The sequence below is a fragment of the Rhodococcus sp. NBC_00297 genome, from assembly GCF_036173065.1.
GTDB lineage: Bacteria > Actinomycetota > Actinomycetes > Mycobacteriales > Mycobacteriaceae > Rhodococcoides.
In genome coordinates, this window is record NZ_CP108041.1 from 1035819 (window position 1) to 1265656 (window position 229838).

Sequence of the window (229838 nt, forward strand, 5' to 3'; positions counted from 1 at the left end):
CTCCGCGGGCATGCAGCGGCACTACCCGCTCGTCGCGCTGTTCGGCCTCGCTCTCAACATCGGCCTCAACGTCGCGCTCATCCCGAGGTTGTCCTACAACGGATCCGCCATCGCCACCGTCGTCACGTTCGGTGTCACGGTGATCATGCTGTGGGTCGTGATCGAGCGCAGCATGCCCATGTCGGGGCTGCTCGCCGTGTCGCCGATCCTCGTGCTCGCCGCCGTCACGGCCGCGGTGACGGTCGGGGCGACACTGCTCGTCGACGCGGCACCGTCCCTGTGGTTCCTGATCTCGGTCGTCGCGGCGCTCCTGGTCGCCGCGTGCGGGTTCCTCCTGACCAAGCGTGACTCGCGCAGCAACTCTCCTGCCCCGGAGGTCGCCTCGTGACTCCGGACCGCACCACCGTGTTCGTCGCGCACACCGCGAACATCTCGGGTGCCGAGAAGATGCTGCTGTCGCTGGTGTCCGAGGCACTGCGGGGGCCGGGCGGCGTCACCGTCGTCTGTCCCGTCGGGGCACTGTCCGAGGCGCTGCCCGACGCCGCGGTGCACGTCGCGATCCCCGAGCTGGGCCTGGGCGGAGAGCAGGGAGTCGCCCGCATCGGCGCCGCGGCGAGGATGGCGGCGCGGTGGGTGTCGGCGGCACGGACGCTGCGTGCGGTGACGCGACGGCCGGCGACCCACACCGTCGTCAACTCGCTGTTCGCCCTGCCCGCAGCGCGACTCGCCCGGCCACCGCACGGTGTTGCCTGGCTGGTGCACGATGCGATCGCGGCGGGACGCCAGCGCGCCGTGGCGTCGGCGAGTCGAGGCGCCGTCCGCCGCGCGGTCGCGTGCACGTCCGCCGCGGCGGCACCGGTACGCGACCTCGGCATCGAGGTGGAGATCGTGCCCTACGGCGTGCCGTGGCCCGTGGAGGACTTCGCCGCCCCCACGCACTCGCCGCCCGTCGTGGGCATGCTCGCGCTCCTCACTCCGTGGAAGGGGCACCTCGTCCTGCTCGACGCGGTCGCGACGCTCGACGACGTGGTGGTCGAACTGGCGGGCGGCAGCTTCTCCGGCGATCAGGCGTACGTCGACGAACTGCACACGCGGGCAGCACGTCCCGATCTCGCGGGACGTGTCCGCTTCCTCGGGCACGTCGATCCCGACAGCGCGCTGCGCCGGTGGGACGTCGTGGTGTCGGCCAGCGTTCTCCCCGAGGCGGGGCCCCTGTCCGTCCTCGAGGCCATGTCCCACGGGGTGCCGGTGGTGGCCACCGATCACGGCGGTCCCACCGAGTTCCTCGCTCGCGGGGAGGGCGTGCTGGTCCCGCCGGGTGACGCGGCGGCACTGGCCGACGCTCTGCGAAGGGTGCTCGGCGACGACGCGGCGCGCGCGGACATGGGAGCACGCGCGCGGGACACCGTCGCGACGCGTCACGACATCTCGGTCACCCTCCCCCGATTGTTGACGGAATTGACCGCATGAATGCCACGACAGAAAGAGCCATCATCCATTCCTCACGCGCCCAGAATGGGTACCGCGTCGGTTTCACGACGGCCCGCGAACCGATCTCCCGAACGGTGACACACGGCAATTCACCTACGCAGGAATGGTCTCCGTCCCTGCGTAGTATCGAATGGGACATGCCGTCGACCGGGCATGACCGCACGCGCACCAGCAACTCGAGGAGATTCGGTTGGCGCCCGTAGACGACCCCGTGCACCGCGGAGACGTACCTCCGCCGATAGATCTCGCCGGGCACATGCGGGAACTGGGACGCGCGTTCCTTCCCGCTCTGATCATCGCGCTGATCGTCGGCGCCGGCGTCTTCGCCCTCCGCGAGTACGGCACCGAGAAGCAGTACGCGGCATCCGTCGTGACGGAGATCCGGGCGACCGGCGAGGTGATCCCCGGCGACGCGTTCATCGAGCAGCTGCGCGCCCCGTTCATCGGGCTGGCCGCGGACAACGACGTGCTCGATCAGGTGCTGTCGCAGGTCGACACAGGCTGGGACGCCGGTGAGCTCGCCTCCCACCTCGAGCTCGCCCCGGGAACGTCGCCGGCGCTGCTCACCTTCACCGTCACCGCGGACTCCCCCGAGCTCGCCCTCGAGGTCGCCCGCACCACGGTGACCACGGTGTCGCAGGCGTCGTCGGCCAACGCCGCCCGCAACGCACAGGGGCAGCTCGAGCAGGTTCAAGCCTCGATCGCGGCCGAGGAAGCCCGCAACTCCCAGCTCATCCCGGGCGACCCCGCCCGCTCCGCATCGGACCAGTCGCTCGCCGACCTCCGCGACCAGCTGACACAGCTCCAGAGCACGGGCGGCGGGAACCAGCTGGTGGTGCTCGCCGTGCCCGAGCAGAGCACCGCCCCCGTCTCACCGATGCCGGCCTCGGAGGCCTCCGTCGCGGGCCTGGTGGCGTTCATCGTCGCCGCCGAGCTGATCGTGTTGCTGCGCAGTCGACTCGGGCGTCGTCCGCGGCCCGCGTGGGCCCGCCGCGTCGCTCGCAAGTACCAGGCCGACTTCGATCCGAAGGTGACCACGGGCCTGCCGCCCATCGTCGCCGCGACGGTGGCCGCGTCGGACCGGGGCGCGTCGTCGTCCAACGGGAACGGCAGCAACGGCAACGGCACCCGGTCGGCCGGCGCTCGCCACGCCGCTCACGGTCGCATCGAGCAGAACGTGCTGGTACTCGTCGGTGACGACGCCGTGTATCCGGCTCCCACCTCCCTCTCCACGGGCGGGCAGCCCCGCCACCCGGACGCACTCGTCGGGGCCGACCTCACGAGCGAGTGGTGGACCTTCGTCGACGTGCACGACGTCGAGACCGCGGTGGTACTACTGTCGTCCGGTGGACGCGACCGCCGAGCTGCCGAGGGAGTGCTGAAGCAGCTGCGGACGTTCGGCATCCACACTCACCTCGTCGTGCAACCGTCCGGCCGCAAGCGCCGGTCCGATCCCGCCCCGGGTGGACGCACGGCCTCCCAGCGCCCCGAGGAACAGGTCGGACACAATGCCAGACACTGACAAGATCGCGATCGTCCACGAGCGCTTCACCGAGATCGCCGGATCCGAGCACGTCGTCGAACAGCTCGCTCTGCAGTGGCCGGGCGCGCGCGTGTACGCACCCATCGCCCGTCCCGAGGGAACTCCCGCCGGGCTGACCACTCCGCCGAACACCACGTGGCTCAACTCGATCTACAACGGCATCGGTCAGCGGTCCTACGCCCCGGTCCTGCCGCTGATGCCGACGGCGTTCCGTCGTCTGCCGTTGCGCGACGCCGAGGCCGTCGTCGTGAGCCACCACGCCTTCGCGACGCAGGCCGTGCACGCGACCGACGCTCCCGTCATCGCCTACGTGCACAGCCCGGCGCGTTGGGCGTGGGATCCGGAACTGCGGGCGGGTGAGGGCGGCGGCCGCGCAGGTGCCGCGATCCTCACGGCACTGTCGGCCGTCGCACGGCGCTGCGAGACAGGAGCCGCGCCGCGTCTGACCACCGTCGTCGCCAACTCGACCGCCGTCGCGGACCGCATCTCGCGCTGGTGGGGACGAGACGACGCCGTGGTGGTGCACCCACCCGTCGACACCGAGGGCTTCACTCCCGATCCGACGGTGGAGCGTGAGGACTTCTTCCTGCTCGCCGGTCGCCTGGTGCCGTACAAGCGTCCCGACATCGCGATCCGTGCGGCAGCCCTGGCGGACGTACCGCTCATCGTCGCCGGCGACGGCCGCGCGATGGAGCAGTGCCGCGCCCTCGCCGGACCGAAGACGGTGTTCCTCGGCCGCGTCTCGCACGAGAAGCTGCTCGAGCTCCACCGCTCCACGCGTGCACTGCTGATGCCCGGCATCGAGGACTTCGGCATCGTTCCCGTCGAGTCGATGGCCACCGGTACCCCGGTCATCGCGCTCGGTGAGGGTGGTGCCGTCGACTCGGTCATCCACGGCACCACCGGATTGCACGTGCAGCCCGGTACCGACGACGAGATCGTCACCGGTTTCGCCGACGCCATGACGTCGTTCGACCCGGCCCAGTTCGATCGAGCGCAGATCCGCGTCTGGGCGGAAGGCTTCTCGCGAGCCAACTTCCGCTCACGGATGCAGGAGGTGATCGATGCCGCAGTCTGAGTACCCGTCGACCGAACTCGACCGCACCTTCGCGTCCGCGCAGACCCTCGCCGTCGTCGGGCCGACGGCGGGTCTCGACGTCGACGCTGCGCGGGCGATGCTCGCCGCGGCGGAGAACGCGTCTCCCACCTCCCGCATCCGGCTCGATCCCCGCTCGGACAGTCGGAACTGGGCGTACCGCACCGACATCGGCGCCGGCACTGCCGTCACCAGCAGGCCGGATCTGGCCACCGACGACCTCGGTGAGCTGATGGACCGGGTGCGCACCCGCGACGGTGTACGCGCCCCCGTGGAGATCGTGCTGTGCGGTGACTACGCCGTGGTCCACTACTCCCACGGCGTGGGCGACGGTCAGCTCGGTGTACTGCTGGTCGGCGCCGCCGCGAGCGACCCCGGCTTCGCGATCGCACGCAGCATGGCGCCGTCGCTGCCGAGAAACGCCACGTGGAGTGCTCTGCGGCGGCACTACAGATCCAACCCTCGTGCCCTGCAGGACTTCCGGCGCCTGCGCGCCGTCCACAAGCGGCGTGACGCGACGGCCGACGGGGCGCCGACGCGCCGTATCGAGCACTGGGAATCGTCGAAGACCACGCGCGCGGCCTACATGCGTCCCGAGCAGGTGGCGGAACTGCGATCGTGGTCGAAGGCGAACGCGCCGGGCGCCACCGGCGCGTCGGTGTCGGTGGCTCTGCTCGTCGCCGCTCTGCGCTCCGAGGGTGTCCCCCTCGACGAGCACGTCATGATCCTCTTCAACTGCCGCCGGTACCTCGACGAGGAGCACCGCGCGGAACACGGCAACTTCGCGATCGGTATCCCGGTCCGCCTGCCCGTGCTGCCGACGCCGGGTGACGTCGCCGGTGTCATGAAGCAGGTCATCGACTCCGGCTGGCCCATCGCCGTGCTCGGAATGGCCGATGCCCGAGCAACTCTCAAGGGTCACCGGACAGCCCCGGCGCCGGCGCCGAGCGAGGACGTCGTCACGGTGCCCGACCGACCGCGACTCGCGGTGAGCGACCTGGGCACCCTCTCGATCTACGACCATCTTCCCTGGCTCGACGACGGTCGGCCCCGTCAGATGACGGCTTCTCTCGAACCCGACGGCCCGGACGGCATCTCGATCCTCGTCTCGCAGGTCCAGGGCGGACGTTCGTACTCGGCGTCGTTCTGCAGCGGCATGATCGAGACCGAGACGGTCGACCGTGCCCTCGCCCGCGCGTGTGCCGATCCCGTCGGCCTGCTGAGCCGGAACACGGCCGACCTGCGCTCCGACGGGGAGTGACGTGCGGTGGCCGCGATCGAGACGACGACCGCGCGCCGCCACGTCGCGCTGACCTGGCTGTCGGTGTTGGCCGTCCTCTGCGCGAGTTGCGCTGGGCTGCCCGGAGAGTCGGACCCGGAGACGGCCGTCGACTCTCTCGCCGACGTCGCCGCCGGCTCACTGCTGGGCACCCCCCGTGACTTCGCGGGCTATCCCGCGCTCGCCACCCTGACAGCGGTGTCGAAGACGGTGCTCTACCGTTCGACCTCCGGCATCGACGGCTCCGCCACCGAGGTGAGCGGGCTGGTCCTCGTTCCTCGCGGCGACCCACCGGCGGGTGGGTGGCCGGTCGTCTCCGTCGGCCACGCGACCACCGGTACCGACAGTCGGTGCGCGCCGTCCACCCACATCGGGCTGCTGGGGGCGCTCACCACCGTGATCCCCTTCCTCGCCAACGGTTACGTGGTCGCCATGACCGACTACGAGGGCCTGGGCACCCCGGGTCCGCACCCGTACCTCGATGCCGCCACGGCCGGCAACAACGTGATCGACGCGGTGCGCGCAGCGCGCGAGGTGGAACCGACGGCGTCCGACTCCTGGATCGGCTACGGCGTCTCCCAGGGCGGGCAGGCGGTGTGGGCCGCCAACGAACGGGCCGCCGACTACGGCGACGGACTCCGCCTCGTCGGCACCATCAGCATGTCCCCCGCGACCGACCTGAGCCCGCTCGTCGACGCGATGGTGGCCGGAACACTCACCGCCGAACAGGTCGCGCTGGTGCCGTCGGTCCTGACAGGGCTGTCCGTCGCGCACCCCGACCTCCAGGTGACCGACTACCTCCGCGGTGTGCTGTACGAACGTCGGGACGTCTTCGCCGCCTGCGAGGGCGAGAACGACGGGCTCGAGAGCGCGATCGCCGAGTCCGTCACACCGGCGGACTACGCACCGGTGGACGAGGCCGCCGCAGATCGTCTGCGCGCGTGGCTCACCGAGGCCGGAGTGCCGGGCGCCGCGGCGACCGCGCCCATGTTCGTCGGCTACGGCGAACTGGATCGACTCGCACTCCCGGAGTGGACAGTGGCCGCGGTGCAGCGAGCGTGCGCACTCGGCGACACCATCGAGCTCCGCGAGGCACCGGGGCAGGGCCACGGCATCCTGAACCTCGGAAGTGCGCCGGCGGAATGGCTGGACGGCCGGTTCGCCGGGACACCGGCGCCGAGTACCTGCAACTAGGTCACTCCCCGCGCCACTCGCGCTCGAACGGCAGCCGCCACGCATCGGGCGCGACCAGACTGTGGATCGCGTTGGGACCCCACGATCCCGGCGCGTAGGACCGGACGGGCGGCGGGTCCTCGAGCAGCGGTGCCGAGACCTCCCACAGCCGCTCGATGCCCTCGGACGTGGTGAACAGCGTGTGATCCCCGTGCATCGCATCGAGGATCAGCCGCTCGTACGCCTCCAGAACGTCTGCGGCACTCTCCGTCTCGTGCAGCGCGAACTGCATGCTGAGCTTGTCCAGGCGCATGCCCGGGCCCGGCCGCTTACCGTAGAAGGAGAGCGACACCTTCGACGAGTCGGTGAGGTCGAAGGTCAGGTGGTCCGGCCCCTGGGCGCCGACGCCGGAGCCCGCCGGGAACATCGACTTGGGCGGCTCCCGGAACGCGATCGAGATGATGCGCTGCCCCTCGGCCAGCTTCTTGCCGGTCCGGAGATAGAACGGCACACCCGCCCACCGCCAGTTGTCGATGTGGCACTTCAGGGCGACGAAGGTGTCGGTGTCCGAGTCGGGGGCGATGTCCTTCTCGCTGCGGTAGCCGGAGTACTGGCCGCGCACGACGTTCCGCGGATCGAGGGGAAGCATGGAGCGGAAGACCTTGTTCTTCTCCTCCTTGATCGCCTCGGGTTCCAGCGCGGTGGGCGGTTCCATGGCCGTGAAGGCCAGTACCTGGAACAGGTGGGTCACCACCATGTCCTTGAAGGCACCCGTCGACTCGTAGAAGCCGGCGCGGCCGTCCAGTCCGAGAGTCTCGGGCACGTCGATCTGCACGTGTTGGATGAACGTGCGGTTCCAGATCGGCTCGAATAGACCGTTGGCGAAGCGGAACGCGAGGATGTTCTGCGCCGGCTCCTTGCCGAGGAAGTGGTCGATGCGGAAGATCTGCTCCTCGGCGAAGGTCTCGTGCACAGCCGCGTTGAGCGCGACGGCGCTGGCGAGATCGGTGCCGAACGGCTTCTCCATGATGATGCGGGCCCGCTCGACGAGCGTCGCCTCGGAGAGCATGTCGATGACGGCGAGCGCCGCGGACGGCGGTACCGACAGATAGTGCAGCCGCTGCACGCCGTCCCCGAGTTCCTTCTCCGCCGCTGCCACCGCGTCCGACAACGCCTGCGGGCCGGCGGTCTGGGGCACGTAGGTCAGGCGAGTCGCGAAGCGGTCCCACTCGTCCTCCGTCGGTGTGCGCGTGGAGAACTGCTCGATCGCCTCCTTCGCCATCGCTCGGAACTCGTCCGACGTCATCTCCTGCAACGACGTACCGACGACGCGCATCCGCGGCGCCAGTTCGGACAGGACGAGGTGCATCATCCCCGAGAGCAGCTTGCGTTTGGCCAGGTCTCCGGTGGCACCGAAGAGGACGACCACCTGGGGCGGCAACGCGTCCGGGACGGAGGATCGGCGGCGAGTCGTGGTCATGCCCGCGATGCTTCCATCGAACCCGCACTCCCGCTCGGCGGGGGTGAGCGCCGCGCACGCGCTACCGTGGTGGTCAGCGCCGTGTCGTCGCGCTGCCCGATTCCGCACCTTACGGAGCACCCGCATGTCGTCCCGTCCTGCCCTTCTCCGCACCGTTCTCCTGGCGTGCCTCGCGTTCGTGATGCTGCTGGCCTCGGCCTGCACCATCGGATCGAGTGACGGCGGCTCGGGAGGTGATTCCGGCGGCGCGCCGGAGACGACGCAGGCCGCACCCGCGCCGACCCTCACCCTCGACCCGCCGGACGGCGCGGCCGACGTCAACCCGCTCGCGCCGGTGAGCGTGACGGCGTCGAACGGCACCATCACCGCGGTGCGGATGACGAACGCGGACGGTGTCGTCGTCGACGGGGTCGTGACACCCGACGGATCCACCTGGAAGCCGGCCTCCACGCTCGGCTACGGGAAGCAGTACTCACTGGAGATCGACACCGAGGCGACCGACGGCGCCGCGCACGAGCAGACGAGCACGTTCACGACCGTGGAGCCGGACAACTACACGCTGCCGTCCTTCGTGACGTCGGGCGGCAACCTGCTCACGGACGGGGGCACCTTCGGCGTCGGCATCGTCGCGGTGGTGCACTTCGACGAGCCCATCGGTGACCGCGCCGCCGCCGAGCGCACGCTGTCCGTCCAGACCACGCCCGCCGTGACCGGATCCTGGTACTGGGCCGACGACCAGAACGTCCACTGGCGGCCGGAGAACTACTACACGCCCGGAACCGTGGTGACCATCTCCGCGAAGGTGTACGGCGTCGAGGTCGGTGAGGGCCTCTTCGGACAGGAGGACGTCACCACGTCGTTCACCATCGGCGACTCGCACGTCTCCGTCGCCGACGACGACACCAAGCAGGTAGAGGTGTACGAGAACGGCACGCTCGTGCGCACCATGCCCACGTCGATGGGCATGGGCGGCAGCGAGACCGTCGGTGGCCAGACGTTGACGTTCTGGACTCAGCCCGGCGTCTACACCGTGCTGGACAAGGCGAACCCGGTGATCATGGACTCCTCGACGTACGGGCTGCCGGTGAACTCGCGCCTCGGGTACAAGGAGTCGATCAACTACGCGACGCGCATCAGCAACGACGGCATCTACCTGCACGAACTCGAGGACACCGTGTGGGCGCAGGGCAACACCAACGTCTCGCACGGCTGCCTCAACCTGAGCCGGGCCAACGCGTCCTGGTTCTACGACTTCTCGGTGCCCGGCGACGTCGTCGAGGTGCGCGACACCGGCGGTGCACCGCTGCAGCAGTGGCAGAACGGTGACTGGAGCGTCCCGTGGTCCGAGTGGCTCGCCGGGAGTGCGCTGGCCTGATCCGCTCGAAGTCGTCACCACCCCGCGCGCACCTTTACACTGTACGGAGACGCGAGGAAGGTTCATCAGGAATGCCGGGGACGACGACAGCACACAGCGCATGACGGGTGTGCTCGCATGATGCACGTGGTCGCGTGACGACCCGCGACGAGCTGTTCCCCGGCACGGACGCCACCTCGACCGCCCATCGCGAGTTCGACTGGTCGACGACGTCACTCGGACCGGTCGAGAACTGGCCGGACGCACTGGTGACCGCCATCCGCACGCTGTTCCCGTCCGAGGTGGGACAGCTCGTGTGGTGGGGCGAGGATCTGGTCCAGCTCTTCAACCACGCCTACACCCCGATGGCAGGCGACCTGTTTCCCGAGGCCGTGGGCCAGCGCGCCGCGGACTGCTGGCGCGTCGGCTGGGAGCAGCTCGGCCCGTTGGCGCACGACGCCCTGCGCGGCACCGCCGTCCATCGCACCCGTCAGCGCGTCCTGCTGGACCGTTTCGGCTACCTCGAGGAGACGTTCTTCACGTTCTCCTACAGCCCGATCCTCGGTTCCGGCGACACGGTGAACGGGGTCTTCGTCGCCACCACCGACGTGACCCAGCAGGTGCTGGCGGAGCGCCGCATGTCGGTGCTGCACGAGCTGGGCTCGATCTCCGTGGCCTCCCGCGACATCGACGACGTCTGCCGGGCGTCACTGGACCTGCTCGCCGGCAACGAGGCCGACGTGCCGTTCGCGTCCATCCACCTCCGCACCACCCACGACGCGGAACTCGGCGAGATCCGTCCCGTCGCCTCGACGTCCGCGACGCTCCCCGGTCGGCCGCACACCGCCACGACCGTCGATCGCGGCGTGATCGATCGCGTCAGCACGAGCGGTGTCGGCGAGATCGTGGGCACGACCGCCGTCGTGCTCCCCCTGCACGCGTCGTCGGGCCGACCCGTCGGCGTTCTCGTGGCCGGCATCAGCGCGTTGCGGCGCTTCGACGAGCCGTACCGCGTGTTCCTCGATCTGGTGGCCGGACGCATCTCGACGGCGCTGACGGATGCGTACTCGTATGCGGCAGAACGCCGCCGGGCTCGCGACCTGGAAGAGCTGGATGCTGCCAAGACCCGGTTCTTCGAGAACGTCAGCCACGAGTTCCGCACCCCGCTGACACTGCTCCTGGGTCCGTTGGGCGACGTGGTGGACGACCAGGAGAACCCACTGCCGCCGCACCGGGTGCGATCGCTGCAGACCGCGCGGCGCGCGGCACTGCGACTGCAGCGACTGGTGGACACCCTGCTCGACGTCGCCCGCGGCGATGCCGACGGATTCGTCGTGTCTCTCGAACCGACCGACATCGTCTCGCTCACCACGGACTGCGCCTCGATGTTCCGCGACGCGACGGCGCGGGCCGGCGTGGAACTGCACCTCGCACTCGACGGCGTCACCCACCGCTTCGCCGAGATGGACCGCACGATGTGGACTCACGTGGTGATGAACCTGGTGTCCAACGCGGTCAAGTTCACGACGGCGGGATCGGTGACCGTGAGCCTGCGAGACGACGCGGACACGGTGACGTTGACGGTCACGGACACGGGACCGGGTGTCCCCGAGGCCCACCGAGCGAAGATCTTCGATCGGTTCTATCAGGTCGCGGCCGCCGCCGGTCGCAGCCGCGAGGGGTCCGGCGTCGGACTCTCCCTGGTGCGCGACCTCGTGGCCGCCCTGCACGGCACCATCGACGTGAGCGACGGCCCGGACGGCACGGGATCCACGTTCACCGTGACGCTTCCCCGCACGGTGGCGTCCGCGCCGCCCGCCTCCGACGCCACCACACAGGAGGTCGCGGAAGCGTTGGGCGCCGGGTACATCGGTGAAGCCGACACCTGGCGACCGCTGGACGGCGTCCGGACCGATCCGACACCCGATCAGCGCCAGGTGGTGCTCGTCGAGGACAACGCCGACATGCGCGACTACCTCGTCGGACTGCTCCGCGAACAGAACTGGCACGTGACCATGTTCGCCGATGTCGACTCCGCGATGGCGCACGCCCGCGCCCACCCGCCGGACGTCATCCTCAGCGACATCATGCTGCCGGGACGCTCCGGTCTCTCGCTCGTCGACGAGGCGAGGTCCGACGGCCGGCTGGTGCGCGTCCCGATCGTGTTGCTCAGTGCACGTGCGGGATCCGAGTCGGTCGTCGAAGGCCTCCGCCTCGGTGCGGACGACTACGTGACCAAGCCGTTCCAGCCGGCGGAGCTCGTCGCACGTGTCCGGGTGCACCTCGAGCTCGCCCGGTTGCGGGAGCAGCTGCTCGGCAGCGCGCAACGCGAGGTGTCCTCGCTGCGCACGGCGCTCGACAGCCGCAGTGTCCTGAGTCAGGCAGTGGGCCTGCTGATGGTCACGCAGCGGATGTCGCCGGAGGCGGCCTTCGACCACATCGCGACGATGAGTCAGGCCGCCAACGTCAAGGCTCGGGTGATCGCGGAGCAACTGGTCCGCGACTTCGTGGAGGAGCTCGGGTCCGACCCCGTCGGATAGGCACAGCAGCGCAGGAGGTCTCGTCGCATGACGGAACGCAAGCCGTCGGACATCAGTGTCCAGACGTGGGTGGACCGGCAGATCGCGTCCGCTCAGGAGAACGGCGCCTTCGACAACCTGCCGGGCCTCGGCAAGCCGATCCCGCCGTCGAGCACCGACGAGTTGTCCTGGGTGCGGGGGTATCTGAAGCGCGAGAACCTCTCGGGCGATGCTCTTCTGCCGACGCCGCTCCGCCTGCGCAAGGAGGTCGAGCGTCTCCCGGAGGCGCTGCGGGACGTACGGTCCGAGGACGCGGTCCGTGCGATCGTCAAGGATCTGAACGCGCGCATCATGGACTGGCTGCGGGCGCCCGTGGGACCTCAGGTACCCATCGGCCGCGTCGACGCCGACGAGGTGGTCGCGCAGTGGACCCGGGACCGGTCAGCGGCTCGGGCAGCGCTCGCGGCGAAGAAGGCATCGCTGCAACAGGCCGGTCTCATGACGTCGGACCCCGCGCCGCCAGCACGCGCAGCGTCACGGGCTCGACGACCCTGGCTGCGATGGGTCCGGCGACGGCCATGATCAGCACGTAGGCCGTGGCGAGTGCGGCCAGCTCGCTCTCCACGGCGCCGGCCGCGACGGCCAGACCCGCGATGACGATGGAGAACTCGCCGCGCGCGATCAGTGCTGCCCCGGCACGCATCCGGCCCAGCTGTCCCACGCCGATCTGCTTCGCGGCCCACGCGCCGGTGGCCACCTTGGTCACCGCGGTGATGACCGCGAGCAGCACCGCGTACCCGAGGACGGGCGGGATCGAGCGCGGGTCGGTGTTGAACCCGAACACGACGAAGAAGATGGCCGCGAACAGGTCACGCAAGGGCTCGAGCACCCGGGTGGCGGCCTGGGCGGTGGATCCCGAGATGGCGATCCCGAGCAGGAACGCCCCCACGGCCGCGGACACCTGCATCGCCGACGCGATTCCGGCCACCAGGAGGGCGAGCCCGAAGACTTTCAGCAGCACCACCTCTCGGTCCCGGCTGGCGACCACCTTCGACACCACCCACCCGTACCGCAGTGCGACGACCAGCACGACGGCGACGACCAACAGGGAGATCCCCACGGCCTCGGCGCCGCCGAGAATGCTGACGCCGCCGAGCACCGCGGTGAGGATCGGCAGATAGAGCGCCATCATGAGGTCCTCGAACACCAGGATGGACAGCACGACGGGCGTCTCGCGGTTGCCCAGTCGGCCCAGGTCACCGAGCACCTTGGCGACGATGCCGGACGACGAGATGTAGGTGACACCGCCGAGCACCAGGGCGCCGATCGGTCCCCAGCCGAGAATCAGCGCTGTCACCGCACCGGGCACGAAGTTCAGCACCAGGTCGACCAGGCCCGCGGTCCACGACCGTTGCAGCCCGGTGACCAGTTCGTTCGCGGTGTACTCGAGTCCGAGGAGCAGGAGCAGCAGCACCACGCCGATCTCGCTCGCGAGATGGGTGAAGTCGTCGATGCCGTCGAGCTCGACGATGCCGCCGTTGCCGAAGAACAACCCGGCGAGCAGATAGAACGGGATGGGGGACATGCCGATCCGCGACGCGAGCCTGGCGAGCAACCCCAGCGCGAAGAAGACAGCGCCCAGCTCGGTCAGTCCGAGCGCAGTCTCTCCCACCCGTCAGCTACCGAGGATCTTCGCTGCGTGATCGAGACCGTCGCTCGTTCCGACGACGACGAGCAGGTCGCCCGAGACGAGGGTGAAGTTCGGCGGCGGCGACGGCTGGACCTGCCCCGCCCGCATGACCGCCACGATGGACACCCCGGTCTTGGTCCGCATGGCGGTGTCGCCGAGAAGTCGGCCGTCGAAGCGGGATCCCTCGTGGATCGGCAACTGCCGGGTCCGGATACCGGGGAGGTCGCGGTGCTCCTCCCCCAGCTGCGCGACGAGTTGCGGCGTGCCCAGCAGGTTGCCGAGCGCCGCCGCCTCCTCGTTCGTCAGCGTGATCGACGCCTGCGTCGAGTCCGGGTCCTCCTTCTTCGACACGATCAGCTCGTTCGTGCCGTCCTTGCGCGTGATGACCCCGATGCGTCGCCCCGTGGACAACGCGAAATCCTTGCGTACCCCGATGCCGGGAAGCAGGGTGACGTCGACGTTCATGCGGCGATGCTAGCCCCTCAGGTCAGTCGTGACGGGTCCAACAGTCCCGTCTGCACCGCCTTCACCAGCCGACGCGGCACCCGGTGCGTCACGCCGCCGACGGTGACGGACACCAGATCCGGCGGCGTCGCCTTCCACTGCGAGCGTCGACTGCGCGTGTTCGAGCGGGACATCTTCCTCTTGGGAACAGCCACGGGTCAGGCCTTTCTCGTGCGGGTGCCGTAGCGACGCTCGAACTTCTCGACGCGTCCCTGCGTGTCCATCACCCGCGCCGCGCCGGTCCAGAACGGGTGCGACTCGTTGGTGACGTCGACGACCACCAGCGGATATGTGCGACCGTCCGAGTACTCGACGGTGCGATCGCTGGTGACGGTCGACCTCGTCAGGAACATCGATCCCGTCCCGGAGTCCTGGAACACGACCGGATGGTAGTCCGGATGTACGTTCTTCTTCACTGTGCAGCCCTTCTGTCGTCGTCCGCCCCGACGGCGGAACCTTCTGTCTCGCAGGGATCTTCGTGGTACTGCCCGAAAGGGTCGGCCCACTCGGCCCAGAGCTCGGGAGTCTCGAGCTCGTCCGGCGTGAGCAGCGCGTCGGACAGCGCCGCGTACACGTGCTCGGGATCTGCCTCGTGCACCAGCACCACCAGCGACTGCGCGCGATCCCCGTACTCCTCGTCCCAGGCGAGTGCGGCGAGAGCGCGGCGGGCGGTGGGCGCCTCCTCGTAGTCGTCCGGTGCCATGGCCGCGAGCCACGAGCCCGCGGAGGCCACCCGGAGCCCACCGCCGGCGGACTCGAGCCACAGCACGGCGTCGGGTTGCGTGGCCACCCACAGCCGACCGCGGGTGGCGACGACACCGTCGAGGAGAACGTCGATCGCGTCGTGCAGCCGGCCCGGGTGGAACGGCCGTCGGTCCGTGAACTCGACCAGAGTGACGCCGCACTCCGCCGACAGCGGCGGCTGCCCGTCGAGCAGTGGCGCGTGGGCGTCGTCGATGAGTCCTCGCCGCGCCGTCGCCGGAACGAAGGCCAGCAGGTCTCGCGGACGTTCGCCCGGCAGGATCCAGACCCGCGGCGCGCGTGGTGCGAGCCGCGCCAGTACCGCGTCGAGGCGCGCGGCGTCCCACCGATCGACTCCGGTGTCCGCGACGACCAGCAGATCGGATCCTCGAACGGTGCCGACGGCGACCTGCGCGACGGTGCGGTCGTCGAGAAGATCCACGACCTGACCGCCGTCGGGCCCGGGCGGAAACGCCCGTTCGCCGACGAGCTCGTCGCCGGTGGCGTCGGACAGCCAGGTCGCGCCGTCGACGCAGCCGACGACCGCCTCGATGCGCACGTCTCGCGACGCCGTGGCGTCCACCCGACCGACCATGCCGGTGACGACGGTGTTCTCGATCGCCCAGCAGATCGCCTCGACCTCCAGCGAGGGATCGACCCGGACGACGATGCGTCGCACGGACGAGTCCGCGGAGGCCGATCGCAGCAGTGGCAGCAGATCCTCGCGCAGGAGGCAGGAGACGCAGCACCCGAGACCCGCCAGGTCGACGACCCGCGTGGTCGGCGTGCCGTCGTCGTCCACCCGGACCGTCCGCCGCCGCACGACACCGACGGTGGCGTCGGAGAGATCGTGGTGCAGGACGATCGTGCCCGGCTCCTGGAACGTCGCGCTCACCGCGGCGCCGAGATCCTCCGGCCCGCACACCACGACCAGGGGCGTTCTCCTGTCGGGCGCCTCGAGGTTCTCCATCGGCACTGCACGTCCTTTCGATTCTTCGAGTTGTCGACAACGATTGTCAGTTACCGGCGTCCGAGCGTACAGTTCCGATACAGCGCTTGTCGACAACTGTTGTCGATAAAGTCACCGGTCACCAGTCGACAGAGAGGAAGGGTTCGCGATGTCCGCGCACTGCGACGTCACAGGACGGGTCCCGAGCTTCGGGAAGTCCGTCTCGCACTCCCACCACCGCACGAGTCGGAGGTGGAACCCCAACGTGCAGCACAAGACCTACTTCGTACCGAGCCTCGGCCGACGAGTGCGGCTGACGGTCTCGGCGAAGGGGATCAAGACCATCGACCGCGACGGCATCGACTCCGTCGTCACGCGGCTCGTCGCGGCCGGAAAGAAGTTCTGACATGGCGAGCAAGAGCACCGACGTCCGGCCGATCGTGAAACTGACGTCGACCGCCGGCACCGGCCACACGTACGTCACCCGGAAGAACCGGCGCAACGATCCCGACCGACTGGTCCTGCGCAAGTACGACCCCGTCGTGCGTCGACACGTCGATTTCCGGGAGGAACGCTGATGGCCAAGAAGTCGAAGATCGCCCGCAACACCCAGCGGGCCGAGATCGTCGCCCGCCACGCGGCACGTCGCCACGAGCTGAAAGAGCTGATCCGGAGGCCCTCGACGAGCGACGAGGACCGGTTCGCGGCGCAGCGGGCTCTCCAGCGTCTACCGCGCGATGCGAGTCCGGTAAGATTGCGCAATCGAGACGCTGCGGACGGTCGCCCGCGCGGGTACCTCCGGAAATTCGGACTCTCCCGCATCGGCGTTCGAGAGAGAGCACATCGCGGGGAACTTCCCGGCGTCCACAAGAGCAGTTGGTGAGATGGAGAACTCATGGCAGTGAAGAGGGGCCCGTCCAAGAAGGATCGGGTCGAGAAGGATCGCAAGCCCAAGAAGAACCCGCTCATCGCGGCGGGCATCACCGAGGTCGACTACAAGGACGTGAACCTGCTGCGTCAGTTCATCTCCGATCGCGGCAAGATCCGTAGCCGCCGTGTCACCGGGCTGACCCCCCAGCAGCAGCGTCAGGTCGCCACCGCCGTGCGCAACGCACGCGAGATGGCGCTCCTTCCGTTCACCACCCGCTGAGTGTCGACCGGTAGGGGCTGACAGGCCCCCCGTGTCAGGAGTTCTCGCCGGATTCACCGTCATCTTCGTGGTCGTCTTCATCGGCTACGTCGTCGCCCGTACGGGCGTACTCGGTGAGTCCGGCGGACTCGTTCTGGGGCGGATGGTGTTCTTCGTCGCCACTCCGGCGCTGCTGTTCGACACCCTCGCCCGCGCCGACCTGTCGGTGATCTTCTCCCCCACACTCGCCATCACGGCCGTGGGGGCTCTGCTGGTCGGAGCCCTGTATCTGGTGATCGCCCTGACGATCACGAAGCGCACGGTCCCCGAGGCCACCATCGGGGCACTCGCCGCGTCCTACGTCAACGCGGCCAACCTCGGCATCCCCATCGCCGTGTACGTCCTGGGCGACGCCTCGTTCGTCGCGCCGCTGCTGCTCTTCCAGATCATGATCTACTCGCCGCTGGCCCTGACGATCCTGGACGTCTCGACGTCGTCGCGCGGCACCTCGCTGGTCGGTGTCGTGGCAGCCCCGTTCACCAACCCGATCGTCCTCGCCGGCCTCGCCGGACTGGCGCTCGCCGTGACGGGTCTGAGCCTGCCCGACCCCGTGATGCAGCCGTTCGCACTGCTCGGCGGCGCCAGCGTTCCCGGCGCCCTTCTCGCCTTCGGCATGTCGTTGCAGGGCGTACGCGTGCTCGAGCGGGGAGCCGGACCGCGCCGCGACGTCGCGCTGGCGGCCTTTCTCAAGATGGCCGTGCTGCCCGTCCTCACCTACGTCCTGGCGCGGTGGGTGTGGCGCATCGACGGCCACGACCTCTTCGCCGTGGTGGTCATCGCAGCGCTTCCCACCGCGCAGAACGTGTTCATCTACGCCACCCGCTACGGCCGCGGAACCGTGCTGGCACGCGACACCGCGTTCGTCACGACGCTGGTGTCCGTTCCCGTCATCGCCCTCGTCGCCGCGCTGCTCGCGTGACCGTGGGAGCGAGCTCGGCCGGGCCCGCGCGCGGCCGCGCTACCGTGGAGGTCATGAGGTCGTTCGCCCTGGGGCTGCTGTTGTGTGTCGCACTCGGCGGATGCGGCTCCTCCGACCCCGGCGACGCCGGCGACCTCGAGACCGGCGCGGCGTCCCCCACCGACCTCGTGCCCGTCCCCGGCTCACCGCCGGTTCCCCACGAGGTGGCCGCGGACCAGGTGGGCACCGAGTTCACACCCGGCGCGTCGCTGGTGATGGCGCAGTCCACACCGTTCGAGGCGTGGACCGCGCTGCCGGGCAACCGGATCGCGGTGCACTTCGTCACCGGCACTCCCGAGTGCTACGGCGCCGACGCGACCGTGGAGGAGACCGAGGAGACGGTGGTGGTCACCGTCCGGACCGGCACCCTCGAATCCGCCAAGGACAAGTCCTGCATCATGATCGCCGTGTACGGGACCATGGAGCTGCAGCTCGCGGCCCCGGTGGGCACCCGCACGGTGCTCAACGGGACCTGAGCCGGCTCAGCGCTTCCTGCGGGCGCTCAGATAGTCGCTCACCACCGCGGCACCGAGTCCGTCCAGATCGGGTGCGACGACCCGCCCGCCCACGCGCTGGGCCATCCGGTCCACGACGCGGGCCAGACCGGGATCGTCTCCCAGCCGGAAGATCGTCACCTGCGCACCGATCTTCGCCAGGGTATCGAGCTCCCTGACCGTCAACCCGAGGGTCCGCGGATGCGGCGGATAATCGAAGAAGGCGTGGCCGTCCGGTTCGAGATGGGCGGTCGGCTCGCCGTCCGTGACGATGAGCACCACGGGTTGGGCGTTGGGATTGCGCCGCAGGTGCGCCGTGGCCAGCATCAGCGCGTGGTGCAGGTTGGTGCCCTGGTCCCACGCGCCGTCGAGCCCCGCCAGTTCCGACGGTGTGAGCGTCTGCGCGTGTCGTCCGAAACCGATCATCGTCAGATCGTCGCCGCGGAACCGCGTGCTGACGAGGTGATTCAACGCCAGCGCCGTCCGCTTCATCGGAACCCAGCGACCCTCCATCACCATGGAGAACGACGTGTCCACCAGCAGGGCCACCACGGCCTGTGACCGTAGCTCGGTCTCGCTGATCTCGACGTCGGTGACGGCCAGACGCACTCCGGTCTCGCCGTCTCCGCGAGGTTCCGTCGCGGTGCGCAGGACGGCGTTGGTCACCGTCCGGACGACGTCCCACGGCTCGGTGTCGCCGAACTCCCAGGCGCGCGACGCACCGGTGGGCTCGCCCATCGCGCCCGCTCGGCGGGTGTCACGCTCACCGCGGCGCGATGCCATGCCGCCCGCGACGTCCTTCAGAGCCGATTGCCCCAACTGCCGCATGGCCTTCGGGGACAGGCGCCACTGTCCGTCGGCCCCCTTGTCGAGGAAACCCTCCTGCTGCAACGCCTTCTCCAGGTCCGCCAACGTCCGCGCGTCCGCGGCCGCCTCCGGACCCAGTTGGCGCAGCAACGCATCGGCGTCGATGTCGTCGAGCGCCGCACCGTTGTACTGCTGCGAGAGCTGGTCCCCCAGCTCCTCGAGTTCGGCGATGTCCTGCAGCACACCGGTCCCGTCGCCGAGTCCCATGCCCTCCTGACCGCGGAACTTCTGGGCGGAGTCCCAGTCTTCCCCCGGCCGGGCCGACTGCAGATTCGCGTCGAGTCGCGACAGCTGGTCCATCAGGTCCTGGCTGCCGAAGGCCTGCTGCGCCAACGCGTCCAGCTCGGCACGCTGCTCCGCGGAGAGCGAGTTCCGCAGCCTCTGCGCTGCCGCGGACCGCTCCGCGAGAGCATCGATCAGGTCGTCGATGGTCTCGGGATTCTCGGGGAAGAACTCACCGTGATCGCGCATGAACTTCTCGAACTGCTCGTCGGTGTTCTCCCCGCGCGCATGGGCGTCGAGCATGTCGTTGAGATCAGACAGCATCTCGGCGACCCGAGCACGGTCCTCCTCGGTGGCCCCCTCGAGTGCCTGCTTCATACCCTTGAAGCGTTGATCGAGCACCTCGCGGCCGAGCAGATCCTTGATCTTCTCGTAGTTCTCCCGCGCCTCGCTGCTGCGCCAGTCGTAGTCGGCGAGCTCCTGCACGGCCTGCGCCGTCGACGGAGGCAGTTCGGCGATCTGCATCTCCTGGAAGCGGGCGTCGTCGTCCAGCGCACGGGCCAGGGTCTTGCGCTCCTCGAGGACCGCCTCGTCCAACAGCTCGCGCACCTCCTGCAGGGTGCCGTCGAGATTCTTGTTCTTCAGCAGTTCCCGCCGACGACGGTTCGCCCGCGCGGCGAGATCGTCCAGGCCGCGCATGTTCTTCGTCCCGCGACGCAACATCTCCTGCATCGCGCGGCGCGGCGACGCACCTTCGAGAACGTCCTGACCGATCGCGTCGAGCGCCTCCCGCAGATCGACGGGTGGCGCCAGCGGATCCGGACCGTCGACGTACGGCCCGTACCGGGAGTTGTGGCCCGCCATCAGCTGTACACCGTCTGCCCGTCGTCGCCGGTGTCCTTGCCGATGCGACGTGCGAGGTAGAGACCCTCGAGCGCGAGCTCGACAGCCGCGGCGCGCTCACCGTCGGAGGTCGCGCCCAGACGCTCGGCGATCTCGTCGATGACAGGAAGATCCGGCAACTCGTTCAGCAGCACCTTCGCGGTGACTCGATCACCGGTGATCACGGGCTCACCCTGCTCGACGGCCGTGACGAGAGGGCCCAGGTCGATACCGCCGAGCGAGTCCCGTGCGGTGTCGGCTGTGGCCCGCCGCAGCAGGTGGTTCAGAACCTCGATCTCCCGTCCCTCCTCGCCCGACTCGAACTCCACCTTGCCCCGCAGGACGTCGACGATCGTCTGGGTGTCGACGGGTCGAGCCACCGGATCGGACTCGCCCAGCACGGCGGCACGGTGCACGGCGGCCGCGCCGACGGTCTCGGCGGCGGCGACGGCGAACCGAGCCGAGACGCCGGAACGCTGGTCGACCGACGGCGATTCACGCAGCAGCCGGGTGAACCGCGCCAGCACCTCGAGCACGTGCGGCGGCACGACTGCGGTGAGGTCGGCCTCCTGCTCGATGACCGCGATCTCGTCGGTCAGCAGGATCGGATAGTGGGTGCGGATCTCGGCGCCGAACCGGTCCTTCAGCGGAGTGATGATCCGACCGCGGTTGGTGTAGTCCTCCGGGTTCGCACTCGCGACGAGGAGCACGTCGAGGGGCAACCGCACCGTGTAGCCACGGATCTGGATGTCGCGCTCCTCCATCACGTTGAGCAACGACACCTGGATGCGCTCGGCGAGGTCGGGCAGCTCGTTGATCGCCACGATTCCGCGGTGGGTACGCGGCACGAGGCCGAAGTGGATTGTCTCCGGATCGCCCAGGCTGCGGCCCTCGGCGACCTTCACGGGGTCGACGTCGCCGACGAGGTCGGCCACCGACGTGTCCGGGGTCGCCAGCTTCTCCGAGTACCGCTCGGAGCGATGGCGCCAGGACACCGGCAGATCGTCGCCGAGTTCGGCTGCCCGGCGGATCGAGGCGGGGGTGATGGGGTCGTAGGGATGCTCACCGAGCTCGGAGCCGTCGATGACGGGCGTCCACTCGTCGAGCAGCGTGGCGAGGGTTCGGAGCAGGCGGGTCTTGCCCTGCCCGCGCTCGCCGAGGAGAACGACGTCGTGCTGGGCGAGGAGTGCGCGTTCGATCTGCGGAAGGACGGTGTTCTCGAATCCGAGAATGCCGGGCCATGCGTCGCGGCCCTCGCGCAGGGCGTCGAGCAGGTTGTCGCGGAGTTCGTTCTTGACTGTCTTCTGGACGTGTCCCGACGCGCGGAGTTCACCGAGGGTGGTCGCGCGCGGGTGTGGATCTCGACTACTGGGAGACTGGGTCACCCTTCCAACGTACGAGCGTCGAGCCGTTTCGGCACGTGCACAGCTCGATCAGTGCCCCGACGGGTCCGTTAGGTCCTTGCCCTCGGCGTTCTTGACGCGCTTGCGTTCGAGCAGGATCACTGTCAGACCGGCGGCCCAGAGGATCACGGTGGCCGGGAACAGGATCATCACCCACCCCTCGAAACCGCCTCCTGCGGCAGTGAGCCCGAGACCCATGGCCCCGAGGCCCAGTGCGATGAGGAAGTAGCCGGGCCAGTTCCGGGCATCGGCGATGGCCTCGCCGGCGTGTGCGCGGAAGGTCCGCTCGTCGTCGCGAGGCTCGCGCTCCGAGCTGCCCTCCTTCATTCCGCCGTCCGGGTCGCCGTCACGGTGGTCCTGAGTCATGGCCCGCGTCTACCCTCGCCGAGAACAGACCAAACACGATGTGGCCTCCTGCCGGTAGCGTCGAGCGGTGACCGAGACCAGTGCATACGACTTCACCGCCACGACCATCGACGGCGAGCCCGTCGACCTCGCCGCCTACAAGGGCAAGCCGCTCCTCATCGTCAACACCGCTTCGCAGTGCGGATTCACGCCGCAGTACGAGGGCCTCGAGGTGCTGAACAAGACGTACGGGCCGCAGGGGCTGGTGGTTCTCGGCTTCCCGTGCGATCAGTTCGGGCACCAGGAGCCCGGCGACGCCGACGAGATCAAGAACTTCTGCTCGCTGCGGTACGACGTCACGTTCCCGATGCACGAGAAGATCGAGGTGAACGGCGACGGCGCGCACCCGCTCTACAAGTGGCTGCGCGACCAGAAGTCGGGCGTGCTGGGCAGCCGCATCAAGTGGAACTTCACCAAGTTCCTCATCGACGCCGACGGCAAGGTGGTCGACCGTTTCGGGCCGACCACCAAGCCGGAGAAGCTCGCTAAGCCCATCGAGAAAGTTCTCGCGAAGGGCTGAGCCCGCGGGGTTGAAGTTCGGGGGGTCGAAGTTCGGGGGGCGAGGTTGGGAGAGGTCAGTGTGCGAAGTGGCGTGACCCGGTCAGGTACATGGTCACGCCCGCCTCGCGCGCTGCCTCCACGACCTCGGTGTCGCGGATCGATCCGCCGGGCTGCACCACCGCCGCCACCCCCGCTGCGGCGAGGATCTGGAAGCCGTCGGGGAACGGGAAGAAGGCGTCCGACGCGGCCACGGCGCCCGTGGTGCGGTCGCCGGCGCGGCGCACGGCCAGTTCGGCGGAATCGACCCGATTGACCTGTCCCATGCCCACTCCCACGGACGCACCGTCCGCGGCGATGAGGATGGCGTTGGACTTGACGGCGCGGCACGCCTTCCAGGCGAACTCGAGGTCGGCCAGCAGTGCCTCGTCGGCGGGCTCGCCCACGGCCAGGGTCCACCCCGACGGATCGTCGCCCGCGGCGTCGAGACGGTCACGGTCCTGCAGCAGCAGGCCGCCCGAGATCTGCTTGATCTCCGGCACCGCCGTCGGCGGCTCGCACACGAGGACGCGGATGTTCTTCTTGCGCTGCAGCACTCCCAGCGCGCCGTCGGCGTAGGACGGGGCGATGATGACCTCGGTGAAGATCTCGGCGACCTGCTCGGCCATCTCGACGGTGATCTCGCGGTTGGACGCGATGACGCCGCCGTACGCGCTCACCGGATCGCAGGCGTGCGCCTTGCGATGCGCCTCGGCGATGGAGCCGGACGCCGACACCGCGATGCCACACGGGTTGGCGTGCTTGATGATCGCCACGCACGGGAGATCGTGGTCGAACGCGGCACGCCAGGCGGCGTCACCGTCGGTGTAGTTGTTGTACGACATCTCCTTGCCGTGCACCTGCTCCGCCTGCGCGATGCCGGCGGGAGCGGACGGGTCGACGTACAGAGCGCCGGCCTGGTGCGGATTCTCGCCGTAGCGCAGAACCGAGGCGCGCTCGTAGGTCGCGCCCATCCATGCCGGGAAGTGCTCGGACTCGTCGGAACCGCCGGCGACGAGGATGTCGGTCATCCAGGACGCCACCGCGACGTCGTATGCTGCGGTGTGCTGGAACGCCGTGGCGGCCAGCGCGATTCGCTGCTCGAGCGTGAAGCCGCCACCCTGCACCGCGGTCAGCACGTCGGCGTAGCGAGCGGGATCCACCACGACCGCCACCGACGGATGGTTCTTCGCCGCGGCGCGGACCATGGACGGGCCACCGATGTCGATCTGCTCCACGCACTCGTCCGGACTCGCACCGGACGCGACCGTCTCGGTGAACGGGTAGAGGTTGACGATGACGAGCTCGAACGGAGCGACGCCCAACTCGTCGAGCTGCGCGAGGTGTTCCGGCTTGCGCGTGTCCGCCAGGACGCCCGCGTGCACGCGCGGATGCAGCGTCTTCACGCGGCCGTCCAGGGTCTCGGGGAAGCCGGTGAGGTCTTCGACCCGAGTCACCGGTACGCCCGCGGCGGCGATGCGCCCGGCGGTCGATCCGGTGGACACGATCTCCACCCCGGCGGCGTGAAGGCCCACGGCCAGCTCGTCCAGACCGGTCTTGTCGTAGACGCTGACGAGTGCGCGCGAGACGGCGCGCGTGTTCTCTGGGTTAGTCACTGGGGATCTGGGCCTTTCGTCCATCGGTGATGACTCCGCGTGTGGCGACGGCGGCGACCACGTCGATCAGCAGCCGTCGTTCGACGATCTTGATGCGCTCGTGCAGCGACTCCTCGGTGTCGCCGTCGAGCACCGGAACAGCTTCCTGGGCCACGATGGGCCCGGTGTCCACACCGTCGTCCACAAGGTGGACGGTGGACCCGCTGACCTTCACACCGTGGGCGAGGGCGTCGGCCACCGCGTGCGCGCCCGGGAACGACGGCAGCAGTGCGGGGTGGGTGTTGACGATGCGGCCACCGAAGCGTGCGAGGAACACCGGCCCGAGGATCCGCATGAATCCCGCACTCACGACGAGATCCGGTGACCAGGAGTCCACGACCTCGGTGAGGGCGGCATCCCACTCCGCACGCGAACCGTGGTCCGACACGGCCACTCGCCGGGACGGCAGCCCTGCGCCCTCGGCGCCGCACGGGCGATCCACCACCACGGCGACGACCTCGGCCGGGAACTCGGGAGCGGACGCGGCCTCGACCAACGATCCGAGCAGTGATCCGACCCCCGAGGCGAGGACGACGACGCGGGCCGGGAGGTCCCGCCCGGGTGTCGAACGCGGGGCAGACAGCGTGCTTCTCCTCAGCTGCTCGGGCGGGTCAGGTGCTCTGTCGGCGTGGGATCACGCCGACAGGAAGCCTAGACGGCCGCCGTTCGCCTCCTCGATCGGCCTCGCTCGGGGAGGACGCGCGTCAGGGAGCGGTGTCGGTGCCGCCGGGCTTCTCGGGCTCGGCCGACTCGTCCGGCAGGTCGACGATCTCGGCGTCGACGACGTCCGCCTCCACGGCATCGTCTTCGGTCTCGACGGTGTCGGTGTCGGTGGTCTCGGCTTCGGTCTCGGCTTCCACGATGTCCGTGTCCGTCGGCGCGGCGTCCGGGGCTGCGGGGAGGGCGGCCGGCTCACCGAGCATCGATGTGCCCGCGGAGTCGTCGGATTCACTCTCCTCGGCTTCGTTGTCCTCGTGCCATCCGTGGATGTCGTGGCGCCGCATCGACCAGGCGGTGACGGCCGCGGTGAGCGCGCCCACCACGAGGCACCACGCGAAGGTGGTGACGCCGAGGAGCGGCGCGTCGACACCGAGATGGCCGAACGTTCCCACCGAGCCACCGGCGACGACGCCGATCAGGACGGCCGCCACGCTCACGCAGACCGCGGCGGCGGCGGCACTGCGCACAGCGTCCGCCAGGGACGTCGTCGCACGAGCACACGCACGCCCGAGCACCACGGCGGCGAGTGCGGGGACGACGAGCATGACCGGCCACCACACCTGGGCCGACGATTCGGGCATGACTGCCAGCACCGGGACGGCAGGAAGCTGACCGCCGGTCGTCTCGGTGACGGAGACCATCGCCGCGCCCACGTGGGCGGACGACCCGGTGACGACCGACGACGCCGCCACCACGATGTTGGGCAGATACAGCACCGAGATCGCGGTCAGACCCAGCGCTCCGCCGATCCCGCCGCCGGACTCGAGCAGCGTGCCGAGCGTGGAGAAGGACAGCACGAGAGAGGTGGCGACGACGACGGCGCCACCGGCGAGCAGCACCGCGCCGGCACGCGCCGCCGGAGCGAAGGACGCTGCGAGCCACGGCGGCAGGACCACCGTGCGCATGAGTGAGGGCCAGGTACCGCGGATGCAGCCGATCGCCGTACCGATGCCGTGCACGAGGATGACCCACCCGAAGGTGGCGAGTGCGTTGGGCGTGCTCAGGGCGATGACGGTGGACGCGTCGTGAATCATCGCGAGCATCACCGCCGCCATCGCGAGCGGACCCGCGATCGCCGCGCCGACGACCCATCCGATGTCGCGACGGGTGGAGGCGTCGGTCAGTGGCCGCGCGACCGCCGACGACACCGCGTGCACCAGCACGAGAGTGGGCAGCAGCGGAAGGATCGACAACGTCGCACCGGCGATGCCCAGCGGCACCTGATGCACGGCCAGCCACGTGGCGGCCAACGCTCCGAACGTCCCCGTCAGGTCGCTGTTCGCGGAGACGAGCGTCACCAGCACCACGGCCGTGACGACGGCCAGGAGTAGCCCGACGGGCCGGAACGCCACGGTGAGCAGCATTCGAGCCTCGTCGGGATTCGGACCGAAACGGCCCCGCGTGTGCGGTTCGCGATCGAGTAGTGAGGTCATCACCGATCAGGTTCTCACCGTCGGCGCGGTGGAGAACCTAGGCGCGCCGACGACGCGGTTCAGCGGCGGTCGTCCGACCGATCGCCGAAGTCGAGTGCGCGGGTGGCTTCCGGCGCCTGCTGCTCGGGTGCCTGCTGCTCGGGTGCCTGTTGCTCGGGCGTGCGCTCCTCCGTGCTCGGCTGCTGCGCGGACGACTGCTCGCCGGTGGGAGGTGTCGCGGACTCCGCCGATGCGGCGTGCGCGGGGGCGGTGTCCGCGGCGGTCTGGCCGACCGGCTGCCCGTAGCGCTCGGTCGGGGCGCTGTAGGGCGATCCGTAGCCCTGCGGCTGGCCGTATCCCTGCTGACCGTAGGCGCCGGGCTGCGCCTGACCCTGCTGGCCGTATCCCTGCGGCTGCCCGTAGGCACCCGGCTGACCGTAACCCTGGGGCTGCCCGTAACCCTGCGGCTGGCCGTATCCCTGCGGCTGCCCGTAGGCACCCGGCTGCCCGTACCCCTGGGGCTGGCCATAGCCCTGCGGCTGGCCATAGCTCTGTGGCTGCCCGTAACCCTGCTGGCCGTAGGCGCCCTGCTGGCCGTATGCCTGTTGGCCATATGCCTGCTGCCCGTAGTTCTGCTGGCCGGGACCCTGCTGTCCCGGGCCACCCGGCTGGCCGAACTGCTGCTGCTTCGGACGCGGCGCCGGAACCGTCACGACTCCCGAGTCGACGAGAAGCGCACCGACGGCCGCGGCCACCTGCACGATGGCCAGGATCAGCACCAGGATCGACCCGATGCCGATACCGACGCGGACGGTCTCACCGAAGGCGGTGAACGCCGCCCCGCGGTTCACCAGCTGGAAGATCAGCGTGAGCAACGCGGTGACGGACAGCGCCGCGACCAGTCCCCGCGACGTCGTCTGCCGCGGCAGGAGGCCCGCGGCCGTGACGAGCGCAGCGAGGAGGAGCAGCGCCACGGACGTCGGGTCGCCCAGCTCGCGTTCGAAGAAGTTGGAGGACTCACCGCCGAGCGCGAACTGCGCGGACAGACCGAGCAGGAACGCGAGGACACCGGTGCCGATGACGACGTACGACGCGATACGGGCGACCTGCGTCGTGCGCGCCGCGATCTGCTCGGTCGTGTTGTCGTCGGCGCCGGCCGCGTCCGCGTCGACGGACGGGGTCGCAGCGCCGTCAGTGCGGTCGATCGACGCTGAACGGTCGTCGACCTGCCCGGTCTCCGTGGACGGGTCTCCGAAGGTGGTCGTCCGCGGGTCCGTCCGGCCGTGGTCGTGGTCGGGTCCCCCTGGTGAGAAGGTCATCTCGATTCCTCTTCCTCGGTGCTGGTCGTCGGTCGGCCGCCGACTGCGGCGGCCGCGCCGCTCACCAACACTACGGACCCGCGGTGAGTGACTCCTCGCTCAGGCGACGCCGACGGGTTCGCGGTCACTCGCCCGCGCGGCCTCGATCTCCCGCACCAGCGGCAGAATCTTCGCTCCGAAGTACTCGATCTCCTCCTGGAAGTGCAGGAAACCGCCGAGGATGAGGTCCACGCCGCGGTCGCGGTAGTCGACGATGCGCGTCGCCACCTGTTCGGGCGTACCGATCAGCTGGGTCTTGAAGCCGTCGTTGTACTGCACGAGGTCCTCGAAGCTCGAGTCGGCCCACATGCCCTTCTTGTCCGACGTCGAACTGCCGGCCTGCTGCACGGCACCGCGGAACCCCTCGACTGCCGGCTTGTTCGCCTTCTCGATGATCTCGCGGAGGGTGTCCCTCGCCTCCTTCTCGGTGTCGCGGGCGATGATGAAGCCGTTGAGACCGAACTTCACTTCACGCTGATGGGCCTGTGCGACGCGCCGCACGTCGTCGATCTGCTCGGTGATACCGTCGAAGTCCTTGCCGTTGGAGAAGTACCAGTCGGAGTACCGACCTGCGTTCTCCCGTGCCGCCGACGAATTACCACCCTGGAACAGTTCGGGATTGGGACGCGCGGGCGTGTTGAGCGGTTTCGGCTTGAGCGTGAAGTCGTGGATGCGGTAGAAGTCGCCGCGGAAATCGACGTCGTCCTCGGTCCAGATCTTGCGCAGCACCTGCAGGAATTCGGCGCTGCGTCGGTAACGCTCGTCGTGTTCGAGCCAGGGCTCACCGAGATGCGTGAATTCGTCCTTGAACCATCCACTCACCACATTGACGGCGAAGCGTCCGTTGGAGAGATGGTCCGCTGTCGCACCGAGTTTCGCGAGCACGGCCGGTTGCCAGAGCCCGGGATGCACGGCGGCGATGACCTTGAGGCGCTCGGTCGCGAGGAGCAGTCCCAGGCTGAAGCTCGTGGACTCGTGTTGAAACTCGGCTCCGTAGCTGGCCTCGTACCGGACCTGGCTCAGCGCGTACTCGAACCCGTTGTTCTCCGCCGTCTGCGCGAGCTTCTTGTTGTACTCGAACTCCCAGCTGGTGCGTTGCTCGATGTCGCTGGTGACGAGGCCACCACTGACGTTGGGCACCCAGTAGGCGAACTTCACTTCGTCGGCGATCTTCTCTGTACTCATGCAGTCCTCGGTTCGATAATAGTGCGCGACATATGATTTCAGGAGTACCAGGTGGGTTGCGGCAACTCACCGGTGAGCACGTGGCGGCCGACCTCGCGGCGCTTGTAGGCCACCGGATCATGCAACGTGTGCGTGCGCACGTTGCGCCAGAAACGGTCGAATCCGTGACTCGACGCGGTGGCGCGGGCGCCGAGCCCCTCGAAGATGCCCGACGTGATCTCCAGGGCGACCTCCGTGGCGCGTGCCTTCGCCGCGGCGACGCGCACCTCGTGCTCGCCGCGCTCGTGCTCGGTGACGGTCCAGGCGTTCTCGTGGATCCGCTGCTGCTCCGCGGCCACGGCGTCCGCGAGAGCCTCTGCGGCCCAGAGCTTCCCGGTCAAGTCTCCGTACAGGTCGATGATGTAGGGCTCGTCGAGCGCGTTGTCCACGGTGCTGTGCAGCCACGCTCGCGTGGTGGTACGCGTGTAGTCGGCAGCGGTCTCGAGGGCTCCGCGTGCGATGCCGAGGTAGAAGTTGACGAACACCAGCTGGATGATCGGGACGTTGAGGGTGTTGTAGACCCGCGGCTCGAACGCCTTGTTCGCGAATCCGGCGGCCGAGCTCCAGTCGGTGCGGACGTGATCGATGGTGACACTGCCACTCTCGGTGCGACGCTGACCGATGTTGTCCCAGTCGTCGTGGAACGTCAGGCCCTCGGAGTTCGACGGAACGATGGCGAAGACGTGGGTGTCGGTACCGGCGAGCACCCCCTCGAGCACGGTCACGTCGGAGACACGACTGCCCGTGGAGAACGTCTTGGCACCGTTGTAGACGATCGTGTCGCCCTCGTCGGTGATCTCGACGTCGTTGTCGCGCGGGTTGACCGCGCCGCCGAAGAACCAGGTGTTCTCGGTGGCGGCTTGTTCGACGGCAGCGATCTGCTCCTTCGTCCCGACCAGACGTGCCGCCCAGAACCACAGCAGGTGGTAGCCGAGCAGCTGTCCGATCGACCCGTCGGCGGCGGCCACGACGCGGATCACCTGGTAGGCGGTCTCCCAGGTCTGCCCGCCACCACCGAACTCGGTCGGCCCGAGGATCGTGACCAGACCGGACTCCTTCAGCAACGTCACCTCCTCGTGCGGCGCCTCGGTGGCGCGATCACGGGCGACGGCGTCGACGGCGAGGATCGCGGCCACCTCGTGGGCACGGTCGATCCATTCCGCGGACGTCGTGGGAGCGGTGGTCCAGCGCGGTTCGGTGGCGGCGCCGGCGGGGCGGGTGTCGGTGATCGTCATGCCCGGAAGTACATCGCCCGGGTCGATGCGGAACCACCGTTGCGCTCTGGGTGATTCGAACGGTTCGCTCACTCGCCGGGTGCGGTGAAGTAGTCGGTGCCGTGCGAGTCGCGGACATGGACGATCCCGTCCCGGAGCATGCGGTGGTGCCACTGCCGCCGGGTCTTCAGGCCGTGGTGCCGGCGGCACAGCGGCGTGAGGTTGCCGGTGACGGTCCAGCCGCCTCTCTCCGGGTCGGTGTGGTCGAACGGGACGACATGGTCGAGATCGCAGTCTTCACTGGGTACCGCGCATGCCGGGTGGACGCACGTCGGATACAGCGCTGTCACCAGCGCCGCGACCGCCTCGGACCGCCGGTAGGTCAACGCCCCGGCCGGGGGCACGGCGAAGCCCCCATGTCCGTCGGGGTTCTCAACGGCACGGTCCAACGACAATGGTGGCAGCGCGCGGAGGTACTCGGTGTCCTCCCGCACCGCCCGCGCTCGAACGCTGTCCATTCGCCACGTGGTCGGTGTCCAGCCTGCCGGCATCCGCCGAGTACGTCGAACCTCTCGCCCGGCATCCGCGGCCTCGTGCTCCGGGCATCGGCAGCTGCACCCCACCCGCGGTTCCGCGACCTTCGCGGCGGTGATCATCGCCTGCCACGTCGCATCCCCGGCAATTCTCTGGGCCACATCGGCCGGAACCGGACCCCACCCGACGAGATGCCCCGGCTCCCCCGCCAACCCCGCCGCCGTGGCCGCATCGAGCACGATCACCGCAGTGGCCTCGGTACGGGCGACCGTCTCCCGCTGTTCGCAGTCCTGGCCGGCACAGTCACACGCGACAGCTCCGCCGGCGAGCACCGCGTGCGCTGCATCGAACAACCGCGCCGGCAGCGGCCGCGGATCCGTCGCGCACACCCCACGCGCCGCCGACACGATCACCCGCCACACCGCGGCGACCTGCTCCGCCGGACCACGAATCGTCAGCTCCGCCTGACCCCGAGGGCGCTTGCGCACCGTTGCCGACCGCTCCCGCGTCGCCCGTTCACGCGCTTCCCGGTGCCACTGCGCGTCGAACTCCGCGAGGATCCGGTCGACCGCCGCTGCCACCGCACCCGGAGTGCACCTCGACGCGGCAGCGATCACCCGCTGCAGCAGCGCTTCGGTGGCCTTCGGAACCCCGTCCACCGATCGGCACACCGTCCGAAACGCCGCATACGCCAACCGGCCCGCATCGAACGCCTCCGCCACCGCCGGACGGGCGGTGCGAATCAGAAACAGCCACTCGGTCACCGTGCGCGTCGACACCGCCAACGCCGCCGCGACCTCCGCCACCGCACAGGTCTCAGCAGCTTCCGCGTCGAACACCCCACCCGGACCGAGCACCGACGGCCGACGCGACGACTCCTGCACGTACGCACACGACGCCGACACGGTCCGGGCGAACGAGGCCTGAGCGTCAACCTTCGCCGACACCAACACATCCGTCGAAACCACTGTGTCGTACACGAATTCACCCCCCGGTGATGCCCCGATCAGACCGCCCCCCGACGACCTGAGCAGACAGTAACCCACCCCACCGACAAGAACTCGGGCACGATTTTCCTACCGAACGACGACCACCTTGCCGATGGTGCCGCCACTTTCCACTCGTCGGTGCGCGTCCTGCAGGGTGTCCACGTCGAACGGTGACAGAGTCGTGGTGCGGGTGCTCCGCAGAGTTCCGTTGTCGATGAGTCGCGAGACCTCGTCGAGGATGGTGTGCTGAGAAGTGCTCTCCGGCAACGACAACGGCACCGTGAACATCAGTTCCCAGTGCCAGGTCTGGCTCTTGGCCTTCAGCGGCATCAGGTCCAGGCCGACCGGATCGTCGATCGCCACGACCTGACCGTGCACTGCCATCACCGCGGCGTAGGCGTCGACATTGCCCTCGGAGAACGGCGAGAACACGTACTCGACGCCGTCCGGCGCCAGGGCACCGACCTCGTCCACGAGGGAGTGCCGATCCACCACGTGATGGGCGCCCATCTCCATTGCCCAGTCGCGGGATTCGCCGCGCGATGCCGCGGCAACAACGGTGAGCGAGGTCAGTGCCCGGGCGAGCTGGATGATCATCGACCCGGTACCGCCGGCGGCCCCCATCACGAGAAGTGTGCCGGTGCTGTCTTTCCCGAGTCCGAGCCGGACGAACAGCGATTCCCAGGCGGTGATGGCGGTCAGCGGCACGGCCGCGGCGTCCTCGGCGGACAGTGACGACGGCGCATGGCCGACGATCCGCTCGTCGACGAGTTGGTACTGGGCGTTGCTGCCGTCCCGAGCTATGGATCCCGCATAGAAGACTCGATCGCCGGGCTCGAAGATTCGGGCGTCGGAACCCACCGCGACGACCTCACCGACGGCGTCGAAACCGAGGACCTTAGGGCCGTCGGACGGATCGAAGGACGAGCGAACCTTCGTGTCCACCGGATTGACGGACACCGCGTCGACACGTACGAGAACGTCGAATCCGGTGGGCGACGGAGTCTCTCGCTCGATCTGCACGAACGGCGAGTCGGGTTCGACGGAGACGATGGCGGAGTGAGTCGCGGGAATGCTCATACCTCGACGGTAGTCCCCCGGAACGACACGAGGGAGGCAAGCTTCCCGAGCGGGAAACCGGCCTCCCTCGTGTGAGAGAAGAAAGAGTGACTACTTCTTCTCGAGGATCTCGCGCGCGAGGGCAGCGGTCTCGGACGGCGTCTTGCCGACCTTCACGCCGGCCGCCTCGAGGGCGTCCTTCTTGGCCTGAGCTGTTCCCAGCGAGCCGGAGACGATGGCGCCGGCGTGGCCCATGGTCTTGCCCTCGGGAGCGGTGAAGCCGGCGACGTAACCGACGACGGGCTTGGTGACGTGCGCCTTGATGTAGTCGGCTGCACGCTCCTCGGCGTCGCCACCGATCTCGCCGATCATGACGATGATCTCGGTGTCGGGATCGTTCTCGAACGCCTCGATGGCGTCGATGTGCGTGGTGCCGATGACCGGGTCGCCGCCGATGCCGATGGCGGTGGAGAAGCCGAAGTCACGGAGCTCGAACATCATCTGGTAGGTCAGGGTGCCCGACTTCGAGACGAGGCCGATGGGGCCCTTGCCGGCGATGTTGGCGGGCGTGATGCCGACCAGTGCCTCGCCGGGGGTGATGATGCCGGGGCAGTTCGGCCCGATGATGCGGGTCTTCTTGCCCTTTTCGACGTTGTAGGCCCACGCGTACGCGCTGTCCTGCACCGGGATTCCCTCGGTGATGACGACGAGCAGCGGGATCTCCGCGTCGATGGCCTCGACGATGGCGTCCTTGGAGAATGCCGGCGGCACGAACGCGATGGACACGTCGGCTCCGGTCTTCTCCATGGCCTCGGCAACGCTGGCGAACACGGGCAGCTCGACGTCGGAACCGTCGGCTGCGGTGTGCTTGACCGTGGTCCCGGCCTTGCGAGCGTTGACGCCGCCGACGACCTGCGTGCCGGCCTTGAGCATCAGGGCGGTGTGCTTCGTGCCCTCGCCGCCGGTGATGCCCTGGACGATGACCTTGTTGTTCTTGTTCAGGAAAATAGACATAGTTTCGGTGCCCTCTACTTCGCAGCCAGCTCGGCGGCCTTGTCGGCGCCTTCGTCCATGGTCTCGGCCAGTGTCACCAACGGGTGCGCAGCATCGGCGAGAATCTTCCGGCCTTCTTCGACCTTGTTGCCGTCCAGGCGGACGACCAGCGGCTTGGAGGCGGTGTCGCCCAGCGTCTTCAGAGCGCCGACGATGCCGTTGGCAACCGCGTCGCACGAGGTGATTCCGCCGAAGACGTTGACGAACACGCTCTTGACCTGCGAGTCGCCGAGGATGACGTCGAGGCCTGCGGCCATGACCTCTGCCGAGGCGCCGCCGCCGATGTCGAGGAAGTTGGCGGGCTTGACGCCACCGTGCGCCTCACCGGCGTACGCGACGACGTCGAGGGTCGACATGACCAGTCCAGCACCGTTTCCGATGATGCCGACCTGTCCGTCGAGCTTGACGTAGTTGAGGTCGTTCTCCTTGGCCTTCGCCTCGAGTGGGTCCGCCGCGTCGGCGTCCTCGAACTCGGCGTGGCCCTTCTGGCGGAAGTCCGCGTTGGCGTCCAGGGTGACCTTGCCGTCGAGGGCGAGGATCTGGTCGTCCGGCGTGCGCACGAGGGGGTTGACCTCGACGAGCAGCGCGTCTTCCTTGATGAAGACGTCCCACAGCTTCTGGATCGTGTTGGCCGCGGCGTCGAGCACCTCGGCGGGAAGCTTGCCGGCCTCGGCGATCTCACGCGCGAAGGCGAGGTCGACACCCTTGACGGCGTCGACGGGGATGCGGGCGAGCGCGTCCGGGTTCTCCTCGGCGGTGACCTCGATCTCGACACCACCCTCGACGGAACACATCGCGAGGTACGTGCGGTTCGTGCGGTCGAGCAGGAAGGAGATGTAGTACTCCTCCGCGATGTCGCTGGCCTCGGCGACGAGGAGCTTCTTGACGACGTGGCCCTTGATGTCGAGTCCGAGGATCGCTTCCGCGTTCGCCTCGGCCTCGGCGACGTCCTTGGAGTACTTCACGCCGCCGGCCTTGCCGCGGCCGCCGACCTTCACCTGGGCCTTGACCATGACAGGCTTGCCGATTTCTTCGGCGATCTGTCGTGCACCGGCGACCGTGTCGGTGACACGACCTGCCGACGTCGGAACCTCGTGCTTGGCGAAGAGTTCCTTCGCCTGGTATTCGAAGAGATCCATCAGCTCACCATCTCGTCTGCGTTGACGCCCGCTCGAGGGGTAGGAGCGGGTCCGACTTGCGACTGTAACTTTCCACCGAGAGGCCTGATCGACAGCCCGTCGAACTTGTGGTTCAGATCACCGACCTGCGCCGACATCTACTCACCAGTACGAAAAAATCCTGCCGCCACCAGCGCCGATGCCGCAGCGCCGACAGCGGTCACGAAGGCCCCCGACGACGCCGTCACGCCGGGGCCCGCGCCGCCGAGGATCGGGCTCAGCGCGACACCCGCCAGAGCCACCGCGGAACCGATCTGGAGCGCCGCGGCGCGCGACGCCCGAGCGCGGGCCGCGACGGCGGCGCCGATCAGGACGGCGGCCACGAGTACCAGCCGCCCCCACACGTCCCACCCCCACGGCAGCGCCCCGATCCAGCCGCCGGTCTCCCCAACCACGTCGTACTGCGGCAGGAGCAGCCCCAGTGCGGCGACCCCGGCCGCGACGGCCAGCGCGGCTGCGAGGGGGCGCGAGGCCCCGTCCAGATCGCTGGTGTCGACGCCGTCCCGCTCCGAGGCGCCCGCCGCGGCGACGAGCGCGAGCGTGAGCAGACCGAGCAGCGTGCCGACGACCAGCAGCCAGCCGCCCGCACCGACGGACACGCCGTCGATACCGACGCCCAGCACGAGCGCCTGCAGCACCGCGGCCGCGAGCGCCAGATGGCCCGTGACGATCAGCGGCACCGCAGGCCGCACCGCGGCGGCGAACTCCGAGAAGAGCAACAGCACGCCGCCGACGACGGTCACGACGGCGTACGCGGCCACCGCCCGATCCCCCACCACCGTCGGGACGGAGCCGGTCGAGACGTCGAGAAGCGGCAGGACGGCGCCGACACCGAGAGCGATGCCCGTCAGGACCGTCACCGCTCCCGCGACAACGTGCCGCCGCGTCGAGTTCGAGGGAGCGGCGGACCGTGCGAGCCGGGGCACGGAGGTCGTGGGTCCGGAGGTCGCGCGCGCCGTCGCCACCGTGGCCACGCCGAGGACGAAGAGCCCGCCGACTCCGACGACCGTGCCCGCGCCGAGGTCGATGCGGTCGCCCGCCCCCAGCGCGGCAGCCAGGCGGACGCCGACGACGGTCGCCGACGCCGCGACCACACCGGCCAGTGCGCCGACCGCCGCGGACCTGCTGGTCGACGAGAACGCGTAGGCCACACCCACCAGCACCGCGACCGCGGACAGTCCACCGCCGAGAGCCGACGCGACGGGTCCGGCGACCGGAGCGGGAGCGAGGACGACGGCATCGGTGCTCACGTACGCGGGCAGGAGGAACGAGGCGGCGAGTGCGAGAGCGCCCGCGACCCCCGCGGCGACCACGACCGATGCCGATCGACGAGCGACGGGATCCTCGTCGACGTCGTCCCACTCGACCGTCCGCGCCAGCGCGAGTGCCGCCAGCGCCCCGGCGACGACGACGAGCGCGTGCCCGAGCGTCACCACCACGGCTCCCGGGCCCGCCTTCAGCGCGCCGGCCGAGATCGGACGGAACAGCTCCAGCCGGTCGGCGTCGATCGCTCCGACGAACAACTGGAGATCGGCCACGATCGATCCCAGTGCGACGGCGCCCAGCGTCGCGAGCACGGGGAAGACGATCGGCCGGATCGCGCGCACCAGGAGCAGCAGAGCGATCGCTGCCCAGAGCGCCGACGAGACGGCGGCCGCGCCCCGCACCGGGAGGCCCACGTCGGCGCCGCCGACGACGGGAACGTACGGAGCGGCCGCCACCGCCAGCGCTCCGACGACTCCGAGTGCGCGGGCACCGAGCCGGACGGGGTCGGACGCGGAACCAGAGGTACGACGGCCCGCGGATGTCGGCTGTGTCACGATGACGAACGGTATCCGGTCCTTGTGTCCGCCGATCGTGATGCCGCTCGGCTCGATCACAGGAAGATCACCGATGTGCCTGATCGGCGTCGGGACTCGTCCTCGAGTAAACTCAGGACACCTTGTGAGCCACCTCACATATGTGACCCGAGAAGCCGTTTGGCTTGCGCCCGCCGCGACCATTTCGTTACCGTCCACGAGGTTCCACATCACGGGTAGGTCACGAATCAGGAGGACGGCAGGTCTTGCAGCACCACCGAACTCCGTTCACACGCTCACGCTTCGTCTCGGACGCCACCGACGACAGTCGGTTCGATTCCCAGCAGTACGAGGCCCAGCAGTTCGAGCACGACACCACCGTGCTCACGCCGGCGGACGGTCATCTGACCGACACCGGCCCCCTCGAAGCCCTCTCGACCGATGCAGCATCGTCCCCCTGGGACCGTGCGCACGAGTCCAGCGACTACGTGGCGTCCGCGCCCGCGTACACCCCGGCCCCCCTCGGCGATGCGCCCACGCGCCGCCGCCGCTCGGTACCGGCGACGTCCTTCCTCGTCACCCCTCCGGCCGGAGCAGCACCGTCGGTGACCTCGGCTGCAATCGCGGACGAGATCGCCGTCAAGCGCAGCGGCGCCCACCGCATCCCCGCTCCGCCGTCCGCCCTCAAGGGACGCGTCGCTGTCGTCGCCGTGGCCGCAGGTGCGGTCGTCGCTGCCGGCCAGGCCGCGATCGACAACGCGCAGCCCGCCGAGCGCACCGAGACCTCCGAGTACGCGCTGGCCGCCGGCCAGGCCCCGGCAGCTGCCACGTCCGCAGGAATCGTCGACAGCTCCACCGCCGCCGGCATCGTCGCGGACCAGCCGGCCGCGCACGTCGACTCGGTGCCCACCGCCACGTCGACCGGAGCGCCCGTCACGGCCCCCTCCACGTCCGCGGCACCGCAGATCCTCAACATCGCCGCACCGGTCGACCTGGGCCAGTTCTCGGAGCTCCTGGCGAAGGGCCAGCGCTTCAGCGAGGAGCGCGAGGCTCGGGAGGCCGCTGCACGGCGTCCCCTCTTCGCACTGCCCGCGCTCGGCACCTACACCTCCGGCTTCGGCTCGCGGTGGGGCACGCTGCACGCCGGCGTGGACATCGCCAACGCCATCGGCACGCCGGTGTACGCCGTGGCCGACGGCACCGTCATCGACTCGGGCCCCGCGGCCGGCTTCGGACTGTGGGTCCGGTTGCAGCACGCCGACGGCACCATCACCGTGTACGGCCACATCGATTCGTCCGAGGTCCAGGTGGGCCAGACGGTCATGGCCGGCGACGAGATCGCCAAGATGGGCAACCGCGGCCAGTCCACCGGCCCGCACCTCCACTTCGAGGTCCACCTCACGGGCGACAACAAGATCGACCCGCTCCCCTGGTTGGCGTCCCGCGGTATCGCTCTCGGCCCCGAGCGCGACTGAGTTCCCACGCCTCCACACACGTCGAAGGTCCGGCGTCACCGTCATGCACAGTGGCGCCGGACCTTTTTTCCGTGCCCTCTCACAGCTTGGTCATCGGCACTCCGCCGATGAGCATCATCTTCACGCGACCGGACGTGCCGAAGTCGATCAGCACCATCGCACGCTGACCTGATCCCTCGGACTCGACGACGGTCCCGAGACCGTACTTGTCGTGGCTCACGCGATCACCCACGGCGAGCGTCAGGGTGTTGTTGGACCGGGCCTTGCCGAAGCTGGGTGTCGGGGTGGCCGACGGCGACGACCCACCGGACCATCCTCCACGGGGATTCGACGTCCAGTCGCGCTGGCGCCCCGAGCCACCACTGGAACCGAACCCGCTGCCGACGCCGGGATCCTCCCGTTTCCAGTCGATGAGATGCTGCGGAACCTCTTGCAGGAAGCGCGATTCGGGGTTGTTGATGGGCTGCCCCCACGCCGAGCGCATGATCGCGCGAGTGAGGTAGAGCCGGTGCCGCGCACGCGTGATGCCCACGTAGGCGAGTCGACGCTCCTCGGACAACTCCGCAGGATCACCGAGCGCTCGCATGTGCGGGAACTGGCCGTCCTCCCACCCGGTGACGAACACGACCGGGAACTCGAGCCCCTTGGCCGTGTGCAGCGTCATGAGCGTGACGACACCGTCGCCGTTGTCCGGAATCTGGTCGGTGTCGGCCACCAGCGAGACCCGCTCGAGGAAGGCGGCGAGCGAACCAGGCTCGGCCACACCGTCGGTGTCCTCTGGTTCTGCGGACGCGACGTCGAGGTCCGCGTTGATGTCGACCCCCACCTCGAGATCCTCGATGCCCTGAAGGTTGCGTGCGTCGGCACTGAACTCGCGGGCCACGCTGACCAGTTCGTTGAGGTTGTCGAGGCGAGCGCCGTCCTGGGGATCCGAGCTGGCCTCGAGTTCGGCGCGATATCGCGTGCGGTCGAGCACCGCCTCGACGATGTCGCCGATGTCCGCGACGTCGTTTCCGTCGGCATCGGTCGCGTTCATGGTGGCCCGCAGCTCGCCGATCATCTCCATGAACGACGCGATGGCGTTCTGCGCGCGCGTGTTGAGCAGCGCCACGGAGCCGGCCGCGGCATCGAGGAGCGCGGCGTTGAAGCTGATGTTCTTCCGCTCGGCGTGCACGGCGACACAGGCCTCGGCACGATCGCCGATGCCGCGGCGCGGGGTGTTGAGGATGCGCCGCATGCTCACCGTGTCGTCCGGATTGGCCAGCACGCGGAGGTACGCGACCACGTCGCGTACCTCCTTGCGCTCGTAGAAGCGCACACCGCCCACCACCTTGTAGGGCAGACCGAGGCGGATGAAGATCTCCTCGAGCGCGCGCGAGGAGTTGTTGGTCCGGTAGAACACCGCGACGTCGGAGTACTTGTAGTCGGTGCCGTCGACCAGCCGATCGATCTCCGACGCCACGAACTTGGCCTCGTCATGCTCGTTGTCCGCCACGTAGCCGATGATCGGATCGCCGTCGCCGGTGTCCGTCCACAGCCGCTTGTCACGACGGTTGGTGTTGCGCGCGATGACGGCGTTGGCTGCCGCCAGGATGGTCTGGGTGGACCGGTAGTTCTGCTCGAGCAGGATGGTCCGCGCATCCGGATAGTCGCGCTCGAACTCCTCGATGTTGCGGATGGTCGCGCCGCGGAACGCGTAGATCGACTGGTCGGCGTCGCCCACAACGCACAGTTCGCTCGGGGGAACTGCCGCGACGTCGCCCTCCGCCGTCGATCCGGTGCCCACCAACTCGCGCACCAGCATGTACTGCGCGTGGTTGGTGTCCTGGTACTCGTCGACGAGGACGTGGCGGAAGCGGCGCCGGTAGTACTCGGCGACGTCCGGATGGCTCTGCAGCAGTGCCACCGTCTCGCCGATGAGATCGTCGAAGTCGAACGCGTTGGCCGCCCGCAGACGCTGCTGGTAGTGGCCGTAGACCTTCGCGATGACGGCCGGCAGCTCGGCCGGCTCCTTCTCCGCGTCGGCGACGGCCTGGTCCGGATCGATCAGCTCGTTCTTCAGATTGGAGATCTGCGTCGCCAGCAGACGCGACGAGAACTTCTTCGGATCGAGCTGCAGATCCTTGCCGATCATCGTGAGGAGCCGACGCGAGTCGTCCGCGTCGTAGATGGAGAAGTTCGAGTTGAGGCCGGGAAGCAGCGCCGCCTGGCTCCGGAGGATCCGCACGCAGCTCGAGTGGAACGTGCTCACCCACATGAAGTTGGCCCGCGGCCCGACCAACTGGACGACGCGTTCCCGCATCTCCGCCGCGGCCTTGTTGGTGAACGTGATCGCGAGGACCTGGCCGGGTGTGACATCTCTCTCCGCCAGGAGATACGCGATGCGACGGGTCAGCACCGCGGTCTTGCCCGAACCGGCGCCCGCCACGATGAGCAACGGTCCCCCCGAGTGCATCACTGCCTCGCGCTGCTGGGGATTGAGGCCCTCGAGGAGCTGGTCCGAGGACCTGGTGGCACGTGCGGGTGACTGTGTGTTCATCGTCCGTCCAGATTACCGGCGGTCACCGACACCGACACCATCACTCGGGCCGTGGGCGCCGAATCCCTGTCGTGTCGGAGTTCTGCCGCCCGCCGTATCACGCCGATCTGCAAGTGCTCCTTCTTTACGTGGGGAGTGACACGGGCATACTCTTGCCCGGGCTCGACCGGCGAACGGCATCACACCGACTGCACCCGACCGTAGTGACCAGGCGTTTCGTGACTTCCGCGGAAATTCGTGGAAATCGCGTAACAGAACGTGAGAGCAGAGCGACACACGTTCTGACACGAGGAGTTGATATGAGCACAGCGATTCACACCACCGCAGCATCGGCATCGTCCGAGTCGAACGATCACGCCGACGACGCGAACCTGCCGACGTCCGAAGCCGAGATCGACGAGCTCCGCAAGGAGATCGACCGCCTCGATGCCGAGATCCTCGCCGCCGTGAAGCGCCGCTCCGAGGTCTCCCGCACCATCGGTCAGACGCGGATGGCACAGGGCGGACCCCGCCTCGTCCACAGCCGCGAGATGAAGGTCCTCCAGCGCTTCAGCGACCTCGGCCAGGAGGGTCACACGCTGGCCATGCTCCTGCTCCGCCTGGGCCGCGGCCGCCTCGGACACTGAGTCCACCGCTCGTAGAGCTCGACCGGGAACCGCCCAGACGACGGGCGGTTCCCGTGCCTCACCGCATCACTGCAGGGCGATGTACTTGGTCTCGAGGTACTCCTCGATCCCCTCGCTTCCGCCCTCGCGACCGAATCCCGACGCCTTGATCCCACCGAACGGTGCGGCCGCGTCGGAGATCACCCCGCGATTGACACCCACCATGCCGGTCTCCACGGCCTCCGCCACGCGCAGCGCCCGGTCCAGATCCCGCGTGAAGATGTACGCGGCCAGGCCGAACTCGGTGTCGTTCGCCGCAGCGATGCCGTCCTCCTCGGTCTCGAAGCCGCGCACCGCGAGCACCGGTCCGAAGACCTCCTCGCTCAGAATTCGGGCGTCACCGGGCACGTCGGTCAGCACGGTGGCGGGGTAGAACCAGCCCGGCCCGTCCTCCGCAGTGCCGCCGAGAGCGACGGTCGCGCCCTTGGACGCCGCGTCGTCGACGAGTTCGGCCACCGTGTCACGCTGCTCCTCGTTGATCAGCGGTCCGAGCTTCGTGTCCAGATCACTGCCCCGCCCGACCGTCATGGCGCGCATCTTATCGGTCACCTTGGCGACGAACTCGTCCTTGACCGAGTTCTGCACGTGGAACCGATTGGCGGCCGTGCAGGCCTCGCCGCCGTTGCGCATCTTGGCGAGCATCGCCCCCTCGACGGCGGCGTCGATGTCCGCGTCGTCGAACACGACGAAGGGCGCATTGCCGCCCAGCTCCATCGACGTCCGCAGCAGATTCTTCGACGACTTCTCCACGAGCATCCGCCCCACCTCGGTGGAGCCGGTGAAGGTCAACTTGCGCAGTCGAGGATCGTCGATCAGCGGCCCGGTGACAGCGCTGGACTTCGACGTCGGCAGTACCGACAGCACGCCCTCGGGCAGCCCGGCCTCGGAGATGAGCTTCGCCAGGTAGAGCATCGTCAGCGGAGTCTCCGAGGCGGGCTTCACCAGGATCGTGCATCCCGCCGCGAGTGCGGGCCCGATCTTGCGGGTGCCCATCGCCAGCGGGAAGTTCCACGGCGTGATCGCCAGCACCGGGCCGACGGGCTGCTTGGTCACCAGAATCCGGCCGTTGCCCGCGGGCGCCGGCGTGTACCGCCCCGCGATGCGGACCGCCTCCTCGGAGAACCAGCGGAAGAACTCTCCGCCGTACTTCACCTCGGCCTGACTCTCGGCGAAGGCCTTGCCCATCTCCAGCGTCATGAGCAGTGCGATGTCGTCGGCGTGCTCGGTGATCGACTCGAAGACCGCCCGCAGGATCTCGCCGCGCTGTCGCGCCGGGGTGGCGGCCCAGGACTTCTGCACCGCGACGGCCTCGTCGAGCGCGCGTGCGGCGTCGGCGGGACTCGCATCCGAGACCTCGGTGAGCACCTCCCCGGTCGAGGGATCCCGAACCGGGAACGTGGCGCCGTTCTCCGCGTCGACCTGCTTGCCTCCGATCCACAACTTCGTGGGGACGGACGCGATCAGGTCCTTCTCCCGGGTCGTCGCTGCGCTGCTCGTTCCTTCGCTCACGTCTCTCGCACTCCTCGTCGCTGCTCGCCGGGTCGCCCGGTGGTACCGACTGTCTACCCCGTGGGGCGGGACTCGTCACGCACTCCCGCACGGCGATCGCATGTCAGCGGGCAGGCCGGAGGCCGGTCGGCATGTCCCAGCGGCTCGGGTGCCCAGCGATTAGGGTCAGGGCTCATGAGCGCCGACATCACGAGCACCGAAGCCTGGACCGAGCTCGTCTCGCATCACGAGGCCGTGGCCGATCGCCACCTCCGTGACTTCTTCGCCGACGATCCGTCGCGTGGGAGCGAGCTGACCGTCACCGCGGGCGACCTGTACATCGACTACAGCAAGCACCGGGTCGAGCGGCAGACGCTCGAACTGCTGCTCGACCTCGCACGCGCAGCGGACGTCACCGGGCGTCGGGACGCCATGTTCGCGGGCGAGCACATCAACACCTCCGAGAACCGGGCCGTGCTGCACACCGCGCTGCGTCTGCCGTCGGACGCGTCACTCGAGGTCGACGGCCAGGACGTGGTGGCCGACGTGCACGAGGTCCTCACGCGGATGGGCGATTTCAGCGATCGAGTGCGATCCGGCGAGTGGACCGGCGCCACCGGTGAGCGGATCCGCACCGTCGTCAACATCGGGATCGGCGGCTCCGACCTGGGTCCGGTGATGGTGTACCAGGCTCTGCGGCACTACGCCGACGCGGGCATCTCGGCGCGCTTCGTCTCGAACGTCGACCCGGCCGATCTCGTCGGCACCCTCGCCGACCTGGACCCGGCGTCGACGCTGTTCATCGTCGCCTCCAAGACCTTCGGCACACTCGAGACGCTGACCAACGCCACGGCCGCCCGGCGATGGCTCACGGCCGCACTCGGTGACGACGCCGTCGCCCAGCACTTCGTCGCGGTGTCCACCAATGCGGAGAAGGTGTCGAACTTCGGCATCGACACCGCGAACATGTTCGGCTTCTGGGACTGGGTCGGCGGCCGCTACTCGGTCGATTCCGCCATCGGTCTGTCGGTGATGCTCGCCGTCGGCCGCGAGGCGTTCGCGGACTTCCTCGAGGGCTTCCACCTGATCGACCAGCACTTCCGCGAGGCGCCGCTCGAGTCCAACGCGCCGATCCTGCTGGGCACGCTGGGCGTCTGGTACTCCAGCTTCTTCGGCGCGCAGTCCCGGGCGGTGCTGCCGTACTCGAACGATCTGAACCGGTTCGCCGCCTACCTGCAGCAGCTCACCATGGAGTCGAACGGCAAGTCGGTGAGGGCCGACGGAACGCCCGTCACGACGGACACCGGCGAGATCTTCTGGGGCGAGCCCGGAACCAACGGCCAGCACGCCTTCTACCAATTGCTGCACCAGGGAACACGACTCGTGCCGGCGGACTTCATCGGCTTCGCCGAGCCGACGGACGATCTTCCCACCGCGGACGGCACGGGCAGCATGCACGACCTGCTCATGAGCAACTACTTCGCCCAGACCAAGGTGTTGGCCTTCGGCAAGACGGCGGAGGAGATCGCTGCCGAGGGCACGGACGCGGACATCGTGCCGCACAAGGTGATGCCGGGCAACCGCCCGTCGACGTCGATCCTCGCGCCGAAACTCACGCCATCGGTGGTGGGTCAGCTCATCGCCCTCTACGAACATCAGGTCTTCGTCGAGGGCGTCATCTTCGGCATCGACTCGTTCGACCAGTGGGGAGTCGAGCTGGGCAAGACCCAGGCGCAGGAGCTGACGCCGGTGCTGACCGATGCGGACGGCCCGGGCGCGGACCTCGATTCGTCGACGAGTGCGCTGATCGACTGGTACCGCAGCGAACGCGGACGCTGACGTACAGCGAGACCGCGCCGGTCCGTCGGGTCGGGGGTCTGACGGACCGGCACGGTCTCACACACCATGTCGCCGCCGCCCGTCCGGGCGTTACACATCGGGCGAACTTTCTTCGGCGGCCTCGTGAACAACCACAACCTGGCGTGGCAGCGGTACGGTCGAACCATGAACGTGCGGATCGAACGCCGAGGTCCGGTGGTCACGGTGATCCTCCACCGACCCGAGGCACGCAATGCCGTGGACGGCCCGACGGCGGCCGCTCTGGTGGAGGCCTTCGAGGAGTTCGACGCGGATCCGACGGCGTCGGTCGCGGTGCTGTGGGGAGACGGCGGAACCTTCTGCGCCGGTGCCGACCTCAAGGCACTGGGCACCGAGCGCTCGAACGTGGCGACCGAGCACGGTGACGGGCCGATGGGGCCCACGCGCATGGAACTGTCCAAGCCCGTCATCGCCGCGGTGTCCGGCCATGCGGTCGCCGGCGGTCTCGAACTCGCGCTGTGGTGCGACCTGCGCGTCGCCGACGAGGACGCCGTGTTCGGTGTGTTCTGTCGGCGCTGGGGTGTGCCGCTGATCGACGGCGGAACGGTGCGATTGCCGCGGGCGATCGGTACGTCGCGGGCGATGGACATGATCCTCACCGGGCGTGCCGTCGACGCGCAGGAAGCGCTGACGTTCGGACTCGCCAACCGGGTCGTCCCCACGGGCACCTGCCGCGCTGCCGCGGAGGAACTCGCCGCGTCCCTGGCCGAGTTCCCGCAGGCGTGCCTGCGCGGCGACCGACTGTCGTCGCTCGAGCAGGAGGGCCTGGACCACCGCGCGGCGATGGCGAACGAGTTCCGGCACGGTGCCACCTCGCTCGTCGACGCGTTCGACGGCGCACAGAAGTTTGCGTCCGGCGCCGGGCGACACGGAGCACCGCTCGAGTGACTCGCCTCTCCGTCGTCGACGAGATCTTCCTCCGCACACATCGAGGCTTCGGCATACCCGTTGCGATGCAGGGCCTCTGGGTCACCGAGGAGCCCATCACCCCCGGCGCTCTCGACCTGATCGACGCCCGGCTCGCCGAGGGTCGTCTGGGTGTGCGGATCGTCAGCTCGCGTCTGCCCGGCGCGCGTCGGCGCTGGGTCCGGGCATCGGGGCGCCCCGGCGTCCGGTGGACGGAGCCGACCGACGACCCGGTCCGCTGGGCCGAGTCGGGCGCCGACGTCTCGCTCGACCCCGAGTACGGACCGGGCTGGCGTCTGACCGCGGCGCCCTGCGGGAACGGAACCGCCGTCTCGTTGGTGTGCTCCCACGTCATCGCCGACGCACGCGGACTCATCGACGCAGCAGCGGCGGCGCTGTCCGGCGTCCCGGACCCGATCGCCCCGGACGACGGCACCACCGACACCGCCGATGCACTGGCCACACTGTCGACCGTCGTCGGCCGCACCGCCGTGGCCGTCTCCGCGCTCGCCGTCAGTCGCGCCCGGCGCGCCGAACTGATGCAGTACCTGCAGGCGTCGAGGACCGGAACTCCTGCGCCGGCCCGTCCCGACGCGTGGGAAGTGCTGTCCGTGAGCACCGATGTCGAAGCGACGCAGTGGGATCGGGTCGCCGCCGACGGAGCGGGCACTCCGAACGTGGTGTTCCTGTCCGTCGTCGCGGCCGTCGTCGCGACGCTGAGATGTTCGGGCACGTCCGGCGACACCGACGGGTCCGTCCTGCTCGGCGTCCCGATGAAGGTCGAGGCCGGCGGCGCCAACGCGATCTCGGTGACGGCGGTCCGCATCACGGAATCCGACTCACTGGCCGACATCCGTCGACGCGCGAAGACGGCGTACCGAAGCCCGCTGACCGGTCCCGCGGGCTTCCCCGACGAGTTGCTGCACGTGGTCCCCGAACGCGCCGCCGCGCTCCTCGCGCCGTCGACGGGCCGGCGAGATGCTCTGTGCTCCAACATCGGCCCGCTTCCCGAGGCGGTGCGCACCATCGGCGGCCGCCCCGCGGTGCGCGTCGCCGCGCGGGCGATCCACCCGGGACTCCGACACGAGCAGTCCGCCGCGTCGCCGACCATCCTGTCGGCCTATCTCTGCCGCCACGATCACGCCTACACGCTGTCGGTGGTGGTCACCGATCCTGCGGCGGCGCACTCGGTGGAGCAGGTTCGCGACGCGATCGCGACGGCACTCGGGCATCACCACCTCACACCCGACTTCTGGTGAGTACGGTGAACATCACCGACTTCAGAGAGGTGAGTGCGTTCATGAGTGAGACCGACATCTACGCGAAGATCAAGGACCTGGTCGACACCGAGCACGAGTTGCGTTCGCGCACCGAAGCAGGCGAGCTCGATCCGAGCGAGGAGCGGGCGCAGCTCGACCAGCTCGAGAAGGCACTCGACCAGTGCTGGGACCTGCTGCGTCAGCGGCGCGCCAAGAAGGACGCCGGACTCTCCCCCGACGACGCCGAGGCGCAGTCCGTCTCACAGGTCGAGAACTACCTGCAGTAGCTAGACGAGCCCGTCCGTGAGTCGACGAGGGAGCACGCGCAACACGACGTCGATCGCCTTCCAGGTGAGGCCCGGCAGCGCGGAGCGCGCGACCTCCTTCTCGATGGCCGCGACCATCGCGGAGACGCCGTCGTCGAGTGAGGACATCAGTCGACCGGCGTCTCCGGCGCGGGAGGACATGTCGGTGGCGACATATCCGGGCAGCACCGTGGTGACCGCGATGGGTGTGCGGCGGAGTTCGGCGACCAGCGCCTCGCCGAGTGCCGAGACTCCCGCCTTCGACGCGGAGTACACAGCCTTGGATCCGGGTAGTCCGCGATCGGCACTCACCGACGACACGAGGACGAGGTGACCGGCATTCTGCTCACGGAACACCGCCAGCGCTGCCTCGACCTGGGACACCACTCCGACGAAGTTGGTGCGTGCGGTCTCGAGGTTGGCGTCCGCGCGCCCGGTGCCGAGCCTCGCGCCCTTTCCGAGACCGGCGTTCACGATCACGCGGTCGAGCCCGCCGAGTGTCTCCCGCAACGCGTCGATCCCCGACACCACCGACTCGTGATCCGTCACGTCCATCGCGGCGACCGCCACGGTGATGTCCGGATGCCGGGCGGTGAGCTCGGCGCGCAGAGCCTCGAGCCGGTCCACCCGCCGGGCACACAGCCCCACGTCGCGGCCCATCGCCGCGAACCGCCGCGCCATCTCCTCGCCCAGACCCGAACTGGCCCCGGTGATCACGATCTTCTGTCTCCCCATCGGGCACACACTAGCCACCACGACCCACTCAGAACTCTGGAGGATCAGTGAGCGACAGCAGCACCGACGAGTACGACGTCATCGTGATCGGCGGAGGGCCCGTCGGCGAGAACGCGGCGCAGTACGCGATCGCGGGCAGTGATCGCACTGCCGCCATCGTCGAGCACGAACTGGTGGGCGGTGAGTGCTCGTACTGGGCCTGCATGCCCAGCAAGGCGTTGCTCCTGCCCGCCTCCGTGCTGAACCAGGCCCGAGCGATGCCCGGGGTCCGCGAGATCGTCGGCGACGCGCGACTCGACGTCGACGCGGTGTTCGCCCGCCGCGAGAGCTTCACCCACGGGCTCGACGACTCCTCCCAGGTGTCGTGGGCCGAGGGCGCGAACATCCACGTCGTGCGCGGTCACGGCCGGGTGTCCGGCGAGCGCGAGGTGACAGTGGGCGATCGGGTCCTGCGCGCTCGGCACGCGGTGGTCCTCGCGACCGGCACCACGGCCACGGTGCCGCCGATTCCCGGACTGCGCGAAGCACTTCCGTGGACGTCCCGCGATTCGACCAACCTGCACGAGGTGCCGGAGCGGATCATCGTGATCGGCGGGGGCGTGGTCGCCTGCGAGTCGGCGACATGGTTGCTGGCCCTCGGCGCCGAGGTCACGATGATCGTGCGCGGAACCTCGCTGCTGGCCGGATCGGAGCCGTTCGCCGGGGCGGCGGTGGCCGACGCTCTGACCGCCGCGGGTGCGCGCATCCTGTTCGAGTCGCAGGTCGCCACGGTGTCGCGGCCCGACGCGCAGGACACCGGGTACGGCCACCTCCACGGTGGGCCCGCCTCGGTGACGATCGGCGACGACACACTCGAGGTCGACGAGATCCTGGTCGCCGCCGGCCGACGGCCGGCCACCAAGGACCTGGGGCTCGACGCGGTGGGCCTCCCCACCGGGGACCCGATCGCCGTCGACGACCATCTGACGGCGAAGGACGAGTGGCTCTACGCGGTGGGCGACGTCAACGGTCGCGCCCTGCTCACCCACATGGGCAAGTACCAGGGACGCGTGTGCGGCGACGTCATCGCCGTGCGCGCCGAGGGTCGATCGATCGACGGCAGCAGGTTCCGGGCGAGTGCCGATCACGGCCAGGTGCCCCAGGTCGTCTTCACCACCCCCGAGGTGGCGTCGGTGGGCCTCACCGAGAAGAAGGCGCGGGCCGCCGGTCTGCCGGTGCGGGTGGTCGAGATGGACATCGCCGTCGCGGGAAGCTCCCTGCGCCAGGACGACTTCGCCGGACACGCGTCGATGGTGATCGAGACGTCGAGCGACGTGATCGTCGGATTCACGCTGGTCGGCCAGGGCGTCGCGGAACTCCTGCACGCGGCCACCATCGCGGTGGTCGGCCGCGTCCCGCTGGAGACCCTGTGGCACGCGGTCCCGTCCTACCCGACGATGAGCGAGGTGTGGTTGCGCCTGCTCGAGGCCGCTCGCAGCGGAAGCTAGCCGCGCGGCAGCGGCTGGGCGCGCCGTACGGACAGTGCTGCTCGCTCGGGGTCGAGTGGGACCGGGGAGATCACGACGCCGTGTCCGACTCGCAGCGTGCCCGAGCTGATCGGCGCGGTGCGCAGACCACCGCGTCCGATCAACGCCTTGCGGGTGCCGTCCACCACCATGCTGTCCATCCACGCGCACGGGTGCGCGGGACGCCCCCCACGCAGGAGCACCGGGCCGTCACCGGTGTCGATGACGAAGTCCTCGCCCCGGAGCGGGTCGAGTTCGAGACCACGCACGACGATGTTGCGGCGGGCCACGCTCACGTCCCCGTCCCACGGCTCGTCGTCCGGGTGCAGGGCGTTCGCCTCGGCGACCGCCGTCTCCCACGCCTCGACGGCCAGGAACGTGATCGCCGCCTCGGTGTGCGCCTGGACGCCGAAGAACCGGTCGCCCCGGATGCCCTTCCCGGTCACCACCTCGACGGAAGACGGCAGCTGCGTGCGTACGTCGGCGGCGGGCCCGTCCTTGCTGCGACCGAAGTAGGCATGTGACGGAGACACGAGAAGCTGCACGATCTCGATGGGACAGGTGAACGTCATACCCCGAGTGTGCTCACTCGGCTCTCCGTATAGTCGGCCGGATGGGGCAGGGAGACTTTTCGACAGAGATCACCACGAGCGAGGGGCGGGTCCGCGGATTCGTCGCGCGCGGTATCGCGCAGTGGCGGGGCATCCCGTACGCGCAGCCGCCGGTCGGACCGCTGCGGTTGCGCGCACCGCAGCCGCCGACGGCATGGGAGGGCGTCCGGGACGCCACCCGCTGGGGTGACGCGGCGGTCCAGGACTCGGGCCGCTCCCCCATCGGTCCCATCAAGGGACAGGGCACCAGCGAGGACTGCCTGACGCTGAACGTCAGCGCGCCGGCCACCACGCCCGCCGGCCCCCGCCCCGTCATGGTGTTCATCCACGGCGGCGCCTACACGCTGGGAACGTCGGCCACCTCCATGTACTCGGGCACGTCGCTGGTCCGCCGCGGCGACATCGTCTACGTCTCGCTCAACTACCGGCTCGGCGCCCTCGGGTACCTCGACTTCCGACAGTTCTCGACGCCCGACCGGACCTTCGACAGCAATCTCGGGCTGCGGGACCAGGTCGCCGCGCTGCAGTGGGTCCAGCGCAACATCGCCGCATTCGGCGGCGATCCGGACAACGTCACCATCTTCGGCGAATCGGCCGGCGGCAACGCGGTCACCACGTTGACGACCGTGCCCGCCACGAAGGGCCTCTTCCACAAGGCCATCTCGCAGAGCTCGGCGCCGGGCATGGTCGCCACGTCCGACCGTAGCGAGAAGTGGGGACGCGACTTCGTCGAGTTGCTCGGTGCCACTCCGGACACCGCCGCCGACACGCTCGCGGGAGCCGACGTGGCCGACCTGCTGAAGGCGGCTCACCGGCTGGGTTCGAAGAGCCTGAAGGAGACTCCGGGGCTCATTCCGTTCGGCCCCAGCGTCGACGGGGACTACGTGCCGGAGGCGCCGCTCGAGGCGTACCGATCGGGCCGCGCGCATCCCGTCCCGATGATCATCGGCAGCAACGAGCACGAGGGCACCCTGTTCCCCAAGTGGCTCGACGCCCTTCCCACGAATGCCGAGCGCATCGACCGCCTGTTCGCGAACACCGACCCGTCGGCCAGGGATCGCATTCTCGCCGAGTACCCCGGATACCCGAAGGGCCTGTCCGCCATCGACTTCGGCGGCGACATCACCTTCTGGCGACCGTCGCTGGAGATCGCGGACGCGCACACCGAGCACGCGCCCACCTACGTGTACCGCTACGACTACTCACCGCGGTTGTTCGACCTGCTGAAGCTGTACTCGACGCACGGTTCCGAACTGTTCGCCGTGTTCGGCGTCTACCGCGCCCGCGTCGGGAAGTTCTTCGCGATCCTGGGCGACTGGGGCAGCTCGGTGGCTGTCACCGACGAGGTGCAGAAGCAGTGGCTCGCCTTCGCGAGAACCGGTGCGCCCGAAGCGGACTGGACTCAGTACGAGGTGCCCGGGCGCGCCACTCGGATCTTCGACAGCGCGACGCGGATGGAGAACGATCCGCTCGGATCCCGTCGCGCTGCGTGGGAGGGCTTCAGCGGCTACGACACACCGACCGGATCCTCGGCCGGTACGGAGAGCGAGTCGTCGCAGGACTTCCGCTGATCGGCTACTTCACGAGACGGGACAGACGGCGGTCGGCGAGAATCCGGCCGCCGGTCTGGCACGTGGGGCAGTACTGGAACGACCGGTCGACGTAGGAGACCTCGCGCACGGTGTCACCGCAGACCGGGCAGGGCATGCCCGTCCGCGCGTGCACCCGCATACCGGACCGCTTCTCGCCCTTGAGCCGTGCCGCGTCCTGACCCTCGGACCGCGCGACGGCGTCGAGCAGGACCGAGCGCATCGTGGTCCACAGCAGGGTCACCGACTCGGGGGTGAGCGAGGCGGTGGTGGCGAACGGCGAGAGCTTCGCGGTGTGCAGGATCTCGTCGCTGTAGGCATTGCCGATCCCGGCGAGCAGTTGCTGATCCACCAGTGCGGTCTTGAGCCGAGAACTCTTGCGGACGAGCAGTTCCGCGAACTCCGGCTCCGTCACCGCGAGGGCGTCCGGGCCCAGGCGGGCAATGCCGGGCACCTCCTGCGGATCGCGCACGACCCACACGGCGAGCCGCTTGCGCGTCCCCGCCTCGGTGAGGTCGAACGCGGGGGTGAGCCCCTCGGTCGTGAAGAGATGGACGCGGAGTGCGAGCGGCCCCTTGCCCGGCTTGGGCGGCGCCGACGACGGATTGTCCGTCCACCGCAGCCAGCCACCGCGCGACAGATGCGTGACGAGCCAGAGCCCGCCGGCCTCGATGCCGAGGTGCTTGCCCCACCGGGCCGCGCCCGTGATGTCCTTGCCCTGCAGATCGGTGACCGGCGGGTCGAAGGTCTTGAGAACGCTCAACGCGGCGACGTCGATCCGCCCGATCACCGCTCCCAGCGCATGCTCACGGAGGAAGCCCGCGAGAGCCTCGACCTCGGGTAATTCCGGCACACCTCGACCCTAATCGGAAGTCACGGTCGATGGACGAGATAGGTGTCCATCACCCAGCCGGCCTCGGCCCGCAGAGCCGCCCGGCGCGCGACGATCTCGTCCCCGATGTCGTCGACGGGGCCCGCCAGGGTCACCTCGCCGGGCGTGCCCAGGTTCGCACCCCACCACACGTTCCACCCGGGCAGCGACCGGAAGCTGCAGTCCGAGTCGAGCATCACCACGGCCGCCGTGACGCCGTCGGGCAGGCCCTCGTCACGAAGCCGGCGACCGGTGGTCGTGAGGACCGGCTCCCCCACTCGGTTCATCACGATGCGGTGCGCGGCCGCGAGCGCCGACGGACTGGTGACACCCGGGATCACCGAGACCTCGAACGGGCTGTCGAGCACCGCGCGCACCCGCTCCACCACGCGCAACGTGCTGTCGTAGATCGACGGGTCGCCCCACACCAGCATCGCGCCGACCGACTCGGACGGCTCCGCGTCCACGAGGTCGGCGAGCATCCGGGCGCGGAGGTCGTGCCAGGTGTCGACGGCGTCGTCGTAGTCCGACGGCGCGCGGTCGCGCGGCGGATCGGTGAACTCGACCACGCGATGGTCGGTCGGCACGTGCTCGCGCAGGATGCGGGTGCGGACGTCGACCAACTCCTGCTTCAACGCGCCCTTGTCGATGACGAAGAAGACGTCGACGGTGTTCATCGCCTTGATCGCCGCGACGGTCACCTGGTCGGGATCCCCCGCGCCGATACCGATCACGTGCATGGTCCTCATCTGCCTGAGCCTAAGGTGTAGCCATGGTCGCGACGCCCTACGAGGATCTGCTCCGCCGCGTGCTCGCGGAGGGCACGCCCAAGTCCGACCGCACCGGGACCGGCACCACCAGCCTGTTCGGCCACCAGATGCGGTTCGACCTGTCCGAGGGATTCCCGCTGGTGACCACCAAGCGCGTGCATCTCAAGTCGATCGTGCACGAGCTGCTGTGGTTCCTGCGAGGCGAGTCCAACGTCGCCTACCTGCGCGAGAACGGCGTCACCATCTGGGACGAGTGGGCCGACGAGAAGGGCGACCTGGGGCCGGTCTACGGAGTGCAGTGGCGCTCGTGGCCCACACCGTCGGGCGACCACATCGATCAGATCTCGCAGGTGATCGACACCATCCGCCGCGACCCCGATTCCCGACGCATGATCGTCTCGGCCTGGAACGTGGCGGAGATCCCCGACATGGCACTGGCTCCGTGCCACGCCTTCTTCCAGTTCTACGTCGCCGACGGAAAGCTGTCGTGCCAGCTGTACCAGCGCAGCGCCGACATGTTTCTCGGCGTGCCGTTCAACATCGCGAGCTACGCCCTGCTCACGCACATGGTCGCCGCGCAGACCGGCCTCGAGGTGGGCGACTTCGTGTGGACCGGCGGCGACTGCCACATCTACGACAATCACGTAGACCAGGTGCGCGAGCAGTTGACGCGAGACGCGTTCCCCGCCCCCACGCTCCGACTCGCTCCACGTGACTCGATCTTCGACTACACCTTCGACGACATCGAGATCGTCGACTACCAGCACCATCCCGCGATCAAGGCACCCGTAGCGGTATGACGATCGGGTTGGTGTGGGCGCAGGCGCACGGCGGCGTCATCGGCAAGGACGGCACGATTCCGTGGCGGGTGCCCGAGGACATGGCGCACTTCCGTGAGGTCACGGGATCCAGCCGCGTCGTCATGGGACGGCGTACCTGGGACTCGTTGCCCGCACGGTTCCGCCCTCTGCCGGGCCGGACGAACATCGTGCTCAGCCGTGACGCGTCCTGGTCCGCGGAGGGTGCCGCACGTGCCGCCACGATGGACGAGGCGCTGCTCGGCGGCCACGACACGTGGATCATCGGCGGCGCGGACATCTACCGGCTCGCCCTGCCGCACGCCGATGTCGTCGAGATGACCGAGATCGATCTGGACGTCCCCGGCGGCGACACGGTCGCTCCCGAGGTACCGGCATCGTTCACCCGCACCGAGGGCGCCTGGCAGACGAGCAGCGCATCCGATGTTCGCTATCGATTCGTGCGCTACACGCGCTGATTCGCCGCGCCGGGGCCCGCTGAGCGGGACAATACGACGCATGGACAAGAAATCGCTGACCGCGCTCGCTCGGCAACAGCTGAAGCTGGCGAAGACCGCGTCCAGCGGACGGAGTTCGCACACCGTCTACGGCGGACATCAGCGCAGCCTGCGGCAGACCGTCGTCGGCCTGGCCGCGGGCAACTCGCTGGCCGAGCACGATCTGAACGGGGAGTCCACGGTCCTGGTCCTCAGCGGCCAGTTCCAACTGGTGAGCGGTGAGCGATCCTGGAAAGGTTCCGCGGGCGATCTTCTCGTCGTCCCCGACGCCCGCCACAGTGTGGAGGCCGTCGAGGACGTCGCGTTCCTGCTGACCGTCGCGATGTAGGACGGGCAGGCCGGAGGCCGGTCGATCGAAGACGGTCGTCAGATCTGTCAGACGGCGATGGCTTCGCCGCGTTCGCGGTCGCGGGCCAGTGCTCGGTCTCGTGACTCCTCGAAGCGCACCGCCTGCTTCTCGAGGTCGGCCAGGTAGTCGGCCACCATCTCGCGCAGCTTCTCGCCCTCGGGTCCGAAGTCGGTGCGCTCGAAGATGTCCCACTTGCGCAGCACCGGCATGATGACCTCGTCGAGGTGCTGGCGCAGGTCGTAGATGCCGTACTTCGCGATGAGGACGGCGTTGCGACGGAAGTCCGGCTGGTTGAGCCCCGGCATCTGGAAGTTCATGACGACGTCGGCGATCGCCTTCATCGTCTGGTCCGGCGCGAGCTCGATGGCCGCCGAGCACATGTTGCGGTAGAAGATCATGTGCAGGTTCTCATCGGCCGCGATGCGGGCGAGCAGTGCGTCGGCGATCGGATCGTTGCAGGCCTTGCCGGTGTTGCGGTGCGACACCCGGGTGGCCAGCTCCTGGAACGTCACGTAGGCGACGCCGTGCAGCAGGTTGGCGCCCTCCATCGGCGAGTCGATACCGACCGTCATGTGCTCCATCCGCGCCTGCTCGAGCGCGACGGGATCGACGCTCCGGGTGACGACGAGATAGTCGCGCATCGCGATGCCGTGGCGGTTCTCCTCCGCGGTCCAGCGACCGACCCAGGTTCCCCAGGCCCCGTCCATCGAGAAGTTCTCGGCGAGCCCGCGGTGGTAGGAGGGCAGATTGTCCTCGGTCAGCAGGTTGGTGACCATGGCCGCCTTGGCGACCTTCGACAGCGACGACTGCTCCGGCGACCAGTCCTGGCCGCCCAGCATTGCGAAGTTCTTGCCGTCGCTCCACGGAATGTAGTCGTGGGGGTTCCACGGCTTGGCCAGCGTCAGATGGCGTTCGAGATTGGTTTCCGCTACCGGCTGCAGTTCGCGCAGCAGCTCGATCTGTGACAGCACCTGTGGCATGAGGTTCCCCCGTGACGCGTCGTGTTCCGTCGACCTGGCCGGCCGACGAGAGGTGACGCTAGGACGGGTCCGATCGGGCCACCGCCGCCTTGCGTCGATGTTGGGACGAGTCGCAGGACGGTCCGATTCCGCCTGGCTCGGGTCACAGCGCCGCGAGGAAACGCGGGACGAAACTACACATATGAACTTTTATTGCCCTACAATCTGAACTTGCGCCCCGTTTTTGTGCGAGTGACGAGCCAGTCGACCGTCGACGTGGAGGGAAACCGCCACGTGACACGGAGTGGACGTACGGCTCGCCGACCGGAAGGAACTAGTTACGTGAGTGTCGAGAACACGCAGTCGTCCCAGGCGGCTGCGGTGGAGAAGAGCACCACCGGACTCATGGTGGCAGGCCGCACCGGCGTGCCGCCACGCGACCTCGAGAACGTCGCTCGTCGGACGGTGGGTCAGCCGGCTGCGGCCACCCGCACGTCGACACTCGGCGCGACCCTCCGGGCTGACGTCACGGAACTGACGGTGTCCTGCCTGTCCATGGCCGTCGGCGTCGGCGACGCACCCACCACCTCGGACGAGGACATCGCCGAGCTCGGTGGCCGCGCGGCGCAGTGGGCCCGCGAGGGTGTTCCGCTCCGCGCCGTCCTCGGCGTCTACCACGAGGGCATCCAGATGGGCTGGGACCTGGTGTCCGAGCGCGCGACGGGCAATCTCAAGGCTGTCGCCAAGGCGTTCGTCGCCCTATCGGAGCGCATCTCGACGGCCGCGTCGGCCAGCTACGTCGACGAACTGCAGGCCGTCGCGAGCGAGCACCACACCGCCGCGCACACCGTCGTCACCGCACTGCTCAGTGGCCACAACGCGCGTTCGGTGGCCCGCCAGTCGGGCATCGAGCTCGCCGACTCGTTCACCGTGCTGGCCGTCTCCATCGCCGCGCATCCCGACGAGTCCAACCCCGCCCTGCCGCGCGCGGTCACCGCCCGTCGCAAGCTGCGCCGCGTGCAGGCCGAGCTGGCCCTCGTGTGCGACCGCTCCCCCCTGTCGATGCTGTCCGCCGAGGGCGGCACCATTCTCGTTCCCGGCGAGCGCGACGACGAATGGGTCGCCACTCTCGTGGAGCGCATGTCCGTCGCCGCCGAGACCGCGGTCACCGCCACCGTCGCCACCAGTTCCGTCAACGACGTGCCGGCCGCCTCGGATCAGGTGCACGAGCTTCTCGACCTCGCCCAGCAGCTTCGTCGACCCGCCGGTGTCTACCGCATGACCGACCTGGTTCTCGAGTACCAGCTCACCCGCCCCGGCCCCGGCCGGGCGTACCTGTCACGCGTTCTCGTCCCGTTGGACAACTCGCCCGAGCTGCTCGAGACCCTCGAGATCCACATCAACCACGACCTCAACCGTCAGCGCTCGGCGCGTCAGCTGCACCTGCACACCAACACGGTCGACTACCGCCTCAAGCGGATCGCGCACCTCACGGGGTTCGATCCCACGCGCCCGTCCGGAATGCGGCACCTGCAGGCCGCACTGGTGGCACGCAAGCTGGAGGCCATCTCGCCCAGCGCCTGACAGACATGTCGACCCGGTAGAGTGCTGAGCGTCAGCCCGGCTCTCGCCGGGTCGGCCCTCGTAGCTCAGGGGATAGAGCAACCCTCTCCTAAAGGGTAGGTCGCAGGTTCGAATCCTGCCGAGGGCACCGAAAGCCCCGCTACAGTCCAGCCATGACGCGCGCGCTCCTCCTGGTGGCAGCCCTGTTCGGCTCACTCTTCCTGTCGGTGCCGGCCGCGTCGGCAGCACCGTCGACAACCTGGCTCTGCCTGCCCGGCACCGCGGATCCGTGTGGTGGTGGCACCGACGCCCCTGTCGACTGCTTCTACGTCTACCCCACCGCCTCTCTGCAACCGGCGCAGTCGGCGAACCTCGACGCGTCCCCCGAACTCGCCTTCGCCGCGGCGGCGCAGGCCCGCCCGTTCGACTCCGTGTGCAACGTCTGGGCTCCGGTGTACCGGCAGGCCACGCTGCTGAGCCTTGCCACGGCCGACGGTCCCGCACGCGACGCGGCACTCGCCGCGGCCTACGTGGACATCGATCGAGCCTGGACCGATTTTCTCGCGCAACGGGACTTCAACCGTGGTGTCGTGCTGCTCGGCCACTCGCAGGGGTCACGCATGCTGCGCACACTCCTGCAGAACCGCATCGAGCCGGATCCCGCGGCCCGAGACGTGCTGGTGTCCGCGATCATTCCCGGCATCTCGGTGCGGACGTCGGACTTCACCACCGTCGCCCCGTGCGCGGATGCGAGCGAGACCGGTTGCGTCGTCGCGTATTCCACGTTCTCGCGCACTCCCCCGCCCGACTCCCGCTACGGCGGCGACGGCATCCTCTGCACCAACCCGGCGTCGCTCGGGGCGAATGCCAGGACGCCGGTGCTGGGGCCGTTGCCGAACCTCACGGCGCAGTGCGACGGTGACAACGTGCTCGTGATCGACGGCCCCGGAGCCTCGGCCCTGCCCACGCTGCCGAACGCGACCTGGGGGCTGCACCTATTCGACCTGACGATCCCGCAACAGACACTGGTCGATCTGGTGCGGTCGCAGAGCGCGGCGTTCACTGCCTGACCCATTTGTCGGAGCGCACACCGGTTCCATCAGGCGCACACCCCTTGCAGCCTGCGGGAAAGTGTGTGCGCCCACGACAAGGGGTGTACGCACGCGAACCAGCGCAGCACCCACCCCACACGGTGACCCATTTGCCGGAGTGGACACCGGTTCCGCGAACCGCACACCCGCTGCGGCCTGCCGGGAGGGGTGTGCGCCCACCGGAAAGGGTGTGCACGCACTGCCGATCCCGTTCCGCCACAACAACTCCACGCGGCAGAGCGTGCGCGGCGCCGGCCCCACCCGCTGCGAGACGGCGGTCACAGCGACCGACCGGCTACACTGGGTCACGCTGCTGCGCCACTGTGCGCGGCGTACGTCGTGGAATCAGCACGAATTTTTCTTACGGCGATCGGAACTGCCCACCGGCAGTCTCGCCATTCTGCGCTCCGCCACAGGAGTGCTCAGATGCCCGAAAGGCACTCGAACTCTTCATGACTTCTCCCTCCTTCGCCGACCTCGGCGTCAGTGACCGTCTCGTCCGCGCTCTCACAGCTGCCGGCATCGCGTCACCGTTCCCCATCCAGGCGGACACCCTGCCCGACACGCTGAAGGGTCGCGACGTCCTTGGACGCGGAAAGACCGGCAGCGGAAAGACTCTCGCGTTCTCCATCCCCATGGTGTCCCGGCTCGGCGAGACGTTCTCGGGCGTCCGCAAGCCCAACCGCCCGCGTGGTCTGATCCTCGCCCCCACCCGTGAGCTGGCCACCCAGATCGCTGCCGCCCTCGAGCCGCTCACCATGGCGTCGAACCTGCGCGTCACCACGATCTTCGGTGGCGTCTCGCAGGCGCGCCAGGTCACCGCGCTCAGCCGCGGCGTCGACATCGTCGTCGCCTGCCCCGGTCGCCTCGAGGATCTGATGAAGCAGCGTCTGGTGACGCTCGACGACATCGAGATCACCGTGCTCGACGAGGCCGACCACATGGCGGACCTGGGCTTCCTGCCCGGCGTCACGCGCATCATGAAGGCCACACCCTCGCACGGACAGCGCATGCTGTTCTCGGCGACGCTGGACAACGGCGTCGACAAGCTGGTCAAGCAGTTCCTCACCGACCCGGTGCAGCACTCCGTCGACGAGGAGAACTCCCCCGTCGCCGCGATGACCCACCACATCTTCGAGGTGGGCGGCGTCGACGGCAAGAAGGCGCTGGTCCAGCGCCTCGCCTCCGGTGAGGGTCGCCGCATCCTCTTCATGCGCACCAAGCACCAGGCTCGCAAGCTGGCGCGTCAACTCACCGAGGCCGGCATCCCGTCCGTCGACCTGCACGGCAACCTGTCGCAGGCTGCGCGTGACCGCAACCTCGCTGCGTTCTCCAACGGCGACGCGCGCGTGCTCGTGGCCACGGACGTCGCGGCGCGCGGTGTGCACGTCGACAACGTCGAGCTGGTCGTCCACGTCGATCCGCCCGCCGAGCACAAGGCCTACCTGCACCGCAGTGGCCGTACGGCCCGTGCGGGCAGCGCCGGCGACGTCGTCACCGTCGTCCTGCCGGAGCAGCGTCGAGACCTGTCGGTCCTGATGCGCAAGGCCAAGATCGACGCGGCGCCGCAGCGCGTGACCGTCGACTCACCGGCCGTCCAGGAGCTGGTCGGCGACGTCGCGGCCTACGTCAAGCCCGCTCCCAAGGAGGCCGCACCGGCTCCGAAGCAGCAGCAGCCCGGACGCGGACGCTCCACCCGCGGCGGTCATGCCGGCAACTCCAACGGGGGTTCGGGTCGACGTCGTCGCCCCACCACCGCGCGCAGCGAATCAGCCGGTTACCGGGGCTGATCGCCGAGCGATCCCGACGCTGAGCACCGCCGCCACGACGCAGAGACCAGCTGCGCCGAACCAGGCGGCGGTGTACTCACCGGTGGCATCGCGCACGACCCCCGCCACCACGGACGCGATGCCCGCGCCCACCTGGTGCGAGGCGAACACCCAGCCGAAGACCAGCGGCCCCTGCGTGCCGAACACCTCGCGGCACAGAGCGATGGTGGGCGGCACCGTGGCGACCCAGTCGAGGCCGTAGACGACGATGAACACCACGATCGACGGGTGCAGGGCGTCGGACAGCAGCGCCGGCAGGAACAGCAGGGCGACGCCTCGGAAGGCGTAGTACGCGCCCAGCAGCAGTCTCGGATCCACCCGGTCGGTGAGCCAGCCCGACGCGATGGTGCCCACGATGTCGAAGATCCCCACCACGGCCAGCAGTCCCGCGGCCGTGGTCTGCGGCATGCCGTGGTCGTGCGCGGACGGGATGAAGTGCACCCCGACCAGCCCGTTCGTGGTGGCGCCGCAGATCGCGAAGCCCACCATCAACGCCCAGAACGTCCGCACGGACGACGCGTCCCGCAGTGCTCGGATCGCCCGCATCGCGGGATTCCCCGTGACGAGCACCGGGGCGGCCTGCTCGGTCGCCCCGTACGGCAGCTCCCCCACCTCCTCCGGGGAGTTCCGCAGGAACAGCAGGACGAACGGCACCACGGCCAGCGCACCGCCCGCCACGACCAGTGACGCCGTCCGCCATCCCGAGCTGTCGGCGAGCGCGGCGACCACGGGCAGGAAGATGAGCTGACCGGTCGCGGACCCGGCCGTGAGGATGCCGGACACGAGCCCGCGCCGCCGCACGAACCAGCGGTCGGTGACCATGGCGGCGAAGACGAGTGCCATCGATCCGGTACCCAGGCCGATGAGCAGTCCCCACGTCAGCAGGATCTGCCACGGCGCGGTGACGAACACGGTGAGGGCGCTGCCCAGGGCCACGACGGTGAGGGCGACGGACGTCACCGTCCGGATGCCGAAGCGGTCCATCAGTGCCGCCGCGAACGGTGCGGTCAGCCCGAAGAGCAGCAGGTTGACACCCACCGCCGCGGACAGCACGCCGCGCGACCAGCCGAACTCGTCGGTGATCGGCACCATCAGCACCGACGGAGCGGCGCGGAACCCCGCGGCCCCGAGGAGTGCGAGGAACGCCACGGCGGCGACGAACCAGGCCCGGTGCACGCGTCTCGGGCGCGTGATCTGCACGGCGGCGTCGGAGTCGGACGTCATGGCTCACTTTCTCGTTCCGCGGGTCTCCGTCGGAACGGGAACCGGACACGCCGGTGGCACACTCGAGGGGTGAGATCCAGGACGGCCACAGGTCGCGGTACGAAGACGCTACACCCGGACGAACTCGCGACCGGATCGGTGATGACCGCCCTCGCCGTCGCGTTCTCGGTGATCGGCGCCCTCATTCCCGTGGCGGGTGCGCTGCAGATCGTCGCCATCGTCCCGTTGGCCGTCATCGCCCACCGCCACCGCCTGCGGGCACTGGCCGTCGCCGGTACCGCCGGCATGCTCGTGTCGTTCGTCGCGGGCGGGTTCGGCACCGCGCTGACCATGACGATCTCCGGAGTGCTGGCCGGGATCGTCGGAGTGAGCGTCCGACGCGGACGTGGGTTCACGTCGGTGCTCACCCTCTCGCTGCTCACCGGCGCCGTGGTGGGCGCCCTCTCCGTGCTGATGCTGCTGATCCTCAGCGGACTACGCGAGCTGTTCCTCACCGTCCTCGACAACTCGATCCGCGGCAGTGCGGACATCGTCGGCAGGATCGCACCCGCCGAGGACGTCGCCACCGCCGTGGCCGACTACGCCTCCTTCGCCCTGGGGTACTGGTGGGTGCTCGTCTTCGTCTCGGCGCTTGTGTCGACGGCCGTCAGCGGCGTCGTCGCGTGGTGGGTGCTGCGCGCCACCCTGTCCCGCCTCGGCGAGCTGGAGTCGCGGGGCGAGTTGCCCGACGTCGTGGTCACCCCCGACGACGCGGCCGCACCGCACCCCGTGCCCGTGCGGTTGACGGGCGTGACCTACCGCTACCGGGGCGGTCACGACGACGCGCTGGGCCCACTCGATCTCGAGATCGTGCCCGGCCGTTTCGTGGCCGTCGTCGGCGCCAACGGATCCGGCAAGTCGACCCTCGCTCGCATCCTGGTGGGCACCGAGCCGACGGGCGGCCGGATCGACCGGACGGGTTCCACCGGGCTCGGCCTGATCGGCGGAACCGCGATGATCCTGCAGCACCCCGAGTCCCAGATCCTCGGCACCCGCGTGGCCGACGACGTCGTGTGGGGCCTGCCGGCGGCGGCGCGGCCGACACCGGACCGTGTGGAGGCCCTGCTCGCCGAAGTGGGCCTGGCCGGGTACGGGCTGCGCGACACCGGCAGCCTGTCCGGTGGCGAACTGCAGCGCCTCGCCGTCGCCGCGGCGCTGGCTCGCGAACCACGGCTGCTGGTCGCCGACGAGGCCACCGCGATGATCGACCCGGAGGGTCAGCGCGATCTCGTCGAACTGCTCGCCCGGCTCCCCCGTCGCCACGGCATGGCCGTCGTCCTCATCACCCATCGCGCGACCGAGGCAGCGCTGGCCGACGACGTCGTACGGCTGCACCGCGGCCGCCGGGTGATGCACGACCCGAACTGGATGTCGTCGACTCCGCTGCGGACGGATCCGCTGCCGCCGCCCGGACCACCGTTACTGGTGCTGCGCGGCGTCGGTCACGTGTATGACCGACGCGGTCCCTGGGCCACCCGCGCGCTCGAGGGAATCGACCTCACGGTGCATCGCGGCGAGGGGTTGCTCGTCATCGGCGGCAACGGCTCCGGCAAATCCACGCTGGCCTGGATCATGGCCGGCCTGACGAAGCCCTCCGAGGGCACGTGCGAGCTCTCGGGCAAGGCCACGTCGTCGTCCGTCGGCACCGTCGCGCTCTCGTTCCAGCACGCTCGATTGCAACTGCAGCGCCGCACCGTGTCCGAGGACATCGAGGCCGCGGGAGGAACCGACGTGGGCACCATCGACGTCAGCCGTGTTCTCGATCAGGTGGGACTCGATCGCCGCATCGCGGGCGCGCGTGTCGACGAACTGAGTGGCGGGCAGATGCGGCGCGTCGCGCTGGCCGGACTTCTGGTGGGCAAGCCGGACGTCCTGGTGCTCGACGAACCGCTCGCCGGACTCGATCCGCCGGGTCGACGGGAGATCACCGCCCTGCTCACCCATCTGCGCCGCACGGGGCTCACCCTCGTCATCATCTCGCACGACGTCGACACCCTGGCGTCCGTCCGCTCGCGCACCGTCGTGCTCGACCACGGCACCGTGGCGCCCGAGTCCACGAACGACACCATCGAACGAGGAGCGACCCGGTGAGAGGCACACTGCTCCGCGAACTTCCGCGGGAGACGTCGGTCCACCGACTCTGGGCGGGAACGAAACTCGTGGCGGTCACGCTGCTGGGCGGGTCGCTGGTAATCTACCCGACCTGGCCGATGCTCGCCGCGGTGTCCGTCGTCCTGCTGCTCGCGGCGATCGCCGCGCGGGTCCCGGTGTTCGCGATCCCCGTTCCGCCGTGGTGGCTCTGGGGACTGGTCGCGTTCGGTGCCGCGGTGAACGTGGTGGTCGGCGTCGACGCCGTGTGGATCTACTTCCGCGGCATCCTGTTCGGCGTCGTGCTGCTGTGGGCGACGCTCACCGTGGCCTGGACGACGTCGATGGCGGACATCGCACCGGCCATCGCCACTCTGTTGTCGCCCCTGCGCAGAGTCGGTGCGCCCGTGGACGAGTGGGCCGTCTCGATGGCTCTGCTGCTGCGGTCGCTGCCGATGTTGGTCGACGACGTCTACACGCTGGTGGCCGCACGCAAGCTCCGACCCCGCAAGAGCACGCGCAGCGGCAAGACGCAGGACACATTCCTCATCGACATCATGGCCGCCATCATGTCGGTGGCCATCCGGCGGTCGGCCGACATGGGCGAGGCGATCGCGGTGCGCGGCGGCAGCGGCAGCATCACGTCGGGCCGACGTCGCCCGCACGGATCCGACGCGGTCGCCCTGGTGCTGGTGATCGCCGCGTGCGCGACGGGGGTCGTACTGTCCTGACGCTCAGGAGAAGACGGTGACGAACGTGTCGACGGACTTCTCGATGTCGCCCTTGAGCGCCCGCGCCACACCGGATCCCACGGGACCGAACAGGGGCGCGCCGCCGAGATCGATCGTCATCTTCAGCTCGGAGCCGTCCTTCTTCTCCGCGACGGTGAGCTTCAGCGAGACCTTGACCCCGCCCTTGCCCGCGCCCTTCAGCTCGAGCTCGCGCGGCGGGGAGTACTTCTTCACGGTCCACTGCACCCGGTTCCGCATGCCCTTGACCGACACCACGGACGCCATCTGCGTGCCTTCGGACAGTTCGGCGGGCAGGTCACTGCGCCACCCGTCGTGAATGCTGAGCCATTCCTCGTACCGCGTCAGATCGGATGCGCCGTTCCAGGCATCCTCCGCGGACAGAGGAACGATGCGGACCACCTCGAGTTTCGCCACGCCGTGAACACTAGCGCGTAACGACACCCGCGGTGGCCCGCATCGTGTCCGAACTTCCAGGGCGAATCCTAGTGAGCGACCGGCTTCTCGGCGCCGACGCCGGTGAGGGATCGCACCTCCATCTCCGCTGCCTTGTCGGTGCTCTCGTTGTCCTTGCTCGTCAGCGTTCCCACGATGCCGAGGATGAAGGCGAGCGGGATCGAGACGATGCCCGGGTTCGACAGGGGGAACCAGGCGAAGTCCGAGCCCTTGATCATCGCCGTCGCCGAGCCGGACACGGCCGGGGAGAAGATGATGAGCACGATGGTGGAGATCAGACCGCCGTACATGCTCCACAGCGCGCCGCGCGTGGTGAAGCGTCGCCAGAAGAGCGAGTACAGGATGGTCGGCAGGTTGGCCGCCGCGGCGACCGCGAAGGCCAGCGCCACGAGGAAGGCGATGTTCTGTCCGTTGGCCAGGATGCCGCCACCGATGGCGAGGATGCCGATGACGACGGCGGTGATGCGGGAGACCTGGACCTGCTTCTTGTCGTCGACCTTGCCCTTCTTGATGACACCGGCGTAGATGTCGTGAGCGAAGGACGCGGACGCCGTGATGGTGAGGCCGGCGACGACCGCGAGGATCGTCGCGAAGGCGACCGCCGAGATGACGCCCAGCAGGATCACCCCGCCGAGTTCGAACGCGAGAAGCGGTGCGGCAGCGTTCTGTCCGCCGGCCGCGGCGAGGATGCGGTCCGGTCCGACGATGGCGGCGGCGCCGTAGCCGAGCACCAGCGTGAAGAGGTAGAACGCACCGATCAGCGCGATCGCCCAGACGACGCTGCGACGGGCTTCCTTGGCGGTGGGCACCGTGTAGAAGCGCATGAGCACGTGCGGCAGGCCGGCGGTGCCGAGCACCAGGGCGATACCGAGCGAGACGAAGTTCAGCTGCGACGTGGCCGAGCCGCCGTACTGGGCGCCGGGGGCGAGAACGTCACGCGCGGCGACGGTCTCGGAGACCGAGTCGCCGACCATGGTCTGCGCGCTGCCGAGGATCTCGGACAGGTTGAAGCCGAACTTGGCCAGCACCATCACCGTCATGAGACCGGCACCGGCGATGAGCAGCGCGGCCTTGATGATCTGCACCCAGGTGGTGCCCTTCATACCGCCGACGAGGACGTAGACGATCATCAGGACGCCGACGACCGCGATGACGATGGACTGTCCCGTGCGATCCGAGATGTCGAGGAGCAGTGCGACGAGGCCGCCGGCTCCGGCCATCTGCGCGAGCAGGTAGAAGAACGACACCGTGAGTGTCGACAACGCGGCGGCGGTACGCACCGGGCCCTGCTTGAGGCGGAAGCTCAGCACGTCTGCCATCGTGAACTTGCCGGTGTTGCGCAACATCTCGGCGACGAGAAGCAGGGCGACGAGCCACGCGACGAGGAAACCGATGGAGTACAGGAAGCCGTCGTAACCGTAGACGGCGATGGCGCCCGCGATGCCGAGGAAGCTCGCCGCGGAGAGGTAGTCACCGGCGATGGCGACACCGTTCTGCGGTCCGGAGAAGCCGCCGCCCGCGGTGAAGAACTCCGCGGAGGTGGCGTTCTTCTTACTGGCCTTGATCACCACGGCCATGGTCACGATGACGAAGACCGCGAAGATCGAGATGTTGACGAGCGGGCTGCCGACGGTCTCGGCCTCGATCGTCTGCTGGGCCAGGAACTGCTGCGCGGCAGAGTAGGTGGTCACTGGAGGGGTCCTTCGAGTTCGTCGCGGATCTTCGCGGCACGGGGGTCGAGCTCACGGTTCGCGAACTTCACGTAGATGCCGGTGATGGCGAACGTCGTCACGAACTGTCCGAGTCCGAGCAGCAGTCCGACGTTGATGTTGCCGAAGACGCGGGTGGCCATGAAGTCGTGTGCGTACGCCCCGAGGAGCACGTACGTCGTGTACCAGATGAGGAAGAAGGCGGCCATCGGGAAGACGAAGCCGCGCAGGCGCTTCTTGAGTTCTTGGAACTCGGGCGTGGCCTGCATGTCGACGAAGTCCTGGGGGGACGGGGTCCGGGGTTCGGGCTGTGCGCCCGAATGGGGTTGTGCGGTGGTCACGGGTGCTCCTACGTGTCGGGAGATACTCGGATGACGGTAGTGAGACCACCATCACACCGATACGGCGTGGCGCCGATCACACGCCGAGCAGCGCGCCGGTGCGCCGAACGGTCTGCCGGGCGGGACGAACGGTCGTGCCGCTCACTGCTTGCGCAGTCGCTCCACGCCCAGACCGAGGCGTTCGGGTGCGTGCATGGCCGACATGATGCGGCCGATGTCCAGCGGTATCGAGGACCGAGTCGCCAGCGACACCGTCACCATGACGGCGAAGGCGAGGGGCACGCTGACCGCCGCCGGGTAGCCGACGATCGCCGCGGCCCACCCACCCAGGAGCTGATCGGACACCCCGCCGAGCACGGCGAGGGATGCGGCGGCCGTGGAGACCCCGCCGCCGACGATCAGCCCCGCGGCGGCCCCTGCGGCGGTGAGACCGCGCCACCAGATGCCGAGCACCAGCAGCGGACACAGCGTCGACGCCGCGACGGCGAACACGAGCCCCACGGTGCGGGAGAGGTCGAGCGTGACCAAACCGACCGACAGCAGCAGCGGACCGGTGCCGGCCACGATCGCGGCGATCCGGAAGTCGCGCACCCGGCCGCGCAGGACGTCGGTGCTGAGCACTCCGGCGATGGTCACCAGCAGTCCCGACGACGTGGACAGGAACGCCGCCATCGCGCCCGCGGCGACGAGTGCGGCGAGCAGCAGACCCGGCACCCCGTCGATGGCCGCCGACGGCAGCAGGAGCACGGCCGCGTCGGATGCACCGGTGATCAGCAACTGGGGAACGTACAGGCGTGCGAACACACCCAGCACCGTCGGGAACAGGTAGAACACCGACAGCAGACCCACCACGGTCAGCGCCGTCCAGCGGGCCGCCGGCCCGTCCGGGTTGGTGTAGAAGCGCACGAGGACGTGGGGCAACCCCATCGTGCCGAGGAACGTGGCGAGGATCAGCGAGTACACCTGGTACAGCGGGAAGGGACCACCGAAACCGTTGCCGGGCGAGAGCCAGTCGGAGCCCTCGACCGGTGCGCCCGCCACCACGGGGACCGGCGATCCTGCCTCGAGTTCGAGCACCGTGCCCGACTGCAGCGTGTGGTCGCCCGCGTCGAGTGTCGTCGGTCCGTCCACCGCGGCGCCGTCGACGGTGCCGCGGACCACGACGTCGAGGTTCTCCTGCACCTGCACGACGACGTCGGTACTGATGTCGACCGTCGTGGCGGTGTCCACGGACGGCGGTGCGGGGGTGCCCATCTCGCGCGGATCGGCCGCGAAATGCACCGCGAGCACCAGCGCCGGTACCGCGACGGCCGTCAGCTTGAGCCAGTACTGGAACGCCTGGACGAACGTGATGGAGCGCATGCCGCCGCCGACCACGTTGAGGATCACGATCACTCCGATGACAGCCGCGCCGACCCAACTGGGAACGCCGAGAAGGATGTTGAGGGTGAGCCCGGCGCCCTGCAGCTGCGGGACGAGGTACAGCGCACACACCCCGGCGACCACCAGCATGGCCAACGTGCGGAGCCGCGCCGAACCGAGGCGGAACTCGGCGAAGTCCGGCACCGTGTACGCACCGGACCGTCGCAGCGGCGCCGAGACGAACAGCAACAGCCCGAGATACCCGGCCGTGAAGCCCACCGGGTACCACAGTGCGTCGGCACCGTACTTGGCGATCAGGCCCGCGACCCCGAGAAACGATGCGGCCGAGAGGTACTCACCGGACACGGCCGCGGCGTTCCACCGCGGACCCACGCTACGGGAGGCGACGAGGAAGTCGGAGGTGGTGCGCGCCAACCGGACTCCGTACGCGCCCACCGCGACGGTGGCCACCGCCGAGAAGATGACGGCGAGCACCGTGGGGACGGACACCATCAGCGCGTGCCGGACGTGAGAGCGCCGGCCATCAGTCCTCCACCAGTTCGGTGAACTCCTGCTCGTTGCGCTCGGCCGAACGGACGAAGAGGTACCCGGCGACCAGCAGGACCGGGTACGCGGCGACGGCGAGCGACCACCACGGGACCCCGATGCCGGCGATGCGTGCGGTGCCCGCGGCCGGCGCGAACACCCACACCAGCGGGACGATGCCGAGGATCAGGACCACGACGGCCGCGGTGCGCAACGCGAGCGCCAACTGTGCGCGGACCAGGCCGTTGATCATGGCCTCGCCCACCTCGGTCTGCTCCTGGACCTCCACCCGGGTGCGCACGATGCGTGCGCCGCGGCGCTGGGCCAACACCACCTTCTCTCGCTGCGCCGCCATCTCAGGAACGGTGCTGTCCGGCGAGTGCCGCTCGTGGGCCGCGGACGAGCCGATCGCGGAGTTCGCGGGTGTGGCGACGGCTCACCGGGAGCTCGACGGGTGGGCAGGCACCCGTGCCGCGCAGGCAGACCACCAGTCCGGACCCGACGGTGCGGGTCCCCCCGACCTGGCCGACGGACACGAGGTACGACCGATGGACGCGCAGGAATCCGTGGTCGGCCCAGCGGGACTCCAGCGTCGAGAGGGCGATCCGCACCAGGTGGGTGCCGGTCGTCGTGTGCAGCCGGGCGTAGTCGCCCTCGGCCTCCACCCAGACGACGGTGGATCGCGGCACCATCGTCGTCACACCGCCGAGCTCCACCGGGATCACGTCGTCCTGGTCGCTGCGCCCCGCGGGACCCGGTACCGCGCCGGACCTCTTGTCGACGACGCGGCGGACAGCGTCGGACAGGCGCTGGTCACGGATCGGCTTGAGGAGGTAGTCGACGGCCCCGATCTCGAAGGCGGCGACGGCGCGATCGTCGTGGGCCGTCACGAAGACGACCGCCGGCGGTGAGGCGAAGTTGCTCAGCACTCCGGCCAGTTCCATGCCGTCGAGTCCGGGCATGTCGATGTCGAGAAAGACACCGTCGACCGGCGCGTCGCGCAGGATGCGCAGCGCCGTGGTGGCGTCGCTCGCTCCCTCGACCGATCCGACCGCCGGGTGGCGGCGCAGCAGGTAGACGAGTTCGTCCAGGGCCGGCCGCTCGTCGTCCACGGCGAGCAGCCGCAGGGGCCGGTCGGCAGCGGGGGGCGTGGTCGCCTCGGTGGCATGGGTGGGGCTCATGGCGTCTTCATCGTGCCATGTCGCGCGCGCACGTCAGGGCCGGATGCCTGCCCGAAATTTCGGGATCCGCATACTCACCTTGGTGCCGGCGTCCGGCGCGGTCTCCACCACCAGGCCGTAGTCGTTGCCGAAGGCGGCGCGCAACCGGTCGTCGACGTTGGCGAGTCCGACGTGCACCCCCTCCTCCGATCCCAGGTCGCCGGAGCGCAGCAGTTCCGGATCCATGCCGACACCGTCGTCCTCGATGCTGATGGCCGCGTCCGTACCCGCGTCCGCCGCGATCACGGTGATACGGCCGCGGCCCCGGCCTGCGACGCCGTGGCGCACCGCGTTCTCGACGAGGGGCTGCAGCGCCAGGAACGGCAACACCACTCCCAGCACCTCGGGAGCGATCTGCACCGTCACGTCGAGGGAGTCACCGAAACGCGCGCGCTCGAGCGTGAGGTACCGGTCGATGTTGCGGAGCTCGTCGGAGAGCACCGTGAACTCCCCCGCCGTGCGGAACGAGTAGCGCGTGAAGTCGGCGAACTCGAGGACCAGCTCGCGCGCACGATCGGGATCGGTCCGCACGAACGACGCGATGGTCGTCAGGGCGTTGTAGATGAAGTGCGGGCTGATCTGGGCGCGCAGCGCCCGGACCTCGGCCCGGTCGAGGCGTGCTCTGCTCGCGTCGAGTTCGGCCAGCTCGACCTGCTCGCCGACGTACCGCGCGACCTCGGTGCAGGCCCCGAGCAGACCGGGACCGGGTTCCTCCAGCGTGACCACGCCCAGCACGCAGACCACGCCGGCGCCCTCGGTGAGGACCGGCTGCACCACCACCGAGCGTGCCGGGGCGTCCGCGGTCGCGGCGGTGCGCAGCAGCACCCGACGCTCGGTGTCGACGGCACGGCGGGCGACCACGGGGAACTCGTCCAGGGTCCCGTCGACGGGACCGTCGTGGCCCAACACCGTCCCGTCCGGTCCCGCCAGGACGACGGCGGCGGCGCCGGTCAGTGTGCGCAGGTGCGGCGCCGCCTCCGACGCGGACGCGGCGTCGAGGCCCCGCCGCAACGGGCGTGCCGCGAGCGATGCGGTGTGCAGCGCGGCGTGCACCGCGCGTTCGGTGGGCGTGGTCAGCGGGCGCGTCCCCCGGCGCGTGATGACGACGACCGCACCGGCGACGACCGCGGCCATCACCAACAGGACGACCGCCGTGGTGGCTGTCACGGCACCTGGTCACACGTGTTCGTCGGTTGTCCGGTTCCCTCGAACCGCTGGGTGATCCAGTCGATGCCCTCGATGTTGGCGGCCGAGTCGGCGTGGCCCTGGTCCGCCCGGACCCGGTAGTCGATGACGTCGCCCTGCGCGCACGCTCGGCGGGACGCGTCCTCGGTCCACTGCGGCAGGATGAGATCGTCTCGCGAACCGACCAGCACCATCATCGGCGCCGCGGCCCGCCCCTGCGGTAGGGCGTTGTCCGACAACCACTCTCGAATGGCGGCGTACGCTTCCGGCGAGCTGGGGCGCACGTCGTCCGGTCCGATGGATCCCGCGGCTGTCAACTTGCCGGCGGCCAGGGGTCCCGTGCAGGCCAACAGGACGTCCTTGTTCTCCAGCAGTCCGCCGCTGAGGAAGTCAGCGTCGGTGTACTCCGGATGGTCCACGAGGAAGCCCTCGACGACGAACGGCATGATCGCCTTCTGGGGCAACGTGAGCTGCCCCAGTCCGGACTCCGGGGCGATCGGGCTGATGTCCGCGGCCGGGGACAGGTTGGCCGATCCCAGGAACTCGAGGCCGTCGCCGTACTCCGCGGCCATCTCGGCGGCGGCCCAGGTGGCCTGCCCACCCTGCGACACGCCCAGCGCCGCCCAGCGAGTCCCGCTACCGGGCGCCACGTTCCGCGCTGCGCGGACAGCGTCGATGATGTCGTGGCCGGCCGACGGGGCGTTCAGGTACGGATGCGGATCGTCGGTTCCCAGGCCCTCGTAGTCCGTCACCGCGACGACGGCGCCGCGTTCGAGCATCGGCGTGACCAGGCCGATGGAGCCGAGCAGATTGGGATAGAGGGACGGTGCGCACTCGTCGGTCACACCCGTCGTGCCGTGCCCGACGGACACGACCGGCCATCCCCCCTCGGGCGGTGCGCCGGCCGGGACGAACACCGTGCCCGTGACGTCGACACCGCCGGCGTCCACCCCGGACGTCGAGCGGTACGTGATGCGGTGCGCCGTGGCGCCGAGGTTGGTGACCGCCTGGTCGACCTGACCGAGGAGCACGTCGGCGACCAGCGAGCCGCGCTCGTCGCCCGTGGGGGCGGGAGAGCGGGGTGCCGCGTCAGTGGTCGCGTCGTTCCCCGGGGTGGGCGCGGGATCCGACGACGCACATCCCGACAGCATCAGCATCGACGCGGCCAGTGCCGATCCCAGCAGGACCGGGACCCTGCCGCGCAGTCCTGGTCTCGAACCGATCCTGCACACGTTCACTCTCGCCCTCTTTCCGCCATGAATCGCTGCAACCGTGTCTCGGTGGCGGCCTGCTCGATGTCGAGCCCGTCCAGAACCGCGGCGAGAACCTCGTCGTCGAGGTCCCCCGCGTCGCGTGCGGCGAGCAACGCCTCGCGCTGTCGCCGCAGTGCGGTGCGCCGCCACCGATCGAACACCGCGCCGGAGGACCGCGCCCGCGCGGCCCTCTCCTGATCGTCCTCGTCCTGCTCCGTGCGGAGTCGGCCCAGCATCACGCGGCGCACCCGATCGACGACCTCGGCGGCCTCGGTTCCCTCGACCTTCGTCATCGCCTCGTCGAGCGACTCCTCGACCGCACGGCGGGCGATCTGCCGAGCGAGTGCGCGCTGCTCGTCGAGATGCCGGGCCTCGTCCGGGTCGGAGATGTCCAGCCGTCGGATCACCAGCGGCAATGTCACCCCCTGGATCAGCAGGGTTCCGACGGCCACGGTGAAGGCGATGGCCTGGATGACTCCACGCCCCGGGAAGTCGTCCCCCGCGAGGGTGGTGAAGGGGACACCGGCGGCCGCCGCGAGGGTCACCACTCCGCGCATCCCGGCCCAGGACAGGACGACGTTCTGGCGCCAGGTCAGTTCCGCGTCCTCGGTCGATCGAGCCCGGTGGTAGACGCGTCGCAGCGCCGAGCCGGCGAACAGCATCACCGGACGCACCGCCATGACGAGCGCGAGGACCAGCAGTCCGTACAGGAAGATGTGGTGGACGGGCAGCCCCTCGCGGCTGATGTCGTCGATGACGAACTTGAGCTGCAGGCCCATGTAGGCGAAGACGAAGGTCTCGAGGAGCAGATCGAGCGTCGGCCAGACGTGCCGCTCCTGGATGCGCGTCGGGATCGCGTCGCCGCTGCGCGCCGAACCGAGCACGAATCCGGCGGTGACGACGGCGAGCACACCCGAGGCGTGGATCTGCTCCGCGGCGAGGTAGGCGGTGAAGGGAACGAGGATGCCCAGTACGGTCTCCAGCGCGCTGTCCGCCATGCGGCTGCGGACGAAGCGCACGAGTCGGCTGAGCACGTATCCCACGGCGACGCCGCCCACGACCTCGTAGACGAAGAACAGCAGCGGCGAGTCGATGCCGACCCGGCTTCCCGTCACGGAGGCGACGGTGATGGTGAACAGGGTCAGCGCCGCCGCGTCGTTGACGAGTGATTCGCCGGTGAGGATCGCCATCATGCGCGCGGGCAGACCCAGCTTGCGCCCCACTGCTACCGCGGCGACGGCGTCGGGCGGCGCGACCACGGCGCCGAGGACCAGGGCGGCGCCCAGTGTCAGCTCCGGGACGAGCCAGTACGAGAAGTACCCCACCGAGACGGTCGTGATGACGACGAGACCGACGCCGAGCCGGACGATGGAGCGGAAGTTGTGCGCGAAGGAGCGGAACGAGAAGTTCAACGCTGTCGAGTACAGCAGGGGCGGAAGGATCACGCCCAGAAGGAGTTCGGGTTCGAGAGCGGGACGCGGCAGCCCGGGGACGAACGAGGCGACCGACCCGACGGCGACGAGAACGAGGGGCACCTGCAGATCGAGGCGCTTGGCGAAGCCGGCGATGACGACGGCCCCGACGATCACCAGAAGCAGGAGCCACCCGTCCATCGACTCGACTACCGCGCGGGTCTGCTACTTCTCGGGGATCGCCTTCTTGGCGGCGTCCTGGACCTTGTCGATCTTGTCGGCGTACTTGCCCTGCGTCTTCTTGTCGGCGAAGTCCGCTGCCTTGTCCACGGCCTTCTCGATCTTGTCACTGTTCTGAGCGGCGGCCTTCTTGCCCTGGCCGATCAGCTTCTTGAGGTTGTCCACGAGTGCCATGGTCGTCACGATACCGCGCCGGACCACCAACGCCGGTGCGGGAGAGGACGCGCGAGATCGACTCGCTGGCCCGGCATCGGCACCACCACCGAGATCCGCTCCGCCTCGGCGGCCGTCAGCAGCCGCTCCACGGGTTCGGACCACGGGTGGAACGCGAGGTTGAAGGTCGCCCAGTGGACGGGCACGACGATGCCGGAGGACGGGGTGCCCTGCTGCAGGTCACCGTGCGACCGCGCCGCCTCCTCGGGGTTCATGTGGATGTCCGGCCACCGGTCGTCGTAGGCGCCGACGGGAAGCAGGGTCACGTCGAACGGACCGAGCCGCGCGCCGATGTCCGCGAACGCCTCGGTGTAGCCGGTGTCGCCGCCGAAGAAAGCCCGGTGCTCCGGACCCACCACCGACCACGACGCCCACTGCGTGGTGTCGCGCACCAGGGACCGGCCCGAGAAGTGTCGTGCCTCCAGGCACGTGACGGTGAGCGATCCGATGCGGACGTCGTCGTTCCAGTCGAGCTCGACGATCCGGTCCTCGGGAACCTTCCAGCGGCGCAGATGGGCGCCCACCCCCAGCGGCACCAGGAACGGCGCCGACTGCGACGTGAGCAGCGTGGCCACCGTGTCACGGTCGAGGTGGTCGTAGTGATCGTGCGAGATGACGATGGCGTCGACCTGCGGAAGCGCCTCGGCCGCAACGGGTACCGGGTGCAACCTGGCCGGTCCGAGAACCCGCGACGGTGAGACCCGCCGGCTCCAGACCGGATCGGTGAGCACGCGGTGACCGTCGATCTCGACGACCACCGAGGAGTGCCCGAACCAGGTGACGGCCAGGTCCCCGGCCTCCGCCGGCGCGAGCGGGGTGGCCAACGGCACGGCGCGCTCGGGTCGTCCCGAGCGGCCGCGCGTGAGCATCGCGGCTCCGATGCTCGCCTGCTCCCCCGCCGCGACCGGCGAGCTGCTGCGTGTGTTGTGGAACTTGCGGTCCCGGTAGTGCGAGGACGCGGCGGCGTACGGACGGATGGCACCGCGTCCGGCGCCGACGGCGGACGGCACACCCCACGCCGCGCGCGCGAGCCAGGACAACCCTGCGGCGGCGAGCCCGATGGACACTGCTGCGGTGGCTGGTTTCACGCCTCCGACACTAGTCCACGGTTGATGTGTACCGACTTCACAAGTATCGGCTCACGTCTGTTCCGGCAGGATGTGCTCCCCCGTCTTGTCGGTGCTCAGCGACAGCGACGAGATGTAGAGCGTCTCCCCGTTCGGCCCCTTCTTGGCCGACGCGATCATGTCCGGCCGCTCGAACTCCATTCCCGACACCGAGCACAGCAGCGTCGCGTCGGACGGGTTGCCGTACTCGTCGAACATCGGCAGATCGATGCCGTCGTCGGTGCGCCGCAGGTAGTACTTGCCCTTGGTCGCGATCGCCAGCACGGGCGGCAGCACGATCGCCAGTACCAGCGCCACGATGGGCGAGTACGGCTTGATCGCCGGCCCGAACGCCCCGAAGAACACGAGGATGGACAGGATCGCGGACACCGCCATGGAGCCGAAACCGACGGGGTTCACCGCGTAGAGCATCCCCCTGCGGAACTCCGGCACCTTCGGGGACAGCTTCAGCAGGTACTTGTTGAACACGATGTCGGAGGCGACCACCGCGATCCAGGCGATACCGCAGTTCGCGTAGAACCCGAGGATGTTGTTGAGGAAGTCGAACATGTTGGCTTCCATCAGGATCAACGCGATCGCGAGGTTGAACAGCACGAAGACCAGTCGTCCGGGGTAGGACTTGGTGACGCGGGTGTACGAGTTGGTCCACGCCAGGGAGCCCGAGTACGCGTTGGTCACGTTGATCTTGATCTGCGAGATGACCACGAGCACCACGGCGAGGGTCATGGCGAGCCAGCCCGGCATGAAGTTCTCGTAGATCTCGAGGAACTGGTGCACCGGCTCGTTGGCGATCGACGATCCGTCGACCACGTTCGCGATGAGGTACACGGCGAGGAAGAGTCCGACGATCTGCTTGAGCGCACCGAAGATGACCCAGCCCGGCCCCGCGAGCAGGACGGCCGTCCACCAGCGACGCGAGTTCTCCGGCGTCTTGGGCGGCATGAAGCGCAGGTAGTCGATCTGCTCCGCGATCTGAGCGATCAACGAGAGGCAGACACCCGCGGCCAGCATGACGGATCCGAGGTTCACACCGGTGCCGGCGGCACCGTCGGCACCCCCGTAGGCCATGAACTGACCGATGGAGTCGGGGTTGCTCACCACGAGATAGACGAACGGCAGCACCATGAGGATCAGCCACAGCGGGGTCGTCCACACCTGCAGTGTGGCGAGCGCCTTCATGCCGTAGATGACCAACGGGATGACCATCAGGGTGGACACCGCGTACCCGATGGGCAGCGGGATGTTCAGCCCCAGTTCGAGGCCCTGGGCCATGATCGACCCTTCGAGCGCGAAGAAGATGAACGTGAACGTCGCGAAGATGACGTTGGTGACCACCGACCCGTAGTAGCCGAATCCGCTTCCGCGCGTGATCAGATCGAGGTCGATGTTGTAGCGCGCCGCGTAGTAGGCGAGCGGCAGACCCGTCAGGAAGATGACGACGGCGAACACCAGGATTCCCCACAGCGCGTTGCCGGTGCCGTAGGAGATGCCGATGTTGGCGCCGATGGCGAAGTCCGCGAGGTAGGCGATTCCGCCGAGAGCCGACGTCGCCACGACGCCGGTCCCCCACTTGCGGTAGCTGCGCGGGGCGAAGCGCAGCGTGTAGTCCTCGAGCGTCTCCTTCAGTGCCGCCGACTGCTTCTGACTGTCGGACGTGAGCGTGGAGTCGGGTGGAACGTCTCCGAGAGCGGTCATGGTCGGGTGCCTCCGGTCGTGTCGCACGCCGTGGCGGCGCGATGCGAGATGACCGTAGGAACGCTGTGTTGCCGGACTGTACGCACTCTGTGTCGAGTGCGTTACGTGGTGCCGGGGTGTCGCCTTTGTCCGAATCGGCAGGTCAGCGACCCCGATGTCGTCACTGGCCCTGGAAGACCGGGCGTCGCTTCTCCTTGCGCGCGATCCGCGCCTCCACGGCGTCGTTGCTCGCCCAGGCGGCCGCGAACGCGTCGAGCTGCGTGGCGTTCGCCTCGTCACGTGTGCCGTCGTCGTTGAAGACGAGTTTGAGGTGACGCAGCGACAGTGGCGCCAGCTGCGCGATCTCCTCGGCCCACGCGTGCGCGACGTCGAGATCGCCGAGTTTGTTGGCCAGTCCGCACGCCAGCGCCTGCTCGGCGGACAACTGCTCGGCACCCAGGAGCACCGTCCGGGCGGGACCGCCGCCGGCCAGCGACACCAGCCGCTTGACGGTCCAGTTGTCCACGGCGATGGCCAACCGGGTGGAGGGAATGGCGAAGAAGGCGCCCGAGTCGACCACCCGCAGGTCTGCGGCGATGGCCAACTGCGTGCCCGCACCCACAGCAGGCCCGTTCACGGCGGCGATGACCGGGACCGACACCGTCTGGAGCGCGCGGTTCATCGACAGCAGCGCCTCGGGGAACTCGTCGGCGATGGCTTCGCCCGACAGATCGGCGCCCGCGCAGAAGCTCGTGCCCTCGCCGGTGATCACGACGACGCGGGTGCCGTCCGCCTCGGCACCCTCCACCGCCTCACGCACTTCGGTGCACAGAGCCGTGTTCAGAGCGTTGCGGCGCTCCGGTCGCTGCAGTTCCACGGTGAGAACCGCGCCGTTCCTGGTGATACCAATGGTCACGTTGTGTCTTCTCTCTGCGTGGAACGAAGTGTTCTGTGAGACCCCCTTACGCGAATTTACCGGGTGCGGAGCCCTGACTGGTGTACTGGACGGGTGCAACACGTCGACGTCGCAGTGATCGGTGCCGGGCAGGCCGGTCTGTCCGCGGCCTATTTCCTGCAGCGAGCGGGGCTGCGGGCATGGGACGACTACGTCGTGCTCGACGGTGCGCCGGCTCCCGGTGGGGCGTGGCAGTTCCGCTGGCCCTCCCTGACCCTCGAGACCGTCAACGGGGTGCACGACCTTCCGGGCATGGCGTTCGCGGATACGCTGGCCCCCGACGTCGACCCCGCGCACGTGCCCGCGTCGTCGGCGGTGCCCGAGTACTACGCGGCGTACGAGAAGCACTTCGCGCTGCCCGTGCGGCGGCCGGGACGGGTGTCGGTCGTCTGCGACCGGGACGAGACGACGATGCGGTACCGGGTGGAGGCCGAGCAGGGCGACGTCCACGCACGGGGCTTGATCAACTGCACCGGCACCTGGGAGCACCCGTTCGTCCCGCGCTACCCCGGCATGGAGACGTTCACGGGGCGCCAACTGCACACGCGCGACTACACCTCGGCGGAGGAGTTCCGCGGCGAGCACGTCGTCGTCGTCGGAGGCGGGATCTCCGCGGTGCAGTTGCTCGACGAGATCTCGCGCGTGACCACCACGACGTGGGTGACCCGCCGCGAGCCCGTCTTCCTCGAGCGGGACTTCACACCCGAGGTGGGCCGCGCTGCCGTCGCGCAGGTCGAGGATCGGGTGCGCCGCGGACTGCCGCCGGGATCGGTGGTGTCGGTGACCGGCCTGATCCTCACCCCCAGCTTGCGCGAGGCCCGCGATCGCGGCGTCCTGGTACGGCGACCCATGTTCGCGGAGGTCACACCCGACGGAGTGCGGTGGGACGACGGCACCGCCACCCGGGCGGACGTCATCCTGTGGGCCACCGGGTTTCGCAGCGCGCTCGATCACCTCGCGCCACTCCGACTGCGCGGGCCGGGCGGCGGCATCACGATGACCGGCGCGTCGGCCACTCGAGTGGCCGCGCGGCCCAGCGTCCATCTGATCGGATACGGTCCGTCGGCCAGCACCATCGGCGCCAACCGTGCGGGACGCACGGCCGTGCGGGAACTACTTCAGGAGCTGGGCGAGACGTGAGTGCCGTGGTCCGTGTCGACGACCTGTCCGCCTATCGCGGCGAGCGCACGCTGTTCGACGGTCTCGACCTCACCCTCGGACCCGGCGACGTCGTCGGGCTGGTCGGCGCGAACGGCGCCGGCAAGTCGACGCTGCTCGGCCTGCTGGCGGGCACGGCGACCGGGGTCGACCACGACGGCACGGTCTCGCTCACCCCGTCGGACGCCACCGTCGGCCACCTGGCGCAGGAGGTCTCCCGCGTTCCCGGTGAGACCGTCGAGATGTTCCTGCAGCGCCGCACCGGAGTGCGCGCGGCCGAGGACGCGATGAACGCGGCGGCGGAGACGCTCGGCGACGCGAGCGCGTCGGACGATCTCTACACACCGGCACTGGAGCGGTGGTTGGCGCTCGGCGGCGCCGATCTGCCCGAGCGAGCCGAGTCGGTGCTCGCCGGCCTGGGCCTGGACGCGGCGCTCGACACCGAGATGTCCGCCCTGTCCGGTGGGCAGGCGGCCCGCGCATCACTCGCGGGAATCCTGTTGGCGCGCTATGACGTCCTGCTTCTCGACGAGCCCACCAACGATCTGGATCTCGCGGGACTGGACCAGCTCGAGAACTTCGTGACGAGTACCCAGTGCGCCGTGATGATCGTCAGTCACGATCGTGAGTTCCTGGCGCGCACCGTCACCGGCATCGTCGAGCTGGACCTGGCGCAGCAGCAGATAGCGGTCTACGACGGCGGGTACGAGGCCTACCTCGTCGAGCGCGACGTGGCGCGTCGTCACGCACGGGAAGAGTTCGAGCAGTACGCCGACACCAGGTCCGGGCTCGAGGATCGCGCTCGGATGCAACGGAACTGGCTCGAGCACGGCGTGCGGAACGCTCGACGCAAGAGCAAGGACAACGACAAGGCGAGCCGGAAGGTCCGCGCCGAATCGACGGAGAAGCAAGCCGCGAAGGCGCGCCAGACCCAGCGACGCATCGAACGGCTCGACGTCGTCGAGGAGCCGCGCAAGGAGTGGGAACTGCGCATGGAGATCGCGGCGGCGCCCCGCAGCGGCAGCGTCGTGGTCTCCGTGAACTCCGCCGTCGTGGAGCGGGGGACGTTCCGGCTCGGGCCGGTGACGGCACAGATCGACGCCGGGGACCGAATCGTCGTCACCGGCGCCAACGGCTCGGGCAAGACCACCCTGCTGCACCTGTTGCTGGGCCGCATCACGCCGACCAGTGGATCCGTGAGCATCGGCTCCGGAGTCGAGATCGGCGAGATGGACCAGGCCCGTTCGGCTTTCGACGGACCCGACTCGGTCGCCGACGCGCTGGCAGCCTCCGTTCCGGACTGGCCGGACGCCGACGTCCGCACACTCCTGGCGAAGTTCGGTCTCCGCGGACAGGCCGCCCTGCGGCCGTCGGCATCCCTGTCCCCCGGCGAGCGCACCCGAGCGGGACTCGCGCTGCTGCAGGCCCGAGGGGTGAACCTGCTCGTGCTCGACGAGCCCACCAACCACCTCGACGTCCCCGCCATCGAGCAGCTCGAATCGGCACTGGAGACCTACGAGGGAACGATGCTCCTGGTCACCCACGACCGGCGGATGCTCGACTCGGTGCGCAGCACGCGCCGGTGGACCGTCGCGCAGGGCGTTCTGCAGCAGGACTGAGGATTTCCCCACCCGATCGTCGCAGTTCCTGCCGATCGGCAGGATCACGCACGATCGTGTGGTTCAGCGCGCGCTCGCCCGAACAGCGCTGCCTACGGTATTGACACATCGTTGTGTTTATACAACACTTCGATATATGAGTCCGGTCAAACGCGGGACCACGCTCCCCATCCACAACCGCATCGGTGTGCTGCGCGCCGAGCGTCGGATGACCCGCGCCCAGCTCGCGGAACTCGTCGAGGTCAACCCGCAGACGGTCGGCGCACTCGAACGCGGCGACCACTACCCGAGCCTCGATCTCGCGATGCGCATCTGCGACGTGTTCGGGCTGCCGGTCGAGGCGGTGTTCTCGCGTACCGAGTTCGCGCCGCTGTCCACGGAGGTCTACCGACGCACCCAGCCCGAGGAAGGGACACCACGATGAGTGACACCGTTCTGGACCGCTATCAGGCGTTCCGCACCCGTCGATACCTGCAGAACGAGGCGCGGTACGCGCACTACCTCCCCGGCTGGCGCACCCGGTCACGGCGCCGGCTGCTGGTGTGGATTCTCGTCGCCTCGCTCGTCGCGCTCGCGGCATCGTCGATCTTCATTCTCGTCGGGCCCGAGTGGGCGCCGCTCACCTGGCTTCCCGGCGCGATCCTCATGAGCGTGTCGTGGACGACGCTGCAGATCGTCACCGGCCGCCGCAGCGATGCTCCCGCCGATGCGCTCGACGAGTGGGACCTGGAACGTCGCAACGCGGCTCGCTCCATCGGGTTCGCGATCACCCAGGGCGCGGTGACGGTTCCGGCGCTCGCACTGGTGTGGGCGACCACCTTCACCGACGATCCCCGACTGGCACTCGGTGGCGGATTCATCATACTGAGTGGTCTACTTGTCGGGATCTGCTCTCCCGGCATCATCCTCGCCTGGACGGCGCCGGTCGACGAACCGGACGAATTCCCCACTCCCACACCACACTCCCCCGAGAAAGGATCAGCATGAGCGGCTCGACTCTCGAGATCGACGACCTGCACAAGAGATACGGCGAGACCGTCGCACTCGACGGCGTCGGGTTCACCGTGAATCCCGGCGAGGTGTTCGGGTTCGTCGGCAGCAACGGTGCCGGCAAGACCACGACGATGCGCATCACCCTCGGCGTGCTGGGAGCCGATTCGGGAGAGGCACGCCTGAACGGGCAGCCCATCGACCTGAATGTGCGCCGCACCATCGGGTACATGCCGGAGGAGCGTGGGCTGTACCCGAAGATGAAGGTGGGGGCGCAGCTGAAGTACCTGGCCGAGCTGCACGGGCTGTCCACGTCCGACGCCTCCGCCGCGGTCGCGACCTGGACCGAGCGCCTCGGCATCGACGGCCGGGTGAACGACACGGTCGATTCACTGTCACTGGGAAACCAGCAGCGAGTCCAGTTGGCCGCAGCCCTGATTCACGATCCCGCCGTCCTGGTGCTGGACGAACCCTTCTCGGGTCTCGACCCCGTGGCCGTCGACACCATGAGCGAGGTGCTTCTCGAGAAGGCCCGCACCGGTGTCCCCGTGCTGTTCTCGAGCCACCAGCTCGATCTGGTGCAGCGCCTGTGCGATCGGGTCGGCATCATCGGTTCCGGCCGGATGAAGGCCGTGGGCAACGTCGACGAACTGCGCGGCAAGTCCGGCACCACCCTCGAGGTGCACGCCCCGGCCGCTCCCGCCGGCTGGGCCGACGCGCTGACCGGGGTCACCACCGTGTCGCACTCCGACGGGCGCACCAGCCTGTCGTTGGCGCCCGAGGCGGACGACCAGGCGGTGCTCGCCGCAGCGCTCGCCACCGGACCCGTGCACGAGTTCGCCCGCAGCACACCGTCCCTGACCGACCTGTACCGAGAGGTAGTGGCATGAGCGAGAAGCCGACCACCCGATCACCGCTCTCGGCGGGACGAGCCATCGCGCTCGTCGCCCGGCGCGAGTTCGACGTCCAGGTGCGGAAGAAGAGCTTCCTGATCTCCAACGCCATCGTGCTGCTGTTCATCGTCGGCGGCATCGTCGCGTTCTCGATCTTCTCCGGCGGCAGCGACTCCGAGGACCGGACGCCCCTCGGGCTGGTCGGTGACCAAAGCCTGTCCCAGACCCTCACCGCGGTGGGCGATCAACTCGGCGCTCCCGTCGAGGTCCGCGAGATCGGCTCGGCGGACGAGGCTCGCACGCAGGTCACCGACGGCGACGTGGACGTGGCGCTCGTCCCCGGGACCGGCGGCGCGTACACGGCCGTCACCGAGGACACCGTCGACGGCACCCTGAAGGCCGTCATCGACAGCGCGGTCGCCGCGCAGGCGCAGAACGACGCCCTCACCGGGCTGGGAGTCGATCCCGCCACCGTCACCTCGGCGACGAGCGCCGCCACGGTCACGGTCGAGGCCGTCGATCCGCCCGATCCCGCACAGGGTCAACGACTCGCGCTGAGTTTCATCGCCGTCATCCTGCTGTACGCCCAGATCATCACTTTCGGCATGTACGTCGCGATGGGTGTCGTGGAGGAGAAGTCGTCCCGGGTCGTCGAACTGCTGCTCTCCACCGTGCGCCCGCTGCAGCTGCTGTGGGGCAAGGTGATCGGCATCGGTGTGGTCGGACTGGTGCAGCTCACCGCGTACGGCGCCGCCGGCCTCATCGCGGGCACGGCCACCGGCACGCTCACGGTCACCGGTACCGCCGTCAGCGTCTTCGTCTCCACCATCGGCTGGTTCGTGCTGGGCTTCGCGTTCTTCGCGGTGCTCTACGCCGCCGGCGGCTCCATGGTGTCGCGCCAGGAGGACGTCAACTCGACGACCATGCCGCTGCTGATCGTGATCCTGGCGATGTTCTTCGCGGCGTTCTCGTCCATCGACGACCCGGGAGCGACACTGCCGACCGTCCTGTCGTGGATTCCCCCGTTCTCCGCCATCCTCATGCCGCTGCGCATCGCGGCGGGCGTCGCGGACCCGATCCAGATCGTGGGCACCATCGTGCTGATGATCGTCGCCACCCTGGTTCTCGCCGTCGTCGCGGCCAAGATCTACCAGCGCTCCATCCTGCGCATCGGCCGCACGGTGTCCTGGAAGGAGGCGCTCGGGCGCGCCTGATCGCACGCCATACTGAGCGCATGACGACCTCGGCGCAGCAGTTCCTCGACGCGGTGCTCGATCCCGGGACTTTCCTCTCGTGGGATCGGGCACCGCTCGTCGTCGCGGCGGACGAGCAGTACCTCGCCGACCTCGAGCGCGCACGAACCCGGAGCGGAGTGGACGAGGCGGTCCTGACGGGTGCGGGCACCGTCGGCGGGCGGCACGTCGCCGTGGTGGTGTGCGAGTTCGCGTTCCTCGCCGGATCCATCGGTGTGGCCGCGGCGGAGCGCATCACCCTGGCCGTGGAACGGGCCACGGCGGAGGGGCTTCCGCTGATCGCGTCCCCCACTTCCGGCGGCACGCGCATGCAGGAGGGCACCGCGGCGTTCGTACAGATGGTGAAGATCGCCGCGGCGGTGACCCTGCACAAGGACGTCGGCCTGCCCTACCTCGTCCATCTCCGGCACCCCACGACGGGCGGCGTGTTCGCGTCGTGGGGATCGCTCGGCCACGTCACGTTCGCCGAACCCGGTGCCCTCATCGGGTTCCTCGGACCGCGGGTCTACCAGGCCCTCTACGGCCAGGACTTCCCCGAGGGCGTGCAGACGGCCGAGAACCTGTTCCGCTGCGGCGTGATCGACGCGGTCGTCCCTCCCGCCGATGTCCGCGGCGTCCTCGAACGGGCCCTGGTGGTTCTGCAGGACGAACCGGAGGCGACCCCCGAGAACGCGCAACCGTCCGACGAGGGTGCGGACACCTCCGTGTCGGCGTGGCACTCGGTTCTCCTCAGTCGGCGCGACGACCGACCCGGTGTGCGAGAGCTGTTGGCAACGAACGTCTCTCATCACATCCCGCTGAGCGGCACGGGGCGCGGCGACTTCGACTCCACCGTCACCCTGTCCCTCACCCGGTTCCGCGGACGATCGTGCGTCCTGTTCGGGCAGGATCGCACCGGGCAGACGCCGGAGAACACCATGGGGCCCGGTGCGCTTCGAGAAGCGTTGCGCGGCATGCGTCTCGCGGAGCAGCTGGGCCTGCCGCTGGTCCTGGTGATCGACACGCTCGGCGCATCGCTCTCACGTGAGGCCGAGGAGCACGGGTTGGCTCCCGGAATCGCGCGCTGCATCTCGACGCTGATCACCCTCCGCACTCCCACCGTGTCGGTCCTGCTGGGGCAGGGCACCGGCGGCGGCGCGCTCGCACTGCTTCCCGCCGACCGCGTCGTGGCCGCGCAGCACGCCTGGCTGGCGCCGCTCCCGCCGGAAGGGGCGAGTGCCATCGTGCACCGCGACACCGCACACGCGCCCGCGATGGCCGAGGCGCAGGGCATCCGGCCCGTCGACCTCCGGTCGGCCCGGATCGTCGACACCATCGTGCCCGAGGACCCGGATGCCGCCGACGAACCGCACCGGTTCATGGGTCGCCTCGGGACCGCGATCGCTCGCGAACTCGACACCGTCACCGCCCTCGACCCGGGCGTCCGACAGTCCGAGCGACTGCGTCGGTTCAGGACGCTGGGGCAGTAGCCTTCGCGCGGTGCCGCCGGACCGCGTCGCGGTTGGAACAGGCCGTGCCGCAGTACCGTTGGCGACCGGTACGGGAGAAGTCGGCGTAGACACGGTCGCAGTCGTCCGCCGAACACCGACCGAGACGGTGCATGCCGCGGCCCACCAGATGCAGCGCGGTACCGACGCTCACCAGCGCGCGTACGACGTCCGCGAGCGGCAGATCCGGATCCCGGTAGTGCAGGTGCCAGCCGTCGTCGGCGTGGTTCGTCAACCTCGGGTATGCCGAGGTCTGCGCGAGCAACGCGTTCAGTGCGAGCGCCCGTTGCTCGTGCGTCGGCGCGTCGACCACGCCGAGCCACTCCTCGAAGAACACCTCCGCGCGGGCCAGATCGGTGTGCATGGCCACCGTGTCGTCGGACATGCCCGCCTCGAGGCACCGGCTCTCGAACTCCACCGCATCGGTCGGGGGCGAGTTCACGATGTCGACGGCCAGCCGGACCGCATATTCTCCGTAAGGGTTGAGGTGCACATGACCATTACAGCAGACTCGTCGTCATGAGCACCGTGGAATGTCTGCATCGATGGACGGTCGAGTCCCGCCACCGCACCAGCGAGGGCACCGTCGTCTATCACCGGTGCCACTGCGGACGGCACCGCGTCACCCGGGAGACCCCGGTCCAGGAAGCGGTCGGGATCAGCTCCCCGACGTACCGGCCATGACGGGAACCATCACCGCCACGGTGACCGCGGTGTAGACGTCCTGCACCGCCTTGCGCACGGCATCGCTCGCCCACTCCCCCTGCGCGATGTCCTTGGCACGGTTCTTCACCGCGCGCTTGTCCGCATCGGGAAAGACCTTGTGCGTCGCGTCGATCGCCGACAGCAACGCCACCACCGCGGACGTCCGCGCATCCGGATCGAGACCGTCGATCAGGACGGAGTGCAGCGTCTCGCGGACCCGGTCCTCGTGCGACGAATCGAGCGTCGGCCACGTGGTGGTGGGGAACAGCCCCAGGACCTTGCCCTTCTCCTCGCCGACGAAACCCCGCTCGACGACGCGGGCGACCACCTGCTCGCGAATGTCCTTGTGCAACTTCTCGACGGCCGACTTCGGCGTCATCGGACGTTTGGCCGTCTCGATCGCCTCCACGGCCCGCTCGAGTATCGGATCCGACACCGTTCGAGCGCCGGACACCGCGAGCCGGCCCTTCTTCGTCGTCTCGTTGTCGCCGGCCACCGACACGGTGCCGTCCATCGCGAGCTCGAGAATCACCGCGCCGGCGAGCACCCGCGGCAGCTTGGTGCTGTCGACGACGGGCTTGCCCGTTCCGTCGTCCAGCAGAAGAAGCAGCAGATCCTCGGCAATCAGGGTCATGTCTCGACCTTACGGAAGTGCGGCCGAGATTACAGTCGGCTCATGACCGAATCGGGCGCCTACCGCCAGGCCTACGACGCCGCTGCCGCCGACCCCGACGCCTTCTGGCTCGAGGCGGCGCGGGCGATCGACTGGGACGTCGCGCCGACCATCGCCCTGGACTCGTCGAACGCACCCTTCCACCGCTGGTTCCCGGACGGTCGACTGAACACGTGCGTCAACGCGCTCGACCGCCACGTCGCGGCCGGTGCCGGCGATCGGACCGCGCTGATCCACGATTCCGCCATGACGGGCGCTCGCGTGTCGTTCACCTACTCCGAACTCCTCGACCGGGTGTCCCGCTTCGCGGGGGCGCTCGCCGCTCGCGGCGTCGGTGCGGGTGATCGCGTCGTGCTCTACATGCCGATGATTCCGGAGGCCGTCGTCGCGATGCTCGCCTGTGCGCGCCTCGGTGCGGTCCACTCGGTGGTGTTCGGCGGGTTCGCCGCGAAGGAACTGGCCGCGCGCATCGACGACGCGGATCCCGTCGCGATCGTGACCGCCACTGGTGGTCTCGAACCCGGACGCACCGTCGACTACGTGACACCCGTCGCCGCGGCCCTCGCCATGTCGACGTCGTCCCCGCGTGCGGTCTTCCTCACGCGCCGACCGGAGATCGACATCGAGGCGCCGGGCGACTGGCTGGACTTCCATCGGGAACTCGACGCCGCGACCCCCGCGGATCCCGTGTCGGTCGCGGCGACCGATCCGCTCTACATCCTCTACACCTCGGGCACCACCGGGAAGCCGAAGGGCGTCGTCCGGGACAACGGCGGACACGCCGTCGCGCTGCGCTGGTCGATGACCAACATCTACGACGTCGGACCCGGCCAGGTCATGTGGACCGCCTCTGACGTGGGCTGGGTGGTCGGCCACAGCTACATCGTCTACGGCCCGTTGCTGGCCGGAGCGACGACGGTGCTGTACGAGGGCAAGCCCGTCGGCACCCCCGACGCGGGCGCGTTCTGGCGAGTGATCGAGGACTACGGGGTGCGTGCGCTGTTCACGGCGCCCACGGCACTGCGCGCCGTACGCAAGGTCGATCCGGAGGCCGCGCTGCTGCGCGATCACGACGTGTCGTCCCTGGAAACCCTGTTCGTCGCCGGCGAGCGCCTGGATCCGGACACCTTCGCGTGGGCGTCCCGCATCCTGGACCGACCGGTGGTCGATCACTGGTGGCAGACCGAGACGGGGTGGGCGATCTGCGCGAATCTCCGCGGGCTGGAACCGATGCCGCTGAAGTCGGGCTCACCGACGGTGCCGGTGCCCGGGTTCCACGTCGGCATCGTCGACGGCTCGGGGGCCGAGGTACCCGCCGGCACCGAGGGCAACATCGTGCTCGAACTTCCCCTGCCGCCCGGCACACTCGCCGGACTCTGGCAGGACGACGACCGGTTCCTGTCGTCGTATCTCGCCGCGTTCGACGGGTACTACCTCACCGGTGATTCGGGCTACGTCGACGAGGACGGCTACGTCTACGTCCTGGGGCGCACCGACGACGTCATCAACGTCGCGGGGCACCGATTGTCCACGGGCAGTATCGAAGCCGTCGTCGGCGCCCATCCGGCCGTCGCCGAGTGCGCCGTGATCGGCATCCACGACGAGACGAAGGGTCAACGCCCCAGCGCCTACGTCGTGCTCAAGACCGGCGTGGACATCGACGACGTCACCCTCCGCTCCGAACTCGCCGCCGCCGTTCGCGAGGACATCGGCGCCGTTGCCACGTTCCGTGACGTGACCGTCGTACAGGCGTTGCCCAAGACCCGTTCGGGCAAGATCCTGCGCAAGACGATGCGCCAGATGGTCGACGGCGACGAGGTGGTGGTGCCGTCGACCATCGAGGACGCGTCCGTGCTCGACGCCCTGGCGGCCCTCTTCAGGCCCTGAAGGACCGCACAGTCAGGACTTGAGCGCGCCGAAGCGTCGGAGCGCTTCCTCCCGCTCGTGTTTGTGGTCGACGATCGGCTCGGGGTAGTCCTCCGGCCGTCCGTTCTTCAGAGCGTGCACGGCTTTACCCTCGACACCGCGGAGCTCGGGAACCCAGCGACGCACGTAGTCGCCGTTCGGGTCGAACTTCTCGCCCTGCGTCGTGGGGTTGAACACCCGGAAGTACGGCGACGCATCGGTTCCCGTGCCCGCGGTCCACTGCCACCCGTGCTGGTTGCTGGCGATGTCGCCGTCCATCAGGTGCTGCAGGAAGAAGCGTGCACCCCGCCACCACGGCAGGTGCAGGTCCTTCACCAGGAAGGATGCGACGATCATCCGCACCCTGTTGTGCATCCAGTTCTCCGAGACCAGTTGGCGCATGCCCGCGTCGACGATGGGGAAGCCCGTCGTGCCGTCGCACCACGCCTGGAAGAGCTCGTCCGCGTGCGGCCCGGAGTCGAGCTCGATCTTGTCGAACCTCTTGTCGTAGTTCTCCCGAGCGCTGTCCGGTCGGCGAAAGAGTATGTCGGCGTAGAAGTCTCGGAAGCACAACTCGCGTCGGTACGCCTCCGAGCCGTCGCTCTTCAGTGAGGCCAGATCGGCCAGCATGGTGCGCGGGTGGATGGTCCCGTACTTCAGGTGCACCGACATCCGGCTGGTGCTGTCCTTGTCAGGACGGTTGCGCTCGTCGTCGTACCCGGTCGCACGGTCGTCGCGGAAGTCCGCCCACGAGGACAGCGCCGCCTTCTCGCCGGCCTCGACGTCCGCACGGGTCTTCTCCGTCGGAATGGTCACTCGCTTGCGGCCACCCGACACGTCGTCCGGATCGATCCACGACGCCGACGACGCGGAGGTGTCGGCGGGGCCGCGCCAGCCGTGGTCCTGCCAGCGGCGGTAGAACGGCGTGAAGACCTTGAAACCCTCGCCGTCGTCCTTGACGATGCGTCCGGGCGACACCGCGTACGGCGACCCCGTCCGCACCAGGTCGACCTTCTCGGCGACGGCGTCGTCGCGGCGTCGACCGTACGGACCGTAGTCCTCGCTCACGTGCACGGCGTCCGCTCCCACGGCCTTCGCCACGGCCGGAACCGCGGCCACCGGATCGCCCTTCACCACCATCAGGCGGCCGCCGAGCTGGTCGTCCAGCGCTGTCAACGACCGGAACAGCACGTCGCGGCGCGCGGCACCCGACGGGCCGAGGAGGTGATCGTCGAGCACGAACAGCGCCAGCACGTCCCGGCCGTCCTCCGCGGCGTGGGCCAGAGCCGGGTGGTCACCGAGGCGCAGGTCGCGGCGGAACCACAGGACGGAGGGTGCAGAAGAGCTCATGACAGACGTTCGTACCCGTTCCGCGCCCCGGCCGAACGTCAGGGTCCGGTGTAGGCCGGCTCGGCCGGAAGCACCTGCGTCTGGATCTGCGCGTCCACCAGGCCGGCGATGGCGGTGGGCGCGGTACGCAGCGGGCCCAGCGGATCGGTTCCGGGCGGGGTGAGCTGGAGACAACTCTGCGTGCCCACCCTCGACTCGACGGCCGGGCCGTCGTTGTCCAACGCGTCGGCCAGCATCGCGATCGCCGTGGCGTCCGACGGAAGCAGGACGTGGGAGACGTACTTCAGGGGGCAGACGTCCTGGATCACCAGGTTCGACGCCCCGGCCAACGCGCCGGCGGCCGGGGCCGGTCGCACCAGCTCGTCGAATGCCGTCGAGATCGTGGTGGCCGACGTACCCGCCGGGAACGGCGTCGACGTCAGTGCGGCCATGAAGTCGGACCCCTCGGAGAACTGCCAGACGGGGGCCGCACAGCCGCCCAGCGCCGCGCACACCGCATCGGTGTCCTGCGGAGCACCCACCGGAGCGAGCCCGACCACGTCGTCCACCACCGCGGCGACCTCGGGATCGGACTTCACCGCCCACGCGGCGAGAGTTCCGCCCTGGCTGTGGCCGACCAGATCGACCGGGCCACCGCGGGTGCTCGCGGTGCGCAGCACGGCGTCCACGACGAAGCGGGTGCTGATCTGCACGTCGACCGTCGCGCGCCGAGGCAGTTCCACCGTGCAGAACGGTCGACCGGTCTGCGTGAGCCACGGTTCGAGCACCGCGCCGAAGTCCTCGACACTGTTCGTCCAGGTGCCGTGCACCAACACCACAGGGTCCTCCGCCGCACCCGCGACGTCGCCGCTGCACGCGTAGGTGGAGCCGACGGCCGGGTCGGCGGGCGCTGCGACCGCCGTGACGGCGCTGACCACCACCGTCGCCGCCACCGCGGTCAGGACCAACCCGACCCGCACCGGTAGCGCGAACAACGACCCTGCATTCCACCCTGACGATCCTGATCCCGACGACCCCATGCCGCATCACCCCCGACGGGGAAGCTACCGCCCGCCGGAGGTGGTGCCGCACGGAAAACGGACATTCGGCACGCCTCGAGTGAATGTCACCAGCGCGCCGCGTGCATCACAGGACGAACAACATCTCCTGGTAGGTCGGCAGCGGCCACAGGTCGTCGGCGACGATGTCCTCGAGCTGATCGGCCGCCGCCCGCACCTCCGCCATGGCCGGAAGGAGTGCGTCCCTGGCGTGGGTGGCCTCGCCGAGCGCGTCGTGCCCGGTGTCGGCGTCCAGCGCGCCCTTCAGCGTCGCCAGCCCGGCCCGCAGAGCCGCGAGCGGCACGGACACGGTGTCCAGCGGTGCCCTGTCGATCTCCACGCCCACCGCCTGCAGCGCGGCCAGGTTCTGGGCGACCTCCGTCTGGTACCGCACTGCCGCCGGCAGCACGATGGTGGTGCCCATCTCGAGCGTCAACCGAGCCTCCACACCGATGGTGAGTGCGTACTGCTCGAGCCCGATCTCGTAGCGGCTGTGCATCTCTCGCGAGTTGAACACGTCGTACTTCGAGAAGAGGGCCAGTGCCTCGTCGGTGATGAGCTCCGGCAATGCGTCCAGCGTCGTGCGCAGGTTGGCGAGACCCCGCGCCTCCGCCTCGATGGGCCAGTTCTCCGAGTACCCGTCACCGTTGAAGACGACAGCGCCGTGGTCGGTGATGATCTGCGTCAACAGGTTCTGAACCGCGGTGTCGAAGTCGACCCCGTCCGCGACGGCCGTCTCGAGCTCGGTGGCCATGTGGTCGAGCGACTCGGCCATGATCGTGTTGATGACGACCATCGGCTCGTTCACCGTCTGCATCGACCCCGGAGCGCGGAACTCGAATCGGTTGCCGGTGAACGCGAACGGGCTCGTACGGTTGCGGTCGCCCGGATCGGTGGGCAGCACGGGTAGCGTGTCCGCCCCGATCATCATGGTGCCCTTGCCCTTCGAGGACGTCGCCGCGCCCTTGGCGATCTGGTCGAAGACGTCGGCGAGCTGGTCACCCAGGAAGATCGAGATGATGGCCGGCGGAGCCTCGTTCGCGCCGAGTCGGTGATCGTTCGTGGCCGACGCCACCGATGCGCGCAGCAGCCCGGCGTACTTGTGCACCGCGCGGATCACCGCGGCACAGAAGACGAGGAACTGTGCGTTGTCGTGCGGGGTGTCCCCCGGGACCAGGAGGCTGCCGAGCTCGGAGTTGCCCAACGAGAAGTTGACGTGCTTACCCGACCCGTTGACGCCCTCGAACGGCTTCTCGTGGAACAGGATCTCCATGCCGTGCTTCTTGGCGATGGTCTTGAACGTCGTCATGAGCAATTGCTGGTGATCCGCGGCGATGTTGCCGCGCTCGAACATCGGCGCGATCTCGAACTGTCCGGGCGCCACCTCGTTGTGCCGGGTCTTGGCCGGGATGCCGAGCTTGAACAGTTCGCGCTCGGTGTCCATCATGAAGCCCAGGACGCGTTCGGGAATCGCGCCGAAATAGTGGTCGTCGAACTCCTGGCCCTTGGGCGGCTTCGCACCGAACAGGGTGCGCCCCGCGTTGAGCAGATCCGGACGCGCCAGGAAGAAGTGCCGGTCGACGAGGAAGTACTCCTGCTCCGGTCCGCAGAAGGACACGACGTGCTCGGGATCCTCGTGTCCGAAGAGCGTCAGGATGCGCTCGGCGTGCCGGCCCATCGCCTGCTGGGAGCGCAGCAGACCCGTCTTGTGGTCCAGTGCCTCACCGGTCATCGACACGAACACCGTCGGGATGCACAGCGTGTTGCCGTTCGGATTCTCGAGGACGTACGCCGGGCTGGTGACGTCCCACCCCGTGTAACCACGCGCCTCGAAGGTGTTGCGCAGACCGCCGTTCGGGAAACTCGACGCGTCGGGTTCGCCCTGGATCAGCGTCTTGCCGGCGAACTCCGCCAACGCGGAACCGTCCGACACCGGCTCGAGGAAACTGTCATGCTTCTCCGCTGTCAGACCCGTCAGCGGGTAGAACACGTGCGCGTAGTGCGTCGCCCCCTTCTCGATGGCCCAGTCCTTCATCGCGGACGCCACCGCGTCGGCCACCATCGGATCGAGCGGCGCACCGTGCTCGATCGTCTTCATCACCGACTTGTAGACCGACTTCGGCAGGCGCTTCTGCATCACCACGCGGTTGAACACGTTCTCGCCGAAGACCTGACCCGGAGTCTCCGTGTCGGTGTAGCTGACGGCGGGAGGCTGGTACGCCTCGACCGCTCGCAGAGCCTGGAGACGGACCGTGTTCGCGCTCATCGTGATACCCCTTGCATGCTCGACCCCGACCGCGCTGGATGCACCGACGGCTTCGAGAGACGATAGAGACGCTCTGTTCCGGGAAGATTGCGCAGACGTGACCACCGCGATCGTTCCCGGCCCGGCCGGTTGTGTGCAGTGATCCGCGGTGAGCGCGGATCACTGCACACAGGTCGACTCCCGCGGCGCGGGGCGCATCCGCACACCACGGGCGTTCCGGCACAATCGACGGATGACCGCTCCGGACCAGCCCACCGTCCTCGTGGTGGACGACGACGTCGACGTGCTGGCCTCGATCGAGCGCGGACTGCGGCTGTCCGGGTTCACCGTGCTCACCGCTCGCGACGGCGCCGCCGCTCTCGACCTCGTCGGTGCGCAGGATCCGGACGTCGTGGTGCTGGACATGAACATGCCCGTCCTCGACGGCAACGGCGTGGTCACCGCATTGCGCGCCCGCGGCAACGACGTCCCGGTGTGCGTCCTGAGCGCGCGCAGTTCCGTCGACGACCGCATCGCGGGCCTCGAGTCCGGCGCCGACGACTACCTGACCAAGCCGTTCGTCCTCGCCGAACTCGTGGCACGCATCAACGCGATGCTGCGCCGCCGCGGCACGATCGGCTCCAGCGTCCCGGCCACTGCCGCCGTGGTGGTCGGGCCGCTGAGCCTCGACGAGCCGGGCCACCGCGCCACCATCGACGGGCGGCCCCTCGACCTCACCAAGCGCGAGTTCGAACTCCTCGCCGTCCTCGCGCACAACGCCGGAGTGGTGCTCAGCCGGGAGCGGCTCCTGGAACTGGTGTGGGGGTACGACTTCGTGGCCGACACCAACGTCGTCGACGTCTTCGTCGGGTACCTGCGCCGGAAGATGGAGAGCGGTGGGGTGCCACGGATCCTGCACACCGTCCGCGGCGTCGGCTTCGTCCTGCGCACGGCTTCATGAAGCTCCTCCGGCCTTCCCGGCGCATGAAAACTCTCCGGCCCTCCCGGGTCTTCTCGCTGCGCGCCCGCGTGGCCGCCGCCACCGCCCTGGGCGCCCTCATCATCGTCTCGCTCGTCGGTTGGTACGTCGCAGCGGCCATCTCCCGCAACAACATCCTGCAGCTCGACCGTCGGCTCGAGACCGCGTCGGAGGTGGTGGTGCCGCGTGCGCAGACGTTCGAGATGTTCCTCGGGAGCCTGAGCAGGTCCGAGGCCTTCGCCATCACGATCAGGCAGACCGATCAGGTGCGGGCCAGTACTCAGCCGCAGCTCCCCGCGATGCCGCTCGGTTCGGCGACCGCCGACGTCGACGGCACCCCGTTCCGCGTCTACACCGCCGCGGTGCCGGACCGGACGGACGTCACCGTGTCCATCGCGGTGCCGTTGTCGGAGGCGCAGGACATCACCGACGACCAGCAGCGGCAGGTGCTGCAGGCCGGCGCTCTGGCGGTCGGCGCGTCGACGGCACTCGGCTGGATCCTCGGCGGACGGGCAGTTCGCCCGTTGATGAGGCTCACGCACGACGTCGCGAAGGACCCGCCGACACCACCCCGCAAGTCGACGGGTGTGCGGGAGGCGGACGCCCTCGCGGCCGCCGTCGGCGACATGCTGCAGCGAGTGTCGGACGCCCAGGCGCGCACCGAGAGCGCCCTCGAGACGGCCCGCGACTTCGCCGCCGTGTCGGCGCACGAGCTGCGGACGCCGCTGACCGCCATGCGTACCGACATCGAGGTGCTGCGCACGCTCGATCTCTCGGCCGAGCAGCGGCAGGAGATCCTCGACGACCTGCAGCGCACGCAGGGCCGGGTGGAATCGACTCTCGCCGCGCTGGAACGGCTGGCCACCGGAGAGCTGACCACCGACGCGGACCGGGTGAGCGTGGACGTCGTGGAGATCGCCGACCTCGTCGCACGGGACGCCGCGCGGACGTTGCCGGAGACGCGGGTGCGGGTGGAGGCCGACGGGCCGGTGTCCGCCCTGGGTCATCCCACGGGACTACGGTTGGCGCTCGACAACGCCGTGCTCAATGCCGTGCGTCACGGCGGCGCGACGACCGTGGTGATCAGCGTGGCGCGCACGACGGAGGGCGCGCGAATCAGCGTGGACGACAACGGGTCCGGCGTCCCGGAGGAGGAGCGGGAACGTGTCTTCGGACGCTTCGAGCGCGGATCACGAGCCGCGGCGGGCGGATCCGGACTCGGGCTCGCACTGGTCGCCCAGCAGGCTCACCTGCACGGTGGAACTGTGCATCTGGAGGCGAGCCCGCTGGGCGGTGCGAGGTTGGTGCTCGACGTGGCGTGAGCCCGTCGAATCTGCGGAGCAGAGATCAGGCGTTCAGCAGATCGATGACGAAGACGAGGGTCTTGCCGGACAGCCGATGTCCGGCGCCTGCGGGGCCGTAGGCGAGCTCCGGCGGGATGGTGAGCTGACGGCGTCCGCCGACCTTCATGCCGGGAATGCCGTCCTGCCAGCCCTGGATGAGGCCGCGCAGCGGGAAGGTGATGGACTCGCCGCGGTTCCAGGACGAGTCGAACTCCTCGCCGCTCTCGAACTCGACGCCCACGTAGTGGACTTCGACGGTGCCGCCGGGAACGGCTTCCGCGCCGTCACCGACCGTGATGTCCTGGACCACGAGGTCGGTAGGAGGGGGGCCGGCCTGGAACTCGATCTCGGGCTTGGTCACGATGAACTCCTGTAGTCGACTGATACCGAACGACGATGTCCTGTACCGATCGACTGTAACGTGACTGCGCTCAGCCTATCGGGGACGGCATGGCGACGGTGCGGTAAGCGCAGGTCAGAGTCCGATCGGTCGCCGGGTCGCGCAGCTCGACCTTCCACGCGCTCGCGAACTGGTCCACCCCCGGAACCATCGACACCGTGCCGGACATCAGCACCGTGCCCGCCCGGAAGAGCCCCCGCTCGGTGAGGACGTCGAGCCAGTGATCGGGCGAGAGCAGATCGCCCAGAGTGCCGTCCTGGATCAAGGTCTCGTCGTCTCCGACCCGGGCGCGCAGCGTGATGTCGTCGAGGCGGTCGGCCACCTCCGCGAGCCGCCAGGCCCCGGTGCCGAGCACGTCGGGTGAGGCGTTCTTGCTCCACGCGACGCTGTGCACCTCGAGATCGCGATCGGTGTGGTCGCACGCGACGGTCAGCAGCACGTCGTCGCGGGTGGGACCCGTGATCACCAGTGCCCACTCCGCCTCGCCCGAGGTGTGTCCGTGCTGGACGTGCACCTCGGAGGTCTGCTGTGCCAGGTAGGGCGAGATGGGGTACATCGCCGGAATGGTGGTCGGTGCGGAAACGCCGAGCTCGGCCAGTTCGGCGATGTGGGACGCGACCTCGGCCTGGTCACGGCCCGCGTACCCGGCGTTCAGGAGTGTGGTCACGGTGACCGACTCGGTGGAACCGTCGGGAAGTTCGAAGGTCAGTGTCGTCATCATTTCTCCTGTTACTTCTCTGTTTCGGAAGCGCTCGAGGGGTTGCGCATACGTCTTGTATACAGCAAGTATATGAACCACGACACCCGAAAGGACATCCCATGGACGGCACGACACCCGACGGCCGAGGGGCGGTGCGTCCCGACCGGACTGCGCTGACCAAGGCTTTCGCTGCCAGCCTGACCGGTACGGCACTGGAGTGGTACGACTTCGCCGTCTACTCCGCGTCGGCCGCACTGATCTTCCCCATCATCTTCTTCCCGGAGAGCGACCCGTTGACGGGAACGCTGCTCGCGTTCTCGACCTACGCCGTGGGGTACGTCGCGCGACCCATCGGCGGATTCGTCTTCGGCCGCCTCGGCGACGTCATCGGACGCAAACAGCTGCTCGTCATCACGTTGTTGCTCATCGGCGTCACGACGTTCCTCATCGGACTGCTGCCGGGCTACGCGACCATCGGCGTCGCGGCGCCGATCATCCTGGTGGCGTTGCGGTTCGCGCAGGGCGTCGCCGTCGGCGGCGAGTGGGGCGGTGCCGTCCTGCTCTCGAGTGAGTACGGCAATCCGCGCAAGCGTGGATTCTGGTCGTCCGCGGCGCAGATCGGCCCGCCCGCCGGCAACCTGATGGCCAACGGCGCTCTCGCGGCCCTGACCTTCGCCCTCACCGAGGAGCAGTTCGAGTCGTGGGGCTGGCGCGTGGCATTCCTGCTGTCGGCCGTTCTGGTCGGCTTCGGACTGTGGATCCGCCTGAAGCTCGAGGACACCCCGGTGTTCAAGGCGCTGCAGGAGAGCGGCGACCGACCCGCGGCACCGATCACCGAGGTGTTCCGCGAGCAGCGCCGCCCCCTGATCGCCGCGATCCTCTCGCGCATTGCGCCCGACGTCATCTACGCCCTCTTCACCGTCTTCTCCATCACCTACGGCGTGCAGAAGCTCGGCTTCGTGCGCAGCGAGGTGCTCACGGCCATCCTCATCGGCTCGGCGTTCCAGCTGGCCACCATCCCGCTGGCGGGCGCACTGTCCGACATCGTGAACCGGCGACTGCTCTACGCCGTCGCGGCCGTGGGCGGCGTCGCGTGGGTGGCCGTCTTCTTCCTCCTCATCGGCGGCAGCTCGTTCGGCATGCTCGTCCTGGGCGTCGTCGTCGGACTGACGTTCCACTCGTTCATGTACGGGCCGCAGGCCGCGTTCGTGACGGAGCAGTTCTCGCTGCGCCTGCGCTCCACCGGTGCCTCGCTGGCGTACACGATCGCCGGCGTCTTCGGCGGCGCGATCGCTCCGCTCATGTTCACGTTCCTGCTCGACCGCACCGACAGCTGGGTGCCCGTCTTCGTCTACATCATGGCGATGGGTGTGCTCACCGTCCTCGGCCTCGCACTCGGCCGTGGTCCTGATCCCGCGGAGGAGGAGAGCTACGTCGCGCAGAACCTCGGCGCCGAGCAGCTCTCGGCGCGGGAGAGCTAGCCGCGCAGCAGGATTCGCATGGTGACGTCCAGGTGTGCATCGATCTGCGCGGACGCCGCGGCCAGATCCCCCGAGGCCAACGCGTCGACGATCGCGCGATGCTCGGTGCACACCTGGCGCTTGCGGTCGGGAGCGCCGAACAGCGCGGACAACCCGGCACGCAACTGCCGCGCCCGCAGCCCGGCGTACGTCCGGGACAGCAACTCGCTGCCTGCGGAGTCGATCAGTTCCTGGTGGAACGTACCGTCGAGGTCGATGAAGGTTCGAGCGTGATCCTCGGCGGCACCGGCAGCCAGGGCCTCCTGCGACTCCAGAGTGGCCGTCATCGCCGCGATGGGTACGTTCCCGGCGTCGATCGCCTTCTCCGCGGCGTGCCGTTCGAGCACGCCGCGCAGGTCCATCAGTTCACCGATCTGGCGCCCGGACATCGGCGGCACGTACGCGCCCCTGCCGCGCACCATCTCGATGAGACCCTCGGACACCAACAGCAGCAACGCTTCTCGAACCGGGGTGCGCGACACCCCGATCTGCGACGCCAGCTCACCCTCGTTCAGGAACGTGCCCGTGAACGCCGGTTCGGACAGCACGCGGTCGCGGAGATAGACATAGGCACGCTCGCGACCGGACTGTTCTTGCATACTGTGTGTATACCAGTCACGACCCTCGACACCCCGCACGCCGACGTCAGGAGCACCGCATGAGAATCAGCCTCGCCCAGATCACCGCGTCCCGCGATCCGAACGAGAACCTCGACCTGGTGCGCTCGTCCGTCCGTGACGCCGTGGACGCGGGCGCCCGGCTGTGCGTCCTTCCCGAGGCCACGATGCGCCGATTCGGCGGATCGATCGCCGACGTCGCCGAGCCGCTCGACGGCCCCTGGGCCACCGCGGTGCGCGAGATCGCCGACGACGCGGGCATCACCGTCGCGGCCGGCATGTTCACCCCGGCCGTCGGCGGTGACGAGCGGGTGCGCAACACCCTGCTGATCACCGGCGGGGGCGTCGAGGCGTCGTACGACAAGATCCACCTGTTCGACGCGTTCGGTTTCGCCGAGTCCGACACCGTCGCACCGGGAACCGAGCCGGTGGTCGTCGACATCGACGGCGTGGGTGTCGGCTTCGCGACGTGCTACGACATTCGCTTCCCCGGCCTCTTCCAGACCCTCGCGGACCGCGGCGCCCTGCTCACCGTCGTCGCCGCGTCGTGGGGCCGCGGCCCCGGCAAGGTGGATCAGTGGACACTGCTCGCCCGCGCCCGCGCACTGGACTCGACGACGTTCCTCGCGGCCTGCGGGCAGGCGGACCCCGCCGAGTCGGGTATCGAGATCTCCGGCTCGGCACCCGTGGGCGTCGGCAACTCGATGGTGGTGTCCCCCACCGGCCACGTGCTCGACCAGCTCGGCGCGGCGCCCGGTCTGCTCACGCTCGACATCGACCCGAACGAGATCGACGCGGTGCGCCAGAACTTGCCGGTGTTGGCCAACCGGAAGTTCTGACGCACCGCGTCGGGGGTGTCGCGAGGGGCGGGCCGATCAGCGGCCGTCGATGCCCTCGTAGCCGCGCTCGGTGTAGCCCGTGTAGATCTGACGGGGGCGGCCGATCTTGGCGTTCGGGTCCTGGTGCATCTCCTGCCAGTGCGCGATCCACCCGGGCAGGCGGCCGAGCGCGAACAGCACCGTGAACATGCGCTCGGGGAAGCCCATGGCGCGGTAGATGAGACCCGTGTAGAAGTCGACGTTCGGGTACAGCTTGCGCTCGACGAAGTAGTCGTCGGACAGGGCGACCTCTTCGAGTTTCATCGCGATGTCGAGCAGCTCGTCGTTGGTGCCGAGCTTCTCGAGGATCGAGTGCGCCGTCTTGCGCACGATGGCCGCGCGCGGGTCGTAGTTCTTGTAGACACGGTGTCCGAAGCCCATGAGCTTGACACCGTCCTCCTTGTTCTTGACCCGCTTCAGGAAGTCCGCGCTGTCGCCGCCCTCGCTCTGGATGCGGTAGAGCATCTCGAGGACGGCCTGGTTGGCGCCGCCGTGCAGCGGACCCCACAGTGCGTTGATGCCGCCGGAGATGGACGTGAAGAGGTTGGCGTCGGACGAGCCGACCAGGCGCACCGTCGACGTCGAGCAGTTCTGCTCGTGATCGGCGTGCAGGATGAGCAGCATGTCGAGCGCCTTGACCATCTCGGGATCGGCCTCGTAGGGCTCGGCCGGGAAACCGAAGGTCATGCGCAGGAAGTTCTCGACGTAGCTCTTCGAGTTGTCCGGGTACAGGAACGGCTGGCCCACCGACTTCTTGTACGCGTACGCGGCGATGGTCGGCAGCTTGGCCAGCAGACGGATCGTCGAGAGCTCGACCTGCTCGGGGTCGTTCGGGTCGAGCGAGTCCTGGTAGTACGCGGACAGCGCGTTGACCGCGGACGAGACGACGGGCATCGGGTGGGCGTTGCGCGGGAAGCCGTCGAAGAAGCGCTTGAGGTCCTCGTGCAGCAGGGTGTGCCGACGGATGCGGTCGGTGAAGTTCTCCAACTCGACGGTGGTGGGCAGCTCCCCGTAGATCAGCAGGTAGCTGACCTCGAGGAACGACGACTTCTCGGCGAGCTGGTCGATCGGGTATCCGCGGTAGCGCAGGATGCCCTCGGCACCGTCGATGTACGTGATGGCGGACTTGGTGGAGGCCGTGTTGACGAACCCACCGTCCAGCGTCGTGTACCCGGTGTTCGCGAGCAGTTTGCCCAGCTCGATACCGTCGTTGCCTTCGGTCGCTCTCGCAATGGTCATCTCGTGTTCGCCGCCGGGATAGATCAGCTTGGCGGTGGCGGCGTTGTCGGCATTCTCAGCGGGCACGAAGGGTCCCTCTCGAGCTCGGTGTAACGGAACTTGTGGTGTCTCGATAAAACTAGTCGTCGCCGACCTCGTCCGCCCAGGGAGGGTCCGCCCCCGGTCGTGACACGGTGATGGCGGCTGCCTTCGCGGCGAACGTGAGAGCCGCCGTCCAGGCCTGTGAATCGAGTCGCAGAAGGTCCGCCGACGAGCGCACGCCGTGCTCCGTCAGGTGGTGGAGCATCGCCCCGTGGACGGTGTCGCCCGCACCGATGGTGTCCGCGACCTGCACCGACACACCGGGAACGACTGTCTCGCCGGCCGTGGTGACCACCGACAGCCCGTCCCCGCCGCGCGTGACGACGACGGCCGTCACGCCCGCGTCCAACCAGTCTCGGACGGTGGTGCCCTGCGGCCCCTCCCCCAGCCATCCCGCGTCCTCGACCGACACCTTGAGGATGTCGATCGACGGAAGCCAGGTACGGAACCGGGCGCGGTAACCGTCGCCGTCCGTCATCGCGGCCGGGCGGATGTTCGGATCGAGCATCGTCAGGACCCCGGCGTCGTGCACCCTCGCGAGCAGCGCCGCGTACACGCTCGCGCCCGGCTCGTAGAGCAGCGACAGCGTGCCGAACGACGCCGCGGTCACCGACTCGGGGATGGTCGCGGGCGCCTCGACGAGTCGGTCCGCGGTGCCGTCTGCATAGAACGAGTACTCGGCGGCGCCGTGCGCGTCGAGCACGGTCAGGGCGAGCGTGGTCAGCTCCGGCCCACGCTGCAGCAGGTCGAGTCCCACCTTCGACGCCTCCAGCCACGCCACCAGGTCGCGGCCGAACGGGTCGCGGGAGATGCGGGAGAGGAACTGCACGTCCGCACCGAGGCGGCCGAGCGCGACGGCGACGTTGAACGGGCCGCCGCCCAGCTTCGGCGTCAACGCGGGACCACCGCCCCGGCGATCGGGCACCAGATCGACCAGCGCCTCGCCGCACACGAGGATCGTCACGAGGCGATCCCGTCGTCCGCCCGGATGCCCCAGCTCCCGGTCCAGGTCTCCCCCGGCTCCAGCACGATCAGCCCCACCCCTGAGTTCAGCGCGTCCGGTGGGCATGTCATCGGTTCGATCGCCAGGGCGCGGCCGCGGTCCGGGTAGGCCTGATCGTGCGCCGGATCCGCCGTGAACACCTGCACCCACGGGAAGTTCGCGTCGGTCCACAGCACGGTGGCCGCGCTGTCCGGCGGCGTCAGGTACTGCCGTGCGATGCCGTCCGCGTCCGGGACGAGGGCACTGAACGGGGTGTCGAGCCAGACTCCGGCGAGGCTCCGCGCCGCAGCGAAGTCGAGGTCCGTGTCCTGCACGGGCACGGGGCCGCCGCTGGGCAGGTTGCGCTCGCCGTCGAGCGGGAGACGCACACCCGCCGAGAGTCGGAGCGTGCACTCGTCCAGGGGCGCATCACCTGCGCGGACGAACGAGTGGACGCCCATGCCGAAGGGCGCGGTGCGGTCGCCGACGTTCGTGGCCGTGTGGGTGACGGTCAATCCGTCGTCGCCGAGGCTGTGCCGAGCTGTCAGCCGCAGCGCGAAGGGCCATCCCTGCTCGCCACCGATGTCGATGGTGTGGGTAATCGACGAGTCGGACCGCTCCGCGACGTCCCATTCCCGTCGACGGACGAGTCCGTGACTCGCGTTGTTCCGGGCCGGTTCGGTGATCTCGAGCTGATGTGTCTCACCGTCGAACGTGAACCGGCCGTCGCGCGTGCGGTTGGGCCACGGTGCGAGAACAAGCCCCGCCGACAACGGGGGTTTGGCGGCGACCCGATCCCGACCGGCCTCCGGCCTGCCCGCGTCCCACGTCTCGGTGAGCCGCCGGCCGGCATGCTCGAGGGCTCGCAGTCCCGCACCGGTGGCGGCGACGTCGGCTCTGTACGCACCGTGGCGCAGCGAATGGGACAGGGCGGATGGCGCGTCGTCGACCATGGCAGCACGCTACCGCCCTGATGTGACTCGCCGTTCTCTGTACGGTGGATCGGGTGTCCACAGTCGTCGTCGCCACCGAACCGGTGACATCCCGCCGTTGGTTCGACAGGACCCTCGTCGACATCGTCGTGGTCGTCGCCGCCCTCGTGGTCTTCAACCTGACCGCGCACTTCGCGCCCACTCCCATCGCGGTCGCCGCGGTGCCGGTCGGGGCCCTGCTCCTGCTCGCCTTCGCTCGTGCGCGCGGCGTCCAGTGGAGCGACCTCGGGCTGAGCAACATCGGGCGCGGAGCCCGTCACGGCGCCGCTGCGGCCGGACTCACGCTGGTGGTGGTGGCCATCGCCGCCTCGATCCCCCTCACCCAGAGCGCCTTCCTCAACGAGCGGTACGGCGTCAACGTCGGCGCCACGCTGTTCGCGGCCCTCGTCATCATCCCGCTCCAGACCGTCATTCCCGAGGAGCTCGCGTTCCGCGGCGTCCTGCACGCGAAGTTGTCGCGGCGCTTCGGCATTCGCGCGGTCGCCGTCATCGGCTCGCTGCTCTTCGGCCTGTGGCACGTGGCGTCGTCACTCGGCCTGACAGTGGGCAACGACGGGTTCTCCGCCGTGCTGGGAACCGGACTGTTCGGCCAGATCATCGGGGTGTGCGGCGCCGTCGCCGGGACCACCGTCGCCGGCTTCGTCTTCACCTGGCTGCGCCATCGCGGCGGGAGCATCCTCGCTCCCATCGGTCTGCACTGGGCACTCAACGGCGCCGGCGCGTTGGCCGCACTCGCGGTGTGGCACGTCACCTTCCACTGAGGTCGAGCGTCGAGGCGAGATTCCGCACGATGTCGGCGTAGAACGCGCCGGTGTCCTCGGTGACGCCGACCAGATGGCCGAAACGCTCGAACGACACCGCGCCGAAGACCGTGATCCACGCCGACAATGTGCGGGCCATCAGGTCGGGCGTCATCACGCCACTCACGTCCTCCCCGCGGGTCTCGCGGAAGTGCTGCACGACGAAGTCGCGCGCCGGTGAATAGTTGTCGGGCTCGATACGGACCGGCGGTGCAGACCGATGCGCGTCGACGACGATGCTCACCACCACGAGAGTCGGGCGCGTGGCCGGACCGACGGTCGTCTGCGGCGCTCGATAGCCGGGCACGGGCGAGCCGTACAGCAGCGCGTACTCGTGCGGGTGCGCCGCGGCCCACGATCGCAGTGCGTCACACACCGCGACCCAGCGGTCGACAGCCTTCCCACCCTGCGGATCCGCATCCTCGAGGGTCGCACCCAGCTCGTCGTAGCACTGCACGATCAGTGCCGTGAGCAGCTCGTCCCGACTCGCAACGTAGCGATAGACGGCCGAGGACACCATGCCGATCTCCCGCGCCACGGCGCGCAGGGACAGCGCCGCGGGTCCGATGTCGGCGAGCTGTGTCCGTGCGGCGCTCAGGATCGCGGCCATCGTCTCCGTACGTGCGGTCTCCCGGGGCGTGGGCATGCCTTCACAGTAACCGAGAGCACCGCTCTTGACTTTCGAGAGCGGTGCTCTCATAGTTGTGGCGAGAGCGGTGCTCTCCACTACGGAAGGTGTTTCTCATGTCCGATCGTCACGTCGTCGTCGGGGCCGGCCCCGTCGGTACCCACGTCGCCCGCCTGCTCGCCGACCGCGGCTCCGAGGTCGTGCTCGTCTCCCGTCGCGGCACCACCGCTCCCGGCGTCACCTCCGCCACGCTCGACGCCTCCGACGCCGACGCTCTCAGCGCCCTCACGGACGGTGCCGTCGCGCTGTACAACTGCGCCAACCCGAGCGACTACACGCAGTGGCATCAGGTGTGGCCCCCTCTGGCGCGGTCGCTGCGCACCGCTGCCGAACGGACAGGCGCCGTCCTGGCTGTCACGGGCACCCTCTACCCGTACGGGCCCGTCTCCGACGGTGTCATGCGCGAGGGAATGCCCGACGCGGCCACCGACCACAAGGGTGTGCTGCGGGCCCAGATGTGGGCGGAGCTCGCCGACGCTCACCGCGCCGGTTCTCTGCGCGCCGTCGAGGTACGCGGATCCGACTACGTGGGAACGGGAGTGGGCGCGAACGGCCACGTCACGCGCCTTCTCCCCGCTGCGCTCGACGGCAAGGCAGTGTGGGCGATCGATGCGGCCGACGTGCCGCACTCGTTCACCGACGTCCTCGACGAGGCGCGGGCACTGATCGCCGCCGTCGACACTCCCGAATCATGGGGTCAGGTGTGGCATGCGCCGACCAATCCCGCTGTGACACTGCGGCAGGCGATCACCGACACACTCGCGGCCGTGGGCAGACCCCCGGTGCCCGTACGCGTCGTACCCCGCGTGATCACGCGGGCGGCGGGTCTCGCCGTACCGATGCTGCGGGAGCTGAACCAGCTGTCCTACCAGCGCACCGCGCCCTACGTCCTCGACTCGACGCGGTCACAGCAGATGCTGGGCATCGAGCCCACTCCCTGGGCGGAGGTATGCCGCCGCACCGCTCAGGTGTGAGCCGTGACGCGGTACTTGACGAAGGCCGGGATGGCGAGGGCCGCGATCATCACGCCGACGATGACCAGCACCCCGCCGCCCGCCGCCGCGGCCGCGGTACCCACCATGAAGGCGGCCGCGCCGTGCAGGACGTCGCCCACCCGCGGGCCGCCCGCGACCACCACGATGAAGACTCCCTGCAACCTGCCACGCATGTCGTCGGTGGCCACGGACTGCAGCATCGAACTCCGGAACGCGGCGGAGATCATGTCGGCGCCGCCGCCGATCGCCAGGAAGCCCAGCGCCAGGTACAGCGCCCACCCGCGCTCCCCGACCGTCGCGAGCGCCACCGAGACACCGAACCCGATCATCGCGCCGCCCCACACCACGATGCACGCGATCACCGCGACACCCTGACGCTGCACGCGTGGCAACCACCCCGAGAAGATTCCGCCCAGCACCGCGCCCGCCGACAGCGACGCGAACAACAGTCCGAGGACGAGTCCACCCTCGGCCGGGTCACCGAACGTCTCGGTGGCCACCTCGGGGAACAGTGCGCGCGGCATCCCGAACACCATCGCGATGATGTCCACGACGAACGAGGCGAGCAGCACCTTCTGCGTCGCCAGGTAGGCGAACCCCTGGAACACCTCGCGCAGACCCGCGCGTCGGGACTCCCCCGTCGGCGGAATCTTCGGCAGTCGCGCGACTGCCCACAGGGTCACCGACAGCGCAATGGTGTCGAGCAGGTACAGCGTCGGCAGCCCGAACGCCGGAATCAACGCACCGGCCAGCATCGGGCCCGCGATGGCACCGAAGTTGAACACCGTCATGTTGAGTGAGTTGGCAGCGGGCAACTGCCGCAACGGAATCAGGCGCGGGATGATGGCGCTGCGCGTGGGTTGGTTCACCGCGAAGAAGCCCTGCTGCACGGCGAGCAGCACCAACACGATCCACACGTTGTTCAGCCCCAGGTGCGCCTGCAGCCACAGCATGAACGACGTCGCGCCGATCCCCACCGTGGTGATCATCAGCAGGGTGCGCCGATCCATCACGTCGGCCAACGCCCCGCCCCACAGCCCGAACACGACCAGCGGAACCAACGCGAAAGCACCCGCGAGTCCTACGTACGCCGAGCTCGACGTGATCTGGAAGATCTGTTGCGGCACAGCGACGACCGAGAGCTGGGCGCCGATGACCGTGACGACGCCCGACGCCCACAGGCGTCGATAATCGGGATTCTGGAGAGGAGTGGTGTCGGCGAGAAGTCTCACGGTTGCAGACGTTCGACGCCGGACGCCGTGACCACCAGCCTGTTGTGCAGACGGTTGTTCCGGCCCTGCCAGAACTCCACGGACTCGGGCGCGATGCGGAGGCCGCCCCAGTTCGGGGGCACCGGCACATCCTGGTTCTCGAACCTGTCGGTCACGTCGACGAGGTGCCGTTCCAGGTCCTGACGCGATCCGATGGGGCTCGACTGCTGCGACGCCCACGCACCGAGCTGCGACCCCCGCGGCCGGGTGGCCCAGTAGGCAGCCGTCTCGTCGGCGCTCACCCGCGTGACCGGTCCGCGCACCGTGAGCTGGCGCTGGATGCCGATCCACGGGAACGTCGCCGATGCGAAGGGCGTCGACTCGAGATGGCGGGCCTTCGCGGATCCGTAGTTGGTGTAGAAGACGACGCCCGACTCCGACAACTCCTTGCACAGCACCGTGCGCGTCGCCGGTCGGCCGTCCGCGTCCACCGTCGCGAGTGTGATGGCATTCGGCTCCGGCAGACGCGCGTCGATCGCCTGCTGCAACCACACACGGGCGAGCGCGAGCCAGCCGCCGGCGAGGTCGCTCTCCTCGAGATCGTCGTCCCCGCCATACGCCACCCGCATATCCGCCAGGTCGATGTTCTCGCTCACCGCGCAGACGCTACTCCCGGAGTACGGTGCGGCCCGCGCTACCCACTAGGGTGCGGTGAGGTGCAGGTCCACGCATGAAAGCGGGGTCCGCGGACACAGGAGAACGAGGGATCTTCATGGCCCAGGAAACAGTGGTACCGGAGGGCTTCGTCGCCGGACTCGAGGGCGTCGTCGCCTTCACCACCGACATCGCCGAACCCGACAAGGACGGCGGCGCACTGCGCTACCGCGGCGTCGACATCGAGGACCTCGTCGGCAAGGGCGTCACCTTCGGCAACGTGTGGGCACTGCTCGTCGACGGACGCTTCGGCCCCGGACTACCGCCCGCCGAACCCTTCCCCCTCCCCATCCACACCGGCGACGTCCGCGTCGACGTCCAAGCCGGACTCGCGATGCTCGCACCGATCTGGGGGTACGAGCCGCTCCTCGACATCGACGACGACACCGCCCGCGAACACCTCGCCCGCGCCTCCGTCATGGCGCTGTCCTACGTCGCCCAGTCCGCGCGGGGCATCTACCAGCCGGCCGTGCCGCAGACGCGAATCGACCAGTGCTCCACCGTCACAGAACGATTCATGACTCGGTGGAAGGGCGACCCCGATCCCGCCCACACCGAGGCCATCGACGCCTACTGGGTCTCCGCCGCCGAGCACGGCATGAACGCCTCCACCTTCACCGCCCGCGTCATCGCCTCCACCGGAGCCGACGTCGCCGCCGCCCTCTCCGGAGCCATCGGCGCCATGTCCGGACCGCTCCACGGCGGCGCCCCCGCCCGCGTGCTCCCCATGATCGAGGAGGTCGAGAAGTCCGACGACGCACGGGCACTGGTCAAGGGCATCCTCGACCGGAAAGAGAAGCTCATGGGCTTCGGGCACCGCGTCTACCGCGCCGAGGACCCCCGCGCCCGCGTCCTCCGCGCCACCGCGCAGCGCCTGAACGCACCCCGCTTCGAGGTCGCCGCCGCCCTCGAACAGGCCGCACTCGCCGAACTGCGCGAACGCCGCCCCGACCGCGCCATCGAGACCAACGTCGAATTCTGGGCCGCCGTCATCCTCGACTTCGCCGAAGTACCCGCGCACATGATGCCCGCCATGTTCACCTGCGGCCGCACCGCCGGCTGGTGCGCCCACATCCTCGAACAGAAACGCCTCGGCAAGCTCGTGCGCCCCGCCGCCATCTACACCGGTCCCGCACCGCGCTCCCCCGAGAGCGTCGAGGGGTGGGGCACCATCGCGTGAGGTACGCGGGGTGCCCGGGTTTCCGCCGCGCGCACCGATTCGTGTGGCGCACCCCCCATCGGGAGTGCGCCACACGAACAGCGGTGCATCAACGACGACCAGTACACGGCGTGGGCATCGTCGCCGCAATGTCGAAGGCCCGGCGCAGCCGACGCCCGACGACGTCAGGCGTCGCCAACTCGGACCACACCCAGCGCACCACCATCCACCCGTACGACCGGAACTCGTCTTCCCGTCGCTTCTCCGCGAAAGCGACCCGACTCGGACTGCTGCCCATCGGAACCAGCGACGAGTACTTCACGAAGCCGTCGAATTCCCCGATCACTCCCTGCCGGTCGAACAGGAAGTCCGGACGTCCGATGAGCCGCCCCGCGGGATCGAGCACCGGGATCTGCAACTCCGGAGCAGGCATATCGAGGGCTCTCAGCATCACCCGACTCCTGGATTCGCCGACACTCTCGCTCCGTGGGTCGAGGAAGTCGACGACCCGGCGCGCGGAAGTCCCACCACGGGTAGGAGCCGAGTCCAGGCACGCGCGGATCGCCTCGATACTCGTCGACCCCGAGTTCAGCGCGGAGTCCCCCACGCAGACCGCCGCCTCGAAGTCGAGAGTGCGGCTGAGGTCGGCGATGGTTCGAGCGGCGCTCGTCACCTGGAGACCGTCGACAGACACCACGTCGTCGGCTGGGAGCGGCCCGACGTGCACATGCCTCCGCGTGGTGATCCTGCCGCCCGCCGCACGATCGACCGTCACGTGCACCAGCGTCAGATCGGGCTCCCACAGGGAGAAGCCGTGCACGAGAGCAGCCGACTGGTGGCTGACGACACCGGCCGACACCGAGGCCGCACGAACACTGTGCAGATGTCGGACGTCGGCAGGCGAGCCCTCGAGAACTGAGCGCGCGACATACACGCCCGGTCGCACCGTGGCCAGGACGCCGCGTGCAACAGCACGCCGGATCTGGTTGTCGGTCATACCGCACGCGAGCAACCGGGCACGCGTCCATGTCTCCTCGCCGAAGTTCACCCGTCGAGCGTGACCGGTGAACCCGGCACGGTCCACGACCACGTCGGGCCCGGGGACGGCGCTCCACAGTTCGCGTGATGCTCTTGACATCGGGGGTGCACGTGACCGAACGGGGTGCACGACCCCTGTCACGGCTGCATTACCCTGATCTCGCCGGTACCGCCCACACCGAAACTAAGGACGCGAACCCCGTATGGCCGAGAACCTGACCATTCCTTCCGACCTCAAGCCCGGCGACGGACGCTTCGGGTGCGGTCCGTCGAAGGTCCGGCCCGAGCAGCTCCAGTCCCTGGTGGACGTTGGCGCGTCGGTGTTCGGCACCAGCCACCGCCAGAAGCCGGTGAAGGACGTGGTGGGTCGGGTGCGCGACGGTCTGCGCGAGCTGTTCTCGATCCCCGAGGGCTACGAGGTCGTGCTGGGCAACGGCGGCACCACCGCATTCTGGGACGCCGCGGCGTTCGGCCTGATCAAGGCGAAGTCGCTGCACCTCACCAACGGTGAGTTCAGCTCGAAGTTCGCCTCGGTGGCCAAGGCCAACCCGTTCATCGGTGACCCGATCGTCGTCTCCGCGGAACCGGGCAGTGCTCCGGAGCCCACGTCGGACCCGTCGGTCGACCTGATCGGGTGGGCGCACAACGAGACCTCGACCGGTGTGGCCATTCCCGTGTCGCGCCCGGCGGGCTCGGAAGACGCCCTCATCGCGATCGATGCGACCTCCGGCGCCGGCGGCCTGCCCGTGAACGTGGCCGATTCGGATGTCTACTACTTCGCTCCCCAGAAGAACTTCGCTGCGGACGGTGGCCTCTGGGTCGCGCTGATGAGCCCCGCGGCACTGGCCCGCGTCGACGAGATCGCGGCGAGCAAGCGCTGGGTCCCCGACTTCCTGTCGCTGCCCATCGCCATCGACAACAGCACCAAGAACCAGACGTACAACACCCCCGCGGTGGCGACGCTGCTCCTGTTCGCAGACCAGATCGAGTGGTTGAACGGCAAGGGCGGCCTGGACTGGGCGACGTCACGGACCGCCGACTCCTCGTCGCGGCTGTACGACTGGGCCGAGCGCTCCGAGTACGCGACGCCGTTCGTCGTCGACCCGAAGCATCGCTCACAGGTGGTCGGCACCATCGACTTCGACGAGAAGGTCGACGCTGCAGCCGTCGCGAAGACGTTGCGCGCCAACGGCATCGTCGACACGGAGCCCTATCGCAAGCTCGGCCGCAACCAACTGCGCGTCGGCATGTTCCCGGCCGTCGAGCCCGACGACGTCACCGCCCTGACCGCCTGCATCGATCACGTGGTCGAACACCTGGCGTGAGAGAGTGCGTGTCCCCCCGACTGCTGCACTGTGGTGCATTACAGTCGGGGGAGGCACCGAACCCGGCCCCGTGCTCGGACAGCGAGCAGCCGAGGGGCAGGGGCCGTCGCGACGCAAAGGAGTGATCGTGCGAGAGATCCACGTGATCGGCCTGGCGTCGGACGGCAAGCACATCGTCTGTGCCGATTCCTCCGGTGAGAAGTTCCGTCTGCCGGCCGACGAGAAGTTGCGTGCCGCCGCCCGTGGTGACGCCGCGCGACTCGGACAGATCGAGATCGAGATGGATTCTCTGATGCGACCGCGCGAGATCCAGGCGCGCATCCGGTCCGGCGCCTCCATCGAGCAGGTGGCCAAGGAGTCGGGTATGCCGGCGAGCAAGGTGGAGCGCTACGCGCACCCGGTTCTACTGGAACGCTCCCGCGCCGCCGAACTCGCCCAGCTGGGCCACCCCCTGCGTGCCGACGGGCCCGCCGTGCTCACCCTCGTGGAGATCGTGGGACTCGCGTTCCGCGGCCGCGGGCATTCGATGGACCAGGCCGAGTGGGACGCGTGGCGCGACGAGGACAATCACTGGATCGCTCAGCTGACGTGGCCCGCGGGACGCACCACCAACACCGCGCACTGGCGTTTCCAGCCGGATGCCCACGGCGGCAGTGTCACGCCCCTCGACGACGCGGCGTCCGAGCTGATAGACCCCGACTTCGGCCGCCAGCTCCGAGGGCTGGCCCCCGTCGTCGCCGCCGAGGAGGACTCGCCGTCCCAGCAGACCCTCGACGACTACTACGGGGTCGACGCGGACTCGGACACGGAGACCACGGCGGAGCAGCCCGAACCCGCGGAGACACCCGCAGTGCAGGCCGAGCCCGAGCCCGAACCGACGCAACCCAAGCCGGCGCCGGGCCATGCGAACGCGAAGGACAAACGGGGAAAGCCGGCCATGCCGTCGTGGGAGGATGTCTTGCTGGGAGTGCGCAGCAACGGCCGCTGAGCCGAGCAGTGTTCACGGCAGAGCGATCTTCACGGCCGAGAAAGTGACCGTCTGAGACCGGACGACGACAAGGGGGCGCCCGGTGGGGCTGGGAACAGCAGCGTTGTGGTTCGTCGACGCACCTGATCCGATCGCGGTACTGCGGTCCGGAGTGCAGTCCGACACCGATGCGGCCGCGGCCGTCGCACGGAAGCTCCACCCCGGTCTCGAGCCCACCCTCGTCGGCATGGCTCCCCTGACGGCGTTCGCCGTGGCGTCGGAGCCGAACCGCGTGCTGGTCGGCTGCTACCCGGGTATCACCGTCGTCTGCGCGTCCGAGCCCGCCGCGGTGCGCCCGTCGACTCTCGAGGAGTCGTGGACGTCGTTGCTGCCGTCCACGCACACCTTTCTCGTCGCCTCCGAACGCGAGCACGCGTGGGGCGCCTTCGCGCAATGGGACTCCGGCACCCTGAAGCGCTCGTTCAGCGCCGGCCCCACCTACATCCACGAAGACGAGGGTCTTCCCTTCCCGTGGGAACGGCCCTTCTGGTCGGGCGACCATCCGCTGCAGTTCGACGGCGAGAAGTTTCCCGATCCCCAGGCGCTGCCGTTCCACCCCCAGGAGTTCGCCGACGCGGCGAGCGCCCACTGGCTCGGCGTCCGCATGATCGGCGGTGCCCGCGACGGGGACACCGACCCCGGGTCGGTGCTGTTGTGCGACTTCGCGATGCGCGATCCGGCGGCGACCCCTCCGCCCGAACCGCCGCGACCGGAGACTCCGGAGCCGCAGCGCAAGCGCGGCCTGTTCCGGCGCCGCTAGACCGACGCGTCGACGGCGAACGCCAGCACACCCACGGCCGCGCCGGCGGCGATGCCCGGAACGATGAAGCGCCACACCGGATCTGCACGCCGGCGGGCGACCGACGGCGCAGCGCCGCCCACCATCACGGCCATCACCAGGACAGCGAAGAGGCTGCTGACCCGGAGCAGGGTGAGGCCCAGCGTGATCACCGCGGCGGCGGTGACGAGTGCCACGGCGACGGCACACGCGATTCCCGGGCCCCACGGTGTCGGTTCGTCCGGATCCCTCATCCCGTGCGCACCCGCTCGTAGAACGCCATGGCGGCCGCGGTGGCGACGTTGAGCGAGTCGGTGCCCGGTGCCATCGGGATCCGCGCCCGGACGTCGGTGGCGCGCATCGCGTGTTCGGTGAGTCCGGGCCCCTCGGCGCCGAGCAGGAGCGCGACCTTCTCCCCCGTCATCGCCTCGGCCAGCGGAACGGCGGTGGGATTCGGAGTCAGCGAGACGAGCTGGAACCCGTTGTCGCGCAGCACGGACAGCCCGCGCGGCCAGTCGGGGACCGTGGCGAACGGCACGCGCAGCAGGTGGCCCATAGAGACACGCACCGACCGTCGGTACAGCGGGTCGGCGCAGGCGCCGCCGAAGAGGACGGCGTCGGCACCGAGGCCGGCGGCATTGCGGAACATCGAGCCGAGGTTCTCGTGGTCGTTGACGCCTTCGAGAATCGCCACCGTCCGCGCGTCGGCGACGACGTCCGCGAGGTCCAGCGGTGCGGGGCGCCGGGCGGCCGCGAGCACCCCGCGGTTGAGGTGGAACCCGACGGCCTCCGCCATGACGTCCGCCGTGGTGCGGTAGAACGGCACGTCGACGTCCACGAGATCGTCCGCGAGCTCACCGAGCCGCCGCTCGACGCCCAGCAGCGAGAGGGGCTCGAAACGTGACGCGACGAGGCGCTGGACCACCAGAACACCCTCCGCGATCACCAGCCCCTTGCCCTCGGGCAGGTCGGGACGACGGTCCGAGGAGTTGAGGTCCCGGAAGTCGTCGAGGCGAGGATCGGCTGGGTCGGTGATGTCGACGACGTGTACCACGGACCCATCTTCTCAGGACGTGTTCCGGCGGTGCATCGGCGCGGCCGATAAGGTCGTCTGCGATGACTACCGACGACACGATCACCATCCGTACCGCCACCGAGGACGACTGGGACGCCATCGCGCTCCTCGACGCCCACGCTTTCGGTGAGCACCAGAACAGCGAGGACATGGAGGAGACCAAGATACTCACGGCCTCGTCCGAAATTTTCCTGGCGTGCGACGGTGACCTGCCGGTCGGTGTCACGATGCACTTCCCGATGGACGTCACCGTTCCCGGTGGCCGCACCCTGCCCGCGACGGGGGTGTCGTGGGTGTCGGTCGCTCCCACGCATCGCCGACGCGGCATCCTGCGCCGGATGTTCACCGCGCAGCACGAGCGCTTCGAGGAGGCGGGCAAGCCCCTGTCGGTGCTCACGGCGAGCGAGGCGACCATCTACGAGCGGTTCGGGTACGGCGCCGCCACGCAGGGTGTCAACTACACCATCGACCGGCGCTTCACCGCGTTCCGCAAGGATCTGCCGCCGCCCCGGGGCGCCCGTCTGGTGACGTCCACGGAGGCTCGTGAACTGCTGCCGGAGATCTACGGACGGTGGCAGCGACAGACCGCCGGCGCCCAGCCGATGCCCCAGACCCGGTGGCATCGCTTCTTCGCCGATCGCAAGAACTCCCGCGGTGGTTTCTCCAAGCTCTTCTTCATCGTCCACCCCGACGGATACATCGCGTTCCGCCGCGGCTACCGCGTCGGGACAGCGGGGGCGCAGGAGGCGCGCATCGTCGACATCATCGCCGCGACGGACGAGGCACGCTCCGATCTCTGGCAGGTGATGTGCGGCATCGATCTCGTGGAGACGATCGAAGTGACGCTTCCCGTCGGGGATCCGCTGCTGACACTGCTGACCGATCGTCGTGTTCCGCAGGTCACCGGCGTCAAGGACGGCCTGTGGGTGCGGTTGATGGACGTCCCGGCGGCGCTGTCGGCGCGGACGTACGCCATCGACACCGATCTCGTGATCGGCGTGGAGGATCCGTTCCTGCACGCCGGCGGCGCCTATCGCTTCGTCACCCGCGACGGGCACGCCGAGGTCACCCGCAGTGACGACGACCCCGACGTGACGGTGTCCTCGTCCGTCCTCGGCAGCCTCTACCTCGGCGCGCACCGCGCTCGCCAGTTCGCGGCCGCCGGCCGAGTGGCGTCGACGTCGGAGAAGGCGTTGCACGAGTTCGATCTGGCTTTCGGCACCCCGAGCCAGCCCCAGATCGGCTGGTTCTTCTAGGCGGGTCGGGGTTCGTCGACCCCGACGTCGGGCATCGCGATGTCGGCGACATGGGTGCGGCGCACGACCAGCGCCGCGCCCAGGCCCGCGATCAGGGAGACGATCCCGCCGAGCACCAGCGGTGCGCGAGGATCGACGACGTCGGCCACCCAGCCGAGCAACGGGCTGCCCAGCGGGGTTCCGCCGAGGAAGCACAGCATGTAGATGCCCATGACCCGGCCGCGCATGTCCGACGGGACCGACGCCTGCAGGATGTTCATCGCGATAGTGCTGAACGTGAGCTGGACTGCGCCGGCCGGGATCAGCATGACTGCGACGGCCCAGAAAGCGGGCATCACTCCGGCCAGAGTCTCGAAGATGCCGAACACCACCGCGGACAGCACGAAGAGACGGATCCCGGGGGTGCCGCGTCTCCGGGCGGCGAGAGTCGCGCCGATCAAGGTGCCCACCGCGAGCACCGTGGACAGGAATCCGTACGCGTCCGCACCCTTGTCGAAGGTGTTGCGCGCGATCACCGACAGGCTCAGCGGGAAGTTGATGCCGAACGTCGACACGACGAACACGGTCGCCAGGAGCACGCACAGATCCGGCCGCCCCGCGACGTAGCGGAATCCCTCCCGCACCTGCCCTTTCCGACGCGGTGCACGCTCGACGGTGAACAGTTCGGCGGGCCGCATGGCGGCGAGGGCGCCGAACACCGCGGCGAACGAGGCTGCGTTGACGAGGAAGACCCAGCCGGTGCCGACCAGCGTGATGCCCACGCCGGCGATGGCGGGGCCGACTATGCGGGCGAGGTTGAACGTCATCGAGTTGAGGCCGATGGCGTTGGGAAGCCGTGCGGGACCGACCATCTCGATGGTGAACGACTGCCGGACGGGCGCGTCGATCGCCGACGAACAGCCGAGGAGCAGCGCCAGGACGTAGACGTGCCACAGCGCCACGACACCGCCGACGTCGAGCAACCCGAGCACGAGCCCGAACACGGCGGCAGCGGCCTGAGTGGCCATGAGGAGGCGTCTCTTGTCGTACCGATCCGCGAGCACCCCGCCCCACACGGACAGCACCAGCGTGGGACCGAACTGCAGTGCCATGACGATGCCGACGGCGAGCCCGTTGCCCCCGGACAGTTCGAGAACCAGCCAGTCCTGGGCGATGCGCTGCATCCAGGTGCCGATGAGCGAGACGATCTGACCCGACGCCCACAGTCTGTAGTTGCGCGAGTGCAACGCGTCGAACAGAGAGGGCCGGGCCGCGGACCCGTCCGTCCGCCGATGAAGTAGTTGCACGAAGTACCAATCTACTCCGGTGGCGGAGACCTCGGCCCGAGGTCAGGCGGGGAGCGTCACTCCGACTCGTTGACGATGGCCGACATGATGTCGACCGCGGTACGCATCGCCACGAGCTGGTCCGCGTCGAGCCCGCGCAACTGTTCGGTCAACCACGCCTCGCGGGCGTTGACCTCGTCCTCGATGACCTGACGGCCCGCGTCGGACAGCGACACGATGATCTGACGGCCGTCGGTGGGGTGGGGCATCCGGTCCACGTACCCGAGATCGCCCAGGGACGCGACGACGCGCGTCATGGACGGCGGCTGTACGCGCTCGCGCGCTGCCAGGGTGCCCGGAGTCATCGCGCCTTCGCGTGCGAGGGTCGCGAGAGCGGAGAGCTGCGTGAGCGTCACCTGGCTGGTGCGGCGGCCTCGCAGGTGCCGCGTCATACGGACGACAGCGAGGGAGAGGTCGCCGGCCAACGCACGCAGTTCCTGAGGCATCGCCACAGGATACGGCACGTGCGGGTGCTGAACGACCCGCGCGAGCAGCGGATCTGCGCCGACTACGTGAGCGCGTCCGTGATGGGCCCGAGGGCGAAGTACGCGACGAAGAGCAGGGCCACGATGCCGAGAAGTGGGTGGACGCTGCGGATCTTGCCGCGACCGACGGCGAGGACGACCCAGGTGATGAATCCGACGCCGATGCCGTTCGCGATGGAGTAGGTGAACGGCATGACCACGATGGTGAGGAACGCGGGCAGCGCCACATGGAATTTGGTGAAGTCGATGTCGGCGACCTGCCCGATCATCAACGCCCCCACCACGACGAGGGCCGGTGCGGCCGCCTCGATGGGGACCACCGAGTACAGCGGTGTCAAGAACATCGCGGCGAGGAACAGTACGCCCGTCACCACGTTGGCGAGGCCGGTGCGCGCACCCTCGGCGATTCCCGACGCCGACTCGACGAAGACCGTGTTCGACGACGCCGAACCTGCGCCGCCCGCGACCGCGCCGACACCCTCGACGACGAGCGCCTTGCCGACGCCCGGCAGCGTGCCGTCCTTGCTCGCGAGCCCGGCCTCCTTGCCGAGCCCGGTCATGGTGCCCATGGCGTCGAAGAAGTTGGCCAGCACCAGCGTGAACACCAGCAGGCTGGCCGCCAGGACGCCGATGCGGGTGAAGGCGCCGAACAGATCGACGTTGCCCACGAGTGACAGGTCGGGGAGGTCGACGACGACGTCGGGCAGCGCCGGCACGCTGAGGTTCCAGCCCTTCGGGTTCACTCCCGCGGAGGCACCGGTGTCGGTGATCGCCTCGATGATCGCGGCCACCACGGTGGTGACGACGATGCCGATCAGCAACCCGCCCCGCACCTTTCGCGCCACGAGGATGCCCATGAGAAGCAGACCGAAGACGAAGGTCACCGTCGGCCACGACGCGATGGACCCGTCGATGCCCAGGCCGACCGGAACGGTGGTGCCGGCGATGTCCGGCACACGACGCACGAAGCCTGCGTCGACGAGACCGATGAGCGCGATGAAGGCGCCGATGCCCGCCGCGATGGCGGCCTTGAGTTCGCTGGGGATGGCCTCGAACACGGCGGTGCGGAATCCGGTGAGCGCCAACACCACGATGATGATGCCGTCGATGACGACCAGCCCCATGGCCTCGGCCCAGGTGACCTGCGGGGCGATGGTGACGGCGAGCAGCGTGTTGATGCCGAGTCCCGCCGCGATGGCGAACGGGTAATTGGCGATGACACCGAAGAGAATGCTCATGACGCCGGCCACGAGCGCCGTGACGGCGGCGACCTGGGGCACCGGGAGGATGTCGCCCAGCACGTCGGTCTTGGCCGCCGCGTCGTCGGGCGAGAAGCTGCCGAGGATCAGCGGATTCAGCACCACGATGTAGGCCATGGCGACGAACGTGACGACGCCTCCCCGCACCTCGGCGGACATGGTCGATCCGCGATCGGTGATCTTGAAGTACGAGTCGAGGAGAGACGTCGCGCGAGACATGAAGTGGAGACTAGGCCATGACCCGGTGAGGGGCGCGGGTAGCGTCGGCGCCGTGCGCCCCACCCCCGCCACCCCGCCCGGACTGCCACCGCGCGTGACCGATCCCGCTCCGGTGCTCGCTGCCGGGACGCTGCTGTTCCTCGTCGCCGCCGTCGTGTGCTCGGTGGTCGACTCCTTCTCGGGCGCAGTCGCGGTCTGCTGGACGGGAACCGCTCTGGGCGCGTTGGGGTTCGGACTGTTCGCACTGCAACGCCGAGCTGCTCGCCGCGGCCGACGCACGGCCCAGAAGGGGCTCGTGCACCCGCCCGAGGTGTGACCCGGGCGACAGGTTCCGGGCGCTAAAACCCCCTCTGACGTGCTGGAACTCACCCTCGTCGAGGTTGAGTAACACGGACGTAACGTGGAGAATCGGTTATGTCAGTTCAGCTACTCGAGCAACGTCCGGAGAGATAGAAGTGAAGTACGTCGAAAGTTTCCTCAACCGCCGCCGCCACGTTCGGGCACTGCGTGATCTCTACGCACGCGCGAACAACGTGGGCAGCCCCGCGATGCGTGACGAGCTTCTCGTCATCGCCCAGCGCGACCGCTGAGTCGCGACACCACCGCGATACCCGCGACACCGACCAGGGCCCCCAGGAGCCAGCCGACGACGACGTCGCTGAGCCAGTGCGCCCCGAGGTAGACGCGGGAGAACCCGATGAGCAGCGTTGCCGCCGTGACCACGGCGGCCGCTGCTCTCGTTCGTTTCCGGGCAGTGTCGAACGCGCCGAGCACGACCAGCAGCGTGATCACCGCCGCCGCGAAGGTCGCCGACACCATGGCGTGACCGGACGGGAACGAGTAGGTCGAGATGTCGACGAGGCGCTCGGGCACCGGCGGCCGGGTCCGGCGGATCGCGTACTTGAGAGCGTTCATGACGAGCCATCCGGTGAACACCGTGGCCACGAGGCCCGGCCCGAGATGGCGGTGCCCACGGCGCACCAGGATCAGCGCGACCACCACCGTCACGAGTGCGACGCCCGCGGTGTTGCCCACCGTGGTGATCACGGTCATTGCGTCCGTCAGGGCCGCGCTCCGGTGATCCACCATCCAGTCGAGGACATCACGGTCCGCGCTCACGGCAGCACCGTCCGTGACACGTGCGTCTCGCCGTCGTCGGTGACCCAGAAGGGCACCGCTCGCTCCACTCGCACGGTGCCGCGACACCGCACCACCAGGTCGTCGTGCAGGACGACGACGTCCGGGACCGGCCACGACGAGATCGCGCGTGCAGCCGCGAGGGCGGGACGGGTGTCCACCGTCGCCCGCTCCCCCACCGACACGATCTCGACGCTCAGCGCCGTCGACGCCGTCTCCACGTCGAGGAGATCCGCGAGGGTGTCGGCGGACGCCGTCGACCCGAGCACGACTCGGTCGGCGGGTAGCAGGGCGATCCACCGCGGGTGATCGAGGACGACCACCGCGGCGGGATCGGCCACGCTGCCGGCGAGAGTGCGTACCGCCTCGGGCGGATCGATGTCGCGTAGATCCACCCACCCGGAGTCCACCGCCTCGGCGAGGAGCGTGTGGACCCGGATCGCCACCGCGGGAGACACCACACGATCGGGATCGGCCGCCGCGGCGAGCAGATCGGCCGCCGTGTCGGAGTCGTCGATCGCGGAACCCGCCAGCGCCGCGGCGAACTCGGCGGCGCGGGGATGGTCGACGGGGTCCAGCAGTCCACGCAGGGAGTCGTCGCCGGGCAGACGGAGCAACCTCAGCGGTGTCTCGTTCACCCGCGCGTGACGACGCAGCCACCAGGCGGTGTATCCGGTCCGGTCCCGCACCGCCGCGGCCGTCACCGGATCGTCGACGATCTGGGTGAGCGCGTCCGCCCAGCGCGCCTCGTCCACCAGATCGAGATCACGCACGGCGACCAGGGTGCCGGGCTCACCGGAGAGACCGTCCCACCACGCCTCCTCGTCGTCGAGATCGTGATCGGGACCCGCGGGGGTCTCGTCCACCACGACGCCGAAGCCGTGACCCACGCCCACCACCCGCAGGGCGTCCACGCCGTACCGGTCGACGACGGACCGATCCACCACGCCGAACGGGCTGTCCCGCTGCAACACTCGCCGTAACGGCGAGTCCGGCAACAGCAGTTCGTCCGCCGCCCGCATCTCGCCGTCCGACGAGAGCAACGGCAACGACCCGACGGAGCCGATCCTCGTCTCGCCGCCGACGGCTGCCGCGAGGGTCAGCACGTCGTGCACCAGTTCCTCCGGCACGTCGTCCGGATCCTCGAGCATCGCTGCCAACGCGGGGTCGGCGAGCAGGTCGGCCGGGCGAGCGGTCTGCGCTCCCGCGCGGCGGAGCAACGGATGGGCGGCGTCCGGGTGCACCACACGAGCCCACCCGACCGAGCCGAGACGGTCGCCGTCCACCAGCACCACCGTGCGGGGACCCGTGACGGTGCGGCCGTCCGTCAGCGGAACCGGCAGCGCCGCACACTCGTCGACGTCCGCCGAGTCGTGCACGATGTCGGTCAGTGCGTCGTACAGGCGGTGCCACCAGATCGGCGGCCGCGACACCCCCGACAGGCTCTCGACGATGCCCGCGAGCCCGAGCCGACGCACACCGACCGCCGCCAGAGCCGTCGCCGACGCGCGATCCGATGCCCTGGGTGCCACCAGACCCGGCACGACGTCCACGAGGAGTTCGGCCAATTCGGCTGAGATCGAGTCCACCACCGCGGCATTCGCGGGACGTACCGCCCGGCCCGCCGCCGTCGGGACCCACGCGGTCGACTCCAGGTCGCGGACGAGCGCCGCGCGGACCGCCTCGTCGACCTCGGACGCCGGCAGTCCCGGACGCGGTACCGCGGCGGCCCGATGAGACGCCGGCAGGTCGGCGACCAGTGCCGCGTATCCGGTCGCCACGACCGAGAGGTCGGCGCCCGGAAGGACCCGTCGACGGTCGGGCTGGAGGGGGACGTCCGCGATCAGGAGCAGCGGAATAGTCAGCACCTCATCGGATCTGGTGGGCGCACGCAGCACGTCCCGCGTCAGTGGCGCGGGCGAGTCCGGCGTGAGACCGTCGTCCTCGAGCGGCAGAAACCAGCGTGCGGCCGCCGCGTCGCCGCGCCACCATCGTCGGCCGCCGACCCGCACGTCCGTCCACGCTCCCGGGCCCGACGACACCTCACGCACGAGTTCGGTCCCGTCGACGGAGATCGACTGCAGCGCATCGAGTTCGAGCATCAGATCGATCGACTCACGGGCGGCCGCGGTCAGCACTTCGGCGACGTCCACGACGCCGTGCAGCACGACCTCGGTGTCCCAACCCGGGGTCGGCACGTCGTCCGACGCCCACGGCAACCGGAGGACGGGAACGCCCTGCTCCGGCTCACTGAGCCCACGAGCGGCGATCGCTCGGCGCGTCCTCGATCCGTCGAACACGATCGAGCCCGACGTGGATCGGATCTCGATACGCTCGGACACCGCACGGACGGCGGTGAACCCGACTCCGTATCGCCCGACGGACGTGGCGTGCTCGGAAGTCTTGTCGGACGCTCGCAGCGCGGACAGCGCCTGCACCCCGGTGATCGACAGCGGCACACCGACATTCGCGACGTGCAGCGCGTCGCCGACGGACCACACCGCCTGGCGACCGGGAACGTCGGCGCGGGAGGCGGCGTCGGCGGCGTTCTGCGCCAGCTCCGTGATCACGCGATCGCGGTAGCCCCCCACCACCAGATCGGCCTCCGTGGCCGCATCCTCCCGCAGTCGGGTGGGCGACGACGACCAGGCCGCGAGAACGGACTCGCGCAGTGCCTCCGTCCCGAAGGGGTCGGTCAGAGGGTCGACGACGACTCCGTGATGTCGGTGACCGCCTCGGTGTCCCGGGGCTCGGTGTTCTGGGGCTCGGTGTTCTCGGTCGGCGTGGTCTCCAGGGCACCGTCGTCGTAGGCAGCGTACGCGGGCGATCCGGCGCCGGTCGGTCCCTCGGTGTCCGAGTGCGCACCGCAGCCGTACGCCGCGTGCACCACGTGTCCGTCCGCGGCCAACTCGTTTCCGCACACGCCGAACGCAGCGCTCAGCGAACCCTGCAGAGCGAGGTAGAAACCGCACGTGACGCACGTGCCCGGCGCCGCCTTGGCCATCGGGGAATCGGGACCGAAGTCGCTCTCGGCCCACCGCTCGGCGGCCTCGAGCCGACCCTCGCGGCTCATGACCTGCTTGCGACCGAGACCGAGTTCGAGGGCGATGTCGTCGACGGCGGGATCGCCGGTGGCCAGGTACCCCGGCACCAGTCGGACGTCCTCGTGGCGCGGCGGCAGCAGGTCACCCGGAGCCAGATCGCCGGGACGGATGCGCTCGTCCCACGGAACCCACGTCGGCGCCACCAGGGCGTCCGGACCGGGAAGCAGGGCTAGTTCGCTGACGGTGACGGTCTCGGAGCCGGGGGGCGCTGCGACGACGACCGCCCACTGCCAGCCGCCGTATCCGGGCAGGTCGGCCGCGAAGCGGTGGATCGCGGAGGCCTTGTCGACGGCCTCGACCCCGAGGTGGCCTCCGACCGGGCCTTCGCCCGACTCCACGACGGCGGCCTGCGCCACGGACACGGCGTCGGCGAGGAGCGGGGGGATCTCGGTCACGACAGGGGCACTCACACCCCTATTTTGCAGCATCGGCTCGCGTCGTGCGCCCACCGGGCCTGACAGGATGGCCGTATGCGTTCGGGTCTCTTGCGTTCAGGTTCGGGAGTCGGCCGCGCGATCGGGTCCGGAACCGTCGCCGCCGCGGTGGTGCTCGGTGGATGCGCGCCGGACCCCGCACCGCCGGCCGCGGACGTGCCCCGCTTCGGCGTCGAGATCGTCGGCACGTCGCCGCACGACACCGACGCCTTCACCCAGGGTCTCGAGATCGACGGTGACCGATTGCTCGAGGGGACGGGCCGCGAGGGCCGCTCCCGCGTCACGGCGTCCGATCGGGAGACCGGCGACGTGCTCGCGGAGGTGGACCTTCCCGCACCGCTGTTCGGCGAGGGCCTCACTGTCGCCGGCGACACGGTGTGGCAGCTGACCTGGCAGGACGGGATCGCGGTGGCCCGAGATCGCGAGACCCTGCTGGAGCGGCGACGCGTCGACTACGACGGCGAGGGCTGGGGTCTGTGCCTCGACGAGTCGAGTGCGGGATCGAGCGGCCGCCTCGTGATGAGCGACGGCACCGACACCCTCACCTTCCGAGATCCGGTCACCTTCGAGCCCACCGGCAGCGTGCGCGTGACTCGGGGCGAGCGGCCGGTGACGTCGATCAACGAGCTGGAGTGCACCGCGGACGGGATCTACGCCAACATCTGGAAGACCGACGACATCGTGCGGATCGATCCGTCGACCGGCGCCGTCACGGCGATCGTCGACGCCTCGCCGTTGCGTGCCGCACTCGAGGACACGTCCGGAATCGACGTCCTCAACGGCATCGCGGCCGTCCCCGGCACGTCCCGCTTCCTCGTGACCGGCAAATTGTGGCCCACTCTGTTCGAGGTCGAGTTCCGACCACGGTGACCGAGGGACGCCGCCCCCGCCGAGCGAGTCGCCCACACTCCCCGACCCGAGGTGGGGGACAATGACGGGGTGACAGGTCCCGACGATCCGCGCCCCGGTTCGCGACATCCGGGATGGGACAACTACTCGCCGTCCGAGCGACTCCCACCCCGTCGATCGCCGCTGCCTCCGCTGCATCCACCGACGGCCGGACCGGGCGAGACGATCCCGGGCGACCCGACCACGGCGCCCGACCCGACGACACGCATGCCGAACCAGGACACCGGTCCCCGCCGTCCCCGCGTACCGCGCAAACTGACGGTCACCCGCGTCGCGGCGATGCGTGGTCGTGAGATCACGGGCAAGGGCATCGCGACGTTCCGACGCGCCGCCACCGCCGACGGAGCCGACAAGTCCGGTCTCACGGCGCTCACCTACGCGACGATGGCCAACTTCGCCTCGGACGCGGCGATGGCGGTGGCGCTGGCCAACACGCTGTTCTTCTCCGCCGCGACGGGCGAGGACAAGACCAAGGTCGCCCTGTATCTGCTCATCACCATCGCCCCGTTCGCGATCATCGCGCCCCTGATCGGCCCCATGCTCGACCGCCTGCAGCAGGGTCGCCGCATCGCGCTGGCCACCTCGTTCGTCCTGCGTGCCGTCCTCGCCGTGGTGCTGGTCTTCAATTTCGACACCTGGCTCCTCTATCCCGCCGCGCTCGGGATGATGGTGCTGAGCAAGTCGTTCTCGGTGCTCAAGTCAGCCGTCACCCCTCGGGTGCTGCCACCGGACATCGACCTCGTCCGGGTGAACTCCCGCCTGACCGTGTTCGGGTTGCTGGGCGGCACCATCTCGGCGGGAGCGGTCGCGGGTGCCATCGCGTTCGCACTGGGTTCCGCCGGGGCACTGTGGTTCACGTTCGCCGTGACGGTGTTCGGCGCGTATCTCTCCATGCGCATCCCGTCCTGGGTGGAGGTCACCGAGGGTGAGGTGCCCGCGACGCTCGGGTACCACGCCGAGGCGACCACCGGCGCGATCGGCATCGTCCCGGCGCCCAGCAAACGCCGGCAGCCCCTCGGCCGCGACGTCCTCACCGGACTGTGGGGCAACGGCACCATCCGCGTGCTCACCGGCTTCCTCACGCTGTACGTCGCGTTCGTGGCGAAGTCCCGCACCGAGCACGAGCCACTCCAGCAGGCACTCATGTTGGCGTTGGTGGGCGCGGCGGCCGGACTCGGCAACTTCGGCGGCAACGCCGCCGGCGCCCGGGTCAAGCTCGGTCGCCCGTCGGTGCTGGTGGTGCGCTGCACCGCGGCCGTCACTGCGGTCGCGATCGTCGCGGCTCTGACGAACAGCCTGCTGACTGCCGCGCTCGCGGCTCTCGTCGCGTCGGGCGCGAGCGCGCTGGCGAAGGTGTCGCTCGACGCGTCGTTGCAGAACGACCTGCCTCCCGAGTCGATCGCGTCCGGCTTCGGGCGCAGCGAGACGGTGCTGCAGCTGAGCTGGGTCATCGGCGGCACGTTCGGCGTGCTGCTCCCCACCGAGTACTGGCTGGGTTTCACCGTGGTGTCGGTGGTCCTTACGATCGGCCTGGTGCAGACATTCGTGACCCACCGGGGCGGCTCGCTGCTTCCCGGCTTCGGCGGCAAGAGACCGGTACGAGCGGACCAGGAGGTGGCGGGCAGCGAACTGCGCCACGCCACCGGCCGAATCCCCCGAGTGGATCAGGACGCGGGCCGCGCACCCGCGGGCGAGGACGCTCCCCGATGACGACACGCAAGATCCTGTATGGACTGTCCGCACTGGTCGCCGTCGTCGGCGTCGCCTTCGTGCTGGTGGTCGGCAAGGCGATCCTCGACGCCCCCGAGGAGTCCCCGCGGGTGTCCGCGTACGCCGACGGCCGGTACGAGGAAGTGGAACCGTTCCGGTACTGCCCGGTGCAGGAGCCGCTCTGCGACTACGAGGGCACGACCGCGACGATGCCTGTGCGCGAGGGCCATCCGCTGCAGTTGTCCCTGCCGGGCGCCATCTCGGAGAACCCGTGGGGCTTCGCCAGCGTCTACGGAGACCCGGACTCCGGCGACGTCGTGGAAGCAGACGAGTACTTCGCCCCCGGGACTCGGAACACGCTCACCGTGCCGCCGGTGAACGAGGACGGACTCGTGCTCATCGGCGTCGAGGTGCGCCTGCCGTCCGGTGTCATCGACGTCGACACCGACCAGGAGGAGATCGTCAGCCACGCCATCTGGTCGATCGCCACCACGGAAGCGGACTGACACCCTGTCGACGTCACCGTCCCGGCGCGCGAAAGGAAGTCATGGACGAGAACTCCTTGACCGAGATCGGCATGAAGGCCAGGGACGCCCGACTGAGACCGATCATCGCCACGACGGTGAGTGTGACGATGGTGGTCTTCTTCGTCGTGACCCGCGCATGGACCTGGACGCCACCGTGGGTGACCCCGTTCTCCCTGGCGGTGATCGGTGTCGTGCTCTGGCAAGGATGGCGGAGCCCCTTCGAACGCACGGTGGTCTACCGGGATCGGCTCGAGACGCGCCGCCGAAGCGGGGTGGTGTCCGTGATCGCCCGCGACGCGATCGACACCTTTCGACTCCGTCAGGGCGGTGAGGGAGACCCGCTCGTCCTGGTGGTCGACGTCGACGGCCGCACGACGACACTCCTGGGAACCGACAACATCGGCCGCGCACGATGGATCGACAACTTCCGGCCGGGCCATCGGCACACGGACGCCCTCGTCACCCAGTTCGAGCACTGGCGCACGCACGGCCGCTGGGAGTGACCGCCCGGGTCAGCTGTCCAGTTCGCGGGCGACGGCCCGGACCACCTCGGAGATCTTCTGGGCGGTCTTACGGTCGGGGTACTTGCCCTTGCGCAACTCTGGCTGCACGGTGGCCTCCAGAAGCGTGATCATGTCCTCGACCATGCCGTGCAACTCGTCGGGCGTGTGCTTGCGAGCGGTCGGCTGATCGCGGCGGGCGGCGGCACCCGCCTGACGCAGTGAGGGCGCCGGGTCGAGAACCTTCAGCGACAACGCCTGGGGTCCGCGGCGCCCGGCGGCCATGCCGAACTCGACGCGCTGGCCGGCCTTCAGGCCCTCGACTCCCTGCGGGAGCGCGGACGACCGGACGTACACGTCCTCACCCTCGTCCTGCGAGAGGAAGCCGAAACCCTTGTCGACGTCGTACCACTTCACCTTGCCGGTCGGCACCGATCTCACCCATTCGTCTCGTTGATCGCGTCACATGAATAATCGCGCCCGTTGCCGCCGCCCATGACGGGCCCTGGCGCTCGGGACGCGATGAGTCGATGGTACTCCGCTGCGCGAACGACGAGCACCTCGATATCGCGGGGCAGGCGCCGGGAAGGCCGGAGGCCGGTCGGGTCGTCAGGCCGGGTAGGCCGGAGGCCGGTCGGGTCGTCAGGCCGGGAAGGCCGGAGGCCGGTCGGGGCATCAGGGCGGGAAGGCCGGAGAGATAGTGTGCTCTCTCGTGACCGACTCCCCCCGTACCGGAACCCCGGCGCTCCTGGTCGCCGCCCTCGTCTGTTTCGGGCTGGGCCTGCTGGCGATCGTCGTCATGTTCGTGACGCTGCTCGTCTGGGACGATCCGCCCGGACTGTGGATCTATCTCTCGGCGATGCTGTGCCCGCTGGGGTTCCTGCTCGGTCTGATCCACGCGCTGCGGTCGGGCCGCCGAGCCCGGCGCTGACACGGCGGAACCGGGCATACTGGTCGCATGCGCCTGCTGCTGAACGTCATCTGGTTGATCTTCGGCGGCCTGTGGCTCGCTCTCGGCTACTTCGTGGCCGGCATCGTCTGCTGCATTCTCATCGTCACCATCCCGTTCGGCATCGCGGCGTTCCGCATCGGGGTGTACGCCCTGTGGCCCTTCGGCCGGACCGTGGTGGACAAGCCCACGGCGGGCGTCGCCTCGGTGATCGGCAACGTGATCTGGATCGTCGTGGCAGGAATCTGGCTGGCCATCGGGCACATCCTCACCGCGATCGCCATGGCGATCACCATCATCGGGATCCCGCTGGCGTTGGCGAACCTCAAGCTGATCCCGGTGTCGCTCATGCCGCTGGGCAAGGACATCGTCGACTCGGACGCACCGTTCGTGGCCACGCGCTACTGACGTCGGGGCGCGCACTCAACAGAACGAACGGTTCCTTCTCGGCGTGGCCCGAGGGGTGATACACGTCGGATCGGTCTACCATCCTGTGCGTGATACTGAAGAAATCCGATGACCGCACCTTCGGATCACACAGGATCTTCGTCGCCCTCACCGTGATCGGTGCCGCCGTGGCGCTCGTCGCGCACGATCGGCTCATCCCGTTCGACGTCCCCAAGTTCGGGTTGTTCCGGTTCGGCATCGACGCTCTCGTGTACCGCGCCGGCGGAGCGACGGTGCTCGACTCGTCCCCGCTGTACGCCCACGATCTGGTCGGCGAACTCCCCTTCACGTATCCCCCGTTCGCCGCGCTGGTGTTCGCACCTCTCGGGGCGATGTCCACCGCGACGACCAACATCGTCTTCTGGCTCGGGAACATCGCGCTGCTCTATCTGATCGTCCGATCCTGCTGGATGGTCCTCGGCTTCCGCGACGACCGCAGTCTCCGCATCGTCAGCGCCGCACTGTCCATCGTCTTCACGTGGCTCGAACCGGTGCGCATGACCATCTGGCTCGGTCAGATCAATCTCGTTCTCCTGGCGCTGGTGCTGTGGGACCTGTCGCGGCCCGAGGGCAGCCGGCTCCGCGGCATCGGGGTCGGCATCGCCACCGGCATCAAGATGACTCCCGGACTGTTCCTCGTCCACCTCGCGCTGACACGGCAGTGGCGGGCACTGGTCGTCGGCGTCGTCACCGCCGCGGCGACCGTGGTGCTCGGCTTCGTCGTGCTCTTCTCCGACGCGGTCACCTACTGGTTCGGCGCCATCTCCGACTCGTCCCGCATCGGCGACATCTCGTCCGGCGCGAACCAGTCGCTGCGCGCGTCGATACCGAGGTGGTTCGGCATGACCGAGGCGCCGACGCTGCTCTGGATCGTCATCGCCGGAGCCGTCTGCGTGGCCGGCCTTCTCGTGGGCGCCGCGGCGCACCGCCGGGGGTTGCCGCTCCTCGGCCTGATCGTCATCGGCCTGACGGCGCCTCTGGTGTCTCCGTTCTCCTGGGGTCACCACTGGGTGTGGCTCCTGCCGCTGGTCATCGTCTGCATGGACGTCGCACTGCGTGCCTCGAACCCGCTCGCCTGGCTCCTGCCGCTCGTCGCGAGCCTGCCGCAGATCGCCTGGTTCTGGGTGGCGCCCGGTGACGTCTACGCGATCGGCACCTTCATGCTCCCGCCGTCGAACCGACTCGAGGGTGTGGCGCTGCAGACCGTCTACCCGACCACGGGTGTCCTGGTGCTCGTCGTCGTGGCCGTGATCCTGCGCACATGTGACGTCGGACACATAACGAAGCGGTCACGAACGGGTGACGAGACGGTGGTCAGCACGCCTTCGCCGTCCTAGCTGCGACGACCCGTTCGAACACCTCACAACGGCGGCGCGACGCGCGCACCAGGGGAAGTTATCGAACAGTGACATGTGTGCCCGTTTCGTAATACTGTCCATCACGGCCGGAAGTTCGGCCGACGTCCGGCCCGCCGCGCCAAACCTCGTCCCGCGGGTACCGGACATCCCTCACAGACATGATCAGGGACGAGGGCGGGGGACCCACACGTCCTTCGTAGATATCCGGCCGGCTCTCGCGGCGCCCCACCGGGCACCGAGCAGTCGACCTAGGGGTGAAGCCTCTCCGCTCCAGCCAGGAGCGCACCGAGGCCGGGCTACCTCTCAGCCCGAATCCGACAGCTGACCTCGCAGGCGCGTGTGGAGAGGATTTCTACCCTTATGAGCGGACGTCATCGCAAGCCGAGCACCACGGGCAAGACCGTCGCCAAGGTCGCCGTCACCGGCGCACTGGTCGGCACCGCAGGTCTCGCATTCAGCGGCACGGCCAACGCAGCCCCCGATTCCGACTGGGACCGTCTCTCGCAGTGCGAGGCCGGCGGCAACTGGGGCATCAACACCGGTAACGGTTTCCAGGGCGGCCTGCAGTTCTCGCCGAGCACCTGGACCGGACACGGCGGCGGAGAGTTCGCGGCCACCGCGAACCAGGCCAGCCGTGAAGAGCAGATCGTCGTCGCCGAGCGCGTGCTCGAGTCGCAGGGCTGGGGCGCCTGGCCGTCCTGCTCCTCGCAGCTCGGACTGAGCAGCGGCCCGACGCAGCGCGACGCACCGGCGACCACGGCGCCCACCGCACCGGCACTCCCCGATCTGACGAGCATCCCGTCGACCGAGCAGGCCGTGCAGGGACTCACCCAGGTCGTCCAGAACTTCACCAACGATCCGGCGATCCTGGGCTTCGTCCAGGCCGCCACCGCGGATCCGCAGGTGGCGAGCTTCATCGCAGCGAACCAGGATCTCCTGCCCCGCTGACCCACTCCACGAGAAAGGCCCCCACCGACTGGTGGGGGCCTTTCTCGTGTCTCGCGCGTCAGCGGTTGATGACCGTGTGGGGATGCGCGTAGGGCAGCGAGTCCACCGGCAGCGGGAACTCCGTCTCCTCACCGAACGGGGACAGGTTTCCGGCGCGCGCCGACATCAGTTCGGTGACGGGATGATCGTCGTCGTCCGCACTGTGCGGCCAGCCCGGGTCGACATATCGCTTCTTCTCTGAGTTCGCCATGGTTCATTTCACCATTCGGAGTAGCGCCTCTGCCAGTCCAGGTCCCTGGACCGGTCTCTACGCTTGACCTCGATGACCGACAACGAGGGCACGCCGGCGGACACACTCACCGAGTGGTTGTCCGCGCGCAGCGGCGACGAACTGGCCGAACTGCTGCGGCTCCGCCCCGATCTGACCATCCCGCCGCCGCCCACACTCGAGGTTCTGGCGGGCCGGTCCGAGCAACGTGCCTCGGTACTGCGCGCGGCCGAGGACCTGGACACCACGTGCCTGACCGTCGTGGAGCTGCTCGCGCACGAGGGCGCCGACACCGCCCCGGTCGCCCGCGCCCGACTCGACGAGATCGTCGGCCGCCGAGCGACGAAGAAGGCGGTCGACGCGGCTCTGTCGGTGTTGCGTGCGCGTGCGCTGGTGCGCGGCACGACGTCGCTCACCCTGGTCGCGGCCGCACGCGACGCCGTGCCGTGGCGGGTCGGACGGTTCTTCGACGTCGACGCCTCGCTCACCGCCGAGGTGGTCGGTGCGAAGCTCGCGGAGATCGACGACCGCAGCCGTGAGCTGCTCACCACGCTGACCCGCTCGTCGTCGATCGGCCGGACGCGCGACGCTGCACCCGGTACGCCCGCGGATCGGCCCGTCCAGCGCCTGCTCGCCGCCGGGCTGCTCACCTGGCTCGACGACAACACGGTCGAACTGCCGCCGCAGGTCTCGCAGGTACTCCGCGGCGAGCCCGTCACCGATCCGGTGTCGCTGGCCCCACCGGCGGCGTCGACCACCGCTGTCGGGGTGGCGGACGTCGACGCGGCCGCCGCCGGGGAGGCCCTCGAGCTGCTGCGGCACTGCGAGGACATCGTCGACTCGCTCTCCCGCACACCCGCGCCCGCACTCAAGGCGGGGGGACTCGGCGTCCGGGAGATCCGACGCATCGCAAAGGCAGCCGATCTCGACGAGGCGCGGGTCGGCCTGCTGGTCGAGGTCCTGGCGGGCGCCGGACTCATCGCGGTGGGGCTGCCCGATCCGGGACCGCTCACCGACATCGACGACATGTGGACGCCCACCCCCGCGGTCGACGCGTGGGTCACCGCATCGCCGGCACAGCGCTGGGCCACCCTGGCCGGAGCCTGGCTGGATCTGCCCAGGGTGCCGTGGTTGATCGGCATGCGCGACGCCAACGACAAGCCGATCGCCGCACTGTCCGACGAGGCCCGCTCGGCCGCCGCGCCCCGAGACCGGCGGATCGTGCTGGGCGTGATCGCCGATCTTGCCTCGGGAAAGGCCCTCGCCACCGAGGACGTCGTCCGCATCGCCACCTGGCGCAGGCCACGCCTCGCCGCTCGCCTGGGCGTCGGCCCGGTCTCCCGCTACCTGGCCGAGGCCGGCGCTCTCGGGGTCGTCGGCCGCGGAGCACTGTCCACCCCCGGACGCGCACTGATCGGTGATCCGTCCTCGGCCGCGGCGGCGATGCACCGCGTCCTGCCCGACCCCATCGACCACGTTCTGGTCCAGGCCGACCTGACCGTCGTCGCCCCCGGGCCGTTGACTCCCGAGCTCGCGCAGCGGATGGCGACGGTCGCGGACATCGAGTCGGCGGGCGCCGCGACGATGTACCGCATCGACGAGCGGACGCTGCGACGTGCTCTGGACGGCGGCACCACCGCCGCGGAGCTCCATGCCCTCTTCGCCACCCACTCTCGGACGCCCGTCCCGCAGTCGCTGACCTACCTCATCGACGACGTCGCCCGGCGCCACGGACGCCTGCGTGCCGGGATGGCGTCGTCCTTCGTCCGCTGCGAGGACCCCGCACTGCTCGCGGAGGTGCTCTCCTCCCCCGCCGCCGAGGCCCTCGCGTTGCGGGCACTGGCCCCGACCGTCGCGATCTCGCAGGCGCCGCTGGCCGACGTGCTGGCCGGGCTGCGCGCCGCCGGGTTCGCACCCGCGGGCGAGGACTCCTCCGGCACCATCGTCGACGTCCGCGATCGCGGTGCGCGCGTCGTCCCCCGTCGCGGTCGCTCGCCCTACCGCACGCCCGCCGTCCCCACGGACGAGCAACTGGGGCGCCTCGTCTCGGAGATGCGGGCCGGCACCCGAGCCGGAGAGGTGCGCCGGACCGAGCGTGAACGGGTGCGGTCCGACGGCACCCGTGCGTCCGGCGCCGCGACGATCGCGCTTCTCCAGCGCGCCGCGTTGTCCCGCTCACCGATCAGCATCGGTTACGTGGACGCTGCCGGTGTCTCGAGCAACCGTGTCGTCGAACCGGTGACCGTCGGCGGCGGCCAACTCGACGCGTGGGACCCCGACGCCGGTGTCATGCGTCACTTCACGTTGCACCGCATCACGTCGGTGGCCCTGCTCGCCTGAACCGCCGCGCCGGTGCAAGGCACAATGGACTGGTTGCGCCCCGGTTCGTCCATGCGGGGCGCGTGAAGGAGAGACCGTGACCGACGGACCGTTGATCGTCCAGTCCGACAAGACCCTGTTGCTCGAGGTCGACCACGAGCTCGCCGGGCAGGCCCGCTCGGCCATCGCTCCGTTCGCCGAGCTGGAACGCGCACCCGAGCACGTCCACACCTACCGCATCACCCCGCTCGCGCTGTGGAACGCGCGCGCCGCGGGCCACGATGCCGAGCAGGTGGTCGACGCCCTCGTGACCTTCTCCCGCTACGCGGTTCCGCAGCCCCTGCTCGTCGACATCGTCGACACCATGGCCCGCTACGGCCGGCTCCAGCTGGTCAAATCGCCCGTGCACGGGCTGTCCCTGGTGAGCCTCGACCGCGCCGTGCTCACCGAGATCATGCGGCACAAGAAGATCGCCCCGATGCTCGGCGCACAGGTCGACGACGACACCGTGCTCGTCCACCCCAGTGAGCGCGGGCGCCTCAAGCAGATGCTCCTCAAGGTCGGCTGGCCGGCCGAGGATCTGGCCGGATACGTCGACGGCGAGGCGCATCCCATCGATCTGGACTTCTCCGGTGGCCACTGGGAGCTACGCGACTACCAGCAGATGGCGACCGACTCGTTCTGGGCCGGTGGATCCGGTGTGGTCGTCCTCCCCTGTGGTGCCGGCAAGACGATGGTGGGCGCCGCGGCCATGGCCAAGGCCCGCGCGACCACCCTGATCCTCGTCACCAACACCGTCGCCGGTCGGCAGTGGAAGCGCGAGCTCATCGCCCGCACCTCCCTGACCGAGGAGGAGATCGGCGAGTACTCCGGCGAGCGCAAGGAGATCCGCCCGGTCACCATCGCGACCTACCAGGTGATCACGCGCCGCACCAAGGGTGAGTACAAGCACCTCGAGCTCTTCGACTCCCGCGACTGGGGTCTGGTGATCTACGACGAGGTGCACCTCCTCCCCGCTCCCGTGTTCCGCATGACAGCCGACCTGCAGTCGCGACGCCGACTCGGACTCACCGCGACGCTGGTGCGCGAGGACGGCCGCGAGGGCGACGTGTTCTCGCTCATCGGCCCCAAGCGTTACGACGCACCGTGGAAGGACATCGAGGCACAGGGCTGGATCGCGCCGGCCGAGTGCATCGAGGTGCGCGTCACTCTGACCGACGCGGAACGCATGTCGTACGCCGTGGCGGAGCCGGAGGAGCGTTACAAGCTGTGCTCCACGGCGCACACGAAGATCGCCGTGGTGAAGTCGATCCTGGCGCGGCACGAGGACTCACCGACGCTCGTCATCGGCGCGTACCTCGACCAGCTCGACGAGCTGGGTGCGGCCCTGGACGCCCCCGTGATCCAGGGCTCGACCAAGAACAAGGAGCGCGAACTGCTCTTCGACGCGTTCCGCCGCGGCGAGATCAAGACCCTCGTGGTGAGCAAGGTCGCCAACTTCTCCATCGACCTCCCCGAAGCCTCGGTGGCAGTGCAGGTCTCGGGCACCTTCGGATCCCGGCAGGAGGAGGCCCAGCGACTGGGCCGATTGCTGCGCCCCAAGCACGACGGTGGGCAGGCGCACTTCTACTCGGTCGTCTCGCGCGACACCCTCGACGCGGAGTACGCGGCTCACCGCCAGCGCTTCCTCGCCGAGCAGGGCTACGCGTATCGCATCACCGACGCCGACGACCTCCTGGGACCGGCGATCTGACGTGCGCACCTTCGACTTCCCCGTGGACCGCGCGCACGCCCGGTCGGTGAACGAGACCCTCGGCGACGTGCGGCGGTTGCGCATCTCGTCCGTCGTCTTCGCCGTGCTCCTCGCGGGCGGCGCGGCCTGGCTGTACGTCCTCGACCACGCGTGGTCCTACATCCTGTGTGCGGTGCTGGCCGTGGCCGCCCTGATGTCGCTGTGGGTGTCCGTGTGGGCGCCCCGCAAGGTCGGGTCCATCGACGAGCTGTACGCCTCGAGCGCGTTGGTGCCGGCCATGGTGTCGGAGACGCGACCGCGTGGAGCCACGATCCTCGCGCTGATCGACATCGCCAAGCCGGAGACCACCGTCCCGCACTACGCACTCGTCGTCCGGAACGTGCGGGCGCTGCCGGGACACACGATGACCGAGGGCGAGCGCGTCCCCGCCGTGGCCGTGCTGTCCGACCGGAGCGCCAAATCCATCTCGGAAACGTGGCAGATGGTCAGCCCCATGCCCATCGCCTGGGGTACGAGGGACAGGACAGTGCTGCGGACGGCCATCGAGGCCATCGATCCGGTCGAGTGGAAGCTGCTGCGCAAGAACCTGTCCGTGTCGGAGACCGTGCGGCAGGCCGAGAACGATCAGCTCCTCATCGACCCCCACGACCTGCCCGAGGAACTGCTGCAGAAGCGCGCGGACTGACGCGTCGAGGGACTCGTGACTCGAACGCTAGGCTCCCCCTCATGGCTGTGACGTCGAACGACCGCGCATCGAGTCCGGCCGGCCTCCGGCCTTCCCGCACCGTCGCCCGGCTGCGCCCCTTCGCGTCCACCATCTTCGCGGAGATGACCGCGCTGGCGGCCACGCACGACGCCGTCAATCTCGGACAGGGTTTCCCGGACACCGACGGCCCCGCGCGCATGCTGGAGGTGGCGCGCGAGGCCATCGCGTCCGGCCTCAACCAGTACCCGCCCGGGCCGGGCATGGCGGTGTTGCGCGACGCCGTCGCTCGGGACCGGGTCGGCCGCTACGGCACCGAGTACGACCCGGACTCGGAGATCCTGGTCACCGTCGGGGCCACCGAAGCGATCAGCGCTGCGATGCTCGGCCTCGTCGAGAGCGGTGACGAGGTGCTGCTCGTCGAGCCGTACTACGACTCCTACGCGGCCGCCGTCGCGCTCGCGGGTGCGCAGCGGCGCACCGTCCCCCTCGTCGTCGACGGCGATCGGTTCGCCCTCGACGTCGATGCCCTGCGCTCCGCCGTCGGCCCGCGTACCCGCATGATCGTCGTCAACTCCCCGCACAATCCCACCGGAACCGTGTTCACCGCATCGGAGCTGGCCGCGATCGCCGAGGTCGCGTGCGAGCACGACCTCCTGGTCCTCACCGACGAGGTCTACGAGCGACTGGTGTTCGACGACGCCGTCCACACCCCCATCGCCACACTCCCCGGCATGGCCGAGCGCACCATCACGGTGTCGAGCGCGGCGAAGACGTTCAACGCCACCGGGTGGAAGACGGGGTGGGCCTGCGGACCCGCCGACCTCATCGCCGCGGTGAAGGCGGCCAAGCAGTTCATGACCTTCGTCGGCGGCGCCCCCTTCCAGCCGGCGGTGGCCCACGCCCTCGACCACGAGAGCGCCTGGGTGGACGCCCTGCGATCGGGACTGCAGGCCAAGCGGGACACGCTGTCCGCCGCGCTGTCGCATGCCGGGCTGGAAGTCAAGCGCAGTGAGGGCACGTACTTCGTCTGCGCCGACATCGCTCCACTGGGCGAGTCCGACGCCGACAGTTTCTGCCGTGCGTTGCCCGAACGCATCGGCGTCGTCGGCGTACCGGTGGACGCGTTCGTCGATCACCGCGAGGGCTGGGACACCCTGGTGCGCTTCGCCTTCTGCAAACAGGATCACGTGCTCGCCGACGCGGCGTCGCGATTGGCCCGATTGTCCGCCACCCCATGACGATCGACACTGCGGCGCCGCCGACCATCTCGGTGGAGTTCGTCCGCACGGCGGTGACCCTCGCGCGGGAGACGGGTGTGGACCTGTCCGCCTGCCTGCGCGAGGCCGACATCGACCCGCACGTCCTCACTCGACCCGGCGCCCGCCTCACCACCGACCAGGTCACGCGCCTCACTCGCGCGCTGTGGCAGATGACGGGCGACGAGCTGATGGGTCTCGGATCGGCTCCGGTGCGCCGCGGCACCTTTCGGGCACTCAGTCTGACGATGATCCATCGCCCCGATCTGGGGAGCGCGCTCGAACGGATGGTGGACGTCGGTCGCGCCTTTCCCGGCGTCCCGCGCGGTGTGCTGATGCGCGGCGGGGGACGCGCCCGGCTCGAACTCGTCGACTCCCCGACGATGATCGCCGATCAGCTCTCCCCGGAGGCGGCCGAAGCGGCGCAGCGCATCCGCATCGAGTTCCTGCTCATCCTCTGGCACCGCTTCTCGGCGTGGCTCATCGGGCGGCGCGTGAAACTGCTGTCCGTCCAGGTGCCCTTCCCCGAACCGCAGCATCCGTCGCCGCGGGTGTACGACGACATATTCGGGGTGCACGTGACGTTCGGATCCGACGTCGCGGCACTGGAATTCGACGACGCGATCATGGCGTCACCGCTCGTGCAGACGGAGGAGAGCCTCGAGGAGTACCTCCGCGAGTCGCCCAATCGCCTGTTCTCGGAGCGGGACTACGGCTCCAGCGCGGCGAGTGTGGTGCGGCGCGCCCTCGCACTGGGCGCGATGGGCCGCGCCTCGACCACCACCGACATCGCGACGATGTTGTCCATCAGCGTGCCGCACCTGCGCCGGTTGCTGCGCCAGGAGGGCACGTCACTGGGTCAGCTGCGCGACGAGGTGTTGCGCGACGCGGCGGTCGCCGGGCTCGAACGAGGCGAGACGGCCGAAGAGATCTCCTCGCGTCTCGGCTTCTCCGAACCCAGCGCCTTCCGCCGCGCCTTCAAACGGTGGACCGGGATGACGCCGGGGTCGTACCGCTCACACGCGTGAGGCGAGCACGAACTCCGACAGCTTCTCCCCGATGAGCACCGACGGTGCGTGGGTGTGGCCGCGGATGATCGTCGGCATCACGGACGCGTCGGCCACGCGCAGCCCCTCCACCCCGCGCACCCGCAGCTCCGGATCCACCACCGATGCCGCGTCCGAGCCCATCCGGGCGGTGCCCACCGGGTGGTAGAGGGTGTGGGACATGGTCTCCAGCGACTCGCTCAGCGCTTCGTCGAGTGCCTCGCTGTTGCGCAGTACCGGGCGCACCATCTCCCCCAGTCGCGATTTCAGAGGCTCCGTCTGCGCGATGTCGGCGCAGTAGCGTAGCCCGCTGAGCATCGCCGCACGGTCCACACCGCCCGGGTCGGACAGGTAGCGCGGATCCACGATCGCCTTGTCCAACGGTGCGGACGACCGCAACGAGATGCGTCCGCGGCTCTCCGGCTTGAGCAGGATCGACGCCAGGATGGCCGCATGCGAGTCCGCAGGGATGAGACCCTCGTCGAAGAAGGGCGCCGGCGCGAAGAGCAGTTCGATGTCCGGGAGGTCGAGCGAGTCGCGGCTGCGGACGAAGCCGTACGCCTCCGCGACGTTGGAGGTCAGCATGCCGCGTCGACGCGCGAGGTAGTTGATCAGCTCCGGAATCTTCTCCGCGGTGAACAGCGTGTCGGACTGCACCCCGTATCCGAGGGCGGACACCAGATGGTCCATGAGGTTCTCGCCCACCTCGGGGGCGGCGTGCACCACGTCGATGCCGTGCTCGGCGAGATGCTCCGGCGCACCGATCCCCGACAGCATCAACAACTGCGGGGTGTTGATGGCACCGCCGGACAGGATGACCTCCTTCGAGGCCCGAACCGTGTGCAGCGCACCGTCTTTCGAGTACTCGACACCCACTGCGCGGGTTCCTCGAAGAGCACGCGCGTGGCCTGCGCCTCCGTCACCACGGTGAGGTTGGGCCGTGACATGGCCGGCCGCAGGTACGCGTCGGCGCAGCTCCACCGGGCGCCGCGCTTCTGGTTGACCATCGTCTCGGTCATGCCCTTGGGCGTGGGGAGATTGGCGCGCTCCGTCGACAAGCCCAGTGCCGCGGCCGAGTCGAGGTACGCGCCGGTGATCGACCGGGGACTGCGCTGCTTCGACACGTGCAGCGGTCCGCCGCTGCCCTCGTCGGACTCGGTGGCACCCTCGATGTTCTCGATACGGCGGAAGGTGTCCACCACGCTGTCGAACGACCACCCGGGTCCCGCTGCCTCCGCCCAGTCGTCGTAGTCGGCTGCGAACCCGCGCACCCACATCATGGCGTTCATCGACGAGGAGCCGCCGAGCATGCGCCCACGGGGCCAGAAGATCCGTCGGCCGGCGAGTTCGGCCTGCGGCTCGGTGTCGTAGTCCCAGTCCAGTTCCGAACGGAAGAGCTTCGAGAACCCGGCGGGAATGTGGACGAACTTGTCCTTGTCCTCCGGGCCCGCCTCGAGGACGACGACGTCGGTGTTCGACGCGGCACTGAGCCGATTCGCGACGACGCATCCTGCGGATCCTGCGCCGACGACGACGTAGTCGGTGGAAGTCTCGGTCATGTCAACCTCTCAGAGCGGACGCGAAGATGGCGGGCAGGGCTTTCCAGGACGGAGCCGCGGCGAACGCGGTGAACCGCTTCGCGGTGGTGGCCGCGGTGCGGTTGGTGACGAACCACGGCGGCTTCGGCGACAGGGTGAACTCGCCCTTCAGGATCGAGCGCGGCGCGGGTCGGAAGGGCCCGCGGACGATGGTGCGCTCGGGTCGGTCGATGAGCAGTGCGTTGTGCACGACGCCGATTCCGCTCTGGACGTCGTCGAGCGTGTGGCCCGGGAACGCACCCCAGGTCGCCGCCGCCGTGAGGAAGCCGACGCCGGTCCACGCGTTGAGCGCGATGGTGCCGTAGCGCAGGTCCTCGAGCATCTCGTCGACGGCGGTGCCGAGCGACGACAGCGTGTCGGGATGCGCGATCACGTTGACGCCGAGCGTGCCGACGAACTCCTCGTTCGACATGCGGACGGCCTCGTCCACGAAACGTTGCCCGGTGTACGGGATCTCGATGACACCGAGCACCGGTGCGAAGTACTCGGTGGTGAGCAGAGCGCGGTAGCTGTCCGGATCGAGGTCGCTCACGAGGGTGCGGCCGCCGGACGGGCCGAGCGACTCCGCGCCCGGGTAGTCCGCTCGGGCACCGGCGACGCGGGTGGCGCTGCCGGGGTAGTACGGCTCGCGGTCCGGCGCCTCGTGGAGTGCCGTGCGCAGTGCCGCCAGGAACGCGTCGCGCTGCGGCCACTCGGAGGAGATCACCACGACCTGCGCGGCGACGCAGTTGTAGCCGCCGTTGTGCAGCCGCTGGGTCACCACGTGCTCGGCCTGGAACCGGATGTCCGCGTCGGACCACTCGCCCGGGATCACGATGACCGGCGAGACGCCGCCGAGTTCGCTCGAGATGGGCACGTCGAGCAACGGGGTGTTCGCCTTCCTCCGCTCGGCCCCCTCCTCGCCGGTGCCGAAGACGATGGCGTCGTGCGTGATCGAGCTGCCCGTCATGTGCACGTGCGCCACGGCGTCGTGGTGCACGAGGTACGAGCCGACGTCCGGGCCACCGGTGAGGATGCGCACCGCGCCCAGCTCGACCAAGGGAGCGAAGACGGCGCGGAGCACCTGCTCCATCGGATCCGTCACCGGGTTGAGCTTCAGCGCGACGACGCGGTTGTGCGCGACCAGTTCGTAGAGCGTGTCGAGCGGGGCGATGGACGTGATGTTGCCGGCGCCGAGCACCGCACCGATGCCCCCGGTCTCGGTAGGGTTCCGTTGCGCGAGTCCGGCGTCACGGCGCGCGGTGTCCGCGTCGACACCCGGTTCGAGCCACACCTCGGCGGAGAACCCGTTGAGCAGCAGCGTGTCGAAGATGTTCGACGGCAGCACCTGCACGGTGGTGCGCCCGCCCGGACCCGAGCCGATCCGGGCGTCCGCGAGCGGGCTCTTCCCGACGGCGAGCTGCCGCAGACTCTGCGCGAGCACGTGGCACGCGGTGACGACGGAGTACGGCCCGGAGAGCCATTCCTCGCCGAGGAGTGCGGAGGCCGCGGGCAGCTTCTTGAATCGAGCGGCCGCGTCGACCCACTCCTGCGCCTTCGACGCCGTGAGGGCCGCGACCCGGTCGAGAAGGTCCGCGCGGTCGCCGAGCGAGGCACGTGCCCATGCGGCCTCGCCCTGCGCGAGGTCGCGGAGAGCCGCGTCGACCTCGGGAAAGGCGGATGCGCCGGTGGTACTCGGGGTGAGTTCGCCTGTGGTCATACCGTTGATTGTGACCTGTACTACATCGGGTGGCCATAGGCGGACGTCGGCCGCTCACGCGCCCGGCTTGTGCCGAGGCACAGCAGCCCTGTGGTGTCCGTCACCGGACAGCCGTACGGTGGAGTGATGTCGACGCCCGTGGCCGTCCGCCGCTCCGTACCGGAACCGCTCACCTCGCAGGGTCTCGCCGCGCTGCTGGGAGAGCACGTCGGCGAGCTCAGCGAGCGACTCGTCCTCGACATCCTGGTCGCCGAACAGTCGTACCTCGAGGCCACGTCGCTCACGCGGGACGAGCTCGCCACGGTGTGCACCGGCAATCTTCGGTCCATGCTCGACGCTCTGACCACGGGCGCGAGCGGCGACCTGGAACCCGCACGCGCGGCCGGCCGGATCAAGGCCGAGAACGCGGTGCCGCTGGCGGCGTTGCTGCACGCGTTCCGCCTCGGTGGTCGTCTGATCTGGGCCGAGCTCACCGCGGCGGCCGCGGGCCGGGCTCCGGAGGTGCTGCTCGCGATGGCCACCGAGGTGTGGGCACTGGTGGACACCTATTCCGACGCGGCCGCGGAGGCGTATCGCGACGCCGCGGACCGGCTCGCCCTCGACGACGCCGATGCGCGCCGCATGGTGCTCCGCGCTCTGTTCGACGAGACCGCCTCGGACCCCGCTGCCGTGCAGGACGCCCTGCGGGCCTTCCGCATCCCGGACGCGGGCCACTTCGCCGTCGTGTCCGCCGAGACCACCGTCGACCGGGGTGCCACTCCGGGCAGCGCGCGCGAGAGCATCCTGCCGCTCGGTGTCGAGTCGGTGTGGGACACCGATGCGGACGGTCACCTGGGACTGCTGGTCGCCTCGGCGCCGGCGGTGCTCGACGACGCGGTGGACACCCTGGGCCGGCTCTACGGCACCCGACTGGGTGTCGGCACGTACTACGAGCGGTCGCTGTCCACCCCGACGGCGGTGGCGCAGGCCCGGACGGCTCGTCGCTGCGCACCGCCGGGGAGCGCGCGCATCAGTCGCTACGACGCGTGTCCGGTTCCGCTGCTGCTGGTCTCGACTCCCGACGCCGCCGCGCGGGCCGCCCGACAGATCCTGGGTCCGCTCGCCGTGGCCGAGGGCCCGCACCGCCTCGCGGACCGGGACAGCCTGCTCGAGACGCTCGACGCGTGGTTCGCGGCCGCCGGTTCCACCACCGCGGCGGCCGACCGCTTGCACTACCACCGCAACACCGTGCTCTACCGGCTCCGCCGTATCCACGACCTCACGGGCCGTGATCACACGAACCCGGTGGACGCCGCCGAACTGTACGTCGGTCTGCGCGCAGCGGAGCTGGCCCGCGTTCGGTGACGACGGCCGTGTAGGAACATACGTTCGAACGACCGCGCTACGATGGCCCCGTGACCTACGCACTCCAGGCGTCCCTGTTCGACGACGGCGCGGACGGACCGTCGCTCGGCTCCCTCACGTCCGTCCGCCGGACGGTGTTGACCGACGGCGCGTGGATCGACGTGCTGCCGAACTGGGTGAGCGGCTCGGACTCCGTCTTCGACCGGCTTGTGGACGAGGTTCCGTGGCGGTCGGAACGCCGACCGATGTACGACCGCGTCGTCGACGTCCCGCGCCTGGTCTCCTTCTTCCCCGACCCCCAGCGGCTGCCCGCCCCCGTCCTGGTCGATGCCGGTCGACAGCTGAGCGAGCACTACCGGGCCGAACTGGGCGAGGACTTCGCCACGGCCGGACTCTGCTTCTACCGCGACGGCAAGGACAGCGTCGCCTGGCACGGCGACGACCTCGGACGCGGAGCGCGCGAGGACACCATGGTCGCCATCGTGTCCCTCGGCGCCGCACGGCCGCTGTTGCTGCGACCGCGCGGCGGCGGTCCCTCGGTGAGACACACTCTGGGACACGGTGATCTGATCGTCATGGGCGGGTCCTGTCAGCGGACCTGGGAGCACTGCGTGCCCAAGAGCACGCGCGCCACGGGGCCCCGGATCAGCGTCCAGTTCCGACCGCACGGCGTGCGCTGACGGCGTCGGCCAGCGCACGCACGGCGCGTTCGGTGTCCGCCCACCCGAGGCAGGCATCGGTGATCGACTGGCCGTAGGTGAGCGGCTCCCCCAACGTGCCGAGGTCCTGACGGCCCTCGACGAGGAAGCTCTCCACCATCACCCCCACGACGCCGCGGTCGCCGCCGGCGATCCGGTCGGCGAGGTCGCCCATCACGTCGAGCTGGCGTCGGTGGTTCTTGGCACTGTTGCCGTGGCTGACGTCCACCACCACCCGCGGGTCCGCGCCCGAGCGCCGGAGCCGCTCCCCAGCGTCGGTCACCGAAGCCGCGTCGTAGTTCGGGCCGGAGGACCCACCCCGGAGGATGACGTGGGCGTCCTCGTTGCCCGTCGTGCGCACGGCGGCCAGTCGGCCGTCGTCGTCGACCCCGGCGTACACGTGCGGCGACCTCGCCGAGCGCACCCCGTCGACGGCCACCTGCACGTCGCCGTCCGTTCCGTTCTTGATGCCCACCGGCATCGGCAGACCGCTGACCATCTGGCGGTGAACCTGCGACGACGCGGTGCGGGCACCGATCGCCCCGTACGTCACCAGGTCCGAGAGATGGCCGGACAGAGCAGGATCGAGGAACTCCGTCGCCGTGGGCAGGCCGCCGTCGACGATGGCGGCCAGAATGCGCCGCGCCGCGCGGAGCCCGGCGTCGAGATCGTCCGAGCCGTCGAGGCCGGGGTCGCTGAGCAGACCCTTCCAGCCCACCGATGTCCGCGGCTTCTCGAAGTAGACCCGCATGATCACCTGGAGTCGATCCCCCACCTCGTCGGCCAGGACGGCCAGCCGGCGGGCGTAGTCCAGTGCCGCGATCGGGTCGTGCACGGAGCACGGGCCCACCACGACGGCCACGCGGTCGTCGGCTCCGGTCAGGATGGCGCGCAGGGCGTCACGGCTGTCGGCGACGCGGAGAGCCGCGTCGGCGGATGCGGGTTCCGCGTCCCGCAGCGCACGCGGCGAGACGAGCGGACCTGTCCGCGACAGGTCGGGAAGAGTGTCGAGTGCGAGAGTCACGATGAGTCCTCGGGGCGGTCGGGTGAGACGTCACGACCGGGACACGCATTCCACGCGAGCCGGTCCTGCCGGCTCGTCGGGTGGAGTGGGTCAGCGCATGGTTCCGCTGACCGGACCACCGAGGGCCGGCCTGCTGAACCAAAAATATGCTCGCTGCACACAGGCACTGTAGCGCACGGCCGTACCGACGCACCCGGGCGGCGGAAGCGGACATTCTTCTCCCTTGACGTGGGACCATGGTCCGATGGCGATCGACACCTCTCGCGGGGACCGCATCCAGAACAGCACGGCGTTCGAGAGAGCCGCCCGCGCAGGGCATCTCGTGAGCGGAGTGCTGCACCTCCTGATCGGATACATCGCGGTGCGGCTCGCCTTCGGACAGGGCGGCAACGCCGACCAGTCCGGCGCGCTGGGCGAGCTGGCCTCCAAGCCCGGCGGTGCCGTCATGCTGTGGATCGCCGTCGTCGCCTTCCTGGCCCTCGCCGCGTGGCGCATTCTCGAGGCGGTGGTGGGTAAGAAGACCGAGGCCGATTCCGGCAGTGCGACCGATCGACTCAAGGCCGGTGCACTCGCCGTCGTGTACCTCGCATTCGCCTGGTCCGCGCTGAACTTCGCTCGCGGTGCCGGGCAGTCGACGGGTCAGCAGAACGCCGGGCTCACCGCCCGCCTCATGGAGTCGACGATCGGCAAGGTCGTTCTCGTCGTGGCCGCGGCCGTCATCATCGGCGTCGGCGCTTATCACGTGTACAAGGGCATCTCCACGAGGTTCGAGAAGGACCTCGAGGGTCACGTCGGGCGTCCGGTCCGGGTCATCGGCGTGGTCGGATACACCGCCAAGGGCCTCGCCCTCGTCGGTGTCGGTGTCCTGGTGGCCGCCGCCGTGCTGACCGCGGATCCCGGCAAGGCGACGGGTCTCGACGGAGCGGTCAAGACCCTGGGGGCGCAGCCGTTCGGACAGATCCTGCTCGTCCTCGCCGGAGTCGGCATCGCCCTCTACGGCGTCTACGCCGTCGTGATGGCCCGGCACGCCCGGATGTGACGTCCCGTGGGACACGCCACGAACCGCACGGGCTGTTCACAGCCTTTTCGCAGACGGGTGGTGCACAATACGGGGTATGAGTCTGGACCATTCCGCCGAAACCACCATTGCACCCGTTACCGACGGTCAGTACCCATCGGTGCCCATGACGCCGCTCCGACCCGCGCCCGCCGCCTCGCAGCCGCGTGACGACGCCTACCCCGGCGTTCTCCGCACCCTCGCGATGTTCCTGTTCGCACGCTGACGTCCGCCTCGATCGCTGCGATGGACTTTTGTCTGGAGCAAAAGGTTGTGCACAATTCAATTGTGCGCTACGTTCGGTCTTGTGAACGACGCGCCGACACTGGACAAGCAACTCTGCTTCGCCCTGTACTCGGCGTCGCGGGCCACCACCGCGGTCTACCGGCCCCTGCTGGACGACCTGGGCATCACCTACCCGCAGTACCTGGTGATGCTCGTGCTGTGGGAGCGGGACGGACTCAGCGTCTCGGAACTGGGCGATCGACTCGGCCTGGATTCCGGAACACTGTCCCCCCTGCTCAAGCGCATCGAGACACTGTCGCTCGTCACCCGCGAACGCTCAGCGGAGGACGAACGACGCGTCGAGATCCGGCTGACGGACACGGGCCGCGCCCTGCGTTCCGCGGCCGCGCACGTTCCCGAGTGCATCTTCACCGCGACCGGCCTCACCGAAGACGAGGCGACCACGCTGATCGCGCTCGTCCGCAAGACCACCGCGTCGCTTCGTTCCGCCTGACCCGTCCATCCCCACCACGAGAGGTTCACCCATGAAGACGCTGTACACCGCAGAGGCATTGGCCACCGGCGACGGACGCAACGGCCACGGCCGCACCACCGACGGCAAGGTCGACGTCGACCTCGCCGCCCCCACCGAGATGGGCGGCAGCGGCAACGGAACCAACCCGGAGCAGCTCTTCGCCGTCGGCTACGCCGCGTGCTACCACTCCGCTCTGCGCCTCGTCGCCGGCCAGCAGAAGGCCGACGTCACCGACTCCTCCGTCGGCGCGAAGGTCAGCATCGGCCCGAACGACGCCGGCGGCTTCGAGCTCGCCGTGGTCCTCGAGGTGACCCTCCCCAACCTCGATCACGACACGGCGCAGGCCCTCGCGGACAAGGCCCACGAGGTCTGCCCCTACAGCAACGCGACCCGCGGCAACATCGACGTGCAGATCACCGTCAGCGACGACTGACCGTTCAGATCGGGTAGGTGACGCCCGTGAGCTCGACCGACCTGGTCCAGAGCTCACGGGCTTTCGCCTCGTCACGCGAGGCCTTGTTCGATCCGACCTTCTTCGGGTGCCCGCTCAGCTCCTGGAACCCGTCCGGTCCGAAGTAGCCGCCGGACTGCAGCCCCGGCGCCGTCGCGGCGTAGAGCTCCGGCAGGCTTCCCATGTAGGCCGACTGGGCGAAGACCCGGCCGAGTGACATGAACGCGTCCTGCACACTCTCCGTCCGACCCATCAACTCGGTACTCGAGTAACCGGGATGCGCCGCCAGCGAGAGCACGGGTGACCCCGCCGCACGCAGTCGGCGATCCAGCTCGTACGCGAACAGCAGGTTCGACAGCTTCGACTGCCCGTAGGCACCCCACCGGCTGTAGCGACGCTTCTCGTAGTTGAGATCCGACAGCTTCAGTCCCGGTACCTGGTGCATGAAACTCGACATGGTGACCACGCGGTCGGTGATCCTGTCCAGCAGGAGGCCGGTCAGCGCGAAATGCCCGAGATGGTTCGTGCCGAACTGCATCTCGAAACCGTCGGCGGTCCGCTTCAGCGGCAGTGCCATGACGCCGGCGTTGTTGATCAGTACGTCCACGGTGGGCGTGTCGTCGGCGAACTCCCGCACCGAGCTCAGATCCGCGAGGTCGAGTCGACGCACCTCGGCGCGCTCACCGATCTCGTCCGCGATCGGCTTCGCCTTCTCCACGGTCCGGCAGGCCAGCACCACCGTCGCGCCCGCGCGACCGAGTGCCTTCGCGGCCTCGGCGCCGAGCCCGCTGTTGGCTCCCGTGACCACGAAGGTCCGGCCGGACTGATCCGGTACGTCGGTCTCGACCCACTTGTGTGCAGACTTCTGTGCCATGCGCTTCCCCCCTGAGACTTCTCTCGGCCGCTCGCCGCGGCCGACCGCGTTCGAGGGTACCGGCGCACTACGCTCGATCCGGTGCCCGCACCGCTGCCGATCCGAGACGGTCTCAATCCGACGCGGATCCGCATGCCGGACGCGCCGGCAGAGCACAGGACCATAGTCGAGTACCTCGTCGCACGCTTTCCGCGCGATGCGGAGGCCCTGCGCGCGAAGGTGACGGACGGCGAGGTCGTCGATGCCGCAGGACGGCCCGTGCTGGTCGACACTCCCCTGGTCCCCCGCGCCGACGTCTACCTGTACCGGGATCCGCCCGTGGAACCCGAGGTGCCGTTCACCGCCCCGATCCTGTACCGAGACGATGCGATCGTGGTGGTGGACAAGCCGCACTTCCTGGCGACGACACCACGGGGGCGCTTCGTCGTGCAGACCGCCCTGACCCGGCTGCGACGCGAACTGGGAAACGACGCACTGTCCCCGGCGCACCGCCTCGATCGCCTCACCGCGGGCGTGCTCGTCTTCACCGCACGACAGGACGTCCGCCGCGCATATCAGGAGATGTTCCGGGAGCGCAGCATGGTCAAGGTCTACGAAGCGGTGGCCCCCGACTCGCCGATCTCGTTCCCGCACACCGTGATCAGCCGCATCGTCAAGGACCGTGGATCACTGCAGGCGACCGAGGTGCCGGGTGAGCCGAACAGCGAGACCGTGATCGAGAAGGTGCGCACGGTGGGCGACCTGGCGCTCTACCGCCTGCATCCGCGCACGGGCAAGACCCATCAACTACGCGTGCACATGGCCTCTCTCGGCCTGCCCATAGTCGGCGACTCGCTGTATCCCGTGCCGCGCGAGGTCGCCGTCGACGACTACCGGGATCCACTGCGACTGCTGGCGCGGAGCATCGAGTTCACCGACCCGCTCACAGGCGCACCGCGGCACTTCGCGTCGCAGCGGACCCTCGCGCTGTCTCCACCGTGATCCGGTGCGAGATCGCGGCGAGCGTCAACAGTCCGATCGCGAGGTTGGTCAGGGCGGCGAAGCCCGTCTCGGCGAAGTCGACGAGCGCACCGAGCAACGCGTAGATCAGGGCCGCCGACCGGAGTCGGTGCAGAGGCCAGAGGGACGCGGTGCGCCGCCGTGCGATCAGCGACGGGAGCCCGAGGGCGACCGTGATGCACGCCGTCACCCACAGGATGCCGCCCGAGATGGTCATCCGGTCGAGGGTGACATCGAGGTCGTCGCGCTCGATGACCAGACCGCCCGTGGCCAGTTGCGCGATGCCCGCCACGACCGTCGCGGACGCGGTGACCACCATGAGCCAGGACAACGCGATCGCCCAGCGCGTACTGGTCACGAACGACGCGACGGTGCGCGAGAACCACACCAGCCGACGCGTCGGCCGGGACGGTGCCGGAACGCACCGACTCAGCAGGGTGTCGATGCTCGCGACGAGCTCGGGATCGGCTCCCGTCGTCCGCGCTCGGTCGAGCAGTTCGCGGGCCAGCTCCCGGCGCGATCCCGGTACCCCACCGACGAGTCCTTCCGACGCGATGGCGGCAGCGTTCGCGAGGCATTCCCGTGGCGTCGGTTCGCGGACGTCGCGGACGGTTCGTCCGAGCACCAGGACCAGAACCACCGTCACGTACATGATCTCGGCGGACGGGCCGTAGAAGTAGTCGTTGTCCTTCGTCACGAACTTCCCGACCTCGTCCAGGAACAGACCGAAGCCGACGCCGCCCAGCAGCACGGCCGACGAGCGCGCTCCGAAGCCGAGGAACAGCCATCCGACGACGAGCGCCGTCATCATCAGCGCACCGCCCCACAGTGCGTGGGCGATGTGCAGGCTTCCACCGCCCACCTGCGGATAGTCGGTGAGTTCGAGGTAGGCGCGGGTGAGCAGGATGGTCGCGACCGCGGCGATGACGAACGACTCCACGGACGACGTCCCGTCGGCACTGCGCACGATCGGCGTCCGCACCCGCCGCGCACGCGCACCCCGCTGCATGATGGCCATCGTCGATCATGGTCATTCACAGGCCTCTTTCGCGGTGGAATGCGACGGTACGCCCGGTAAAGTTCGTCCGATGAGACTCCTTCCCGCCACGCTCGCCGCTGCCGCCACCCTCGCCCTGGTCCTGGGTGGATGCAGCTCCGAGGATCAGCAGTCCGCACAGGACACCGCGAACAACGCCGCGGAATCGGTGGGCGACGCAGCTCAGGGCGCACTCAGCTCTGCACAGTCGGCCGCACCCGGCATCCAGTCGAGCGCCGGCAGCCTGGCCGACGATGCCGGTAACGTGTTCGACGACGCCAAGCGCGCGACCTTCGTCGCCGCCTACAAGGCGCAGTTCTCCGCGCTCTCCGAGGGAAAGTCCGACGAGGACATCGAATCGCTGCTCGGCAGCATCTGCCAGCAGATCACCGACGGCAAGGAGAAGGACGCCGTGGTCACCGACATCCGGTCACAGGCCACCAACAACGGCAACGAGCCCGGTGTCGACGAGGCCGGTCGCATCTACGACCAGGCGAAGGTCGCCTGCCCCTGACCGCACGAGCTCCGCGAGGTGCGCGGGCTGTCGGTGATCGGGGTTAGCGTGGCGATCGTTCCCCTTCGGAAGGATCTCATCGTGGCCACCCCCGACCTCTCGCGCACCACGCCCTGCTGCCAGGGCGTCGTTCCTCCCTACCTTCTGCAGCGCCTCGCGTCGGCCCCCGCGGAACGCAGTGCCCGCCTGGACACCGCCCCGTCCGTCGCGAGCCGCACGCTGGAACTCGACGACGAGATGCGGCGTCGACGCGACTCGACACGGTCCACCGTGTCGCCCACCGCTCCCCGCAGCGCCGTCGCGGATCGGCTGCAGCGCACCATCGCCGACGCGAGGAACACGCAGACTCTGCCCGGCGACGTCGTGCGTACCGAGGGCGGCGAACCTGTCGGCGATCCGGCGGCGGACGAGAGCTACGACGGCCTCGGTGTCACCCACGCCCTGTTCGCCGAGGTCTACGGATGGTCCAGCCTCGATGGGCAGGGGCTGCCGCTCGACGCCACGGTGCACTACGGCGAGCAGTACGACAACGCGTTCTGGGACGGCACCCGCATGGTGTTCGGCGACGGTGACGGCGAGGTGTTCACCCGCTTCACCGTGTCGCTGTCCGTCATCGCGCACGAGTTGGCTCACGGTTTCACGCAGTACACCTCACAGCTCGAGTACGCCGGACAGTCCGGCGCCCTCAACGAGTCGGTGTCCGACGTGTTCGGCGTCCTCGCAGAACAGCGCTCGCGTGGGCAGAACGCCGAGGACGCGTCCTGGCTCGTCGGCGAGGGGCTCTTCCTCCCCGACGTGCAGGGCAGCGCCCTCCGCTCGATGCTGGCACCCGGTACCGCGTACGACGACGACGTCCTCGGCAAGGACCCCCAGCCCGCGGACATGGCGGGATACGTCGAGACCACCGAGGACAACGGCGGGGTGCACATCAACTCCGGCATCCCCAACCGCGCGTTCGCCGAGGCCGCCGTCGCGCTCGGCGGGCCGGCCTGGGATCGTCTCGGACAGGTCTGGTTCGACGCCCTCACGTCCGGCAGCCTGACGCCGACCGCCGATTTCGCCGCCTTCTCCGCCGCGACGGTCGCGGCGGCATCGGCGCGCTACGGAACCGGGTCCGACGTTCACCGCGCCGTGGTCGGCGGGTGGACTACCGTGGGCCTCGAACCGGCCGGGACGGGATCCGCGTCCGATGCGGCGGACGAGGCGAGCAAGAGGACGTGACATGGTCATCGTGGTGGTACGCAGCGGCGGCGTGGCCGGGATGACCCGCCGCGGCAGCGTCGACACCACGGCCCTCGGCGACACGGCACCCGAGTGGGAGCAGCTGGTCACCCGCGCGCTCCCCCTGTTGAACGGCCTGCCCGAGTCGTCGTCCCTCGCCCGCGACACCTTCCGGTGGCGACTCGAGATCGGCGAGCACTCGTGCGAGACCGGCGATTCGGCACTCACCGGCCCGCTTCGCGAGCTGGCAGAGCGCACTCTGCGAGAGGGTCGCTCGCCGCGATGACGGCGGCCTCACGGCGTGCGAGGTTCGCGTTCCACCACGGGTCGCTCCCGGGCTCGTCGACGATGCAGTCGCGCAGCGTGGGCGGCAGGGTCGACACGGCGGGCACCGCGTCCGCCGACAGCGTGCCGAGATAGTCGACGTCGATCAGTCCGGTCCGCTCGTAGCGCTCGACTGCACGCTCCGCGACCAGCGCATCGACGTTCACCACCGCCATCACCAGCACGCCCAGCGCCGCCGTGCCGACGATCACCGCGGGCAGTAGGCGCGCGGACCAGCGCGCACCGGCGACGATGACGGCGAGCACGACGACGCCCAACCACACCTCGACGGCCATGACCCCGACTCGCAGCCGAGTGAGACCGAACTGCTGCTCGTACAACGACATTCGGTACACCGCCGACCAGACGACCACCAGCGTCAGCACACACAGCGACCCGAAGGCGATGCGCGCGAGCACCCGGTCGCGCCGCACCTCGGCGTCGACCTTGCGTACCTGCACGGCGACCACGACGAGCACGCCGACTGTCACCGTGATCAGCTGCCAGAATCCCGATCGGGCGTGGTCCGCGAAGGTCAGGTCGTCCGTCGTCATCACGTGGTCGTGTCCGCCGAACAACGTGGCTGCCTGCACCACCACGAACGCAGCGAACACGACGACGAGCGCGCAGACCGGCACCGCCCACTCCCACACCGGTCGTCGTCGACCGGCGCCAGGAGCGAGCGCATCGAGTGCCATCGCGTGACGCTTCGCGTGGGCGACACCCAGAATCCACAGCGCGACGCACAGAGCCACGACCGGCCCCAGCGGGTCGACGTCGACGGACACGGTCGGGATCACCGCGTCGACGAGCGAGGCGAAGCGATCGTCGGCGCCCGCGAACAGCAGCGTGAACACGGTGACCAGCAGGGCCGTGCTCACCACGACGCGCAGCGTGCGTACCGCGGACCCCCGAGACGGGAGCGTCACCTGTGCGGCACCGGTTCCGAGCGAGCGGAGCACGGCTCCCTGCACCACGACGGGCACGATCGGCGCGAGCACCGTGGCGGTGAACGTCGTCGATCTCGTGGTCGACAGAGCCACACACCACACGGCCAGTCCGACGGACGACGCTGCGAGCCATCCCGAATCGCGGACGAACGGGACCAGCAGCAGCGAGAACGCGGCGCCGATCCATGCCACGGACCAGCGCGACCGGTCCGGCAGTCGAGCGGCGAGGACAGCAGCGACGCCGACGACGACGTAGGCCACCGACGGCCGGTCGGTCAGTATCGCGCCGGCGACCACCCCGACCGCTGCGGCGGAACCCACGGCCCAGCGGCGCGGAGACTCGGTGACGGTGCGGACCGGCGACTGCGCCGCCGGATCGGGAAGAAGGTCGGTGGCCATCGTGAACCTCTTTCGGGCAGGGGTGATCGCGCGAGCACCGGATGCGGTGTCACGTGCCGAGTGCGGACGGTGGGGTCAGACGGGAAGGGTGAGCCGGAAGCAACACCCGGCGCCGACGTCGACCACATCGAGTGTGCCGCCGTGCAACTCGGCGGCCCATCGAGCGATGGCGAGCCCTATGCCGGTGCCGCCGTCGGTCGACCCGCCGCGGACGAACCGGTCGAACACCCGAGCGCGATCGGCCGGCGCGATCCCGTCGCCCTCGTCGACCACGTCGATGCGCACCGTGTCGTCACCCACCACGGCCGACACGGCCACTGCACCGTCGGGCGGACCGTGGCGCACGGCGTTCTCGACCAGATTGGCCATCACCTGCCGTACCCGTTCCTCGTCGGCGGTCACCGTCGCACCGGGAGGCTCGACCGACACCGAGAATCGGGTCGCCGTGCTCTGGGTGACCACGCTGGTCAGGAACTGACGGAGGTCGACCGTGCTGCGCGACAGACCGAGTGCGCCACCCTCGAGCTTGGAGAGATCCAGGAGGTCGTCGACGAGCCGAGCCAGACGTTCCGTCTGTTCGAGGGCGACTCCCACCGTCGCCGGGGTCGCCTCCTGCACCCCGTCGGCGATGTTCTCGAGCACGGCCTGCAGCGACGCGATCGGTGTCCGGAGTTCGTGCGAGACGTTGCCGATCAGCTCCCGACGGTAGCGGTCGGCCTCTGCCAGGTCTGCCGACATCGTGTTGAACGCGACGGCCAGCTGGCCGATCTCGTCCCGCGACGTGGCCCGGACCCGGTGCGTGTAGTCCCCGTTCGCCATCGCTCGCGAGGCTGCGGTCATCTCGCGCAGCGGCGAGGTCATCCCGTGCGCGACGATCTGCGTGACCACCAGCGCCACGACGAGTGCGAGCAGCAGCGCGTACCGGAACGGCTGCTGGGCCGCGAGCCAGAAGGTGCCCGACGCCGCGAACAGCGCAATCACCACCACCAGGCCGGTCTTGACCTTGAACGAGCGCAGCGAGTCGAGAGGGCGGATCATCCGCGTGCCCGGAACGCGTACCCGACGCCGTGGACGGTGCGCACGACGTCGGACCCCAGCTTGCGCCGCAACGCCTTGACGTGGCTGTCGACCGTGCGGGACGGCACGGACGTCATGGAGTCGTCGCGCGACCACCCCCACACGTCCGACAGCAGTCGATCTCGCGCGTAGGCCGCGCCCGGCCGCCGAGCGAGGAACAGCAGGAGATCGAACTCCGTGCGTGTCAGGTGGACCTCGTCGCCGTCACGGAAGACCCGCCGCGCGCGCTCGTCGACCCGGACGTCGTCGAACTCGTGCACGACGGTCGGCGACGGCGCGGGATGGCGTTCCACCCGGCGCAGCAGTGCGTGCACGCGGGCCACCAGGGTGCGCATCGAGAACGGCTTGGACATGTAGTCGTCCGCACCCACCCCGAGGCCCACCAGCTGGTCCGTCTCGTCCGACCGCGCCGTGAGCATGAGGACGGCGACGGCGCCCTCGGGGCGGGACTGGATGCGTCGGCACACCTCGAGACCGTCGAACCCGGGCAGCATCACGTCGAGGACCACCAGGTCGGGGTTCGTGCGGGCCACCGTCTCCACGGCGGCCGGTCCGGTCGACGCGAGGTCGACGTCGAAGCCCTCGGACCGCAGCCGTGCCGCGATCGCGTCGGCCAGGGCCCGTTCGTCCTCGACCACCAGAATTCGTCGTCGATCCATGAAACAGACCGTAACGGCATCATGTGCGGGTCTCGGGGACACGTTGTGAAGATTCCGTGGAGATCGCTCCGGCCCACGAACCGGACGCCGCATCAGCCGAGCAGCCGCGCCACCTCGGCGGCCGCGCGACCACCCGACACCAGAGCACCCTGGATCGACGGGGTGTCGCGATGGTCGCCGGCGAGCAGCACGCGGTCACCGACCCGCAGCGATCGCCTGAGCGACGTCCCGGGTGCCTGGACCGGGAGCGCACGCCGCACGTCGTGACGCACGATCACCCGCCACGACGCTGTGGACCGACCCCACAGCCGATCGAGAACGGCGCGCACGACGGACTCCTCGGCGGGACCGGCGTCGTCCAGCAGCGTGGTCGCCTGCACCAGGGTCTTCCCGGTCGGCGCGTATCCCGGTGCGATGGAGCTCATCTCGGCGGTGTTGACCACCACGCCGCCCGTCCCTGAGATGCGGAGGAACTCGTCGGATTCCGCGGCGTCGGCCTCGAACCACCACGTCGACAACCCGCGCATGGGAGAGGTCCGGGTGTCCGTCAGCTCGTTCGCGCCTCGCGCGTCCGTCGCCACCACCACCGCGCGGGCCTGCAGCACCGACCCGTCGGCGATCCGCACGGCGGGTGCCGCGCCGTCGGTGACCTGCTCGACGCGCGAGGAGTACGCGATGTCGACCCCGGCATCGCGGGCGAGCTGCTCGGGGAACGCCTGCATTCCGCGGTTCGGCACACCGGGTGTCGCGAGAAGAAAGCTGCGGAGCACGAGCCGGACGTAGCGGTCCGACGTGTCTCCCACGCCGTCGGCGAGGACCCCGCTGAGAAACGGAGCCAGCAGTGCGGAGCGCAGCGGACCGCGGAGGCCGACGCGGTCCCAGTCGTCGGCGAGTGCAGCGTCGGGGGACGCGGCCAGGCGGCGCACCGGTCCGACAGCGGGCAACGCCCACCGCGCGGCGCCGACGACGGCGCCCGGGTGCAGCAGGCCCAGGCGAGCCGCGGACCGCACCGTCCCGAGCAGCAGGCCCGGGTGCCGTGTCGGGTCGGCGACCGTGTGCGCTCGCCCCGAGTCGTCGACGATCCGCACACCGCGACCGGCGACCCGCAGATCGAGCGCGGACACGTCGACATGACGCTTCACGGCCGGGTAGGAGGGGTTGAGGAGCTGGAAGCCTCGATCACAGCGGAAACCGTCCACGAGATCGGTGCGGATCCGTCCTCCCGGGGCGTCGCCCGCCTCCACGACCCGCACCGTGAATCCACGCCGGCGCAGCGCTCCGGCGCACCGTAGACCGGCGATACCCGCCCCCACCACGATCACGTCAGCATCGATGTCAGTCATGCCCTATCGATACCACCCGGGCATCGGCGACCTCGGACGACGGGTCCGGAAACGAGAAGAACCACCTGCGCGGGCAGGTGGTTCCAGTCTGTGTCCATTCTCGGTGGCCAGAGCCGGGATCGAACCGGCGACCTTCCGCTTTTCAGGCGGACGCTCGTACCGACTGAGCTACCTGGCCGTGGGCACCCTCGCGGGTACCGGTGATGCTGTACTACTCGGTGCTGACGATCATCGCATCACTGAGGTATTGCGACCTCTTACGTGTTGCGACCCTGACGGGACTCGAACCCGCGACCTCCGCCGTGACAGGGCGGCGCGCTAACCAACTGCGCCACAGGGCCATGCTGTGAAGCATGTACTGCGTGGAAGACCCTACTGCATCTTCGTCCTACTTCTCACCACTCCCGCTCCAGCGTTGTCACTCGCTGAAACGTACCCCCTACGGGATTCGAACCCGCGCTACCGCCTTGAAAGGGCGGCGTCCTAGGCCGCTAAACGAAGGGGGCCCGTCGAATCGCTCCGACCGTACCCCAACGGCGTTCCGTTGGGAGCTTGGATAGCTTAGGACACCGCTTCGGAATTTCACAAATCCGCAGCTGAGGCTATGTTTCGACGCTCACGGCGTCGACTCGGGGCCACCCGTTGACGCGCCACTTGTCGAGCCATTCCCGCGACGCCATCGCCATCAGGAGAACCTCGAGGGACTCCTCGAACAGCACCACCAGGTCGGTGTCCTCGGCGGTCAGATCGGCCATGTACCGCTGGCCGGCGAGCGAGGTGACCAGCACGCGGGTGAACATGCGCGGATCGATGTCGGGGCGCAGCAGACCGGTCTCGTGCGCCTCGGCCGCGAGCTTGTGGGCGGTGCGACCCCACACGGCGCCCGCTCCCTCGCGGATGCTCGCGTGGAACTCGGGCTCGACCACGAGACGGAACTCCGCACGCACGACGACGTTCTCGTCGAAGGACCGGGCGAGCTGGAAGATGAGGTTGTGCAGCCACTCGAGGGCGTCGACGCCGTCCGGGCGCTCCACGTCCATGATCGCGACGTACTTCTCCATCGCGGTCTGCAGAACGGCGCGAGCCAGTTCTTCCTTGGAGCTGAAGTGGAAGTACATCGCACCCTTGGTGGCGCGTGATCCCTCGAGAATCGTGTTGACCGACGCCGCGGTGTACCCACGCTTGCTGAACTCGTACGCGGCTGCCTCGACGATCGCGGCCCGGGTGCGTCGAGCACGTTCCTGCTGTGCCATTGCGCTGCTGCCTCCGAAATTGAACACCCTGAAGGGCCCTGATACTGAGTGAAGGGTAGCCGACAAACCTGAGAATCCCCTCGGACGTGGCCGCAAACATCGAGCTCGAGCGGGTTCGTCCGGCGTGTTCGGACGGCCCCACCAGCGTGTCGTGCGTTCCGATGACCGGTTTGTCGGATATATGCCCGGCCCGCGTCCGAATGTCGACCGGCGAGAATGGTGATGATTCATAGCGAATAGGTGAATGGTGAATGCGTCACTCCCGACGCGAGGCCAGGTCGAGAGCGACCGCCCGGGGTCCATTACACTCGTCGAGCACCGCCCCTATAGCTCAGTTGGTAGAGCTACGGACTTTTAATCCGCAGGTCGTAGGTTCGAGCCCTACTGGGGGCACAACTTCTTTCCCCACACCCGTCGACGCTCAGGAATTCTGGCTCAGCCGGGCCCCGATGCTCTGATGGAGTGAGCGCAACGCGTTCTGACCCAGCGCCACGGTCTCCGACTCGATGTGGCGGAGCAGATGGGCGTCGCTCACCACCTTCTCGGACGACTGGATCAGGACCGTTCCCGCACCGGTGAAGTCGAACTGCCGCTCCTCCCCCGTCTGTGCTCCGAGGAGCATCCCCTGCGCCGCCCCCAGGAAGCTCTGCATCCACTGCGCGTCGAAGTGGTGGGACGGAGCGGGGCAGTCGGCCCAGCCGACGAGTGCCTGCGGATCCACTCGAACGGGCGGTTCGGCGAACACGACCGCACCGTTGGACGAGGCGAGGAACTTCCCGGTGCCGAGCAGCGTGAGAAAACCGGGCACGATGGACTGCTTCAGCTCGAGGCCGGGTTCGAAGGCCAGCAGGTTCGACGCCCGGATGGTCAGGTTGCCGTCGTCGAGATCGAACGAGTTGATGTCGAAGCCGCGATCGCCGAGCAGCACCTTGCCGTGTCCGCTCGCGAGCACCCAGTCGTTCGCGTACAGCGGCGACGAGAAGCGTGAGGCCACGACGGCCGCCATCGACGTCCGCCCGAGAGGCTCGAACTGCACCGACCCGTAGTAGGCGATCATCGCGCCCTTCGCCGTGAACCACGGCTGTCCCGCGAGTTCGATGCAGAAGGCGTAGTCGTTTCCCGGCACGTTGTCGTTCACCGGCAGGGTGTGGGGGTTGTGCACGACGTCGGTCATGTCCGATCCCTCTCGTCAGAACTTCTGCTCGGACGCCTGGACCCACACGGTCCCTGCGCCGCCGATAGCGAGTTGCACCGCTTCACCCGAACCGCGGCCGACGGCGTCACGCCACCCGACGTTCGCCGAGATGTCGACGGTGAGAGTGCCGCGGTGACACACGTACGCCTGCGGATCGACGACCACCTGCGGCCGGTGCGGACCCACCTCGATCTCGACCGTCCCACCGTGGGCCAGCACGGCCACCTGCCCACGTCCGGCGACCTGTGTCGTGAACATGCCCTGCCCGGTCATCGCCCCGCGCACCGCGCCGCGGACCCCTCCCTGCTGCGTCAGGGGTACGACCGATGTCGAGAGTGCGCCACTGTGTGCGAGCAACCGTGACGCCTCGACCGAGAGGACACCGGTCCCGTCGAGATCGATGACGGACACGTGCAGCCCGGCGTGGCCGTAGTGCACGGTGCCGGACCCCTCGGCGGCCATCATGGCGACGTGCTCGCCCGACATCATCCGGCCGGCCATACCCGCGACGGCACCCATCCCCGGCATGCCGCCCGCGCCGCCGATCGTGTGCGGGACGAAGCGGACGTCGCCCTGGTGGAACAACATGGATCCACGGCGCGCGAGCGTGGGCGATCCCGGGGCGACGGTCGACTTCACGACCTTGCTGGTGACGAGTTCCAACATGTCAGCGCTCCTGCGGCTGGATGTAGACGACACCGGTGCCGTCGAAGCGGAGGGAGAAGGCCTCGCCGCTCCCGCCGCCGACGGCCGACCGCCACGTGACGTCGGTGACGAAGCTCTGTGTCACCTGACCTCGGTGCGCGACGAAGGCGTCCGGATCGACCACCAACGGGTACTGCGGCGACACCTCGAGCGCGATGAGCGGTCCACCCGCGGACAGCAGCCCCACCTCGCCCTGTCCACTGACGACCGTCGTGAACAGGCCCTGCCCGGACGAGGCGCCGCGGAGCCCGGCGAAGGCCACATCGGACCGCAGCCCGCCGGACAGAGCGAGCAACTGCGACGATTCGACGTGGAGTGCGTCACCCGCCAACGGCACGACGACGACGTGCTGCGCGTCGACCGCGAGCCGCACCGTTCCCTGCCCCGCCATCTCCATCAGGGACAGCGACTCGCCGGTGACCTTCTGCTTGAGAGCGGCGCGCAGTCCACCGCCACCGCCCATCCCGGCGTTCCGGAAGGTCACCTGGCCCTCGTACGCGATCATCGATCCGGTGACCGCCCGCACGCTGTCCCCGTGCAGGTCGACGACCAGAACGCGGTGTCCCTCGGTTCTCAGTTGCGCCACGGCAGACAGAATGGCAGACAACGGCCGTCGCCACAGTGGCTCCGGTGATCTGTCCCCTGCCACCGACTCCGAGTGACGCACAGTACATCGAGTTCGTTTCTCGCAGAAGTCACAACACCTGCACCCCGTACCCCGCGGCATATACTGGATGGGGTCGACGGCGGGCGGGCGTAACGAACTGTCGCCCCGCTCGATGAACGTCTACCGGACGGTACGCACCCCTCGCGGCGGCTCGTCGAAGCAATTCACATCGAAGTTACGGTGCCGTAGGCTGCCCTCACAGTACGAGGCAGCGCGGTCATCGCGCGGAAGCAGTGAGCCGAACACCATTCTGGAGGACACGCATGGCACGGGATCTGACCCAACTGGAGCTGCTCGGAGAGCTGCAGCCGGTTGCGGAAGAGAATCTGAACCGGCATCTCTCCATGGCGAAGGAGTGGCACCCCCACGACTACGTCCCCTGGGACGAGGGGCGTAACTTCGCCGCGCTCGGTGGCGAGGACTGGTCGCCCGAACAGTCTCGGCTCGACGAGGTGGCCAAGGCCGCCATGATCACCAACCTCCTCACCGAGGACAACCTGCCGTCGTACCACCGCGAGATCGCGGAGAACTTCTCGCAGGACGGCGCCTGGGGCACCTGGGTGGGCCGGTGGACCGCCGAGGAGAACCGCCACGGCATCGTCATGCGCGACTACCTGGTGGTCACGCGCGGAGTGGATCCCGTCGCCCTCGAGCAGGCCCGCATCGAGCACATGACCAACGGCTTCTCCTCGGCCGCTGCCGGTGGCCACGATCAGATGGGCTTCCTGCACTCCGTCTCGTACGTGACGTTCCAGGAGCTGGCCACGCGAGTGAGCCACCGCAACACGGGCAAGGTCTGCAACGACCCCATCGCCGACCGCATGCTCCAGCGCATCGCGGCCGACGAGAACCTGCACATGATCTTCTACCGCAACCTGTGCGGTGCGGCGCTCGACATCTCGCCCGACCAGGCGCTGCGTGCCATCGCCGACATCGTGCAGAACTTCCAGATGCCCGGCGCCGGCATGCCCAACTTCCGCCGCAACGGCGTGCTGATGGCCAAGCACGGGATCTACGATCTGCGTCAGCACCTCGAGGACGTCGTCATGCCGGTGCTGCGCAAGTGGAACATCTTCGATCGCACCGACTTCACCGCCGAGGGCGAGCAGACGCGTGAGGAGCTCGCCGCCTTCCTCGAGAAGCTGGAGAAGGACGTTCTCAAGTTCGAGGAGCAGCGCGACCGCATGCTGTCCCGCGAGGCTGCCAAGCGGCAGGCCGCGCAGGCATCCTGACCCGCACCGCACCACGGAGTGGCCGAGTGCCAGTTCCGACGGATACCCTCGATGTGCCCGGCACCCGTTCCGCGGATGCCGGGCACATCGCTGTTTCCCGTCGACCATGTCTGGTGTGTGATCAACCATGACTCTGCAGATCGGTTCCCTCGCCCTGCGTAGTCCCGTCGTCCTCGCGCCGATGGCCGGTGTCACCAACGTGGCGTTCCGCACGCTGTGTCGGGAGCTCGAGGAGACGCTGACGGGCAGCACCTCCGGGCTCTACGTCTGCGAGATGGTCACCGCGCGTGCCCTCGTCGAGCGGCAGCCCGCCACGTTGCACATGACCACGTTCGGCCCGACCGAGACGCCTCGCTCGTTGCAGCTCTACACCGTGGACCCGGACACGACGTACGACGCCGCGAAGATGATCGTCGACGAGAACATGGCCGACCACATCGACATGAACTTCGGCTGCCCCGTGCCCAAGGTGACGCGCAAGGGCGGCGGCGCCGCCCTGCCGTACAAGCGATCGCTGTTCGGACGCATCGTCGCCGCGGCGGTGAAGGCCACCGAGGGGACCGACATCCCGGTGACCGTCAAGTTCCGGATCGGCATCGACGACGAGCATCACACGCACCTCGACGCAGGACGGATCGCCGCCGGCGAGGGTGCTGCGGCCGTCGCGCTCCATGCGCGCACCGCGGCGCAGCGTTACTCCGGTACGGCCGACTGGTCCGAGATCGCGCGCCTCAAGGATCACGTTCGCGACGTCCCCGTCCTGGGCAACGGCGACATCTTCGACGCGTCCGACGCCGCCCGCATGATGGCCGAGACCGGCTGCGACGGCGTGGTCGTCGGCCGCGGCTGCCTGGGACGCCCCTGGCTCTTCGCCGAACTGTCCGCCGCTCTGCGCGGCACCAGTGCGCCGACGCCGCCCACGCTGGGCGAGGTCGCCGTCATCATGCGTCGGCACGCGGAACTGCTGTCCGACCACCACGGCGAGGGCCGCGGGCTCCGGGAGATGCGCAAGCACGTCGCCTGGTACATGCGCGGCTTCCCGGCAGGCTCGGACCTGCGGGTACGCATGGCCACCGTCTCGACACTCGCGGAGCTCGACGAGCTGCTGGCTCGCCTGGATCCGACCGTTCCCTTCCCGGCCGACGCCGAGGGCCCCCGCGGTCGCCAGGGTTCCCCCGGCGCAGTGTCGCTGCCCGACGGCTGGCTCGACGATCCCGACGACTGTGCGGTGCCGGCGGGCGCCGATCTGATGCACTCGGGCGGATGATCAGTACTATGGCGTCGATCCGTCGACCACTGTTCGACGCCCGAGAGAAAGACGGAACGACCAGTGGGTGACGAGAACGAACCGGGGTCGCCCACACCCGGACGACGCGCCCCCTGGGAGCGTCCCATCTCGCGAGTGCCGCGCTCCGATCGCGACCCCGAGACACCGTCTCCCCCGTCCGAGCAGCCCGCGCCGGAACAGCGCCCGCCAGCGGATCGACCCGAGCCCGAGCAGACCCCGCCGTCCTCGTCCGACGACCAGGATCGACGGCTCTCGGTGGCCGAGGTCGTGGATCGGATCTCCCGCATCGGTTCCAACCGGGGACGCGCAGCGGGTCGCGACGACTCGCCGACCTCCGGCGCGGACGATCGAGCGGTCGCGTCGAGCCCTCCACCGTCCCCGCCGGTTCCACCTCGCGAGGATCCCGAGCCGCCCACCGAGGTGATCGCCCCCGTCGTGGACGAGCGACGCACCGCAGAGCGTCCGGCGCCCGAGGCGGTCGGCCCCGTCGCACCCCCGACGCTCACGCGGCTCGCCCTCAGCAGGGCACGCAAGCGCAAGCGGATGCGGGTCGCCGGCCGTGTCGGCGTCTCGATGGTCTCGATCCTGGCCCTGGTCATCACCGGTGTCGTGTGGGGATATCTCCGGGCGACCGACCGCGGGTTCGAGCAGGTCGCGGCCCTGGACACCGAGTCCACCGACGTGGTCGACGCGCCCGGCCAGTACGGCGACGAGACCTACCTCATCGTCGGGACGGACACCCGAGCCGGAGCCAGTGGTGAGATCGGCGCCGGCACGGTGGCCGATGCCGAGGGTGCACGGTCCGACACCGTCATGCTCATCAACATCCCGGCCGACCGCAGTCGCGTGGTCGCCGTGTCGTTCCCCCGCGACCTCGACGTCGAACGCCCCGAGTGCGAGGGCTGGGACAGCACCACCGGTGACTACACGGGCGAGATGTATCCCGCCGCGGACGGCGACAAGCTCAACGCGACCTACGCGCTCGGTGGACCCAAGTGCCTGGTCAAGATCATTCAGAAGATCTCCGGACTGCGGATCGGCCACTTCGTGGGTATCGACTTCGCCGGCTTCGAGTCGATGGTCGACGAGGTCGGCGGGGTGGACGTGTGTTCCCCGGTTCCGCTGGTCGACGAGGAGCTGGGAACGGTCCTGGCCACCGCGGGCGAACAGCGCATCGACGGACGCACCGCGCTCAACTACGTGCGCGCCCGCAAGGTGGACGCCGAGGGCACCGGTGACTACGGACGCATCAAACGTCAGCAACTCTTCCTGTCCTCGCTCCTGCGCTCCGTGCTGAGCAACCGCGTGCTGTTCGACCCGGGCGCCCTCAACGGTTTCGTCACGGCGTTCACCCGCGACACGTTCGTCGAGAACGTGAAGACGTCGGATCTGCTGACGCTCGGCAAGTCGCTGCGCGGCGTCGAGGCGGGCGCGGTCACGTTCCTCACCGTCCCCACCGCGGGTACCACCGACTACGGCAACGAGATCCCGCGCACCGACGACATCAAGGCGATCTTCCAGGCGATCATCGACGACCAGCCGCTCCCCGGTGAGGAACGCGCACCCGAGACCACCCCCGAGGTCGCGCCGCCGGTCACCACCGAACCGCAGGTCGCGGTCGACCCCTCGCTGGTGTCGGTCCAGATCTCCAATGCCTCGGAGACCAGCGGACTGGCCGCCACCACCGCGGACGAACTGGCGGCCTACGGCTTCCAGGTCGTCGGGACCGGCAACGCCGAGACCACCGGTGCCGCGGCGACCGTCGTGCGGTACGGCGCCGGGTCGATCGCGGACGCGTCGACGGTGGCCAGCACCATTCCGGGAGCGGTTCTCGAGGAGACGCCGACTCTGGGCGGCATCGTCGAGGTCGTCCTGGGGACGGATTTCCAGGGCTTCCTGACGCCGCCGACCGTCGTCGGAGACCTGCTACCGACCTTCGCGACGGGGGTCTCCGGAGCGTCCACGGAGGTCGCGCTCCCCAGCGATCTGACGGTCACGAACGGGGCGGACGAGTCCTGTGTGTGAATCGCTGCTCCGCATTCACCGCCCGTTCACCGCCTGCATGCCCTGTACCCACGTACGGCCGAGTAAAATCGGGCCATGCGCGTGGCTTACAACGAACAGATGACAGAACTCGCCGACCTGCTCGGCGAGATGGCCGCCCTGGCCGGTAGTGCGATGGAGCGCGCCACGCAGTCCCTGCTGCAGGCGGATCTCCGGATCGCCGAGCAGGTAATCGGCGAGCACGACAAGATCACCGACCTCAGTGCCCAGGCAGAGGAGCGCGCCTTCGCGTTGCTGGCTCTCCAGGCACCCGTCGCCGGCGACCTCCGCTCGGTGGTCTCCGGTATCCAGATCGTCGCCGACATCGACCGGATGGGCGCTCTCGCCCTGCACGTCGCCAAGATCGCGCGTCGTCGCCACCCCCAGCACGCACTGCCGGAGGAGGTCAACGGTTACTTCGCCGAGATGGGACGCATCGCCGTCGCTCTCGGCTCCTCCGCACGTGAGGTGCTCGAGACCCGCGACCCCGAGCGCGCCGCGAAGCTCCGTGAGGAGGACGAGGCGATGGACGACCTGCACCGCCACCTGTTCAGCGTCCTCATGGACAAGGAGTGGAAGCACGGCGTCGCCGCAGCCGTCGACGTGACCCTGCTGGGTCGCTTCTACGAGCGCTTCGCCGACCACGCCGTCGAGGTGGGCCGCCGAGTCATCTTCCTGGTCACCGGCAGCCTGCCCAGCGACCTGCCGACGCCTCCCGCGCAGCACGTGTCCTAGTTCTTCCACTCGGTACCCGGACGCACGAAAGGGCGCCCTCCCCGCGGGGAGGGCGCCCTTTCCGTGTGTGGACGCGCGAGCTGCGGTCTAGCCGAAGCGACCGGAGATGTAGTCCTCGGTGGCCTTCTGCGACGGGTTGGAGAAGATCTTCTCGGTGTCGTCGATCTCGATCAGGTTGCCGGGCTTGCCGGTGGCCTCGAGGTTGAAGAAGCCGGTCTGGTCGCTCACACGTGCAGCCTGCTGCATGTTGTGCGTGACGATGACGATGGTGAAGTCCTTCTTCAGCTCACCGATCAGGTCCTCGATCGCCAGCGTCGAGATCGGGTCGAGAGCCGAGCAGGGCTCGTCCATGAGCAGGACGTCGGGCTGCACCGCGATCGCGCGGGCGATGCACAGACGCTGCTGCTGACCACCGGACAGACCGCCGCCCGGCTTGTCGAGGCGGTCCTTGACCTCGTTCCACAGGTTCGCGCCCTTGAGCGACTCCTCCGCGACCTCGTCCAGCTGCTTCTTGCTGCGGCCACCCTGCAACTTCAGGCCGGCCACGACGTTGTCGCGGATGGACATGGTGGGGAACGGGTTCGGACGCTGGAAGACCATGCCGATGGTGCGGCGGACGCCGACCGGGTCGACGCCGGAACCGTAGATGTCCTCGCCGTCGAGCAGCACCGAGCCCTCGACGCGAGCACCCGGGGTGACCTCGTGCATGCGGTTCAGCGAGCGGAGCACCGTGGACTTGCCGCAGCCGGACGGTCCGATGAAGGCCGTGACGCTACGAGGAGGAACGGAGAGCGTCACGTTCGACACGGCGTGGAACTTGCCGTAGAAGATGTTGACGTCCTTGAGATCGAGTCGTTTTGCCATGTCGAGATCCTTCTGTCAGAAGTTCTTGGGAGCGAAGAAGCGGGAGACCAGCTTCGCGCCGATGTTCAGCACCGCGACGATGAGGATGAGGGTGAGGGCGGCACCCCACATCCGCTCGCTGGTGAGGGCAGCGGTTCCGGCCTTCTGGAGGTCGACCATCATGAGCGGCAGCGACGTCTGCGGACCGGCGAACAGGTTGAAGTTGATGGCCGTCGCGGACCCGACCAGGATCAGCACCGGCGCCGTCTCACCCATGACGCGGGCGAGAGCGAGCATGATGCCCGTGACGATGCCCGAGAGCGCCGTCGGGACGACGATCTTGGCGATGGTCTTCCACTTCGGCACACCCAGCGCGTACGACGCCTCGCGCAGGTCCTGGGGAACGATGCGCAGCATCTCCTCCGCCGAGCGCACGATCACGGGGATCATGAGCAGGACCAGGGCGAGCGAGACAGCCAGACCCGACCGGTCGAAGCCGAACGTCGCGATCCACAGCGAGTAGATGAACAGCGCCGCGACGATGGACGGGACACCGGTGAGGATGTCGACCATGAACGTCGTGGCCTTCGCGAGCCGCGTACCCACGCCGTACTCGACGAGGTAGATGGCGACGAAGATACCGATCGGGATGGAGATGACCGCGCAGAAGAGTCCCTGGAGCAGCGTTCCGACGATCGCGTGGTACGCGCCGCCGCCTTCCTTGAAGGGGGTGACACCCGCCTGCGAGTACTGCCACCAGTCGGCCGACGCGACGGCCCCGATGCCGCGGGAGACGACGGTGTAGAGAACCCAGATCAGTGGGACGAGCGCGACGAGCACCGCGAGGGACACGAGGACCGTCGCGATCGAGTCGGAGGCCTTGCGACGGGCACTGACACCCTGGAAGGTCGGCTCCTTGACGGGGCGATCCATGGTGGCGGTTCCACCGGACGTGGTGTCGGCCATGGGTCAGTCCTTCTTTCCAGCGATGGCGGCGCGGGCGCCGGCGTTGACGACGAAGGTGAGGACGAACAGCACCAGGCCCGCGGCGATGTAGGCACCGGCCTGCAGCTGGTTGTTGAACTCACCCGCGGCCAGTGCGATCTTCGTCGCGAAGGTGTTGCCACCGTCGAACAGCGTCCAGCCGAACGTCTCCTGGGTGCTGCGGATGATGATGTAGAGCGCGATGGTCTCGCCGAGCGCGCGGCCCAGGCCCAGCATCGAGCCGCTGACGAAGCCGGACTTGCCGAACGGGATGACCGTGGTGCGCACGACCTCCCACCGAGTGGCGCCGAGGGCGAGAGCAGCCTCGATCTGGCCACGGGGCGTCTGGACGAACACCTCGCGGGTGACCGCGGCGATGATCGGCAGGATCATGACGGCGAGCACGATCGCACCGGTGAAGATGGTGCCGCCGCCGGCGATGGAGACGGAACCGGTGGCGAAGAGCGGGAACCACGCGAGGTTCGTGTTGAGCCACTCGGCGACGGGCGAGATGACCGGCGCGAGAACGTACAGGCCCCAGAGTCCGAAGACGATGGACGGCACGGCGGCCAGCAGGTCGATGACGTAGCCCAGCGGGCCCGCCAGGCGCTTCGGGGCGTAGTTGGTCAGGTAGATCGCGATGCCCAGTGCCACCGGCATGGCGATCAGCAGAGCCACCACCGACACCGTGGCCGTGACCAGGAACAGGTCACGGACGCCGAAGAGCATGGCGGACGTGTCCGACGTGCTCCACTGCCCGTTGTACGTGAAGAAGTTCACGGTGTTGTTCTGCAGCGCGGGGATCGCCCGCCACAGGAGGAACCCACCGATCGCCGCGATCAGGACGATGACGAAGACACCGGAACCGGTGGCGAGCGTCGAGAAGATGCGGTCACCCGGGCGGGTGACCGTACCTGAGGCTTTCTTGTCGGGCACTGGTGTCGGCGCTTCCGTCTTGCGAGCGGCGCTCACGGCCGATGTGGTGGCCGGCGTGACGTCGCTGATCGAATGGGTGTCGCTCATACCGCTCACTGTCTCGTGTGGGGTGGTACGGCATCGCCTGCATCACCCGGTGAATGGTCTTCGGGGGTGATGCAGGCGAGAACCAGTGTGTCAGGAAATGGCGTTGATCGCCGTCACCAGACGCTCCTTGAAGCTGTCCGGGAGCGGCACGTAACCGGCAGCCTCGAGGCCTTCCTGGCCCTCGTTGGCAGCGCTGAGCAGGAACGACTTGACGCCCGCGGCGGTCTCCGCGTCGTAGCCCTTGGAGCAGACGATCTCGTAGGTCGACAGCACCAGCGGGTAGGAATCGGCTTCCTTGCTGGCGAACAGTGCGTCGGTGTCGAGCGCGAGGTCGTTTCCGTCACCGGAGAAGGTGACCGTGTCGATCGCCTTGGCGGCGGTCTCGGTGGTGAGCTCGACGGCACCGGCGCCGAAGTCGATCTGCGCCGCGGTCAGGTTCTCCTGATCGGCGAAGCCCTTCTCGACGTAGGTGATGGCGCCCGGGGTGGCGGCAGCGGCCTGAGCGACGCCCGACGAACCGTTGGCGCCCTCGCCCACTCCACCGGCCCAGTCGGAGCTGTGGTCCAGCGTCCAGGACTGCGGTGCGGCGTCGGACAGGAAGCGCTGGAAGTTGTCGCTGGTGCCCGAGGAATCCGAGCGGTAGATCGGCGTGATGGCGGTGGTCGGGAGCGACGCGCCCTCGTTCAGCGCGGCGATGGCCGGATCGTTCCAGGTGGTGATCTTGCCGGTGAAGATCTGGGCGATGACGTCGGGCGTCAGGACCAGGTCGTCGACACCGTCGAGCGTGTAGGCCACGGCGACCGGACCGAACACGAGGGGAAGGTTCCACGCCGGGTTGCCTGCGCAGCGCGTGGCGGCCGCGTCGGCCTGCTCTTCCTTGATGGACGAGTCCGAGCCCGCGAAGTCCACGAGACCGGCGACGAACTGGGTCCGGCCGTTGCCGGAACCGCTCACGGTGTACTCCACGGCCTTGCCGGAGCACACACCCGAGTAGACGGACGTGAAGTTGGACATCGCGTTCTGCTGCGCCGACGATCCTTCGCCGGTGATGGGGCTCTTGCCCTCGCACGTCGCGGCGGAGTCACCACTGCCGGTGGCCTCGACGTTCGCGTCGGAACCACATGCAGCCAGCGTCAATCCGCCGACAGCCAGTACACCCATGAGGGCAATGCTGCGCTCGAGCTTCACCTGTCTCCTCCAGAAACAGCCCGTCGGCGACCGATCGGTCGGCGGGCGAGAAAAGATGCGGTGACGTCGTACCGCAACGGGCAGCGTGCGCTACCCGTGGGAGAACGTAAGCGCCGGTGGTGGACGGTTCACCGCGCCTTTGTGAACGGAGGGTGAACAGACAGACCGAAAACCCGGATCGGGATGCGATGCGCGTCTCAGGGACCGCACCGGTCCCGCGTCAGACGCGCGCGAACGCCGCGTCGACGTGGAAGGTGGCGAAGCCGAGCCGGTCGTACGTGTGCACGGCGGCCGTGTTGTCCGACTCGACGTACAGCAGCACGCCGGCGAGGCCACGATCGGCCAGATACCGCAGGCCGGCGAGCGTGAGGGTCCGGCCGAGCCCCCTGCCCTGGGCCGCCGGATCGATACCGACGACGTAGACCTCACCCAGTTCGGGATCGTCTCCGGTCGGCGGGTGCACCTTGGTCCAGTGGAACCCCAGCACGGTGTCCGGGTCGTCCGTCGACGTCGCCACGAACAGCCCCGCGGGGTCGAACCAGGACTCCGCGCGGCGCTCGTCGATCTCCGCCTGCGTCCAGCCACCCTGCTCGGGGTGCCAGGAGAACGCGGCGTTGTTCACCCGCAGGATCTCGGCGTCGTCGGACTCCCGGTAGGTCCGCACGGTGATGCCGTCCGGGACGGTGAGTCCGGGCAGGGGCGCCGCGTCGGGGCCACCGAGCGGGCGGCGCATCTGCAGCAGTTCGCGGACCACCTCGAGACCGACTTTCTCGGCGACGCGATCGGCGGCGGGCAGCCGCCCGTGGGCCCACACGCGCGCCCCCGGTGCTGCGAGAGCGCGGTCGACCAGCGCGGTGCCGACGCCGCGGCCCCGGTGATCGGGGTGCACGACGGCCTCCACCATGACCGGCGCGTCACCGCGCGCGGGCGAGAGCGTCGCGTACCCCAGGAGGTGTTCGCCGTCCAGTGCCAGCAGATGCTCGTCGTCCCGCGGAGAGTCCACGGCGCGCTCGGCCTGCTCCGACAGCGGCGGTGTCCCGTCGGCGGTCGTGGCGGCCTCGATCGCGTCGCGGACGCGTCGGGCCTCGTCGCCGACCGGTCGCCGTGCCTCGAGTCGAATCGCGTCGCTCACGTCAGAAGGCCGTCCGATCAGCTGGGGCGAACGAGGGTGTCGCCGTGTCGTTCTCGATGTCCAGGTCGCCGTCCGACGGCAGGTCCACCGCGTCGTCGCTGCCCGCCGCACCCTTACCTGCCCGGCTCGGTCTCACGGCCTTGTATCCCACGTTGCGCACGGTGCCGATGAGCGACTCGTACTCCGTTCCGAGCTTCGCGCGCAGACGCCGGACGTGCACGTCCACGGTGCGGGTACCGCCGAAGAAGTCGTACCCCCACACCTCCTGCAGCAGCTGCGCTCGGGTGAAGACGCGGCCCGCGTGCTGGGCGAGGTACTTGAGGAGTTCGAACTCCTTGTAGGTGAGGTCGAGCGGTCGCCCGCGCAGACGGGCGGTGTAGGTGCCCTCGTCGATGACGAGCTCGCCGAGCGTGATCTTCCCCGAGGCCTCGGGACTGCTGACGCCTCCGTGGCGGCCCACGAGCAGACGCAACCGGGCATCGAGCTCGGCGGGTCCGGTGGTGGGCAACAGGATGTCGTCGAGGCCCCACTCCGCGTTGACGGCGACCAGACCGCCCTCGGTGAGCACGGCCACCACGGGTACCGAGGAGCCGGCGCTGCCGAGCAGTCGGCACAGTCCGCGGGCGGCGGCCAGATCGGTGCGCGCGTCGACGAGCGCGATGTCCGCGCTGCCGGCCTCGAGCAACGACGAGACCTCGGTCGGCGCGGGACGCACCGTGTGCGCCAGGAGCGCGAGGGACGGGAGCACGGACTCCGGATCCGGATCGGAGGTCAGCAGCAGCAACTCCACAGGGCCTCCTCGTCCACTCTTCTCCGGCCGGACGAGCCCACCAGCGGGTCCGCGACCGGCACTTCCGGTTGTACTTCGGTCACAGACTAACCTGTCGGAAGGCAGGACAGTCGGCTGCGAGCCGCCACCGCCCGCCTCGGGACCCGCCCGCAGGACACCGAACCGCCCGAGAGGAACTCCGTGCGAAAACTGATCGTCGGGCTCGTCTTCGTCCTGGCGCTCGCTCTGGCCGCCGATTTCGGCACCGCCGCATACTCCGAGTACCGCGTCTCGCGGGCACTGCGGGACGGCGGAGATCTGGTGTCCGATCCGCAGGTGACCATCCACGGCTTCCCGTTCCTGACCCAGGCGGCCGACGGCAGGTACGGCCGCGTGGAGATCCGAGCGCAGGACGTCCCCACCGACTACGTCGAGAAGACGACCATCGAGGCGACGTTGCGCGGCGTGCGCATTCCGGCCTCCGACCTGCTCGACGGATCGGTGCGCACGGTGCCCATGGATCAACTCGACGCGCGCGTCCGTATCGACGCCACCGACCTCGGCCGGTTCCTCGAGATCCCCGACCTCCAGGTCTCCACTCCCCCCGCCGACCGCTCCGACGGCACGGGCGGTTCGGGCGGTTCCGGCGAGACCACCGCCGGGGCCGTGGTCCTCACGGGCACCGTGCCCGTCGGTCCCCTGGACACCGCGGTCAGCGTCACCGCCGAGCTCCGGCTCGACGGTGGAACCGTGTCCATCGTCGCGTCGGACCTCTACTTCGGGCCCGAGGGCCAGGCCGACTTCACCATCCCCGACTTCCTGAAGCCCGCGGTCCTGGGCCTGTTCACCCGCACGATCGACGAGCAGCAGCTGCCGTTCGGCATCCTCCCCACGTCGGTCTACGCGGAGGGCGGGCAGATCGTCATCGAGGGCAGCGCCGAGGACGTCACCATCGAACTCGACGAGATCCGTACGCCGTGAGCGCCGTCGTCGTCCTTCTCGTCGCCCTGGCGCTCGCCGCCGTGGTGGGCCTGTGGGTCCGCCGCCGCGAGGGCGCCGTCCGCACGTCGGATCGCGGCGGCGCGTCGGGCTCGCGAGCTCACGCTCTGCGCGCCGCCGGCGTCACCGACGGCGCGGTGACCGTGCTCCACTTCTCCGCCACCTGGTGCGGCCCGTGCGCGGCGGTGCGACGCGTCGTGTCCGCCGTGGTGACCGACCTCGAGTCGGCGGGGCACCGCGTGTCCGACGTCGAGGTGGACATGGACGAGAACCCGCAGCTCGCCCGCGACTTCGGCGTGATGTCTCTCCCGACCACCTTCGTGCTCGACGGGGCGATGCGGGAACGATCGCGCGCGTCGGGTGTGCCGTCGTCGAAGGACCTGCGGGCCGCCGTGCTCTCGGCGTCCGATTCACCCTCGTCGGAGTGACGAGCGACACCCGGAACTTCTGGATCGGGACCGGCGTGGGTACCATGGCCGACGTGACCGCCAGCCACGAGCTTCTGCTCACCCGACGCCGCACAGTGGACCTGTGCCGCCTCGGTGGCTGTTGCTGCCGTTGCCGCTGACGACGGTCCTCCCCTCGTCGATCCGTCCGCCCGGGTACAGCCGTGCTGTACCGACCTCGGACCGCTCGACGATCGCCGGAGACCACGCGCATCCGCTCGGTCCCCCTTCCTCCACTCCAGGAGCATCTCGATGTCATCCATTCCCCCGCAGGTCGACGTTCGTGGTCCCCGCTTCGTCGCCTGGATGACCACCGGCGTCCTCGTCGTGACGCTGCTCGTGTCGACGGTGTCGCTCACCGCTGCAGCGGTGCTCCTGGGCCTGCAGACGCTGGTCTTCGCGTACGGCGCTGCTGCCGGGCCTGCAGCGCATCCTTACGGACGCGTGTTCCGCGCCGTCGTCGCACCGCGCCTGGGCCCGGTGTCGGAGACCGAACCGACGACCCCCCTGCGGTTCGCGCAGGGACTGGGATTCGCCTTCTCGATCGTGGGAACCCTCGGGTTCGCGCTGTCCTCGACGACCGTCGGCACCGTCGCCACGGGTCTGGCCCTGTTCGCCGCGGTGCTGAACGCGGCGTTCGGAATCTGCCTGGGCTGCAAGATTTACCCACTCGCGAGTCGGCTCCTGCCGGCTCGACATGCCACCACCTGAACCACCCACCACCTGTCAGAGAAGAATCGAAAGGAACCACATGGCTCGCTCCGACGTCCTGGTCACTGCCGACTGGGCCGAGCAGAACCTGCATGCTCCCAAGACCGTGTTCGTCGAGGTCGACGAGGACACCAGCGCCTACGACACCGGCCACATCGAGGGTGCCGTCAAGCTCGACTGGAAGTCCGACCTCCAGGATCCGGTCCTTCGTGACTTCCTGAACCAGGAGCAGTTCTCGGACCTGCTGTCGACGCGCGGCATCGCCAACGACGACACCGTGATCCTCTACGGCGGCAACAACAACTGGTTCGCGGCCTACGCCTACTGGTACTTCAAGCTGTACGGCCACAAGGACGTCCGTCTGCTCGACGGCGGCCGCAAGAAGTGGGAACTGGACGGTCGTCCGCTGAGCACCGACGCCGTCTCCCGCGAGGGAACGTCCTACAGGGCCGAGGCTCCCGACCTGTCGATCCGCGCGTTCCGCGACGAGGTCATCGCCGCCATCGGCACCAAGAACCTCCTCGACATCCGCTCCCCCGACGAGTACTCGGGCAAGATCCTGGCGCCGGCGCACCTCCCGCAGGAGCAGAGCCAGCGTCCCGGCCACATCCCCGGCGCCGTCAACGTGCCGTGGAGCAAGGCAGCGAACGAGGACGGCACCTTCAAGTCCGACGAGGAACTGAAGGAGCTCTACGACGGTGTCGGCATCGATCCGAGCAAGGGCACGATCGCGTACTGCCGCATCGGCGAGCGCTCGTCGCACAGCTGGTTCGCACTGACGCAGCTGCTGGGCTACGAGAACGTCAAGAACTACGACGGCAGCTGGACCGAGTACGGCTCCCTCGTGGGAGCACCTATCGAGTTGGGAGCGTAATCATGTGTGGAGCACCTGCTCAGGGACAGACCCTTCCCGCCGGCGTCGACGTGGAGAAGGAGACGGTCATCACGGGCCGTGTCCTGGCCGCGTCGGACGGTCAGCCCGTCGGCGGTGCGTACGTGCGCCTGCTCGACAGCACGGGTGAGTTCACCGCCGAGGTCGTCGCGTCCGGAACCGGCGACTTCCGCTTCTTCGCGGCCCCCGGCACCTGGACGCTGCGCGCGCTGTCCGCGTCCGGCAACGGCGACGTGACCATCTCGCCCGAGTCCGCCGGCCTCCACGAGGCCGAGATCTCGATCGGCGCCTGACCGAACACCTCTCGTTTCAGCCGAACACCCTCCCCAGCGTGCTGGGGAGGGTGTTCGCGTCGTGGAGGGTGTGCGATCCGACCGCGGGAACTACTTGCCGGGCTCCGGCGGGAGGCCGAGGGACTTCAGCACTTCCTCCCACGTCGACGGCACCGTCTCCATGGGCTGCGCCGGCGGCGCGAGATAGCCGGGATTCACCGGGGGAATCACGCGGGGCTCGGCGGGCGCCGTCGTGTCTCCCGCAGGAGGAGCGGCCGGCTCGTCGACCGGAGGGGCCTCGCTCTGCTCACGAGCGAGGTCGGTGATCCAGCGGATCATCTTCTCGCTCTCCCAGTCGCGGCCGTTGTCCGGGAAGTTGTCCCAGTAGTAGAGGTGCTGCAGGAACCCCAGTTCGACGTAGGGCTTCTCGAACAGCTGCGGGATGTCGGCGTTGTCCTCGCCGAACCCCACGGCCTCCGCCTGCAGCTTGGCCTCGACGACGGGGCGGCCGGGACCGAGCGCCCACGTCACTGCGTCGAACATCTCGCGCGGCGTCGGCGACCGCTCGTCCGGCAGTGGCTGGGTGCGGTCCGACACCCGGAGCATCACGTCGAGCAGCGACTCGTCCGACGTGGCGAAGTCCGGGTCGCTGAAGACGTGCGCGATGGTGCGAGCCGCGACGTCGGACGAGACCGCGACGAACTCGGTGACGGTGCGGCCCGGATCGAGCAGGGTGAAGTGCATCCGCCCGAAGACGTTGAGCGCCAACGGCAGGACTCCGAGGTTCTCCGGTGCGTCACAGGCGATGTCCATCGGACGGCACGCCCACCGGATCTTGTTCGTGAGGGTTCCGTAGTCCTTCGGCTCGGACGACATGAAGCCACCACCCGGCGGACCGGGCTTGTCCAGGGACGCAGTGCCGGCAGGGCGGTACGGATCTCCGACGAGGGCGACCCCGGCGATGTCGTCGGACGTCACGTGCGCCGTGGACGGTCGGGACCCGATGTCGACGGCGAGGCGCTCGACCACCTCGGCACCCACGCTGTAGCCGAGCAGCACGTACTTCGTCGACGTGCCGCACGCGGTCTTGTTGGCGTCGATCATCCGGCCCATGGTCGCGAGGCCCTCGGCGACGGATTCCTGATAGGTGGGCACCGGCTCGGCCACGGCCACGCCGTACTCCGACGCGTACGGCACGTACACCCAACCGACTCGTCCGGGCGTGGACGCCGAGGCCTCCCCCGCGGGCACGGTCACGTTGCCGACCCAGTTGGACCACGGCAGCCGGTCCACCTCGTCGACGGGGTTCCGGTCCGACTCCGAGTCCGTCGCGCCCGTGATGGCGACGATGAGCACGTCGGGGCAGTCGTACGCGTAGTTGTTCGGATCCTGATCGACCTTCGTGCCCAGCCCGAACGTGTCGAGCACCGACTCGACGGGGTCGTCGCCCAGACCGAGCGGATCGGAGGGGGTGATCGGTGCCGCCCCCGCCAGCCCTCCGGGGATCGCGCACAACAGCAGTGTCGCGAGGGCAGCGGTCGCCGCGCGCAGCACGATCCTCGTCGGCCCGGTCCGCCGACGGTCGGTCGGGTCGAGCCCGGTCACACGAAGCATGGATGGATCACCCTCGTCTCTCGGTTCCAGAACCTCACGACCTTAAACAATGAATCGCGTCACCGGACCCGGCACAGGTTGTCATCGGTCACACAGTCTGCGGACCGCCTGCGTCGACCGATCGCGACGGCGGCCCGTGGCAGATCCACGACACCGCCGGTCTACAATCGGTGCGTGGTCCTATTCTTCGAAGCACTCCTCATCCTGGCGTCGATCCTCATCGCCTGGTTCTCGCTGTACGTCGTCTATCGCCTGGTCACCGACGAGTCGTGACCGACGAGTTCGGCACCCCGGCGCCCCGCCTGAGCGGTGACGCCGCGGTCGCGCGTGCAGAGGAACGGGCCAAGGAGACGGCCGGGCGCAACATCCCGCTCCTCCCCGATCTGCCCGGTGACGGTGACACCGCCAATCTGCGGCAGGGTCCCGACATCTCGCACTCCATGCTGGCACTGCTGCCGCTGGTCGGCGTGTGGCGCGGCACCGGTGAGGGACACGACGCCGAGGGCGACTACACACTGGGACAGCAGATCGTCGTGAGCCACGACGGCGGTCCCTACCTGTCGTGGGAGTCCCTCACCTGGCGCGTCGACGAGAACGGCGCCTACGCCGGTCGCGACCTGCGCGAGTCCGGCTTCTGGCGGGTGAGCGGAACCGGTGAGCCCGGTGACGATGGCGAGGAGACCCTCGAGCTCCTACTGACCCACGCGAGCGGGCTCATCGAGCTGTACTACGGCCGCGCACTGACGCAGTCGTCCTGGGAGCTGGCCACCGACGTGGTCATCAGAAGCACGTCGGCGGCGCTGGTCGGGGGCGCGAAGCGTCTCTACGGCATCGTCGAGGGTGGCGATCTCGCGTACGTGGAGGAGCGGGTCGGACCGGACGGCGATCTCGAGCCCCGGCTGTCCGCCCGCCTCGAACGCTACGTGGGCTGACGCTCGCCCTTCTCGCTCTCCGCATCCTTCCCGGAACCGGTGTCGGCCTTGTCGGTGTCGGATTTCTCGGTGCCGGATCTCTCTGAGGCACCGTCCTCGTCGAAGTCCGCGAACGCGGTACCGGACACGGTGCCGCCGGTGCCGGGCAGCGTCACCGTCTCACGCGCACCGGTCTCGTAGCGCGCATTGAGGCCGTCCATCTTCTCGCCGGCGCGATCGAGGTCCTCCTGCGTCAGCTCGGGGCCCACGGTCTCCTCGTTCGCCGAACCGGTGTCGGAGGACGTGTCGTCGGTGTTCGTCGTGTCGGGCTGCTCGTCACTCGTCATGTCCCCCACAGTGACACAGGCGAGGGGGTCTGCTCGGCAGAACGGGAAAGACCAGGCGCGCGGGCCTGGTCCGGACATGGGACGACCCCCGAGCCCTACCGGTACACCGTTGCAGGAGTACGGGTCTCGGTCTGGACGGACCGAGGGCTCGGGGGTCGGGTAGCTGCCTGGTATTCGCCCGCCGCTCGCGCGGTGAGAGAAGAACCGTCAGCGGTTGCGGCTAGCGGGCAGCCACCTCACGCGTCCAAGAGTCATACAATTCCAGACCACCTCCTCTCTCGTGTACAGACGACGCTACGCGTGGATCAGCCCGGTCGGCAACGTCTTTTTCCGTGAGCGAACACACCTGACGTTCACCGCTCACGGTCACCACTCGAACGCCCGTCGGCACCGGTCGATGCGTCACGACCAGAACGGTCGTCGCCCGATCGAACAGTCCACCGTCGGGATCGAGCATCGCGGCGAGCAACGCGGCGGAGGACACGTCGTCCACGTGTTCGGTGGGCTCGTCGACGATGATCACCGCCGCCCGCGAGAGCGTCGCGCGGGCCAGCAGCAGTCGGCGACGCTGTCCGCCGGACAGCACCTCCGCGCCGCCGTCGAGGTCCGTGTGCACACCGTCGGGCAGTGCGCGCACCCAGTCGCCGAGCCCGACCCGGTCGAGTGCCGCCGTCGCCTCCGTCTCGGTCACGTCACCGCGCACCACACGGAGGTTCTCCAGAACGGTGGTCCGGAAGACATGGGCGTCCTCGGCGACGTAGGACACCGTCCGGCGCACCGCGTCCTCGGACAGTTCGCCGACGGACCTGCCGTCGACGAGCACGGCGCCCGCGGCGGGGGCGACGAGCCCCGCGATCGTCATGGCGAGCGTGGACTTGCCGACGCCGCTGGGTCCGCTGATCGCCAGGCGCGCACCGGGTTCCACCACCAGAGATACCGGCGCGGTCCGCGATCCGCCGCGGCCTGCGACGACGTCGCACACCTCGAGGCGCACCGACGGCGACGGCGACGGCGACGGGTCGTCCTTCGGCGTCACCGCCGGCCCGGAGCGGGCCTCGTCCACGAGAGCCATGATCCGCCGAGCCGCCGCGGATCCGCGCACCCACGCCACCGCGGCGGCGGGTATCGCACCCGTCGCCTCGAACGCGGCGAGCGGAACCAGCACCACGACGGCGAGCCCGGTGGGGTCGGTGCCGCCCGCGAACCCCGATGCGGTGCCGTACGCCGAGATGCCGACGGCGAGGGCGCCCAGCACCGCGACTCCCATCGACAGCGGGGTCGCCGCGGCGGACAGGGCGGACCACCCGGCGGCGCGGTCCTGCGCGGCACCGACGGCGCGGTCGGCCTCGTCGGCGCGGCGTCGCACGTCTGCCAGTCGCCCGGACACCCGGAGTTCGGCGGCGTGGTCGATCGCGGTGACGGCGTGGGCGGCGAAGTCGGCTCGCGCAGCGACGAGATCATGGGCGACGGCCCGCTCGGCCCTGGCGCTCGACCAGGGCGCCACGACCCCGGAGACGAGCAGCGCGACCGCCAGGACGATTGCCGCGGCAGGGGACCACACGGCGACGAGTCCGACCGCGAGGGCCGAGACCACCGCGGCGACGGCGACGGGAACGAGGGCGCGCACCACCACGTCGCCGACGGCGTCCACGTCGGCGCCGGTCCGCACGAGGAGATCCCCTCGCCGCGTCGTCACCGCCGTGGCCGAATCACCCTGCGACAGATCGCGGTACAGGGTGGACCGCGCACGGACGGTCCCGCGCAGTGCGACGTCGTGAGTGGCCAGTCGTTCCAGATACCGACACACGCCGCGCGTGATGCCGAGCGCGCGCACCGCGACCACGGCCACCGAGAGGTGCAACACCGGCGGCATCTGCCATGCCCGCGTGATGAGCCAGGCCGAGAGCGCGGACAGCGCGAGTGCACTGCCCAGCGTCGCGACTCCCGCCGCCACGGCCCGCGCGACGCGCCCCGGCGGCAGGTCGAGCAGCCGCAGTGCCCGCGTCAGATCGCTCATGCCGACACCGCCGCTCGGTCCACGTGCACGACAGTGTCCGCGGCGGCGAGCACCTCGGGCGTGTGCCCCACGATGACGACGGTGCGGCCGCCGTCGGCCGCGGCCCGCAGGGACCCGAGCACCCGACGCGCCGATTCCGGGTCGAGGTGGGCGGTCGGTTCGTCCAGGAGCACGACGGATTCCGTCGCGGCGAGAGTGCGCGTCAGGGCCAACCGCTGGGCTTCTCCGACGGACAGTCCCACTCCCCCGGCGCCGAGCATCGTCGCGGCTCCGCGGGGCAGGGACGCCAGGACGGACGAGAACCCCGTGGCGCGAGCAGCTTCGGCCACGTCACCACGCGCCCCGAGGTCGAGGTTGTCGGCGACGGATCCGGCGACGACGGCCGGACGCTGCGGCTGCCAGGTCACACGGCGCCACCACCGGTCGAGGTCGACGGTCGACAGGTCGACCCGCACCCCGTCGGAGCCCACGAGGGAGACGGACCCCTCGTCGGGATCGACGAGCCCGAGAACGGACGCCAGGACCGTGGACTTCCCGGTCCCGTTGGCGCCGGTCAGCACCGTCACCCGTCCCGCCCGGAACGTCGCGTCGAGGTGGCGGGGTGCCCACCCGTCCCGCCCGCGGACCGACAGGTTCGTCAGGACGACGGTGACCGGACCGGTGGGCGGCGCGGCCGTCCGCTGGTCATGCGGCGCCTGCGACTCGGCGCTCTCGAGCAGAGCGAAGGTACGTCCCGCGGCCTCCGCACCGTCCTCGGACGCGTGGAAGGCGGCACCGAGTGTGCGCAGCGGCAGGTAGACCTCGGGCGCCAGAATGAGCGCGATGATGCCGGGCGCCAGCTCCATGTCGCCGTACACGAGGCGTAGACCGATCGACACCGCGACGAGTGCGACGCCGAGCGTGGCCAGCAGTTCGAGCACCATGGACGAGAGGAAGGCGACGCGCAGTGCGGCCATCGTCCGGCGGCGGTGCTCGTCCCCGAGTTCGCCGACCCGCGCGGCCGGCCCGTCCTGCCGGCCGAGTGCGCGCAGTGTCGGGATTCCGGCGAGCAGGTCCATCAGCTGAGAGGACAGTCGCGTCATCGCGTCGAGGGTTCGTCGGGACCGCCCGCGGGTCATCAGACCGATCAGCACCATGAACACCGGGACCGTCGGGAGTGTGACCGCCACGATCACCGCGGAGAGCGGATCGACGAACGCGATCACCAGGGTCGCGATCGGCGTGACGGTCGCCGCCAGGACGAGGGCCGGGACGTAGTCGGTGAGGTAGGGCGCCAGTCCGTCGAGACCACGCGTGACCACCGTCGACCACTCGCCCCGATCCTCCCCGCCGCGCGAGCGCGTCGTCGTGGCCGCGTCCAGCATGTCCGCGCGCAACCCGCGCACGACTCGGACCGCCGAGCGGTGCGCGTACCTCGACCGCGCCCACGACGCGAGGACGCGGACCAGCACGGCGGCAGCCAGGACCGTCAGCTCGGTGGTCCAGGCTCCGACCGTCCGACGGGTCGGGTCGGTGACCGCGCCGCCCAGCACGGTCCCGACGACGACGGCGATGACGACGACACACGCGGTCGTCACCAGGGAGAGCGCCACCGACCCCACGAGGTGACGACGGACGGGCACCGACCGGCGCCACAACCGGGGGTCGACCGGTCCCCGGGGCCGCCTCGTCGCGGTCATCGGGTGCTCGCCAGGCCGATGGACGCCGGGATCTGCGTCGTCGAGATGCGTCGACGGAAGACCCAGTAGGTCCAGCCCTGGTAGGCCAGGACCACCGGTGCCACGATCGCCGACAGCCACGCCATGATGCGCAACGTGTACGCGGAGGACGACGCGTTGTCGACGGTCAGCGAGAACGCGCCGTCGATGGTCGAGGGCATCACGTTCGGGAACAGTGAGCAGAAGAGCAACAGCACGGCTCCGCCGATGGTCACGGTGGTGCCGACGAAGGCCCATCCGTCTCGCCCGCGCAGCACGGCCACCGCTGCCGTCACCAGCCCTGCCACGGCAGCGGCGACGATCCACCAGGTCCAGCCCTTCCCGTGCGCGAGCTGAGTCCACAGTGCGAACACCCCGGCGCCCACCACGGTCGGAACGATCAGTGCCGCAGCGAGTCTCGATGCGTCCGCTCGAACCTCGCCGGCCGTCTTGAGGGCGATGAACACGGCACCGTGGAACGCGAAGAGCATCGCCGTGGTCGCACCACCCAGCAGCGCATAGGGAGTGAGAAGGTCGAACAGTCCCGAGGTGACCTTCTTGTCCGCGTCGATGGCGACACCGCGCACGATGTTCGCGAAGGCGACGCCCCACAGCACCGCGGGCACCCAGGAACCGATCCCGATACCGAGGTCGCACCGACGCCGCCACACGGGGTCGTCGATCTTGCCGCGGTACTCGATGGCACAGATACGCAGGATGAGCGCCACGAGGATCAGCAGCAGCGGCAGATAGAAGCCGGAGAAGAGCGTCGCGTACCACTCGGGGAAGGCCGCGAAGAGCACTCCTCCCGCCGTGATGAGCCACACCTCGTTGACGTCCCACACCGGACCGATCGTGTTGAGCACGACGCGACGTCGGGTCTCGGCGTCGTCCCGGCCGGATCGACCGAGAACGGGCATGAGCATGCCGACCCCGAAGTCGAAGCCCTCGAGAACGAAGTATCCGACGAACAATGCGGTGACGACGGCGAACCAGAATTCGGGCGTTCCCATGATCATGTCTCCGGCGGGTCAGTAGGCGAACGACAGCGGGCGGGCGTCGGCGTCGGTGTCGTCACCGTCGTCGTCGTGGGGGTGCCTGTCGTGCTCGAGCGGACCTGCCTGCACGTAGCGACGCATGAGCAGGAACCAGACGGCACCGAGCCCGGCATAGAGGACGGTGAACGTCGCGAGGGACGCCGCCACCAGAGCGACGGGGTGGTCGGACACGCCCTGGTCGACCGTCAGGCGGATCATGTCGACTCCGCTGGGGTTGGGCGCGACGATCCAGGGTTGGCGGCCCATCTCGGTGAAGATCCAGCCCGCACTGTTCGCCAGGAAGGGTGTCGGGATCGCGAGCAGTGAGAGCCGGGAGAACCAGCGCTGGTCCGGAACTCGGCCACCTCGAGTGACCCACAGGCCGGCGATTGCGAGCACGGCGGACCCGGCGGCGAGGCCGATCATCATCCGGAAGGCCCAGTAGGTCACGAAGAGGTTGGGCCGATAGTTACCCGGTCCGTACTGCTCCTCGTACTGCTGCTGCAGCTCGGTGACCCCCTGGACGGTCGCGTCGACGTCGCTCTTCGCGAGGAACGACGTCAGGCCGGGGATCGCGACGATGTGCTGGACGCTGTCGCAGTTGTTGTGGGTGCCGATGGTGAGGATCGAGAACGAGGCGCCGGTCTCGGTGTGACACAGCGACTCTGCCGATGCCATCTTCATGGGCTGCTGCTCGAACATCAGCTTGCCCTGCACGTCTCCGGTGATCGCGAGTGCAGCGCCGGAGGCGATCATGACGACGAATGCCAGCCGGGCCGCGGGGCGGAACATGGAGCGGGCCTCCGACGAGGGACCGACGTCGCCGCGACGTGCGCTGCGCACCATCCACCACCCGGCGATGCCGGCGACGAATGTCGCTGCGGTGAGGAAGGATCCGGCCACCGCGTGCGGGAACGCCGCGAGCGCCGTGTTGTTGGTGAGCATGGCCCAGAAGTCGACGAGCTCGGCACGCCCCGTGTCCGGGTCGTAGACGGCCCCCACCGGGTGCTGCATCCACGAGTTCGCGGCGATGATGAAGTAGGCGGAGGCGTTGACCCCGATGGCCACCAGCCAGATCGTCGCCAGGTGAACGACTTTCGGCAGCCGTTGCCACCCGAAGATCCACAGCCCGAGGAACGTGGACTCGAGGAAGAACGCGACGAGGCCCTCGAGCGCGAGCGGCGCACCGAAGACGTCGCCCACGAACCGCGAGTACTCGGACCAGTTCATGCCGAACTGGAACTCCTGGACGATGCCGGTGGCGACGCCGAGTGCGAAGTTGACGAGGAAGAGCTTGCCGAAGAACTTGGTGAGCCGATACCAGGAGTCCTTGCCGGTGATCACCCACATGGTCTGCATCGCGGCGACGATCGGAGCGAGTCCGATGGTCAGCGGGACGAGCAGGAAGTGATAGACGGTGGTGATTCCGAACTGCCATCGTGAGACATCGAGTGCGTCCATGACCAGCTTCTTGTCGTCGGCTGCGAGGCGGGGATCCTGCCTACGGGGCCGACGCTACTACTACGCGTAGTAGTAGGCGATGGACTGTGTCCACCGTTACCTGTGGCGCGCGTCAACGCGCGACGGCGGTGTCCACCAGTTCGCGCACGACGCGGTCCGACGGCATCTCCTTGAGGTGCGTGGTGTCGAGCGTGTGCACGCGCGCGGCCAGCGTGACGGAGGAGATCAGCCAGACACTGTCGGCCAGGATCAGATCGGCCACCCGCAACGGCTCGTGCGCACAGTCGAAGCCGGCGTCGCCCGCGACCTCGAAGAGAGCGTCCACCGTGGTGCCGCGCAGCACCCCGTGCTCCACCGGCGGCGTGACCATGCGGCGGTCCACCACGGCCAGCACGCTCGACCGTGGACCCTCGAGCACCTGCCCCTCGATACTGCGGAACACGACCTCGTCGAAACCCTCTCGTGCCGCGTGGCGCAGGGCCGCCATGTTGGTGGCGTAGGACAGAGTCTTCGCACCGAGCAGCGCCCAGGGCGACTGCTGTGTCGCGTCGATGGAGAAACCCCGGTTCAGGGTCAGGGCCGACACGCCCTCCGCGCGCGCCTGGGTGACGCGATCGGCGACGGCGGAGACCATGACGAGCGCCGTCTCGGCATCGTCCGCCCCCTCGCGCCCCCGGCTCAGCAGCAGCCGCATCGCACCCTCGCCGCCACCGGTCTTCTCCCACTGCGCGAGTGCCACGTCCACCGAGCGCCGCCATGCGTCGACGTCCGGTTCCGCGAGGTCGAGCATGGCCGCCGACCGGGTGAGGCGGGCGAGGTGGGCGTCGAGTCGGCACGCCCGACCCTCGCGGATCAGCACGGTCTCGAAGATGCCGTCCCCGCGCACCGCCGCCAGGTCGTCGGCATGCAGAACAGGCTCGGTCGGATCGAGCACGGCACCGTCCAGGGTCACCACCACGCGTGAAGTCATGGCCCCGAGGGTAGTGCCGTGGCCGGACCGGGCAGTCCGCTCCTAGACTGGTGGGGTGTCCGAGACCCCTGGCCTGTACTCCTCCCCCGTTCTGGCCCGCCCCGGCGCGGTGGCCGCACCCCAGGACGGTCCCGATCGTGGAACCGCCTGGCACTACGGGGATCCGTTGGGTGAGCAGCACGCCGCCGTCACGACCGCCGCGGTCGTCGATCGGTCGAACCGGTTCGTCATCGCGATCACCGGCGAGGAGCGACTGACCTGGTTGCACACCATCTCCAGCCAGCACGTCGCGACGCTTGCCGACGGAGCCTCCGCGGAGAACCTGAGCCTGGACGTCAACGGGCGCGTCGAACACCACATGGTCATGACCGACCTGGGCGGCACCACCTGGATCGACACCGAGGCGGACCGCGGACCGGACCTTCTCGCCTTCCTGTCGAAGATGGTGTTCTGGTCGAAGGCCGCGCCGCGTCGCGGCAGCGAACGGGTCGTCGTGGCGTTGCTCGGCCCGAAGGCCGGCTCCATCCTGCGAGCGGTGGGCGCCGAGGTGCCCGCGATGCCGTACGACGCCCTGCCGCTCGACGCCGCGAACCCCGACGCCGGTCTCGTCCGCCGGATGCCGTGGCCGACCCGCACCGATTCCTTCGACGTCCTGGTCCCCGCCGACCGTCTCGACGAGTGGTGGGCGAAGTTCGTCGTCGCGGGTGCGCGTGAGGCGGGCAGCTGGGCGTTCGAGGCGCTGCGCGTCGAGTCCGGTCGACCACGCCTCGGTCTCGACACCGACGACCGCACGATTCCCCACGAGGTCGGCTGGATCGGCGGGGTCACCGAGTTCGGGGCCGTCCACCTCGAGAAGGGGTGCTACCGCGGACAGGAGACGGTGGCGCGCGTCCACAATCTGGGCAAGCCGCCGCGCCGACTGGTCCTGCTGCACCTCGACGGCTCCGCGGACGGTCGACCGGAGACGGGCGACGACGTCACCGTCGGCGGCCGGTCCGTGGGCCGCATCGGCACCGTCGTCGATCACTTCGAGCTCGGACCGATCGCGCTCGCTCAGATCAAACGCGCGGTGCCGGTGGAGACCACGCTCGACGCCGGGCCGTGTGCCGCCTCGATCGATCCCGACTCCTACGTCCTGGACACCGCGGTCCAGGCGGGCCGCGCCGCGGTGGATCGGCTGCGCGGCCGGTGACGCAGCCGGCCCCGTCGGGACGCGTGCTGTCGGTGTGCGTCGTGCACACCATCCACCCCATCTCTCGGCCGGCGGTGGTCGACTCCGCCATCGACAAGCGAGCGGTGTCCGGACCGGTCGACGTCACCGAGCTCGGCCTGCACGGTGATCGCTCCTGCGACGTCACCTTCCACGGCGGCGCGGACCAGGCGGTCTACGCGTACGACGAGGCCGAGGCCGACAGGTGGGCCGAGGAACTCGGCCGAGAGGTTCCCGCGGGGTGGTTCGGTGAGAACCTGCGCGTGAGCGGACTGCCCGTCACCGATGCGGTCGTCGGAACGCGCTGGTCGGTGGGCACCGCCGAGCTCGAGGTGACCATTCCGCGGCGCCCGTGTGCCGCCTTCGCGCGGTGGACGGGCGAGAAGACCTGGGTCAAGCGTTTCACCGCGCGGGGCGATGTCGGGGCGTACCTGCGCGTCGTGCGAGTCGGCGCGCTCTCGGCGGGCGACGACATCGAGATCGTGTCCGTTCCCGACCACGGAGTCACCGTGCGGGACCTCTTCACCGGGGTGTCGGCGGAGGCGATGCAGATCCTTCTGAACACCCCCGATCTGGCGCCCAAGGTCTACCGCGAGGCCCGCGACATGGCGGCCCGGGCGGCGCGGCGCGCACCGTCGGTGTGACACCGGCGCCGGTGGAAGCGCAGACCCGATTCGCACGCTAGAGTGTGGGCAGGAAGAACACACAATCAGACGGGGCCGCCAAAAAATCCCAGGCCGCCCCGCTACTCGCGAGGGGGTTAGCCATGGGCCGCGGCCGGGCTAAGGCAAAGCAGACCAAAGTTGCACGTGAGCTCAAGTACAGCTCACCGTCCACGGACTTCGAGAGTCTCCAACGAGAGCTCACAGGTTCCCCCGACTCGCACCGCAACGGCATCGCCGATCGGGAGCCGTCCCGACACGACGATGACGACTACGACGACTGGCGGCGCTGACCGCACCCCTGACACGGGGGGAATCCTCACATCGCACACACGACCGTGCGGGGCGTTCCGACTCAGGGACGCCCCGCACGGTCGTGTGTGCGAGGTTCTTCACGCGAGGTCAGATCGCATACTGTCGCGGCGTGTGCTGGACGCTGATCCAGTGGTCGGTGGTGAACTCGTCGATGGCCCACTCGCCGCCGAAACGACCGATGCCCGAGTTCTTCTCGCCGCCGAACGCGGTGTTGGGCTCGTCGTTGATCGTGGTGTCGTTCACGTGTGTCATTCCGGCCTCGAGTCTCGTCGCCACCCGGACCGCACGCCCGACGTCTCGCGAGAACACCGCGCTGGAGAGCCCGTACTCGGTGTCGTTCGCGATCCGGACGGCGTCGTCCTCCCCGTCTGCCCGGATCACCGTGGCGACGGGTCCGAACACCTCCTCGGCGGCGGTCGCGACGCCGTTCGTCCCTAGCACGAGATGTGGGCCCAGCACCCGCCCGGCCGGTCCCGAACGCTCCCCGCGCACGCGGACTTCCGCGCCGTCCGACTCCGCGCGAGAGATCCGGTCGAGAATCGACTCCACCTGCGCGTCGTTGATGATCGGGCCGATCTGTGTGTCGGGATCGGCGGGGTCGCCGGTGCGCAGTGACCGGACCCGCTCGGTGAGCCGGTCCACCACCTCGTCGTGCACCGCATCGACCGCGATCACCCGGTTGGTCGCCATACACACCTGACCCTGGTGGAAGAACGACCCGAAGACCGCCGCGTTCACGGCTGCCTCGACGTCCGCGTCCTCCAGCACGACCAGAGGCCCGTTGCCCCCGAGTTCGAGGGACATTCTGGTGAGCGGCGCCGACGCCGCGATGCCCGACCCCACGGGCGTCGAACCCGTGAACGACACGAGCCGTGTGAGGGGATGCGAGGTCACGGCGTCACCGATCTCGCTGCTCTTGCCGACGACGACGGACAGCAGGCCGGCGGGCAACCCGGCATCCTCGAGGATTCTGGCCAGCAGGAGTCCGCCGGTGACGGGGGTGTCGCTCGCGGGCTTCAGCACCACTGCGTTGCCGAGCGCCAGCGCGGGCGCCACCGAGCGGGCGGACAGTTGCATCGGGAAGTTCCACGGACTGATCACCGTGACCACGCCGAGGGGCCGCCGGTACACGCGGTTCTCCTTGCCGTCGATCAGGGCGGCAGGGAGGATGCGCCCGGCCGATCGAGTGGGGTAGCTCGCCGATTCGAGCATCACCGCGCGGACGGCCAGCCATTCCCACTCGGCGCGGGGGCGGATGGCGCCGACCTCCGCGACGAGCCAGTCCACGATCTCGTCCTTGCGCTCCTCCATGATGCGCGCTGCGCGGTGGAACACGTCCGCACGCTCGGTCGGGAGCGTGGACTCCCAGTCCCGCTGCGCGATGCTCGCCGCCGTGAACGCTGCGTCGACGTCGGCCGCATCGGCCAGCGGGAGGGTGGTCAGGACGTCGCCCGAGTACGGGTTCAGGTCGTCGGCGGTGCGGCCGTCTCGGCCCACTCGCCACTGACCGGCGATCGGGAGGGTGTCGAATCCGTCGTACGTCGTCATGCCGGTCGGGTGCCCGACCAGTCCTGCGACAAACGAGAACCTAGAAACGCGGGTGATTACCCGTCAGCACGGCGCGCTCGTCGGTTCCGCTGTCGGCGGACTTCTTGACCGTCCCCAGCGTCCAGCAGTCGATGTGGCGAGCAGTGAGCACGGCGAGGGCGCGGTCGACGTCCTCGGGTGCCACGATCGCGACCATGCCGACGCCCATGTTGAACGTGCGGTCCATCTCCTCGCGCTCCACGCGTCCGCGCTGCGCGATCATCGCGAAGATCGGAGCCGGGCTCCACGTTCCGCGATCGAGCTCGGCGACGAGGCCCTTCGGCATGACGCGAGCGAGGTTGGCAGCCAGGCCACCACCGGTGACGTGGCAGAACGTCCGCACGTCCGTCTCCGCCGCGAGGGCGAGGCAGTCCTTGGCGTAGATGCGGGTGGGTTCGAGCATCTCCTCGCCGAGCGTGCGGCCGAACTCCTCGACATGACCGGTGAGCGACATGCGGCTGATGTCGAGCAGAACCTTGCGAGCGAGGGAGTAGCCGTTGGAGTGCAGTCCCGAGGACCCCATCGCGAGGACCACGTCGCCGGGACGCACCCGGTCCGGGCCCAGTACCTGGTCGGCCTCGACGACGCCGACACCCGTCGCGGACAGGTCGTACTCGCCGTCCGCCATCATGCCGGGGTGCTCGGCGGTCTCGCCGCCCAGCAGTGCGCATCCGGCCAGGATGCAGCCGTCGGCGATGCCCTTGACCAACTGCGCGACGTGCTCGGGCACCACGCGCCCCACCGCGATGTAGTCCTGCAGGAACAACGGCTCGGCGCCGCAGACGACGAGGTCGTCCACGACCATCGCGACCAGGTCGAGTCCCACCGTGTCGTGCTTGTCCAGAGCCTGCGCGACCGCGATCTTGGTGCCCACACCGTCGGTGGACGCGGCGAGCAGCGGCTCGCGGTATCCGCCCTTCAGCGCGAACAGGCCGGCGAACCCACCGAGACCGCCCATGACCTCCGGTCGCGACGCCCGCTTGGCGAGGGGCGCGAACAGCTCGACGGCACGATCACCGGCTTCGATGTCCACTCCTGCCGCTGCGTACGAGGCTCCTGCGCCGGGCTGGTGGGTGTCATCGGTCATGGGTGTACTGCTCCAGCCTGATCTGTGTGTGAGTACCCGGGAGGGTCGGATGCGGCCCTAACGGTACCGGAGGCCTATCGGTCCTTCCGGTCTCGTGTCACCTCGGGCCTGGGAATGGCCGCGATCAGGCGCTTGGTGTACTCCTCCGCCGGATCCCGGAGGATCCGTCCGGGCGTCCCGAGCTCGACGACGGCGCCGCCCCGCAGCACCGCCACCCGATGCGCGAGGCGGTCGACCACGGCGAGATCGTGACTGATGAACAGGCACGCGAAGTGCAGTTCGGTCTGCAGTTCCTCGAAGAGGTCGAGAACCGCGGCCTGCACCGAGACGTCCAGCGCGCTGGTCGGTTCGTCGGCGACCAGCAGATCCGGCTTCAGGACGAGTGCCCGCGCCAGCGATGCCCGCTGACGCTGACCCCCCGACAGCTCGTGCGGGTACCGCTTCTCCGTGCCCTTCGGGAGCTGGACCGCATCGAGCCACTCCACGACCGTGCGCGCGATGTCCGCCTTCGACCCGGCCTTGTGCACGATCATCGGCTCGGCGATGCACTGGCCGACGGTCAGTCGGGGGTTGAGCGACGTGGACGGATCCTGGAACACGAATCCGAAACGCTTGCGCAGACTCTTCAGCGCGGACCCCCGCAGCCTGCCCACGTCCTGACCGAGGACGTCCACCGAGCCGGACGTCGGCTTCTGCAGTGCGGCCACGCAACGGCCGATGGTGGACTTGCCCGAACCGGACTCCCCCACCAGACCGAGGGTCTCACCGCGGTGCAGATCGAAGGTCACCGAGTCGACGGCCCGGAAGACGGGCTGACCGATGCCGCCGGGGAACTGCACGACGAGATCGCGCACCGACAGCACCACCTCGTCCGAGACGGTGCGATCGGTGACCACGGGATCGAGCGTCGGGACCGCCGCCAGCAACGTCTTCGTGTAGTCGGCCTTCGGCGCAGCGAAGAGATCGTGGACGAGTGCCTCCTCGACCACCTCGCCGTCCTTCATGACGACGACCCGATCGGCGATGTCCGCCACCACGCCCATGCTGTGCGTGATCAGCACGATCGCGCAACCCAGACGGTCCTTGAGGTCGCGCAGCAGGTCGAGGATCTCGGCCTGCACGGTCACGTCGAGTGCCGTCGTCGGCTCGTCCGCGATGATCACCTTCGCCTCGCACGAGATGGCGATCGCGATCATCACACGCTGCTTCTGGCCACCGGACAACTCGTGCGGGAAGTAGCCGAATCGCCGCTCCGGGTCGGGCAGACCCACCATGGTGAGCAACTCGATCGCCCGGACGCGGGCGGACTTCTTGTCCAGCACCTTCCCGTCCGGTCCGGCGTGAGCTCGCAGGGCCTCGACGATCTGGAAACCGACGGTGAACAGCGGGTCGAGGGCGCTGCCGGGTTCCTGGAACACCATCGCCACGGCGTTGCCGCGGAGATCGGCCCACTGCTTGTCCGACAGCGACGTCACCTCGCGGGACCCCACGGTGACGGTTCCGCGTACGCGGGCGGTGTCCGGGAGCAGCCCGATGGCGGAGCGGACGCTGACCGACTTCCCGGAGCCCGATTCGCCGACGACGGCCAGGACCTCGCCCGGGAAGACCTCGAAACTCACTCCCTTGACGGCGTCGACGGGCCCGGCGTCGGTGGCGAAGCTGACCGACAGTGCCTCGAGGGTCAGAGCCGCCTGCGGGATGGACGCTGAGGCCGTCATGAGGGATCTTTCTGCTTGCGTCTGGTTCTCAGAACGGGATTGAGTGTCTCGCTCACGCTCTCGCCGACCATGGTCATACCGAGCACGACCAGGACGATGGCGGTGCCGGGGAAGATCGACGTCCACCAGATGCCGTTGGAGATGTCCGGCAGCGCCTTGTTGAGGTCGTATCCCCACTCGGACGCGGACGTCGGCTCGATGCCGAACCCGAGGAAGCCGAGACCCGCCAGAGTCAGGATGGCCTCGGCGCCGTTGAGCGTGAGGATCACCGGCAGTGTCTGCGTGACGTTGGCGAGGATGTGGCGGAACATGATCCGCACCGGGCCGGCGCCGGTGACCCGCGCCGCGTCCACGTAGGGCTCGGTCTTCACCGAGACCGTCGCGTTGCGCACCACGCGGAAGTACTGCGGCACGAAGACGGCGGTGATGGCGATCGCGGCCGAGAGGACACCACCGAAACTGCTGGACTGGCCTCCGGCCACGACGATCGAGACCACCACGGCGAGAAGCAGACTCGGGAACGCGTACATCGCGTCCATGAAGAGGACCAACACCCGGTCCACCCACCGGCCGACGTAGCCGGAGAGCAGTCCGAGGGGAACGCCCACCACGATCGACAGCACCAGCGACGTGACGATGACGAGCAGGGCGGTCCGAGCGCCGTAGACGACGCGGGAGAACACGTCCTCTCCGCGCACCGACGTCCCGAAGATGTGGTCCGCACTCGGCGCCGCCTGGCGCGCGAACTCCACGCCGTCGGCGGACGTCTGGGAGAAGGTGTACGGCGCGATGAGCGGAGCGAAGACCGCCATGATCACGAACAGCACCACCAGCACGAGCCCGATGACGATGGTGGCCTTCTGCAGTCCGGCACTCGAGCGGATGATCGACAGGCCGGGCACACCCCGACGTCGCTTCGGCGCCTCGATCGAGCCGACGCTCACCTCGATACTCATCAGAACCTCACTCGTGGATCGACGATCGCCACGATGGCGTCGGTGAGGAAGCTGACGACCGCGACGACGATGGCCAGGAACGTGACGATGCCCTGGACCGCGATGAAGTCGCGTGCCTGCAGGTAGCGAGCGAGCTGATAGCCCAGTCCTTGCCACTCGAACGTCGTCTCGGTGAGCACCGCGCCGCCCAGCAGCATGGCGATCTGCAGCCCCATCACAGTGACGACCGGGATGAGCGCGTTGCGGAAGGCGTGCCGCCGGGCGACGACGCGCGCCGAGAGTCCCCGTGCGCGCGCAGCTTCCACGTAGCCGGACTGCAGGGTCTGCAGAAGGTTCACCCGCACCAGGCGCAGGAACACGCCGGCGGTGAGAAGTCCGAGCGCGACCGCGGGGAGCACGGCGTGCTTCAGCACGTCGACGGTGTAGCTCGGCTCCCCGTAGAGAATCGAGTCGATCAGCAGGATGTTGGTCTTCGGTGACACGTTCTGCAGTGCCAGTTCGACGTTGGTGCTCGCCCGGCCCGCCACCGGCAGCCACCCGAGCTTCACGGCGAAGACCAGCTTGAGCAGCATGCCGACGAAGAACACCGGCGCCGCGTAGAACAGGATCGCCAGGATGCGCAGGGTGCCGTCGGAGATCGAGTCGCGGCGGGTCGCGGCGTAGAAGCCGAGGGGGATGCCGACGGCGAACGCGACGAGCAACGCCCAGAACGCGAGTTCCAGCGTCGCCGCGCCGTTGGTGATCAGCACACCGCTGATCTCCTGGTTGCTGGTCGCGGAGCGACCGAAGTCTCCCCGCAGCAGACCGGACAGGTACTCCCAGTACTGCACCAGGATCGGCCGGTCGTAACCGGCCGCGGCGCGTCGTTCGGCGATCTGGTCGGCGGGCAGTCGTCCACCGAGGGCAGCACTGATGGGATCGCCGAGAACGCGCATGAGGAAGAAGACGACCGTGACCAGGATCCATGCCGTGGGAATGATCAGCAGGAACCGGATCACGAGATAACGGGCGAGCGCGCCGTAGCGTGACGACGCGCTCGCCCGTGACTGCTTCCCCACCGACGCCTCGTCGGGCGTGGTGGTGACCATGGATCAGCCCTTCGTGAGCGGGGTGAAGCGGAACTTGAACGAGGCGTCGAGAGTCTCGTCGACACCCTGGACCTCGTCCGTCGAGATCGCGATCTGCTTGCCCTCGAGGAGCGGCAGCGTGGACACGAAGTCCTGCGCCATCCGCGTCTGAATCTCACCGATGATCTCGGAGCGGCGAGCCGGGTCGGTCTCGGTCCGCTCGGAGTCGATCAGCGCCGTGATCTCGGGGTTCTCGAAGTGGTTCTGCAGGAAGTTGTCCGGTGCGAAGAACGGCGTCAGGTAGTTGTCCGCATCCGGGAAGTCCGGGAACCAGCCGAGCTGATAGACGGGGTACGTGTCCGCGACGCGTTCCTTGTTGTAGGTGTTCCACTCGGTGGACTGCAGGTTCACCGTGAACAGGCCCGAGCTCTCGAGCTGCGCCTTGACCGCCGCGTACTCCTCCGACGACGAGGAACCGTAGTGATCGGGGTTGTACTGCAGATTGACCGCGACCGGGGTCTGCACACCGGCGTCGGACAGGAACTTCGCTGCCTCGTCCTTGTTCGGGGCCTCGCCGTAGACGTCCTTGAACGCGGTGTTCGCGCCCTCGAGGCCACTGGGCACCACGGACCAGGCCGGCGTGAACGTGCCCTTGTAGACGTTCTCCGACAGTGCGTCACGGTCCACCGAGGCGGCCATGGCCTTGCGGATCGCGAGCTTCTGCTCGGGTGTGCCGCCGGGCATCGTGTTCTGGTTGAAGACGATGTAACGGAGCTCGCCGCCGGGGCCCTCGTGGACGGTGAGGCCGTCCACCTGGTCGAGCGACTCGATGTCGGTCGGGGTCAGCGAACGCCACGCGACGTCGATGGACTTGTTCTGCATGTCGAGCTTGAGGTTGTCCGCGCTGGTGTAGGTGCGCAGGGTGACCGATCCGGTCTCGGGCTCGCCCAGCACGCCCTTGTAGTCCGCCGCGGCGGAGAAGCTGACGAGGGAGTTCTTCTCGTAGCTGTCGATCGAGTAGGGGCCGGCGAAGGGCTTGGCCGCCACGACCGCGTTGTCGTCCATGATCGAGTCGGCCGGGAAGACCTCGGAGTCGATGATGGGCCCGGTGTTGGTGGCGAGAACCTGGGGGAAGGTCTGGTCGTTCGCGGCCTTCAGCGTGAACTCGACGGTCTTGTCGTCCGGCGCGGCCACCGAGTCCAGGTTGGCCAGCAGCGAGGACGGGCCGTTGGGATCGTTGATGGACACGATGCGATCGAACGAGAACTTGACGTCCTCGCTGGTCAGCGCGTGGCCGTTGGCGAAGGTCAGGTCGTCCTTCAGCGTGCAGGTGTAGACCGTCGGCTGACTGAACTCGCAGCTCTCGGCGGCGTCGGGCTGCAGTTCGTCGCTGCCGGGGGCGTAGTTCATCAGGAACGGATAGACCTGGTTCATGATCGTGAACGAGCCGTTGTCGTACGAGGCGGCAGGATCGAGCGAGTAGACCTGGTCGGTGGTGCCGACGACGAGCGCCTCGCCGCCGCCCTCACCGCCTGCGCCGCCGCCGTCGTCGGTGCGGCCGGAGCCGCACGCTGCCGCGGTGAGAGCCGCGACGGACAGGATGGACACGGCTGCGGTGCGCCGCGCCGTGCGTCCTCGGGAGGGCACGCTCATGGTGTGGATGTCCTTCGTGAGTCTGGGCCCGCGGTGTCGGAAGCGCGCGTCGCGTCCCGTCCGGCCGGGTCGTTCCGGTGGTTCGGTGAACGGCACGTTACCGAGTGCGCATGTCGTTCATGTGTCGAACCACACGAAATTTTTAACATGACCGGTACTTACCTGTCCGACCGCCTGATGTCCAACAGCTTCTCGCCTCGCGGAGACAGCCGATATCCCACCTTCAGACTCTCGGTCAGACCCAGCGCCTTCAGCCGTCGCACCCTCGGCTTGAACACGTCGCGTTCGAGTCCCAGCACGGCGCCGAGGTCCGCCGCCAGCACCGCCGGGCGCTCCCGGATCAGCTCGAGGGTGCGCCAGGCCCACGGCGCGTCGGCACGCTCGTCCATGCGATCGAGCTTCGTGGTCACCATGGCGACGTCGTCGTCGGACAGATCGTCGTCCGCACGCAGCCCCACTCGCGGGTCCTCGCCCCGATCCGGCCGGCCTCCGGCCTCCCCGCCACCGAACGACACCTCGACCCGCCAGACGGGATCACCGTCGGCGCCCCGAAACCCCTTGCGCAAGGCCGAGATCGAGAGCTCCCCCGCCGCGCGGGCATCGTCGTCCGTGAGCGACTCGGGGTCGCACTCGGAGATCGAGTCCACGACGACGACACCGGCCGGCGTGTGGATCCACGTACCCGCCTTGACGCGCCGCTTCGCCCAGCGCCGGTACTGCACCCGGATCGTTCCCGCCGCGATCGCCTCGGCGATCGCGAGCCGGATCAGCATCTGGGTGTCAGGGGCGCGAGAGAGCGCTCACGTTGTCGACGGCCGCGGGCATCGCGATGCCCGCTGCGGTCGCCAACATGCCCTCGAGGACGTTCTTGCCCATGGCGGTCTCCTTGGGGAGCTCGATGGGGTACTTGCCGTCGAAGCAGGCGGAGCACAGCCGCGTCGCGGGCTGCTCCGAGGCGGCGATCATGCCCTCGATCGAGATGTAGCCCAGCGAATCGGCGCCGATGGCCTGCCGCACGCCCTCGAGCATGCCGTCCTCGGAGTCCATGCCGTTGGCTATCAGCTCCGCCGGCGAGGCGAAGTCGATGCCGTAGAAGCAGGGCCACCGGACGGGCGGCGACGCGATCCGCACGTGGATCTCGAGCGCGCCGGCCTCCCGCAGCATCCGCACGAGCGCACGCTGGGTGTTGCCGCGGACGATGGAGTCGTCCACCACGATGAGTCGCTTCCCGCGGATGACCTCGCGGAGAGGGTTGAGCTTGAGGCGGATGCCCAGCTGGCGGATGGTCTGCGACGGCTGGATGAACGTGCGCCCGACGTAGGCGTTCTTCATCAGGCCCTGGCCGTACGGGATGCCCGAACCCTGCGCGTACCCCACGGCGGCGGGGGTACCGGATTCCGGAACGGGGATGACCAGGTCGCCCACCGCGGGGTGTTCCTCCGCGAGGCGGCGGCCGATCTCGACGCGTGTCGAGTGGACCGAGCGGCCACCGATGACACTGTCGGGACGAGCGAGGTAGACGTACTCGAAGATGCAGCCCTTGGGCTCGGGAGCCGCGAATCGCGACGACCGCACGCCGTCCGCGTCGATGGCGAGCAGTTCACCGGGCTCGATGTCGCGCACGAACGAGGCGCCGACGATGTCCAGGGCGGCGGTCTCGGAGGCGACGACCCAGCCGCGGTCGAGGCGACCGAGCGACAACGGGCGCACGCCGTGAGGATCACGCGCCGCGTACAGGGTGTGCTCGTCCATGAAGGTCAGGCAGAACGCGCCCTTCAGTGTGGGCAGCAGTTCCATCGCGGCCTGCTCGATGGTGCTGTCCGCTGCGCCGTGCGCGAGAAGAGCACCGACGATGTCGGAGTCCGACGTGGCACCGGTCCCACGGGGGCGGCCCATGATTCCCGCATCGCGGGCGCGCTCCGACAATTCGGCGGTGTTCACAAGGTTGCCGTTGTGGCCCAGAGCGATGCCGCTGCCGGCCGCGGTGGTGCGGAAGATGGGCTGCGCGTTCTCCCACGTCGTCGATCCGGTGGTGGAGTACCGGCAGTGCCCGATGGCGATGTGGCCGCTCATCGCGCCCAACGTCTGCTCGTCGAACACCTGGCTGACCAGGCCGAGATCCTTGAACACCAGCACCTGCGAGCCGTCGGCGACGGCGATGCCGGCAGCCTCCTGACCGCGATGCTGCAGAGCGTAGAGACCGTAATAGGTCATCTTGGCGACGTCCTCGCCCGGAGCCCACACACCGAAAACGCCGCATTCCTCGCGCGGGTCGTTCTCGTTGATGTCCAGTTCCGGACCGGATGTGTCATCGAGCAGATTCGGGCTGTGGACCGATGGTTCACGAGTCACGACGCGCTCTCCTTGACTACGGCGAGGGGTGGGGTGCAGAAGATGCGCTGCACACACACTGCGTGAGTCTACGGCCATCACGACCTCGAACCAGCCCCCGGCGGCAATCCATACCGCCGCTCGGTGTGATCCCCGACTCGTTCATCGGTGCCATGATGGATGCATGGCCAGCAGACTCCCGTACGGCGTGACCCCCGAACAGCCCGGCGAGGGCCAGGAATCGGTGTGGGACTACCCCCGACCGCCCGCACTCGAAGCGTCGGACAAGCGACTCGTCGTCCGTTTCGGGAACGTGGTCGTCGCCGACAGCACGTCCGCGTACCGGGTGCTCGAGACCAGCCACCCGCCCACCTGGTACATCCCTCGCGCCGACATCGACGAGAGCCGACTCCGCCGATCCGGTGCCCGATCCACGATGTGCGAATGGAAGGGTTCGGCGACGTACTGGGACATCCTCGGCGAGGACGGCGCCGTCCTCGAGGCCGGCGGATGGAGCTACGAGAACCCCACTCCGTCGTTCGTTCCCATTGCCGGCGCGCTCTCCTTCTCCCCCGTCTCGTTGACGTGCGAGCTCGACGGCGAAGTCGCACGTGCGCAGGAGGGCGGCTTCTATGCCGGCTGGATCACCCGCGACGTCGTCGGGCCGTTCAAGGGCATCGCCGGGAGTTGGGGCTGGTAGTGGCCGAGAAGAACTTCTACAGCCACTCCGACGCGGCCGAGAAGTCCCGCCGCGACAAGGCCGTCGCTCTCGCTCGGTACTTGTGGGACCGCGACATCTCCGCAGACGACCTCGCGGCGATGGCCGCGGACGTCCGCCGCAAGGTGGCCCGAGCCGCGGACATCAACCCGCCCAGCTCCGACGAGACGTGGACGGTGGTCTCGACGCTGTTGCGCGAGAAGGCCGAGTGGGCGCGCGATCACCCCGATCACGACGCGGCCCGCCGAGCGCACTCGGACGAGAAGATCCTGTGGGTCAAACCGCCGGTGCAGCCCTGGCGGTGAGAGTCAGATGCGCACGAGCGGAAGCCAGTGCGCCACCTCGCCGGCGCGGCCACCCGAGGCCGTGACGCCCGCTCCGCGCACGGCGTCCTCGAACGCCACGCGCCCCGTCACCATCAACAGCCATGTCCGCGGGTCGCATTCGACGACGTTGGGGGGCGTACCGCGGGTGTGACGCGGTCCGACGATGCACTGCACCGCGACGAACGGCGGCACGCGCACCTCGACACTCGACCCCGGTGCCGTCTGCTCGATGGTGCGCGCACTGAGACGCACCGCGGCGGCGAGATCGGCGCGCGGCGGCTTCGGGAGGTTCGGATCGTCGAGCCATGCCGATACTGCTTGGAGGGACGAGCGGAGTTCGGCCGGGTCGACGGGTTTCGAGGGTGCCACGCCGTTCAGTGTCTCACCGAGCGCGGTGTGCCCCGAGGCGTGCCTCACAGTCCAGAAGTCGCCCGGATCGACGGGATCCCGTCGATTCGTGAGAGTTGCGGATGCTGAGGCACGGTCTGATCAACGAGGACCGCCACTGTCCGCGATGGACGCTTCACTGTCTCCATGACACCGAACCTCTATCAAGGATCGACCATCGACCACCTCAACGTGACGGTCACGGACGTCGACCGCTCACTCGAGATCTACGTGCCGGCTCTCGGCGTGCTCGGGATCGAGAAGCTGCTCGACTTCACCGGCGGGCCGGACGACGACTACGTCCGCATGGTCGGATTCGGCAGTGGCCGCAAGCCGTTCTTCTGGCTCGTCCAGGGAACCACCGTCGATCCCGAACTACACGTGGCGTTCTCGGCACCCACCCGTGACGTCGTCCGGGAGTTTCACGCCGCGGCCCTTGCGGCGGGCGCACGGGACAAGCTGTCTCCGCGCGTCTGCCCCGAGTACCACGAGAACTACTTCGGTGGCTTCGTGTACGACCCCGACGGCCTCAACCTCGAGGCGGTCTGTCACCTCGAGTAGAGCGCCACCACGTCGATGCGATAGCACCGACCGAGTTGGCGGCCCAGTGCAGTGCCATGGGCGTCAGAATGGTGCCGGTTCGCCGCTTCGACTCGACGAACAGTGCGCCGGCCGCCCCGGTGAACAGGACGACGGGCACCGACCTGCCCGAGTCGTACCAGTGCCAGACCCCGAATGCCGTGGAGCCGACCACCAGTGCGGCACGGGGACCCACCACGGCGGTGGCCACGGTGTCGACGACGCCGCGGAACAGGAATTCCTCGGGTAGCACTGTCCCGATGGGGATGTCGAACAGCACCCATCGGGCCAGTCCGGTCACTTCTCGGGACCGTCGGCGTCGGCGTACTCGTTCATGACGACGCGGATGCGTTCGGTGTCGGCCTGCGTCCACCCGTCGGGGGCGGCCACAGCGGCGAAGCCGTCGAGCACCGTCGTCCCGTAGTTGTGGCCGTGCCCGTCCGGCACGCCGGCCGCGTTCGTGAGGTCGGCACTCACCTGCCAGAAGGTGACGAACGGGAACCACCGCATGCTGGGCAGTCGGTCGTACCCGGGCGGCTCGGCGAGCCAATCCGGACGCTGGAAGATCAGATCCGGCGTCCACCACACGATGGGGTCGGACGGGTGCTGGATGTACAGCACGCGCGGGTAGGGCCAGTCCCCGCTCAGCGCCTCGACGTCACGGGTGCTGTCGGCGAACCGCATCAGCAGTCCGCCGGCGTAGACGGGTTCCACCTCGGTGGTTCCCGGATCGCGTCGGCTGACGTAGGTGTCCCAGATGCGATTGGAGTTCGGCGGGCCCACCCACAGCACTCCGTCGACGGTGTCCCGGATGTCGGCGATGTCCGCGAACGCGCCTTCGCCGGCCTGGGTTCCGAGACTCTCGCCGTAGACGTAGAACTTGGGCCTGGTCGCCTCGGGCTCCTGCTCCCATCGCTGGTGCACGGTGTCGATGAGCAACTTCCCCGCGGCCGCCGCCTTCTCGCGATCGGCGAGGAAGGAGATCCAACTCGGAAGGTACGAGTACTGGGACGCCACGAGCGCGACGTCCCCGTCGTACATCAGTTCCACGGCCCGAGCTGCGGTGGGATTGACCCACCCGGTTCCCGTGGTCGGGATGACGACGATGGCCTTGCGGGAGAACGCATCGGTTCGATCGAGTTCGCGTACCAGGAGATTCATGCGCTCCTCGTCCGTCTCCGCGCTCTCGAGTCCCACGTACGCGCGGATCGCCTCCATGCCCGTGCGGCCGGTCGCTCGGGTCATCTCGTCGGCCGACAACCCACCCGAGACGAAGTTCCGGCCCTCGAATCCCAGTGTGTCCCAGTCCACGAGCGAACCGGTACCACCGGAACGCTCGGGCACCGTCGGCTGTTCGGCACCCTCACGCGTGTTGCTGTTCTGAGTGCTGAAGACCGAGTTGGCGACGGTCATGGTGCCGCGCAACAGCACACCCTGCACCAGTGTGACGAGCACCGTCAAGACGAGGAGGAACCCCACGAGGTTGGCAACCCACTGCGGGAGTCGGATCAGACGCAGGATCGAGCGCACGACGAAGCGGCGGATGTCCCGGATGACCCGCCACAGTCCGATGAGCGCGGCGCACACCGCGAAACTGATGATGCCGGTGCGGATGAACCCCGTGGACGTGAGCCCCTCGGCGCCCATGAGCGCGGCGAGCTGACGCTGCCAGTCCGCAGAGGCGTAGAGCATGACCGCTCCGGCGACGGTCGCGATCACCGGGACAGCGACCAGGAGTGCGCGCTCCACGCGGATCGGCAGCGGCCACCACGGCTGCTGACGAAGCACCGTGCGCAGGAGAATCCAGCCGACAGCGACGCCCACCCCGTACCCGATGGCCGCGGTGATGCCGCTGACGATGCCCTGGAACAGCCAGCCGCGTGGCAGCAGTGACGGCGTCAGCGACCAGCAGAAGAACAGGGCGCCGAACGCGATGCCGGTGACGTCGAGCCGCAGCAGACCCCACGCCCAGATCCACGCGGGGTGCTTGCGCACCGTGCGGGTCGCCGAGCTCAGGACGTACGCCGGCAGTTCCTCGAAACTGTGGGGGCGCTGCAGTTCGTCCGACGACCGAGTATCGGTGTCGGTCATCGGACGGTGCCGGTGCCGGGAAGGTCGGTCAGCCGAAGAGCGCCGGAAGCGTCCCCTCGTACGCCTCGCGGAGTTCGGTCAACGGGACACTGAACAGTCCCTGGAACTCCACCTCGTCCGACCCTTCGTCGGCCACCCCGATACGCGTCCATGGCATCCCCCTCGCGCTGCACATCCCCGTGAACCTGGTCTCCTCGGTCCGAGGGACAGCAACGAGTACCCGCCCGGACGATTCCGAGAACAAGGTGACGAAAGGATCTGTTCCTTCGGGCGGCAGAATGCGGCACCCGGTCTCGCCGGCGAGCGCGACCTCGACGACGGTCTGCGCGAGCCCGCCCTCGGAGAGGTCGTGCGCCGCGGTGACCAGACCGTCGCGGCTCGACGCCGTGAGGATGTCGGCCAGCAACTGCTCGCGAGCCAGATCCACCTGCGGCGGAACACCACCGAGATGGTCGTGGACGACCTGGGCCCAGATCGAGCCGTCCAATTCGTCGTGCGTGTCACCCAACAGGATCAGGGTCTCGCCCGGCTCCAGGCCGATGCCCGTGGGGATGCGGCGGTGGACGTCGTCGAGGACACCCAGCACACCCACCACCGGGGTCGGCAGGATCGGCGTCGACCCGGTCTGGTTGTAGAAACTGACGTTTCCGCCGGTGACCGGAATGCCCAGTTGCACACAGCCGTCCGCCAGGCCGCGTACCGCCTGCTGGAACTGCCACATGACACCCGGATCCTCGGGCGACCCGAAGTTCAGGCAGTTGGTGACGGCTTTCGGCGTGGCGCCCGTCGTCGCGACGTTGCGGAACGCCTCGGCCAGCGCCAGCTGCGCACCACGGTACGGATCCAGCGCGGTGTACCGGCCGGACGCATCGGTCGCGAGAGCGATTCCGCGGCCGGTCTTCTCGTCGATGCGCACCACACCGGCATCGGCGTGCTCGGCGAGCACGGTGTTGCCGCGGACGTACCGGTCGTACTGCTCGGTGATGAGCCGCCGACTGCAGAGCTGGGGGGAGGAGATCATCTGCAGCAGGGTCTCGCGCAGTTCCACACCTGTGGCCGGACGGGGCAGACCCTCGGTGGTGTTCGCCTCCAGGGCATCCTGGCTCGCGGGCCGCTGCACGGGACGCTCGTAGACGGGACCGTCGTGGGCCACCGTCTTGGGCGGCACGTCGACGACGACGTCGCCGTGCCAGGTGATCTCGAGATGCTCACCGTCCGTGACCTCGCCGATGTCGGTCGCCAGCACGTCCCACTTGGCGCACACCGCCATGAAGGCGTCGACGTTCTCCGGTGCCACCACGGCGCACATGCGTTCCTGCGACTCGCTGGACAGCACCTCCGCCGGCGTCATCCCGGTCGCACGCAGCGGAACCCGATCCAGGGCGATGTGCATACCGCCGTCACCCGCCGAAGCGAGCTCGGAGGTGGCACAGGACAATCCGGCACCGCCGAGGTCCTGGATACCGACCACGAGCTTCTGCTGGTAGAGCTCGAGGCAGCACTCGATGAGAACCTTCTCGGTGAACGGGTCGCCCACCTGCACCGCGGGGAGCTTGCGTCGGCCCTGCTTCTCGTCGAACGTCTCGGACGCCAGCACCGACACGCCGCCGATCCCGTCGAGGCCCGTGCGCGCACCGAACAGGATGATCTTGTTGCCCGAGCCCGACGCGAACGCCAGGTGCAGATCCTCGGTACGCATCACTCCGGCGCACAGCGCGTTGAGCAACGGGTTGCCGGCGTAGGACGCGTCGAACACCGTCTCGCCGCCCACGTTCGGGAGCCCGAGTGAGTTTCCGTAACCGCCGACGCCGCGCACGATGCCCTCGAGCACCCGGCGCGTGTCCGGAGCATCAGCCGCACCGAAACGCAACTGGTCCATCACCGCGATCGGACGAGCACCCATGGCCATGATGTCGCGCACGATGCCGCCGACGCCGGTGGCCGCACCCTGGTACGGCTCGATGTACGACGGATGGTTGTGGCTCTCCACCTTGAAGGTGACAGCCCACCCGTCGCCGACGTCGACCACGCCCGCGTTCTCACCGATTCCGGCGAGCATCCCGGACCGCATCTCGTCCGTCGTCGTCTCGCCGAAGTACTTGAGGTGCACCTTCGACGACTTGTACGAGCAGTGCTCGCTCCACATCACCGAGTACATCGCCAACTCGGCGTCCGTCGGACGGCGGCCGAGGATCTCCCGGATGCGGGCGTACTCGTCCTCCTTCAGACCCAACTCCGCCCACGGCTGAGCGACATCGGGCGACCCGGCCGCAGCGGAGACGGTGTCGACCGGAGGGGTGGGGAGGGCGTCGACCTGAGGAGTGGACTCGACAGACACGGTGGATGGGGTCCTTCCCTCGGCAGAATGTCGAGGTCATTCTATGTGCAGGACCCGACACCGTCCGACCGGCCTCCGGCCTGCCCGTTCGTCAGCCCCGACCGGCCTCCGGCCTGCCCGCTCGTCAGCCCCGACCGGCCTCCGGCCTGCCCGCTAGTCCCCCTTGACGGCGTAGTCGACGACCACGTTGCCCTTGCTCGTGACGAGGGAGTTGGTCAGGACGAGACGAGTGAGCGGATCCCCCGGCTCGAACAGGTGCCGGCCCTTGCCCACGACGACGGGGTGCGTCATCAGGGTCAGGGTGTCGAGCACACCGGCCAGGAAGAGCTGGCGGACCAGAGAGACGCCGCCCACCAGCGCGATGTCGCCACCGTCGGCCTGCTTGAGTCGACGCACGAACTCCACCGGATCGCCGTCGATGAGCGTCGAGTTCTGCCATGCGAGATCTCCGGTGAGCGTGCGTGAGGCGACGAACTTCTCCACCGGATTGATGAAGCCGGCGAAGGGGTCGTCCGCCCCCGCGTTGCCGAAGTGATCCGACCACGACTCGTAGGCGACCCGACCCATGACGGCGGTGGTGGTCCTGCTCATGAACCCGCCCATGGACTGGCCGAGTTCGTCGTCGAAACTGTCGAACTGCCACTGGTCGGGAGCCTCGACCACACCGTCCACCGAGTGGAAGAGCCCTGCCGTCACCGCACGCATCGTGTACCGCCCTCGTGAAGAACCGGCGCCGATCGCCGATCACTGCGGGACAGACCATGCCAGACGCCGGAACTCATCACCCGTCGTTCGCCGCGGACTCGATCCAGTCCGTCGCCGCGTCCGTCAGCTCGGACGACCCGTCGACGGACTCACCGGCCCACCAACGACGGGTCGGTGAGATCGCCGTTCACGCGCAGCACGTCGTCCTTCACGGCGGACGGGAGCGGCTCACCGTTGTGCTCGACCAGCCAGTCCCGAGTCTCGGCCGTGACGGCCGGCCACCACTGCGCGATCTCCATCCCGCCAGTCTCCCCCGCCGGGCCCTGTACGGCAGCAGGATTCGTCGGCCGCGTCGACGGGGTTCCCGTACCACCACGCGGCCCGCGCGCACCGCCCGGTGCAGCGCGCATCCCGTAGCGTGCGCTGACCATCGCGCGCACCGCCCGGCGGCGGCATCGGATCGACAGGCGGCCCAACGGCCAGGATGCAACCGGCACTCAGCGCAGCCCGACCCAGCGCTACGCCCCCAGGAACGCAGCCAAGGCGTCGGCGTACATGTCGACGTCGTGTGCGCCCATCACCTCGCGCGCGGAGTGCATGGCGAGCTGCGCGGCACCCACGTCGACGGTGGACAGGCCGGTGCGCGAGGCGGTGATGGGGCCGATGGTGGATCCGCACGGAAGGTCGGCCCGGTGGACGTACCGCTGCAGTGGGACGTCGGCTCGCTCGCACGCCAAGGCGAAGGCCGCGGCACCGGCGGCGTCGGTGGCGTAGCGCAGATTCTGGTTGACCTTGAGCACCGGGCCACCGTTGACCTCGATGCGGTGCGCGGGCTCGTGCCGCGAGACGTAGTTGGGATGGGTCGCGTGCGCCATGTCGCCCGAGGCGTGGATCGACCCGGCCATCGCGCGCAGGAATTCCTCGCGGCCGCCGCCACGCGAGAGCACGATGCGCTCGAGGACGGTGTTCATCAGATCCGAGAACGCGCCACGGTCCGACATGCTGCCCACTTCCTCGTGATCGAAGAGTGCGAGGACGGGGATGCAGTCGTCGGCTTGCGCGGCCGCGACGACCAGCGCCTCGGTTCCGGCGTAGCAGGTGCCCTGGTTGTCCAGTCGCGGCGAACTGACGAGGTCGTCCGAGAGTCCCACCACTGCAGCAGGATTGAGGTCGTGGGTCATCAGTTCCCACCCGAGCACGTCACCGGGATCCACCCCGACCTCGTCGGCGAGGAACCCGATGAACGAGTGGGGTGATCGCCCGACGCCCCAGATCGCGTTCACGTCGTTCTGCGGATCGAGGTGCACTCCCTTGCGATCCTCCGACAGGTGGATCGCCAGCTGGGGCACCCGCAGGATGGGACGGTCGACGCGCACGAGGACGTCTCGCACCGAGCCGCCGTCACGCACACCGAGACGGCCGGAGATGCCGAGATCGCGGTCGAGCCAGGAGTTGAGCCACGCGCCGCCGTACGGCTCCAGGGCGACCATCTGCCACCCGGCGACGTCGAGATCGGGGTTCTGCTTGACGCGGAGGTTCGGACTGTCGGTGTGCCCGCCCACGATGCGGAACGCCGCGTCGGGCGCGCGTTCGGTGGACCAAGCGATGATCGAACCACCGCGGACGACGAGGTACCGGCCGGGCTCGGAGGGCCACGCGTCCGTCTCGGCCACGGCGGTGAACCCGTGCGCCGCCAGTTCCGAGGCCACCGTCTCGACGACGTGGAACGGCGACGGGGACGCGTCGACGAAGGAACAGAGGCCGGCCGCGGTCGCGGAGGTGAGGGACGCCATGGTCACCGATCGTAGAGAGACGGGGTGCGGAGACAGCGATGCCGGGCCCACCACGAGGGTGGACCCGGCATCACGAGTCGAGAAGGGTTCAGCTGAAGAAGCTCAGGCCGTCGAGGAAGCTTCCGGCGCCACCGAAGATGTCGGACAGTGCACCGAGAAGGTCGACGAAGCTGGCGAGGTCGGTCATGAGGAGCTCCCTTTGTGAGGTTGGTGGGCTTGTTGCCCGCTTGCTAAGTAATCCACACAAAAGAATGGCTCGCAACCCGAAAATTGTCGCGATTCGATGACGAGAATCGACTCACGGGTCGATCTGTGCACCACCTGCAACGCCGGGCCATGGGCGAGCCATTGTCACCAGCACTGTCGCCTCGCGTGGACTCCGACCCGATCCGACGCCGACTCCTGCCATTCCACGCCGGGCACACCTGTGGGGCGGACTCGGCCGAGTTCGCCCCACAGGGATGATCGGGTCAGCTGAAGAAGGACAGTCCGTCGAAGATCGATCCGAGCGCGTCGACGATGCCGGACAGGTTCTGGAAGAGTTCGAGCAGATCGGTGAGGTCGGAGGACATGATGACTCCCTTGGCACGGTGGTGACGAACGGTCGTCCGCCGACGTCAGTTACTCATAGTGACAGTCACTACACAACCGGAATCGAATTGTGCGATCCGACAAGCAGACCGTCGCTCGGCGAACCCTCGCCGAGACCGGGAAAAAGGGGGAAATGCGATGCAGGACTGGGTCGATCACGTCATCTGGTGGCAGGTGTACCCCCTCGGGTTCGTCGGCGCCGAGGCCGAGGCAGTGGACCGCACCGAACACCGACTCGACCGGATCGAGGGCTGGTTCGACTACCTCCTCGAGCTCGGGTGCAACGGCCTCGCACTCGGCCCGGTGTTCGCGTCGGAGACCCACGGCTACGACACCGTCGACCATCTCCGCATCGATTCCCGTCTGGGAACCGACAGCGACATGGACGCGCTCATCGGTGCGGCACGCGCCAAGGGCATCCGAGTTCTGCTCGACGGCGTCTTCAACCACGTCGGCAGGAGCCACCCGCAGTTCGTTCGTGCGGAGCAGGACGGGCCCGACTCGGACGCGGGGCGGTGGTTCCGCTGGAAGGACGGTCGGCCGCGCACGTTCGAGGGCCACGATCTGCTGGTCGAGTTGAACCACGACGAGCCGGCGGTGCAGGAGCACGTCGCACAGGTCATGACGCACTGGCTCGACCGCGGTGTCGACGGATGGCGGCTCGACGCGGCGTACGCGGTCTCACCGGCCTTCTGGGCGGCGGTGCTCCCCCGTGTGCGAGAGGCACATCCCGACGCCTGGATCGTCGGCGAGATGATCCACGGGGACTACGCGTCGTACGTGCGGGAGTCCGGACTCGACTCGATCACGCAGTACGAGCTGTGGAAGGCGACGTGGAGCGCCCTGAAGGACGCGAACTTCTTCGAGTTCGCCCACGCGCTGGGGCGCCACGACGAGTTGCTGCCCACGTTCGTTCCGGCGACGTTCGTCGGCAACCACGACGTCACCCGGATCGCGTCCACCCTCGACGACGACGATGCCGACATCGCCGCCGCACTGCTGTTCTTCGTGGCGGGAACGCCGACGGTGTACTACGGCGACGAGCAGGGATTCCGCGGGATCAAGGAGGAGCGGGTGGGTGGCGACGACGCCATCCGACCCGAGTTCCCGGCGACACCCGACGATCTGGCGCCGTACGGATGGCCACACTACCGGCGCCACCAGGCCCTGATCGCGATGCGGCGACGATTCCCGTGGCTGCACCGTGCGCACGCCGAGGTGTCCGGACTGGAGAACACCGCGGTCACCCTCACCGCGACGGACGGCACGACGACGCTGGTGCTGTCGGCGAACATCGGCGACGCACCCGTGCCTCGACCGGCCGGAGACATCGTGGCAGCAGCCGACGGAGTGGAGAACGACCTGCGGCCGCACGCCTGGGCGGTGACCGTCAGGCCGTGACGATCGCGTCCAGCGCAGAGTAGAAGATGCCGAGGCCGTCGTCGCTGGGGCCCGTGAGGGCCTCGGTGGCGTGCTCGGGGTGCGGCATGAGTCCCACGATGCGTCCGTCGGCGGACGAGATGCCCGCGACGGACCGCTGCGAACCGTTCGGGTTGTCACCCGAGTAGCGGAACACGACGCGTCCCTCGCCCTCGAGTTCGTCCAGGACCGCCTCGGACGCCTGAAAGCGACCCTCACCGGACTTGAGCGGAACGAGGATCTCGGCGCCCGCCTCGTACCGCGAGGACCACGCCGAGGACGTGCTCTCGACCGTGAGCCACTGATCGCGACACGTGAAGTGGAGGTTGGCGTTCCGGGTGAGGGCGCCGGGCAGGAGTCCGGCCTCGCACAGCACCTGGAAGCCGTTGCAGATACCGAGGACGGGCATGCCGCCCTTCGCTGCGTCGATGACCGCATCCATGACGGGGGCGAAGCGCGCGATGGCGCCGGCGCGCAGGTAGTCGCCGTAGGAGAAACCGCCGGGGACGACGATGGCGTCGACGTTCTTCAGATCTGCGTCGCCGTGCCAGAGGCTGACGGCCTCACCACCTGCGAGCGTGACCGCGCGCGAGGCGTCGATGTCGTCCAGCGTGCCGGGGAAGGTGATCACACCGATCCGGGCGGGAAGGCCGGAGGCCGGTCGATCTTCGAGGCGAGTCACAGCCGGGTCACTTTCCATTCCTCGATGACGGTGTTGGCCAGGAAGGTCTCGGCGATCTGGTCGAGAGTCGCATCGTCGACGTCGTCGCCGACCTCGAGCTCGAATCGCTTGCCCTGACGGACGTCGGAGACACCGGCGAAACCGAGTCGCGGCAGCGCCCCGACGATGGCCTGTCCCTGGGGGTCGAGAATTTCCGCTTTGGGCATGACGTCGACAACCACACGGGCCACGTGAGAGCTCCTGAGCTAAGAGGGCAGATCCAGCAGGCACTTTACCCAGTCCCGAACCACTCCACGAATCCGGCGCATACTGGGGAACCATGGAGCTGACTCACTTCGGACATTCGTGCATTCAGGTGTCGATGGCGGGATCGACGGTGCTGTTCGACCCCGGCGCCTTCTCTCACGGGTTCGAGGGCATCACCGGCCTCGACGCCATCCTGATCACGCACCAGCATGCGGACCACGTCGACACCGATCGGTTGCCGGCGCTCCTCGAAGCCAACCCCGACGCGGCGCTGTACGCGGACCCGCAGACGGCCGACCAGCTCGGGGATCAGTGGACCGCCGTGAACGCGGGAGACGTCTTCTCCATCGGGGGCGTGCAGGTGACGGGTGCGGGCGGCACGCACGCGACGATCCACCCGGACATCCCGCTGATCGACAACATCGCGTATCTCCTCGGCACGCCGGAACAGCCCGGGCAGCTGATGCATCCCGGCGACTCGCTGTTCGTTCCCGACGTGGAGATCGGCGTGCTGGCACTTCCCGCAGCGGCCCCGTGGATGAAGATCGGCGAGGGCATCGACTTCCTCCGCGCCGTCTCTCCGCGACTGGCCGTTCCCATCCACCAGGCCATCGTCGCGCCGGACGCGCGCGGCATCTACTACGGCATGCTGTCGGGCCTCGCGGGCGAAGGGACGGAGTTCCGTGCCCTGGAGGAGGAGACGGGCACGTCGCTCTAGACATTCCCGGACCGTCGTGGACACTGACCCGATGACGTGGACCAGGAGTACCTCGAAGGTCATCGGATCTGCCGCCCTGCTGGCCGTCGTGGCGGCGACCGCGGCATGCGGGACCGGGGAGTCCGGTGCGTCGGCCACCGACACACCGCCGGGGATCTCCGTGTCCGGGGTCGGCGAGATCCAGGGCACCCCGGACACTCTCACCGCTCAGATCGGTGTCGAGACGACGGCGGACGACGTGACGACGGCGATCGACGAGGCGAACACCGCGGTGACTGCGGTGACCGAGGCGATCGCCGCTGCCGGAGTGGACCGCGCGGACATCCAGACCCGCCAGGTGTCCATCGACCCGCAGTATGCCGACGGGTTCGGGGGCGGAACCTCCACGATCTCCGGCTACCGGGCGTCGAACATCCTCGGTGTGACCGTGCGCGACCTGTCGCGAGCGTCGGCGGTGCTGGGCGACGCCACCCGCGCAGGTGGGAACGCGACCCGAGTGTCCGGCGTGTCCTTCCGCATCGACGACGATTCCGACCTCATCGCCGACGCTCGGTCACGGGCATTCGCGGACGCTCGCGACCGAGCCGAGCAGTACGCGTCCCTGGCGGGAAGCGATCTAGGTAAAGTCCTGTCGATCACCGAGAACATCACCGGCCAGGAGTCGGCGCCCAGCTTCGACAGAAGCTCCGCCTCGTCCGCGGTGCCGATCGAGCCGGGGCAGCAGACCGTCAGCGTCTCGGTGAACGTGCAGTGGGCGCTGGGATGACTCCCCGGCTGCAGTACAACTAGCGCCGCAGGGCGCGTCCCGCGGCACGTCCGGAGAAGATGCACCCCCCGAGGAATGTGCCTTCGAGCGAGCGGTACCCGTGCACACCGCCGCCACCGAAGCCGGCGACCTCGCCGGCCGCGTAGAGCCCCGGGAACGGCGTGCCGTCGACTCGAAGCACCCGGGAGTTCAGGTCGGTCTGCAACCCGCCCAGCGACTTTCGCGTCAGAAGGTGCAACTTGACGGCGATCAGCGGACCCGCTGCGGCACGCCCGGTCTCGTCGAGCAGCTTGTGCGGTGTGGCGATGCGCGCCAGGCGATCGCCTCGATAGTTGCGCGCCGCGTGGATCGCCGAGACCGAGAGGTCCTTGCTGAAGTCGTTGACCATCTCGCGGTCTCGCGCGACGACCAATTTCTCGACCTCGGCGGCGTCGAGCGTGACGTCACCGATCTTGTTCATGCCGGCGACCAGTTCGGCCACCGTGTCGGCGACGACGAAGTCGACGCCCTTCTGCTTGAAGGCCTCGACGGGGCCGGGTGCGCCGGGACGGACTCGCTCGAGAAGCTTGCGCAGATCGCGGCCGGTGAGATCCGGATTCTGCTCCTGACCGGAGAGTCCGAACTCCTTCTCGATGATCTTCTGGTCGAGGAGGAACCACGTGTAGTCGTGTCCCGTCGACACGATGTGTTCGAGAGTGCCGAGCGTGTCGAAGCCGGGGAACAGCGGCGCCGGTAGCTGCTGACCCGACGCGTCGAGCCACAGCGACGACGGACCCGGCAGGATGCGGATGCCGTGGTTCGGCCACACGGAGTCCCAGTTGGTGATGCCCTCCGTGTAGTGCCACATGCGGTCCTCGTTGATGATGTTCCCGCCCGCGGCACGCGAGATCTCCAGCATCCGACCGTCGACGTGCGCCGGTACGCCCGAGAGCATGTGAGAGGGGGTGCGGCCCATGCGCTTCGGCCAGTTCTTTTGCACCAGGTCCCAGTTGCCGCCGATGCCGCCGGAGGTCACCAGCACCGCGCCGGCCCGGATCTCGAAGTCCCCCACCACGGTGCGGGAGGACGTCACGCCGCGGGCGACGTCGGTCGGCTCCAGGACGGCGCCGCGTACACCGGTCGCGACACCGTCGGTGACCACCACCTCGTCGACCCGGTGCCGGAAGGCAGGGATCACGCTGCCGCGGTCGATACCGTCCCGCACGATGCGTTCGAAGATCTCCACCAGTCCCGGCCCGGTACCCCAGGTGAGATGGAATCGCGGCACGGAGTTGCCGTGGCCGGTGGGGCCGTAGCCGCCGCGTTCGGCCCACCCGACGACCGGGAAGATCTTCCAGCCGCGCTCGCGCAACCAGGAGCGCTTCTCCCCCGCCGCGAAGGCGACGTAGGCCTCGGCCCACTGGCGAGGCCACTCGTCCTCGGGACGGTCGAAGCCGGCTGATCCCATCCAGTCCTGCAGGGCGAGTTCGTAGGAGTCCTTGACGCCGAGACGACGCTGCTCCGGGCTGTCCACGAGAAACAGCCCGCCGAACGACCAGAACGCCTGGCCGCCGAGGTTCGCCTCGTTCTCCTGATCGAGCAGGATCACGCGCTTGCCCGCCTCGACCAGTTCCGCTGTCGCGACCAGTCCTGCGAGACCCGCACCGACCACGACGACATCGCACTCTCGTATCCCCATGACCTCACCGTATACGGCGAACCATGTTTTCGATACCGTCGGTATCGAGCGGTACTCTTCCCGAGTGAACATCACCGAGCCGACCACGCGCCCCCCTCGCAGCGAGGTTCGCGAGCGAATCATCGCGTCCGCGATGACGGAGTTCGGTCGACGCGGGTACGCCGACGCCACCCTCGATGCCATCGCCGAGCAGGCCGGGTTCACCAAGGGCGCGGTCTACTCGAACTTCGGTTCCAAGGAGGGGCTGTTCTACGAGCTGATGGACCGGCAGGTGCTCGGTCGGGCGCGGATGTCGGTCGACCTGCTCGCCGAGCTCCCCTCCGACCTGCGGGACGCCCAGCGGGTGCTGAGTACCCGTCTCACGGAGGCGATCTCGAACAATCGCGACTGGCATCTGCTGTTCATGGACTACTGGTCGAGGGCCCTTCGCGATCCCGAGGTGGGTGCCCGCTTCGCCCAGCACCGGGCGCAGCTCCGGGCGGCGGTCACCGACGCCGTCGTCAGTGTCACCGAGAGCTCCGGAGCGACGTTGCACGTTCCCGCGGAGTGGGTCACGTTCGTCATCCTGGCGCTCAGCAACGGTCTGGCCGTCGAGGAACTCGCCCAGCCGGGCATCGTGCCCCCGCAACTGATGGGCGAGGTCGTCGGGCGCCTCCTGCACATCCCCTGACCACGAAGGTCCTCAGCGCCCCGAATACGTCGCCTTCACGTGCATCCGTTCGCCCTGCGGTCCGAAGATTCCCAGGTACTCGACGGGCCGGCGGTCGGCGCTGCCGAACCAGTGCGGAAGGTGAGTGTCGAATTCGGCCACCTCACCCGGACCCAGCACCAGGTCCTTGTCGCCCAGGATGAGTCGTAGCTTCCCGTTCAGCACGTAGATCCAGTGATAACCCTCGTGAGACCCCAACCGCGGGTTCTCCTCGTAGCGATCTCCGGGGACGATCTGCTTGAACGCCTGCAACCCGCCCGCCCGGCGCGTCAGCGGGACGACGGTGACGCCGTTCGTCGTGACCGGCGTGAACTGCACCCGCGGATCTCCGGTCTCGGGGGCGTCGACGATGTCGTCCAAGGGAACGTCGTACACCTTGGCCAACGGCAGCAACAGCTCGAGGCTGGGCTTGCGTTGCCCCGATTCGAGCCGGGAGAGCGTGCTCACCGGGATGCCCGTGCGTTCGGACACCGCGGCCAGGGTCACGTCCGCCGCGACGCGGAGAGCGCGCAAGCGCGGACCGATCGCACTGATCACACCGTCGAAGTCGTCCATACCTCATATTGCAGTTTCGGCAAATATGTTTGTCAAATCCGCAGACTCGGGCGCACAGTGTCCGCATGACCTCACACCACCACGTCGACGCCGACGTCATCGTCCTCGGCGGCGGGTCCGCCGGACTGTCCGCCGCACTCATGCTCGGCCGCGCCCGCCGGCGAGTCCTGGTTCTGGACAACGGAACTCCTCGCAACGCGCCCGCGTCACACATGCACGGCGTGCTGGGTAGGGACCACACCTCGCCGCTCGACTACCTGAAGAACGGCCGAGCCGACCTCGAGCGGTACGACGTCACGATCGTCGACGCCACGGTCACCGCACTCGGCGGTCACGTCGGGCACTTCTCCGCGACCACGGACGACGGACGCGCCTTCTCGGCGCGGCGCATCGTGGTGACGACCGGACTCACCGATCTGCTCCCGCCCGTCGACGGTCTGGCGGAACGCTGGGGTCGGGACGTCGTGCAGTGCCCCTACTGCGACGGGTGGGAGATCCAAGATCGCCGCATCGGCGTCCTGAGCACCGGGCCGTTCAGCATCCATCACGCCTCGATGTGGCGGCAGTGGACAGAGAACCTGACCTTCTTCACCGACGGCGGACCTCTGGCGGACGAGGATCGCGAGAAGTTCACCGCGCGCGGCATCGAGATCGTCGAGCACAAGGTCACCGCGGTGCTCGCCGGCGAGGATCGTCTTCGTGCGGTCGGGCTGGCCGACGGGACCGAGGTCGCGGTCGACGCTCTCGCCGTGGGACTGCGCTTCACCGCTCGCAGTGAACTTCTCGGATCGCTCGGCCTCACCACAGTGCCGCACGCGACCGGACTCGGCGACGTCGTCGAGGTCGATTCCTTCGGTGCCACCACCGTGGCGGGAGTGTGGGCGGCGGGCAACGTCACCGACCCGTCGGCCACGGTCATCGCCTCCACCGCGCAGGGAGCCCTTGCCGGCGCTCATGTGAACGCGAACCTCATCGCCGAGGAGTTCGACCAGGCGGTCCAGGCAGGGCGACCACGTCCGGCGTTGGACGGGCACTTCTGGGACGAGTTGTACCGGGAGTCGGACAAGCGGTGGAGCGGCAATCCCAACCCGACGCTGGTCCAGTATGCGGAGCACCTCTCCCCCGGACGTGCCGTCGACGTCGGATCGGGTGAGGGCGCCGACGCGGTGTGGCTGGCCGAGCGCGGCTGGACCGTCACGGGAGTCGACATCTCCGAGGTCGCCGTCGAGCGAGCGCGCGGACTCCACGACGGTGTGATCTGGCTGGCACAGGACCTGCTGACCGATCCGCTGCCGCCGCACTCCACGGATCTGCTGACGCTGCACTACTTCGGCATCCTGCGGTCCGGGCCGGCGGACGGGCTCGCGCGCCTCGTCGACACCGTCGCTCCCGGCGGGACGCTGCTCATGGTCGGCCACACCCCGTCGCCCGGACACCGCTGGGCAGGGTTCGATCCGTCGGACTTCCACAGCCCCCACTCCGTCGCCGAGTCCCTCGACCCCGCCGAGTGGACCGTCACGGTCGACGAGACGCGTCCACGACTGGTGGAGGCAGCACCCGGAACCCCCCACGTCTCCGACGACATCCTGGTGGCCGTCCGGGTGCCGGAACGGGTCGGACAGCGATAGCGTCGTCGCATGATCCCGGCGTCCGATCTCCGCGCTCGTTTCGCAGTCGCCCTCTCGGCGATGTACGGCCGTGAGGTCCCGGCGTACACGACGCTGGTGGAGGTGGCGACCGCGGTGAACGCAGATGTGGTGGCTCGCGAGGGTGCCGAGGCCGAGCGCCTCGGCACCCTCCACCGCGTCACGGCGGAACGGCACGGAGCCGTCCGGGTGGGGACCGTCGCCGAGTTGCGCGACGTGGCACGACTGTTCGGGGGATTCGGCATGCACCCCGTCGGCTTCTACGATCTGCGTGACGCCGCCACCCCGATACCGGTGGTGTCCACGGCGTTCCGGCCCGTGGACTCGATCGAGCTGGCCCGCAACCCGTTCCGGGTGTTCTGCTCCATGCTCGTCGTCGACGACCGCAGATTCTTCACCGCCGATCTGGAGCAGCGACTCTCGACCGCACTCGAGGCGCGCACGCTCGTCCCGCCCGACCTGGTGCGCCTCGCGGTCCGTGCCGCCGAGGACGGCGGGTTACCGGAACCGGAGGCCACCACGCTCGTCGACGGCGCCGTCGCCGTTTTCGAACTCGGCACGGAGCCCGTCGATCGCGCCTGGTACGACGAGCTCGAAGCCGTGTCGTCGGTGGCCGCGGACATCGGCGGGGTGTCGTCGACGCACATCAACCACCTGACGCCGCGGGTGCTCGACATCGACGACCTGTACCGCCGCATGGCCGAGCGCGGTATCGAGATGATCGACAGGATCCAGGGACCCCCTCGGTGGGCCGGACCGCCGGTGCTGTTGCGCCAGACGTCGTTCCGAGCTCTCGCCGAACCTCGACTCTTTCGCGACGCGTCCGGTGCCACGTTCTCCGATCGGCTCCGCGTGCGCTTCGGAGAGGTGGAGGCACGGGGCGTCGCCCTCACCCGCCGCGGCCGGGAGGTGTACGACACCGCTATGGCGCGGGTGGACGGCCTCTCCGACGAGGTTGCTGCCCGGGAGTGGGCGCAGCACTTCCCCGGCACCGATCAGGAGATGGCGGAGCGCGGACTGGCCTACTACCTTCGCACGCCGGACGGGCTCGAACCCGTTGTCTACGAGGACTTCCTACCCGCGTCCGCCGCGGGGATCTTCCGGTCGAACCTCACCTCGGACGGCGCCGTGGACACCGATGCCGAGGGAACGAGCTGGTCGGCGGAGTCCCTGTCCGAGGCCCTCGGGATGCCGATCGCGGATCCCTACGACCTGTACGACGCGCAGGTCGCGGCCGGGTCAGGCGACAGCGGTGCGTGAGCGCGGAACCCACTCGTAGCGGGCCGACGTCGCACCGTGGAAGCGCGCCAGGTCCACCGCGTCGAGCATGGCGGCACGGGGGCCCGGACGGCCGAGCTGCTTGGCGCTCACCGACAGTCGCACCACGCCGCCGCGGCGAGCCGTACGGCCGGCACCCATGACGAGCGCGCGGCACCACCACGGTTCCGTGGACCCGGGCTCCCAGACGTAGCCACCGGATCCGGTGCCGAAGCCCTCACCGATACCGTGGACCCGACCGCGCACCGTGGTGCCCCGCTCGAGGTCCTGGATGCCGGCGAGCCCGGCGAAGACACGGAACCCGACCGTGGGAAGGGCGGACACCGCACCCGGTGAGGCTACCCAGCGGGGCGGTGCGAACACGCGGGTGCGCATGCCGATCTCCTCCATGACCCGGTCCGCGGCGCGCAACCGCAGCTGCGCCTCGTGAGCCGGGAGGGTCGCGAACTCGGCACGACGCCGCTTGGTGGCCGCCTGGTCGTATCCGTGCAGGACCAGTGCGTCTCCGTGATCGCGGCGCATGCGCAGCCAGTCCTGCGTCTCGGTGTCGCGCGTGAGGCGGTACTTGTCCTTCAACCGCGGGGCCACGAGAAGCGACAACTCGATGTCGCGGCGATCCATCTCCGCGGCGAACTCGGCGGCGGCGTCGCGGGTCTCGTCGCGGATACCGGACACGGACACGATCAGACGTGCACTCATGAAGAAACCGTCGCACACCGAGGTGTACGACGGTCTCGTCCCGCGTGAACGCAGGGCGACGTCAGAGAGTCGGAACGGGCAGCACCTTGTCGATCGCCGCGAGAACCTCGGGGGCGTCCGGTTCGGTGCGGGGGCGGAATCGGCCCACGACCTCGCCGTCCGGCGAGACGAGGAACTTCTCGAAGTTCCACTGCACGTCTCCCGCGTTCCCCTCGGAGTCCGCGGTCTGCGTCAGGATCTCGTAGAGCGGGTGCCTGTTCTCGCCGTTGACGTCGACCTTCTCCATCAGCGGGAAGGTGACGTCGTACGTCGTGGAGCAGAACGTCTCGATCTCCTCGGCCGAGCCGGGCTCCTGGCCACCGAACTGGTTGCAGGGAACGCCCACGACCGAGAGTCCGCGGTCCGCGTACTCGCGGGCCAGCTTCTCGAGCGTCGTGTACTGCGGGGTCAGGCCACACTTCGAGGCGACGTTGACCACGAGCACCGCGCGGCCGCTGTACTCCTCGAGCGAGGTGGGAGCGCCGCCGAGAGTGCTGATGCCGACGTTCTGCAGTTCTGTCATGGGCTCACAGTACCGGCCGGTAACCCGTGAGCACGAGAGCGGGCGCACCCTCCCTGTGTGGAGGATGCGCCCGCTCTCGGTCGGTGCGTGCGGTACTAGTTCTTCACGAGGTCGGGCTTGGCTTCCGGATCGCGGGCCTCTCCGTGTCCGTCGTCCACCATCGTGGTCTCGTCGAACGGGAGCTTGCCACCGAGGACGTCCTTGACGCGCTCGTTGTCGATGGTCTTCGTCCAGGTGCCGACCAGCATCGTGGCGACGGCGTTGCCCGAGAAGTTGGTGACGGCGCGAGCCTCGGACATGAACCGGTCGATGCCGACGATGAGGCCGATGCCGTCGAGCAGCTCGGGGCGGTGGCTCTGCAGACCACCGGCGAGCGTGGCGAGTCCGGCGCCGGAGACGCCGGCCGCACCCTTGCTGGCGATGATCATGAAGACGAGCAGCGAGATCTGCTCGCCGAGTCCGAGCGGGTTGCCCATGGCGTCGGCGATGAAGATCGAGGCCATCGTCAGGTAGATCGCGGTGCCGTCGAGGTTGAAGGAGTAGCCGGTGGGGACGACGACGCCGACCGTGGTGCGCTGCACTCCGACGTGCTCCATCTTGGCGATGAGGCGCGGCAGGGCCGACTCGGAGGACGAGGTGGCGACGATGAGCAGGTACTCACGGGCCAGGTACTTGACCAGCTTGAAGATCGAGACGCCGGAGACGAAGCGCAGGATCGTGCCGAGGATGCCGAAGACGAAGATGGTGCAGGTCAGGTAGAAGGCCAGCATGAGGGTGGCCAGCTGGACCACGGCCTCGAAGCCGGTGTCACCGACGACCTTGGCGATGGCGCCGAAGGCACCGATCGGGGCGAGCCACAGGATGCCGGCCAGGATGCGGAAGACGAGCTTCTGGATCGAGCCGATGCCGCGGAGGATGCCCTCACCCTGCTTGCCCATGGCCTGCAGGCCGAAGCCGACGAGCAGCGCGACGAAGAGGGTCTGCAGCACGCTGCCCTCGGTGAGCGACGACAGCAGCGACGTCGGGATGATGCCCTGGATGAAGTCGAGCGTGCCGCCGGCACCTTCCGCGGTCTCGACGAGCTTGCCGACAGCGCCGGAGTTCGGCTCGATGTTCAGGCCGGTTCCCGGCTGGATCAGGTTGCCGACCACCATGCCGATGGCGAGGGCGAAGGTGGACATCGTGATGAAGTAACCGAGGGCGAGGCCGCCGACCTTGCCGACGCTGGCCGCGGCCTTGACCGACCCGATGCCGAGCACGATGGTGCAGAAGATGACCGGGCTGATCATCATCTTGATCAGATCGACGAACATGGTGCCCAGCACGCCGAGGCTCGACCCGACCTCGGGTGCGACGAGACCGACGATGACACCGCCGATCACGGCGATGATCACGGCGATGTAGAGCCAGTGGGTCTTGTCCCGCTTCTTCTTGGGCGGCGGGGTCGCGTCGTACGGTTCGGCGTCGATGCTGGCGGTCATGGTTGTCCTTACGATCGTGGCGTGAGGTGGATCACGCTTGTCTGAATGGAATGGTGGTCCATGAGCGTGACCCGAGTCACCAATGAGTTCATTTCGTTCATGTGTACAGCGGTCACGCGCACGTCGTGAGCAGAACAGTCGAACCCGGAGGAACCCCGTGAGCAGCACGAACACCCGGCGTCGCCGCAGTGTGGCGCGGCAGCTCCTCGTCGGCCAGCTCGCGGTCGTGGTGCTCCTCGTGACGCTCGGCGGCGCTCTCGCCCTCGTCGACGCCCGCCGGGACAGCGACGAGAGCATCCGCCGGGAGGTCGTCGACATCGCCGTCTCGATCGCGACTGCCCCGTCCACGGTGACCGCACTCGCGAGTGCGGATCCCACAGCCGCGCTGCAACCGGTGACCGAGCGCGTGCGCATCGCGACGGGGATGGACTTCATCGTCGTCATGTCGCCCGACCGCACGCGTTTCACCCACACCACCACCGAGCTGATCGGCGGGCAGTTCACGGGCACGATCGACCGGGCGCTCGCCGGCGAGACGTTCACCGAGACGTACCGCGGATCTCTGGGACCGTCGATCCGCGCCGTCACGCCCGTGCTCGACGACGGCCGCGTCGTGGGGCTCGTCTCCGCCGGGGTCACCCGCCAGAAGATCTCCAGTCAGTTCGTCGCCGGGCTCCCGGCAGTCCTCGGCATCATCGCGGCGGCACTCGGCGTGGCCCTCGCGGCGTCGTATCTACTCAATCGGCGGCTCAGTCGTCAGACCCTCGGGCTCGCGCCCGACGAGCTGCGCAGCATGTACGAGCACCACGACGCCGTCCTGCACTCCATCGGCGAGGGGCTGGTGGTGTGGGGCGACGACTCGGAGGCGGAGCTGGTCAACGACGAGGCGCGGCGGCTGCTGGACCTGCCCGAGGGTCCCGTGACGCGCGAGCGCCTTCCGGAATCGCTGCGCGGACTGGGCGACACCGCCGTTCGCGACGAGATGCACCTGACGACGACGCGTGTCCTCGTGGTGACCCAGGACCCCGTCCTGCACGGGTCCCGCCGGCTCGGCACGGTGACCGTGCTGCGCGATCACACCGAATTGCAGCGTGTCATGGGCGAACTCGACTCGATGACGTCCTTCGCCGAGTCGCTGCGCTCGCAAGCGCACGAGTCGGCGAACCGTCTCCACACCGTCATCACGATGGTCGAACTCGGCCGCACCGAGCAGGCGGTCGAGTTCGCCACCCAGGAACTCGAGCTGTCGCAGAACCTCATCGACCGGCTCATGAGCACGGTGCAGGAACCCGCGGTCGCAGCACTGTTGCTGGGCAAGGTGAGCCAGGCCGCCGAGCAGGGCGTCGAGCTCACGGTCACCGAGGACACCGCCCTCACCGACACCGAGTCCTTCGACCGACGCGAATTGGTCACTCTCGCCGGAAATTTGATAGACAATGCGATCGATGCAGCGAAGCAGTCGGACGAGCCGTGGGTGGAGGTGACCGTGCGCGAGAGCGAGACGGACCTCGTGATCCAGGTGGCGGACAGTGGACCGGGAATGGACGCGGACGCCCTGGCGAGAGCACGGACCCGCGGTTACTCCACCAAGTCCGGCTCGCGGGGCCTCGGTCTCGCGCTGGTCACCCAGGTGGTCGAACGCCATCACGGGACCCTGACGTCGGAGACGACCTACGGATCGGTCGTCACCGCGAGCATCCCGCATGAGTGAGGCACCCGGTCCCGACGACACCACCATCCGCGTGCTGATCGTCGAGGACGAACCCCTGATCGCGGAAGCCCATTCGAGCTACGTCGGTCGTGTCCCCGGCTTCACCGTGGGTGCGATGGTGCACACCGCGTCGGGCGCCATGCGCGCGGCGTCCAAGGCCATCGCCGACGGGTCGCCGTTCGATCTGGTCCTGCTCGACATCGGGCTGCCGGACGCCAACGGCATCGACGTCGCCGCCGCACTCGGTGGACTGCGCCCCGGACCCGACGTCATCGCCATCACCTCCGAGCGCGACCTCGCCGTCGTGCGCAACGCCGTCGCGCACGGGGTGGTGCTGTACCTGCTCAAGCCCTTCACCTTCGCGGCGTTCCGGGACAAGCTGGAACGGTACGGCGAGTTTCGCAGCGCCCTGCGCGACGGCGAGTCGGCGGTGAGTCAACGCGACATCGACCGCGCCATGGCCTCTCTGCGCACCGCGGACGAGCGCGCAGCCTCCCCCAAGGGCATCGCTCCGGCGACACTCACCGAGATCTCGAACAGCGTGCGGGCACAGCCCGCGGGACTCGGGGCCTCCGAGGCAGCCAAGGCCGTCGGCGTCTCCCGGGTGACGGCGTGGCGCTATCTCGAACGGCTCGCCGACGACGGGCTCGTCGAGCGGCACACCGAGTACGGCAGGGCCGGACGGCCCCAGGTGCGGTACCGCTGGCGGTGAGTCAGCCCAGCGGGACCGTGCGCTCCAGGAACGCGATCTGATCGGCCACCACGTGCTCGAACGGGTCGCCGACATAGATCTCGAAGTGGCCGTACGGGTACACCTCGATCTGTCCGCGAGGCGCCTTCGCCGCATGGCGCAGGGTCGCCTTCGTCGGTGCGACGGTGTCCGGATCGCACACGCAGAACAGCACCGGCGCGGTGATCTTCTTCGCCGCCCGGCCGGGGAAGTACCGGGTGATGGCGAGTGCGAACCGAGCCGCCACCTCGTTGGAGAAGGCGGAACCGGGGGGCTGCAGACCGAGGTACCCGTCGAGTGCATCGGTGCTGGCCATCAGTGCGACACCACGGTGTTCCGCGGCGAGCGGCACCATCACGGGAGGCTTGCCCCGGAGCGATCCGACGATGTCCCGGACGGCGAGCGGGGTGATCCTGAGCGTCGTGCTCAGCGGCGTGGCCAGGGCCGACGCGAGCCCGTCGGTGAACGGGCACTGGGAGATCACCGCGGCGACCCGGCCGTCCCGAGCGGCGGCCTCGAGGACGTGGCCACCGCCGAACGAGGACCCCCACAGCACCACTCGGGTCGGATCGATCCCGTCGATCGTGCGGGCGTACGCGATGGCCGACGCCCAGTCCTCGAGTTGGAGCCCGATGTCGAGGAGCTGCCGTGGCTCGCCGCCACTGGCGCCGAAGTGGCGGTAGTCGAACACCAGGCACGCGTAGCCGGCAGCGGTGAACCGTTCGGCGTACGCGTCGAGCCGCATCTCGCGGACACCGCCCAGACCGTGGGCCAGGACGACGATCGGCTGCCGCTCGCTCGGTGTGTCCGGACGGTACAGCCACGCCGCACAGGTGGCGTCCCCGGACACGAACTCGACATCACGACGTTCACTCACTGCGGCCCCCGACCGTCATTCGCTGCAGTCCACCCCCCCGGCGAACGCCGTCAGCTTGCCGTATCGCGGCCATCCGTGGCAATCGCACCCGTGCGTTCGATCACCCACGCGTACTCGAAGGCGATCTCCTTCCACTTCTCGTATCGACCGCTGACCCCGCCGTGCCCGGCACTCATCTCGGTCTTCAGCAGAATCGGCTCGCTGCCGGTGTTCTTCACCCGCAGAGCGGCGATCCACTTCGCGGGTTCGACGTAGAGCACGCGCGTGTCGTTGATCGAGGTGATGGCCAGGACGGCCGGGTAGTCCTTCTCCGCCACGTTCTCGTACGGGCTGTACGACTTCATGTAGTCGTAGACGTCCTTGTCCTCCAGCGGGTTTCCCCACTCGTCCCACTCGATCACCGTGAGCGGCAGCGACGGGTCGAGAATGGACGTGAGCGGATCCACGAACGGGACGTTGGCGAGGATGCCCGCGAACAGTTCGGGTGCGAGGTTGGCCACCGCTCCCATGAGGAGGCCGCCCGCGCTGCCACCGTCGGCCACCAGACGATCGGGAGACGTCACCCCGGTGTCGATCAGATGCCGTGCGCACGAGACGAAGTCGGTGAACGTGTTCTTCTTGTGCAGCATCTTGCCGTCCTCGTACCAGAGGCGGCCCATCTCCCCGCCGCCGCGCACGTGCGCGATGACGAACACGATGCCCCGATCGAGCAGGGACAGTCTCGACACCGAGAAGCCCGGGTCCATGCTCGCCTCGTACGAGCCGTACCCGTAGAGCAGCGTCGGCGCGCCACCCTCGGACACCTCGACGTCGACGCGCTTGATCACCGAGAGCGGCACTCGCGTGCCGTCCTCCGCCGTCGCCCACTCCCTGGTCTGGGTGTACCGCGTCGGGTCGAAATCGCCGAGCACCGGCTGCGACTTGCGCAGGATGCGCTCGCCGGACGCCAGGTCGTAGTCGTAGACACGCGAGGGCGTGATGAACGAGGTGTAGCCGAAACGCAGCAGCGGTGCGTCCCACTCCGGATTCGAGCCGAGACCCACCGAGAACAGTTCCTCGTCGAACTCGAGCTCGTGACGCTCGCCGTAGCCGCTGTCGAGCAGTGGCCACAAGGCCATGCGCGGCACGGCTTCCCGGCGGTACGACAGCACCAGGTGGTGCGCGAACGCGTCGACGTCCTCGAGCCGCACGTCGTCGGCGTGCTCCAGGAGAATCGTCATGTCCGACGGGTCCTCCACCGGCGCGTCGGCCAGGACGAAGTTCTCCGCCTTCACTCCGTCGACGACGTCGTTGTGCAGGATCAGGAACCGGTCGCGGCCGGCGACCACGGCGTGCTCCGCGCTGTACTCGACGCCGTCCCTGCGCGGCAGGATCACGTGGAACTCGCCCGTCGCATCCTGCGCGTCGAGGTACCAGCCCTCGGTGGTGACCTTCGACCCCACCCAGATCACGAGGTATTTCTCGCTGCGCGTGGATCCGAAACTGACCCAGTAGGACTCGTCCGGCTCGTGGAAGACCACCACGTCCTCGGACGTGGGCGACCCGATCCGGTGTCGCCACACCTTGTCCGGACGCCACGAGTCGTCCACGGTCTGATAGAAGAGGTACTGCTGATCGGCGGACCAGGTCGCTCCGGGAGCGGTCTGCTCGATCTCGTCCGGGAACAGCTCTCCGGTACGAAGATCCTTGATGCGCAACGTGTACCGCTCGTCGCCGGCGGTGTCGACGGAGTACGCGAGCAGGTGTCCGTCGTCGCTCAGGGAGAATGCGCCGAGCGAGAAGAAATCGTGTCCTTCTGCCAGCACGTTGGCGTCGAGGACGATCTCCTCGCCGGGGACCTCGACACCCGGTTCGAGCGCGGGCGGCGTCCAGTCGTCCACCGAGGCGACCGGGCAGCGGCACTGCATGCCGTAACTCTTGCCCTCCAGCGTGCGCCCGTAGTACCACCAGAGTCCGCGGCGCGTGGGCACCGACAGATCGGTCTCCTGTGTGCGCGACTTGATCTCGTCGAAGATCGCCGTGCGCAGCGGCTCCAGGTGGGCCGTCTGTGCCTCGGTGTAGGCGTTCTCCGCCTCGAGGTACGCGACGACCTCGGGATCCGACTTCTCCCGCAACCACTCGTACGGGTCGACGACGACGTCACCGTGGTGGGTGCGCGTGTGCGGAACGGTCTTGGCGATCGGTGGTGTCGTCTGCTGCGCGTCGTGCGTCTGCATGTCGGTCACGGTCGTACCCAATCGTCGAAGGAGAGACCCGAGAGTCGTTCGTACGCCTCGACGTAACGCGACCGGGTGCGGTCGGCGATGTCGTCGGGCAGCGGCGGGGGCGGTGCATCGCCGTGGCGGTCCCATCCGGACTCACCGGTCAGCCAGTTCCGGACGAACTGCTTGTCGAAACTCGGCTGCGCCTGCCCCTCGGTGTAGCCGTCGAGCGGCCAGTACCGGGACGAGTCGGGAGTCAGCACCTCGTCGGCGAGGACCACCTCGCCGTCGTCGTCGACACCGAACTCGAACTTGGTGTCGGCGAGGATGATTCCGCGTCCGGCGGCGAACTCCGCGGCGCGCGCGTAGATGTCGAGCGTCGCCGAGCGCAGCTTGTCCGCCGTGTCGGCTCCGACTAGGGCGACCACGGAATCGAAGTCGATGTTCTCGTCGTGATCGCCGATCGCCGCCTTGCTGGCGGGGGTGAAGATCGGCTCCGGGAGCGTGCTCGCCTCGGTGAGACCGTCCGGGAGCGGAACGCCGCACACCGCACCCGTCTCCCGATAGTCGAGCAGCCCGGACCCGGTGAGGTAGCCACGGGCGACACACTCGACCGGTGCCATGCGCAGCGCGCGCACCACCAGCGCGCGGCCGAGCACCTCCTGCGGGATCCGCGGATCCTCCGCGTCTCCGGCGAGGTGATCTCGCACGCCGAGAGTGTCGAAGAAGAACACGCTCATCGCGGTGAGCACGCGACCCTTGTCAGGAATGGGCGTCGACAGCACGTGGTCGTACGCGGAGATGCGGTCGGTCGCCACCAGGAGCAGATGGTCGTCGTCGATGCGATACAGGTCGCGGACCTTGCCGGCCGCCAGATGGGGATACTGCGAGAGAGAGGGGCGCACGACGTTCGAGCGTAGTCGTGCCGCGCATCGCGGTGGTGGCGGTGTCTGGCAGTGTTCGGAGGGACCCTCGGTACCGAGGCGAACGAAGGAGCGTGGCGGGTGACGACGACGGACAGGGTGCAGGTCGGATTCCGGTCCGAACGAGGCCCGATCCTGGCGGCGCTGATGCTCTGCAACTCGCTCGTCGCCCTCGACTCGACGATCATCGCCACGTCCGTCCTCACCATCGTCGACGATTTGGGCGGCTTCTCCCAGTTCCCGTGGCTCTTCTCGATCTACCTGCTCGCACAGGCCGTCACCGTGCCGGTCTACGGCAAGCTGGCGGATCTCTTCGGCCGCAAGCGTCTCGTCCTGTTCGGCATCGCCGTCTTCGCGATCGGCTCGGTGCTGTGCGGGATTGCCTGGAGCATGCCCGCCCTCATCGTCGCCCGGGCGATCCAGGGCATCGGCGCGGGCGCGATCCAACCGATGGTGCAGACGATCGCCGGCGACATCTACACCGTGCGCGAGCGCGCGAAGGCGCAGGGCTACCTGGCCAGCGTGTGGGCGATGTCGTCCATCGTGGGTCCCAGTCTCGGCGGCATCTTCTCCGAGTTCCTGTCGTGGCGCTGGATCTTCTTCGTCAACATCCCGCTGTGCCTGGTCGCGGCGGTGATGCTGATCCGCAAGTTCGACGAGACGGCGAGGCCGTCGACGCGGCAGAGCATCGACTACGTCGGCGCCGCGCTGCTCACCGTCGGCGCGGGCGCCCTCATCCTCGGGCTGCTCGAGGGTGGTCAGTCGTGGGCGTGGACGTCGGGAGCGAGCGTCGCGGTCTTCGCCGTCGGAGTGGCCGGGCTCGCCGCCTTCGTGCTCGTCGAGAGACGCGTCGCGTCCCCCGTGCTGCCACTGTGGGTGCTGACGCGTCGCGTCCTGGTCGCCACGAGCGCCGTGGGCGCCGTCATCGGCGCCGTCGTGCTCACGCTCACCACGTACGTCCCGACGTTCGTCCAGGGCGTACTGGGGCTGAGCGCACTGGCGGGCGGCTTCACCCTCGCACCGCTCCTGCTGTCGTGGCCGCTGATGTCGTCACAGTCGGGTCGGGTGTATCTGCGCATCGGGTTCCGGCGCACCGCGGTCATCGGTGGGTCGATCGTCACGGCCGGTTCGCTGCTCACACTGGGATGGACCACGACGTCGTCGGTGTGGGAGATCTGCGTCGGGTGCCTCGTGATCGGAGCCGGGATGGGGCTGATCGCGGGCCCTGCGCTCATCGCCGCGCAGTCGAGTGTCGACTGGTCCGAGCGCGGAGTGGTCACCTCCACCAACACGTTCGCCCGCAACCTCGGCAGCGCCGTCGGCATCGCGGTGTGCGGGGCCATCGTCAATGCCACTGTCGGGGACGACGCATCGCCGGCCGAACTCGGCGACGGTCTGCACATCGTGTTCTACACGGTGATCGGCGGAGCGGTCCTGCTGCTGATCGCCGCGCTCGCGATGCCCGGTGGCCGTATCGCCGATCCCGAGAAGAGCTAGAGGCCGACGCGCTCGAGGAGTGCCTCGAACTCGTCCTGCGCCTGCGCTTCCGACTTGCCCTCGCGCAGAGCGCGCTTGTAGCCCGCGAGTGCCATCGCCTCGTACCGCTTGTAGGAGGCCAGCCACTCCTCGGCGCGCTCGCGCCAGTATCCGATGACCGAGCACTCACGGGTGCTCATGCCCCACTGCTTGCGCACGTGGGAGCGCACCGCGCGGGACGCGCCCGCCTCACCGGCGAACCACACGTATCCGGAGCCCGCGGGACGCTCGTACGACGCGACCGCATCGGGGAGAACACTCGGCATCACACCGTTGCCGGTACCCACGCGCCAGTCGACGGTGACGTCCGCCGCCGTGTCGAACGACTGGATGTCGGCGGGGTCGAGGACCTCGAGCACGACGTGGGTCCGCAGCCCGGCCGGTGCCTGTTCGAGTGCTCGGGCGATGGCCGGCAGACCCGTCTGGTCCGCCACGAGCAGTTGCCACGCGGCGTCCTCGGGACACCGGTACCAGGAGCGGGGGCGCGAGAGGACGACGCTGTGGCCCGGGCGCGCCAGCCGCGCCCAGTTCGACGCGACGCCGCTCTCGTGCAGGACGAAGTCGATGGTCAGCGTGTCGTCGTCGCGCATGCGGACGGTGTAGTTGCGGCACTCCGGCCGCGTCGCCGCGTCGTGGTAGCCCCACACGCCCTTACAGCAGGTCATCGGCGGCAGGACGTCGTCGACGGCGGACGGGAAGTACACGGTGACGCACTCGTCCGGTGCCTCGACGCCGACGTACCGTTCCACCCACGGGCCGCCGAGAACGATGCGCACCATGCTGGGTGAGATCGCCGTCGTGGACAGCACCGACGCCGGATAGAAGCCGGGTTCCGCATCGAGCGTCGCGGCGTCGAGTTCGAACGCTGTCGACATCGGACCTCCTCGCCTGCGGCACGCTCGGGGAAATCGAGCGACTGTAAGGCGAGCCTAACCATGCCTGGCGGTGGAGTGCAATGGGGCCGGTCACAGACAGCTGTGACCAGCGCGTCACGATCTCACGAGAGCCGCGTCAGGATCCCGAGCAGTCCGGCACGTCGACGGTGGCGGTGCCGGGGAGCGTCGCAGGCTGGAGCGGCACCCGCGCAGCACCCGGCGCCGTCGGCTCCACGAGGTCGAGGACGAGGGTCTTGGTCTGCCCCGGCTCGACGACGAACGGCGTGTAGAAGAACGGATGGCCCCGTTCCTGCCCGGTGAGCACGAACACCTGCTGACCATCGATCGACGCCTTCGTCAGCGTCGACCCCGTCGTCGTGAAGACCGACACCACCGATCGATTGGTTCCGGGGGGACCCTCGTACGCGGTCGTCTCGTTCTGACGTCCGGCGATGTACGTCGGGTACTCCTGCGGCGGAGCCGTGTTGGTCACGGAGGCGGTGATCTGGGTCGTCCGGGTGTCCCCCTCGCAGGACGTCGCGGTGTAGGTGATGTCTCGCTCGAGGTAGTAGTCGAGCTTGCCACCGGCACCGTTGTTGACCACCAGCGCGGCGTACGGCGCGGGATCGTCCGGCACCTCGTGCGCGATCTTGGTTCCGGAGAGCACACTCTGGATCGCGGGGTCCGCGCTCCAGACGGCGGTGTGGCCCTCGCTGACGCCACGTCCGATGGCGTCGAGAAGTCCCGCAGGATCGTTGATTTTGCCCTCCACCTTGGAGAAGACGCGGGCCGCGATCTGCTGCAGGTAGTCCTTGCGCGCGAGGTTGTCGTCGGCGAAGCGGAAGTACGCCTCCGACTGCGTCAGGTTCACCACGTTGTCCGACGTGACCTGCTCGCCGTCGGCGAGAGTCACCGGGCCGACCACGCCGAGGATGTAACTCAGCGCGACCGGGTCGGTCGCCAGCACACCGTCGACGGACTGACCGGACTCCTGCTGCCAGATCGACCGGAGGATCTCCCCCGTGTACGGGAAGTGGGGACTCACATTCGCGTTCTGCCAGTTGGCCGTCGCGTTGTACTGGTTGCCGTACGCCTTGGCGAAGTCGGGCCCCAGATCGATCGGGTCGTAGAGGGCACCGAGCTCGCTGTTCTTCGCCAGTGCGTCGAGCGAGATCTTGCCCCGGTCCGCGTCGATGATGGCGAATCCACCCATGAGCCCGCCGGTACCGCGCGACTCGGCATTGGTCTGGAACGCCAGGAAGTAGCTCTTGGGTGAGTTCTCGCCGAGCATGTCCGGGAGGATCTTCGACGCCAGGCTGGTGTTGGTGAGCAGCCCGGACAGATCGTCCAACTGCGCCTTCAGCGAATCACCGGCCTCGGTGACCTGCGGTAGATAACTGTCGGTGTCGATGGACTCCGCGCGCTGGTTCAGTGCGGTCGCCGAGGCGGACACCTGCTCGAGGGTCGGCGACGCCTCGCGCAGCGCACCCAGATCGATCGTGCCGTCGTCGGCGCGCAGTTCACTCGGGTTCAGCACCGCACCGACGTCGACCGCGGGCTGAAGGACCTCGGTCGTGAGGTCGTGGACGAGTCCGGTGAGCGGACCCACGACATCGAGAGGGGAGCCCACACCCGGAATGGCGGCGACGGCCTTCCAGATGGGCGACTCGGTCGCATCCAGCGCATCTGTCGACGCGGCGGTCGCGTCCGCGACGCGCTCACGACCCTCGTCCGCGT

The 229838-nt window shown here is 69.1% G+C and carries 219 protein-coding genes, 5 tRNA genes, 1 pseudogene and 1 riboswitch (2 of these 226 cut by a window edge); of the genes and pseudogenes, 103 read left to right on the plus strand and 122 right to left on the minus strand.

From position 1 onward, the window contains the following. The 6 genes from OG947_RS04895 to OG947_RS04920 form a co-directional block, all read left to right on the plus strand. Positions 1-388, plus strand: partial view of a flippase gene (locus tag OG947_RS04895; RefSeq protein ID WP_328813240.1) — the end only. 1148 nt of this gene lie to the left of the window's left edge; 388 of the gene's 1536 nt are visible here — the last part of the coding sequence; its start codon lies beyond the left edge, outside the window; its stop codon occupies positions 386-388. Then, positions 385-1470: a glycosyltransferase family 4 protein gene (locus OG947_RS04900; protein ID WP_328813241.1), complete on the plus strand. Its 1086-nt coding sequence runs from the start codon at positions 385-387 to the stop codon at positions 1468-1470. The genes OG947_RS04895 and OG947_RS04900 overlap by 4 nt, the downstream gene beginning before the upstream one ends. A 211-nt stretch (positions 1471-1681) precedes the next feature. Next, positions 1682-3013, plus strand: a complete 1332-nt coding sequence (locus OG947_RS04905; protein WP_197027710.1) for a hypothetical protein — start codon at positions 1682-1684, stop codon at positions 3011-3013. After that, positions 3000-4112 (plus strand): glycosyltransferase, encoded by a 1113-nt coding sequence (locus OG947_RS04910; protein WP_027504128.1) that lies wholly within the window; start codon positions 3000-3002, stop codon positions 4110-4112. The genes OG947_RS04905 and OG947_RS04910 overlap by 14 nt, the downstream gene beginning before the upstream one ends. Continuing rightward, positions 4099-5391: a hypothetical protein gene (locus OG947_RS04915; RefSeq protein ID WP_328813242.1), complete on the plus strand. Its 1293-nt coding sequence runs from the start codon at positions 4099-4101 to the stop codon at positions 5389-5391. The genes OG947_RS04910 and OG947_RS04915 overlap by 14 nt, the downstream gene beginning before the upstream one ends. Before the next feature lie 6 nt (positions 5392-5397). Beyond that, the gene (locus OG947_RS04920; protein WP_328813243.1) at positions 5398-6603 is read left to right on the plus strand and encodes a lipase family protein; all 1206 of its coding nucleotides are present in this window, start codon (positions 5398-5400) and stop codon (positions 6601-6603) included. 1 nt (position 6604) lies between these two features. On the opposite strand, the gene zwf is transcribed toward OG947_RS04920, so the two are convergent. Continuing rightward, positions 6605-8062, minus strand: coding sequence for a glucose-6-phosphate dehydrogenase (zwf, locus tag OG947_RS04925; RefSeq protein WP_056447015.1), 1458 nt, complete (start codon positions 8060-8062; stop codon positions 6605-6607). Between the two features lie 124 nt (positions 8063-8186). On the opposite strand from zwf, the gene OG947_RS04930 reads away from it, so the two are divergent. From OG947_RS04930 to OG947_RS04940, 3 genes are all read left to right on the plus strand, one after another. Beyond that, positions 8187-9437: a L,D-transpeptidase gene (locus OG947_RS04930; RefSeq protein WP_328813244.1), complete on the plus strand. Its 1251-nt coding sequence runs from the start codon at positions 8187-8189 to the stop codon at positions 9435-9437. 134 nt (positions 9438-9571) lie between these two features. Continuing rightward, positions 9572-11956, plus strand: a complete 2385-nt coding sequence (locus OG947_RS04935; protein WP_328813245.1) for an ATP-binding protein — start codon at positions 9572-9574, stop codon at positions 11954-11956. Between the two features lie 27 nt (positions 11957-11983). Continuing rightward, positions 11984-12517, plus strand: coding sequence for a J-domain-containing protein (locus tag OG947_RS04940; protein ID WP_328813246.1), 534 nt, complete (start codon positions 11984-11986; stop codon positions 12515-12517). Here the strand turns inward: OG947_RS04940 and OG947_RS04945 are convergent. Genes OG947_RS04945 through mrf form a run of 5 tightly spaced genes read right to left on the minus strand, consistent with a single transcriptional unit; the run spans position 12432 to position 15840 of the window. Continuing rightward, on the minus strand, positions 12432-13607 hold the full coding sequence (locus OG947_RS04945) for a cation:proton antiporter (protein WP_027504134.1): 1176 nt from the start codon (positions 13605-13607) through the stop codon (positions 12432-12434). The genes OG947_RS04940 and OG947_RS04945 overlap by 86 nt on opposite strands. Positions 13608-13610: 3 nt before the next feature. Then, positions 13611-14090, minus strand: a complete 480-nt coding sequence (locus tag OG947_RS04950) for a cation:proton antiporter regulatory subunit (protein ID WP_027504135.1) — start codon at positions 14088-14090, stop codon at positions 13611-13613. A 17-nt stretch (positions 14091-14107) separates the two neighbouring features. Then, complete coding sequence (rpmF, locus tag OG947_RS04955) at positions 14108-14284, minus strand: 50S ribosomal protein L32 (protein WP_056447007.1); 177 nt, start codon at positions 14282-14284, stop codon at positions 14108-14110. 3 nt (positions 14285-14287) lie between these two features. Continuing rightward, a complete protein-coding gene (locus OG947_RS04960; protein WP_027504137.1) occupies positions 14288-14545 on the minus strand; it encodes a type B 50S ribosomal protein L31 in 258 nt (85 codons plus the stop codon). Further along, the gene (mrf, locus tag OG947_RS04965; protein ID WP_328813973.1) at positions 14542-15840 is read right to left on the minus strand and encodes a ribosome hibernation factor-recruiting GTPase MRF; all 1299 of its coding nucleotides are present in this window, start codon (positions 15838-15840) and stop codon (positions 14542-14544) included. The genes OG947_RS04960 and mrf overlap by 4 nt, the downstream gene beginning before the upstream one ends. A 148-nt stretch (positions 15841-15988) precedes the next feature. Between mrf and rpmB the strand changes: the two genes are divergently transcribed. From rpmB to OG947_RS04995, 6 genes are read left to right on the plus strand one after another with little or no spacing between them, the layout of a single operon-like run. Next, positions 15989-16225, plus strand: a complete 237-nt coding sequence (gene rpmB, locus OG947_RS04970; RefSeq protein WP_027504139.1) for a 50S ribosomal protein L28 — start codon at positions 15989-15991, stop codon at positions 16223-16225. Position 16226: 1 nt separating this feature from the next. Continuing rightward, a complete protein-coding gene (gene rpmG / locus OG947_RS04975; RefSeq protein ID WP_027504140.1) occupies positions 16227-16397 on the plus strand; it encodes a 50S ribosomal protein L33 in 171 nt (56 codons plus the stop codon). Then, a complete protein-coding gene (gene rpsN / locus OG947_RS04980) occupies positions 16397-16702 on the plus strand; it encodes a 30S ribosomal protein S14 (RefSeq protein ID WP_027504141.1) in 306 nt (101 codons plus the stop codon). The genes rpmG and rpsN overlap by 1 nt, the downstream gene beginning before the upstream one ends. A 12-nt stretch (positions 16703-16714) precedes the next feature. Beyond that, positions 16715-16969: a 30S ribosomal protein S18 gene (gene rpsR / locus OG947_RS04985; protein ID WP_027504142.1), complete on the plus strand. Its 255-nt coding sequence runs from the start codon at positions 16715-16717 to the stop codon at positions 16967-16969. Positions 16970-17000: 31 nt separating this feature from the next. Then, a complete protein-coding gene (locus OG947_RS04990; RefSeq protein WP_328813247.1) occupies positions 17001-17927 on the plus strand; it encodes an AEC family transporter in 927 nt (308 codons plus the stop codon). 53 nt (positions 17928-17980) lie between these two features. Next, positions 17981-18442, plus strand: coding sequence for a hypothetical protein (locus OG947_RS04995; RefSeq protein WP_027504144.1), 462 nt, complete (start codon positions 17981-17983; stop codon positions 18440-18442). A 6-nt stretch (positions 18443-18448) separates the two neighbouring features. Here OG947_RS04995 and OG947_RS05000 read toward each other — a convergent pair whose 3' ends face one another. The 3 genes from OG947_RS05000 to OG947_RS05010 are packed head-to-tail and all read right to left on the minus strand — an operon-like array spanning position 18449 to position 22200. After that, positions 18449-20413, minus strand: a complete 1965-nt coding sequence (locus OG947_RS05000; RefSeq protein ID WP_056446995.1) for a vWA domain-containing protein — start codon at positions 20411-20413, stop codon at positions 18449-18451. Further along, entirely contained in the window at positions 20413-21816 is a 1404-nt protein-coding gene (locus OG947_RS05005; protein ID WP_222627689.1) for a sigma 54-interacting transcriptional regulator, read from the minus strand. The genes OG947_RS05000 and OG947_RS05005 overlap by 1 nt, the downstream gene beginning before the upstream one ends. Positions 21817-21864: 48 nt before the next feature. Then, a complete protein-coding gene (locus tag OG947_RS05010) occupies positions 21865-22200 on the minus strand; it encodes a hypothetical protein (protein ID WP_081821049.1) in 336 nt (111 codons plus the stop codon). 67 nt (positions 22201-22267) lie between these two features. Between OG947_RS05010 and OG947_RS05015 the strand changes: the two genes are divergently transcribed. Next, positions 22268-22759 (plus strand): glutathione peroxidase, encoded by a 492-nt coding sequence (locus OG947_RS05015; RefSeq protein WP_204866400.1) that lies wholly within the window; start codon positions 22268-22270, stop codon positions 22757-22759. A 55-nt stretch (positions 22760-22814) separates the two neighbouring features. On the opposite strand, the gene purH is transcribed toward OG947_RS05015, so the two are convergent. The 11 genes from purH to OG947_RS05070 form a co-directional block, all read right to left on the minus strand. Further along, positions 22815-24416 carry a bifunctional phosphoribosylaminoimidazolecarboxamide formyltransferase/IMP cyclohydrolase gene (gene purH, locus OG947_RS05020; protein WP_442973090.1) on the minus strand — a complete coding sequence of 534 codons (1602 nt, stop codon included), beginning with the start codon at positions 24414-24416 and terminating at the stop codon, positions 22815-22817. Then, positions 24385-25029: a phosphoribosylglycinamide formyltransferase gene (purN, locus tag OG947_RS05025; RefSeq protein WP_082544624.1), complete on the minus strand. Its 645-nt coding sequence runs from the start codon at positions 25027-25029 to the stop codon at positions 24385-24387. The genes purH and purN overlap by 32 nt, the downstream gene beginning before the upstream one ends. A 106-nt stretch (positions 25030-25135) precedes the next feature. Beyond that, entirely contained in the window at positions 25136-26584 is a 1449-nt protein-coding gene (locus OG947_RS05030) for a cell division protein PerM (protein WP_328813249.1), read from the minus strand. Between the two features lie 59 nt (positions 26585-26643). Then, positions 26644-27882: a DUF5336 domain-containing protein gene (locus tag OG947_RS05035; protein ID WP_328813250.1), complete on the minus strand. Its 1239-nt coding sequence runs from the start codon at positions 27880-27882 to the stop codon at positions 26644-26646. 99 nt (positions 27883-27981) lie between these two features. After that, positions 27982-29106, minus strand: coding sequence for a dimethylsulfone monooxygenase SfnG (gene sfnG / locus OG947_RS05040; RefSeq protein ID WP_027504151.1), 1125 nt, complete (start codon positions 29104-29106; stop codon positions 27982-27984). 38 nt (positions 29107-29144) lie between these two features. Next, positions 29145-30380, minus strand: a complete 1236-nt coding sequence (locus OG947_RS05045) for an acyl-CoA dehydrogenase family protein (protein WP_328813251.1) — start codon at positions 30378-30380, stop codon at positions 29145-29147. A 68-nt stretch (positions 30381-30448) separates the two neighbouring features. Beyond that, on the minus strand, positions 30449-31840 hold the full coding sequence (locus OG947_RS05050; protein ID WP_328813252.1) for an HNH endonuclease signature motif containing protein: 1392 nt from the start codon (positions 31838-31840) through the stop codon (positions 30449-30451). A 129-nt stretch (positions 31841-31969) separates the two neighbouring features. After that, a complete protein-coding gene (locus OG947_RS05055) occupies positions 31970-32962 on the minus strand; it encodes a zinc-binding alcohol dehydrogenase family protein (protein ID WP_328813253.1) in 993 nt (330 codons plus the stop codon). A 90-nt stretch (positions 32963-33052) separates the two neighbouring features. Then, the gene (sucD, locus tag OG947_RS05060; RefSeq protein WP_027504157.1) at positions 33053-33955 is read right to left on the minus strand and encodes a succinate--CoA ligase subunit alpha; all 903 of its coding nucleotides are present in this window, start codon (positions 33953-33955) and stop codon (positions 33053-33055) included. A gap of 14 nt (positions 33956-33969) precedes the next feature. Continuing rightward, positions 33970-35133 (minus strand): ADP-forming succinate--CoA ligase subunit beta, encoded by a 1164-nt coding sequence (sucC, locus tag OG947_RS05065; protein ID WP_056446972.1) that lies wholly within the window; start codon positions 35131-35133, stop codon positions 33970-33972. Positions 35134-35270: 137 nt separating this feature from the next. Further along, complete coding sequence (locus tag OG947_RS05070) at positions 35271-36992, minus strand: hypothetical protein (protein ID WP_328813254.1); 1722 nt, start codon at positions 36990-36992, stop codon at positions 35271-35273. A 245-nt stretch (positions 36993-37237) separates the two neighbouring features. Between OG947_RS05070 and OG947_RS05075 the strand changes: the two genes are divergently transcribed. Further along, positions 37238-38446 (plus strand): M23 family metallopeptidase, encoded by a 1209-nt coding sequence (locus OG947_RS05075; protein WP_328813255.1) that lies wholly within the window; start codon positions 37238-37240, stop codon positions 38444-38446. A 79-nt stretch (positions 38447-38525) separates the two neighbouring features. On the opposite strand, the gene OG947_RS05080 is transcribed toward OG947_RS05075, so the two are convergent. After that, the gene (locus OG947_RS05080) at positions 38526-40985 is read right to left on the minus strand and encodes a UvrD-helicase domain-containing protein (RefSeq protein WP_307095407.1); all 2460 of its coding nucleotides are present in this window, start codon (positions 40983-40985) and stop codon (positions 38526-38528) included. Between the two features lie 299 nt (positions 40986-41284). Here OG947_RS05080 and OG947_RS05085 point away from each other — a divergent pair, with 299 nt between their 5' ends. After that, the gene (locus tag OG947_RS05085; protein ID WP_027504161.1) at positions 41285-41611 is read left to right on the plus strand and encodes a chorismate mutase; all 327 of its coding nucleotides are present in this window, start codon (positions 41285-41287) and stop codon (positions 41609-41611) included. Between the two features lie 66 nt (positions 41612-41677). On the opposite strand, the gene OG947_RS05090 is transcribed toward OG947_RS05085, so the two are convergent. Continuing rightward, positions 41678-43159, minus strand: coding sequence for an NAD-dependent succinate-semialdehyde dehydrogenase (locus tag OG947_RS05090; RefSeq protein WP_328813256.1), 1482 nt, complete (start codon positions 43157-43159; stop codon positions 41678-41680). A 174-nt stretch (positions 43160-43333) separates the two neighbouring features. On the opposite strand from OG947_RS05090, the gene pgi reads away from it, so the two are divergent. The 4 genes from pgi (at position 43334) to OG947_RS05110 (ending at position 47468) form a co-directional block, all read left to right on the plus strand. Continuing rightward, positions 43334-44977 (plus strand): glucose-6-phosphate isomerase, encoded by a 1644-nt coding sequence (gene pgi / locus OG947_RS05095; RefSeq protein ID WP_307109183.1) that lies wholly within the window; start codon positions 43334-43336, stop codon positions 44975-44977. Between the two features lie 165 nt (positions 44978-45142). Beyond that, a complete protein-coding gene (locus OG947_RS05100; protein ID WP_056447520.1) occupies positions 45143-45904 on the plus strand; it encodes a crotonase/enoyl-CoA hydratase family protein in 762 nt (253 codons plus the stop codon). After that, positions 45901-47181, plus strand: coding sequence for a hypothetical protein (locus tag OG947_RS05105; protein ID WP_328813257.1), 1281 nt, complete (start codon positions 45901-45903; stop codon positions 47179-47181). Before OG947_RS05100 ends, OG947_RS05105 begins: the two co-directional genes overlap by 4 nt. Positions 47182-47222: 41 nt before the next feature. Next, the gene (locus OG947_RS05110) at positions 47223-47468 is read left to right on the plus strand and encodes a DUF2630 family protein (RefSeq protein WP_027504165.1); all 246 of its coding nucleotides are present in this window, start codon (positions 47223-47225) and stop codon (positions 47466-47468) included. Here OG947_RS05110 and OG947_RS05115 read toward each other — a convergent pair whose 3' ends face one another. Then, positions 47469-48221 (minus strand): SDR family oxidoreductase, encoded by a 753-nt coding sequence (locus tag OG947_RS05115; RefSeq protein ID WP_307095415.1) that lies wholly within the window; start codon positions 48219-48221, stop codon positions 47469-47471. A 47-nt stretch (positions 48222-48268) separates the two neighbouring features. Here OG947_RS05115 and OG947_RS05120 point away from each other — a divergent pair, with 47 nt between their 5' ends. Further along, positions 48269-49708 (plus strand): dihydrolipoyl dehydrogenase family protein, encoded by a 1440-nt coding sequence (locus OG947_RS05120; protein ID WP_328813258.1) that lies wholly within the window; start codon positions 48269-48271, stop codon positions 49706-49708. On the opposite strand, the gene OG947_RS05125 is transcribed toward OG947_RS05120, so the two are convergent. Next, entirely contained in the window at positions 49705-50298 is a 594-nt protein-coding gene (locus tag OG947_RS05125) for a hypothetical protein (RefSeq protein WP_027504168.1), read from the minus strand. The genes OG947_RS05120 and OG947_RS05125 overlap by 4 nt on opposite strands. 41 nt (positions 50299-50339) lie before the next feature. Here OG947_RS05125 and OG947_RS05130 point away from each other — a divergent pair, with 41 nt between their 5' ends. After that, positions 50340-51908, plus strand: a complete 1569-nt coding sequence (locus OG947_RS05130; protein ID WP_328813259.1) for a carboxylesterase/lipase family protein — start codon at positions 50340-50342, stop codon at positions 51906-51908. A 4-nt stretch (positions 51909-51912) separates the two neighbouring features. Here the strand turns inward: OG947_RS05130 and OG947_RS05135 are convergent, their stop codons facing one another. Continuing rightward, positions 51913-52779, minus strand: a complete 867-nt coding sequence (locus OG947_RS05135; RefSeq protein WP_328813260.1) for an Fpg/Nei family DNA glycosylase — start codon at positions 52777-52779, stop codon at positions 51913-51915. Positions 52780-52799: 20 nt separating this feature from the next. Then, positions 52800-53546 carry a precorrin-6A synthase (deacetylating) gene (cobF, locus tag OG947_RS05140; RefSeq protein ID WP_328813261.1) on the minus strand — a complete coding sequence of 249 codons (747 nt, stop codon included), beginning with the start codon at positions 53544-53546 and terminating at the stop codon, positions 52800-52802. A 23-nt stretch (positions 53547-53569) separates the two neighbouring features. On the opposite strand from cobF, the gene OG947_RS05145 reads away from it, so the two are divergent. The 3 genes from OG947_RS05145 to OG947_RS05155 are packed head-to-tail and all read left to right on the plus strand — an operon-like array spanning position 53570 to position 55210. Then, positions 53570-54367 (plus strand): thymidylate synthase, encoded by a 798-nt coding sequence (locus OG947_RS05145; protein ID WP_056446937.1) that lies wholly within the window; start codon positions 53570-53572, stop codon positions 54365-54367. Then, on the plus strand, positions 54364-54843 hold the full coding sequence (locus OG947_RS05150) for a dihydrofolate reductase (RefSeq protein WP_027504172.1): 480 nt from the start codon (positions 54364-54366) through the stop codon (positions 54841-54843). Before OG947_RS05145 ends, OG947_RS05150 begins: the two co-directional genes overlap by 4 nt. Before the next feature lie 40 nt (positions 54844-54883). Continuing rightward, positions 54884-55210 carry a cupin domain-containing protein gene (locus OG947_RS05155; RefSeq protein ID WP_328813262.1) on the plus strand — a complete coding sequence of 109 codons (327 nt, stop codon included), beginning with the start codon at positions 54884-54886 and terminating at the stop codon, positions 55208-55210. A 47-nt stretch (positions 55211-55257) separates the two neighbouring features. Here OG947_RS05155 and OG947_RS05160 read toward each other — a convergent pair whose 3' ends face one another. Continuing rightward, complete coding sequence (locus OG947_RS05160; RefSeq protein ID WP_027504174.1) at positions 55258-56211, minus strand: acyl-ACP desaturase; 954 nt, start codon at positions 56209-56211, stop codon at positions 55258-55260. 321 nt (positions 56212-56532) lie between these two features. On the opposite strand from OG947_RS05160, the gene OG947_RS05165 reads away from it, so the two are divergent. From OG947_RS05165 to OG947_RS05180, 4 genes are all read left to right on the plus strand, one after another. Further along, positions 56533-57774, plus strand: coding sequence for a PucR family transcriptional regulator (locus tag OG947_RS05165; protein ID WP_307095423.1), 1242 nt, complete (start codon positions 56533-56535; stop codon positions 57772-57774). A gap of 54 nt (positions 57775-57828) precedes the next feature. Next, a tRNA-Arg gene (locus OG947_RS05170) sits at positions 57829-57901 on the plus strand. A gap of 25 nt (positions 57902-57926) precedes the next feature. After that, positions 57927-58823 (plus strand): DUF3089 domain-containing protein, encoded by an 897-nt coding sequence (locus OG947_RS05175; RefSeq protein ID WP_328813263.1) that lies wholly within the window; start codon positions 57927-57929, stop codon positions 58821-58823. Positions 58824-59296: 473 nt separating this feature from the next. After that, entirely contained in the window at positions 59297-60634 is a 1338-nt protein-coding gene (locus OG947_RS05180) for a DEAD/DEAH box helicase (RefSeq protein WP_222627727.1), read from the plus strand. Here the strand turns inward: OG947_RS05180 and OG947_RS05185 are convergent. Further along, complete coding sequence (locus tag OG947_RS05185; protein ID WP_328813264.1) at positions 60614-61897, minus strand: MFS transporter; 1284 nt, start codon at positions 61895-61897, stop codon at positions 60614-60616. The genes OG947_RS05180 and OG947_RS05185 overlap by 21 nt on opposite strands. Before the next feature lie 141 nt (positions 61898-62038). On the opposite strand from OG947_RS05185, the gene OG947_RS05190 reads away from it, so the two are divergent. Both OG947_RS05190 and OG947_RS05195 read left to right on the plus strand, forming a co-directional pair. After that, positions 62039-64027: an ATP-binding cassette domain-containing protein gene (locus OG947_RS05190; RefSeq protein WP_056446923.1), complete on the plus strand. Its 1989-nt coding sequence runs from the start codon at positions 62039-62041 to the stop codon at positions 64025-64027. Then, the gene (locus OG947_RS05195; protein WP_328813265.1) at positions 64024-64755 is read left to right on the plus strand and encodes an energy-coupling factor transporter transmembrane component T family protein; all 732 of its coding nucleotides are present in this window, start codon (positions 64024-64026) and stop codon (positions 64753-64755) included. The genes OG947_RS05190 and OG947_RS05195 overlap by 4 nt, the downstream gene beginning before the upstream one ends. A gap of 3 nt (positions 64756-64758) precedes the next feature. Here the strand turns inward: OG947_RS05195 and OG947_RS05200 are convergent, their stop codons facing one another. The 13 genes from OG947_RS05200 to OG947_RS05260 form a co-directional block, all read right to left on the minus strand. Continuing rightward, a complete protein-coding gene (locus OG947_RS05200) occupies positions 64759-65190 on the minus strand; it encodes a type II toxin-antitoxin system Rv0910 family toxin (protein ID WP_056446917.1) in 432 nt (143 codons plus the stop codon). Positions 65191-65258: 68 nt separating this feature from the next. After that, positions 65259-66920 carry a solute symporter family protein gene (locus tag OG947_RS05205; RefSeq protein ID WP_231476145.1) on the minus strand — a complete coding sequence of 554 codons (1662 nt, stop codon included), beginning with the start codon at positions 66918-66920 and terminating at the stop codon, positions 65259-65261. After that, positions 66917-67279 (minus strand): DUF485 domain-containing protein, encoded by a 363-nt coding sequence (locus OG947_RS05210; RefSeq protein ID WP_442973091.1) that lies wholly within the window; start codon positions 67277-67279, stop codon positions 66917-66919. The genes OG947_RS05205 and OG947_RS05210 overlap by 4 nt, the downstream gene beginning before the upstream one ends. A gap of 141 nt (positions 67280-67420) precedes the next feature. Further along, the gene (locus OG947_RS05215) at positions 67421-69154 is read right to left on the minus strand and encodes a sodium/solute symporter (protein WP_056446914.1); all 1734 of its coding nucleotides are present in this window, start codon (positions 69152-69154) and stop codon (positions 67421-67423) included. Between the two features lie 31 nt (positions 69155-69185). After that, positions 69186-69542, minus strand: a complete 357-nt coding sequence (locus OG947_RS05220) for a hypothetical protein (RefSeq protein WP_222627731.1) — start codon at positions 69540-69542, stop codon at positions 69186-69188. Between the two features lies 1 nt (position 69543). Further along, the gene (locus OG947_RS05225; protein ID WP_222627733.1) at positions 69544-70368 is read right to left on the minus strand and encodes a LytR/AlgR family response regulator transcription factor; all 825 of its coding nucleotides are present in this window, start codon (positions 70366-70368) and stop codon (positions 69544-69546) included. Positions 70369-70401: 33 nt separating this feature from the next. Next, a complete protein-coding gene (locus OG947_RS05230) occupies positions 70402-71541 on the minus strand; it encodes a sensor histidine kinase (protein WP_037184426.1) in 1140 nt (379 codons plus the stop codon). 29 nt (positions 71542-71570) lie between these two features. Next, positions 71571-72749 carry a lipase family protein gene (locus tag OG947_RS05235; RefSeq protein WP_442973119.1) on the minus strand — a complete coding sequence of 393 codons (1179 nt, stop codon included), beginning with the start codon at positions 72747-72749 and terminating at the stop codon, positions 71571-71573. Positions 72750-72826: 77 nt separating this feature from the next. Continuing rightward, positions 72827-74458, minus strand: a complete 1632-nt coding sequence (locus OG947_RS05240) for a Na+/H+ antiporter (protein ID WP_328813267.1) — start codon at positions 74456-74458, stop codon at positions 72827-72829. Between the two features lie 24 nt (positions 74459-74482). Further along, the gene (locus OG947_RS05245) at positions 74483-74671 is read right to left on the minus strand and encodes an antitoxin (RefSeq protein WP_042575922.1); all 189 of its coding nucleotides are present in this window, start codon (positions 74669-74671) and stop codon (positions 74483-74485) included. Between the two features lie 5 nt (positions 74672-74676). Continuing rightward, entirely contained in the window at positions 74677-75798 is a 1122-nt protein-coding gene (locus tag OG947_RS05250) for an MBL fold metallo-hydrolase (protein WP_235578801.1), read from the minus strand. A 51-nt stretch (positions 75799-75849) separates the two neighbouring features. Continuing rightward, positions 75850-77532: a purine-cytosine permease family protein gene (locus OG947_RS05255; RefSeq protein ID WP_051612977.1), complete on the minus strand. Its 1683-nt coding sequence runs from the start codon at positions 77530-77532 to the stop codon at positions 75850-75852. Between the two features lie 160 nt (positions 77533-77692). Continuing rightward, positions 77693-78427 (minus strand): enoyl-CoA hydratase, encoded by a 735-nt coding sequence (locus OG947_RS05260; protein WP_027504192.1) that lies wholly within the window; start codon positions 78425-78427, stop codon positions 77693-77695. A 93-nt stretch (positions 78428-78520) separates the two neighbouring features. Between OG947_RS05260 and OG947_RS05265 the strand changes: the two genes are divergently transcribed. The 7 genes from OG947_RS05265 (at position 78521) to OG947_RS05295 (ending at position 85848) form a co-directional block, all read left to right on the plus strand. Continuing rightward, positions 78521-79606: an NAD(P)-binding domain-containing protein gene (locus OG947_RS05265; protein WP_027504193.1), complete on the plus strand. Its 1086-nt coding sequence runs from the start codon at positions 78521-78523 to the stop codon at positions 79604-79606. Continuing rightward, the gene (locus tag OG947_RS05270) at positions 79603-81243 is read left to right on the plus strand and encodes an ABC-F family ATP-binding cassette domain-containing protein (protein ID WP_328813268.1); all 1641 of its coding nucleotides are present in this window, start codon (positions 79603-79605) and stop codon (positions 81241-81243) included. Before OG947_RS05265 ends, OG947_RS05270 begins: the two co-directional genes overlap by 4 nt. 136 nt (positions 81244-81379) lie before the next feature. After that, entirely contained in the window at positions 81380-81667 is a 288-nt protein-coding gene (locus OG947_RS05275) for a helix-turn-helix transcriptional regulator (protein WP_027504195.1), read from the plus strand. Next, positions 81664-82230, plus strand: coding sequence for a hypothetical protein (locus OG947_RS05280; RefSeq protein WP_037183974.1), 567 nt, complete (start codon positions 81664-81666; stop codon positions 82228-82230). Before OG947_RS05275 ends, OG947_RS05280 begins: the two co-directional genes overlap by 4 nt. After that, complete coding sequence (locus OG947_RS05285; protein WP_027504196.1) at positions 82227-83123, plus strand: ABC transporter ATP-binding protein; 897 nt, start codon at positions 82227-82229, stop codon at positions 83121-83123. The genes OG947_RS05280 and OG947_RS05285 overlap by 4 nt, the downstream gene beginning before the upstream one ends. After that, on the plus strand, positions 83120-84340 hold the full coding sequence (locus OG947_RS05290) for an ABC transporter permease (RefSeq protein ID WP_328813269.1): 1221 nt from the start codon (positions 83120-83122) through the stop codon (positions 84338-84340). Before OG947_RS05285 ends, OG947_RS05290 begins: the two co-directional genes overlap by 4 nt. Positions 84341-84360: 20 nt before the next feature. Further along, the gene (locus tag OG947_RS05295; protein WP_328813270.1) at positions 84361-85848 is read left to right on the plus strand and encodes a carboxyl transferase domain-containing protein; all 1488 of its coding nucleotides are present in this window, start codon (positions 84361-84363) and stop codon (positions 85846-85848) included. Here the strand turns inward: OG947_RS05295 and OG947_RS05300 are convergent. Further along, positions 85829-86359, minus strand: coding sequence for a CGNR zinc finger domain-containing protein (locus OG947_RS05300; protein ID WP_027504199.1), 531 nt, complete (start codon positions 86357-86359; stop codon positions 85829-85831). The two genes, OG947_RS05295 and OG947_RS05300, sit on opposite strands and share 20 nt — an antisense overlap. Positions 86360-86524: 165 nt before the next feature. Further along, positions 86525-87205 carry a GOLPH3/VPS74 family protein gene (locus tag OG947_RS05305; protein ID WP_222640862.1) on the minus strand — a complete coding sequence of 227 codons (681 nt, stop codon included), beginning with the start codon at positions 87203-87205 and terminating at the stop codon, positions 86525-86527. Between the two features lie 42 nt (positions 87206-87247). Here OG947_RS05305 and OG947_RS05310 point away from each other — a divergent pair, with 42 nt between their 5' ends. Then, positions 87248-89131, plus strand: coding sequence for an AMP-binding protein (locus OG947_RS05310; protein WP_328813271.1), 1884 nt, complete (start codon positions 87248-87250; stop codon positions 89129-89131). Positions 89132-89143: 12 nt separating this feature from the next. Here the strand turns inward: OG947_RS05310 and OG947_RS05315 are convergent, their stop codons facing one another. From OG947_RS05315 to OG947_RS05325, 3 genes are all read right to left on the minus strand, one after another. Further along, positions 89144-90499 carry a cryptochrome/photolyase family protein gene (locus OG947_RS05315; protein WP_328813272.1) on the minus strand — a complete coding sequence of 452 codons (1356 nt, stop codon included), beginning with the start codon at positions 90497-90499 and terminating at the stop codon, positions 89144-89146. Positions 90500-90537: 38 nt separating this feature from the next. Continuing rightward, on the minus strand, positions 90538-91473 hold the full coding sequence (locus tag OG947_RS05320) for an esterase/lipase family protein (protein WP_328813273.1): 936 nt from the start codon (positions 91471-91473) through the stop codon (positions 90538-90540). A gap of 151 nt (positions 91474-91624) precedes the next feature. After that, a complete protein-coding gene (locus OG947_RS05325) occupies positions 91625-93802 on the minus strand; it encodes a glutamine synthetase III family protein (protein ID WP_027504203.1) in 2178 nt (725 codons plus the stop codon). A gap of 232 nt (positions 93803-94034) precedes the next feature. On the opposite strand from OG947_RS05325, the gene OG947_RS05330 reads away from it, so the two are divergent. Both OG947_RS05330 and OG947_RS05335 read left to right on the plus strand, forming a co-directional pair. After that, entirely contained in the window at positions 94035-94742 is a 708-nt protein-coding gene (locus OG947_RS05330; protein ID WP_328813274.1) for a response regulator transcription factor, read from the plus strand. A 23-nt stretch (positions 94743-94765) separates the two neighbouring features. Then, positions 94766-96082 carry a sensor histidine kinase gene (locus OG947_RS05335; protein WP_328813275.1) on the plus strand — a complete coding sequence of 439 codons (1317 nt, stop codon included), beginning with the start codon at positions 94766-94768 and terminating at the stop codon, positions 96080-96082. 25 nt (positions 96083-96107) lie between these two features. On the opposite strand, the gene OG947_RS05340 is transcribed toward OG947_RS05335, so the two are convergent. After that, entirely contained in the window at positions 96108-96464 is a 357-nt protein-coding gene (locus tag OG947_RS05340; RefSeq protein WP_027504206.1) for an FKBP-type peptidyl-prolyl cis-trans isomerase, read from the minus strand. Between the two features lie 70 nt (positions 96465-96534). After that, positions 96535-97221 carry a DUF2848 domain-containing protein gene (locus tag OG947_RS05345; RefSeq protein WP_328813974.1) on the minus strand — a complete coding sequence of 229 codons (687 nt, stop codon included), beginning with the start codon at positions 97219-97221 and terminating at the stop codon, positions 96535-96537. Positions 97222-97322: 101 nt separating this feature from the next. Between OG947_RS05345 and OG947_RS05350 the strand changes: the two genes are divergently transcribed. Continuing rightward, complete coding sequence (locus OG947_RS05350; RefSeq protein ID WP_328813276.1) at positions 97323-98684, plus strand: MFS transporter; 1362 nt, start codon at positions 97323-97325, stop codon at positions 98682-98684. On the opposite strand, the gene OG947_RS05355 is transcribed toward OG947_RS05350, so the two are convergent. Then, positions 98681-99322 (minus strand): GntR family transcriptional regulator, encoded by a 642-nt coding sequence (locus OG947_RS05355; protein ID WP_027504209.1) that lies wholly within the window; start codon positions 99320-99322, stop codon positions 98681-98683. The genes OG947_RS05350 and OG947_RS05355 overlap by 4 nt on opposite strands. A gap of 59 nt (positions 99323-99381) precedes the next feature. Between OG947_RS05355 and OG947_RS05360 the strand changes: the two genes are divergently transcribed. After that, positions 99382-100179: a carbon-nitrogen hydrolase family protein gene (locus tag OG947_RS05360; protein WP_027504210.1), complete on the plus strand. Its 798-nt coding sequence runs from the start codon at positions 99382-99384 to the stop codon at positions 100177-100179. Positions 100180-100215: 36 nt separating this feature from the next. Here OG947_RS05360 and OG947_RS05365 read toward each other — a convergent pair whose 3' ends face one another. From OG947_RS05365 to OG947_RS05375, 3 genes are read right to left on the minus strand one after another with little or no spacing between them, the layout of a single operon-like run. Further along, on the minus strand, positions 100216-101523 hold the full coding sequence (locus OG947_RS05365; protein ID WP_037183979.1) for a citrate synthase: 1308 nt from the start codon (positions 101521-101523) through the stop codon (positions 100216-100218). Between the two features lie 52 nt (positions 101524-101575). After that, on the minus strand, positions 101576-102502 hold the full coding sequence (locus OG947_RS05370; protein WP_222627761.1) for a carbohydrate kinase family protein: 927 nt from the start codon (positions 102500-102502) through the stop codon (positions 101576-101578). Further along, entirely contained in the window at positions 102499-103473 is a 975-nt protein-coding gene (locus OG947_RS05375) for an aldose 1-epimerase family protein (protein WP_328813277.1), read from the minus strand. The genes OG947_RS05370 and OG947_RS05375 overlap by 4 nt, the downstream gene beginning before the upstream one ends. A gap of 53 nt (positions 103474-103526) precedes the next feature. Between OG947_RS05375 and OG947_RS05380 the strand changes: the two genes are divergently transcribed. Beyond that, complete coding sequence (locus tag OG947_RS05380; RefSeq protein WP_307109221.1) at positions 103527-104273, plus strand: CPBP family intramembrane glutamic endopeptidase; 747 nt, start codon at positions 103527-103529, stop codon at positions 104271-104273. On the opposite strand, the gene OG947_RS05385 is transcribed toward OG947_RS05380, so the two are convergent. Next, positions 104260-104958 (minus strand): TetR/AcrR family transcriptional regulator, encoded by a 699-nt coding sequence (locus OG947_RS05385; protein WP_328813278.1) that lies wholly within the window; start codon positions 104956-104958, stop codon positions 104260-104262. The two genes, OG947_RS05380 and OG947_RS05385, sit on opposite strands and share 14 nt — an antisense overlap. A 98-nt stretch (positions 104959-105056) precedes the next feature. On the opposite strand from OG947_RS05385, the gene OG947_RS05390 reads away from it, so the two are divergent. Beyond that, the gene (locus OG947_RS05390; protein ID WP_328813280.1) at positions 105057-105974 is read left to right on the plus strand and encodes an NAD-dependent epimerase/dehydratase family protein; all 918 of its coding nucleotides are present in this window, start codon (positions 105057-105059) and stop codon (positions 105972-105974) included. Here OG947_RS05390 and OG947_RS05395 read toward each other — a convergent pair. Beyond that, positions 105965-107227 carry an MFS transporter gene (locus OG947_RS05395; protein WP_285187880.1) on the minus strand — a complete coding sequence of 421 codons (1263 nt, stop codon included), beginning with the start codon at positions 107225-107227 and terminating at the stop codon, positions 105965-105967. The two genes, OG947_RS05390 and OG947_RS05395, sit on opposite strands and share 10 nt — an antisense overlap. Further along, positions 107224-107835, minus strand: a complete 612-nt coding sequence (pdxH, locus tag OG947_RS05400) for a pyridoxamine 5'-phosphate oxidase (protein WP_328813976.1) — start codon at positions 107833-107835, stop codon at positions 107224-107226. The genes OG947_RS05395 and pdxH overlap by 4 nt, the downstream gene beginning before the upstream one ends. A gap of 143 nt (positions 107836-107978) precedes the next feature. Between pdxH and OG947_RS05405 the strand changes: the two genes are divergently transcribed. Continuing rightward, positions 107979-109100: a citrate synthase 2 gene (locus OG947_RS05405; protein ID WP_027504219.1), complete on the plus strand. Its 1122-nt coding sequence runs from the start codon at positions 107979-107981 to the stop codon at positions 109098-109100. An 88-nt stretch (positions 109101-109188) separates the two neighbouring features. Here OG947_RS05405 and OG947_RS05410 read toward each other — a convergent pair whose 3' ends face one another. Continuing rightward, complete coding sequence (locus OG947_RS05410) at positions 109189-110217, minus strand: type IV toxin-antitoxin system AbiEi family antitoxin domain-containing protein (RefSeq protein WP_328813281.1); 1029 nt, start codon at positions 110215-110217, stop codon at positions 109189-109191. Between the two features lie 103 nt (positions 110218-110320). Between OG947_RS05410 and serC the strand changes: the two genes are divergently transcribed. The 3 genes from serC to OG947_RS05425 all read left to right on the plus strand — a co-directional run bounded on the left by serC (position 110321) and on the right by OG947_RS05425 (position 113229). Further along, positions 110321-111442, plus strand: a complete 1122-nt coding sequence (serC, locus tag OG947_RS05415; RefSeq protein ID WP_328813282.1) for a phosphoserine transaminase — start codon at positions 110321-110323, stop codon at positions 111440-111442. A gap of 127 nt (positions 111443-111569) precedes the next feature. Continuing rightward, positions 111570-112430, plus strand: coding sequence for a septation protein SepH (sepH, locus tag OG947_RS05420; protein ID WP_222640911.1), 861 nt, complete (start codon positions 111570-111572; stop codon positions 112428-112430). A gap of 82 nt (positions 112431-112512) precedes the next feature. After that, a complete protein-coding gene (locus OG947_RS05425; RefSeq protein WP_056446855.1) occupies positions 112513-113229 on the plus strand; it encodes a DUF6928 family protein in 717 nt (238 codons plus the stop codon). Here OG947_RS05425 and OG947_RS05430 read toward each other — a convergent pair. Beyond that, on the minus strand, positions 113226-113501 hold the full coding sequence (locus tag OG947_RS05430) for a DUF2537 domain-containing protein (protein WP_328810250.1): 276 nt from the start codon (positions 113499-113501) through the stop codon (positions 113226-113228). The two genes, OG947_RS05425 and OG947_RS05430, sit on opposite strands and share 4 nt — an antisense overlap. Next, the gene (locus OG947_RS05435; RefSeq protein ID WP_328813283.1) at positions 113498-114301 is read right to left on the minus strand and encodes a TrmH family RNA methyltransferase; all 804 of its coding nucleotides are present in this window, start codon (positions 114299-114301) and stop codon (positions 113498-113500) included. The genes OG947_RS05430 and OG947_RS05435 overlap by 4 nt, the downstream gene beginning before the upstream one ends. A gap of 62 nt (positions 114302-114363) precedes the next feature. On the opposite strand from OG947_RS05435, the gene OG947_RS05440 reads away from it, so the two are divergent. Next, on the plus strand, positions 114364-115578 hold the full coding sequence (locus OG947_RS05440; protein ID WP_328813284.1) for a GNAT family N-acetyltransferase: 1215 nt from the start codon (positions 114364-114366) through the stop codon (positions 115576-115578). Here OG947_RS05440 and OG947_RS05445 read toward each other — a convergent pair. From OG947_RS05445 to OG947_RS05455, 3 genes are all read right to left on the minus strand, one after another. Then, positions 115575-116816 (minus strand): MFS transporter, encoded by a 1242-nt coding sequence (locus OG947_RS05445; protein ID WP_051613067.1) that lies wholly within the window; start codon positions 116814-116816, stop codon positions 115575-115577. The two genes, OG947_RS05440 and OG947_RS05445, sit on opposite strands and share 4 nt — an antisense overlap. 104 nt (positions 116817-116920) lie before the next feature. After that, positions 116921-117349 carry a MarR family winged helix-turn-helix transcriptional regulator gene (locus tag OG947_RS05450; RefSeq protein WP_056447507.1) on the minus strand — a complete coding sequence of 143 codons (429 nt, stop codon included), beginning with the start codon at positions 117347-117349 and terminating at the stop codon, positions 116921-116923. Positions 117350-117411: 62 nt separating this feature from the next. Beyond that, positions 117412-118866: an NCS2 family permease gene (locus tag OG947_RS05455; protein WP_027504226.1), complete on the minus strand. Its 1455-nt coding sequence runs from the start codon at positions 118864-118866 to the stop codon at positions 117412-117414. A 52-nt stretch (positions 118867-118918) separates the two neighbouring features. On the opposite strand from OG947_RS05455, the gene OG947_RS05460 reads away from it, so the two are divergent. Together OG947_RS05460 and OG947_RS05465 are read left to right on the plus strand one after the other, a co-directional pair. Beyond that, positions 118919-119182, plus strand: a complete 264-nt coding sequence (locus OG947_RS05460; RefSeq protein ID WP_307095482.1) for a DUF2530 domain-containing protein — start codon at positions 118919-118921, stop codon at positions 119180-119182. Positions 119183-119321: 139 nt separating this feature from the next. Continuing rightward, on the plus strand, positions 119322-119456 hold the full coding sequence (locus OG947_RS05465) for a hypothetical protein (protein WP_261769702.1): 135 nt from the start codon (positions 119322-119324) through the stop codon (positions 119454-119456). Here the strand turns inward: OG947_RS05465 and OG947_RS05470 are convergent. The 3 genes from OG947_RS05470 to OG947_RS05480 all read right to left on the minus strand — a co-directional run bounded on the left by OG947_RS05470 (position 119434) and on the right by OG947_RS05480 (position 123535). After that, positions 119434-119985 carry a phosphatase PAP2 family protein gene (locus OG947_RS05470; protein ID WP_328813285.1) on the minus strand — a complete coding sequence of 184 codons (552 nt, stop codon included), beginning with the start codon at positions 119983-119985 and terminating at the stop codon, positions 119434-119436. The two genes, OG947_RS05465 and OG947_RS05470, sit on opposite strands and share 23 nt — an antisense overlap. Further along, the gene (locus OG947_RS05475; RefSeq protein ID WP_328813286.1) at positions 119982-122573 is read right to left on the minus strand and encodes a sacsin N-terminal ATP-binding-like domain-containing protein; all 2592 of its coding nucleotides are present in this window, start codon (positions 122571-122573) and stop codon (positions 119982-119984) included. The genes OG947_RS05470 and OG947_RS05475 overlap by 4 nt, the downstream gene beginning before the upstream one ends. 125 nt (positions 122574-122698) lie before the next feature. Further along, the gene (locus tag OG947_RS05480) at positions 122699-123535 is read right to left on the minus strand and encodes a DUF3027 domain-containing protein (protein ID WP_442973092.1); all 837 of its coding nucleotides are present in this window, start codon (positions 123533-123535) and stop codon (positions 122699-122701) included. A gap of 42 nt (positions 123536-123577) precedes the next feature. Here OG947_RS05480 and OG947_RS05485 point away from each other — a divergent pair, with 42 nt between their 5' ends. From OG947_RS05485 to OG947_RS05500, 4 genes are all read left to right on the plus strand, one after another. Further along, positions 123578-124411: a glutaminyl-peptide cyclotransferase gene (locus tag OG947_RS05485; protein ID WP_056446841.1), complete on the plus strand. Its 834-nt coding sequence runs from the start codon at positions 123578-123580 to the stop codon at positions 124409-124411. 69 nt (positions 124412-124480) lie between these two features. Further along, a complete protein-coding gene (locus tag OG947_RS05490) occupies positions 124481-126160 on the plus strand; it encodes an MFS transporter (protein WP_285187861.1) in 1680 nt (559 codons plus the stop codon). Next, positions 126157-126666: a DUF2771 domain-containing protein gene (locus OG947_RS05495; RefSeq protein WP_222627788.1), complete on the plus strand. Its 510-nt coding sequence runs from the start codon at positions 126157-126159 to the stop codon at positions 126664-126666. The genes OG947_RS05490 and OG947_RS05495 overlap by 4 nt, the downstream gene beginning before the upstream one ends. A 41-nt stretch (positions 126667-126707) precedes the next feature. Then, on the plus strand, positions 126708-127190 hold the full coding sequence (locus tag OG947_RS05500; RefSeq protein WP_328813288.1) for a hypothetical protein: 483 nt from the start codon (positions 126708-126710) through the stop codon (positions 127188-127190). Between the two features lie 9 nt (positions 127191-127199). On the opposite strand, the gene OG947_RS05505 is transcribed toward OG947_RS05500, so the two are convergent. After that, a complete protein-coding gene (locus tag OG947_RS05505; RefSeq protein ID WP_027504234.1) occupies positions 127200-127619 on the minus strand; it encodes a cold-shock protein in 420 nt (139 codons plus the stop codon). Between the two features lie 280 nt (positions 127620-127899). Between OG947_RS05505 and OG947_RS05510 the strand changes: the two genes are divergently transcribed. From OG947_RS05510 to OG947_RS05525, 4 genes are all read left to right on the plus strand, one after another. Further along, positions 127900-128118 (plus strand): hypothetical protein, encoded by a 219-nt coding sequence (locus tag OG947_RS05510; protein WP_027504235.1) that lies wholly within the window; start codon positions 127900-127902, stop codon positions 128116-128118. Positions 128119-128145: 27 nt separating this feature from the next. Continuing rightward, on the plus strand, positions 128146-128544 hold the full coding sequence (locus OG947_RS05515) for a YccF domain-containing protein (RefSeq protein WP_056446832.1): 399 nt from the start codon (positions 128146-128148) through the stop codon (positions 128542-128544). Positions 128545-128633: 89 nt separating this feature from the next. Beyond that, on the plus strand, positions 128634-129920 hold the full coding sequence (locus OG947_RS05520; protein ID WP_328813289.1) for a glycosyltransferase 87 family protein: 1287 nt from the start codon (positions 128634-128636) through the stop codon (positions 129918-129920). 166 nt (positions 129921-130086) lie between these two features. Further along, a riboswitch (cyclic di-AMP (ydaO/yuaA leader) is annotated at positions 130087-130293 on the plus strand. Between the two features lie 8 nt (positions 130294-130301). Next, positions 130302-130889 carry a transglycosylase family protein gene (locus tag OG947_RS05525; RefSeq protein ID WP_027504237.1) on the plus strand — a complete coding sequence of 196 codons (588 nt, stop codon included), beginning with the start codon at positions 130302-130304 and terminating at the stop codon, positions 130887-130889. 58 nt (positions 130890-130947) lie between these two features. Here the strand turns inward: OG947_RS05525 and OG947_RS05530 are convergent, their stop codons facing one another. Then, the gene (locus tag OG947_RS05530) at positions 130948-131139 is read right to left on the minus strand and encodes a hypothetical protein (protein WP_027504238.1); all 192 of its coding nucleotides are present in this window, start codon (positions 131137-131139) and stop codon (positions 130948-130950) included. A 72-nt stretch (positions 131140-131211) separates the two neighbouring features. Here OG947_RS05530 and OG947_RS05535 point away from each other — a divergent pair, with 72 nt between their 5' ends. From OG947_RS05535 to OG947_RS05555, 5 genes are all read left to right on the plus strand, one after another. Further along, entirely contained in the window at positions 131212-133497 is a 2286-nt protein-coding gene (locus tag OG947_RS05535; RefSeq protein ID WP_328813290.1) for a helicase-associated domain-containing protein, read from the plus strand. 76 nt (positions 133498-133573) lie between these two features. Then, positions 133574-135229 carry a DNA repair helicase XPB gene (locus OG947_RS05540; protein WP_222627798.1) on the plus strand — a complete coding sequence of 552 codons (1656 nt, stop codon included), beginning with the start codon at positions 133574-133576 and terminating at the stop codon, positions 135227-135229. A 1-nt stretch (position 135230) separates the two neighbouring features. Further along, positions 135231-135914 (plus strand): DUF3239 domain-containing protein, encoded by a 684-nt coding sequence (locus OG947_RS05545; RefSeq protein WP_222627800.1) that lies wholly within the window; start codon positions 135231-135233, stop codon positions 135912-135914. Between the two features lie 41 nt (positions 135915-135955). Further along, complete coding sequence (locus OG947_RS05550) at positions 135956-137173, plus strand: pyridoxal phosphate-dependent aminotransferase (protein WP_328813291.1); 1218 nt, start codon at positions 135956-135958, stop codon at positions 137171-137173. Further along, positions 137170-138219 carry an AraC family transcriptional regulator gene (locus OG947_RS05555; RefSeq protein ID WP_056446817.1) on the plus strand — a complete coding sequence of 350 codons (1050 nt, stop codon included), beginning with the start codon at positions 137170-137172 and terminating at the stop codon, positions 138217-138219. The genes OG947_RS05550 and OG947_RS05555 overlap by 4 nt, the downstream gene beginning before the upstream one ends. Here the strand turns inward: OG947_RS05555 and OG947_RS05560 are convergent. Continuing rightward, a pseudogene (locus tag OG947_RS05560) lies at positions 138208-139796 on the minus strand (GMC family oxidoreductase). The gene OG947_RS05555 and the pseudogene OG947_RS05560 sit on opposite strands and share 12 nt — an antisense overlap. A 1-nt stretch (position 139797) precedes the next feature. After that, entirely contained in the window at positions 139798-141534 is a 1737-nt protein-coding gene (locus tag OG947_RS05565; protein WP_328813292.1) for an aldehyde dehydrogenase family protein, read from the minus strand. 126 nt (positions 141535-141660) lie between these two features. Between OG947_RS05565 and OG947_RS05570 the strand changes: the two genes are divergently transcribed. Continuing rightward, positions 141661-142878: a PucR family transcriptional regulator gene (locus tag OG947_RS05570; protein WP_328810259.1), complete on the plus strand. Its 1218-nt coding sequence runs from the start codon at positions 141661-141663 to the stop codon at positions 142876-142878. Between the two features lie 50 nt (positions 142879-142928). Next, positions 142929-143558 (plus strand): alpha-ketoglutarate-dependent dioxygenase AlkB, encoded by a 630-nt coding sequence (locus OG947_RS05575; protein ID WP_056446811.1) that lies wholly within the window; start codon positions 142929-142931, stop codon positions 143556-143558. Here the strand turns inward: OG947_RS05575 and OG947_RS05580 are convergent. Beyond that, positions 143524-144600, minus strand: coding sequence for a 3-deoxy-7-phosphoheptulonate synthase (locus tag OG947_RS05580; RefSeq protein ID WP_328813293.1), 1077 nt, complete (start codon positions 144598-144600; stop codon positions 143524-143526). The two genes, OG947_RS05575 and OG947_RS05580, sit on opposite strands and share 35 nt — an antisense overlap. Before the next feature lie 244 nt (positions 144601-144844). Here OG947_RS05580 and OG947_RS05585 point away from each other — a divergent pair, with 244 nt between their 5' ends. The 4 genes from OG947_RS05585 to OG947_RS05600 all read left to right on the plus strand — a co-directional run bounded on the left by OG947_RS05585 (position 144845) and on the right by OG947_RS05600 (position 146850). Then, on the plus strand, positions 144845-145639 hold the full coding sequence (locus OG947_RS05585) for a DUF1206 domain-containing protein (protein ID WP_328813294.1): 795 nt from the start codon (positions 144845-144847) through the stop codon (positions 145637-145639). A 76-nt stretch (positions 145640-145715) separates the two neighbouring features. After that, positions 145716-145883 carry a hypothetical protein gene (locus OG947_RS05590; protein ID WP_328813295.1) on the plus strand — a complete coding sequence of 56 codons (168 nt, stop codon included), beginning with the start codon at positions 145716-145718 and terminating at the stop codon, positions 145881-145883. 81 nt (positions 145884-145964) lie between these two features. Beyond that, a complete protein-coding gene (locus OG947_RS05595; RefSeq protein ID WP_056446805.1) occupies positions 145965-146396 on the plus strand; it encodes a MarR family winged helix-turn-helix transcriptional regulator in 432 nt (143 codons plus the stop codon). A 31-nt stretch (positions 146397-146427) separates the two neighbouring features. Then, positions 146428-146850: an organic hydroperoxide resistance protein gene (locus OG947_RS05600; protein WP_027504250.1), complete on the plus strand. Its 423-nt coding sequence runs from the start codon at positions 146428-146430 to the stop codon at positions 146848-146850. Positions 146851-146854: 4 nt separating this feature from the next. Here OG947_RS05600 and OG947_RS05605 read toward each other — a convergent pair whose 3' ends face one another. After that, on the minus strand, positions 146855-147742 hold the full coding sequence (locus OG947_RS05605) for an oxidoreductase (protein ID WP_056446802.1): 888 nt from the start codon (positions 147740-147742) through the stop codon (positions 146855-146857). Positions 147743-147874: 132 nt separating this feature from the next. Here OG947_RS05605 and OG947_RS05610 point away from each other — a divergent pair, with 132 nt between their 5' ends. Beyond that, complete coding sequence (locus OG947_RS05610) at positions 147875-148723, plus strand: pseudouridine synthase (protein WP_197027734.1); 849 nt, start codon at positions 147875-147877, stop codon at positions 148721-148723. Here OG947_RS05610 and OG947_RS05615 read toward each other — a convergent pair. Continuing rightward, positions 148665-149759: a hypothetical protein gene (locus OG947_RS05615; protein WP_328813296.1), complete on the minus strand. Its 1095-nt coding sequence runs from the start codon at positions 149757-149759 to the stop codon at positions 148665-148667. The two genes, OG947_RS05610 and OG947_RS05615, sit on opposite strands and share 59 nt — an antisense overlap. A 70-nt stretch (positions 149760-149829) precedes the next feature. Between OG947_RS05615 and OG947_RS05620 the strand changes: the two genes are divergently transcribed. The 3 genes from OG947_RS05620 (at position 149830) to OG947_RS05630 (ending at position 151798) form a co-directional block, all read left to right on the plus strand. After that, positions 149830-150291 carry a hypothetical protein gene (locus tag OG947_RS05620; protein WP_051612982.1) on the plus strand — a complete coding sequence of 154 codons (462 nt, stop codon included), beginning with the start codon at positions 149830-149832 and terminating at the stop codon, positions 150289-150291. 81 nt (positions 150292-150372) lie between these two features. Beyond that, positions 150373-151512: a M4 family metallopeptidase gene (locus OG947_RS05625; protein WP_328813297.1), complete on the plus strand. Its 1140-nt coding sequence runs from the start codon at positions 150373-150375 to the stop codon at positions 151510-151512. A 1-nt stretch (position 151513) separates the two neighbouring features. After that, positions 151514-151798, plus strand: a complete 285-nt coding sequence (locus OG947_RS05630; protein ID WP_027504254.1) for a protealysin inhibitor emfourin — start codon at positions 151514-151516, stop codon at positions 151796-151798. Here OG947_RS05630 and OG947_RS05635 read toward each other — a convergent pair. The 8 genes from OG947_RS05635 to OG947_RS05670 form a co-directional block, all read right to left on the minus strand. Beyond that, positions 151737-153185 carry a DUF4153 domain-containing protein gene (locus tag OG947_RS05635; RefSeq protein ID WP_328813298.1) on the minus strand — a complete coding sequence of 483 codons (1449 nt, stop codon included), beginning with the start codon at positions 153183-153185 and terminating at the stop codon, positions 151737-151739. The two genes, OG947_RS05630 and OG947_RS05635, sit on opposite strands and share 62 nt — an antisense overlap. Before the next feature lie 75 nt (positions 153186-153260). Then, positions 153261-154223, minus strand: coding sequence for a HAMP domain-containing sensor histidine kinase (locus OG947_RS05640; RefSeq protein ID WP_328813299.1), 963 nt, complete (start codon positions 154221-154223; stop codon positions 153261-153263). Further along, a complete protein-coding gene (locus tag OG947_RS05645; protein WP_222627822.1) occupies positions 154220-154921 on the minus strand; it encodes a response regulator transcription factor in 702 nt (233 codons plus the stop codon). Before OG947_RS05645 ends, OG947_RS05640 begins: the two co-directional genes overlap by 4 nt. 92 nt (positions 154922-155013) lie before the next feature. Then, positions 155014-156264 carry an FAD-dependent oxidoreductase gene (locus OG947_RS05650; protein ID WP_328813300.1) on the minus strand — a complete coding sequence of 417 codons (1251 nt, stop codon included), beginning with the start codon at positions 156262-156264 and terminating at the stop codon, positions 155014-155016. Positions 156265-156368: 104 nt separating this feature from the next. Next, positions 156369-156442 (minus strand) — tRNA-Phe (locus tag OG947_RS05655). Between the two features lie 89 nt (positions 156443-156531). After that, positions 156532-156605 (minus strand) — tRNA-Asp (locus OG947_RS05660). A gap of 92 nt (positions 156606-156697) precedes the next feature. Beyond that, a tRNA-Glu gene (locus OG947_RS05665) sits at positions 156698-156770 on the minus strand. Between the two features lie 96 nt (positions 156771-156866). Next, a complete protein-coding gene (locus OG947_RS05670; RefSeq protein WP_027504258.1) occupies positions 156867-157517 on the minus strand; it encodes a ScbR family autoregulator-binding transcription factor in 651 nt (216 codons plus the stop codon). Positions 157518-157837: 320 nt separating this feature from the next. On the opposite strand from OG947_RS05670, the gene OG947_RS05675 reads away from it, so the two are divergent. Next, a tRNA-Lys gene (locus OG947_RS05675) sits at positions 157838-157910 on the plus strand. A gap of 28 nt (positions 157911-157938) precedes the next feature. Here OG947_RS05675 and OG947_RS05680 read toward each other — a convergent pair. Genes OG947_RS05680 through OG947_RS05690 form a run of 3 tightly spaced genes read right to left on the minus strand, consistent with a single transcriptional unit; the run spans position 157939 to position 159994 of the window. Further along, positions 157939-158691, minus strand: a complete 753-nt coding sequence (locus tag OG947_RS05680) for an AIM24 family protein (protein WP_027504259.1) — start codon at positions 158689-158691, stop codon at positions 157939-157941. A gap of 15 nt (positions 158692-158706) precedes the next feature. Further along, positions 158707-159378 carry an AIM24 family protein gene (locus OG947_RS05685; protein ID WP_328813301.1) on the minus strand — a complete coding sequence of 224 codons (672 nt, stop codon included), beginning with the start codon at positions 159376-159378 and terminating at the stop codon, positions 158707-158709. A gap of 1 nt (position 159379) precedes the next feature. After that, the gene (locus OG947_RS05690) at positions 159380-159994 is read right to left on the minus strand and encodes an AIM24 family protein (protein ID WP_373428398.1); all 615 of its coding nucleotides are present in this window, start codon (positions 159992-159994) and stop codon (positions 159380-159382) included. A 353-nt stretch (positions 159995-160347) separates the two neighbouring features. Here OG947_RS05690 and OG947_RS05695 point away from each other — a divergent pair, with 353 nt between their 5' ends. The 4 genes from OG947_RS05695 to phoU all read left to right on the plus strand — a co-directional run bounded on the left by OG947_RS05695 (position 160348) and on the right by phoU (position 165382). Beyond that, positions 160348-161316, plus strand: a complete 969-nt coding sequence (locus OG947_RS05695) for an acyl-ACP desaturase (RefSeq protein WP_027504262.1) — start codon at positions 160348-160350, stop codon at positions 161314-161316. 127 nt (positions 161317-161443) lie between these two features. Beyond that, positions 161444-162583, plus strand: coding sequence for a tRNA dihydrouridine synthase DusB (dusB, locus tag OG947_RS05700; RefSeq protein ID WP_328813302.1), 1140 nt, complete (start codon positions 161444-161446; stop codon positions 162581-162583). A 63-nt stretch (positions 162584-162646) separates the two neighbouring features. After that, complete coding sequence (locus OG947_RS05705; RefSeq protein ID WP_328813303.1) at positions 162647-164629, plus strand: LCP family glycopolymer transferase; 1983 nt, start codon at positions 162647-162649, stop codon at positions 164627-164629. Positions 164630-164704: 75 nt separating this feature from the next. Continuing rightward, the gene (gene phoU / locus OG947_RS05710) at positions 164705-165382 is read left to right on the plus strand and encodes a phosphate signaling complex protein PhoU (RefSeq protein ID WP_027504265.1); all 678 of its coding nucleotides are present in this window, start codon (positions 164705-164707) and stop codon (positions 165380-165382) included. 87 nt (positions 165383-165469) lie between these two features. Here phoU and pstB read toward each other — a convergent pair whose 3' ends face one another. The 6 genes from pstB to OG947_RS05740 all read right to left on the minus strand — a co-directional run bounded on the left by pstB (position 165470) and on the right by OG947_RS05740 (position 171342). Further along, positions 165470-166246, minus strand: coding sequence for a phosphate ABC transporter ATP-binding protein PstB (pstB, locus tag OG947_RS05715; protein ID WP_027504266.1), 777 nt, complete (start codon positions 166244-166246; stop codon positions 165470-165472). 15 nt (positions 166247-166261) lie between these two features. Next, positions 166262-167191, minus strand: coding sequence for a phosphate ABC transporter permease PstA (gene pstA / locus OG947_RS05720; RefSeq protein WP_285187808.1), 930 nt, complete (start codon positions 167189-167191; stop codon positions 166262-166264). A 3-nt stretch (positions 167192-167194) separates the two neighbouring features. Then, positions 167195-168232, minus strand: coding sequence for a phosphate ABC transporter permease subunit PstC (gene pstC / locus OG947_RS05725; protein ID WP_027504268.1), 1038 nt, complete (start codon positions 168230-168232; stop codon positions 167195-167197). Positions 168233-168322: 90 nt separating this feature from the next. After that, positions 168323-169420: a phosphate ABC transporter substrate-binding protein PstS gene (pstS, locus tag OG947_RS05730; protein ID WP_027504269.1), complete on the minus strand. Its 1098-nt coding sequence runs from the start codon at positions 169418-169420 to the stop codon at positions 168323-168325. 220 nt (positions 169421-169640) lie between these two features. Further along, positions 169641-170552: a mycothiol synthase gene (gene mshD, locus OG947_RS05735; protein ID WP_442973093.1), complete on the minus strand. Its 912-nt coding sequence runs from the start codon at positions 170550-170552 to the stop codon at positions 169641-169643. A gap of 1 nt (position 170553) precedes the next feature. Continuing rightward, positions 170554-171342 carry a winged helix-turn-helix transcriptional regulator gene (locus OG947_RS05740; protein ID WP_056446762.1) on the minus strand — a complete coding sequence of 263 codons (789 nt, stop codon included), beginning with the start codon at positions 171340-171342 and terminating at the stop codon, positions 170554-170556. 180 nt (positions 171343-171522) lie between these two features. Here OG947_RS05740 and OG947_RS05745 point away from each other — a divergent pair, with 180 nt between their 5' ends. From OG947_RS05745 to OG947_RS05765, 5 genes are all read left to right on the plus strand, one after another. After that, positions 171523-172302: an LmeA family phospholipid-binding protein gene (locus OG947_RS05745; RefSeq protein WP_027504272.1), complete on the plus strand. Its 780-nt coding sequence runs from the start codon at positions 171523-171525 to the stop codon at positions 172300-172302. Next, positions 172299-172748, plus strand: coding sequence for a thioredoxin family protein (locus tag OG947_RS05750; protein ID WP_328813304.1), 450 nt, complete (start codon positions 172299-172301; stop codon positions 172746-172748). Before OG947_RS05745 ends, OG947_RS05750 begins: the two co-directional genes overlap by 4 nt. 270 nt (positions 172749-173018) lie before the next feature. Next, positions 173019-173477: a DUF4395 domain-containing protein gene (locus OG947_RS05755; RefSeq protein ID WP_328813305.1), complete on the plus strand. Its 459-nt coding sequence runs from the start codon at positions 173019-173021 to the stop codon at positions 173475-173477. Positions 173478-173517: 40 nt separating this feature from the next. Next, positions 173518-174351 carry a sulfurtransferase gene (locus OG947_RS05760; RefSeq protein ID WP_027504275.1) on the plus strand — a complete coding sequence of 278 codons (834 nt, stop codon included), beginning with the start codon at positions 173518-173520 and terminating at the stop codon, positions 174349-174351. A 2-nt stretch (positions 174352-174353) separates the two neighbouring features. After that, positions 174354-174662 carry a DUF1416 domain-containing protein gene (locus OG947_RS05765; RefSeq protein WP_027504276.1) on the plus strand — a complete coding sequence of 103 codons (309 nt, stop codon included), beginning with the start codon at positions 174354-174356 and terminating at the stop codon, positions 174660-174662. A gap of 90 nt (positions 174663-174752) precedes the next feature. Here OG947_RS05765 and OG947_RS05770 read toward each other — a convergent pair whose 3' ends face one another. Continuing rightward, positions 174753-176255 (minus strand): cutinase family protein, encoded by a 1503-nt coding sequence (locus tag OG947_RS05770; protein WP_328813306.1) that lies wholly within the window; start codon positions 176253-176255, stop codon positions 174753-174755. Between the two features lie 269 nt (positions 176256-176524). Here OG947_RS05770 and OG947_RS05775 point away from each other — a divergent pair, with 269 nt between their 5' ends. Continuing rightward, positions 176525-177187, plus strand: a complete 663-nt coding sequence (locus OG947_RS05775) for an FABP family protein (protein WP_328813307.1) — start codon at positions 176525-176527, stop codon at positions 177185-177187. Here OG947_RS05775 and OG947_RS05780 read toward each other — a convergent pair. The 6 genes from OG947_RS05780 to OG947_RS05805 all read right to left on the minus strand — a co-directional run bounded on the left by OG947_RS05780 (position 177175) and on the right by OG947_RS05805 (position 184695). Continuing rightward, the gene (locus OG947_RS05780) at positions 177175-177513 is read right to left on the minus strand and encodes a hypothetical protein (RefSeq protein ID WP_328813308.1); all 339 of its coding nucleotides are present in this window, start codon (positions 177511-177513) and stop codon (positions 177175-177177) included. The two genes, OG947_RS05775 and OG947_RS05780, sit on opposite strands and share 13 nt — an antisense overlap. Before the next feature lie 220 nt (positions 177514-177733). Further along, a complete protein-coding gene (gene cydC / locus OG947_RS05785; protein WP_328813309.1) occupies positions 177734-179530 on the minus strand; it encodes a thiol reductant ABC exporter subunit CydC in 1797 nt (598 codons plus the stop codon). Beyond that, positions 179527-181209 (minus strand): thiol reductant ABC exporter subunit CydD, encoded by a 1683-nt coding sequence (cydD, locus tag OG947_RS05790; protein ID WP_328813310.1) that lies wholly within the window; start codon positions 181207-181209, stop codon positions 179527-179529. The genes cydC and cydD overlap by 4 nt, the downstream gene beginning before the upstream one ends. Further along, the gene (gene cydB, locus OG947_RS05795; protein WP_328813311.1) at positions 181206-182240 is read right to left on the minus strand and encodes a cytochrome d ubiquinol oxidase subunit II; all 1035 of its coding nucleotides are present in this window, start codon (positions 182238-182240) and stop codon (positions 181206-181208) included. Before cydB ends, cydD begins: the two co-directional genes overlap by 4 nt. Positions 182241-182258: 18 nt before the next feature. After that, positions 182259-183725 (minus strand): cytochrome ubiquinol oxidase subunit I, encoded by a 1467-nt coding sequence (locus tag OG947_RS05800; protein WP_328813312.1) that lies wholly within the window; start codon positions 183723-183725, stop codon positions 182259-182261. Between the two features lie 112 nt (positions 183726-183837). Beyond that, positions 183838-184695 carry an aminodeoxychorismate lyase gene (locus OG947_RS05805; protein WP_328813313.1) on the minus strand — a complete coding sequence of 286 codons (858 nt, stop codon included), beginning with the start codon at positions 184693-184695 and terminating at the stop codon, positions 183838-183840. Between the two features lie 55 nt (positions 184696-184750). Between OG947_RS05805 and ygfZ the strand changes: the two genes are divergently transcribed. The 3 genes from ygfZ to OG947_RS05820 all read left to right on the plus strand — a co-directional run bounded on the left by ygfZ (position 184751) and on the right by OG947_RS05820 (position 186860). Continuing rightward, positions 184751-185887: a CAF17-like 4Fe-4S cluster assembly/insertion protein YgfZ gene (ygfZ, locus tag OG947_RS05810; protein WP_328813314.1), complete on the plus strand. Its 1137-nt coding sequence runs from the start codon at positions 184751-184753 to the stop codon at positions 185885-185887. Beyond that, complete coding sequence (locus tag OG947_RS05815) at positions 185884-186549, plus strand: MOSC domain-containing protein (protein ID WP_056446733.1); 666 nt, start codon at positions 185884-185886, stop codon at positions 186547-186549. Before ygfZ ends, OG947_RS05815 begins: the two co-directional genes overlap by 4 nt. 122 nt (positions 186550-186671) lie before the next feature. After that, the gene (locus OG947_RS05820) at positions 186672-186860 is read left to right on the plus strand and encodes a DUF3073 domain-containing protein (RefSeq protein WP_081821107.1); all 189 of its coding nucleotides are present in this window, start codon (positions 186672-186674) and stop codon (positions 186858-186860) included. 109 nt (positions 186861-186969) lie between these two features. Here the strand turns inward: OG947_RS05820 and OG947_RS05825 are convergent, their stop codons facing one another. From OG947_RS05825 to purF, 8 genes are all read right to left on the minus strand, one after another. Beyond that, positions 186970-188430 carry an aldehyde dehydrogenase family protein gene (locus OG947_RS05825; RefSeq protein WP_328813315.1) on the minus strand — a complete coding sequence of 487 codons (1461 nt, stop codon included), beginning with the start codon at positions 188428-188430 and terminating at the stop codon, positions 186970-186972. 40 nt (positions 188431-188470) lie between these two features. Then, entirely contained in the window at positions 188471-189556 is a 1086-nt protein-coding gene (gene purM / locus OG947_RS05830) for a phosphoribosylformylglycinamidine cyclo-ligase (protein ID WP_027504286.1), read from the minus strand. Between the two features lie 74 nt (positions 189557-189630). After that, positions 189631-191274 carry an ABC transporter ATP-binding protein gene (locus OG947_RS05835; RefSeq protein ID WP_328813316.1) on the minus strand — a complete coding sequence of 548 codons (1644 nt, stop codon included), beginning with the start codon at positions 191272-191274 and terminating at the stop codon, positions 189631-189633. Then, complete coding sequence (locus tag OG947_RS05840; RefSeq protein WP_222627862.1) at positions 191271-192230, minus strand: ABC transporter permease; 960 nt, start codon at positions 192228-192230, stop codon at positions 191271-191273. The genes OG947_RS05835 and OG947_RS05840 overlap by 4 nt, the downstream gene beginning before the upstream one ends. Then, positions 192230-193318 (minus strand): ABC transporter permease, encoded by a 1089-nt coding sequence (locus OG947_RS05845; RefSeq protein ID WP_081821062.1) that lies wholly within the window; start codon positions 193316-193318, stop codon positions 192230-192232. The genes OG947_RS05840 and OG947_RS05845 overlap by 1 nt, the downstream gene beginning before the upstream one ends. Before the next feature lie 3 nt (positions 193319-193321). Continuing rightward, entirely contained in the window at positions 193322-194950 is a 1629-nt protein-coding gene (locus OG947_RS05850; protein ID WP_328813317.1) for an ABC transporter substrate-binding protein, read from the minus strand. Positions 194951-195108: 158 nt separating this feature from the next. Further along, entirely contained in the window at positions 195109-195723 is a 615-nt protein-coding gene (locus OG947_RS05855; protein ID WP_328813318.1) for an ASCH domain-containing protein, read from the minus strand. Positions 195724-195730: 7 nt separating this feature from the next. Continuing rightward, positions 195731-197302: an amidophosphoribosyltransferase gene (purF, locus tag OG947_RS05860; protein WP_328810284.1), complete on the minus strand. Its 1572-nt coding sequence runs from the start codon at positions 197300-197302 to the stop codon at positions 195731-195733. 163 nt (positions 197303-197465) lie between these two features. Between purF and OG947_RS05865 the strand changes: the two genes are divergently transcribed. Then, positions 197466-197981 carry a DUF427 domain-containing protein gene (locus OG947_RS05865; protein WP_328813319.1) on the plus strand — a complete coding sequence of 172 codons (516 nt, stop codon included), beginning with the start codon at positions 197466-197468 and terminating at the stop codon, positions 197979-197981. Further along, on the plus strand, positions 197981-198304 hold the full coding sequence (locus OG947_RS05870; protein WP_056070453.1) for a hypothetical protein: 324 nt from the start codon (positions 197981-197983) through the stop codon (positions 198302-198304). Before OG947_RS05865 ends, OG947_RS05870 begins: the two co-directional genes overlap by 1 nt. Positions 198305-198307: 3 nt before the next feature. Here the strand turns inward: OG947_RS05870 and OG947_RS05875 are convergent, their stop codons facing one another. Beyond that, on the minus strand, positions 198308-198694 hold the full coding sequence (locus OG947_RS05875) for a sterol carrier family protein (protein ID WP_328813320.1): 387 nt from the start codon (positions 198692-198694) through the stop codon (positions 198308-198310). 165 nt (positions 198695-198859) lie between these two features. On the opposite strand from OG947_RS05875, the gene OG947_RS05880 reads away from it, so the two are divergent. Then, positions 198860-199273 (plus strand): VOC family protein, encoded by a 414-nt coding sequence (locus OG947_RS05880; protein WP_328813321.1) that lies wholly within the window; start codon positions 198860-198862, stop codon positions 199271-199273. On the opposite strand, the gene OG947_RS05885 is transcribed toward OG947_RS05880, so the two are convergent. The 6 genes from OG947_RS05885 to OG947_RS05910 form a co-directional block, all read right to left on the minus strand. Then, a complete protein-coding gene (locus OG947_RS05885) occupies positions 199242-199592 on the minus strand; it encodes a CPBP family intramembrane glutamic endopeptidase (protein WP_051612986.1) in 351 nt (116 codons plus the stop codon). The two genes, OG947_RS05880 and OG947_RS05885, sit on opposite strands and share 32 nt — an antisense overlap. Then, positions 199589-201382: an alpha/beta hydrolase gene (locus tag OG947_RS05890; RefSeq protein ID WP_328813322.1), complete on the minus strand. Its 1794-nt coding sequence runs from the start codon at positions 201380-201382 to the stop codon at positions 199589-199591. The genes OG947_RS05885 and OG947_RS05890 overlap by 4 nt, the downstream gene beginning before the upstream one ends. A 28-nt stretch (positions 201383-201410) precedes the next feature. Then, positions 201411-203720: a phosphoribosylformylglycinamidine synthase subunit PurL gene (gene purL / locus OG947_RS05895; RefSeq protein ID WP_328813323.1), complete on the minus strand. Its 2310-nt coding sequence runs from the start codon at positions 203718-203720 to the stop codon at positions 201411-201413. A gap of 153 nt (positions 203721-203873) precedes the next feature. Beyond that, positions 203874-204416, minus strand: a complete 543-nt coding sequence (locus OG947_RS05900; protein WP_328813324.1) for a dihydrofolate reductase family protein — start codon at positions 204414-204416, stop codon at positions 203874-203876. A gap of 158 nt (positions 204417-204574) precedes the next feature. Continuing rightward, on the minus strand, positions 204575-204856 hold the full coding sequence (locus tag OG947_RS05905) for a hypothetical protein (RefSeq protein ID WP_328813325.1): 282 nt from the start codon (positions 204854-204856) through the stop codon (positions 204575-204577). A gap of 87 nt (positions 204857-204943) precedes the next feature. Continuing rightward, positions 204944-206218 (minus strand): M18 family aminopeptidase, encoded by a 1275-nt coding sequence (locus OG947_RS05910; RefSeq protein ID WP_328813326.1) that lies wholly within the window; start codon positions 206216-206218, stop codon positions 204944-204946. Positions 206219-206947: 729 nt separating this feature from the next. On the opposite strand from OG947_RS05910, the gene OG947_RS05915 reads away from it, so the two are divergent. Further along, a complete protein-coding gene (locus OG947_RS05915; RefSeq protein WP_328813327.1) occupies positions 206948-208210 on the plus strand; it encodes an alpha-amylase family protein in 1263 nt (420 codons plus the stop codon). On the opposite strand, the gene purQ is transcribed toward OG947_RS05915, so the two are convergent. Further along, the gene (gene purQ / locus OG947_RS05920) at positions 208200-208910 is read right to left on the minus strand and encodes a phosphoribosylformylglycinamidine synthase subunit PurQ (RefSeq protein ID WP_328813328.1); all 711 of its coding nucleotides are present in this window, start codon (positions 208908-208910) and stop codon (positions 208200-208202) included. The genes OG947_RS05915 and purQ overlap by 11 nt on opposite strands. Then, a complete protein-coding gene (gene purS / locus OG947_RS05925; RefSeq protein WP_027504302.1) occupies positions 208907-209140 on the minus strand; it encodes a phosphoribosylformylglycinamidine synthase subunit PurS in 234 nt (77 codons plus the stop codon). The genes purQ and purS overlap by 4 nt, the downstream gene beginning before the upstream one ends. A gap of 89 nt (positions 209141-209229) precedes the next feature. On the opposite strand from purS, the gene OG947_RS05930 reads away from it, so the two are divergent. Together OG947_RS05930 and OG947_RS05935 are read left to right on the plus strand one after the other, a co-directional pair. Then, positions 209230-209874: an MBL fold metallo-hydrolase gene (locus OG947_RS05930; RefSeq protein ID WP_328813329.1), complete on the plus strand. Its 645-nt coding sequence runs from the start codon at positions 209230-209232 to the stop codon at positions 209872-209874. A gap of 31 nt (positions 209875-209905) precedes the next feature. Then, positions 209906-210640 (plus strand): SIMPL domain-containing protein, encoded by a 735-nt coding sequence (locus OG947_RS05935; RefSeq protein WP_222627889.1) that lies wholly within the window; start codon positions 209906-209908, stop codon positions 210638-210640. A gap of 19 nt (positions 210641-210659) precedes the next feature. Here OG947_RS05935 and OG947_RS05940 read toward each other — a convergent pair whose 3' ends face one another. Then, positions 210660-212318, minus strand: a complete 1659-nt coding sequence (locus OG947_RS05940) for an FAD-binding dehydrogenase (RefSeq protein ID WP_328813330.1) — start codon at positions 212316-212318, stop codon at positions 210660-210662. A 64-nt stretch (positions 212319-212382) separates the two neighbouring features. On the opposite strand from OG947_RS05940, the gene OG947_RS05945 reads away from it, so the two are divergent. Beyond that, positions 212383-212988: a TetR/AcrR family transcriptional regulator gene (locus OG947_RS05945; RefSeq protein ID WP_328813331.1), complete on the plus strand. Its 606-nt coding sequence runs from the start codon at positions 212383-212385 to the stop codon at positions 212986-212988. Positions 212989-213000: 12 nt separating this feature from the next. Here OG947_RS05945 and OG947_RS05950 read toward each other — a convergent pair whose 3' ends face one another. After that, positions 213001-213582 (minus strand): helix-turn-helix domain-containing protein, encoded by a 582-nt coding sequence (locus OG947_RS05950; RefSeq protein ID WP_222627893.1) that lies wholly within the window; start codon positions 213580-213582, stop codon positions 213001-213003. Between the two features lie 65 nt (positions 213583-213647). On the opposite strand from OG947_RS05950, the gene OG947_RS05955 reads away from it, so the two are divergent. Both OG947_RS05955 and hglS read left to right on the plus strand, forming a co-directional pair. Then, positions 213648-215210 (plus strand): FAD-dependent oxidoreductase, encoded by a 1563-nt coding sequence (locus OG947_RS05955; protein ID WP_328813332.1) that lies wholly within the window; start codon positions 213648-213650, stop codon positions 215208-215210. A 9-nt stretch (positions 215211-215219) separates the two neighbouring features. Further along, positions 215220-216488, plus strand: coding sequence for a 2-oxoadipate dioxygenase/decarboxylase (gene hglS, locus OG947_RS05960; protein WP_328813333.1), 1269 nt, complete (start codon positions 215220-215222; stop codon positions 216486-216488). Here hglS and OG947_RS05965 read toward each other — a convergent pair. The 3 genes from OG947_RS05965 to OG947_RS05975 form a co-directional block, all read right to left on the minus strand. After that, entirely contained in the window at positions 216468-217205 is a 738-nt protein-coding gene (locus OG947_RS05965) for a DUF2334 domain-containing protein (protein ID WP_027504308.1), read from the minus strand. The genes hglS and OG947_RS05965 overlap by 21 nt on opposite strands. Positions 217206-217266: 61 nt before the next feature. Then, positions 217267-217767, minus strand: coding sequence for a glutathione peroxidase (locus OG947_RS05970; RefSeq protein WP_027504309.1), 501 nt, complete (start codon positions 217765-217767; stop codon positions 217267-217269). Between the two features lie 95 nt (positions 217768-217862). Next, complete coding sequence (locus OG947_RS05975; RefSeq protein ID WP_222627095.1) at positions 217863-219248, minus strand: cation:dicarboxylate symporter family transporter; 1386 nt, start codon at positions 219246-219248, stop codon at positions 217863-217865. Between the two features lie 157 nt (positions 219249-219405). Between OG947_RS05975 and OG947_RS05980 the strand changes: the two genes are divergently transcribed. Beyond that, on the plus strand, positions 219406-220959 hold the full coding sequence (locus OG947_RS05980) for a sensor histidine kinase (protein ID WP_027504311.1): 1554 nt from the start codon (positions 219406-219408) through the stop codon (positions 220957-220959). Next, on the plus strand, positions 220952-221671 hold the full coding sequence (locus OG947_RS05985) for a response regulator (RefSeq protein ID WP_328813334.1): 720 nt from the start codon (positions 220952-220954) through the stop codon (positions 221669-221671). Before OG947_RS05980 ends, OG947_RS05985 begins: the two co-directional genes overlap by 8 nt. 1 nt (position 221672) lies before the next feature. On the opposite strand, the gene OG947_RS05990 is transcribed toward OG947_RS05985, so the two are convergent. Genes OG947_RS05990 through OG947_RS06000 form a run of 3 tightly spaced genes read right to left on the minus strand, consistent with a single transcriptional unit; the run spans position 221673 to position 225672 of the window. Next, positions 221673-222566 carry an alpha/beta hydrolase gene (locus OG947_RS05990; RefSeq protein WP_222641088.1) on the minus strand — a complete coding sequence of 298 codons (894 nt, stop codon included), beginning with the start codon at positions 222564-222566 and terminating at the stop codon, positions 221673-221675. A 50-nt stretch (positions 222567-222616) separates the two neighbouring features. Next, positions 222617-224782 (minus strand): S9 family peptidase, encoded by a 2166-nt coding sequence (locus OG947_RS05995; RefSeq protein WP_328813335.1) that lies wholly within the window; start codon positions 224780-224782, stop codon positions 222617-222619. Positions 224783-224787: 5 nt separating this feature from the next. Continuing rightward, positions 224788-225672, minus strand: a complete 885-nt coding sequence (locus OG947_RS06000; RefSeq protein ID WP_328813336.1) for a phosphoribosylaminoimidazolesuccinocarboxamide synthase — start codon at positions 225670-225672, stop codon at positions 224788-224790. A gap of 99 nt (positions 225673-225771) precedes the next feature. Here OG947_RS06000 and OG947_RS06005 point away from each other — a divergent pair, with 99 nt between their 5' ends. After that, complete coding sequence (locus tag OG947_RS06005; protein WP_308115567.1) at positions 225772-227187, plus strand: MDR family MFS transporter; 1416 nt, start codon at positions 225772-225774, stop codon at positions 227185-227187. Here the strand turns inward: OG947_RS06005 and OG947_RS06010 are convergent. Together OG947_RS06010 and OG947_RS06015 are read right to left on the minus strand one after the other, a co-directional pair. Beyond that, positions 227184-228101 (minus strand): siderophore-interacting protein, encoded by a 918-nt coding sequence (locus tag OG947_RS06010; RefSeq protein WP_222646583.1) that lies wholly within the window; start codon positions 228099-228101, stop codon positions 227184-227186. The genes OG947_RS06005 and OG947_RS06010 overlap by 4 nt on opposite strands. Positions 228102-228237: 136 nt before the next feature. Beyond that, positions 228238-229838 carry the 3' portion of a DUF4012 domain-containing protein gene (locus OG947_RS06015; RefSeq protein WP_328813337.1) on the minus strand. The gene runs 187 nt beyond the window's last position, so only the last 1601 of its 1788 coding nucleotides appear in the window; its start codon lies beyond the right edge, outside the window — the gene reads right to left on this strand; its stop codon occupies positions 228238-228240.

Coding starts and splice junctions, on each gene's coding strand:
- OG947_RS04910 (WP_027504128.1), top strand. CDS start 3,000: ATGCCAGACACTGACAAGATCGCGATCGTCCACGAGCGCTTCACCGAG.
- OG947_RS04915 (WP_328813242.1), top strand. CDS start 4,099: ATGCCGCAGTCTGAGTACCCGTCGACCGAACTCGACCGCACCTTCGCG.
- zwf (WP_056447015.1), bottom strand. CDS start 8,062: ATGACCACGACTCGCCGCCGATCCTCCGTCCCGGACGCGTTGCCGCCC.
- OG947_RS04930 (WP_328813244.1), top strand. CDS start 8,187: ATGTCGTCCCGTCCTGCCCTTCTCCGCACCGTTCTCCTGGCGTGCCTC.
- OG947_RS04940 (WP_328813246.1), top strand. CDS start 11,984: ATGACGGAACGCAAGCCGTCGGACATCAGTGTCCAGACGTGGGTGGAC.
- OG947_RS04950 (WP_027504135.1), bottom strand. CDS start 14,090: ATGAACGTCGACGTCACCCTGCTTCCCGGCATCGGGGTACGCAAGGAT.
- mrf (WP_328813973.1), bottom strand. CDS start 15,840: ATGGAGAACCTCGAGGCGCCCGACAGGAGAACGCCCCTGGTCGTGGTG.
- rpmB (WP_027504139.1), top strand. CDS start 15,989: ATGTCCGCGCACTGCGACGTCACAGGACGGGTCCCGAGCTTCGGGAAG.
- rpmG (WP_027504140.1), top strand. CDS start 16,227: ATGGCGAGCAAGAGCACCGACGTCCGGCCGATCGTGAAACTGACGTCG.
- rpsN (WP_027504141.1), top strand. CDS start 16,397: ATGGCCAAGAAGTCGAAGATCGCCCGCAACACCCAGCGGGCCGAGATC.
- rpsR (WP_027504142.1), top strand. CDS start 16,715: ATGGCAGTGAAGAGGGGCCCGTCCAAGAAGGATCGGGTCGAGAAGGAT.
- OG947_RS04995 (WP_027504144.1), top strand. CDS start 17,981: ATGAGGTCGTTCGCCCTGGGGCTGCTGTTGTGTGTCGCACTCGGCGGA.
- OG947_RS05000 (WP_056446995.1), bottom strand. CDS start 20,413: ATGGCGGGCCACAACTCCCGGTACGGGCCGTACGTCGACGGTCCGGAT.
- OG947_RS05010 (WP_081821049.1), bottom strand. CDS start 22,200: ATGACTCAGGACCACCGTGACGGCGACCCGGACGGCGGAATGAAGGAG.
- purH (WP_442973090.1), bottom strand. CDS start 24,416: ATGGACGAAAGGCCCAGATCCCCAGTGACTAACCCAGAGAACACGCGC.
- OG947_RS05030 (WP_328813249.1), bottom strand. CDS start 26,584: ATGACCTCACTACTCGATCGCGAACCGCACACGCGGGGCCGTTTCGGT.
- OG947_RS05035 (WP_328813250.1), bottom strand. CDS start 27,882: ATGACCTTCTCACCAGGGGGACCCGACCACGACCACGGCCGGACGGAC.
- sfnG (WP_027504151.1), bottom strand. CDS start 29,106: ATGAGTACAGAGAAGATCGCCGACGAAGTGAAGTTCGCCTACTGGGTG.
- OG947_RS05045 (WP_328813251.1), bottom strand. CDS start 30,380: ATGACGATCACCGACACCCGCCCCGCCGGCGCCGCCACCGAACCGCGC.
- OG947_RS05055 (WP_328813253.1), bottom strand. CDS start 32,962: ATGAGCATTCCCGCGACTCACTCCGCCATCGTCTCCGTCGAACCCGAC.
- sucD (WP_027504157.1), bottom strand. CDS start 33,955: ATGTCTATTTTCCTGAACAAGAACAACAAGGTCATCGTCCAGGGCATC.
- sucC (WP_056446972.1), bottom strand. CDS start 35,133: ATGGATCTCTTCGAATACCAGGCGAAGGAACTCTTCGCCAAGCACGAG.
- OG947_RS05080 (WP_307095407.1), bottom strand. CDS start 40,985: ATGAACACACAGTCACCCGCACGTGCCACCAGGTCCTCGGACCAGCTC.
- OG947_RS05085 (WP_027504161.1), top strand. CDS start 41,285: ATGAGCACAGCGATTCACACCACCGCAGCATCGGCATCGTCCGAGTCG.
- pgi (WP_307109183.1), top strand. CDS start 43,334: ATGAGCGCCGACATCACGAGCACCGAAGCCTGGACCGAGCTCGTCTCG.
- OG947_RS05100 (WP_056447520.1), top strand. CDS start 45,143: ATGAACGTGCGGATCGAACGCCGAGGTCCGGTGGTCACGGTGATCCTC.
- OG947_RS05110 (WP_027504165.1), top strand. CDS start 47,223: ATGAGTGAGACCGACATCTACGCGAAGATCAAGGACCTGGTCGACACC.
- OG947_RS05115 (WP_307095415.1), bottom strand. CDS start 48,221: ATGGGGAGACAGAAGATCGTGATCACCGGGGCCAGTTCGGGTCTGGGC.
- OG947_RS05125 (WP_027504168.1), bottom strand. CDS start 50,298: ATGACGTTCACCTGTCCCATCGAGATCGTGCAGCTTCTCGTGTCTCCG.
- OG947_RS05130 (WP_328813259.1), top strand. CDS start 50,340: ATGGGGCAGGGAGACTTTTCGACAGAGATCACCACGAGCGAGGGGCGG.
- cobF (WP_328813261.1), bottom strand. CDS start 53,546: ATGAGGACCATGCACGTGATCGGTATCGGCGCGGGGGATCCCGACCAG.
- OG947_RS05145 (WP_056446937.1), top strand. CDS start 53,570: ATGGTCGCGACGCCCTACGAGGATCTGCTCCGCCGCGTGCTCGCGGAG.
- OG947_RS05150 (WP_027504172.1), top strand. CDS start 54,364: ATGACGATCGGGTTGGTGTGGGCGCAGGCGCACGGCGGCGTCATCGGC.
- OG947_RS05155 (WP_328813262.1), top strand. CDS start 54,884: ATGGACAAGAAATCGCTGACCGCGCTCGCTCGGCAACAGCTGAAGCTG.
- OG947_RS05160 (WP_027504174.1), bottom strand. CDS start 56,211: ATGCCACAGGTGCTGTCACAGATCGAGCTGCTGCGCGAACTGCAGCCG.
- OG947_RS05175 (WP_328813263.1), top strand. CDS start 57,927: ATGACGCGCGCGCTCCTCCTGGTGGCAGCCCTGTTCGGCTCACTCTTC.
- OG947_RS05180 (WP_222627727.1), top strand. CDS start 59,297: ATGACTTCTCCCTCCTTCGCCGACCTCGGCGTCAGTGACCGTCTCGTC.
- OG947_RS05185 (WP_328813264.1), bottom strand. CDS start 61,897: ATGACGTCCGACTCCGACGCCGCCGTGCAGATCACGCGCCCGAGACGC.
- OG947_RS05190 (WP_056446923.1), top strand. CDS start 62,039: ATGACCGCCCTCGCCGTCGCGTTCTCGGTGATCGGCGCCCTCATTCCC.
- OG947_RS05215 (WP_056446914.1), bottom strand. CDS start 69,154: ATGGTGTCCGTCCCCACGGTGCTCGCCGTCATCTTCTCGGCGGTGGCC.
- OG947_RS05220 (WP_222627731.1), bottom strand. CDS start 69,542: ATGGCGGCGCAGCGAGAGAAGGTGGTGTTGGCCCAGCGCCGCGGCGCA.
- OG947_RS05225 (WP_222627733.1), bottom strand. CDS start 70,368: ATGAGCCCCACCCATGCCACCGAGGCGACCACGCCCCCCGCTGCCGAC.
- OG947_RS05230 (WP_037184426.1), bottom strand. CDS start 71,541: ATGGCCGCGGTCGTCGCCGGTGCGGTCGTCGTCATCACGCGCCGGGGG.
- OG947_RS05235 (WP_442973119.1), bottom strand. CDS start 72,749: ATGCTGATGCTGTCGGGATGTGCGTCGTCGGATCCCGCGCCCACCCCG.
- OG947_RS05240 (WP_328813267.1), bottom strand. CDS start 74,458: ATGGACGGGTGGCTCCTGCTTCTGGTGATCGTCGGGGCCGTCGTCATC.
- OG947_RS05245 (WP_042575922.1), bottom strand. CDS start 74,671: ATGGCACTCGTGGACAACCTCAAGAAGCTGATCGGCCAGGGCAAGAAG.
- OG947_RS05255 (WP_051612977.1), bottom strand. CDS start 77,532: ATGACCGCTCTCGGAGACGTTCCACCCGACTCCACGCTCACGTCCGAC.
- OG947_RS05275 (WP_027504195.1), top strand. CDS start 81,380: ATGAGTCCGGTCAAACGCGGGACCACGCTCCCCATCCACAACCGCATC.
- OG947_RS05280 (WP_037183974.1), top strand. CDS start 81,664: ATGAGTGACACCGTTCTGGACCGCTATCAGGCGTTCCGCACCCGTCGA.
- OG947_RS05285 (WP_027504196.1), top strand. CDS start 82,227: ATGAGCGGCTCGACTCTCGAGATCGACGACCTGCACAAGAGATACGGC.
- OG947_RS05290 (WP_328813269.1), top strand. CDS start 83,120: ATGAGCGAGAAGCCGACCACCCGATCACCGCTCTCGGCGGGACGAGCC.
- OG947_RS05295 (WP_328813270.1), top strand. CDS start 84,361: ATGACGACCTCGGCGCAGCAGTTCCTCGACGCGGTGCTCGATCCCGGG.
- OG947_RS05305 (WP_222640862.1), bottom strand. CDS start 87,205: ATGACCCTGATTGCCGAGGATCTGCTGCTTCTTCTGCTGGACGACGGA.
- OG947_RS05310 (WP_328813271.1), top strand. CDS start 87,248: ATGACCGAATCGGGCGCCTACCGCCAGGCCTACGACGCCGCTGCCGCC.
- OG947_RS05315 (WP_328813272.1), bottom strand. CDS start 90,499: ATGAGCTCTTCTGCACCCTCCGTCCTGTGGTTCCGCCGCGACCTGCGC.
- OG947_RS05325 (WP_027504203.1), bottom strand. CDS start 93,802: ATGAGCGCGAACACGGTCCGTCTCCAGGCTCTGCGAGCGGTCGAGGCG.
- OG947_RS05330 (WP_328813274.1), top strand. CDS start 94,035: ATGACCGCTCCGGACCAGCCCACCGTCCTCGTGGTGGACGACGACGTC.
- OG947_RS05335 (WP_328813275.1), top strand. CDS start 94,766: ATGAAAACTCTCCGGCCCTCCCGGGTCTTCTCGCTGCGCGCCCGCGTG.
- OG947_RS05345 (WP_328813974.1), bottom strand. CDS start 97,221: ATGACGACACTGACCTTCGAACTTCCCGACGGTTCCACCGAGTCGGTC.
- OG947_RS05350 (WP_328813276.1), top strand. CDS start 97,323: ATGGACGGCACGACACCCGACGGCCGAGGGGCGGTGCGTCCCGACCGG.
- OG947_RS05355 (WP_027504209.1), bottom strand. CDS start 99,322: ATGCAAGAACAGTCCGGTCGCGAGCGTGCCTATGTCTATCTCCGCGAC.
- OG947_RS05360 (WP_027504210.1), top strand. CDS start 99,382: ATGAGAATCAGCCTCGCCCAGATCACCGCGTCCCGCGATCCGAACGAG.
- OG947_RS05375 (WP_328813277.1), bottom strand. CDS start 103,473: ATGGTCGACGACGCGCCATCCGCCCTGTCCCATTCGCTGCGCCACGGT.
- OG947_RS05385 (WP_328813278.1), bottom strand. CDS start 104,958: ATGCCCACGCCCCGGGAGACCGCACGTACGGAGACGATGGCCGCGATC.
- OG947_RS05390 (WP_328813280.1), top strand. CDS start 105,057: ATGTCCGATCGTCACGTCGTCGTCGGGGCCGGCCCCGTCGGTACCCAC.
- pdxH (WP_328813976.1), bottom strand. CDS start 107,835: ATGCGGGTGGCGTATGGCGGGGACGACGATCTCGAGGAGAGCGACCTC.
- OG947_RS05405 (WP_027504219.1), top strand. CDS start 107,979: ATGGCCCAGGAAACAGTGGTACCGGAGGGCTTCGTCGCCGGACTCGAG.
- OG947_RS05410 (WP_328813281.1), bottom strand. CDS start 110,217: ATGTCAAGAGCATCACGCGAACTGTGGAGCGCCGTCCCCGGGCCCGAC.
- serC (WP_328813282.1), top strand. CDS start 110,321: ATGGCCGAGAACCTGACCATTCCTTCCGACCTCAAGCCCGGCGACGGA.
- OG947_RS05430 (WP_328810250.1), bottom strand. CDS start 113,501: ATGAGGGATCCGGACGAACCGACACCGTGGGGCCCGGGAATCGCGTGT.
- OG947_RS05440 (WP_328813284.1), top strand. CDS start 114,364: ATGACTACCGACGACACGATCACCATCCGTACCGCCACCGAGGACGAC.
- OG947_RS05450 (WP_056447507.1), bottom strand. CDS start 117,349: ATGCCTCAGGAACTGCGTGCGTTGGCCGGCGACCTCTCCCTCGCTGTC.
- OG947_RS05455 (WP_027504226.1), bottom strand. CDS start 118,866: ATGTCTCGCGCGACGTCTCTCCTCGACTCGTACTTCAAGATCACCGAT.
- OG947_RS05480 (WP_442973092.1), bottom strand. CDS start 123,535: ATGCTGCAAAATAGGGGTGTGAGTGCCCCTGTCGTGACCGAGATCCCC.
- OG947_RS05485 (WP_056446841.1), top strand. CDS start 123,578: ATGCGTTCGGGTCTCTTGCGTTCAGGTTCGGGAGTCGGCCGCGCGATC.
- OG947_RS05495 (WP_222627788.1), top strand. CDS start 126,157: ATGACGACACGCAAGATCCTGTATGGACTGTCCGCACTGGTCGCCGTC.
- OG947_RS05500 (WP_328813288.1), top strand. CDS start 126,708: ATGGACGAGAACTCCTTGACCGAGATCGGCATGAAGGCCAGGGACGCC.
- OG947_RS05515 (WP_056446832.1), top strand. CDS start 128,146: ATGCGCCTGCTGCTGAACGTCATCTGGTTGATCTTCGGCGGCCTGTGG.
- OG947_RS05525 (WP_027504237.1), top strand. CDS start 130,302: ATGAGCGGACGTCATCGCAAGCCGAGCACCACGGGCAAGACCGTCGCC.
- OG947_RS05530 (WP_027504238.1), bottom strand. CDS start 131,139: ATGGCGAACTCAGAGAAGAAGCGATATGTCGACCCGGGCTGGCCGCAC.
- OG947_RS05535 (WP_328813290.1), top strand. CDS start 131,212: ATGACCGACAACGAGGGCACGCCGGCGGACACACTCACCGAGTGGTTG.
- OG947_RS05550 (WP_328813291.1), top strand. CDS start 135,956: ATGGCTGTGACGTCGAACGACCGCGCATCGAGTCCGGCCGGCCTCCGG.
- OG947_RS05555 (WP_056446817.1), top strand. CDS start 137,170: ATGACGATCGACACTGCGGCGCCGCCGACCATCTCGGTGGAGTTCGTC.
- OG947_RS05565 (WP_328813292.1), bottom strand. CDS start 141,534: ATGACCACAGGCGAACTCACCCCGAGTACCACCGGCGCATCCGCCTTT.
- OG947_RS05570 (WP_328810259.1), top strand. CDS start 141,661: ATGTCGACGCCCGTGGCCGTCCGCCGCTCCGTACCGGAACCGCTCACC.
- OG947_RS05585 (WP_328813294.1), top strand. CDS start 144,845: ATGGCGATCGACACCTCTCGCGGGGACCGCATCCAGAACAGCACGGCG.
- OG947_RS05590 (WP_328813295.1), top strand. CDS start 145,716: ATGAGTCTGGACCATTCCGCCGAAACCACCATTGCACCCGTTACCGAC.
- OG947_RS05600 (WP_027504250.1), top strand. CDS start 146,428: ATGAAGACGCTGTACACCGCAGAGGCATTGGCCACCGGCGACGGACGC.
- OG947_RS05605 (WP_056446802.1), bottom strand. CDS start 147,742: ATGGCACAGAAGTCTGCACACAAGTGGGTCGAGACCGACGTACCGGAT.
- OG947_RS05610 (WP_197027734.1), top strand. CDS start 147,875: ATGCCGGACGCGCCGGCAGAGCACAGGACCATAGTCGAGTACCTCGTC.
- OG947_RS05615 (WP_328813296.1), bottom strand. CDS start 149,759: ATGGCCATCATGCAGCGGGGTGCGCGTGCGCGGCGGGTGCGGACGCCG.
- OG947_RS05620 (WP_051612982.1), top strand. CDS start 149,830: ATGAGACTCCTTCCCGCCACGCTCGCCGCTGCCGCCACCCTCGCCCTG.
- OG947_RS05630 (WP_027504254.1), top strand. CDS start 151,514: ATGGTCATCGTGGTGGTACGCAGCGGCGGCGTGGCCGGGATGACCCGC.
- OG947_RS05635 (WP_328813298.1), bottom strand. CDS start 153,185: ATGGCCACCGACCTTCTTCCCGATCCGGCGGCGCAGTCGCCGGTCCGC.
- OG947_RS05640 (WP_328813299.1), bottom strand. CDS start 154,223: ATGATCCGCCCTCTCGACTCGCTGCGCTCGTTCAAGGTCAAGACCGGC.
- OG947_RS05645 (WP_222627822.1), bottom strand. CDS start 154,921: ATGGATCGACGACGAATTCTGGTGGTCGAGGACGAACGGGCCCTGGCC.
- OG947_RS05650 (WP_328813300.1), bottom strand. CDS start 156,264: ATGACTGACATCGATGCTGACGTGATCGTGGTGGGGGCGGGTATCGCC.
- OG947_RS05670 (WP_027504258.1), bottom strand. CDS start 157,517: ATGGCACAGCAGGAACGTGCTCGACGCACCCGGGCCGCGATCGTCGAG.
- OG947_RS05680 (WP_027504259.1), bottom strand. CDS start 158,691: ATGACCGACGTCGTGCACAACCCCCACACCCTGCCGGTGAACGACAAC.
- OG947_RS05685 (WP_328813301.1), bottom strand. CDS start 159,378: ATGTTGGAACTCGTCACCAGCAAGGTCGTGAAGTCGACCGTCGCCCCG.
- OG947_RS05695 (WP_027504262.1), top strand. CDS start 160,348: ATGGCACGGGATCTGACCCAACTGGAGCTGCTCGGAGAGCTGCAGCCG.
- dusB (WP_328813302.1), top strand. CDS start 161,444: ATGACTCTGCAGATCGGTTCCCTCGCCCTGCGTAGTCCCGTCGTCCTC.
- phoU (WP_027504265.1), top strand. CDS start 164,705: ATGCGCGTGGCTTACAACGAACAGATGACAGAACTCGCCGACCTGCTC.
- pstB (WP_027504266.1), bottom strand. CDS start 166,246: ATGGCAAAACGACTCGATCTCAAGGACGTCAACATCTTCTACGGCAAG.
- pstA (WP_285187808.1), bottom strand. CDS start 167,191: ATGGCCGACACCACGTCCGGTGGAACCGCCACCATGGATCGCCCCGTC.
- pstC (WP_027504268.1), bottom strand. CDS start 168,232: ATGAGCGACACCCATTCGATCAGCGACGTCACGCCGGCCACCACATCG.
- OG947_RS05755 (WP_328813305.1), top strand. CDS start 173,019: ATGTCATCCATTCCCCCGCAGGTCGACGTTCGTGGTCCCCGCTTCGTC.
- OG947_RS05760 (WP_027504275.1), top strand. CDS start 173,518: ATGGCTCGCTCCGACGTCCTGGTCACTGCCGACTGGGCCGAGCAGAAC.
- OG947_RS05765 (WP_027504276.1), top strand. CDS start 174,354: ATGTGTGGAGCACCTGCTCAGGGACAGACCCTTCCCGCCGGCGTCGAC.
- OG947_RS05770 (WP_328813306.1), bottom strand. CDS start 176,255: ATGCTTCGTGTGACCGGGCTCGACCCGACCGACCGTCGGCGGACCGGG.
- OG947_RS05780 (WP_328813308.1), bottom strand. CDS start 177,513: ATGACGAGTGACGAGCAGCCCGACACGACGAACACCGACGACACGTCC.
- cydC (WP_328813309.1), bottom strand. CDS start 179,530: ATGAGCGATCTGACGCGGGCACTGCGGCTGCTCGACCTGCCGCCGGGG.
- cydD (WP_328813310.1), bottom strand. CDS start 181,209: ATGACCGCGACGAGGCGGCCCCGGGGACCGGTCGACCCCCGGTTGTGG.
- cydB (WP_328813311.1), bottom strand. CDS start 182,240: ATGGGAACGCCCGAATTCTGGTTCGCCGTCGTCACCGCATTGTTCGTC.
- OG947_RS05800 (WP_328813312.1), bottom strand. CDS start 183,725: ATGGACGCACTCGATGTCTCACGATGGCAGTTCGGAATCACCACCGTC.
- OG947_RS05805 (WP_328813313.1), bottom strand. CDS start 184,695: ATGACTTCACGCGTGGTGGTGACCCTGGACGGTGCCGTGCTCGATCCG.
- OG947_RS05820 (WP_081821107.1), top strand. CDS start 186,672: ATGGGCCGCGGCCGGGCTAAGGCAAAGCAGACCAAAGTTGCACGTGAG.
- OG947_RS05825 (WP_328813315.1), bottom strand. CDS start 188,430: ATGACGACGTACGACGGATTCGACACCCTCCCGATCGCCGGTCAGTGG.
- purM (WP_027504286.1), bottom strand. CDS start 189,556: ATGACCGATGACACCCACCAGCCCGGCGCAGGAGCCTCGTACGCAGCG.
- OG947_RS05835 (WP_328813316.1), bottom strand. CDS start 191,274: ATGACGGCCTCAGCGTCCATCCCGCAGGCGGCTCTGACCCTCGAGGCA.
- OG947_RS05840 (WP_222627862.1), bottom strand. CDS start 192,230: ATGAGTATCGAGGTGAGCGTCGGCTCGATCGAGGCGCCGAAGCGACGT.
- OG947_RS05845 (WP_081821062.1), bottom strand. CDS start 193,318: ATGGTCACCACCACGCCCGACGAGGCGTCGGTGGGGAAGCAGTCACGG.
- OG947_RS05850 (WP_328813317.1), bottom strand. CDS start 194,950: ATGAGCGTGCCCTCCCGAGGACGCACGGCGCGGCGCACCGCAGCCGTG.
- OG947_RS05855 (WP_328813318.1), bottom strand. CDS start 195,723: ATGCTGATCCGGCTCGCGATCGCCGAGGCGATCGCGGCGGGAACGATC.
- OG947_RS05865 (WP_328813319.1), top strand. CDS start 197,466: ATGGCCAGCAGACTCCCGTACGGCGTGACCCCCGAACAGCCCGGCGAG.
- OG947_RS05880 (WP_328813321.1), top strand. CDS start 198,860: ATGACACCGAACCTCTATCAAGGATCGACCATCGACCACCTCAACGTG.
- OG947_RS05890 (WP_328813322.1), bottom strand. CDS start 201,382: ATGACCGACACCGATACTCGGTCGTCGGACGAACTGCAGCGCCCCCAC.
- OG947_RS05905 (WP_328813325.1), bottom strand. CDS start 204,856: ATGGTCAGCGCACGCTACGGGATGCGCGCTGCACCGGGCGGTGCGCGC.
- OG947_RS05910 (WP_328813326.1), bottom strand. CDS start 206,218: ATGGCGTCCCTCACCTCCGCGACCGCGGCCGGCCTCTGTTCCTTCGTC.
- OG947_RS05915 (WP_328813327.1), top strand. CDS start 206,948: ATGCAGGACTGGGTCGATCACGTCATCTGGTGGCAGGTGTACCCCCTC.
- OG947_RS05930 (WP_328813329.1), top strand. CDS start 209,230: ATGGAGCTGACTCACTTCGGACATTCGTGCATTCAGGTGTCGATGGCG.
- OG947_RS05935 (WP_222627889.1), top strand. CDS start 209,906: ATGACGTGGACCAGGAGTACCTCGAAGGTCATCGGATCTGCCGCCCTG.
- OG947_RS05940 (WP_328813330.1), bottom strand. CDS start 212,318: ATGGGGATACGAGAGTGCGATGTCGTCGTGGTCGGTGCGGGTCTCGCA.
- OG947_RS05950 (WP_222627893.1), bottom strand. CDS start 213,582: ATGGACGACTTCGACGGTGTGATCAGTGCGATCGGTCCGCGCTTGCGC.
- OG947_RS05955 (WP_328813332.1), top strand. CDS start 213,648: ATGACCTCACACCACCACGTCGACGCCGACGTCATCGTCCTCGGCGGC.
- hglS (WP_328813333.1), top strand. CDS start 215,220: ATGATCCCGGCGTCCGATCTCCGCGCTCGTTTCGCAGTCGCCCTCTCG.
- OG947_RS05965 (WP_027504308.1), bottom strand. CDS start 217,205: ATGAGTGCACGTCTGATCGTGTCCGTGTCCGGTATCCGCGACGAGACC.
- OG947_RS05970 (WP_027504309.1), bottom strand. CDS start 217,767: ATGACAGAACTGCAGAACGTCGGCATCAGCACTCTCGGCGGCGCTCCC.
- OG947_RS05975 (WP_222627095.1), bottom strand. CDS start 219,248: ATGACCGCCAGCATCGACGCCGAACCGTACGACGCGACCCCGCCGCCC.
- OG947_RS05985 (WP_328813334.1), top strand. CDS start 220,952: ATGAGTGAGGCACCCGGTCCCGACGACACCACCATCCGCGTGCTGATC.
- OG947_RS05995 (WP_328813335.1), bottom strand. CDS start 224,782: ATGCAGACGCACGACGCGCAGCAGACGACACCACCGATCGCCAAGACC.
- OG947_RS06010 (WP_222646583.1), bottom strand. CDS start 228,101: ATGTCGACAGCGTTCGAACTCGACGCCGCGACGCTCGATGCGGAACCC.